The following is a 230686-nucleotide window of genomic DNA, read 5'->3' on the forward strand; positions in this document are numbered from 1 at the left end:
AGGCTTTCGTGTCGCAGAAGAAACCATGCTGCTGATGCGCAATATGGCAGAATCAGGAGAACTGAGCACGCTGACACCAGAACGCGTTTGGCAAGAATGGCACAAATCATTGTCCACTGCTCGACCTGACGTATTCTTATCAGTGCTTAGAGATTGCGGTGCATTAGCGGTTGTCTTGCCTGAAATTGATGCATTGTTTGGGGTCCCTCAACCAGAGAAGTGGCACCCGGAGATTGATACTGGTATCCACACCTTAATGGTGGCTGAGCAAGCAGCAAAACTCAGTGATTCACTGCCAGTTCGATTTGCTGCACAAGTGCATGATTTGGGTAAAGGCATCACGCCTGAAAAGGAATGGCCGAGCCATAAGATGCATTGCCATACCGGTTTGAAGCTAATCAAAAAACTGTGCGATCGTGTACGCGTACCTAATGAGTTCCGCGACTTAGCATTAATGGTGTGCGAACAGCACTCCAATATTCATCGAGCGGCTGAGCTTAAACCTCAAACCGTCATCAAAATTCTCAATAAGTTTGATGTTTGGCGTAAATCCGAACGCTTGCAAGATATCTTAATTTGCTGCCAAGCCGATCACGCAGGTCGTAAAGGATTAGAACTGCAACCCTACCCGCAAGCAGAATTGTTTATGCAAGCCTATAAAGCGGCGGCATCAGTCGATGTGCAAGCCATTATTAAAGACGGTTTTCAAGGACCCGCTATTCGTGATGAACAAGAGAAGCGCCGTGTAGAAGCGGTTAGAATTGCATTAGGCAAATAAGTCCGGCAAAGCAGGTAGACAGACAAAAACGCCCGCAATTAAAAGCGGGCGTTTTTATTTCAGTTTTAGCTGCTCAACTTAAGCCGTTAGCAAGAAGGCGAATAAACCGAAACCTAGAATCAGACGGTAAATCACAAATGGCGTCATACCCATACGTGAAATCATCTTCAAGAAGAAGTGGATACAAATGTACGCACTGATAAAGGATGTCACAATACCAGTTAGCAGGAAGCCAACGTGTACAGGCTCGCCACTTGTTACCAGTTTCAAGCCTAGGTAACCACCAGCCAAGGTGATGATTGGAATCGACATCAGAAACGAGAAACGCGCCGCAGCTTCACGAGTAAAGCCAAGGTACAAAGCCGCAGTAATCGTGGCACCAGAACGAGAAGTACCAGGGATCATAGCAAGCGCCTGAGCGATACCAATAAATAGCGCTTTCTTCCAACCCGTTTGGTATTCATCGGCAACCAGTTTTGCATTCTTGTCTACCCACCAAAGTAGCAGACCAAAAATGATGGTCGTCGTTGCAATTACATAGGCACTGCGCAAATAGATCTCAATGATATCTTTCATCAACAAACCAAATACACATGCAGGAATCGTAGCCAGCACGATCATCCATGCTAATTTGGCTTCTTTACTGCGATCACCCTTAAAGATAGAAGCAAATAGCGCTTGGAATAGCGTGATGACCTCTTGTCGGAAGTAAATCACAACGGCCATTAACGTACCAACGTGAACAGCAACATCAAATGCCAGACCTTGGTCTTCCCAACCAAGAATGGCAGAAGGCAGGATCAAATGGGCAGAGCTGGAAATTGGCAAAAACTCTGTCAGACCCTGAATCAGAGCCAAAATAAAGGCTTCAAAGTAACTCATGTAAACAACTCAAAATTAAAGTGAAAAAGAAACTGGTTTGAGTGAATCGACTGGCTGCATCGCCTGCCAAATATCTGCGATTGTTCTTCCATCGCCGGGGATCACCAATTGAGGTTCGAGATCATACAGGGGCTTTGTTACAAAAGGATATTTGTAGATATCACTGCGAGGTAGCTCAGGTTTTTGTGGCGAAATGCATTCACCGAACAAGACTATATCGAGATCTAAGGTTCGATCCTGATACTTTTGCGCGTTTTCTTCGCGCCCCCACTGAAATTCAATCTCGCGTAAGTGGTGACTCAACTCTTCGAGTGATAGCTTCGTGGAGAAACTAATCACGAAGTTGTAGAAGTTTTGACTACTAAAGCCGATTGGCTCGCATTCATATATCGGAGAAACACACAGATCGCAGCCTAGCTTTTGCAACTCTTGATAAGCTACTCGCGCGTGCTGCTCTCTTTCTATATTGGTGCCTACTCCGATATACGTTTTGATCATGCCTGACCTCGCTCAATCACAACACCAACTGCGCGTGCTTGAGGAACCGCACCAGGCTTCGCTAAACGAATTTTCACCCAAGGTACAGAGAAACGTTGCATGATAAGTTCTGCAACTTCTTCTGCGACACGCTCAACCAACAAGAAACGACCATTTTCGATGTGATTCAACACCGCTTCACTCACTTGTGAGTAATCCAACGCATCTTGAACATCATCACTCTTACCCGCAGGTTTGTTGTCGTGTGCCATTTCGATATCCAGAACCAGCTTTTGCTTGATTTGCTGTTCCCAATCGTAAACGCCGATGGTGGTGATTACTTCTAACTGTTCAATAAAAACTTTATCCAGAGCCATCTTATGTCCTTCTTTTACAGAGGTCGGATACCCGATTTGGGCAAATTGATCGTACTATTCTATACCCAAGCAACCTACTATGACCTTTCACTCTGTAAATTGGCTGAAAAAGTCGCTTGGGTATAAACTGCGAAGACTCTTTATATACAAGAAATCCCATAATGCAAGCTCTATCGCAGAGAGTATTTTTGCTCAAAGCCGAGTCGCGGTATGATAGCAATTACTCAGGAACTGAGCATTAAATTCCAATCCATCAAGGACTTCTATGGACGCACTGGCACTAATAATGACAATGGCAGCCTATTTGCTGGGTTCTATCTCCAGCGCAGTGCTAATTTGTCGTTTATTAAGACTGCCGGATCCGCGTAAAGTGGGCTCTAACAATCCTGGAGCCACCAATGTCCTGCGTATCGGAGGCAAAGGTGCAGCGGCGGCAGTGTTGCTGTTCGACATGCTCAAAGGAACAATTCCGGTTTGGAGCGGCTACTTTCTTGGTATCGACCCAATCATCCTTGGCGTTATTGCCATTGCAGCGTGCCTTGGTCACATGTACCCAATATTCTTCCACTTTAAGGGGGGGAAAGGTGTCGCAACAGCACTTGGTGCAATAGCCCCTATTGGATTGGATCTGACTGGGCTGGTCATGCTGACTTGGTTATCGGTCGCTTTGTTGTTTCGCTACTCTTCTCTAGCTGCGCTTGTTACGGTACTCGTTACGCCCTTCTATGCTTGGATGTTCAAACCGCAGTACACCTTACCTGTCGCGATGCTTTGTTGTTTGATCGTGTTTAAACATCATCAGAATATTCGCCGCTTATTGTCAGGGGAAGAACCCAAGATTGGTGAAAAGAAATTGGTAGAAAAAAACTCGGCGTAATGCCGAGTTTTTTGTTTATTCAATCGTTACTTGAAAAAATTACGACGCATGCACTTTATTCAAGAAATCCAACAACATCTGGTTGACGATTTCTGGCTGTTCCAATGAACTGATATGACCCGCTTCAGGGATCTCAACCAACTCACTGCCAGTGATGCAATCGTTCATTAAGTAAGATTCAAATACTGGACGAGGCTTATCCTCGCGACCAACCGCAATCAAGGTTGGCAATGCAAACATCTCTGCATCTTCGATAACGTCACGACGCCCAAACACCATACGTCCAATACGAGCTACTTCGACCGCGCGCTCACCTTGCAATGCTTCAAGACTTTGCTTGAATGATGCCACAAGTTCAGGATTGGCTTGCTCTGCGTTGTTGGCAAAGAACAGCGGTGTGACAGCCTCAACGATCGGTGCTGGTACGGCTTGAACTTGGCTTATCGCATCCAGCATCGCAAAGTATTTCTTATGTGTAACTTCAGGTTCCAAACCGATGAATGTATCCATAAGAACCAGAGATTTAACACGTTGAGGAGCTTGTGACGTCAGCTCTGCTCCCCACATCCCACCAACCGATAAACCAACAATAGAGAATTGTTCGATCTCCAAATGATCCATGAGTGCCAGCATATGTTGAGCGTAATCGACTAAAGATCGTGTCGAAGCAGGCGCGGCGTCCGACTCACCATGCGCCCATAGATCAGGCACGATACAACGATATGATTGGCTCAACACTTCAATCTGTGGAGCCCACATTTGGTTATCCCACAAGTAGCTGTGACCAAACAGCAATACAGGACCTTCGCCCTTATCTAGGTAAGCAAGCTGCTGACCTTCAATTTCAAACTTATTCATTGTTATATCCATTTATTATTCTTCGGCACAATCCTATCACTGAAACGAAACAAAACTGCTCGCATCAGTTAGGCTCTTACAATCAATTACACAAGGTCTTTCAATTAGCTAGCTAAAAATAAAGGCCTCTGATGAGCAGAGACCTTTATCGTGTTGAATATATTTCAAACCTTCAGTAGAAGTTTGATTACGCGATTGGCGTAAGCTGGTCGATAGGCCAACGCGGACGCGCTTCTACCGACATATCTGCCACTTCACCGTTTTTCAGGCGTTGCATACCTGCGTATGCGATCATCGCGCCATTGTCCGTACAGAACTCAGTGCGTGGGTAGTAAACTTCACCACCAACTTTCTTCGCCAGTTTTTCAAGTTCAGCACGCAGACGACGGTTAGCACTTACACCGCCAGCAATAACAATGCGCTTCATACCCGTTTGCTCAAGTGCGCGCTTACATTTAATTGCCAGCGTAGCACATACCGCTTCTTCGAATGCGTAAGCGATATCAGCGCGAGTTTGTTCATCATCACCGTTTGCAGCAATCGTGTTTGCCGTGAAAGTTTTTAAACCTGAGAAGCTCATGTCCAAACCTGGCACATTCGTCATTGGACGTGGGAATTTAAAGCGACCCGGAGTACCTTTTTCAGCCAACTTAGATAACAGTGGACCACCAGGGTAATCCAAGCCCATTAGCTTCGCAGTCTTATCGAATGCTTCACCCGCCGCATCATCAATAGATTCGCCTAGGATTTTGTACTCGCCGATGCCTTTAACTTCAACCATCATTGAGTGACCACCCGATACCAATACCGCCACAAATGGGAACGGTGGTGGGTTATCTTCTAGCATAGGCGCCAGTAGGTGACCTTCCATATGGTGAACAGGCACCGCAGGCACACCCCAAGCATAAGCAATACTGCGACCGATAGTGGCACCGACAAGCAATGCACCTACCAAACCCGGACCTGCCGTGTATGCAACACCGTCGATGTCTTTGGAAGTCAGATTCGCTTCTTTCAGAGCCTCTTTAATAAGAGGAATGGTTTTCTTAACATGGTCACGTGAAGCCAACTCAGGCACCACGCCGCCGTAATCTGCGTGAAGTTTTACTTGGCTGTAAAGCTTGTGTGATAAAAGACCTTTCTCATCGTCATAAATCGCGATGCCAGTCTCGTCACAAGAGGTTTCAATACCAATAATGCGCATGGTTTTCTCAGTGTGCTTTCTATATAGAGGAAATTTGGGCGTCATATTACCCTGCCTTGGTGCTTCAAACAAATTTTGTACAGACAATAGGCGATAAAACGCTTTACAAAGCTGTGTTGATCGGATTAAAATTCCGCACCATTTTTGATCAAGCTGGTAACTGACCAAACAATTGTGATTTGGTTCATTAAATTCCAGCGTTAACGAATAACCCCTGAGGTGAAAGGCATATGCCAGTAGTTAAAGTACGTGAAAACGAACCGTTCGACGTTGCTCTACGTCGTTTCAAGCGCTCTTGCGAAAAAGCAGGTATCCTTTCTGAAGTGCGTCGTCGTGAGCACTACGAAAAACCAACTACAGTTCGCAAACGCGCTAAAGCAGCAGCTCAAAAGCGTCACGCTAAGAAGCTAGCTCGCGAAAACGCTCGTCGCGTTCGCCTGTACTAATAACTGAGCTCCGGAAAGGAATTTAGTTATGGCTCTGATTGATAAACTCAAAGAAGAGCAAAAATTAGCGATGAAAGCCAAGGACAAATTGCGCCTTGGTACTATTCGTTTAGCTCTATCTGCAATTAAGCAACGTGAAGTTGACGAACAGATTACTCTGGGCGACGACGACATTCTTGCTGTGTTGACCAAGATGGTTAAACAACGTCGCGACTCTGTAACGCAATTTGAAGCAGCAGGTCGTCAAGATCTTGCTGATGCGGAACAAGCTGAAATTACCGTTCTTGAGGACTTTATGCCTCAACCACTGACAGACGAAGAAGTTGCAGCTCTTATTGAGAGCGCAGTTGCTGAATCTGGCGCAGCTGGCATGCAAGACATGGGCAAAGTAATGGGCGTTCTGAAACCGCAAATTCAAGGGCGTGCAGATATGGGTAAAGTAAGCGGTTTAGTTCGCGCTAAATTGGCTTAATACCCCACCCAATTGCAGCAAGCCGTGCTATCCTTTGGAACGCACGGCTTGTTTGTATCTGGCAGAATGGAATAACAAAAAGCCGCACACATGCTTTTCTCTGTAACCCATTCACACCAATCATGATTTTCTTTTTTTGTTAGGTTTTATGGCTGGACACATCCCTCGCAGTTTTATTGATGACCTCCTAGCTCGACTCGATATTGTCGATATCATCGACGCGCGCGTGAAACTTAAGAAAAAAGGCAAAAACTACGGCGCTTGCTGCCCTTTCCATAACGAAAAGACACCGTCATTCAGCGTTAGCCAAGAAAAGCAGTTTTATCACTGTTTTGGTTGTGGCGTGCATGGCAATGCCATCGACTTCATTATGGAGTTCGAACGCCTAGACTTTGTCGAAGCCATTGAAGAACTGGCATCTTATCTTGGATTAGATGTACCACGCGAACAACGCAGTGGTGGTGGCGGTCAATTTAGCTCAGGACCACAAGCCAGCAGCAGCGAAAAGCGTAGTCTCTACGATATCATGGGCAGCATTGCTCAGTTCTATCGTAACCAACTCAAGCAGCCAACAAGTAAAGTGGCGATTGAGTACCTAAAAGACCGCGGTTTGTCGGGTGAAATCGTACAGAAGTTTGGCATCGGCTATGTGGCGGATGAATGGGACTTAGTCCGTAAAAACTTTGGTCAGAACAAAGACAATCAAGACATGCTTGTGACTGGCGGCATGTTGATCGAGAACGACAAAGGTAACCGCTATGACCGCTTCCGTGGTCGTATCATGTTCCCCATTCGTGATCGCCGTGGTCGAGTGATTGGATTTGGCGGTCGCGTACTTGGCGACGGCACACCAAAATATCTGAACTCACCAGAAACGCCTATCTTCCATAAAGGTAAAGAGCTTTATGGTCTTTACGAAGTGCTACAAGCATATCGTGAACCACCACGAATTTTGGTGGTTGAAGGTTATATGGATGTTGTCGCGTTGGCGCAATATGGCGTAGATTACTCTGTCGCCTCTTTGGGCACGTCAACCACTGGTGACCACATTCAAATGCTGTTTAGGCAAACGAATACCGTCGTATGTTGTTACGATGGTGACCGAGCAGGTAAAGAAGCCGCATGGCGCGCGCTAGAAAATGCACTTCAGTACCTTAAAACGGGTAATACATTGAAGTTCCTGTTCTTACCTGACGGTGAAGACCCTGACAGCTACGTTCGAAAATATGGCAAGCAAGCCTTCGAACAGCAAATAGAACAAGCCACACCGCTTTCGAGTTATCTCTTTGATAACCTGATTGAATTACACCAAATCAACTTGGGTAATAATGAAGGTAAATCAGCACTGCGAGCCTATGCGAGTGCATTGATTGACAAGATTCCTGATCCCTATTTTCAGGAGTTACTCGAAAAGCTGCTTGATGAACGCACGGGTTTTGATAACCGCTTACGTCAACCACGTAAAAAGACGGGTGAAAGTCGACCTCAGCCGCACAAAGAGATCAAACGAACTCCGATGCGCGAGGTAATCGCTCTACTTATTCAGAATCCGAGCTATGCTCAAATGGTACCGGATCTTTCCTCAGTGAGAGATTTATCCATACCAGGCCTAAGTTTATTTGTTGATGTACTTGATAAATGTCAGGCGCATCCCCATATCAACACTGGCCAATTATTAGAGCATTGGCGAAACAGCCAAAATGAGACCCTTCTGTCTCGTCTCGCGAGCTGGGATATTCCCCTCGATGAAGACAACCAAGAAGAAATATTTTTAGACTCACTGGATAAAATTATTGCCCAGTGCGTAGAAAAACAAATTGAAAACCTGCAGGCCAAAGCAAGAAGTGTCGGTTTATCAGCCGAAGAGAAAAGGGAGCTGCTAGCTTTGATGCTAGATTTAAAAGCGTAACCCTGTTTAATTAGTCAGCAACAATTTAATTTGTTATAGTAAGTGGTTTGCATTTCGCATACTGATTCCTTCACCAGATTACGAAGTTGGATACCGTCTATGGATCAAAATCCGCAGTCACAGCTAAAGTTACTTGTTATTAAAGGCAAGGAACAAGGCTATCTGACCTACGCCGAAGTAAACGACCACCTACCTGCTGAAATCGTAGATTCAGAACAGGTAGAAGACATCATTCAGATGATCAACGACATGGGTATCAAGGTAGTAGAAACTGCTCCTGATGCTGATGATCTTGCACTGAACGATGACACAAACATCACCGATGAAGATGCAGCTGAAGCTGCAGCAGCAGCACTTTCTAGCGTAGAAAGTGAAATTGGTCGTACAACAGACCCAGTGCGCATGTACATGCGTGAAATGGGTACTGTAGAGCTGCTGACTCGCGAAGGCGAAATCGACATCGCAAAACGTATTGAAGAAGGTATTAACCAAGTTCAATCGTCTGTTGCTGAATACCCTGGCACTATCCCATACATTCTTGAGCAGTTTGACAAAGTTCAAGCAGAAGAACTTCGTCTAACTGACCTAATCTCTGGATTTGTTGACCCTGATGCAGACGACACAGCTGCACCAACAGCGACGCACATCGGTTCTGAACTAACTGAATCTCAGCTAGAAGAAGAAGACGAAGAAGACGTTGATGAAGACGAAGAAAGTGATGACGATTCAGATGACACTGAAGAAGATGTAGGTATCGACCCAGAGCTTGCGCTTGAGAAATTCAACCAGCTACGCAGCACATACCAAAACCTTCAGCTTGCAATCAACGAGCACGGTTACGAAAGCCCGAAAGCAACAGTAGCTAACGAGTTGATGCTAGACGTATTTAAAGAATTCCGTCTAACACCAAAACAGTTCGACCACTTAGTGAATGAACTGCGCACAGCAATGGATCGCGTTCGTACTCAAGAACGTCTGATCATGAAGTCTGCAGTTGAGTACGGCAAAATGCCGAAGAAATCGTTCATCGCGCTGTTCACAGGTAACGAATCAAGCGAAGCATGGTTAGATGAAATCCTATCATCTGACAAGCCATACGCTGAGAAGATCAAACGTAACGAAGAAGAAATCCGTCGTTCAATCGCTAAACTAAAAATGATTGAAGAAGAGACTTCTCTGAACGTTCAAAACATTAAAGACATCAGCCGTCGTATGTCTATCGGTGAAGCGAAAGCTCGCCGTGCGAAGAAAGAGATGGTTGAGGCGAACTTACGTCTAGTAATTTCTATCGCTAAAAAGTACACCAACCGTGGTCTACAGTTCTTGGACCTAATCCAAGAAGGTAACATCGGTCTGATGAAAGCGGTAGATAAGTTCGAATACCGTCGTGGTTACAAGTTCTCGACTTACGCAACGTGGTGGATCCGTCAGGCAATCACTCGTTCAATCGCGGATCAAGCACGTACGATTCGTATTCCGGTACACATGATCGAAACGATCAACAAGCTAAACCGTATCTCTCGTCAAATGCTACAAGAGATGGGTCGTGAGCCGTTACCGGAAGAACTGGCAGAACGTATGCAAATGCCAGAAGACAAGATTCGTAAAGTACTGAAGATCGCTAAAGAGCCAATCTCTATGGAGACACCAATCGGTGACGACGAAGATTCGCATCTAGGTGATTTCATCGAAGATACTACGCTAGAGCTACCACTAGATTCTGCTACGGCAACGAGCCTGAAAATGGCAACGAAAGACGTACTTGCAGGTCTAACACCACGTGAAGCAAAAGTACTTCGTATGCGCTTTGGTATCGACATGAACACTGACCATACTCTAGAAGAAGTAGGTAAGCAGTTCGACGTTACTCGTGAACGTATCCGTCAGATCGAAGCGAAAGCACTACGTAAACTACGTCACCCAAGCCGCTCAGAAACACTGCGCAGCTTCCTAGACGAGTAATCGAAGCGATTAAAATCAAAAAAGGTGACCAATGGGTCGCCTTTTTTATTATCTGTGAAGCTAAGTGAATAAAAACTAAGCGCAATTGCCCCACCTAGTGGCTAGACACCTCGCAACGCTTCCCCTATAATCGTTGACCTATTAAGGCCCCTTAGCTCAGTGGTTAGAGCAGTCGACTCATAATCGATTGGTCCCCAGTTCAAGTCTGGGAGGGGCCACCATATTCAGAAGGCTCGTAGAGAAATCTACGAGCCTTTGTTGTATCTGGAAGATAGAGATTCCATCCAATATCCTCATCGCAACCCAAGCCAAGCACTTACGTTTAGGTTTATTTCCAGCTAAGGGCGCTCTAACTCAAGCTTGCTGACCTGATACTCTTCTGTTGCTGAAACTAAGCCGGGACGGTTAATCACTTTCCATAAGAAATAAGGCGGGATCAGGAATGCGATAAAGTAGAACGATTCATGGAAAAAAATATGGGCAATATTCTCTTGATGTTCGCACAGCGCTACAAGAGCGCAGAAGTCCAGTAAGATACTCAATACTCCGAATACCACAGAGACAACAATAGTTAAACCTAACAACTCTCTGAGGTAATGTTTAAAGGCCATTCTAGTAATTCCTTCTAGCTAATAAGTGCGGTCAAAATTACGCCTCTAACTCCTTCTGTGAATTGACTTTTATCAACTTCATTGTCAAACAAATAAGAACTTAGTTTTATAAAAAAACACTTGCATAAGAACGGAAATAGCTACTCATCATTCCAGTTGAATTACTAATATCGAGAAACTCTAACCAACCTCAACTATTGATAATTTACTTATTAAGTGCGTATTCCTGACATGCATTCTCAATTTTTCAACTAAACTTTTTAGTGAATTAATTTCAACGCAGCAGGAAGCTATGAAAAATTACACATACCCTATTCTTGCATTGTCCAGTGGGCTTTTATTAGTCGGTTGTGGCAACGACGACTCATCTTCAACTTCAGATGCTGCTACTTTTTCTCTCAGTATTTCTGATGCACCTGTAGATGATGCCAACAAAGTGGTTTTAGCCTTTAAAGATGTGGTTTTAATTCCCTTTGACCCAGAAACAGAACAAGCAACAGGAGAGCCCATTCTTTTAGATGCCAGCAATAACGGTGAGTTAAATCAAGTTGATTTGATGCAGTATCAAGGTAGTAACGCAGAAACCATCATTAGCGAACAAGATATCCCACCAGGTGATTACGCTATGTGTGTTTACGCTAAAGACGGTCGACAGCTGAATGACACCACCCTTTCTTATGTAGAGAAAACTGATGGCTCTGTGAAAGGTTTAGTTGTACCAAGTCGTGGTAGTTGCTTTGGTTTCAAACCAGATACGAGTGATCAAGGGCGACTTAAGTTCTCAAGTAAAAGCGAATACGTAAAGATCAATGTTGGCTTCAACACCTATGTTGTGGAGTTCGATTTACGTAATGGTTTAGCCGACCCGAATGGTCTTGATTATATGAACATGAACTCGAATGCGGTAAACCTAGTGAATGCTTCCGAAGCGGGTCACATTGGCGGTCAGGTAAGCGAAGTACAATATCAAGCTTGTGAAGCAGATAGCGCCGCCTGGAATGCAATCAACAATGTTCCGCCCGTGCACGCAGTTTACCTTTATACTGGTGTAATGGATCGTACAACAATGGGAGATATGGGAGCACCAGAGCCCTTAAATACTCCTGTCGCGGCAGCAAACATAAATAAGTCTACTGACGAACAAGGCAATACAACTTATGATTACGAGTTTGGTTTTGTTGGTCCGGGAACCTATACCCTTGGCTATACCTGTACGGCATATATTGATGATCCAAACACTCATGAAACTTCGGATGATGGTTTCTTGATCTACCAACATTATACCCCGATTGAAGTCCTAGAAGGTGAACGCACCGAGCAGGACATTGAGCCTATCTTGTAAACCAGACAGATAAAATAAAAAGCCGCTCATTTGAGCGGCTTTCTTTTTAGTCCGATAGGTAATACTGAACAGTTGAAACAACGCGTACCTTCTTGATGTAAGGCGTATTGCTATCTCGGTCATAAATTGAGAACTGACCTTGTGTCGCTCGCTTAATTTTACCGAGCGAGCTCTGTGAGTCTTTAGCAAATTTTTCTGCTACTTCTCGTGCATTCTTCGTCGCTTCCTCAATCATATCGGGCTTAATCTCGTTAAGCTTAGTAAAGCTGTACTCCACACGATTCGAGTAAGGATCTTGGTTTAATAAAACGCCCTGTTTGCCTAGCTCGCCAATTTCATTGATTGCCGCTCTCACCAAATCAATGTTCTGGCTGTAAACCGTCACAGTTCGGTTTGCGAGGTAGCGATATTCGATATCTTGCTCACTACCATATTGCTGAGCTTTACGGTCAATGACAGCTGGTGATGACAGAGAGAAGTTTGATTCATTCAGTCCTTTTGCCACAAGAAAATCGATGACCAGCTTAGTCTGCTGATCAATGTCATCAAACATTGCGGTCATATCATTACTCGCCACAGTAAATTGAATAGGCCAAATTACTGTATCCGCTGGGTACTCTCGCTCAGACAAGCCTTTCACCGTAACCACACGTTCATACGCTTTGTATTTCACCGCTGTCTGCTGGATAAAGAAACCCAACACTCCCAAACCAATAATTAGACACAGCCCTAACCATATTGACGCTTTGTTGGAAACGTTCTCCATTCATCCTCCTGATTTCGTTAAACCAATCAATTTGTTATGCAGATAAGATAGCCTACGAATGGCAACAAAATAGCGACCAAAAGCTAAATTTCTGTCATATCACTCGAAATGATGAAGACAATAACATAAAATCGAACAGTGTTTTATTATTGAGTTTATCATCATGTTGAAAACAAAGTTAATGCTTATTATTAGTGGTGTCTTCATCTCAACTTCTTGTTTTAGTGCCAACAATATGACCTCTGAAGACCCAACGATTGATAAGCAAATCACCGAAGAAAATACGCATGAAGAGCGAACATTGGCTTGCGAAGAAGAGCCTTGTGGAACCAAGGGGGTTGATGGTCGTCTACTATTGGAAAATGAACCAACCAAACAGGTATTAAGCTCTATAGAGTCAATCAGTAAAACGCTTAACACCATGAGCGTCCTGATGTTTGCCGGTGATAAATCATAAACAAACTCCCCTCATAAATCTGGGTGAATAGCCTTTGTTCAATAAAGCTTCACGGCTTTGTCATCAAAGGCTCATGCTTTTGCCTCTGAACTGTCATCTGTAATTTCTACCATCCAATCAGCAACTTGTACGCTGAGGTAAATATGGATAGTTCGACCCCCTTTCGTCTCCCTCGTAAAACGCCATTTGGCATTGGTGAAAATGTTACTGAATGGGCAACGGGTTTAAACCAACTTGATAAGTTCTACGCCCAACGACCTATCAATGCCGACACCAAAACCTTTCTCCGCTTTACCCTGGATATCTTGGGCATCAATTATCGTATCACTCATGGTTCACTCGACTCTGTTCCTAAACAAGGTGCAACCGTCATAGTGGCAAATCACCCTCTAGGGTGTGTGGAAGGTGTGATCTTGGCGGAACTGCTATTGATGGTCAGGGGGGATATTCAAATCTTAGCCAATCAATACCTTAAGACCGTTCCTGAGCTGGATCAGCTCTTCATTGGCGTCGATGTATTTGAAGGTAAAGACGCTGTCAAATCCAACATGAAAGCGCTTAGAGCAGCCAACAAGCATCTGGCTAATGGTGGCTTATTACTCGTCTTTCCTGCCGGTGAAGTATCACAATTAGTCGATGCGAAACCACAACGTTTAGAAGACAAAGAGTGGAGCCGCAGTGTCAGTAGCCTTATCCACAAAAACAAAGCGACCACGGTTCCAGTCTTTATCAGTGGTCAAAATTCCAAACGCTTTTACATGGCGGGGAAAATCCACCCACTTTTGCGCACCCTAATGCTTGGTCGAGAGCTATTGAACAAACACGCACAGACCATCAAGCTTTCGTTTGGGCAAGCCATAAAATTTAAAGAGCTCAACACACTTAACGATGATCAGGTCGTTAACTATTTGCGCCTCAATACTTATTTACTTAATCGTGACACCCAACCAATCAAGCCCTCGTCCTCTTCGGAAATGCTCTCTCCAATTGCGGCAGGGTTACCCATAGGCGAATTGCTTGAAGAACTGAACAACCTACCAGAAGAAGCAAAGCTACTCGAAAGTGGAGAGTTCGATGTCTATTGTGCTGAGGCGAAGAGCATTCCTTCTCTACTGCATGAAATTGGTCGTCTACGTGAATTCAATTTTCGTCAAGTTGGTGAAGGCACTGGATTAGCGATAGATATTGATCACTTCGATCATGACTATCTGCACCTATTTGTGTGGGACAGAGAAAACCAATGCTTGGTCGGCGCTTATCGCTTAGGTTTGGTTGATCAACTGATTGAGAAGCGTGGTGTAGAAGGTCTGTATTCACGTACGCTGTTTAACTATGACCAATGCTTTTTAGATCAGATGGGAAAATCGATCGAGATGGGGCGTTCGGTGATCGCTCAGCAATATCAAAAGAGCATGAGTGCATTATTGCTACTGTGGAAAGGCATTGCGACCTTCGTACATCAAAACCCAGATTACACACACCTATTTGGTCCAGTCAGTATCAGCAATGACTACAGCGACACAGCACGCCAGTTGTTGGCTCAATCAATGACACTGCACCACTATGACAAAGACTGTGCGGAATACGTCACGCCATCTAACCCTCTGCCAGAGAACCATCGTGGTTGGAATACCAGCATGCTTACGGCATTAGGCGATTTACAACTACTGTCTCGAGTGATTGCCAGAATTGACGAAGGGAAAGGTGTGCCAGTGTTGCTACGTCAGTATTTAAGTCTCAACGGCAAGCTGGTTTGCTTCAATGTAGATCCAGCATTCAACAACGCTTTGGATGGATTGATCATGGTTGACTTGCGTAATGTCCAAGAAAAAACATTAGCACGGTACATGGGGGACGAGCAGGCTCACCGTTACTTAGGTCAACACCGCTGAGTATTGAAATATCAATGAAAAGTGCGTTGTCATGGATAGAATGAAGCCCTAGAGCAATGCACTTCTAATCTTTCTATCACTAATGACATATCACTGCGTGAAGTGGCTCGAAAAGACATTCATCAACGCAATTTATCAAAACCTTAGCGATGACATTGGTCACGCTAATTACGTCAAAAACTTTCACAAATTACCAAACCAGATATAGATCACACTTACAAGACCAAGCAACACAACACAAAGTGTGACATTGATCGCTTGCGGTATTTAATTCGGATTTCAAAAGAAATCAAAAGTGATCTAAATCACAAAGTATTTTGGATTTAAATTTGTCAGAAGATCGAATTGATCACTAGTATTTTTATTGACAGATTTGAAAGTGGCTTTTTGTTATTTATTTACAGGTCAATAAGTCGATCCAAGTCACTTAAAAACCGTTTCTCAGCCTAGGAAATGCGGGCGTAGATCACGAAAAACCCGTTGTCAGTTCCAATTGGAAAATGTGTGGTAAATTGATTGAGTACTAAGCAATCAAACAAGCGGTTTTGGCGAACCGTTTACTACAACAATATTCATCAGAACATCGAACGGGGAATTGTTATGATATCACCAGATGCCAAGATCAAGATACAAAATTTTGGTCGTTTTCTGTCAAACATGGTAATGCCAAACATCGGCGCGTTTATCGCGTGGGGCTTTATCACTGCTCTATTCATCCCAACTGGATGGCTACCTAACGAAACGTTAGCCTCTATGGTTGGTCCTATGATTACCTACTTGCTACCACTGCTTATCGGTTATACCGGTGGTAAATTAGTTGGTGGCGATCGCGGTGCGGTAGTCGGCGCAATCACAACAATGGGTGTGATTGTCGGTACAGACATCCCAATGTTTATGGGTGCAATGATGGTCGGTCCGATGGGTGGCTGGGCGATCAAAAAATTCGATAACTACATCGACGGTAAAGTAAAAAGTGGCTTTGAGATGTTGGTTAACAACTTCTCTGCAGGCATCATCGGCATGCTATGTGCGATTCTTGCTTTTATCTTTATCGGTCCATTCGTAAAAATTCTATCTGGTGGCTTAGCAGCTGGCGTTAACTTCCTAGTATCTGCTCACCTGTTACCACTGACTTCAATCTTCGTTGAACCTGCGAAGATCCTGTTCCTAAACAACGCGATCAACCACGGTATCTTCTCTCCACTAGGTATCCAACAAGCGTCTGAGACAGGTCAATCTATCTTCTTCCTAATCGAAGCGAACCCAGGTCCTGGTCTAGGTATCTTGCTGGCTTACATGGTGTTTGGTAAAGGAACGGCTCGTCAAACTGCCGGTGGTGCATCAATCATCCACTTCTTCGGCGGTATCCACGAAATTTACTTCCCATACATTCTAATGAACCCTCGCCTAATCCTAGCTGCCATTGCAGGTGGTATGACTGGCGTATTCGTTCTAACAATGTTTAACGCAGGTATCGTTTCTCCAGCATCACCAGGTTCAATCTTCGCTATCTTGTTGATGACTCAGAAAGGTTCAATCGTAGGTGTACTCGCATCTATCGCAGCAGCAACAGGTGTGTCATTCGCAGTAGCGGCACTACTAATGAAGACGCAAACGTCAACAGAAGAAGACGGTGATGAAGCTGCACTAGAGAAAGCAACATCACAAATGAAAGACATGAAATCTGCATCTAAAAACGATGCGGTGGTAAACAGCCAAAGCAAAGGTGACGTAGACCTAGCGACAGTACAAAGCATCATTGTCGCTTGCGATGCGGGCATGGGTTCAAGCGCAATGGGTGCAAGCATGCTGCGCAAAAAGGTTCAAGACGCCGGTCTGAACATCCATGTAACCAACCTTGCTATTAACAGCTTACCAGAGAGTGCAGATATCGTGATTACTCATAAAGACTTAACGGATCGTGCACGTAAGCATGCTCCGAACGCACACCACATTTCATTGACGAACTTCCTAGACAGCGAAATGTACAACCAGCTAGTCACCAAACTACTAGCAGCACAAAACCAATCCGCAGCCAATGACGACCAAATGGTAAAAGTGTCGGTAATGGCGGCGAACGACGACAGCTTTGAGCCACAGCAACCATCTGTATTCCAAATTCAACGTGAGAACATTCACCTAGGTTTGAAAGCAGCCAACAAAGAAGAAGCCATTCGCTTTGCAGGCAACAAATTGGTTGAACTTGGCTACGCAGAACCAGAATACGTAGACGCGATGTTTGAACGTGAAGCGTTGGTTCCAACTTACCTAGGCGAATCTATCGCAGTACCTCACGGTACCGTAGAAGCGAAAGACCGCGTGAAGAAAACAGGCATTGTAATCTGCCAATACCCTGCGGGTATCCAATTTACTGAAGACGACGATGATGTAGCAAAACTGGTTATCGGCATTGCCGCTAAGAACGATGAGCACATCCAGGTGATTACCACCATTACAAACGCGCTCGATGAGCCGGAGGCAATTGAGAAGCTAACTAGCACCAACGATGTAGAAGAGATTCTGAACATCCTTGGTGGTCAGCAAGCGGCTTAATCACTCCTTTTAATTTGCTCCTGAGCAAACCGAGGTCAGCTGTCACCCCCTATGCGGTTGGCCTCACCCTAGATTCGTTTTAGTCAACATTTCAGACATTGGTAGGTAAGAATTATGAAAAACGCAGTTCATTTTGGCGCAGGTAACATTGGTCGTGGCTTCATCGGAAAACTATTGGCAGATGCAGAAGTCGAGGTCACATTTGCAGACGTTGATGCTCCACTGGTTGATCAACTTAGCCACAAACAAGAATACAAAGTAAAAGTGGTCGGTACGGAATGCCAGATTGACACCGTAACCCACGTCACCGCTGTTAACTCCGCCAGCGAAGATGTCATCGATCGCATTGTAAAAACTGACTTGGTAACAACTGCCGTAGGTCCCAACGTACTGGACATCATTGCAAAAACCATCGCGACCGGCATTGCAAAGCGCTTTGCGGCGGGCAACGAAAAACCGTTGAACATCATCGCGTGCGAAAACATGGTTCGTGGCACGACTCACCTAAAAGGTGAAGTGTACAAACATTTGGATGAATCATTACACGCGAAAGCAGACGAGCTAGTTGGCTTCGTCGACTCCGCAGTGGACCGCATCGTACCACCAGCAGAAGCCGCGAACGATGACCCACTAGAAGTCACGGTAGAGAGTTTTAGTGAATGGATTGTGGATGAACAGCAATTCAAAGGTGAAATCCCTGATATCGCAGGCATGGAAAGAACCAACAATCTAATGGCGTTTGTCGAGCGTAAGCTGTTCACCCTAAATACGGGTCACTGCATTACCGCTTACTTAGGTTGCTTGAAAGGACATCGCACTATTCGCGAAGCAATTGAAGACCCAAGCATTCACGCAGAAGTAAAACAAGCAATGCAAGAAAGCGGAGAAGTACTGATCAAACGCTACGGTTTTGACCGCGACATGCACAACGCTTACATCGAAAAGATCCTAGGTCGCTTTGCCAACCCTTATTTAGTTGATGAAGTTGATCGTGTTGGTCGCCAACCAATTCGTAAATTGGGGGCGAACGATAGATTAGTGAAGCCTTTACTCGGTACAATTGAGTATGGCACTGAAAATAAAACTCTTTTGAAAGGCATTGCTGCTGCGTTGAAGTACACTAACGACACCGACCCACAAGCAGTAGAACTGCAAACCTCATTAAAAGAAGTGGGTGTGAAGAAGACGCTAGCGACATACACAGGTCTTGCAGAAGACAGTGCTGAAGTGGCTCAAATCGAGACACTTTACAACCAACTTTGATTTACCTAGGGGAGCTTGGCTCCCCTTCTATATCCTTATCCACTTAAAGAGATGGGGATACTAATAATTAGAAATGTATTCAGTATATGGCAGATAACATCAACGAAACCGAGATCATTGAGCGATTAAACAGCGCACCTTCGGTACGAGGCTTTTTTATTGCAACCGTCGACGTATTTAACGATTCGATCGATGGGCTAGTGCAAAGAATTTTTCGTAAAGATAACTTCGCTGTCCAATCTGTGGTCGGTCCGCTGCTACAAGACTCAGGACCGCTGGGCGATCTATCTGTTCGTTTGAAGTTATTGTTTGGCTTAGGTGTGCTTCCCGATGATATTTATCACGACATCGAAGACATCATCAAACTCAAAAACCAACTCAATAGTGACGCTTCTGATTACGAGTTCACAGACCCCAATATTCTAGAGCCAATCAAAAAACTGCACTTGGTGAAGAAGATGGGTATGGTACAACTCGAAGTCAGCGAACCAGATGACGATATCGACCTTGAGTTTTATCAGCTTCAACTGCAACGTCAACAACAAATCATTAAGTCAGGGCTCTCGCTTGCTATTGTCGAAATCTGTAATGAACTCGGCAAAGAGAGCCCATTCTAACGCTATTTATACCCAAGTTACCTTCAAAAGGATTCGAGGTTGCTTGGGTATAACAACATAATCAATGTCAGCCGCTCTACACCCTACGTAGGAGCTCTACCAATGTTAAAAGCTGTACTTTTTGATATGGATGGACTGATTTTCGACACCGAGTCTATCTACAAACAGAGTTGGCAGTACGCCGCCACCGAGCAAGGCTTAGCCGTCACTGATGATTTCTATCAACAATTCATCGGCGTCCAAGACCCTGAATGTGAAAGAATACTCGCCGAGCATTTTCAACAAGCCATCGATATGCCGCGCTACAAGGCTGTGCGAGATGAGCATTTCCATCACCTCAGAGACCAAGGTATTGCGCTCAAACCTGGCTTCGATTCGTTGTTACGAGCCATTAAACAACGTGGTTTGCTCACTGCTATTGTGACCTCTTCTCATCTCCCAGAAGTAAAACATAACTTCAATAATACTGAGTACCTTACCCAGTTCGATTTAGTGATTACCGCTGACGATGTAGAACGTGGTAAGCCCAACCCCGACTGCTATCAAATGGCTTGTCACCACCTCGGCATCGATGCAAAAGAAAGCCTTGTATTGGAAGATTCGAACAATGGCATTAAAGCTGCTCTCGCTGCTGAATGCCACGCCGTGATGATTCCAGATTTACTGCCACCACTGCAGGAATTTAAAGATAAAGTGATAATTAAAGCATCTCTTGAGGAAGTGATTCCGCTTCTGGATACGCTTTAGCTGCGGGCAATATTAAACAGAACTGGGTTTGGTGTTCTTCTGAAGTCACGGTGATCTTGCCATCATAAGCGTGAACGATCGACTGTGTGATCGACAACCCTAGCCCAGCTCCAACGCTGCCAGAATGTTGGCGTGACTTGTCGACTCGATAAAAGCGATCAAATAGATACGGTAGATTTTGCTTAGGTATCGTCTCACCGACGTTGTGAACGGTAATGGTGACAAACTCATCACTCTGCTCGACATCAACACGAATCGTTGTTTCATCATAAGCATGGCGAATGGCATTAGAGAGCAAATTCCCTACCGCTCTCTCAAACATATTTCGATCCATGTACAACATCGCTTGCCCCGAAGTGATGATGCTCAAAGCAGAATCTTCCGCCAGTATGTCAAAGTACTCGATTAAGTGAGCAAGCTGTTCATGAACAGCGAAGTGCTCATTGTGTCGATGGATAAGCTTATTCTCCGCTTTTGCGATATACAGCAAATCATTGATGGTCTTGGTAATTCGGTTTAACTCTTCAAGCGTAGAAGCAATCGCTTCTTGGTATTCCTCCGATGTACGGCACGCGCCTAATATCACTTGGTTTTGGGTCGTAATATTGGTCAAAGGCGTTTTGAGCTCATGAGCAATATCAGAAGAAAACTCACTCAAACGATGAAAACCAGTTTGTAACCGATCCAGCATGGCATTGTGCTTAGTAGCAAGTTCACGTAGCTCTACTGGTAAGGTTTCTGGGGCAATGCGGATATCCAACTGTTCTGGTGTGATGTGTTGAATGTGCTTATTTAAGGTCAAAATGGGCTTTAAACCGCGATTAACGATCACCCGGCTAAATAGCGTCGATGCAATAAATGCGAAGCCTAAAGACCAAAATAAGATCCAACCAAGCTTATTTAAGAATAATCGATGATGGTTGATGCTCACGCCAATAACAACAGTGACATCTTTGGTTTTAAAAGCGAACGCTCGAATATCTAACGAGTTTTCACGCCACTCTATCGCATTGTTTTGATTTAAGATCTGTGGAGAGCTCAGCGTCAACGACAAATCCTTAGGGATAGAGAGCGTCGAGTTTTTGTAAGTCAGTGCTTCCTCTTTAAATGCCCACATATAGACAGAGCTATTGTCGATAAGTAGATAAGCCGACTCCGGCGAGACCAGCATCGTCTTTTCTATCGAGTTATATTTGGTCACTGTGTCGTTGTAATCTTGGGTGAAGAAATGACGTTCGATGGTGTAATACAGAATGAATGCTAAAGCGAGATATACCACCAATGTCGTGCCAACAAACATCAAAACGAGCTTGTTTTGCATAGAGAGGTTGGCTGGTAGCTTACGCATCAAGAGCTTCCAACTTGTAGCCCATCCCCCTAACGGTGTGGATCAAAGGTACCTCAAACGGCTTGTCGACCTTTTGGCGCAATCGCTTAACGGCAACATCGATAACATTAGTGTCGCTATCAAAGTTCATATCCCACACCAGTGAAGCAATGGTCGTTCGTGATAGGACTTGTCCCTCTTTTCGCATCAACAGCTCAAGTAGCGCGTATTCTTTGGCAGTTAAAGTGATGGTTTGCCCGTTCCGCGTCGCAACTCGCTTCATCATGTCCAGCTTTAGGTCGGCTATTTGCAGCGTCTGCGAAGAAGTTAAAACTCGCGAGGAAGTATGATGGCGAAACACATTTTGAATTCTCGCCAGAAGCTCGGCAAAGGCATAAGGTTTGACGACGTAATCATTGGCTCCTAATTCAAAACCACGAACACGATCCTCAATTTGTTCTTTAGCCGTAAGCATAATGACCGGGGTATGGATATCACTGCTACGCAGGGTGTTAAGGACTTGCCAACCGTCGAGCTTTGGTAACATGATATCGAGAAGAATAAGATCATAAGACTCACTTGTTGCATGATACAGCCCGTCTACACCATCGCGCACCCAGTCAACAACATAACCCGATTCTACCAGCCCTTTTTGCAAGTATTCTCCGGCTTTCAATTCATCTTCTACAATCAGTAATTTCAACTTCTATCCTCAACCTCAGCCATCAAAAAAAGAGTACAACGCAACAACATCATACTCTTTTCACGCTTCACTTTTATCGATTACTGTCGCGCTCTGCATAGTGCACTTTGACATTCACTGTACCGACATATTCCAGTTGCCCATCTGCGTTCATACGTTCTTGAACCGTGATGAACCCACTGTCTTTCAGATGAGTGCTCTTAGATGCAATATTGAAGTTAGAGATATTCAGCTCTTTATTAAGCTCACGAGCCGACATGCTTTTCAAAGCATTAAGTTCAGCGAAAGCTTGTTGGTATGCGGCATCTGACGTTGCGGTAGGTTCCACAGAGAGAGTCTTCATCTCTTCTCTGCTCACATAATTACCGCTAGTGAAGATAGGGTTGGCAAACGCGGATGCGCTAGTGATTGCCATAGCTGCGACAAGGAGAGCGGTTTTCATTGCTTTCATGTTGATGACCTTTTCAGTGTGTTTGTTTTCAATGACTTCATTATTCAACAAGACACCTGACACCAACCTATCCCAAAGATGACATTTTTGTCATAAATCCAACAATCATCTTCGCCTCACAAGGAGCATAATCAAATCTCGTAAGTTAAACCAAAGTGGAATTTGTAGTCGTCTTTCTCTGGTACCACCCCCTCCGAGTCGGCTTTGGTGTCAGAGACATGATCCCAAACGGCTTTAATGCTAAGTTCAAGATCATCAACAAGATCGATATCGAAACCTAGCTCATTGGTATGACGGGCGCCGCCCGCGTCGTTACTTGCCCAATTCAGGTTATAGGTATGGCTTAAATCGATGTCATCGGTCAGTTCATACTCAAAGTTAGATTCAAACGCCAGCGTGTTACTGGTCGCGTCACCCGATTCCCCCTCTTCTACCGTCTTAAAATCGGTGTACTGATAACCGGGACCAATAGAGACATCCCACTCTGTTTGTGAATTGGCAATGATAAAGTAACCCATCTGCATTGAAGCATTAACCTGGTATTCAATGTTTTGAAACTCATCACTGAGTACAGAGAGTTTGAGCGGTCGAAAGAACAGACGATTGCTCAAATAGATATCGTAGGAGCCATCAAACGAACTATTGTTTGCCGTCGTTTTATCATTCGTCTTGGAGTTTTCGTGTTTCGCTTTTAACTTAGTGCGCGAGCCAACGGTATTTCTTTCCGCTTCCACTTCACCGAGCAGTGAAAACTCATCGGTGTTGCCTTTGCTAATGTCTAAACCAAAGAAAATCTCGGTCGTCCAATGATCAGAATCTTTCTCTGCCCCGCGATAAATCGATACAACATCCGTAATAGGAAACGCCATCTCTTCACCGTCATTAGTCAAGTACATCTGCTCATCACGAATCGACAAGTAACCGTCGAAAACATCACCGCTTGCGGTTCGAATGGTAAAAAAGCTCGCTGTTTCTAATATCGCGATATCTTCCAGTTCAATCTCTTGATCACCAAGATCATCACTATCAAATTCAATCTCTTGATCGAACGAGTTCGTTTCTTCTTTGATTGTCCCCGTTAACTCGCCTTTGATCACCTCGCCAGATTTAAGTTGTAGCCAATCATCGTTTTCATCAATAAATACTGTTTGGCTTTTGCGTTGCTGCGTTTGTTCTTCATCTGCTAAGGCGTAGTGATGGTAGAACGAAGAAACAATACATACTGCCAAGAGTTTGATTTTCATAGTGACCTTTTCAGTTCAATAGAAACCACATCCGTTGGGCTTACGATAGTAATGCTCGCCGTCCGACGTGTCAGAAAGTAAACAAGTGAATGTCAACGTATTGCGCATCATAACCATGTCAACAAGCATAAAAAAAGCGAAGTCATGTGACTTCGCTTTAGGTTCTCGCTACTTACATAGCGCAACATAAACAAGTGTAATCTTAATCACACCATGTGTTGATTATTCTACGGTTACCGCTTTCGCTAGGTTACGTGGTTGATCTACATCCGTACCTTTGATCAGCGCTACGTAGTAAGAAAGTAGCTGCATTGGAATGGTGTAGTAGATAGCCGCCGTGATTTCACTAACGTGTGGCATTGTGATGATCTTCATTGTCTCATCACCTTCAAAGCCTGCGTCAGCATCGGCAAATACGTAAAGCAGACCACCACGAGCACGTACTTCTTCAACGTTTGATTTCAGCTTCTCTAGAAGATCGTTGCTTGGTGCAACAACCACAACTGGCATATCTGCATCGATCAATGCTAAAGGACCGTGTTTCAATTCACCTGCCGCGTAGGCTTCTGCGTGAATGTAAGAGATCTCTTTTAGTTTTAGAGACGCTTCCATCGCGATTGGGTAGAACTCACCACGACCTAGGAATAGAGTGTGGTGTTTATCGGCAAAGTCTGGTGCTAGTGCTTCAATTTCTTTTTCGAAAGACAGCGCTGCATTGATTTGTTTCGGTAGAGCGTGAAGCGCTTCTACGATCTCTTTTTCTTTCTCTTTGCTAATGCGGTTTTGTTGCTTACCAAGTGCCGTCACTAGCATGAGTAGCGCAGAAAGCTGAGTCGTGAACGCTTTAGTTGATGCCACACCGATTTCCACGCCTGCACGTGTCATGAATGCGAAGTCAGACTCACGAACCAAAGAAGAACCCGCTACGTTACAGATGGTCATTGCCGCCATGTAACCTTTCTCTTTTGCTAGGCGAAGTGCTGCTAGCGTATCGGCGGTTTCACCAGATTGAGAAAGCGTGATCAATAGGCTGTTTGGACGCGTCACAAACTTGCGGTAACGGAATTCAGACGCGATTTCTACATCACAGCTCACGCCCGCAATGTCTTCAAACCAGTAACGTGCTGTCATACCTGCGTTGTAAGATGTACCACATGCAACGATTTGTACGTGTTCCACTTTGCTTAGGATTTCTGCCGCGTTAACACCGATTGCTTCAGTGACAACAGAGTCTGCCGTGATACGACCTTCCATTGTGTTGATCAACGCTGTTGGTTGTTCGTAGATCTCTTTCTGCATGAAGTGACGGTATTGACCTTTGTCACCTGCGTCGTGTTCCGCGTTTGATTCTGTGATTTCGCGTTCTACACGCTCACCTGTTGCATCAAATACCGTTACGTCACGACGAGTGATCTCAGCAACATCACCTTCTTCTAGGTACATGAAACGGCGTGTTACGTTAAGTAGCGCAAGTTGGTCAGACGCGAGGAAGTTTTCACCCACACCAAAACCAATAACGATTGGGCTACCTGAGCGCGCCACAACAATACGTGAAGGATCTTTACGATCCAGTGCCACTGTACCGTATGCACCTTCAAGTTGTTTTGCTGTTTTTTGTACTGCTTCAAGCAATGTTTCTGAAGTGCGAAGCTCCCACTCAACCATGTGAGCGATAACTTCAGTATCCGTTTGAGATTCAAATACGTAACCGCGAGATTGAAGTAGCTCACGTAGCTCTTCGTGGTTTTCGATGATGCCGTTGTGTACTACTGCGATGTCACCAGACATGTGTGGGTGTGCGTTCACTTCTGAAGGCTCACCGTGTGTTGCCCAACGAGTGTGTGCGATACCAGTACCGCCGATCACTTTTGCTTGATCAACTGCGTCTGCCAGCTCTTGCACTTTACCTAGACGACGAATACGCGTTAGGTTGGTTTCGCCATCAACGATCGCTACGCCCGCTGAGTCATAACCGCGGTATTCCAAGCGACGTAGACCTTCAACCAAAATTTCTGCAACATCTCGTTGTGCTACTGCACCTACGATTCCACACATGTGTTTATCTCCGTTTGTAGTTTTGTTCTTCCCTAGCCATGGTTTCAAATAGAGGCAGCAAGCAAAGGCCTTTATCCAGAGGGAAGTGAAATATGAAACTGTTTACTTAGTTAGATTAGGCGCAAATGACTTTTACGCCATGTTGTTCAATCTGTGCTTTGTGTTCTGGCTGTAACTCTGCGTCGGTAACCAATACATCAATTTGGTCCCAAGCCAACTCTAAGTTCGGAATTTTGCGTCCGACTTTTTCAGACTCGATCATAACAATGACTTCACGAGAGACTTCTGCCATGACTTTGCTTAAGCCAACCAATTCATTGAACGTTGTGGTTCCGCGCTCTAAATCGATACCATCAGCACCGATAAACAGCTGGTCAAAGTCGTAAGCTCTTAGTACAGATTCGGCTACTTTGCCTTGGAAGGATTCTGAGTGCGTATCCCAAGTTCCACCTGTCATTAACAGGGTTGGTTCGCTCTCTAATTCGTTAAGTGCATTTGCGACATGCAACGAGTTGGTCATTACAACCAAACCACGTTTGTCGTTTAATTGCTGAATCAATGCCGCTGTTGTGCTGCCACTGTCGATCACAATTCGGTTATGATCACGAATCAGTGATGCTGCCGCTTTTGCTAGACTTAACTTTCGACTCGAAACAATTGGACTCAATTCTTCATGAATAACTTCGGTTGGAATCGAAATCGCACCACCGTAACGGCGCAAAAGTTGTCCATTTTTCTCTAAAGAAGCTAAGTCCTTTCTAATCGTGACTTCTGAGGTTTCAAATTTCTGCGCCAGTTCATCAACGCTGACTTCCCCAAGCTCATTTACTAGGTTAGAAATGGCGTGTCTTCTTAGTTGAGTGTTTCGTTTCGACATTTATGTTTTGACTTTAAGTTTCGGTTTGAAATTTATTATAGTCAAAACGAAACTTTTAAGTCCATTTATTTCGATCCAAAAAATTAATATTTCTCGATAAAACCTTGTCCTAAGACAATTCTTAAACAGTGATATTGGATTCATTCGGTGGTAGAATTCGCCACCGAAAAGAAAAAAAATTACAGAATTGAAGGTTATTTTTTTGCAACTTTCTGCATATAAAGTGGGATTAGTCACAAAAAGGTAACCAAAATCGCCGATCTTTTAGTCATAAAATGACTAAACTTGGTGAAAGACTTACAGAATCTGAAGTTCCAATAATGCGGCGGAAAATCGGTGGGTGACAGGCACTAAATGTCATCAAAACGCCCTAACTTCAGAGTAAACAACCGACTTTCAAATTGTAACTATACTTACCGGAGAGTATCTTCCATGAAAAAGACCAAAATCGTTTGTACGATTGGCCCTAAAACTGAATCTGTAGAGAAGCTAACTGAACTAGTAAACGCTGGCATGAACGTTATGCGTCTTAACTTCTCTCACGGTGACTACGCAGAGCACGGCACTCGTATCGCGAACTTCCGCCAAGTAATGGAAGCTACAGGCAAACAACTTGCAATCCTTCTAGACACTAAAGGTCCAGAAATCCGCACTATCAAACTAGAAGACGGCAACGACGTTGATCTAGTAGCTGGTCAAGAATTCACTTTCACAACTGACATCTCAGTTGTAGGTAACAAAGACAAAGTTGCAGTAACTTACGCTGGTTTTGCTAACGACCTAAACGTTGGTAACACTATCCTAGTAGACGACGGTCTAATCGAAATGGAAGTGCTTGCAACTTCTGAAACTGAAGTTAAGTGTAAAGTTCTTAACAACGGTGCTCTAGGCGAAAACAAAGGTGTTAACCTTCCAGGCGTTTCTGTAAACCTACCTGCACTATCTGAAAAAGATAAGAACGACCTTAAATTCGGTTGTGAGCAAGGCGTTGATTTCGTAGCTGCTTCTTTCATCCGTAAAGCTTCTGACGTTCAAGAAATCCGTGAAGTACTTGCTGCAAACGGCGGCGAGAACATCCACATCATCTCTAAGATCGAAAACCAAGAAGGTGTTGATAACTTCGACGAGATCCTAGAGCTTTCTGACGGCATCATGGTTGCTCGTGGTGACCTAGGTGTTGAAATCCCAGCTGAAGAAGTAATCTTCGCTCAGAAGATGATGATCGAGAAGTGTAACCGTGCACGTAAGATGGTTATCACTGCAACTCAAATGCTTGATTCTATGATCAACAACCCACGTCCTACTCGTGCGGAAGCTGGCGACGTTGCTAACGCGGTAATGGACGGTACTGACGCAGTTATGCTTTCTGGTGAAACTGCTAAAGGTAAGTACCCAGTTGAAGCGGTAACTATCATGGCTCAAATCGCGAACCGTACTGATTCAGCTCTAAAAGCTGAGCTAGGTTCTCGTCTAGACAGCCCACGTCTTCGCATCACTGAAGCAGTATGTAAAGGCGCGGTAGACACAGCTGAAAAACTAGCTGCTCCACTTATCGTTGTTGCAACTGAAGGTGGTAAGTCTGCACGTTCAGTACGTAAGTACTTCCCAACTGCAAACATCCTAGCACTAACGACTAACACTAAGACTGCTGCACAGCTAGTTCTAACTAAAGGTGTTACTCCAGTAGTTGTTGAGTCTATCCAAAGCACTGACGCGTTCTACGTAGCAGGTAAAGAACTTGCTCTAGAATCAGGTCTAGGCAACAAAGGCGATATCGTTGTTATGGTTTCTGGTGCTCTAGTAGCTTCAGGCACAACGAACACAGCTTCTGTACACGTTCTATAAGACTGAAGAATTCAATCATCAGTTCAATAAAAAAGAGGGCTTCGGCCCTCTTTTTTTATATATTTAATCTTGCCCTCATAATCAGTACGCTGTATTATCAATCACAACCGAACTACGTACTGTTTAGTTGTCGTCACGATAATAAAATTTCATGAGGTTGCTTGTGTCCAGTCCTACTCTTACCGACAAAGTTTCGAAAATGATCTGTCAGGACATCCTGACGGGTGAATTAAAGCCAGGTCAAAAGCTTGTGGTTGCTGACCTGAAAGAGAAATACAACGTTGGTGCATCACCTATCCGCGAAGCACTTGTGCAACTGTCTTGGAGCAAGTATGTAAAGCTTGAGCCACAAAAAGGCTGTTGGGTTGCGCCTGTGTGCAAAAAAGAATTGAACGACCTATACGAAAGCCTTCGTGTGGTTTCTTCTGTACTGCTTAAGAAAGCAATCTTGGCGGGTGATGAAAGCTGGGAATTGGACGTGCTAACGTCATACCATAAGCTATCTCGTCTGAACTTTGACGAAACATTCTGTTGGAAAGAGTGGGAAGAGCGCCACCATCAGTTCCACGTCTCTTTGTTGGAAGGTGCCGATTCAAAGAACATGTTTGAGTTCTTCAGTGATCTGATCAACCAAATCAAACGCTACCGCTACTTTGCGATGCAAACATTGAACTCTGAGCAAGATGCTCTGTTCAACATTGATGAACATGAGATGATCATGAAGCTTGTTCTTGCGAAGAACAGCGAAGAAGCAATGACACTGCTTGATAAGCATTTATTGAGCTCAATGCAGCGTATTGAAACTGTACTAGAGCTAGAAACGGCTTAATCATATCGTCGCCCAATAGATAGCAAAAAATCGGGGTTATCCCGATTTTTTTATTTGCTAGAGAAGCCAATTACTGCTTTTTCTCATCGCCTCTAAGCAATGTCATCAAAACTGTGACAAATCGACACTCGGTTCCGCCCTGCACTTTTTGACTCGTACAGGGCAATATCGGCACATTTGTAACTGCGAGTTCTATCCGCAGTCACATCGCTGTAACCCACACTTACGGTCACTGAACGGTCACTACTTAGCTCTACTGCAACACGCAAGCGATTCAAAACCACTTCTGCCTCTTGCGTAGTAGTGTGCGGCATGATCACCGCGAACTCCTCTCCACCAACTCGAGCCACGAAGTCGGTGCTTCTCACCCCACGAAGTAAAGTTTCAGCCACCGTGCAAATGACTTTGTCGCCTTCATCATGCCCCAGTTCATCGTTGATACGCTTGAAATGGTCGATATCAAACAAGGCTAAACAAGTCGTAGGTGTATTCGGATAGCGTTCAACCAAGTTGGTATATTGTGCAAGCTGCTCTTCAAATTTACGACGATTCCAAAGGCTAGTTAAACCATCTTTCTCACTTAAGTTGCGCAGCTTTTCTTCTAGCTCTTTACGCTCCGAAATATCCACCAGTGAAGTGATGTAATAACTGACCTTACCAGACTTTGCCATAATGGCTTGAATACGCATAATGGCAGTAAACACATGATTAAGTTTAGTACGACAACGCACCTCACCTTCCCATACTTGCTCAACACCCAGTTGATTCCAAATCGCCAGAATATTTTCAATGTCTTCGGGGATAAAAATCAGATTGTGGGCATTCCAGCCTCGTAAGCGAGAATTCGAATAACCCATCATGTTTTCGAACTCTTGGTTAACCATCATAATTCGGTGTGAAGTATCCGAAATCATCACTGCGGTCATGCCATCCAGTGCCGCTCGAGCCAGCTTGGACTCAATGCTATGGCGACGATAGTGCAGTGCTAAAGTTGTTATCGGGAGCGCGAAAACCAGCATCAAGCTTAAAACAAAGAGAGCTTCTTGCAATAAGTCATCAATGTCTCGATCAGCTCGCTCTAAGAGCTGTTCTTGCGAAAGATCGATAATTAAATGAAGAGACTCCCCCGGCACAAAGTTAATCGTATTAAAGATCACCAGATGGTTACCATCGTATTCGTAACCCATCTTTTCTGCCCCCATGTTCTGCCAAACTTTGGGGTGAAGCAAACCAAAGTTGAATCGAGAGCGAGCAGGAATAATATCGCCATACAACTTGTCATTATGAGAGCTCGCAACGTAGTAGCCCGCTTGGTTGATAAGCTCGATGTTAAAATCTCTTACAGGTGAGTAATTTAAACGTGATGACAAATATTGAACGTTGATGTTCAGTACCAGATAGCCTTCGCGCGTACCATCCATCGCAACAGGCATCATGATACGAATCGATGGACTGTACGGATAAACGAGCTCACTATTTTCTCGTTCTAACTCTATCCCCCAAGAGCCGATCTGGTCATTGCTAAGATTCTGAGCGAATTGGAAATAAGCTCGCTCGGACTTATCTTGCAAAACCTGAGCTGGCGCAGCAATGCCCGTTTTGAAGTCGTAATTAATCCGTACGTTCTCTTGCCCTTCAAGGTTTAGGAAACGTATCTGTCGATACCATTTTTGGTTAACGGCGACTGAGCTCCACACCTCTTGTAAAATGGCGAGATTTTTGTCGCTAGGATCACGCAAATAATCGTAAAGGCTTTGGCTATGACCGAGTAGATCACTGATGGAAGAGATTTGATCTTGAACGTTGTTATATTCTCGCTCGGAATACGCGAGTTGATGAAGAGCTTCTTTAGCGGTGCTCTTGACGTTATCCGCTAACAGCGTTTGATATTTCTGATAGTAGTAGATTGAGATGAGCGCGCTAAAAAATAGCGTCGTCGCCAACAAAGCGCTGACTAACTTCCTGACTTTCACGCGTTCTACTACTCACATTGATTACGAAAGCAGCAATTATATCACTGTTTGTTATTTTCTAAACAAAAAGCCATCGAACAACGATGGCTTTTCTTAAATGCATCAGATTTCATTAAGGCTTGAGGCAACGTTCCCCGCGAGCAATGCCTACGACACCACTTCGAGCCACTTCGACCACTTCCGTAACTTCCGAAATCGCTTGGATGAAAGCGTCCAGTTTCTCACTGGTACCCGCAAGTTGCACCGTATATTGAGAAGCCGTGACATCAACAATCTGACCACGGAAAATATCCGCGGTACGCTTCACTTCAGCACGAGCAAAACCACTCGCTTTCACCTTGACCATCATCAGTTCGCGCTCGATGTGGTCAAATTCCGTGACTTCTTGCACTTTGAGCACATCGATCAGCTTATGCAATTGCTTCTGAATCTGCTCCAACTGCATTTCATCAGAGTTAGTCGTGATATTTAGACGCGACAGTGTTTCGTCATCAGTTGGTGATACGTTCAATGATTCAATGTTGTAACCACGCTGAGAAAACAAACCGACAACGCGAGACAAAGCACCTGGCTGGTTTTCCATTAACAAAGAAATAATGTGTCTCATATTAGGTACGCTCCGTTTTGCTTAGCCACATCTTGTCCATACCCTCGCCTTTGATCTGCATTGGGTAAACGTGTTCGGTTTCATCTACGTTGATGTCGACAAACACCAAACGATCTTTCATGTCGAGCGCCTTTTGGAGACCCGCTTCTAGCTGATCTGGCGTTTCGATACGAATACCGACGTGACCATAAGCTTCTGCAATCGCTGCAAAATCAGGAACAGAACTCATGTACGAGTTAGAGTGACGACCTTGATAAATAATGTCTTGCCATTGTTTTACCATGCCTAGGAAACGGTTATTCAAGTTAATGATTTTTACAGGGATGTCGTATTGCATGGCCGTCGACAACTCCTGAATATTCATTTGGATACTGCCATCACCAGTCACAACCACCACTTCTTCTTCTGGCATGGCGAATTTCACACCCATACCAGCAGGTAGACCGAAGCCCATTGTGCCGAGACCACCCGAGTTAATCCAACGGCGTGGCTTATTAAATGGATAGTACAGTGCCGCAAACATCTGGTGCTGTCCCACATCAGACGCAACGTAAGCGTCTCCCTTGGTTAGCTTGTGCAGTGTTTCGATAACTTGTTGCGGCTTAATGCGCTCAGGAGATGTCTCATACGCCAAGCAGTTGCGATCTCGCCATACTTGAATGTCTTCCCACCACTGACCTATCGCTTCTTGATCGTTGTTATTGCCCTGCTCGTTGAGCAGACCAACCATGGTCGCTAATACTTTTTCAGCAGAACCTACGATAGGCAAATCAACTTTCACATTTTTCGAGATAGAAGATGGGTCGATATCAATGTGCATCACTTTAGCATTCGGACAATACTTCTCTAGATTATTAGTCGTACGGTCATCAAAACGTACCCCAATACCAAAGATAAGATCCGCTTCATGCATCGCCATGTTAGCTTCGTAAGTACCGTGCATACCTAGCATACCAAGCGAGTTTTTATGTGTCCCCGGGAAGGCACCTAACCCCATTAGTGTGCTTACAACAGGAAGGTTTAACTGCTCCGATAGCGTTTGAATATGCTCATGCGCACCGGAAATTACCGCCCCACCACCGATGTACAATACTGGTTTCTTCGCTTCAACAAGCGACTTCAACGCTTTTTTGATCTGACCTTTGTGACCAGACGTCGTTGGCTTATATGAACGCATCGAAATGCTTTCTGGGTACTCGTAAGGAAGCTTGATTTGCGGGTTCAAAATATCTTTCGGCAAATCAATCACAACCGGTCCAGGTCGACCTGTTGTCGAGATGTAGAACGCTTTTTTGATCGTTTCAGGAATGTCTTCCGCTTTCTTAACGAGGAAGCTGTGTTTCACAACAGGGCGTGAAACACCCACAATGTCACACTCTTGGAAGGCATCATTACCAATCAGGTTGTTTGGTACGTTACCTGAGATAACAATCATTGGAATTGAATCCATGTATGCAGTCGCAATACCTGTGATGGTATTGGTTGCACCAGGACCAGAACATACCAGTACGACTCCGGGCTTGCCCGTCGCTCGCGCATAGCCATCTGCCATATGGGTAGCGGCTTGTTCGTGTCTTACTAGTACGTGTTTGATTTGATCGGTTTTGGCGTGCAGTGCGTCGTAGATATCTAAAACGGACCCACCAGGGTAACCAAAGATTTGCTCTACGCTCTCTTCAATCAGAGATTGCACAACCATCTCTGCGCCTGACAACATTGCTGTCATAATTTGCTCTCCTTACCAGTTTTCCTCACCGTAAGGCCAACGGTTTGGTCTGGTTTTACATAGTCTAGGTCTTATTCGTAGCCTAATAGAAATACTTCCACTTTTTCAGCTATGTCTTACGTCTGTCATAACAAAACGCAAGGTAACACAACAAATGTAACGTTTTATTATCAACGGGTCTAATGAGAGTTGAATCAAATTTTAAACAAGATGCTATAAATCAGAACAAAGGCAGGGTTTGACGCTAACTAAGTAGCGCAAAATAGAATCAAGGTAAGAAACCAAAAGAAAATAAAGTGAATAATTTCACTAGAAATGGCAACTTTCAGCGAAACTTCCTTCATAAGTCACAACTAAAAGTGTGAAAGACGGTCATAAAAAATCCCCAGCAGCACAATATCAGGCAACTGGGGACATTTTCATCAATCTGAAATCTAAGTTAGCTTAAGTTACTTTTTATCAGACTTTTCAGTGTACATTTCTTCGATTTCATCTTGGTATTTGTCGTTAATGACTTTACGACGAAGTTTTTGTGTTGGGGTCAACTCACCATCATCCATCGAGAATGCTTTGGGTAAAAGTTTGAATTTCTTAACTTGTTCAAACTTAGCCAGTTCTTTCTGCAGGTCATTAACACGCTTCTCAAGCATCTCAACAATCTGATGATGTTTGATCAATTCAACACGATCGTGGTACTTGATATTTAGTTCTTTCGCATACTCTTCAAGTGAGTCGTAACACGGAACAATCAGAGCCGATACAAATTTACGTGTATCTGCGATGACAGCAATCTGCTCAATGAAGTGGTCTTTACCGATTGCACCTTCTACGACTTGAGGTGCAATGTACTTACCGTTTGAAGTCTTCATCAGTTCTTTGATGCGGTCAGTAATGAACAAGTTGCCATTTTCGTCAATGTAACCTGCATCGCCAGTCTTCAAGAAGCCATGTTCGTCAAACGTCTTCTCAGTTTCCTCTGGCATTTTGTAGTAGCCACGCATCACCATTGGACCGCGCACCAAAATTTCGTTGTTTTCACCAATCTTAACTTGAGCGCCTGGCATTGCCATACCGATAGAGCTCGGATCAAAGCATTGATCATCCCAACAAGATACGGTTGCCGTGGTTTCTGTCATACCGTAGCCAAGCTTAACATTGATGCCAATTGCGTGGAAAAAACGCCCAATGGTTTCATCTAGCTTCGCGCCACCACATGGCATGAAATTAATGCGTCCACCCAATAATGCACGTAGCTTGCTCAACACTAGTTTGTCTGCCAAAGCATAAGATTTACGTAGCATCAGTGATGGCTTGCGGTTTTCTTGATGACAAGCAGCCATCTTCGCACCCATGTTGACCGCCCAAGTAAACATAATTTTGCGATGGAATGGTGCACGTGACACTTTCTCGTGGATCGCAGAGAAGATCTTCTCATAAAAACGAGGAACCGCACTCATCACGGTTGGGCGCACCTCACTCAGGGCATCACGTACTTGCATGGTGTCTTGCAGGTAGCAGTTGGTACCACCTTTATAAAGCACATAGAATGTCCATGCACGCTCAAACACGTGTGATAATGGCAAGAAACACAGCGATACGTCGTCTTCAGTTAAACTCAAGCGCTCATCATGACCTTCAAGTTGGGCAGAGATGTTCGCGTAATCTAGCATTACACCTTTCGGTTGACCTGTGGTACCAGAGGTGTAAATCAGGGTCAGTAGATCTTCTTCTTGCGCATGTTCTAAACGAGTTTCTAGCTCAGCTTGGTGACTAACGTCGCCCTTAGCAACGAAGTCTTTCCATGTCATAGCAAATGCATGATCGCCTAGGTCAATATCATCTGACATCGCAACGATCAGTTCTAGCTGCTTACATTCATCGAAAATGCTAACCGCGGCATCAAACTGTGGCTGCTCACCAACAAACAACACTTTGACGTCTGCGTTATCAATGATGTAAGCCGATTGAGCTGCGGTGTTAGTTGGATAGATAGGTACGGTAACGCCACGCAATTGCAGTGCTGCAAAATCAGCAATGGTCCATTGCGGCATGTTATTTGAGAAAATACCGATCTTATCTTGAACGCCCAATCCCTGAGCCAAAAGCGCAAGTGACAAAGCATCTACTTGCTGACCAAACTGCTCCCAAGTAATACCTTGCCATGTGTCGCCGACTTTATGTTTAAGCGCAACACGAGTACTACCCTTCGCAATTTGTTCACGAATACGTTTTACGATATGAAAATCTAACTTGGCCATTCTTTACATTACCTTTTGGCTTACAGGCGTAAGCTATTTGAGCGCACAAGTGTAACCTCGACGCTTAAAAACGCAACTGACCATTATCAAACTTATCATTATTAAGAGACGACTATCACTAATGAGAGCATAGCAGGTCTTTAACTGCTGAAGGTTTAATCAACTTAAGTCGCTGTTTCGACTATTAAATAGCGGACATAAAAAGCCCCTGAGAGACGGCGTTCTCTCAGGGGCAAGGAATTGTAAAAATTGATGATTACAAGTCCAGTCTGACCAGTTGATCAGGCTAAAAATTCAGCTTATTTAAGCGCAACAACTTCACCACAAGTGATCATGAGTTGGTCACGTAACCAGATGTGGCCTTTGTCCTTCTCACTTGATTCGTGCCAGCTTAGGTAACCACTGATTTCCTTGTTTTCAAATGGGAAATCTAGGATTTGCAACTGGTCGCTGTTCACTGCATTCTCAGCCATCCAGCGAGGAGCGATAGTCACAAGCTCAGATTGGCTTACTACGTATAGCAGGTTGCTTAGGCTTGAACCTTCATAAGCGGCTTGGCAATCAAGTTCGCGGTACGCTTGCTCAGAGAAGCTACGTTGACCATGTACACGTGATAGCTTCGCGTGTTTCTCGTTGATCAGTTGCTCAGCAGATACACCACCTTGGATGCGAGGGTGCGTCTTAGAAGCAATAACCACTAGCTCATCTTTAAAGATTTCAGTGCTTGAGAAGCCTTGATCATCAAAACGTGCGTAGTCAATTACGAAGTCGATTTCTTGGTAGCGCATACGCTCAGATAGAAGGCGATCAAATTCCGCATCTAGGTGTAGCTGTACGCTTGGTGCTTGCTCGTTAATGTTAGCCATGATTCTCGGTGCGAAACGCATATCACATGGGCTACAAATCGCCAGTTTAAACAGACGAGTTGAAGACTCAGGTTGGAAAACTGAGCTTGGAAGTTCGTTACGAATAAGCTGTAGTGCTTGGCGGATAGGACCAAACAGTTGACGAGCACGCTGAGTTGGCTGAATACCACGACCCTGACGCATGAATAGCTCATCATTAAACATTACTTTTAGGCGAGCAACCGCATTACTTACTGCTGGTTGTGACATGCCAAGGTTATGTGCTGCACGAGTAATATTTTGCTCTTGCATCACTGCATCAAATACGGTCAATAGGTTTAAATCTACACCACGCAATGTGCTTTCCATACGGTAGCTAGCAATTGCGCTCATCGCGTCTTTTTTATCTAACATGGAGTGCGCCTCTTATGTAATCGTCAACTTGGTTCAATGAATTCTTAACGAATAGAATCTCTTTGCACACAAACGACCGTGGCTGGATTCAAATCATTTTTTAAGGAATAGAAAACCGAATTTGTATTATATTTATCGTCCAGATATTTCCGGCTCGAACCGTACTATCAACTAATCAATCAAGGTTTCGCAACTAGATTGATATTTAATCATTAAATTTTAGCCAATTAGTTATTTATTCCATATTTATCATATCGTTAAGAAAAACATAAAAAAGTATAAAACGCCTAAATCAGAGGTTTCTTACAACCTATTTAGCACGTTAATGACAATCTACAGGGATTATACAACCCATTTACCCTGCCTATTGTTTGCATTTGAGTTCAAAAACCAGCATCAATAGTTAAGTTCACAAAACATGCAAATCAGTTAAAGAGTCAGCAAAATGACCGTGAATAGAAATGATATAGAAGGCATAAAAATGCAGCCAATCAGCGCGTGAATGACTGCAACTTAGAAGATAAATCGGACGTTAAATATTCGATACGTAACTCGGGAAATCGACTTGTTCCCATAGTTGTTCAGAGAGTTTTTCAGGTGCATCCCAGACACCTTGTAATACCCAGTTGGCGATCGCTTTTGCAACATCAGGATACTTCACGCTTTCTGCTTGTTGTTCTTTCAACCACTGACGTACCGTCGAAATATCAAGATTTTCCATCGAAGATGCTAGCCCTAAATCTTCCAATGTTGCGACGTTACTTTGCTGTTCAAATTGCCCAGAAAGCGGTTTAAGTAATAGCTTCTTGCCAAGAGAAAGGGCTTCCGATGGCAGTTCAAAACCACCATTGGCAATCACTCCACTACAACGTTGCAAATGAGATTGAAAGTTAGTGTGACACAGAGGTCTTAGTTCAATATTTTCCACTTGCTCACACTCAATCACGTTCGGGTGATAACAGACAAAAGACTGTTGATTAAAATGGAACAACAAATCGCTGATGTCTTCTATTGATTCAAACGGAAGATAGACGAGAACAAAGTCATCATTACCACTCGTTTGCTCAAGCGTATGAACGATTGGCGGTAAGATCGGCTGATCAAAGTGATACCAATGCAAGCCTAGGTGGTGTTGCGAAGGAGCAAAATGCTCTATGACGGATTTATCCAACCAACTCGCCCCCTTAAGAGGTACTGGGTAGCGGAATGCATTTTGATGACTGATACCAATACAAGGTTTGTTCTGCTTACGAGCAGCCCAAGCCGAGACGGGTTCGAAATCATTGATCACCAGATCATAAGAAGACAAATCCAGCTGATTTACTTCTTGGATAAACTGAACCAAGTTATTGCGTAATGCCGTTTTAGCATAGCTCACGGCACCTTTCTCTGTCACAAAGGTAAAGCCGCGCCGAGTTTGATAGTTTCCAAAAGACTCCATTGAAAAGTACTTTTCTGGTTCGCGTCCAGAGAAAAGAAAATCAACCTGCACGTCGTGAGTTTGAAAAGCTTTACTCATGGCTCTTGCGCGGGCGATGTGACCATTTCCTGTGCCTTGAACACCATACAGAATTTTCATCCATTAACCTCCAATGAGCCCAATTGCCAAAGAACCACATAGGCTCCCCAACAAAGCACCAATGATGATGTCAGTAAAAAAGTGCACGCCAAGCAGAATACGTGATGTCCCAATCAAGGCTGCCCAAGTGAAAGCAAATATGCCTAAGTCTGGATAAAAATGATGAATGAGCGTCGCCATCAAAAAGCCCGCCGCAGTATGACCTGACGGTAAGCTGTAGCGGTCAGAAGGAGTAATAAAGGCAGGAAGCAACGCGCTCAATTCCTCAGGACGACGGCGCTTAAAGCTGTTTTTCAACACCCAGTAAATGGGTAATTCGATGGCAAATGCGGTTAACCCGGTAATCAAGAACCAATGACCATGTTGCTTATCAAGTAGCCAAGCTAACAACCCTAACACCACATAGAGGTGTCCATCCCCACTATGAGAAACTCCTTTACTGATATTCGCGACTTGCTGATTAAATCGATGTTGTAAACACACACTGGAGAACGCCAAATCAAATTTAGCAATGCTTGCCATTGGCTGGCTAATTGTCTCTAAAGCTCGCATGTAACATTCCTTTACTTTGACCTTTATATGAAAACTAGGCGTGTAAGGTGACAACTACATGACGAGAATTTGGATAATTAATGACACGTTATCATTTGCAGCAGAGCAGAAAAAACGGCGGGAGTTAAGAGTAGCAATAAGCTCGGTAATCGTTACGTTGATCAACCGAGCTCATAAGTACGAAGATATTCACCCAGAAGATCTGAGCATAAAAGATCAAGACTGATTGGAAGCAGAGACTGGTGCATCGATGTACCAGATCTTTCTTTGTTTACGACATGCTCTAAGCGAGCCGGTGGTCATGTGACCATCTTTCGTGAGCTCATAGCTCAAATCACGGCAAGTATAGCTACCGAACAATTCGTTTTTCCCTTGTTCGCTTGGCTCAACATTATGCTTTAATAGTGGATTAGGCTTGATCGACAAAATGTCTCGGTTGACGACATTACTACGAGCGTAGTCTTTGTGTACGTAACCTCTAATCACACCTTTTTGTTCGACCAGCAACCATGGTTCGCCTTCCACTTTAGCAAGAGCATTAAAGACCTCACCTTTGGTTAGCTCTCCCAGCTTCTCTCCTTTTAAGCTCGGTTTTGCTCGCAAATTAAGAGTGGTCTTTGAGCGATATGAAACATCCATAAATTCAAGTGTATTTGACGTATCCACTCCCTCTACAATAGGACGACTTACTTCTGCTTCCTTCCATTGATTTGGCTGGACACGGATCTTCCACCAAGAGTAAGTGTCTGGATCTTTACCTTTAAACTTGTCACGGTTATCCGACTCTAACGCCACCAGCATTTGATTTAGAAAGGATTCACGTCCATCTTCACTCAAGTATTCATCCATTTGGTGGTTGATCATCAAGACACTATGAGCATGATCGCTCGCCACCACTGAAGAGGTGGCCTCTGTCGGTTGCCCAAATTGAAGTAACTGACACCCAGATAAAGAAACCAGAGCTAGAGCCAGCGCAGAACGTCCAAGTTGTTTCGCTAAATCCATTAATCCCTAACCTATTTGCCTCAAAAATTCGGTAGATACAACCGTTCTACTATAAATCGCTCTGCTGAATTTATGCCAACCAATTGCCTCCTTTGTGTGATAGCTCGCAAAGCATGCAGTATCAAAACAATGAGAAGAAGATGGTGAGCGTGATCTTAGTCGCGGCAATAATTGTTGTAGCACAAACATCTCCCCTTTCTTCACATTGAAGACGTCCATCATTGATAGAAGATTAATTCACCTACTGATCCGATATGAATAAAAAATCAACTTTAGGGTTGACGTGCTCCATTGAGTGCGGTACTAATTTGTTAACTTAATTTTGTGGAATGCTTAACAACTATGTCAGCACGTTTTTCTATCCTGCTTAGCCTCCTCCTGATCGTGACCAGTTCGCGCGGGTAGGCTGTGGAAGAAAAATAACCACACCAATTTCTTAGAAACCCGCATGCAAATGCGGGTTTTTTTATATCTAAATACCGGAAGTAAACGATTAACTTGCGCGAAAGTGCAAAAATCATGAAGGAAGCAAACATGAACGATCAGGTCATTATATTCGACACCACATTGCGTGATGGCGAACAAGCGTTGTCAGCAAGCTTGACGGTTAAAGAAAAACTGCAGATTGCCTATGCGCTTGAAAGGCTGGGCGTTGATGTTATCGAAGCGGGTTTTCCTGTCTCTTCACCAGGTGATTTCGAGTCCGTACAAACCATCGCAAAACACATAAAAAATAGCCGAGTTTGTGCCCTTTCGCGTGCCGTTGCGAAAGACATCGATGCCGCCGCTGAAGCACTAAAAGTCGCTGATGCTTTCCGAATTCACACCTTCATCTCCACTTCGACTGTTCACGTTCAGGACAAACTTCGCCGCAGCTACGACGATGTGGTTGAAATGGGTGTTAAAGCAGTAAAACACGCACGCAATTACACCGATGACGTCGAGTTTTCTTGTGAAGACGCAGGACGCACTCCAATCGACAACCTATGCCGCATGGTTGAAGCCGCTATCGATGCGGGCGCAAGCACCATCAACATTCCAGACACCGTTGGCTACACAGTACCAAGTGAGTTTGGCGGCATCATTGAAACCCTATTCAACCGCGTACCCAACATCGACAAAGCCATCATCTCTGTGCACTGCCACGATGACTTAGGTATGTCAGTCGCAAACTCTATCGCAGCCGTCCAAGCAGGGGCACGACAAGTAGAAGGCACCATTAACGGTATCGGTGAGCGTGCAGGTAACTGTTCTTTAGAAGAAATCGCGATGATCCTAAAAACACGCCAAGAATTCATGGGTGTGCATACCGGTCTAAAACACGACGAAATCCACCGCACCAGCAAGTTGGTTAGTCAGCTATGTAACATGCCAATTCAGAGCAATAAAGCGATCGTTGGTGCCAACGCATTCAGCCACTCTTCAGGCATTCACCAAGATGGGATGCTAAAGAACAAAAACACTTACGAGATCATGACGCCTGAATCGATCGGTCTTAAAAACCAAGCTCTGAACCTAACCAGCCGCAGTGGTCGTGCAGCCGTGAAAAGCCACATGGATTCAATGGGCTACAAAGAAGAAGAATACAACTTAGATGCGTTGTACGAGGACTTCTTGAAGCTTGCCGACCGTAAGGGGCAAGTATTTGATTACGATCTAGAAGCCCTAATGCACTTCTCAAACTTGCGTGAAGAAGATGATTTCTACAAGTTGAACTACCTAAGTGTGCAATCAGGCAGCGTAATGGCGACCACCAGCATCAAGATGCAATGTGGTGATGAGGAAACGTGTGAGGCTGCAGTCGGCAATGGTCCGGTTGATGCGCTATACCAATGTATCTACCGCGTGACAGGTTACGACATCGTTCTAGACAAGTTCGACCTAACAGCAAAAGGTGAAGGTGAAGATGGTCTTGGTCAAGCAGACATCATCGCCAACTACAAAGGTCGCAAGTACCACGGTACCGGCGTTTCTACCGATATCGTAGAAGCATCTGGTCAAGCGCTATTACACGTCATCAACAGTATTCATCGTGCCGATAAGATTGAAGAGATGAAGCAAAAGAAAATCGCGACAGTTTAATGTGATTCATTGGGGTCTGATTCACATCTCAGACTCCAACCAAATTCGTTTAGATAAGCTCAAAAATTTAGAAATATTAAAGGATTAACATGACAGACAAATCATACAAAATTGCCGTTTTACCTGGCGACGGTATCGGCCCAGAAGTGATGGCGCAAGCGCATAAAGTGTTGGATGCAATCGAAAAGAAACACGGTATTGCATTTGAGCGTGACGAGCATGATGTTGGTGGTATTGCAATCGACAATCACGGCTGCCCACTTCCAGAAAGTACAGTCAAAGCGTGTGAAGAGTCTGATGCAGTCCTATTCGGTTCAGTAGGCGGGCCAAAGTGGGAGCACTTACCACCAAATGACCAACCTGAACGTGGTGCCCTACTTCCGCTACGTAAACACTTCCAATTATTCTGTAATCTTCGTCCAGCACAGATCCATTCTGGTCTAGAAGCCTTCTCACCACTTCGTGCAGACATCTCAGGTCGTGGTTTTGACATCGTGGTAGTACGTGAATTAACTGGTGGTATCTACTTCGGTCAACCGAAAGGTCGTGAAGGTGAAGGCGCAACAGAAAAAGCATTTGATACCGAGGTTTACCACCGCTTTGAGATCGAACGTATCGCAAAAATTGCGTTTGAATCTGCACGTCTACGCCGTAAGAAGGTGTGTTCAATCGATAAAGCGAACGTTCTGCAAAGCTCAATCCTATGGCGTGAAGTGGTAGAAGAAATCGCAAAAGATTACCCAGATGTCGAGCTGTCACACATGTACATTGATAACGCAACAATGCAGTTGATTAAAGACCCAGCTCAGTTTGACGTAATGCTTTGTTCGAACATCTTCGGCGACATCATTTCTGATGAGTGCGCAATGATCACTGGCTCAATGGGTATGCTGCCTTCAGCAAGCCTAAACGAAAGTAAATTTGGTCTGTACGAGCCAGCAGGTGGCAGTGCACCCGATATCGCAGGTAAGAATATTGCTAACCCTGTGGCGCAAATCCTATCAGCAGCACTGATGCTGCGTTACAGCCTAGGTGAAGAAACTGCGGCGCAAGACATTGAAGCCGCAGTATCAAAAGCACTTTCAGCTGGGGAGCTAACGGGCGATCTTGCTGGTGACAACCCTGCGCTTACAACATCTGAGATGGGCTATAAGATCGCTGAGTACATCTTAAACTCATAATACAGAACAGATTCATAATAAATACTAAATCCTCTATCCACCAATGACTTACCTCTCAGTCATTGGTGCTAAAACAAAGCGACAAGGATAACGAGGAAAGGAAGCAAACCAATGGGCAAAACACTATACGAAAAAGTCTACGACGCACACGTTGCCGTCGCAGCAGAAGGGGAAAACCCAATCTTGTACATCGACCGTCATTTGGTACACGAAGTGACGTCTCCGCAGGCATTTGACGGCTTGCGTGAAAAAGGTCGTAAAGTGCGTCAGGTCAGCAAAACTTTTGCGACTATGGACCACAACGTTTCCACGACGACAAAAGACATCAATGCTTCCGGCGAGATGGCCCGTATCCAGATGGAAACGCTATCGAAAAACTGTGAAGAATTTGGCGTTACGCTTTACGACATTAACCACAAATACCAAGGCATTGTGCATGTAATGGGACCAGAACTTGGCATTACGTTACCGGGTATGACCATTGTTTGTGGTGACTCACATACCGCAACTCACGGTGCATTTGGTTCACTTGCATTTGGTATCGGTACTTCAGAAGTGGAGCACGTGCTAGCAACTCAAACGCTAAAACAAGCACGTGCAAAAACGATGAAAATCGAAGTGAAAGGCAAAGTAGCTCCGGGCATCACTGCTAAAGACATCGTACTTGCCATTATTGGTGAGACCACCGCTGCTGGCGGTACAGGTTATGTCGTCGAGTTCTGTGGAGAAGCCATCACTGATCTTTCCATGGAAGGTCGTATGACGGTATGTAACATGGCGATTGAGCTAGGCGCAAAAGCAGGCTTGATTGCACCAGATGAAACCACATTCGATTACATTAAAGGTCGTAAGTTCTCGCCACAGGGTGCTGAATTTGATGCGGCAGTGGAATACTGGAAAACCTTAAAAACAGATGATGATGCTCAGTTTGATGCCGTAGTAACGCTGAACGGTGCAGACATCAAGCCACAAGTCACTTGGGGCACAAACCCAGGTCAAGTAATCGCTGTAGACCAGCCCATCCCAACACCAGAGAGCTTTGCAGATCCAGTAGAAAAAGCCTCTGCTGAAAAAGCGTTGGCTTACATGGGACTTGAAGCTGGTAAGTCGTTATCAGATTACAACGTCGATAAAGTCTTTGTTGGTTCTTGTACTAACTCACGAATCGAAGACATGCGTGCAGCAGCAGAAGTAGCGAAAGGTCGTAAAGTCGCAGAGCATGTTCAAGCTCTTATCGTTCCGGGCTCAGAACAAGTAAAAGCCCAAGCTGAAGCGGAAGGCTTAGACGTTATCTTTAAAGAGGCAGGATTTGAATGGCGTCTACCGGGTTGCTCAATGTGTCTGGCCATGAACAACGACCGCTTGGGTCCCCATGAGCGTTGTGCGTCAACATCAAACCGTAACTTTGAAGGTCGCCAAGGTCGTGATGGTCGCACCCACTTGGTTAGCCCTGCTATGGCAGCAGCAGCGGCAATCGCTGGTCACTTTGTTGATATTCGCGAATTGACTTCTTTTGAGAACCAGGACTAGGAGAGAACAGATGTCAGGTTTTAAACAACACACAGGCTTAGTTGTTCCTCTAGATGCAGCGAACGTAGATACCGATGCCATTATTCCTAAGCAGTTCCTACAAAAGGTATCTCGTCTAGGTTTTGGTAAACACTTGTTCCATGACTGGCGTTTCTTAGATGATGCTGGCGAACAGCCAAATCCAGAGTTCGTGATGAACGCTCCGCGCTACCAAGGCGCTTCTATCTTGCTAGCACGAGAAAACTTCGGTTGTGGTTCTTCTCGTGAGCACGCCCCTTGGGCATTAGCCGATTACGGCATCAAAGCGATGATTGCACCTAGCTTTGCCGATATTTTTTACGGCAACTCCATCAACAACCAGATGGTACCTGTTCGCCTTACAGAACAAGAAGTGGATGAAATATTCCAATTTGTTGAGGCTAACGAAGGCGCTGAAGTGGAAGTGGACTTAGAAGCTAATGTCGTTCGTGCTAACGGCAAAGAATATGGTTTTGAAATCGACACCTTCCGTCGTCATTGCTTACTGAACGGTTTAGACAATATCGGTCTGACCCTTCAACACGAAGATAAGATTGCTGAATACGAAGCGAAAATTCCAAGCTTCTTAAGCTAATTCAAATCGAGATTGAAACAAATACAAGGTTGGCTTATGCCAGCCTTTTTTCTTTTATTTTCATTACCTCAGAAAGAAACTACTTCTTCTACAGGTCTACACTATCAACAAGGTTTAACCCAAAGGTTCAATTATGAAGCGTCTATTATTGATATTGTGTGCCCTCGTCTCTTTCTCCGCTTTTTCTGCGCCGAAATCCGATTTGTGGCCGTATTGGAAGCAATCGAATCAAGCCAACAAAACACAAATTTCTCACCAAGAATGGCAACAACTATTAGACCGCTATTTGGTTGAGCAGGATGAAAACACGTTATTTCGCTATAACCAAGTTTCAGCAACGGACAAAGCGAAGTTAAAACAGTACATCCAACGCTTAGCCAAACTCGATCCCCTACAATACAATCAAGCAGAGCAATACGCGTATTGGGTTAACCTTTATAACGCCATCACCGTTGACCTAATTTTGGATAACTACCCTGTTAAATCCATTACGAAACTAGGCGGGCTATTTAGCTTTGGACCTTGGGGAGACGAAGTTGTGGTGGTGAATGGTAAAGATTTGACTTTAAACGACATTGAACATCGTATTTTGCGTCCAATTTGGCAAGATCCGAGAACACACTATGCAGTGAATTGTGCAAGCTTGGGATGTCCAAATTTACAAACTCAAGCTTTCACCGCTGAAAACACGCAAGCGCTACTCGACTCTGCAGCCAAAACATTTATTAACAGTAGTAAAGGTGTATCAATTAAAGGTAATTCAGCGCAGCTTTCTTCCATTTATGACTGGTTTGCTGAAGATTTTGGCGGTGAGGAACAAGTATTTAATCACATTGCTCAATATGCACCGCAATACCAAGGCTTTTCTGGAAAAGTAAAATACGAATACGATTGGAATCTAAATCAAGCCAATTAATGGGGACTGGTAGGTCTATGCGCTTTTGGATCATGCTAACCCGAAAGCTCGAAACCATCACCAAACCAAAGACCAGACAGAAACTAAAAAAGGGCACTAGGTGCCCTTTTTATTGAGATTTGATGAGAATACGCGCTTATTTAAAGCCCTTCACCTTTTTGATCAGATCGTACGCGTTTTGAATTTCCTGCGACTTTTCTTTCGCAACGTTCATCATCTCTGGTGGTAGACCTTTTGCCATCAATTTATCTGGGTGATGCTCGTTCATCAATTTACGGTAAGCACGCTTAACGGTTTTACCGTCTGCATCTGAAGACACATCCAGAATTTTATAGGCATCGGCCAACTGGTCTGCTTGTGACGCTTGCTGCCACCCTGCACCTGAAGATTGATACTGACCTTGCTGCTGACCATGGAAGCCACCTTGGCTTTGGAAACGGAAAGCCGCTTCTTGCATATTGAGACGTCGCTCTAGCTGTTCGGAAGAGAAACCAAGACCACGAGCAATTTTATGTAGAACACTGCGCTCACTCGGGTGAATAGAACCATCGGCAAATGCGGCAGAAATTTGTAACTCTAAAAAGAATTGCAGCAAATCAAAGCGACCGGCTGAAGAGATCTTCACTCGGACCAATACTTCTTCCAGCGGAAAGTCGCTCTCTTTACCTTCTCTGAATGCATCTTGGGCAGCACGGCGTTGCTCACCATGAAGGCTCATGCGGTCCATCATCGTTGAAGCAAGTTGAATCTCTTCTTTCGTTACCTGCCCTTTGGCTTTAGCCACATGTCCCATTACTGCGAATGCTGCTTTAAAAAATTCTTCCTGACGTTGAGCTTGGCTTGGACCTTTACCAAAACCGCCAGTAGAAAACCCCGCTTGACTCAAACGACGTGCTTTATCGAATTGGTGACCGATAAATAGACCAAACAATAAACCGAATGGACCTCCGAGTAACAAGCCAAAAAAGGCACCCAATATTTTGCCAAAAATATGCATTATGTGTTCTCTATCAATGAATTTTTATCGACGACGGCGGTCTTATAGTGCCGGACGCAACGATTTCCTTTATGATAATGGAATTAGTTTTTTACGGTCAGGCTATTTCGCCTGCTTATCTTTGCAGCTATTTTATATCGGCATTATGCCACAGCGAGTCCATGCTCTGGGATAATTGCAAACTATAGTTGATTCATTTGGCTATAAAGCTAGGGTACAACAAGCCCTATAGCCATCGAGTAGTAGTGACACAGGAAAGTTCAATTCAATGCAACATTTCTCCCGCACATTTTTAGCGGCCTCTATCAGCACCGCCTTGTTTGTACCCACCACTCAAGCTGAAGCGAATATCAATGATAGTGTGCAGGAAATGCCCATCACAGATCAATGTTTGGTCGAGACAAGTGGTGAGGAGGACGCGCTAAATTCCCCAGTCGTAGTACAAGCTGATAGTCTTCAGGCGATCAATGGCGACAAAGCCCAATACTCCGGCAACGTAGAAGTGACGCAAGGACCAAAGAAGATTACTGCGGATAGCGTGACACTTCATCAACAAGACAATGTAGTGGTAGCGGAAGGTAACGTAACCTTCAATGACGGTAAGGTGAAGGCGCGCTCTGATCGTGTCACCAACGACATCAACCGAGATACCTTCTCGCTAGAAAATACCGACTACCAATTCCTTTGCCAGCAAGGTCGAGGTACCGCAGCGTATATCGCACGTACGGGTCAATCCGTTTATGAGCTGGAAGACGGCTCTATCACATCATGCCCTCAAGGCGATAACTCTTGGCGATTAGTCGCATCAGGTATTGATGTCGACCAAGATGAAGAAACCGCTACACTGCACCACCCTCGTTTTGAAGTATTGGACGTTCCCGTTTTTTACGTACCGTACTTAACAATGCCAATTGGTGATACGCGTAAGACAGGTTTCCTATTCCCTTCTCTGTCGTATGGCTCCAACGATGGTATGGAAGTTGAGATTCCATTCTATTGGAACATCGCGCCTGAGTACGACATGACGATTACCCCGTTATACATGCAGAAGCGTGGTAACAAGCTCGACGCTGATTTTCGTTACCTAACCGATGGTTGGGGACAAGGTGAAATCAAAGGCGAGTACATGAACAGCGACAAGAAGTACAACGACGAGTCGCGTTGGGGTTACCAGTTCAAACATGAAGGCATCATCAACAAGCAATGGTTAGTCAACTTAGACTACTCCAAAGTCAGCGATATTGATTACTTCCGAGATCTCAGCTCTGATATTGGTAACCGAGAAGATGGTCAGTTGCTTCAAGAAGGTGAAGTACAATACCGTTCGAATTTCTGGGATGCATCACTGCGAGTTCGTGATTTCCAAATCCTACTTCAAGACGAGAACCAACCATACCGTCTGCTGCCTCAGTTGGATTTGAACTACTACACACCACTCATGGGCAATTACGTTAACTTTGACGTGAAGAGCCAAATCAGCCGCTTTGATACTGATGATACAGCTAAACCCGATGCAACTCGTGTTCACGTAGAGCCAGGTCTTACTATCCCGCTTTCGAACTCTTGGGCGACATGGACTACAGAAGCTCGTGTCCTATCGACATACTACTCTCAAGACTTAACAGGGCTAACAGATACTAATTTACGCAACCAGCTTGATGAAAACGTATCACGCGTCATTCCAGAGTTCCGTACGCATGCACGTATGTATCTAGAGCGTGACACTAGTTGGATTGAAGGCTACACACAAACGCTAGAGCCTCAGTTACAGTACTTGTATGTCCCTGAAGAAGATCAGACGAACATCTACAACTACGATACCACCTTGCTGCAAACTGACTACTATGGTCTATTCCGCAGCCGTAAATACAGTGGCATTGATAAGATCGCATCAGCAAACCAGTTGAGTTACGGTGCAAGTACTCGATTCTTTGATGATGACTATAAAGAACGCCTCAATATCTCGTTTGGTCAGATCTACTACTTCGATAAGAAAACCAAGATCAGTAACAGTCCTAGCGTGCCAGATGAGACCTCAAACTACTCATCTTGGGCTATTGAAACAGACTTCAACTACAACGATTACCTGTTCTACCACGGCGGTATTCAATACGACATTGATTTGAGCGCAATGCAGCTTGCTAACAGCACGCTGGAATACCAATTCAATGGTGGTTTTGTTCAAGGTAACTACCGTTACGTCACTCGAGAATACATCGAAGATACGATCATTCTCGAAAACCTAGATACGATCACTCGTAAGGGGATTTCACAAGCGGGTATTGTAGCGGCTTACGAGTTCAACCCAAGCTGGTCTGCAAGTGGTCAGTACTACTATGACCTGAATGAAAACATTGATATGGAATGGTTGGCGAGCGTGCGCTACCAATCTGACTGTTGGTACTTTGGTTTGACATATTCCAACCAACTGCTTGGCTGGGATGAAAAAGCCATCGGCAGTGCTGGCGCATCACCAAAATACGAAAACAACATCAGCGTGAACTTTGGTATTCAAGGTTTTGCAACCAACCAACGAGCTGATACTGCGGCGAAAGAGCTTGATGGCTCAGACAACGCAATCAAATACGGTCGTCCATTCTATTTGAACAATTAATCAAATTAGGCGTCTTAAACAATAGCAAGACGCTTAATCTATATTACTGACGGAATTTTTAATGAAAATTTGGAAATCACTCTTATTCACCGCGCTACTTTCTTGTGGTGTAACCGCTGCGCCAGTAGAGCTTGATAAGGTTGCGGTTATCGTTAACGACGGCGTAATTCTTCAAAGTGACATCGATACTGCGATGAAGACGCTTCAGGCAAATGCTCGTCAAAATGGCAAGAGCCTACCTTCAGCAAGTGTGCTGAAAGACCAAGTGGTAGAAAAACTGATCATCGACACACTACAAGGACAGGAAGCTGATCGTATTGGCGTCCGTATCGATGACAACCGTCTAAACCAAGCAATTGCGGAAATTGCTCGTAATAACAAGCAGACCGTAGAGCAACTTGCAGCATCTGTTCAAGCTGAAGGTCTAAGCTACCCAGAGTTTCGTGAACAGATCCGTAAAGAAATTGCGGCTTCTGAAGCTCGCAATGCGCTAGTGCGTCGTCGTATCAATATTCTTCCTGCTGAAGTAGATAGCCTTGCCGACCAACTGGCAAAAGAAACCAATGCAACCGTTCAGTACAAAATTGGTCATATTCAACTTCGCTTCTCTGATGATAAAGACAAGTCAGAAGTAGAAGCCGAAGCAAAAGCCTTGGTTAAGAAACTAAAAGACGGTGCTGACTTCTCGGAAATGGCATACACCTATTCAAAAGGTCCAAAAGCCCTACAAGGTGGTGATTGGGGTTGGATGCGTAAAGAAGAAATGCCGACCATCTTTGCAGACCAGATCAAGATGCAAAACAAAGGTAGCATCATTGGTCCATTCCGCAGCGGCGTAGGCTTCCACATCCTAAAAATTGAAGATGTAAAAGGTCTTGAAACCGTAGCAGTAACAGAAGTAAATGCTCGCCATATCCTAATCAAACCGACGGTAATCCTAAGTGATGATGGTGCGAAGAAAGAGCTAAACGACTTTATTCGTCGTATCAAGGCAGGCGAAGCGACCTTTGCTCAGTTGGCGACACAATACAGCCAAGACCCTGGTTCAGCAGCGCAAAATGGTGAGCTAGGTTACCAAACTCCTGACCTATACGTGCCAGAATTTAAACACCAAGTAGAAACATTACCGATCGGCTCAATCAGTGAACCATTTAAAACGGTACACGGTTGGCACATTGTTGAAGTTCTAGACCGTCGCCAGGTAGACCGCACGGATTCAGCGATGAAGAACAAAGCATACCGAATTCTATTTAACCGTAAGTTTAATGAAGAAGCTGGCGCATGGATGCAAGAGCTACGCGCAAGCGCATTCGTTGAAATCGTGGATGATAATGATGGCAACTAATTCGATTCGCAGAATCGTCGTAACCGCAGGGGAACCTGCGGGTATCGGTCCCGATTTGGTGCTCGCCTTGTCTAAGGAAGACTGGGCACACCAAATCGTCGTCTGCGCAGACAAAAACATGCTGTTGGAACGTGCCGCACTACTCGGCATTGATGTTCAACTGACTGATTACAATCCAGAAGAAGCACCCAAAGCCCAAAAAGCGGGTACCTTGATCGTTGACCATATCGAAATGGCAGAGAATGTCATCGCTGGTCAACTCAATGAAGCTAACGGTCACTACGTATTAAAAACACTAGAAAGAGCCGCTTTGGGCTGTATGAATGATGAATTTGATGCTATTGTCACCGGCCCTGTACATAAGGGGGTGATCAATCGCTCAGGCGTTGCTTTCAGTGGTCATACTGAATTCTTCGCCGAGAAGTCCAACACACCGTTGGTCGTGATGATGCTGGCAACTGAAGGACTGAGAGTAGCACTTGTCACTACGCACATTCCTTTGGCTTACGTATCAAAAGCCGTCACGGAAGAGCGATTAGAAAAAATCATCGATATTCTTCATAAAGATCTTGTAGAAAAATTTGCCATCTCGCAGCCAAACATCTATGTTTGCGGGTTAAATCCACATGCGGGAGAAGATGGCTGTTTGGGTCGCGAAGAGATCGAGACCATCACTCCGACATTGGAAAAGATTCGACAAGAAAAAGGAATCAATCTGATCGGTCCATTACCGGCAGATACTATTTTCAATGAAAAGTATTTAAACGATGCTGATGCTGTTTTAGGCATGTACCACGACCAAGTGTTGCCAGTATTAAAGTACAAAGGCTTTGGTCGTTCAGTAAACATTACTCTTGGTCTACCTTTTATTAGAACCTCGGTGGATCACGGTACTGCATTAGAACTGGCAGGGACAGGTCAAGCGGATACAGGGAGCTTCCGAACAGCGCTCACGCATGCGATAGAATTGGTAGAGAAGAAACAATGAGAAATGATGTCCATTTAGGACACAAAGCGCGTAAACGTTTTGGTCAAAACTTCCTGAACGATCCGTACATTATTGACGGTATCGTATCAGCAATTAACCCAAGACCAGGTCAAAACCTGGTTGAGATCGGCCCGGGTCTAGGTGCAATCACCGAACCTGTTGGTCGCGAAGTCGACAAGTTCACGGTGATCGAATTGGACCGTGACCTAGCAGAACGTCTACGCAACCATCCTGAATTGGCAGATAAGCTTACTATCCATGAAGGCGACGCGATGCGTTTCGACTTCACTCAACTGGTGAAGCCAAACAACAAGCTGCGTATCTTTGGTAACTTGCCATACAACATCTCTACACCATTGATGTTCCACCTATTTGAATTCCATAAAGACATTCAAGATATGCACTTTATGCTTCAAAAAGAAGTAGTAAACCGCTTGGCAGCAGGTCCGGGTAGCAAGGCTTATGGTCGTCTAACGGTCATGGCGCAGTACTACTGTAAAGTAGTACCAGTGCTAGAAGTGCCACCAACCGCTTTTGTTCCGCCACCGAAAGTAGACTCAGCTGTTGTTCGTCTAGTACCTTACGAAGAGCTTCCATGCCCAGCTAAAGATCTACGTTTGCTGGAGCGAGTATGTCGTGAAGGCTTTAACCAACGCCGTAAAACAGTACGTAACTGTTATAAATCTCTGCTCAGTACAGAGGTGTTGGAAGAGCTTGGTATCAATCCAGGCATGCGTCCAGAAAACTTGACGCTACAACAATTCGTCGCCATGGCGAACTGGCTCGCGGATAACCCGCAGCACTAAGAACTCAAACGATAAGCCAAACCCTTACCGGTTTGGCTTATTATTATTGGGATATTACGTTTCTGAGGAGTGCACATGGACGTCATTCAACCTTGCATTAAGATTCAAGTTCATACCAAATACATCGAAGAACAGTCCAATCCAGAGCTACAACGCTATGTGTTCGCTTACGTCATCACAATAAAAAACCTCAGCCAACAAACGGTACAATTAGTCAGTCGTCGCTGGTTGATTACCGACTCCAACGGTAAACAAATGACGGTAGAGGGAGAAGGTGTCGTTGGTCAACAACCCTTTATCGCAGGTAATGACGAGTATACTTACAGCAGTGGCACTGCGTTAGAAACACCAGTTGGTGTCATGCAGGGACACTACATGTTACTGGATGAAAAAGGACAGGAATTCATCACTGAGATTGATCCATTCCGCTTGGCTGTTCCTAACGTCTTAAATTAATCAGGAGACTCTGTGGCTAACTACATTGTTGGTGACATCCAAGGCTGTTTTGACGAGCTTCAACAGCTATTAGAGCAAGTTAATTTTTCTGTAGAACATGACCAACTTTGGTTAGCTGGCGACCTTGTCGCTCGAGGTCCTAAATCATTAGAAACACTGCGCTTTGTTCGTTCTCTTGGTGACAGTGCTAAAGTCGTGCTCGGTAATCATGACCTGCACCTTATGGCGGTCTCGCAAGGACTCAAAAAGGTCAAAGATAAAGACAAAACCGCACCCATATTCTCTGCCCCAGACAAAGACGAATTACTGGCTTGGCTCGCTCAACAACCACTGCTTGCAGAACACGATGAGTTTGTAATGTGCCATGCCGGTATCTCTCCGCTATGGGATCTTGAAACCGCCAGAGCCTGTGCCCGTGAAGTGGAAGCGATCATTCGAAGTGAACAATTACCTTGGCTGCTAGAAAACATGTACAGCAACCAACCTGATCTTTGGGATGAATCCCTATCGGGACTTGATCGCTATCGCTATACCATCAATGCCTTTACCCGTATGCGTTTCTGCTTTCCTGACGGGCGACTGGATATGGATTGTAAATTGCCACCGCAAGAAGTATCAGAGGATGAACTGGTGCCGTGGTTTAAGTTACCGCAAAGAATCCCTCTAGAAAAAGTGGTACTTTTTGGGCATTGGGCGGCACTGCAAGGTCATATCGATGAAAGCATTATTGGACTTGATACGGGCTGCGTTTGGGGTGGCTCACTAACTATGATTCGTTGGGAAGACAAACAAGTCTTCATTCAAGAAGCTCTCAGTTAACGGCTCTGATTGCCGGACTAGAAAACAAAAAGCACCGCGTTTGCGGTGCTTTTCTCATTCTATCCGATTACTTTTCAAGGACAGTAAAGCGCATGTTGTAAGCGTTTTTCTCATCTGCTTGGTATGCCTCAGAGTACGTTTCTTTAAACTCACTACTCCATTGTGGGAACTGAGTATCGCCCTCAATTTCAGCTTCGATATGAGTCACATACAACTTGGTTGCCATTGGCAGACAAGCTGCGTAAATCGCACCACCACCAATGATCATCACCTCTTCCACCTCACCCGCAACGTCTAACGCTTGCTCAATCGATGTGACAGTTGTTACACCTTCAATACAAAGTGACTCATCACGACTGATGACAATGTTCAAACGACCAGGTAGAGGACGCCCGATCGATTCATAGGTCTTACGTCCCATCACAACAGGCTTGCCCATAGTGCAGCGCTTAAACCATGCAAAATCTGCAGGAAGATGCCAAGGCATCTGGTTGTCTTTACCGATAATTCGATTGTCTGCCATCGCGGCAATCATGCTGATGATCATATTGGGTCCTTATACTATGGGTCTGCGGCGATAGAATAACAGCCCCGGAACCGCCAAGCCAACCGCTAAGCCTGCAATAATAAACATCGCCTTAAGAAAGTTTTCCATGCACGTCGCAATGAGTTCAGGCGAATAACCTAAGTGGTTTATCTCAACCATGGCTATCATGGCTTTATAAGCGAATACCCCTGGAACCATAGGGATTAAAGCAGCCACAGTGAATACTTTTGGATGAGCCAGAAAGCGATGGGACCAGTGAACACCTATCAAGCCCACTAAAGTCGCCGCGAAAAAGGTCGCCCATTCAATTGGCAAGCCAAAGTGCATCATTAGATAACGGCTACCATGACCGATCGCACCACCTGCCGCACAGTACTTAAGTGCCTTTTGTGGCACGTTAAAGACCATAGCAAAACCAACCGCAGGAATAGCGGCAAAGAACATGTCGTTTAAAAGCCCTAAAATCAGCTCAAATACACTCATTAGCTCATCCATCCCCAAATACCGGTTACTTCCATTGCAGCAACAATACCAAGACAAGTAGCTAGAGTAAGCAAACTCGCCATAGTGAATCGTGCAATGCCCATGTTGATATGCCCTTTCAACATATCGGCAACCGAGTTAATCAATGGAAAGCCTGGAACCAGCATTAATACGGAAGACGCCATGGCAACAGTCGGCAAGTTACCAATTTCGAAGATAACCGCTTGAGCTGAAATCAACGTCGTAACAAAGGCCGTAACAGCAAAATTGAGAAGGGGATTAAAGTGTCGATGACCAATTTCTTGTCGCACGATCATACCGCCAGCAGAAGCAAGAAAAGTCATGACAAACACCCCTAAATCACCTCCAGCCAAATGACTGAATGCCGCACAGGAAAGCCCTATCATAAATACAACTAACCAACGGTTATAGCGCTCAGGACTGATACTATTGAGCTTCTTCTGCGCCATTTTCACATCAAGTAAGCCACGCTCCATCATGATACAAATGCGTTGGATCTGAGTTATCACGCGCATATTAATGCCACGATCCGCACAGCTTCTTGTGGTGGTGATGCAGTGATCGTCCTTTACGGTCGTCACCACTAAAGCATTGGCTGATAATGCCACCGCAACGTCACTCACACCGCATGCAATGCCAATGCGTTGCATAATGTCACTAACCAGCGTACTTTCTGCCCCATGGGCTAATAACATTTGCCCTGCTTGGGCAACAAGCCGAGAGATGGCTCTTTGATTGGATGCCGTCGTAGTACAAGACGGTATAGCTTCCAGTGTCATAAATACTTCCTAAGTCCATTTATACCCAAGTAACCTCAAGACGTTTGGTTCAGCAAGAATGTCTTGGGTTGTAGACGCACAGCGATTTAAGGATTTAGTGAACCTAAATTAAAAATCGACAACAAAGTGCACAAGCCAAGACAACTCGCCCTTTGTAAGCGTGTCATCGACTCGCTCTGACTCCTTCGCCTTGAAGTCACTTGGGTATAATTTATTATTGTGCCGTAAATCACATCTACTAAACATGATTTAGATACAAAAAAAGCCGCAATACACATTGCGGCTTAGTGAATTAGCTAGCGATTAGTCGCGGACGTAAACAACGTGACCGTCGTCTTCTTCATCGTCCCAGTCATCCCAATCGTCGTCGTCTTCAGTAACAACGTCTTTACCAGCGATCGCGTCTTTATGGTAGTCATCCCACATGAAGTTAACTTTATCTTCTTCAGCAACTTCTTCCTCTTCGCGAGGTAGGTTTTCCATAAAGTCAGCTAACTTGTAGCAAAGCTCTTTTGTACCGTTACGGTTGATCGCCGAGATCTTAAAGTACTCGTCTTCCCAACCTAGCGCATCCAAGATCTCTTGGATCTTTTCATTCGCTTCTTCTTCAGGCATCAGATCCGTTTTGTTGAAAACTAACCAACGAGGTTTGCCTGCTAGTTTTTCACTGTACTGCTCTAACTCATCAATGATAGTTAGGGCATTTTGGATTGGATCTGACTGATCGATTGGCATGATATCGATCATGTGCAGCAACACACGACAACGTTCTAGGTGCTTAAGGAAGCGAATACCTAGACCAGCACCGTCAGCTGCGCCTTCAATTAGACCTGGAATGTCTGCAACAACAAAGCTTTTCTCAGGCACGACACTCACTACACCCAAACTTGGGATTAACGTAGTAAATGGGTAATCAGCCACTTTTGGTTTTGCTGCTGATACTGCGCGGATAAAGGTTGATTTACCTGCATTAGGCAGACCAAGCATACCAACATCAGCCAATAGCAACAGTTCTAAACGGATCTCACGGATTTCACCTTTAGTACCCAGCGTTCTCTGACGAGGTGCGCGGTTTACTGAAGATTTGAAACGCGTGTTACCAAGACCGTGCCAGCCGCCTTTAGCGACCATCACTTTCTTACCGTGTTCTGCTACTTCGGCAACGATTTCGTTAGTGTGGATATCAACTGCGCGAGTACCTACTGGCACGCGAAGTGTGATGTCTTTACCACGTTTACCAGTACAGTTACCGCCGCGACCGTTTTCACCGCGTTCTGCTTCGTAAAAGCGTTGGAAACGGTAATCGATCAGGGTATTTAGGTTTTCATCGGCTTGGATGTATACATCACCACCATCACCACCGTCGCCACCATCAGGGCCACCTTTAGTGATGAATTTTTCACGCCAGAAACTTACAACGCCGCTACCGCCGTCACCAGCCTGAACTTTTACTACCGCTTCATCTACGAACTTCATCTTTTACTCCGACTACTTCGTGCGTGGATTAAATCTGATTTGCCATCAAACAATTTTAGCAGATGACAGATCTAAGCTCCCAGATTCCAACCGCGATGGGCTAAAACGAGAAACTTGAATATGCCGACTGCTACAAATAAAAAACCCCGCCGAATCGGCAGGGCTTTTGAATTCAGCTATAAAGCTTTAGTAATTAACCAAAAAGGTAAAATTACTCAGCTTCGATGCTTACAAACTTACGGTTCTTAGGACCTTTAACCTCGAACTTCACCTTACCTTCAGTAAGAGCGAATAGAGTGTGGTCTTTACCGATACCTACGTTGTTACCAGCGTGGAACTTAGTACCACGTTGACGAACGATAATGTTACCTGCAAGAACAGATTCACCACCGAAACGCTTAACACCTAGACGTTTGCTTTCTGAATCGCGGCCGTTACGAGTAGAACCACCAGCTTTTTTGTGTGCCATTGTTAAACTCTCCTAATAGATTAAGCGTTGATACCAGTGATCTTCACTTCAGTGAACCACTGACGGTGACCCTGTTGCTTACGAGAGTGCTTACGACGACGGAACTTAACGATTTTAACTTTATCGCCACGACCGTGTTGTACAACTTCAGCAACAACTTTGCCGCCCTCTACAAGAGGAGCACCAACTTTGATGTCTTCGCCGTTAGCAACAAGAAGAACTTTATCAAATTCTACAGTTGCACCAGTTTCAACGTCTAATTTCTCTAAACGAAGAGTTTGACCTTCGCTTACACGGTGTTGTTTACCACCAGATTGGAAAACAGCGTACATATTTTACTCCGCTTTTTCCGCACAGCCTTTTCATGAGGGTGTGCGCTAAACTAATCATCAATAGGGCGCAGATTCTACAGAAGAGATGCCCCTATGACAAGCCATATTTTGAAAAAATTGGCGAAAAGCTAATCGCCAAAGAAAAGTGCGGCAATCATGCCCTTTAGTAATGTATTAATCAACGTTTTTTAGTGTATTATTCGACAATTATATAAATCGAATAAGCCTTGCAGGGTCTAACTTCAGCCGGATATACGATGGATTTTAAAACTATCCAAGCGCTTACTGCCGATGACATGGCAAAAGTGAATGAAACAATTCAAGCCCAACTAAATTCTGATGTCTCTTTAATCAACCAACTCGGTTTCTATATCGTGAGTGGTGGAGGCAAACGCCTGAGACCACTTCTGGCGATATTGTCAGCTCGTGCTCTTGGTTACCAAGGTAACGGTCATACCATGGCTGCGGCGTTTATCGAGTTCATCCATACTGCGACTCTGTTGCACGATGATGTAGTTGATGAATCTGACATGCGCCGTGGTAAAGCGACAGCGAATGCTGCGTTTGGTAATGCCGCGAGCGTGTTAGTTGGGGACTTTATTTATACTCGCTCATTTCAAATGATGACTGAGCTAGGATCAATGAAGATCCTTAAACTGATGAGTGATGCAGTTAATGTGATCGCAGAAGGTGAGGTTCAGCAGTTAATGAACTGTAATGATCCTGACACGACTGAAGAAAGCTATATGCAGGTCATCTACTCAAAAACTGCGCGTCTGTTTGAATCAGCAACGCAGATTGGTGCCATCTTAAATGACGCACCAGAAGAAGTAGAAGTGGCATTGCAAAACTACGGCAAATACCTTGGCACCGCATTCCAACTGATCGATGACGTGATGGACTATACGTCAGACGGTGAGGATATGGGTAAGAATGTTGGTGACGATTTGGCTGAAGGCAAACCAACGCTTCCTCTATTGCATGCGATGCGCAATACCACGCCAGATAACGCAGCGATGATTCGTGAAGCTATCGAGAAAGCTAACGGTATGGATCGACTAGAAGATATCTTAACGGTTATGCAGCAAGCTGGTTCTCTTGAGTACACAACACAAAAAGCGTTAGAAGAAGCCGATAAAGCCATTGCTGAGTTGGCGGTACTGCCTGAATCCGACTATAAGCAAGCACTAATTACACTCGCTCATATGTCTGTGAAGCGCACTAGCTAACAAAAAAGAAAGACCCAAAAGTAAAAAGGAAGAGCCATGCTCTTCCTTTTTGTTATCTTTTACTGGTAACAGACCTTAGTAATATTGATCGCAGTTACCATGCAACTGTGGGTTGTCTTCTATTTCATCAAAGCTTACCGCAAGCTGCTCTTCTGACCCCTGCTTCGCCAATAGAACGGTTTCAGCTTCTTGATCAACGACCAAGATGGTTCCAACACCTTGCTGACACTCTACAACCATACCTTTACGGATTCGACTCGCTTCCATCATCTTCTCCTTCACAAAGTTGTTTGGTTCTGACTCTGATACGGCAAGCCAAAAGAAAGGATCAAAAAAGCCGATCCTAAGATCGGCTTTCTTTGCTATTTGTCTTGTTTACATGCTTTACATGTAGAGACGCTTATTTTGCGAATTCAACACCAATGTTGATATCACCATTTAGCGTTTCTAGCATGCCATCAAGTGCCGACTTCTCGTAGTCGCTTAATGCGCCGTAGCTTAGAACTTCTTCTACGCCATCTTTACCTAGCTTCACAGGTTGCGCGAAGTAAGGAGCATGCTCGCTATCGCCTTCAACATATGCACACTCGATCAGACCTTCTTCACCTTGAAGAGCACGAACTAGCGCTAGACCAAAGCGACATGCCGCCTGACCCATAGACAGAGTTGCACTACCGCCACCCGCTTTTGCTTCTACAACTTCTGTACCTGCGTTTTGGATACGCTTCGTCAGAGCTTCTACTTCTTCAGCCGTGAACTCAACACCTTCAACTTGAGAAAGTAGAGGAAGAATCGTTACGCCAGAGTGACCACCGATAACAGGCACGCGGATATCACCTGGATCTTTGTCTTTTAGCTCAGCAACGAATGTTTCTGAACGGATAACATCTAGCGTCGTTACACCAAACAGCTTGCGCTTGTCGTAAACGCCTGCTTTTTTCAACACTTCAGCAGCAATTGGCACCGTTGTGTTCACTGGGTTAGTGATGATACCTACACATGCTGTTGGACATACAACGGCAATCTTCTCTGCTAGCGATTTAACGATGCCAGCATTTACGTTAAACAGATCCGCGCGATCCATACCAGGCTTACGAGCCACACCAGCTGAGATTAGCACCACGTCCGCACCTTCAAGTGCAGGCGTTGGATCTTCACCAGCGTAACCTTTGATAGAAACTGGAGTTGGAATGTGGCTAAGATCAGCAGCCACACCAGGAGTTACTGGAGCAATATCGTATAGGGCTAAATCAGAACCTGCAGGAAGACGGTTCTTAAGTAGAAGGGCCAGTGCTTGACCGATGCCGCCAGCGGCACCAATAACGGCTACTTTCATGTAGTTCTCCTTGAGAGTATTTCTCTTATAAACGTATTCGTAGGGTATTTTGTAACCAGCTGAAATAAAGCTATCGGAATCACAACTTGATTACAATCAATTAACGCCAGCTTTGCGACCTCGCGCAACTCACTGTTACCGTGCTACAAACAAAGGTCTGATTATTCTTTTATTCTGTTGAAATGACAAGAAATTCAACACAATAAATAGGTCAACAATTTCATACTTAAAGAATCCTATCCTGTTTAGGGTTTACAGTGATGGAATTAACATAATGTCGTGACTTTTTGGCACTGCATGAATATCTATGCGAGAATATGCAAAATTGCTGACCCTTGATAAGAGAATCATAACGACTATGCGCAATTCAGAAAAACAAGATAACTTAGTTCGCGCTTTTAAAGCCTTATTAAAAGAAGAGAGTTTTGGCTCACAGGGCGAAATCGTTGATGCACTAAAACAACAAGGTTTTGAAAGCATCAACCAATCTAAAGTCTCTCGCATGCTAACCAAGTTTGGTGCTGTCCGTACACGCAACGCAAAAATGGAGATGGTTTACTGTCTGCCTGCTGAGCTAGGTGTACCAACAGTGAGCAGCTCTCTACGCGAGTTGGTATTAGATATTGATCATAACGCCGCTTTGGTTGTCATTCATACAGGTCCAGGTGCTGCTCAACTGATCGCACGCTTGCTTGACTCTCTTGGCAAATCTGAGGGTATTCTTGGTGTCGTTGCGGGCGATGACACTATCTTCATTACCCCAACAATGCCAGTATCTACAGAACAACTGTTCAAATCTGTGTGTGAACTTTTCGAATACACAGGCTAAGTAACTGTTTGTGGGCTATGAAATTAATTGAATTTTGTAGCCCATTAAAAATGTAAATTTTTTGATTTTACAGCTTATTTTTCACCCAGCAATTTTGTGATCAACATCACGCTATTGGTTTTTTTAACACCTCTTCTCAAACTCATCATAAGTATTTGTTCTAGAAAGAATTAACTTGCAAATTTATCTCCACTCTCAGTCGCAACATTTAGACTTATTCGCTATAACTTTTAACAATCGGATAATTTTCTGCCAATTTTTTGTTATGATTCGCTCGCTTTTTCAAACGATTGGATTGGAAAAGATGCCGTTTCCAAATAGGAAACTCCTGAAGTAATTTATGGTTATTTCCGGGTTAATAATGAATATAAGGAAGGGAAATTCATGGCATTTAACAAACTTCTTAAAGTAGGCGCTATCGCTGCAGCAGTTATGGGCGCAGGCGCAGTTAACGCTCAAGAGTTTATTACTATCGGTACTGGCTCTGTTACAGGTGTTTACTACCCTACTGGTGGTGCTATTTGTAAATTGGTAAACAAAGGTCGTAAAGATCACAACATTCGTTGTTCAGTAGAATCGACTGGCGGCTCAATTTACAACGTCAACACAATCCGTGCTGGCGAGCTAGACTTTGGTATCGTGCAATCGGATTGGCAGTACCACGGCTACAACGGTACGAGCAAGTTTGCTGAACAAGGTCCGTACAAAAAACTACGCGCAATGTTCTCTCTTCACACAGAACCTTTTAACATCATTGCACGTGCAGATTCTGGTATCGAAAACGTTAAAGACCTGAAAGGTAAACGTGTAAACATCGGTAACCCAGGTTCTGGCGACCGCGCAACAATGGGTGTAGTGATGGATGCAATGGGCTGGACTAACGACAGCTTCAAGCTAGCATCAGAGCTTAAAGGCTCAGAGCGTTCACAAGCTCTATGTGACAACAAGATCGACGCGTTCATCTACATGGTTGGTCACCCGAACGGTTCAATCAAAGAAGCAACAACCTCTTGTGACGCGAAACTGATCCCTGCGACAGGCCCAGAGATCGACAAGATCGTTGCTGAAAACCCTTACTACGCGTTTAGCACAGTACCTGCTGGTATGTACCGTGGTACAGACAAAGACGTAAACAGCTTTGGTGTTGCGGCAACAATGGTAACAACATCAGACGTTTCTGATGATGTCGCTTACAACGTGGCAAAAGCGGTGTTTGAAAACTTCGACACATTCAAACGTCTACATCCTGCATTTGCAAACCTGAAGAAAGAAGACATGGTGAAAGCTGGTCTTTCTATCCCTCTTCACCCAGGTGCAGTGAAATACTACAAAGAAGTAGGTCTGCTTAAGTAAGCAACTACTGACTTCAAGCTCAGGCAGAAACGGATCGCTTTCTGCCTGATTGAGTATGCTGGCGGGACAGCCCCATCAGCATACTTTGTTCAATTTGCTTTATGCAATCTGCCGATTTCTTTCGGAAGTCGCGCTCATACCTAAGAAAAAGAAAACGCACCTTTACCACTCTCATCGTTCAATGAGTTTAAGGGTTATCGCGGTTCAATCGAAAGCAAACTTCGCTCTATTCACTACACTGTTATAGCGAAGCGAGGTTCTCGAAACACAAAACAGACAGGACCATCAATAATAAGGAAAAAGTACATGGCGACGAACAACACTCCGTCACAAGATGTGCAAGAGATGGTGGCTCAGGCAGACACAGGTGCGCGTAGCCCAATGGGCTTGCAAGGTCGAATCCTATGGTTCGTACCACTGTGCTGGTCGCTATTTCAATTATGGTATGCCTCTCCGCTACCATTTATTTTTAATTTTGGCGTACTCAATGACACTGAAGCGCGAGCAATTCATTTAACTTTTGCTACTTTTCTCGCTTTCACTGCTTATCCAGCAATGAAAAACTCTCCGCGTGATCATATCCCTTTGATTGACTGGATATTGGCACTAGCGGGCAGTTTTGCGGCAGCTTACATTTATATTTTCTACACTGAGCTTGCCGGCCGTTCAGGCGCACCAACCACTGTCGATATCGTGGTATCAGTCACTGGTATGGCATTGTTGCTTGAAGCAACACGTCGTGCACTTGGTCCCCCTTTGATGGTCGTTGCAGCCGTATTCCTGACTTACACCTTCGCTGGTCCATACATGCCAGATGTTATTGCTCATAAAGGCGCAAGCCTAAACAAAGCAATGTCGCATCTGTGGTTAACAACAGAGGGTGTATTCGGCGTAGCGCTCGGCGTATCAACGTCTTTCGTATTCTTGTTCGTACTGTTTGGTGCCATGCTAGAACGCGCAGGTGCTGGTGCTTACTTCATCAAAGTTGCTTTCTCACTGCTTGGTCACATGAAAGGTGGTCCAGCGAAAGCCGCAGTGGTTGCATCAGGTCTATCCGGTCTAGTTTCAGGTTCATCCATCGCTAACGTAGTAACGACAGGTACGTTTACGATTCCATTGATGAAGCGAGTTGGCTTCCCTGGAACAAAAGCGGGTGCTGTTGAAGTTGCAGCCTCTACTAACGGTCAGCTCACACCACCTATCATGGGTGCAGCGGCATTCTTGATGGTAGAGTACGTCGGTATCTCTTACGTTGAAGTCATCAAAGCTGCTCTACTTCCAGCACTGATTTCTTACATCGCCTTGATTTACATTGTTCACCTAGAAGCATGTAAAGCTGGCATGACAGGGCTTCCTCGTCGCCACAACCCAACAATGCTACAAAGCCTATTGTCATTTACTGGCACTATTCTCGGTTTGTGCGTTATCAGTGCCTTGGTTTACTACGGTGTGGGTTGGACTAAAGACGTATTTGGCGATGCTGCTACAACCATCGTAACCATCGCGTTATTAATTGCTTACGTCGGTCTGGTGAAGATTTCAGCCAACCACGCCAAAGATGGTGCAATCGAAATTGATGCGGAACTCACTGAGGTCCCAGATCCAGGTCCAACAATTAAATCTGGCTTACATTTCCTATTGCCTATCGTCGTACTGGTTTGGTGTTTGACCGTTGAACGCTTTTCTCCGGGTCTATCGGCATTCTGGGCAACGGTATTCATGATCTTTATCTTGCTGACGCAACGCCCATTGATCGCATTACTGTCAAAACAAGGTGACTTGGTTGAACAAACTAAAGACGGCTTTGTTGACCTCGCAGAGAGCTTGGTTTCAGGCGCACGTAACATGATCGGTATCGGTGTCGCAACAGCAGCGGCAGGCACTGTAGTTGGTGTGGTCACCCTCACTGGTATTGGCTTGGTGATGACAGACTTCGTCGAGTTCATCTCTGGCGGTAGTGTCATACTCATGCTGCTGTTTACTGCGGTTATCAGTTTGATTCTGGGTATGGGTCTGCCAACAACTGCAAACTACATCGTTGTATCAACACTAATGGCACCGGTTATCGTAACTCTGGGGGCAGCTCATGGCTTGATCATCCCACTGATTGCGGTGCACTTATTCGTGTTCTACTTCGGTATATTGGCTGACGATACCCCTCCAGTAGGTTTGGCTGCATTTGCAGCTGCTGCAATTGCCAAGTCAGATCCGATTCGTACTGGTATTCAAGGCTTTACCTACGATATTCGAACTGCGATCCTGCCATTTATGTTCGTCTTCAACACTCAACTTCTATTGATGGGGATCGACACTTGGTGGCACTTAGCGCTGACCGTAATCTCTTCAATCATTGCCATGTTGATTTTCTCTGCGGCGACGCAAGGTTGGTGGTTCACACGTAACAAATGGTGGGAAACGGTCCTACTATTAGTATTAACGTTCTCTTTCTTCCGCCCTGGTTTCTGGTGGGACATGCTCTACCCAGCGAAAGTTCTTTCCCCTGGTGTTGAGATAGCTCAAATCACAGAAGGGCTAAATGTAGGAGAATCCCTAGAGTTACGTGTCGCTGGTGAAAACTTAGAAGGCGATTACATAGAGAAAACGGTACGTCTTCCGTTCGAAGATAAAGCGGCAACCGCTGAAGAGCGTATTTCTTCAATGGGTCTAATGCTGACCGAGAACGACGGCAAAATGATCGTAGACATGGTTGAATTTGGCAGCCCGGCAGAATCTTCTGGTATCGACTTCGATTGGGAGATCAAATCGGTAGTTCAAGACGCCGATCGACCGATGAAAGAGTGGGTATTTATCCCTTGTTTGATGATTTTGCTGGTACTTGCCCTGAACCAAAAACGTCGTGCTCGTAAGGAACAGTTGAGCGCATAACCGATTTGGCCTCGAGGATACGGGGCCTTAATGAGAGACATTGAATGTATAAACAAATTCTTGTTCCGGTTGATCTAAATGACCAAGGCTTTTCTGACCGCGCCGTTGAATTGGCGGTATGGCAGGCGAAGCAAGCCAATGCTGAAGTGCACCTGCTGACAGTATTGCCAGGCATCCATATGTCAATGGTCGCGAGTTACTTTCCGAAAGATGCCGCTGCAAAAATGAAGCAAGACGTAAAGCAGCAGCTAAAAGCGTTTGCTGATCAGCATATGGACGACGAAGTGATTTACAAGGTGCATGTTGCGGAAGGTAAAGCTTACGCAACCATCTTAGATTACGCAGAACGTTTAGGTGCAGACCTTATCATTATGCCAAGCCACAAACGTTCGAAGATCAACAAAGTGATGCTGGGCTCTGTAGCGAGTAAAGTAGTAGAGAACTCACCAATCAACGTTATGGTGGTGAAGCCTCAAGGCTAACGCGCTCATTCAAACTCAAAATGAAAGAAAAGGTTGATGCTCGCATCAACCTTTTTTCTGTCTTGGGCTAATTATCTCGCTGCTTTAACAAAAGCCTTCAATGCTTCGCTGCAATGTTGAGCATTGAGTTCGCGAATTTTACCCGACGCTTCTACCTGACCACCAGCAACAAAAGCAAAGTGGCTGGCGATGGCTCTGGCATCACTCAAATGGTGCGTGACCATCAATACCGTAATGCCGCGTTCAGCAGCCAACTGTTTAACCAGTGTCAGCATCTCTTCACGCAGCACTGGGTCTAGTGCAGAAAAAGGTTCGTCGAGTAACCACATTGGATGCGGTTGAACAAAACAACGCGCAAGAGCAACACGCTGGCGTTGACCGCCAGAAAGATGTTCAGGTAAACGGTCCAGATACTCAGCAACACCCACTTGCATTGCCGCTTGCTCCACAAGAAGCTTTTGGTCTGTCGTGAGCTTTAACCCCGGATGCAAACCCAAACCGATGTTGTCTCTTACTGAAAGATGAGCGAACAGATTGTGTTCTTGAAACAACATTGAAAACGGACGCAGATACGGATCTTTACTCACGATAGACTCACCATCAACCAAGATATCGCCTAGGTCAGGATTAATGAATCCAGCAACCAAAGCGAGCAACGTTGATTTACCTGCACCGCTCGGTCCCATCAGCGACACGATTTGTCCGCGTTTAATCTCTAAATCAAAGCGAAATAGCTCACGTTGATAGGTGTACTGAACATCATCCAACACTAACATTATGCTTTCCCCTTTGTTTTTAATACTTTTTCAATCACAGCAAAGCAGCCTACGCTGAGTAATAGCAAGGTAACCGACACAACCGCTGCTGCATCCATTTGATAACTGCCCAGTAGTTGGAATAAATACAGCGGTAAGGTTCTAAATTCTTGCCCGCCAAACAAGGCGATCGCACTTAAGTCACCAATCGCAAACATAAAGCTGATAGCAAAAGCATGTGCAAACGGCTTACGCAGTGCTTGCCACTCCACGACTTTAAATCGTTGCCAACCACGCATACCTAAGCTGGCACACACGTACTGATATTGCTGCTCAATGTGCAACATGGGTTGAGATAAAGTTTTAATGACATAAGGCAATGCCATCAAGCCATTAACCAAAATAACGACAAAAAACGCTAAGCTGAATACATCGGTAAACGATCGTAGTAACAGGAACAATCCCGTACTGATCACCAATCCCGGCGTTACTAAGATAATGGTTCCGATAAGCTCGATTTGGTCGGCGCGAGTGTTTTTGCACTGCAATCGCCAACGTCGGCTGGTCAGTAAAATCGACACGCCAGCAGCAACAGCAAGAGAGCTAGCGAGAACAGCGACTTTGATTGAATTAAGCAACGCGGACCAAAAACGCTCATCGGTCAATACCGTCCCAACTTGTTGGTTGATCCCACTGAACACCACCATCAAAAGTGGCGGTATTACTAGTAAAAAGGCACCTATGATCCAAAAGCTATCCCAAGCTTTTGACCACCTATAATCCTTCGTTAAATATTGCTGTACTGATGTACTGCCAGCGCTTACTGATACTGGCTTCGTCAACTTCTGTACGCCAATTGCTAACAAGCCACATAACAGCATTTGCCATAGTGCCAAAAGTGCCCCTGCCTGCAGATCAAAATCGAACTTAATTGCCTGATAAATGGCAAGCTCAATAGTGGTCGATTTCGGTCCTCCACCCAGCGCCATCACGGTGGCAAAGCTGGTAAAGCAAAGCATGAACACTAAGCCGCTTACGTGTGGTAATTGCTGCCTTAGGCGTGACCATTCTACCCAGCGGAATTTGTCCCAATGGCTCATTCCAAGGTGCGCGCACAGTTTATGTTGCTCTGCGGGGATCGACTCTAATGCTTGTAAAAGTAGGCGCGCCGCATAGGGCATATTGAAGAACACATGCGCAAGTAAAATTCCGTTCAGACCATAGATGGAAAACGGCAGCTCAGCGTCGATACTTTTTAGCCATTGAGCCAATAAGCCGCTATTACCGTAAATCGCCAATAAGCCAAATACACCGACCAACACAGGCAGAACTAAGGTAGACGCAAACAACTTTAATAGTAGAGACTTACCATAGAACTTACGTCGAGAAAGCGCGTGCGCCACAGGGATCGCCAAACCGACACTCAAAATCGTAGAGAGGAAAGCTTGGTAGAAGCTGAACTTGGTGACGTGCTGATAGTATGGATCTCCCCACACTATAGACACATCAAGAGAAGGCGCTTGGACAATCAAAGCACCTAGGGCAGAAATAACAAAGGTCGCGATAATCATCGCGACCCCTAACCCTATTTTCGGAACAGAATTCAAAAGTAGAACCTATTTTAGAACGTCAATGCGCTTTGCCATTCACGAATCCAAGTCTTGCGCATTTTTGCTACTTCGTCTGCACTGAAGCTCAATGGTTTACTTGGTACGCTTAAGGTTTCAAAGCCTTTTGGTAATTCAACGTCAGTCACTGGGTACATCCAGTTGCCTGTTGGCATTGCCGATTGGAACTCATCACTCAAGATGAAATTCATAAACTCATCAGCAAGTTCCGCATTCTTTGAGCCTTTAACCTTAGCCGCTACTTCTACTTGCATGTAGTGACCTTCAGAAAAATCTGCGCTCGCATATTTCGCATCATCTTCTGCAATCAAATGGTAAGCGGGAGAAGTCGTGTAAGACAGCACGAGATCGGACTCACCGTTCAAAAACATCGAGTAAGCTTCTGACCAGCCTTTCGTAACCGTAACTGTTTTCGTTGCCAGTTGCTTCCACGCTTGAGTCGCATCATCGCCGTAGATGGACTTCATCCACAGCATCAAACCTTGACCCGGCGTCGAAGTACGAGGGTCTTGGTAAATCACTTTCAGATCATCACGCTCTTCCACTAGCTCTTTCATGCTTTTTGGAGGATTCGCCAACTTATCCTTGTTGTACACAAACGCAAAGTAGCCGTAATCGTACGGTACGAAGGTCTTATCATCCCAACCATTAGGCAAGGTCGTCTTCGATGTATCAACATTGTGCTCAGCCAGAAGCCCAGTCTTTTTCGCTTCCGCCATCAGGTTGTTATCCAAACCTAACACGATATCCGCTTTGCTATTGTTTCCTTCCAAGCGAAGGCGGTTAAGGATTGAAACACCGTCATCCAGAGCAACGAAATTAACGTCGCAACCGCATTTGGCTTCGAACGCTTTTTCAACTTTAGGACCAGGTCCCCAATCGGCAGCGAAAGAGTCGTAAGTGTAGACAGTTAGGGTGTTTTCAGCGGCAAACGCTGAAGTAGAAGTGATGGCTGCAAGGGCAATCAGACTAAGAGTGGTTTTCACTGCTCGCTCTCCATTTGCATTAGTAAACATGAGTTGAGCGGCACAGGGTTGAGGCGGTATCTAGGACTTCCAATATCCAGACTCAATTCCTACGCCAGCATTATCTGGTTCAGGTAATACGGGTCCCTGTTTGCTCAACAACGTTAAGCGATTAGGTCTCAGCACCCAATGGTATTGATAAGGTCAATGCCAAATGGGTTTGCTCCCCGATGAGTTGGATGGATTGTAAAGGTCTTTTATTGATTACACAATCAACGTTGGTCATAACCCCAACGTGGCACCAAGCCTTGCTCAATGCCCAAGTGATCAAGAATTCTCGCCACCATAAAATCCACTAAGTCTTCAATACTCTTTGGTTGATGATAAAAACCAGGAGCCGCAGGCATAATGGTGACGCCCATCTGAGAGAGCTTGTGCATGTTTTCAAGATGCAGCGTAGAGAAAGGCGTTTCACGCACCACAAGTAATAACTGTCCGCGCTCTTTCATTACCACATCCGCAGCGCGTTCAATCAAGTTATCCGACATGCCATGTGCAATGGCCGCGACACTCCCCGCAGAACATGGGCACACTACCATTTGCTTTGGTGCAGCAGAGCCCGATGCTACCGGAGAGAACCAATCGTCTTTGCCACAAACGGTGATGTTATCTGGATTGCAGTTGAGATGCTCAACTAACGCCTTTTGCGCCGATTCAGGGCCACTTGGCAATTTCAGGTCATGTTCGGTCGCCATTACAACTCGCGCAGCCGAAGAGATCAGCACATACACGTGATAATCCGCGGCAATCAAGCATTCAAGAAGACGAAGCCCATACGGAGCACCAGAGGCGCCCGTTAGTGCTAATGTGATGGCTTTTTTAGGGGTTACTTTTTGCTGCATAGATGTCATTAAGCTTTTTGTTTCAGTTGTTCTAGAAGCTTGCCGTGGATACCACCAAAGCCACCGTTACTCATTACGAGGATTTGATCACCCGGCTGCGCTTGCTCTACGATTTTTGCGACAAAGCTGTCCATCTCTGCGTCAACAAAAGCAGGTTGTTTACACTGGTCTGCAATCTCTTGTACCGACCAATCAATGTTGTCTGGTTGGAAGAGGAACACCTCATCAGCATTGTGCAATGAAGCCGCCAAAGTATTTTTGTGAACGCCGCGCTTCATCGTCGCAGAGCGAGGCTCTAAAACGGCAAGGATACGTTTTTCGCCAACCTTGTTACGTAAACCGCCCAATGTCAGTTCAATCGCCGTTGGATGATGAGCAAAATCATCATAAACCGTCACGCCTTGCTCTTCTCCTTTGAGCTCCAAGCGACGTTTGGTGTTAATAAAGCGACCGAGAGCCTGACAAGCCAGTTCTGGTGCAACACCAACATGACGTGCAGCTGCGATGGCCATCAAAGCGTTATCCACGTTGTGGTCACCAACAAGCTCCCAATCTACGACGCCTACTTTCTCGCCTTGCAGCGACACTTCAAATTTCGAGCCATCAACAACCAGTTTGTGTGCTTGCCAATCACCATCGACACCAGAGAACTGCTTTTCTGTCCAACAACCACGCTCGATCACATCTTGCAGCGACTGATCTTGCTTCGGAGCCAAGATCAAACCGTTCCCCGGAACAGTACGCACCAAATGATGGAATTGACGCTTTATCGCCTCTAGATCGTCAAAGATGTCTGCATGATCGAACTCAAGATTATTCATGATCAGTGTGCGTGGGTGGTAATGAACAAACTTAGATCGTTTGTCGAAAAAAGCACTGTCATATTCGTCTGCTTCGACGACGAAGAACATGCTTTCACCCAAGCGAGCTGACACACCGAAGTTACCTAACACACCACCAACAAGAAAACCTGGTTGGTAACCGCAATCTTCTAAGATCCACGCCAACATACTTGAAGTGGTGGTTTTACCATGGGTACCCGATACCGCTAGAACCCAGCGATCGTGCAATAAGAACTCTTGTAACCATTGTGGGCCAGAGGTGTAACGCATATTGGTATTCAGCACATGCTCAACACATGGGTTACCACGGCTCATCGCGTTACCAATCACCACAAGATCTGGTTGAGGGTCAAGTTGAGAAGGGTCAAATCCTTCAATAATTTCAATACCTTGAGACTCCAACAGGGTACTCATTGGTGGATAAACATTGGCATCCGAACCCGTCACTTTATGACCTAGCTGACGCGCTAAAATTGCCGCACCGCCCATAAACGTGCCGCAGATACCCAAGATATGAATGTGCATAAACTTAACCTTGTAATGCGTTCTTTAATCCTTTCATTATCGTGATAACCACCAGAAAAGCGAGAGCCTTTCGCTGTGTTCTTGCAGTCTCTTTCACAAATCTGACAGGGCTTAGCACTGACTGACCAAGCATTAACCAAGTGACAGACTTCTTATGCAATAAGACAAATAAATTGAGATCTCAGTCGGTTACTTCATTACCATTAATAAGATCCACGTCATAAACTTACATCTAGCGCAATCGTTTAACATCCATAAAGAGATGACCCCATTGCGCGACACCCCCAACGAAATGAAAAATGTAAGGATAAACCATGTCAGGACTGCGCACCCTAGGCGAATTCATTGTTGAGAAACAAGCGGATTTCCCCCACGCTAGCGGTGATCTTTCATCTCTCTTAGCTTCCATTCGTTTAGCTGCAAAAATTGTTAACCGTGAAATTAACGCGGCAGGTCTTGGTGATATCACCGGCGCTGTAGGTACGGAAAACGTACAAGGCGAAGATCAGCAAAAGCTTGATGTATACGCGAACGACAAGTTCAAAGCAGCACTCGAAGCACGTGACCAAGTGTGTGGCGTTGCAAGTGAAGAAGAAGATGAAGCGGTTGCGTTCAACAAAGAACTCAACCAAAACGCAAAGTACGTTGTACTAATGGACCCACTCGATGGCTCATCAAACATCGATGTGAACGTATCAGTCGGTACGATTTTCTCTATTTACCGTCGAGTTTCTCCTATTGGTACCCCGCCAACAGAAGAAGACTTCCTACAGCCTGGTCACAAACAAGTGGCGGCGGGCTACGTGATTTACGGCTCATCTACTATGTTGGTTTACACCACTGGTAATGGCGTAAACGGCTTCACTTACGACCCATCGATTGGCAGCTTCTGTCTTTCTCATGAAAACATGATGATCCCAGAAGACGGCAACATCTACTCGATCAACGAAGGTAACTACATCCGCTTCCCGCAGGGCGTGAAGAAGTACATCAAGTACTGTCAGGAGAATGTGCCTGAAGATGGTCGCCCATACACATCTCGCTACATCGGCTCACTGGTGGCTGACTTCCATCGTAACCTGCTTAAAGGCGGCATTTACTTGTACCCAAGCACGCAAAGCCACCCTCAAGGCAAACTACGTCTGTTGTACGAGTGCAACCCAATGGCATTCTTAATTGAGCAAGCTGGCGGTCTGGCATCTGACGGTGTAAACCGCATTATGGATTTGAAACCGACCGAACTGCATCAACGTGTGCCTTTCTTTGTGGGTTCAAAGAACATGGTCAACAAAGTCGAAGAGTTTCTTGAGCTGAATCGCGAAGAAGACTAATTTCAGACCTTTGTCCAACGCGGCAGGTGTTTACCTGCCGCGTTTTTGTCGTTAAAGTGAACTGCGTAAATGTTAGCCAGATTAAGCCTATCAATGCTTAATCCTCAATGAAAAGGAATATTCAAATGAGCTTAAACAACGTACCAGCAGGTAAATCTTTGCCTGAAGATATCTATGTCGTTATTGAAATCCCAGCTAATGCGGATCCAATCAAATACGAAGTAGATAAAGACACTGGTGCTGTATTTGTCGACCGTTTCATGTCTGCGCCAATGTTCTACCCATGTAACTACGGCTACGTGAACAACACCCTTTCTCTAGATGGCGACCCAGTGGACGTACTGGTTCCGACCCCTTACCCATTAATGCCAGGTTCTGTGATTCGCTGCCGTCCAGTCGGTGTATTGAAGATGACGGATGAATCCGGTGAAGATGCGAAAGTCTTCGCTGTACCGCACTCTAAAATCTCAAAAGAGTACGAAGGCATTCAAGATGTTGACGATATTCCAGAGCTACTCAAAGCCCAAATCACACAGTTTTTTGAACGTTACAAAGAGCTTGAAGCAGGTAAGTGGGTGAAAGTGGATGGTTGGGCAGATGTGGCTGCCGCAAAAGCAGAAATCCTAGAATCTTACGAGCGTGCGCAAAACAAGTAATTGCGAACGCCAGAAAGCAAAAGAGCTGCAAATTAGCAGCTCTTTTTTGTTATATCGTTTTGACTAATATTCGCCAGCGGTAGAAGTTCGACCCGATTCATAATTTTGTTTGAAAAACGGGTCAATATCATCACAAATGCCAAAGTAAGGCATATCTCGTACGCCAAGCATATAAGCACTTTGCTCACAGTACTCTTTTTTACCTTCTTGGTAACCAGATTGATAAGCCATGATCAATTCCGGTGTAGCACGATTTGTATCATCAAGCTTGACGATGCGGTCTTCCGATAATTCAATCAGACCATCGAGAGCAGATTGCTTACCGAAGTCCTGCCAATCTGTTACGTTCACTGAATCTGGTAACCTTGTTTGCGCACAAGCGGTGAGAAAAAGCAGCATGGCGCCGATGATGATGGATCTCATAAGTTCTCCTTGAGCTTATACAAAAGACCGTCGGAAACTCACTTTCATACCCCTTTATCGAGTACTCATTCGACAGTCATACACTTTCACTACAAATGCTTACGCGTACTCGCGGAGTATGGTTCACACTCTCTGACACCAATCACCAGATGCAATCTCTTCACTCAACTGCTCAGTGTCTTGATACAAGTAGATCCAAGCTTGGCCAAAAGGTGTAGTAATGCTTTCTCGACGATACTCAACCGGTACGTCTTCTAACTTATCAAGTTCCTGCAGCGTGTCATTATCAATCAAATAAACTTCGCCCTGTATCGCATTTTGTCCGACCGACAAAGCCGGGTAAGGACCTAAATCATACAGAGCGAATTGGGCATCTGTTTCATGGTGACCAAGAAACTCAGCAGTGCTTAAAAAGTGATGATTGCACTCTCCTTTGCGCAAAGTTCCATACACAAACACTAAATGTTGCATAACCGCTCCTTCTGCTTACAAGCTAAGTTTAGTTGAATTCGAATTGATAGAGCAGGTCAACAGCACTATCAACACCTGAAACTGCCTCTAGGTACAAGTCTTTCATCAAACGATAACGCACTGTGAACTCACCTAATGAGGTAAAGATACCCACACCATATTTCACCTGTAAACCAGGAAGAATATAGCCGCTCACCGTTACTTGAGAGTCGTCACCTGAACCTGCAGTATCCAGTTGCAGATCTTGTACGCCAAAGGCTTCGCCGATTTCACCTACGACTTTACCGCTCTTAGCTAAACTCAAGCCAATAAGGGTCGTCGTCATCGCATTACCGCCCGATTCTGCATCGATATCTTGACCTCGCAACAGGTAAGAAAGTGCATTCGCTTGCGGCATTGCCGGATCAGAGAAGATTTCCACCGTAGGATCACTTGCAGGACCAGTCACACGTACACCCGCTGTCACATCATCTTGCGTGTTGTCCGGATTACGAATCGCTTTGATCGAGACATAAGGCTGATCCGCTGGTCCATTCATCATGATCTTACCTTCTTGGATGACCAAGTCTTGCCCAAATGAGCGATAAGAACCGTCAATGATGTTTACCTCACCGACAATAAACGGACCTTTGTCTTTTTGCGTCACGTTGAGGTTACCTTGCAAGTCACCTTTTAGACCAAACGCAGACAACTGGAAATCATCGCCGATTTTGATGTTAATGTTGGTTTCAACGTTAAACGGCAACGCTTGCTCACCATCAACAGGCTGCATGTCTTTGTTCAAAATAACTGTGTCGCTTGAAACACCAACCGCACTTGGTGGCAGTTCATCAATTAAGATACGTCCCCAAGGTAGATTAATACTGCCTTCGACCTTGGCAAGTTGAGGCGTCACATCAATAGTCATATCCGGTTTGACTTTGATTCTCACCATCGGTGGCATATCCACTTTAAGCTCTTCAGCGAACACACGAGCCTTAGTGTGCCAATTTTCTAGGTCACGCCAATCAGCATCGCCTTTAATCTCTAGCTTGCCATCTGGCGTAATGATCCCAGCATCTAAATCAGCTTGATGACCTTTAAAGTTAATCGCCACTTGTCCTGAATTGATATCAATTGGCGTGACTTCACCTTGCAGTTTCATTTGATCAATCAAGAACTGACCATTCACCTTTGGATGCATCACATCACCAGATAGAGCAAGGTCAGTGTTCATGTTGGCTTTAAACAGGCTGTATTCGCCAATCAGGGGCGCTAAAAAGTCCAAGTGGAATGTCGATAGCGACACCTTACCGTCAATCGTCGGCTTCTCGGACGACACATCATTCAAGGCGACTTTACCAGACAAATCACCGTTATTCGTTACATCAAGCAACCACTCAGCATCTAGCTTGTCTTGCGCCAACTTGGCTTTAAAACTCACACTTTCCCAACCGACTTTCACTGGTTGTTCTAGCGTTTGTTCTACCTGACCTTTTGGCATATCGACATTCACCGTGACTTCCGGTTTCATGTCTGGCGCCCATTTCGCGAAAGCATTCGCGTTCACAGAACCTTGCAGTTTGGTTTCTGGCGGTAAGAATTGTTTGATTTGGTCGAAGTCAAAGTTAGTGATGGCTAACTTCGCTTCACCGCTTTTACCAACGCTGATGTCTTCACTTAAACACACGCTTGATTTTGACTGTAACCAACAGTGTGCTTGCACATTAGCAATCTGCTTGTCGATGTTCACTTTGACTGCCGTCGACTTTTGCAATGCCCAAGGACCTTGAGGCGTGCTCAGCGTTAAGCGGCGTAGTGCACCATCCCAAATCATTTCTGGCTTTTGCTTAAAGGTGCCTTCGATCTCTAAACTGCTCGAAACAACGTCTGAAACCACGTCGAGTGTCAGTTGGTGTAGCTTTTCATCGCCACTCACTTCCAAATCTGCACTGTCAATTTTAATGTCGTCGTAAGTGATGTTCTTCGCAATTAGGCTAACATCGGCTTTTGGCGCAGGCAGTGGTGTAACATCCCCTTTTAGAGTGATGGTTTCCACCTTGGCTTGCTGCTGCCAATTCAACTGGTTCAGCGCGAGATCTAAATTAATGTCCGGCTGTTTCAAACTGCCGCGAAGAGCAACCGTACCATTCATCTTACCAGCAAGATCCGGTACGCTTTTCGCAAAATCAGGGAAATTAACATCAACATCCATCAAGATTTGTTTGTCGATTTTACCCTTTGCTCGCAAAGAGTTGGGACCATGTGACAAAGCTAAACCTTGCGTGTTCAATTGAATATCTTCACCTTTACCGTTCTTATCTGAGGCTTCTAATTGACCTTCGATATGCAAAGGGTAGCCACGTAAAATACCGTCAATATCCAATTTAGGCAGACTCACTTGCCAGCCACCTTGTGCGGTTAATGACCCCGACGTCGACAAGCTACCACTGATATCGCCTTCCGCTTCTTCCCACTGTAAGCCCGGTTGAATATTTTTTAAGTTCAGATCGGCTTGCCAGTTGATAGGTGCAGCCCAATTCGCCATGACTTTACCTGCAAGCTCACCACCCAGCGTTTTGACAACTAAGCTGTCTAAGTCAATCTGTTCTAAAGTACCTTTACCGTTTAACGCCACATCAACTGCTGGAATATCTTTACCAGACGCCTTAGTTTCCAAGGCAACCGTGTAACCTTGTAAAGAGCCTTTCGCTGCAAGACTTGGGACCGATACTTGGTAATCACTCTTACCACTCAATGGCCATTGCGCCTCAACATCTTTCAATTTGATATCAAACGGCAACTCGGACTTAAGGGGTTGAATTTGACCCTGAATCTTGGCTTTCACCAAATCAGATAACGTGGCATCCAGTGATAAATCGCCAACCGAGCCAGATGCCGTCAGTGATAATTTCTGACCTTTTACATCCGCTTGTTTAACCAATGCGTCAATTTGGGCTTGAATTGGGTAGTCACCTGATAATGTCACTTGAGTGCTTAACTGCCCTTTCACTTCCGGCATGTCAAGCTGAAGGGTTTTGACATCGACTTGGTCACCACCCGCTTTGACTTCTAACCCTAAATGATGAACGATAACCGGTGTGTCGCCAGCCAACTTAAAGTCATGAATATCGAGGCGCTGTGCTTCAATAGTGAGCGGAATCCAGACTTCAGGTAGAGCGATACCATTTGATTCAGGCTTAACGTCTAACTTCTGTTCATCAGACTTTGAACCTTTGTTAACAGCAACATTTTCTGCACCTTGCTGTGATGGCTTTTTAGACGCGTCTGAATTGAGCGATGTTGACGACTGGACTTCCGCGTCTTGCTCAACTTGAGCTTGATGGTTCGTTTTCGTGTCTTGAACTGGCGGCTGTTCCACACCCTCTTCACTTGGTGCAAGTGCCACATTAATGGTTTTCAATGCCGTAGGGGCAATCACCAAACGATCACCTTGCATTGATAATGCGGTTGAAAAATCTTGCCAATCAATCTTATTCCCCAAGATATTCAGATTGATATCATTAAAGCTGACTTTATTGACAAAAATAGGCACTGGCGTACTGATAGAGCGCAATGGTGGCGTTTCTTCTTCAGGCTCGTCAGATGCCGGAGGGAGCTCTGGCATCTGAAAGTTCACCCCTTTCAGTGCCAACTCATCGACACACACTTTCGGATCGAAGAAGCAACGGAAGTTGATAGCAAGCGTTACGCTTTCAACCTTAGCATCGACATGTAAGGATTCATCGACAAAGCTGACGTTACGTAAAGCAAAACGCGGAAAAAGCGAACCTTGAACTTCTTCCACTTTGAGTTGCGGTAAGGCTTTCTCTGCCCCCCACAGCGCAAGTTTTAAACCCGGATGGGTGAAAAGCAATGTGCCAACAAAAACCGTCAGCAGCAATAATAAACTCAGCAGACCGATTGAGAGCCATTTCGTCCACTTCAGAGTTGTTTTGATCATAGTTCAGGTCCCAACGAGAAGTGAATGCGGAATTCTGGATCAGGCTCGGAGTCGAGCCCCCAAGCAAAGTCAAAGCTCACCGGACCAACCGGTGACGCCCAGCGGATACCAACACCCGCACCTGCCTTCCATTCTGGGGTTTCATTAAATGCATCACCAATATCGTAGAAAGCAGCGCCCCACCAGTTGCCGTAGACACGGTATTGATATTCAAGGGTGCTGGTCACCATATACTTAGCACCCGTCAATGCACCACTGGCATCTTTTGGTGAAATAGACTCATAGCCATAACCACGAATGTTGTTATCACCACCAGCAAAGAAACGTAGTGATGGCGATAGTTTTTCAAATTCATCCGTAATGTTGGCACCGCCCTCTAAACGGAACAAACCACGGTGGTTTTGGCCAATACCGCGAATCCAAGATGTGCGTCCTAACAAGCGCAGTACTCGTGTTTCTGATAGCAAAGCAGTATCGCCATATTCAACGGTCACACTCTGCTTATCCCCCCACATTGGCATATTGCCACCACGGGTTCGGGTTCGAGAAAAAGAAGCACCAGGCAAGACAAATTGCACACCATCTTCTTGCAAACCTTGCGAGAAGTTTTCGTACAGGTGGCGAACATACAAAGTCTTATGCCAACCACCGTCGGTGATCCAGTGGCGTTCTACCGCAAGATTCGATTCCAAACTTTCGGTATCTCGGTTATCAAGATGCTTGAGACCAAACTGCAATTGGTAGTATTCGTGTAGAACGTCATCAAGAGGGATTTTGTAGCCTGCTGTGATAGTTTGTTCAGGCTTGGAAAGAGAAAGAGCAGTATCAAAACTATGACCGCGTGCGCTTACCCACGGTTTTTTCCATTTCAGCGTACCGCGAACACCCGTGTCGGTCGAATAACCAATACCAGTCTCAAGTTGGTTTTTCGCTGCGGGGGCAAGTGAGACTTTGATTGGCAGCTCGCGACCATCGTCTAGCTTACTTAAATCTGGCTCAACAAATACTGACGAAAACCAATCGGTATTAGACAGGTTTTGGTTGTATTCCCCAACTTCTGAAACCAAATAAGGTTCACCAGTTTTAAATGGACGCAGAGACTCAACACGGTCTTCCCAAATCTGACTTCCAAAAATCTCCACCGAACCAAAGTGATAACGAATACCACTGTCATAATGAAGACGCACATTCGCTTCGTTAAGTTCGGGAACAACCTCAAGACGGCTTAAAGTGAAATCTCCATTAAAGTAACCACGTTGCAACGCTAAATTACGAATACTTGATTTCAAGCTGTCGTATTCACCTTGATTTAAGATGCGTCCTACCTTCAATGGTGATTTTTCAAGAAGCTTAACGAATGCTTCGTCTTGGTTTGCCTCACCTGAAATCACCACATCCATCAGTTTCACCCTTACAGGCTCACCCGGTTGGACATTGACGATCAATTCATCATTATCTTTCGTAATAGTGTATGAAATTTTCGCATGATAATAGCCGAGCGCATTGAGCGCTTCAGTGATACTTTGTTCCAATCGCGCCTGAAAACGCAGAGACGTGGAATAATCGTCTTCAGGAATGGAAGACAAATAAGCGTTCACATTATCTTCTAGCGCACCATCGATCCCTTTAATTTTTAAGGAAACATCGGCATAAGCGCTATGAGAAAAGGCAAGTAGGCTGACAATGATCGGAGTAGCTTTTCTTATCATGCTTTTTAGCTGGACGAGGTTAAATAAACGTAAACAATAATAACGCCAAATAAAGGCTAAGTCTGTAATATTAATAGGTTTAACACGGTCTATGTCATCACAACATCATATTCAGACTGAATAGATTTTTTCGCAAAATTAAGACACGTATTAAAGGACAAATACCATGCTCAACAAACAGACAATGATCAGTATAGAAGATGCACTGCCCGGTAGAGAGGCATCAATGCAGATCGACGACACTCATTTTGTCAATCAATCGAGTTTAACGGCGCAGCCACAAGCTAACCAGCAACAGATTTTGTTTGGCATGGGATGCTTTTGGGGAGCTGAACGCCTGTTTTGGCAACTCGATGGCGTGATCTCAACATCGGTCGGTTACGCTGGCGGTTATACTCCGAATCCAACTTACGAAGAAGTCTGCTCTGGAAAAACCGGACACACAGAAGTTGTTCGTGTCGTATTCGATGAAGCGGTAATTTCTATAGAGCAGTTACTTGCGGCATTCTGGGAAAAACACGACCCAACTCAAGGTATGCGTCAAGGCAACGATTTGGGTACTCAATACCGCTCAGCGATCTACACCTATTCTCAAGAACAACAAGATGCCGCTGAAAAATCAAAAGCTCAATATCAGCAAGCACTGCAAGAAGATCAACGTTCAGCAATCACTACAGAGATCCAAGCAGCAGGCCCTTATTACTTTGCTGAAACTTACCACCAGCAATACCTAGCGAAGAACCTTAACGGTTATTGTGGTTTAGGTGGTACGGGTGTGTGCTTCCCACCAAGCCTACAAAGTTAACCACAACGAAAAAGAGCGACAAAAGTCGCTCTTTTACAATTCTTGTCATCAAACTGGAAGAGATAAAATCGCTTGGTTTACTTCTCTAAATACAGAGAGTTGCTTGGGATTTTTGACATCAGGTAATAGCACTTTTCCGTTGTCAAAACGGAACTCACCAATACCTGCAATTGAGAATTGACCTTTGAATAAGGTCTTAACGAAACGCGCCACCTGACGTGGACGGTACACAGCAAACTCACGTAGCATAACCAACCTCAACATCCTTTTGAGAAAACACCGATTGCTCTTTCCTTGGCAACCTTTATGCGCAATTTGCGACGAACTTCATTCTATCAAATTCCAACGTGAACGCAACATTATTAGATGGCATACGTTAAATAATTGTTATATCGGGTTCTACATTTTTATGCACCGTACGTATATACTTGGTGAGTCTCACAACCCATATGGAACATAACAACATGAAAACTAAGACTCTCCTCCCTCTTATACTCGCTCTTGCTCCGGGTCTGGCTCTGGCTCATAACCTATCTGTTGGTGAGAGTGTACCCGCAGCAAAAGTCGATGCTTATGGTGAAATCGTACTGCAAGGCGAAGGTGTCGCTTACCAGCCTTGGGCAACTCAAAACATGCTGGGTAAAGTTCGTGTCATTCATGCAATTGCAGGACGCAGCAGCTCAAAAGCGATGAACGCACCACTAATGACAGCGCTAACTGAAGCGAAATTCCCAGAAGACGCTTACCAAACGACTACCATCATTAACCAAGATGATGCTGTTTGGGGAACAGGTTCATTTGTAAAATCATCGGCGCAAGACAGCAAACAAGAATTCCCTTGGTCTTCAATGGTGCTGGATGAAAACGGTGTTGTGGCAAACACATGGGCACTGCAAGAAGAAAGCTCAGCAATCGTAGTCCAAGATAAGCAAGGTAAGATTTTGTTTGTAAAAGAGGGCGCATTAACCCCTGATGAAATCACTCAAGTGCTTGGCTTAATCAAACAAAATATTTAGAACTGTTGATATATGCCCAAGCAACCTTGAGATGCTTGGGTATACAGCTCTCTGCTCATTGCACTCTTTCAACAAAGAGCCCCCTATTTTCCTGAGCGTAAGCTCTTATTTCACCTAGATAATTTACCCAAAACGAACAAAAGTGTGAACTTTTAACGAAAATGGGTGTTATATTATAACACTAGGTATCGTTTCAGGTTTTAAGATGCATTCTCGTTGGCAAGTCACCACACATCATTGGCGTCGCACTGTCATATTACTCAGTGTTGCGCTGCTGCTTACCTGGAACTTTGCAACCATCGCGCATCAACTTGATCTCATCCCAGAACATCATAGCCATCATCATTGCCAGCTGTTTGCTGGTGCACAACATGGTTTGGTCAAGCAGTTACCGGAGATAATCCCTCCAACCTACCAGCGCGCCGCACACTCTGATGTCATAGAACGACAGTTCAGCCTTAGCGACGTGCGTTATACTGCGCGTGCACCTCCTATTTTTGCTTAAACTTAAGAAGTCCCCTTATAAGAAATTAAGGTTGCTAGTCGCACGATTTGAACTGCAACCACATCAGAAAATTAAGCAAAATTAGGATAAGAAAATGCCATCTAAACACGCTCTAGCTCTTGTTATCGGTCTATCACTAACCGCTACTGCTAACGCTGAAGAATACCGTCAACATGAAGCACACGTGCACGGTCACGTAGAATTCAATATTGCTCAAGACGGTAAAGACCTACTGATCGAAATCACGTCTCCAGGTGCTGACGTAGTGGGCTTTGAGCACGCACCAGAAAACGCAGAACAAGAAAATGCACTGAATAATGCTATTGCTGCTCTAAAAGACACGAACAAACTGTTTGCTATCAACCAGCAAGCAAAGTGTGTAATTGAAGATGTACATGTAGCTCACACGCTAGGAGAAGAGTCACACGAAGGTCATGATCACCACGACCACGACCACGACCACGACCACGACCACGAAGGGCATGATCACGATAAACATGACCATGACAAGCATAAAGACCATGATCATGATGAGCATGATGACCACCACGATCATGACGGTCACGAGCATCACGAAGGTCATGACCATGAACACGGTGGTCATGGTGAATTCACCGTAGAGTACCGCTACCACTGTGATTCAGTTGCAGACCTAAACAGCATCGATACGACTTGGTTTAAGCAATTCCCAGCAACGGAATCTATCAGTGTGAACCTGTTCACTGACACCACTCAGTCTGCGACTAACCTAAGCAAAGACAACGCAAAGATCGCAATTAAATAACTCATATGGCGTGTAAGTACCCACTTACACGCCATTGCTTTGGTGATTTACTATGACTGAAACCACGTCAAACGTTGTTGAGCTATCTAACGCCCAGTTTGTCTGGCCCGGCTCAGAAAACGCGACCATTAACATCCCGCAACTTCACATTGCTCAAGGCGAGCATGTCTTTATCAAAGGTCCTAGCGGCTGTGGTAAATCGACTCTGCTTGCTTTGTTAACTGGCATCAACACACTCACATCTGGCTCACTGTCGGTATTGGACACTGATATCGCCAGCCTAAGAGCAAGCCAAAGAGACAAATTTCGTGCCGATCACATTGGCTATATCTTCCAACAATTCAATTTGTTGCCTTACCTAAATGTGATTGAGAATGTTCTAATTCCATGCCAATTCAGCAGAATTCGCCGCGACCGCGTTGCTCCAAATGCTTCTACGGCATTACTGGAGCAACAAGCAACAACGCTATTAGAGCGCTTACGTTTACCAAAAGCACTGCATGACAAGCCGGTATCAGAACTCAGCATTGGTCAGCAACAACGTGTCGCAGCCGCACGCGCTTTGATCGGTCAGCCTGAATTGGTGATTGCCGATGAACCGACATCTGCATTGGATCATGACAACCGTAAGGCTTTCATTGAACTATTAATGGAGCAAGCCAACCTTGCTAATGCGACACTGGTTTTTGTCAGCCATGACCCGACGCTAGAGTCCTTGTTTGACCGAACACTCAATCTGCCTGAAATCAATCAAGCGCAAACCCTAGGAGCCGCATCATGAGTGCAGTTGTAAAGCTCGCTTGGAAAAGCCTGATGAACCGCAAGGCGACTGCTATTCTCACCATCATGACAGTCGCAATTTCTGTTGTTCTACTATTGGGTGTAGAACGCATTCGAACCCAAGCAAAAGACAGCTTCGCTAACACCATTTCTGGTACAGACTTAATTGTCGGAGGTCGCTCAGGGCAAGTGAACCTATTGTTGTACTCGGTATTCAGAATTGGTAATGCCACAAACAACATTGACTGGAAGAGCTACCAAGAGTTTGCTAACCACCGCGCCGTAGATTGGGCGATTCCAATCTCGCTGGGTGATTCACACAAAGGCTTTCGAGTCATGGGGACCAACCACAGCTATTTCGAACATTATAAGTACGGAAGTAAGCAACCACTAACCTTCTCTGAAGGTAGAGAATTCAATGGCTTGTTTGAAACCGTACTTGGCTCTGATGTAGCGAAACAACTTGGCTATAAGATTGGTAGCGAGATCATCATTGCTCATGGCATCAGTGATGTCGGCTTCAGTCGACACGATAACTTGCCATTTAAAGTGGTGGGGATTCTTGCGCCTACTGGCACTCCGGTGGACAAAACTGTCCATGTTTCTCTAGAAGCGATTGAAGCGATTCACGTCGGTTGGGAAAGCGGGGCTCGCTTAGGTCCGACACCAAGTGCGGCTGAGCTCAAAGCCAGAGACTTCCAACCTAAACAGATCACTGCCATGTTGGTTGGCTTGAAATCACGCATTCAGACTTTTGCTCTGCAAAGACAAATTAATACTTACCCGAAAGAGCCGCTTAGCGCCATCATGCCGGGCGTCGCTCTGCATGAATTATGGGGCATGATGTCGGTTGCAGAACAAGCACTGATGGCAGTCTCAGGCTTCGTAGTCGTTGCAGGTTTATTGGGTATGTTGAGTAGCTTGCTAACCAGCTTACAAGAACGCCGCCGTGAAATGGCAATTCTGCGTGCGATGGGGGCAAGACCTAAACACGTCTTCTCATTACTGATCAGTGAAGCGAGTTTACTGACGTTTGCAGGCATCATTACTGGTGTTGCGGGCTTGTATTCCATTCTTGCCCTCTTGCAACCAATAATCCAACAAAGTTATGGTATACACCTAACCTTAACGGCACTGTCGCCGTATGAATGGATGTTGCTTGGCTTTGTACAGTGTGCAGGTATTGTGATTGGCTTCATCCCAGCATTCCGCGCTTACCGACAATCGCTCAGTGATGGAATGACAATTAGGATTTAGTAAAAATGTGGAAAAAGATACTCGCTAGCTGTTTGCTACTAATTTCCTTCACTGCGCCAGTAATGGCAAGTGATGAACCATTAACGCTCGATTGGATTGATCTTGTGCCAGAGAATGAGCGTAAGATGTTCGACAGTGTTGGCATGCCAGCCACTGACCACAATGGTGGTGCGGCACTTCAATCTAAGATTGGTAATGTTCGCCCTGAGCTTAACGGCAGCAAAGTGAAAATCCCGGGCTTTGTCATCCCATTAGAAGGTGATGCGAATACGGTGACGGAATTCCTACTGGTGCCATATTTTGGCGCTTGTATCCATGTTCCGCCACCACCACCAAATCAGATCATCTATGTAAAATTCCCGAAAGGAGCCCCAGTGCAGGAGCTTTGGGATGTCATTTATGTGGTGGGAACGTTAAAAACCGAGACCATTGAACATGAGTTGGCAGAAACTGCCTACGTGATTGAAGGCTCATCAATCGAACCCTACGATGACATGTAATGTCTGCTTGATTAAATAAATACACTAGGCGTCGGTTCGGCGCCTTTTTTATGCCTGCTGTTTATACGATGTAACGAGATAAATACGCTAACACGCCAACATACAAAACCAAAAGAAGCGCTATCGACAGGTGTTTTCTCAGTTTGCTTGCGTCTGAATATTTCATCACCCCTCCAAAATAACGATAACAACTTTAACAACTCATTATCATTTTGAATAGTCCTTATTCTGTCAAAATCCGGACATGCCTCTCTGGTCGAGAAAACAGGAAAGGTGTAAATTTAAGCAAGCGCTAATCGCCAGTCTTGGTAGGAAATGAAATGGCAGAACCAACAAAGCAACCTGTTGTTATCGAACACGAACCCACACAACAAAAACATACTCATCATGAAAAGAAGTCTGGCTACATTAAAGACAGTGCAAGCCGTGTTCAAAGCATTGCCCAAATCTACGGGTTAGACGCATTGTTGCAAAGTGATCCTCCAGCTAAAACCGCACTAGAACGCGCTCAATTGCGTGAACAACGCCGCCAAGAGCAAAGACAAAAGAACTTAGAGCAGATCCTAAAACTGGCGCACAGCTCATGTCGAGATGAGACCGCAGGTGAACCTGACCAAGACTGGTTGTATCGTTTTTTCGATATGGCTCAGGACATCCACAACAGCTCAATGCAAAAGTTGTGGGCACAAGTCATGAAGCGCGAAGTGACCAACCCCGGCTCAACATCGATGAAAGCGCTTAAAGTCCTTAAAGATATGTCGCCGAGAGAAGCACAGACTCTGCAACGGGCAGCCACACTGGCATGCAGCTTCGGTGGAGATACCAGTCGCAAACTGCTGATTGGCTACAAAGCGCATGGCGGGATGTTCAGCTTTGGCAAACGCGATACCACTAGCAATCTTAATATGGGCAGCTTCCAGCTTCCTTATTCAAGCTTGTTAGTGTTGATTGAATTGGGACTGTTGCACAGCACTGAATTAGAGTCCGGAGAAATTGGCATTGAAACGCCTTTGATGCTCACCTATCAAGGTAAAAACTTATCACTGCAGGTAAATACGAAAGGCGTGCGCCTGTTGTACTACCGCTTTACCCCAACAGGTAATGAGTTGTGTAAACTGCTCGGAAATAAACCTAACAACCAGTATTACGATCAGATGTTAGCGCTTTTAAATCAGAGATTTAGCGTTCATAGTGAAGCAAAACCTACGGTGAATCACACCGTTTAGTACAGCAAAAAGAGCTTTTGGTCACCTATGATCCAAAAGCTCTTTTATCTGCTCAATGACTTTTTGGCCACCTAAGATCCAAATGCTTTTTTATCGGATCACGCCACGTTGTTTAAGGTCGATTAAACACAACTCCACCAGCTCTTCGACACTCTTTTCGCCCGCAGGCAAATCAATTTCTGGGTTTGCTGGTGCTTGGTATTCTGAGTCAATACCGGTGAAATTTGGGATTTCACCTGCGCGTGCTTTTTTGTACAAACCTTTTGGATCGCGACCTTCACATACTTCTAGAGACGCATTGACGAACACTTCAATAAACTCACCCTCAGGCAGTAGATCACGCACCAATTGACGCTCAGCGCGGTGAGGAGAAATAAACGCTGACAAAACAATCAACCCCGCATCTGCCATCAGTTTTGCTAACTCACCAATACGGCGAATGTTCTCGCGACGGTCTTGCTCAGAAAAGCCTAAATCGCTGCACAAGCCATGGCGCACATTGTCGCCATCGAGCAAATAAGTGTGATAACCCAATTCGGCTAAGCGATTTTCCAATGCGCCCGCCACCGTTGATTTACCTGCACCTGATAGCCCAGTAAACCAAAGTACCGCAGGCTTCTGCTTTTTTAATCCAGCACGAAACTGTTTATCAACCGAGTGCTGATGCCAAACGATGTTTTCATCTTTTACCGGAGTTTCGGCAGTCATAACGTATCCTTGTAAATTTACAGATTAAAACGGAAAGAAGACCGGAATCAGCGTCAGTACTAGCACTGAATACACAATGGAAATCGGCACGCCAATTCGCACATAATCGGTCAATTTGTAATTCCCTACGCTGTATACCAACAAGTTGGTTTGGTATCCGTAAGGAGAGATAAAACTGGCACTGGCACCAAACAGCACCGCCATAATGAAAGGCATTGGGTCAACGCCATAGCCTACCGCCATGCTATAGCCAATAGGGAAAGACAGCGCCGCCGCCGCATTATTGGTGACAAGTTCCGTTAGCACCAGAGTCATGATGTAAGTTGCAACTAAAGCGCCAAACACGCCCCAGCCATTAAAGGCTTCGATAAACATATTGCCCATACGCACCGACAAGCCGGATGAAATCATCAATTGCGCAATAGATAAAGCAGAGCCAACAATCACCACGATATCAATTGGGAAGCGACGACGAAGTTCAGAAAGTTGAATCACACCAAAGGCAAGTAGCGCAATCAAATACGCCGCCAGACCTTTGATAATAGGTACGAGTTCCAACAACGCACAGCCAATCACTGCAGCAAAGCCAAACAACACCAAGGCCGATTTATTCGCATCCAAACGTGCACTCGAATCTAAATCGTTCACCAACACGAACTCTTTACGATGCGCGCGACGTTCTGCTTCAAAGCGCTTACCGGGAACTAAAACTAACGTATCACCCGCGGCTAAAGTGATATTGCCTAAGCCACCTTCAAGACGCTCATGACCACGGCGAATCGCCACGACAACCGCATCAAATCGATCTCGAAAACGGCTCTCTTTAAGCGTTTTATGGCAGAAGGTCGCCGATGAGCTCACCACCACTTCCATAAAATTTTGTCCGTTGAGGTGTTGATGACCAAACAACGTTAAACCTGGGATCTCTTGTAGCGTCGCAACACTCTCTACATCACCACAAAATAGTAATCGGTCTTTAGCATTAAGCACAAAATCAGGACCAACAGAAGGCACACTGACACCATCGCGTATCACTTCAGCCAAAAATAGTTTTCTCAGTGCGCGTAAGTTATTTTCCGTAATAGTACGTCCAACCAGTGGCGAGCCCGGTTCGACACGAGACTCTAAGAAGTAAGGCAAGTCTTCTTGGCTTTGGTCATCGTAATTAGGCAAAAGGTAACTTAGCGGAATCAGAATCAGCACACCGCCCACCAGCACCGCTAAGCCAATCATGGTTGGAGTAAAGAAGCTCAAGCTTGGTAAGCCCGCATCCTCAACAAAGCTGTTGATGATTAAGTTTGTCGAGGTTCCAATCAGAGTCAGCGTGCCACCAAAAATCGCCGCATAAGAAAGGGGAATTAAAAGCTTAGAAGGCGCGTGTTGTTGATTACGTTTTATCGCACCAATTAACGACACCACAACGGCAGTATTATTAGTAAAAGAAGAAAGCAAAGCAGTAGAAAAACCCAACTTAGCGATCACACTGCCAAGGTGCCCTTCAGAAATACTGCGACTGACCCAACTGATTAATAGTGTTTTTTCTAATGCGCTCGATGCAAGAATCAACAACACCAAGGTCAGAAGTGAAGAATTAGTAAAGTTTGCCGCAATGGTATTGAGCTCAATCATCCCCGCCATAAACGCAATGAAAGCGGCCCCAGCAAATACGTAGCTTGGTTTGATTTTGGTTACGAGTAAACAAGTGATAATGCCAAGCAAAATCGCTAATACAAATCCTTGTTCCCACATAGCCAATCCTTACCAATAAACCCGATACGGGCACAACAACGACTCGTGCAAACTTAGCTGCACGGAGTGACAAACGAGTAACCAGACAAAAAAGTAAAGCAAGCGAAAAAGAACGCCAGAATGCTCGGTTTCTTGGGCTTCCGAAGCATTCTGGATTCGGGGAAATTAGCCTGGCAGGTTTCGCAATCCCGTCAGGCTAAATGAACCAATTACTTCTTCAATAACTGGCTCAGGTCTTTAGCTTCCCAATGCGGGAAGTGCTTACGAACCAAAGCATTGAGTTCAAGTTCGAACGCTGAAACATCCGCAAGACCACGCTCAACAGCCGCTAGGCTTTCTTTCACCATACCTGCACCAACCGTTACATTGGTCAGACGATCGATGATGATGAAGCCGCCGGTATCGGCACAATCTTGGTAGTTATCCAATGCGACAGATTCGTTCAGCGACCACTCACACAAACCGATGCCGTTGAGTGGCAATTCAGCTGCACCGTGAGTAGAAAGATTGTTGATGTCGTACTGGTGACGAATCGCTTCAACGTGACCAACCGTCTTCTTACCAGCAATCTTAATGTCGTAATCACGACCCGGTTGCAGCGGTTGCTCTGTCATCCACACCACGTCAGCCAACAAGTGGTTAGTTGACTCTACTTGTGCATTTTCCAGCACCAGCAAATCACCACGACTGATATCAATTTCGTCATTCAGAGTCAGCGTCACAGCCAGACCTGCTTGTGCTTCCTGTACATCGCCATCAAAGGTCACGATGCGTGCAACGGTTGAGGTTTTGCCTGATGGCAGCGCCTTGATCGCATCACCTACTTTCACTGAACCTGATGAAATCGTGCCCGCAAAACCACGGAAATCGAGATTAGGACGGTTTACATACTGAACAGGGAAACGGAAATCACCTTCGCCTTTCTCATGGTCAACATCAACAGTCTCAAGTAGCTCAAGCAGAGATGGACCTTCAAACCAACTTAGGTTCTGTCCTTTCTCTACTACGTTGTCGCCTTCTAGCGCTGACAACGGAATGATTTGGATATCCGTCTCACCCGCTAGGTTTTCTGAGAACTGTAAGTACTCATCACGGATCTCTTCAAAACGTTCTTGTGAGTAATCCACCAAGTCCATTTTGTTGATAGCGACAACAAAGTGTTTCAAACCCAGTAGGTTAGAAATAAATGAGTGACGACGCGTTTGGTCCAACACACCTTTACGTGCATCAACCAGAATCACAGCCAAATCACAGGTCGATGCACCTGTTGCCATGTTACGCGTGTATTGCTCATGCCCTGGCGTGTCAGCAATGATGAACTTACGCTTCTGCGTCGAGAAATAACGGTAAGCCACATCAATGGTGATGCCCTGCTCGCGTTCTGCTTGTAGACCATCTACCAGCAATGCCAAATCTGGCTTTTCACCCGTGGTGCCTACGCGTTGGCTATCCGAGTGAACCGCAGCTAGCTGATCTTCATAAATTTGTTTTGAGTCGTGGAGTAAGCGACCGATTAGGGTACTTTTACCGTCATCTACCGAGCCACAAGTCAGGAATCTAAGTAACGACTTGTACTGGTGTTGTTTTAAATAGCCTTCAATACCAAGCTCGGCTAACTGAGCTTCAACTGCACTGTTCATTATCTTTCCTTAGATCCTTTAGAAGTAACCTTGACGTTTCTTAAGCTCCATCGATCCTGACTGATCGTGGTCGATCGCACGACCTTGGCGCTCACTTGAGGTTGCCACCAGCATTTCTTCGATGATGCCTGTTAGCGTGTTTGCTTCAGACTCAATCGCGCCAGTCAGTGGGTAACAACCCAAAGTACGGAAACGTACACTCTTCTCTTCAATCACTTCACCTGGCTCTAGCTTCATGCGGTCATCGTCTACCATGATCAGCATGCCATCACGCTCAACAACCGGTCGCTTGTCTGCAAGGTACAGAGGCACAATCTCGATGTTTTCTAGGTAGATGTATTGCCAGATATCCAGCTCAGTCCAGTTTGAAAGTGGGAACACACGAATGCTTTCCCCTTTGTTTACTTGACCGTTGTATGTTTTCCAAAGCTCCGGACGTTGGTTTTTCGGATCCCAGGTATGGTTCTTATCGCGGAATGAGTACACGCGCTCTTTTGCACGTGACTTCTCTTCATCACGACGTGCACCACCGAATGCCGCATCAAAACCATACTTGTTCAGAGCTTGCTTCAAACCTTGAGTCTTCATGATGTCGGTATGCTTAGAAGAGCCGTGCACAAATGGGCTACATCCCATAGCTAGACCTTCTGGGTTCTTATGAACCAAAAGCTCAAAGCCGTATTTCTCAGCGGTACGATCACGAAACTCGATCATCTCGCGGAATTTCCAATCCGTATCTACGTGCAGTAGTGGGAATGGAATTTTGCCTGGGTAGAAGGCTTTACGCGCAAGATGCAACATGACTGATGAATCTTTACCAATCGAATACATCATGACTGGGTTATCGAACTCAGCCGCAACTTCGCGGATGATATGAATACTCTCCGCTTCGAGTTGTTTAAGGTGAGTTAAACGTTGTTGGTCCATGTTTTGTCTTTCCTTTTTAAGCTTGAAGGCTCATTAGTCCCTAATCTTTGGTCTGAAATTATATGGAGCTGGCAATAGCACTTTTGTTGAATTCAGTACTAGACAAAAACCAGTCCAACTTTTGAGACAGACGCACAACTTCGCCGACAACAATCAAAGACGGAGCTTGAGCTTCTTTAGATAATTCAGATAGTTGAGAAAGTTCTCCGGTGAAAACTTTTTGCTGGATTTGCGTACCGCGCTCGATGATGGCGATAGGGGTTGAGGCTGCCCTACCATGTTTGATGAGCTGATTCTGAATATAGTGTGATTTCATCAGCCCCATGTAGATCACTAAAGTCTGATTCCCGCGCGCTAATGTCGACCAGTCCATGTCGTCACTTTCTTCTTTAAGATGACCCGTAACAAACAGTGCTGACTGCGCGTAATCACGATGCGTCAGCGGGATCCCGGCATAAGCAGTCGCACCCGCAGCGGCAGTAATGCCCGGAACTACTTGGAAACGAACACCGGCATCAGCCAAAACTTCCAATTCTTCACCACCGCGACCAAACACAAATGGATCGCCACCTTTAATGCGCACCACTTTGTAGCCTTGCTTGGCAAAGTCCACCAGCAATTGGTTAGTCTTTTCTTGCGGCACACTGTGGTGACCAGCACGTTTACCCACGCACACCAAAATGGTTTCGCTTGGAATTAGCGCCATGATCTCGTCAGACACTAGGTAGTCGTAAAGTACGACGTCAGCCTGTTGTAGGCAGTTAAGTGCTTTCAGTGTTAACAGCTCAGGGTCACCCGGACCGGCACCAACAAGGGCAACTTCACCTGGTTGAAGAGATTGCTTGCTAAAACGCGGAAGATCGGCAGCTCGGTTATTCGAAACCAGCCGAGGCTTGTTGATTGGAAAATTCGTTACTGAATCGTTAACTGCCATGTGCTTGCTCATCATCCATTGATATCGTTATGGATGGCATTATGGCGGTGGGTTTATATTACCGGAAATTCTAAAATTTCATTTTTTATTCAAAAAACTGCTAAGAAGCTTTTGTTAGGTCTCATTCAAAATGGTGAAAAAGGCATCACTTTGACACTTTCCTCCGCATTTAATTGCCTAATGTTCACAGTTTTCTGCATCTTAGCCTGAGCTTGCACTAATATTTGTTACATTACGCTGTACGACCCCTCTATCCCATTTAATTGGAGCACCTCATGAAAATGGCAGTTAATCCCGTATCCGTCGCAGTTTTAAGCGGTATGTTGACGCTTGCAGGTCCAGCAATGGCGGACACTATTAAGCTACGTATTATCGAAACCACCGATATTCACACCAATGTGATGGATTACGACTACTACAAAGATCAGCCTTCTCAACAAATCGGTCTTAGCCGTGCGGCAACACTGGTTAAGCAAGCTCGTGAAGAAGCTGTAAACAGTGTATTGGTCGACAATGGCGACTTGATTCAAGGCAGCCCGATGGGCGATTACATGGCAGCGAAAGGGATTAACGCTGGCGAAATCCACCCGGTATACAAAGCGATGAACCAGTTGGATTACGATGTAGGTAACATTGGTAACCATGAATTCAACTACGGTCTTGAGTTCCTGAAAAACTCTATCGACGGTGCGAACTTCCCTTATGTTAGTGCTAACGTTTTCGACAAGAAGACAGGTGAGCACTACTTCAAACCTTATCTCATTAAAACGCACACGTTTAAAGACACCGACGGTCAAAGCCACGAAATCAAAGTGGGCTACATCGGCTTCGTACCACCGCAAATCATGGTGTGGGATAAGAAAAACCTAGAAGGTAAAGTTTTCGCTGAAGACATCACTGAGACTGCGAAAAAGCTGGTTCCTCAGATGAAGAAAGAAGGTGCTGACGTAATTGTGGCGATTCCACACTCGGGCATTTCGACTGACCCATACAAGCTCGGCGCTGAAAACTCGGTTTACTATCTCACAGAAGTTGAAGGCATTGATGCGATTGCATTTGGTCACTCTCACGCCGTGTTCCCAGGTAAAGACTTTGCCAAGCTACAAGGCGTCGACAACGCAAAAGGCACAATTAATGGCGTAACCGCAGTCATGCCAGGTCGCTGGGGTAGCCACGTTGGCGTAATGGACTTAATGCTGAAAGAAAAAGACGGCAAATGGCAAGTTGTTGAGGGTCAATCTGAAGCTCGCCCTATCTTCGACAAAGCCAACAAAAAGTCGTTGGCGGAAGCCGATAAAGGCATCGTGGATGCACTTGTTGATGACCACAAAGGCACACGTGAATTCGTCAATCAGCCAATCGGTAAAGCAAATGATGTGATGTACAGCTTCCTAGCGCTTGTACAAGATGATCCAACGATTCAAATCGTAAACCTTGCTCAAAAAGATTACGTGGAACGCTTTATCCAAGGCGACCCAGATCTTGCAGACATTCCAGTACTAAGCGCAGCTGCACCATTTAAAGTGGGCGGACGTAAAGACGATCCAAATGGCTTCACGGAAGTAGAGTCCGGTCAGCTGACTTTCCGTAATGCCGCGGATCTTTACTTATACCCGAATACGCTGGTAGCAATGAAGGTTAAAGGCAAAGAAGTTCACGAATGGCTAGAGTGTAGCGCGGGTCAGTTCAACCAGATTGATGTCAACAGCACCAAACCTCAGTCTTTGTTGAATTGGGATAACTTCCGCACTTATAACTTCGACGTGATTGATGGTGTGAACTACCAAATCGATGTCACTCAACCACCGAAGTACGATGCAAGTTGTAACGTGATCAACCCAGACTCACAACGTATCGTGAACCTGACTTATAACGGAAAACCGGTGGATCCGAAGCAAGACTTCATCATTGCAACCAACAACTACCGTGCTTACAGCGCGACTTTCCCAGGCACTGGTCCGGATTTCATCGCATTTGATTCTCCAGATGAGAACCGCTCAGTAGTTGCTGCTTACATCTCTCGCATCAGTAAAGAGCAAGGTGAAGTAACACCAAGTGCAGATAACAACTGGTCTTTCGCGCCAATCAAATCGGATAACAAACTTGATGTTCGCTTTGAAACCTCACCAAGTGATAAAGCTGCGCAGTTCATCAAAGAGAAAGGGCAATACCCGATGAAACGTGTCGCAACTGACGAAGTTGGTTTCGCGATTTACCAAATCGACCTGAATAAATAAGGGGTATGCCCAAGTAACCTCGAGATGCTAGGTTCTGCGAGAATGACTTGGGTATACTTGACAATGATTTCAAGCGGCTCTCATGAGCCGCTTTTTTGTTATCAGTAAAAAACGTTAGAATGAGAAAAACCGTTTCTGAGTTATCACATGCACAGCGATCTTTTTTCAGACTTAATCAATCATGGCTTCCTCGAAAATGAGGCAAATCAGCTTATTGAACATGGGCAACAGCTTGAACTGCCAACGCGCCATATTCTCAATCACCAAGGTGAGTTCAGCTCGCACATCTACTTTGTATTAGAGGGATTGTGTCACGCCAGTTATCTGACCGACAAAGGGAAGGAATTCAGTAAAGAGTTCTACTGGGAAAAAGATTGGGTGATTGGCTTTGAAGGGCTTATCAAAAATCAGCCTTCGCCGTATTTATTGGAAACGCTGACACCTTGTCATCTGTTTTGCTTACCGGTTGAAGTGCTACATCAGTGGCGTGAAGAAAAGCATCCTATCTACTTAAAGCTGCTCGAAGCGCAACTGATGCATAAAGAAAACAAAGAACGTTTTATGTTGCTTTACTCACCAGAAGAACGTTACCAACTGTTTTGTCAACACTATCCAGACTTAGAACAGCGCATTACCGATAGCCAGATTGCCGCTTACTTGGGGATTACCGCGATCAGTCTTAGCCGAATTAAGTCGCGCTTAAAGAAAGGCAATGAATAAGGTCAGATAGGCTGGAAAAAACAAAGGCGCTCAATGTCGAGCGCCTTTGCATTAAATGAGGTTCTGCTTACTTCAGAATACGAGCACGGAATTGACGACCTTTCATCTTACCGTTACTGATAGTTTGCAGTGCTTTCTTCGCCACAGATTTCTCTACCGCAACGTAAGAGCGCATCGCCATTAACTGGATCTTACCCACTTGTGCACCCGTGATACCATTTTTACCAGTCAAACAGCCAAGGATGTCACCCGCACGTACTTTCTGTTTCTTACCGCCATCGATATTAATCGTCACCATCTTCGCTTGGTATGGCTGCTGAGTTGATTTCGCTGGCAGTGTTGCTGGTACCACATCCATATCTAGGTACTCTTCAATACGAGCTACACGTAGACCATCTTTCTCTCCAAAGAAGCTGAACGCCAGACCTTTGCTGCCCGCACGACCAGTACGACCAATACGGTGAACGTGTACTTCAGGGTCACGAGACAGTTCGAAGTTAAATACTGCATCAAGGTTGTCGACGTCTAAACCACGCGCCGCCACGTCTGTTGCAACAAGGATAGACACACTCTTGTTAGCAAACTGTACCAGAGCTTGGTCGCGTTCACGTTGTTCTAGATCGCCATGAAGGTCCACCACACTGAAGCCTTTGTGATGCAGTTCATCTGCCACATTCTGTACTTCTTTCTTGGTATTACAGAACACTACTGCTGACTCTGGCTGGTGCGTCAGTAGTAGGTTTGCCAGAGCTTCATCGCGTGCTTCTGAACCTTCAACGTTGTAAAAGTATTGCGCGATGCTCGACGTATCATGTGTCGATTCTACTTTGATCATCTCTGGTGATTGCATAATACGTTGAGCAATCTGTTCGATCTTCTCTGGGAAAGTCGCACTGAATAGCAGTGTTTGACGTTGCTTCGGTGCTGCATCAATGATCGCATCGAGTGCGTCTTGGAAGCCCATTTCCAGCATGCGGTCTGCTTCATCTAGAACCAGCGTGTTTAGCTCTTCTAGGTTAATGCGACCTTTCTCTAGGTGATCAAGGATACGACCTGGCGTACCTACCAGAATATGCGCGCCATGCTCTAATGAACCGATTTGCGGTCCCATTGGCATACCACCACACAGTGTCAGTACTTTAATGTTGTGAATACCACGACCTAACGTACGGATCTCTTTCGCCACCTGATCAGCCAGTTCACGCGTTGGGCACAACACCAAAGATTGTACACGGAAGCGCTTCACGTTTAGGTTGGACAATACGCCCAGACCAAATGCCGCGGTTTTACCTGAGCCAGTTTTGCCCTGACCAATCACATCACGCTGATTCAAAATCGCAGGTAAGCTCAACGCTTGAATTGGCGTCATATGGGTGTAGTTCAATGATTCAAGCGTCTCTAGTAGCGCTGGATTAAGCCCTACTTGGTCAAAAGTTTGTTTGCTCACAGGGAAATATCCTCAGGTGGGATGAAAAAGAGGGCACATTATCGCCAGATTTGTCACGAAGACCAGTGAAAATTAACCATTGTTAATGAGTAATAGCAGAAAACGACGTAAAGTCAGCTGCATTCGCTCATTAATGGATATTGAAAATGATCAACTGGACTGCCCTACCTTTCTCTCAACTGACGACGACACAACTCTACGAGATGCTGCGCTTGCGCGTTGATGTCTTTGTGGTGGAGCAAACCTGTCCTTATCCAGAGCTAGATGGAAAAGATACACTGGAAGGCGTTTTTCACCTATTAGGTTACAAAGGAGATGAACTGGTTGCCTGTGCTCGCCTATTGCCTGCAGGTACCACCTACGACAATGTCAGTATTGGTCGTGTAGTAACCAAGCAAAGCGCTCGTGGTGGTGGTCTTGGACATGAACTGCTTGAGCAAGCCCTGCAACATTGCCAACAGCTTTGGGCAGGTAAAACGATAGATATCGGCGCACAGGAACACCTGATGGCTTTCTATGCGAGTCATGGTTTTGAAGTTATTTCCGAAAGCTACCTTGAGGATGGTATCCCTCATGTGGATATGCGCCGAGTAAGCTAAATGTCACCCCATCATCTGGCGTTACTATTACTGGTTATCGGCAACTTGGCGGCGTCACTCTCCGATGTCGCCGTTAAACTGATTGAAGGCGGCATTAGCCCGTTCCAATATATGTTTGTGCGCCAGTTGGCTTCACTGCTGCTCATCCTACCTTTCTATCTCAGACAACAACCGGATAAACGTAGCCTAAAGCAAGCACCTATTACCTTGTTGCGAGCGCATCTAATATTAATTGGTAGCGGATGTATGATGGTTGCGGTGACTCACCTCCCTCTGGCAACTGCAAACGCGGTTTTTTACGCAGCGCCGATTTTAATGTTGCCGCTGTCGATATTGTTCCTCAAAGAGCATCCTCCACTAAGTAAAATCTTGCTCACTTGCTTCGGGTTCCTTGGTGTCTTAGTGGTGCTCAGGCCGGATCATTTTCATTGGGCTGCACTATTTGCACTCGGCACGGCGACCACACTGGCGATGTTTAATATATTGGTAAGAAAGCTACCCAGTGAACAGTCTGTCGTCACCACACTTTGGTGGACCACGCTGTTCTCGCTGCCTATATCGGCGATAATGGCTTGGTTTTATTGGCAGCCGATTAGTTGGCAAGAACTGACACTAGTTATCGCAAGTGCAGTGTGCATCTTAAGCTATAACGGCTTGGCAGTAATGGCATATCAAAAAGCTCCAGCCGGAGAAATTGCTTTAGCAGAATACTCTGGCTTAGTGTTCGTAACACTCTTTGGGATATGGTGGTTTGACGAGATTCCAGATTGGCTGACTGCAATAGGGATCCTGATGATCGTATTACCGCTCTTACCATGGAATAAGAGAAGACAACTTGCCAATCAACAGGCACAAGATTGAGTTCCAGCAGCAAGTAAGCTGACAGACATAAAAAAGACGCGAATCATCGCGCCTTTAGAATGCTTGCTAGTGAACGTTATTTATTACGTCCGAATGTCCCGTCAGATAAACGGAAGAACATCACCGACTCACCACTTTTCTCAAGTTGAAGCATATCTAATTTGCCATCGTCAGCGAGCTTGAAGCGCACCAATTGACCTTGCTTGATTCGACTTAAAGGCTTGTCGCTACCTTCAATTTTAACTAGGGCGTTTAAGTCCGCCATTGGCAGTTGATTACTGCGGAATACTTGGGCCAGTGTATCGCCGTTCTTTACCGTGTACTCTTTCCATTGCTCAGACTTTGGTTCTGAGTTTTGTGCAGAACGCTGCTCACTCAAGCTTTGTGCATTCAATTGAATGGCAACACGTTGATTCTCAACTTGAGTATCATCGATAAGTGCTTCAGTATCTTTTGGCACTGGAATGATCAGAAGCACCAACACCACAGGCACCAATACCATTAGTGCACGTTGATGTAGTTTTGGAAGACGGTGCCAAAACTGAGTGACAGGCTCGATCCTCTCCTGCCACTTCTCTTTGCTAAACGGCTGCTTCCAATCGATAGCAGCGAACTTTTGTTTCATCAATTCGACGTGGTCGACTTGCTGCTTTTTCTTTCTGCGACGATTCATTCTGATGAGTCCCTTAATGCTTCTAATCTCAGTATAAAAATACCAGCGCGGAGAGTATATGTTTTTCGCCAAAGTAAAATGTAATTTGGCGTAAATTAGCAGAAATTTCACTTGGAGTAAGAGATAAGTCACACCCTCTGCTCCAGAATGCGACATTCGAGCTCAATCATTTAAACCGAGGCTCGAACCTGATATCCTGTGCCTTTATCACTCCTAACAAGAGCGACATTCATGTCTGAAATTAAATTTGAAACTGCAGAACAGAAAGCTAGCTACGGTATTGGTCTGCAAATGGGTCAGCAACTAGCTGGTTCTGGTCTAGAAGGTCTTAGCGTTGACGCTATCGCTGCTGGTATTGCAACGGCACTAACTGGTGACATGCCATCTATCGAAATCGATGAGATCAACAACGCGCTTCAAGAGCTACACACTCGTGCAGAAGCAGCTCGTCAAGAAGCAGCTAAAGCAGCAGCAGCTGACGGCGAAGCGTTCCTAAAAGATAACGCTCTACGTCCAGAAGTAAACGTTCTTGAGTCTGGTCTTCAGTACGAAATCATCACTGAAGGTACTGGTGAAATCCCAACAGCGGCGTCTCAAGTACGTGTTCACTACCACGGTGAGCTAACTGACGGCACTGTATTCGACAGCTCTGTATCTCGCGGTCAACCTGCTGAGTTCCCAGTAACTGGCGTAATCAAAGGCTGGGTTGAAGCTCTTCAACTAATGCCTGTTGGCTCTAAGTGGAAACTATATATCCCACAAGACCTAGCATACGGTGAGCGTGGCGCAGGTGCTGCAATCCCTCCATTTGCAGCTCTAGTATTCGAAGTAGAACTACTAGACATCCTATAATTGAGACCATTCTCAATAGCAAATTCGAAGCGGCGCACACTAGCGCCGCTTTTTTTGTCTAGAATAAACAGACTTGAGCTCAATAACCTTACGTCTCAGTAATCTCAAGAAGTAAACAAACAATAATAATCGCAAGCCACATGGAGGTATTATGCGTAAAACACTCCTCACCTTAGCTCTGCTGTCAATGAATATTGGTACAGCTCACGCTTTTCTTGATGCCGTGACCGACAAAGATAACCAAGAAGGTTTAATGGACATGGTTAGCCAAGGTATGAATGCGGAGTCCTCTCCAATCACAGATTTACTAACGAGCCAATTACCAGTTTCGACTGAACAAGCCGCTGGCGGCACAAGTGCATTATTAGCTTTGGCACAAAGCCAACTGTCAGATCAAAATAGCAGTGAACTAGAATCTCTGATCCCAGGGATGTCGAGTTTGGATAGCGCACAAAGCTTGCTAGGTAATATCGAAAGTTTAAGCGCGGTACAAAGCACTTTTGACAAATTGGGGTTAGACCCTTCAATGATCAGTCAATTTGCGCCGGTGATACTGGGCTATTTGGGCGACCAAGGGGCAAGCGAGGGCTTACTCAAGTCACTAAGTGGATTGTGGGGTTCAGGCAGCTAAGAAGTTTCGCCTAAACATAAATTAAGACTAAAGATTCGATTATCAAAGATTAGTTTGAGAGGGGAGACGGAAAACTCAATTTGTTTCGCTTTCAAATACGACAGATACAAAAAAGCCGAGCTAATGCTCGGCTTTTTTTGTTCTTACGAACTGAGATTACTCAGCAGCTTCTTCAGCAGCTGGGCGATCTACAAGCTCAATGTAAGCCATTGGAGCTTTATCACCAGCACGGAAGCCAGCTTTTAGGATACGAGTGTAACCGCCCTGACGAGCAGCAAAACGTGGACCTAGTTCGTTAAACAGTTTTGCAACTACTTCGTTGTCACGAGTACGTGCAAATGCTAGACGACGGTTAGCAACACTGTCAGTCTTAGCTAGTGTAATCAAAGGCTCAACTACGCGACGTAGCTCTTTTGCTTTTGGCAAAGTAGTCTTGATAACTTCATGACGTACTAGAGAGCTAGCCATGTTGCTGAACATCGCTTTACGATGTGAGCTGTTGCGGTTGAGTTGACGACCACTCTTACGATGGCGCATGACCTAATCCTTCTAACTAGTATCGATTAATCTTCAGCGATTGATGCAGGTGGCCAGTTTTCTAGGCGCATGCCCAGAGACAGACCACGTGACGCAAGTACGTCTTTAATCTCAGTAAGAGATTTTTTACCAAGGTTAGGCGTTTTAAGTAGCTCAACCTCAGTACGTTGTACTAGATCACCGATGTAGTGAATCGCTTCTGCTTTCAGACAGTTAGCAGAGCGAACTGTTAGTTCAAGATCGTCTACAGGACGCAGTAGGATCGGATCGAATTCTGGCTTCTCTTCCTTCTCCTCAGGTACACGTACATCACGAAGATCTACGAACGCATCCAATTGTTCAGCTAGGATAGTAGCTGCACGACGGATTGCTTCCTCAGGTTCTAGAGTACCGTTTGTTTCCATATCGATAACAAGCTTGTCTAGATCAGTGCGCTGTTCTACACGAGCTGCTTCTACAGCGTAGGCAATTTTGTCTACTGGGCTGTAAGTAGCATCTACTAGTAGGCGACCGATTGGACGCTCGTCTTCTTCGTTATGGATACGCGCAGAAGCTGGAACATAACCACGACCACGTTCAACTTTGATACGCATTGCGATCTCAGCGTTGTCATCCGTTAGGTGACAAATAACGTGTTCAGGGTTAGCGATCTCTACATCACCGTCATGGGTGATGTCACCTGCAACCACAGGGCCCGAGCCTGATTTGTTCAAAGTAATGAACACTTCATCTTTGCCTTCAGCTACGCGCACTGCCAAACCTTTAAGGTTTAGAAGGATTTCAAGAATATCTTCTTGTACGCCTTCTTTAGTGCTGTACTCATGAAGTACGCCTTCGATTTCTACTTCTGTCACTGCACAACCAGGCATAGAAGATAGAAGAATGCGGCGAAGTGCATTACCTAGAGTATGACCAAAGCCACGCTCTAATGGCTCAAGAGTTACTTTTGCGTGAGTCGAGCTGATTTGTTCGATGTCAACTAGACGTGGCTTAAGAAATTCTGTTACAGAACCCTGCATTGTGTCCTCTCTTTAGTTTAAACCTTACTTAGAGTAAAGCTCGACGATCAATTGTTCGTTGATGTCAGCTGATAGATCAGAACGCTCAGGCATACGCTTGAATGTACCTTCCATCTTGCCACCATCTACTTCAATCCAAGTTGGTTTTTCACGTTGTTCAGCAACTTCTAGAGCTGCTTTGATACGAGCTTGCTGTTTAGCTTTCTCGCGGATAGAAACAACGTCATTAGCCGCTACTTTGAAAGAAGGAACGTTTACAACTTTACCGTTAACTAGGATAGCTTTGTGGCTAACTAGCTGACGTGCTTCTGCGCGAGTTGCGCCAAAGCCCATGCGGTAAACTACGTTATCAAGACGACCTTCAAGAAGCTGAAGTAGGTTTTCACCTGTGTTGCCTTTAAGACGCGCAGCTTCTTTGTAGTAGTTACGGAATTGTTTTTCTAGAACGCCGTACATACGACGAACTTTTTGCTTCTCACGAAGCTGAACGCCATACTCAGATAGACGACCGCGACGAGCGCCGTGTACACCTGGTGCGTTATCAATTTTACACTTGGTATCGATCGCGCGAACACCAGACTTAAGGAATAAGTCAGTGCCTTCACGACGGCTAAGCTTCAGCTTAGGACCCAAATATCTTGCCATGATCTTTCTCCAGTAATCTAAAAAACGTTATACGCGACGTTTCTTAGGTGGACGACAACCGTTATGAGGGATTGGTGTAGCATCAACGATGTTTGTGATGCGGAAACCAGCAGCGTTCAGAGCGCGAACAGTAGATTCACGACCTGGACCAGGACCCTTAACCATAACTTCCAAGTTCTTTAGACCGTATTCTTTAGCCATTTCAGCACAACGCTCAGCAGCAACCTGTGCAGCGAACGGAGTAGACTTACGAGAACCACGGAAACCAGAACCACCTGCAGTAGCCCAAGCTAGAGCGTTACCTTGACGGTCAGTAATGGTTACGATTGTGTTATTGAAAGAAGCATGGATGTGCGCAACGCCATCTGCAACTTGCTTGCGTACGCGCTTACGAGCGCGAGTTGGTTGTTTAGCCATTGTACTCTACCTTCCCGATTATTTCTTGATCGGCTTACGCGGACCCTTACGGGTGCGAGCGTTGGTTTTAGTACGCTGTCCACGTAGTGGTAGACTGCGACGATGACGAAGACCACGGTAACAGCCAAGGTCCATAAGACGCTTGATGTTCATAGATACTTCACGACGTAGATCACCTTCTACAGTGTACTTAGCTACACCATCACGCAGTTGATCGATCTGCTCTTCAGTTAGTTCACTGATCTTAACATCTTCAGCAATACCCACTTCAGCTAGGATAGCTTGAGAGCGAGTTTTACCGATGCCGTAGATCGCCGTTAGAGCGATTACAGCGTGTTTCTGATCAGGAATGTTAATGCCTGCTATACGGGCCATTATTCACTCCTAAGTGTTTCTATAAAAGAATTAGCCGCAGCAAAGCCCGTTATGGATACGCTGCGGAGTACTACTTCTTTTGCACGCAAAAGGTAGGCCGAGGAATATACTCGACCTAACCTTCATTTTCAAGTAAAAATTTCTGCTAATTAGCCTTGGCGCTGTTTGTGCTTTGGCTCACTGCAAATCACGCGAACAACACCGTTGCGCTTGATTACTTTACAGTTACGGCAGATTTTTTTAACGGAAGCACGAACTTTCATTGCTAAACTCCGTAATTGAAACTGAGTCTACCGTCGAATTAACGACCGTAGCCTTTCAGATTCGCTTTCTTCAACACAGAATCATACTGTTGAGACATCAGATGAGTCTGTACCTGTGCCATAAAGTCCATGATAACAACTACTACGATAAGTAGTGATGTACCGCCGAAGTAGAAACGTACGTTCCACGCGACCATCATGAACTCGGGAATCAGACAGATAAAGGTAATGTACAGTGCACCCGCTAGGGTTAAACGTGTCATCACTTTATCAATGTACTTAGCTGTCTGCTCACCTGGGCGGATACCGGGTACGAATGCACCGGACTTCTTCAAGTTATCTGCTGTTTCACGCGGGTTGAATACCAACGCCGTGTAGAAGAAACAGAAGAAAATAATCGCTGCTGCATAAAGCATTACATACAGCGGTTGACCTGGGCTAAGAGCCAAAGACACGTCAGTTAACCAACCGAACGCGCTGCTCTCACCGTTCTGACCAAACCACTGAGCCAATGTTCCTGGGAACAGGATAATACTTGATGCAAAAATCGCTGGGATAACACCCGCCATATTAATTTTAAGTGGCAAGTGCGAGCTTTGCGCAGCAAATACTTTACGACCTTGTTGACGCTTAGCGTAGTTAACGACGATTCGGCGTTGACCACGTTCCATGAAAACAACGAAGTAAATTACTGCAAAAGCTAATACCGCGATTAGCAACAGAAGAAGTACATGCAATTCACCTTGACGCGCTTGCTCGATTGTTTGACCGATTGCAGAAGGCAATCCAGCAACAATACCTGCAAAAATCAGAATGGAAATACCATTACCGATTCCTCGCTCTGTAATTTGTTCACCTAACCACATTAGGAACATGGTACCAGTTACTAAACTTACGGTAGCAATTAGCGTAAACATGGTTTGGTTCATAACAACCAGATTATCGACCATGTTTGGTAAGCCTGTTGCAATACCAATAGCTTGGAATGTTGCAAGTACAAGCGTGCCGTAGCGTGTATATTGGCTGATCTTACGACGGCCTGCTTCACCCTCTTTTTTGAGTTCCGCTAACGCTGGATGAACTACAGTTAGCAATTGGACAACAATAGAAGCCGAAATATACGGCATGATGCCCAACGCTAATATAGATGCACGCTCAAGAGCACCACCGGAGAACATGTTAAACATTTCAACGATGGTACCTTTTTGCTGTTCGAACAAATCGGCAAGTACAGCAGCGTCAATACCAGGAATCGGCACAAAAGAGCCGGCTCGGAATACTAAAAGTGCACCAATTACGAATAACAAGCGCGACTTTAGTTCACTTAAGCCGCTCTGAGCACTACGAAAATCTTGTCCTGGTTTCTTAGCCATCTGTACCTCGTTCCTCGAGATTATTCCTCGATTTTACCGCCTGCAGCTTCGATTGCAGCTTTAGCGCCTTTAGTCACACGTAGACCTTTAACAGTCACTGCTTTGTTAATCTCACCAGAAAGAACAACTTTTACAAATTCGATGTTCTTAGTGATGATGTTAGCAGCTTTAAGGCTGTTTAGATCAACCACGTCACCAGAAACTTTCGCTAGCTCAGCTAGACGAACTTCAGCAGACACTAGGCTCTTACGAGAAGTGAAACCGAATTTTGGTAGACGTTGTTTCAGAGGCATTTGACCGCCTTCGAAACCTGGACGAACTTTACCGCCAGAACGTGATTTTTGACCTTTGTGACCACGGCCACCAGTTTTACCTAGGCCAGAACCGATACCACGACCTACACGCTTAGGAGCGTGCTTAGAGCCAGCAGCCGGTGCAAGAGTATTCAAACGCATTCTGATTACTCCTCAACTTTAACCATGTAGAAAACCTTGTTGATCATACCGCGTACACACGGAGTATCTTCAAGTTCTACTGTATGGTTGATTTTACGAAGACCTAGACCACGCAAAGTAGCTTTGTGCTTTGGTAGGCGGCCAATTGAGCTTTTAGTTTGAGTTACTTTAATAGTTGCCATGGTGTTCTTACTCCGAAATAGCTTCAACAGTTAGACCACGTTTAGCAGCAACCATTTCTGGCGACTTCATGCTACCTAGTGCATCGATCGTTGCACGAACGATGTTGATAGGGTTCGTAGAACCGTATGCTTTAGATAGTACGTTGTGTACACCAGCAACTTCTAGTACTGCACGCATCGCACCACCTGCGATAACACCAGTACCTTCTGCAGCAGGCTGCATGTAAACTTTAGAGCCCGAATGGCGACCTTTCACTGGGTGGTGAAGAGTGCCTTCGTTTAGCGCGATAGTAGTCATGTTACGACGCGCTTTTTCCATTGCTTTTTGAATCGCTGCAGGTACTTCACGAGCTTTGCCGTAACCGAAACCTACACGACCGTTACCGTCACCAACTACTGTTAGTGCAGTGAAGCTCATGATTCGACCGCCTTTAACCGTTTTAGAAACACGGTTAACTGCGATTAGCTTTTCTTGCAAATCATTCGCTTGAACTTGTTGTTCTTTAGCCATCTTCCAACCCTACCTTAGAATTTCAGACCAGCTTCGCGAGCAGATTCTGCTAGCGCCGCTACTCGACCGTGGTATTGGAAACCAGAACGATCAAATGCAACTGCAGTTACGCCTTTTTCAAGAGCGCGCTCAGCAACAGCTTTACCTACTGCTTTAGCTGCATCAACGTTACCAGTGTATTTCACTTGCTCACGGATCGCTTTTTCTACAGTAGAAGCTGCTGCGATAACCTCAGAGCCATTAGCCGCGATAACCTGTGCGTACACGTGACGAGGAGTACGGTGTACAACTAGGCGAGTCGCACCCAGTTCTGCAATCTTACGACGTGCACGTGTAGCACGACGGATGCGAGATGCTTTCTTATCCATAGTGTTACCTTACTTCTTCTTAGCTTCTTTAGTACGCACATTTTCATCTGCGTAACGAACACCTTTACCTTTGTAAGGCTCAGGTTGACGGTAAGAACGAATGTCAGCCGCAACTTGACCAACTAGTTGCTTATCACAACCAGTGATGATGATTTCAGTTTGGCTTGGACATTCAGCTTTAATACCCGCTGGCAACTCGTGCTCAACTGGGTGAGAGAAGCCTAGTGTTAGACCTACAGCGTTGCCTTTGATAGCAGCACGGTAACCAACACCTTTAAGAGTTAGCTTCTTAGTAAAGCCTTCAGTAACACCAACAACCATGTTGTTAACTAGAGCGCGAGCTGTACCAGCTTGTGCCCATGCGTTAGCAACACCTTCTTTAGGACCGAAAGTTAGGTTGTTTTCTTCCTGAGCGATTACTACAGCGTTGTTAAGAACGCGAGATAGTTCGCCCTTAGCACCTTTTACAGTGATTTCTTGGCCGTTTAGTTTCACCTCTACGCCAGCTGGAATAGCGACAGGTGCTTTAGCAACACGAGACATATTCTACTCCTATTAAGCTACGTAGCAGATGATTTCACCACCAAGACCTGCTTTACGTGCAGCGCGGTCTGACATAAGACCCTTGGAAGTAGAAACGATAGCAATACCAAGACCACCCATTACAGAAGGAAGTTGATCTTTCTTCTTGTAAACACGTAGACCTGGACGAGAAACACGTTTAAGTTGCTCGATTACTGGTTTAGCTTGGAAGTACTTAAGAGTAACTTCTAGCTCAGGTTTTGCTTCGCCTTCAACAGCGAAGTCAACGATGTAACCTTCAGCTTTTAGTAGTGCAGCGATTGCAACTTTAAGCTTTGAAGAAGGCATTTTAACAGCAACTTTGTTTGCTGCCTGACCGTTACGAACACGGGTCAGCATATCCGAAATCGGATCTTGCATGCTCATATGATTTACTCCAAATGATTAAGTGGCAATTACCAGCTAGCCTTACGAAGACCCGGAATCTCGCCTTTCATGCAAGCTTCACGAACCTTAATACGGCTTAGACCGAACTTACGTAGGTAACCGTGTGGACGACCAGTTTGGTTACAACGGTTGCGCTGACGTGATGCACTTGAATCACGTGGAAGAGATTGCAGTGTAAGAACCGCATTCCAACGATCTTCTTCAGATGCGTTTACATCGCTGATGATAGCTTTTAGCGCTGCACGCTTTTCAGCGAACTTAGCTACTAGCTTCGCACGTTTTGCTTCACGTGCTTTCATTGAATTTTTAGCCATAACAGTAACCCTTCACCTTACTTACGGAATGGGAAGTTAAAGGCAGCCAGCAGAGCACGGCCTTCCTCATCAGTACCAGCAGACGTCGTAATAGTGATGTCTAGACCGCGTACTCGATCAACTTTATCAAAGTCGATTTCCGGGAAGATGATTTGCTCGCGAACGCCCATGCTGTAGTTACCGCGACCGTCAAAAGACTTAGCGCTAACACCACGGAAGTCACGTACTCGTGGAAGAGCGATCGAAATTAGACGCTCAAGAAAATCCCACATACGTTCGCCACGCAAGGTTACTTTACAACCGATAGGGTAGCCTTCACGGATTTTGAAACCTGCAACAGATTTACGAGCTTTAGTGATAAGTGGCTTTTGACCAGAGATCGTTGCCATATCAGCAGCTGCGTTTTCTAGCAGTTTCTTATCGTTGATTGCTTCACCAACACCCATGTTTAGGGTGATTTTCTCGATTCTAGGGACTTGCATGACGCTTGTGTAGCTAAACTGTTTGGTCAGTTCAGCGACTACAGACGACTTGTAGTAATCATGCAGTTTCGCCATAGTAGAACTCCAAATTACTTCTATTAGTTAGAAACGATTTCGTTGTTAGACTTAAAGAAACGAACTTTCTTACCATCTTCAAAACGGAAACCGATACGGTCAGCTTTACCAGTAGCTGCGTTAAAGATCGCCACGTTAGAAACGTCGATTGCTGCTTCTTGCTCTACGATACCGCCTTGGATACCTAGTGCAGGAACAGGTTTCTGGTGTTTCTTAACAAGGTTGATACCTTCAACGATAACTTTACCAGTTGCTAGGACCTTAGTTACTTTACCTTTCTTGCCTTTGTCTTTACCAGCAAGAACGATTACTTCGTCATTACGACGGATTTTAGCTGCCATTTCTACGTGCTCCTTACAGAACTTCTGGAGCCAGTGAAACGATCTTCATGAACTTATCGCCACGAAGTTCGCGTGTCACAGGACCAAAGATACGTGTACCGATTGGTTGCTCAGTGTTGTCGTTCAACAATACACAAGCATTTCGGTCGAAGCGAATGACAGAACCGTCAGGACGACGTACGCCTTTACGGGTGCGCACTACCACCGCCTTCAGAACGTCACCTTTTTTAACTTTACCGCGAGGAATTGCTTCCTTAACAGTAACTTTGATAACGTCACCGATATGTGCATAACGGCGGTGAGAGCCACCCAGAACCTTAATACACATTACGCTGCGTGCGCCTGAGTTATCAGCTGCGTCCAGCATACTTTGCATTTGGATCATGTTAGTGCTCCGCTAAATAATAAAAAAACTAGACCCTCTCGGGTCGGGCTGCCTCTTTAAAAGGGACGCGAATTGTACCACCCTTTTTTGTGATTGGGTAGTCAAAAAATAAACGGCTCCAAAAATAATTTTTGGAGCCGTTTGTCAATCATAGATTGGGGAAGATTACATCTTCGCCTTTTCTACAACTTTAACCAAAGTCCAAGACTTAGTCTTAGACAGTGGACGACACTCTGCGATTTCAACTTTGTCGCCTAGGCCACATTCGTTGTTCTCGTCGTGTGCGTGTACTTTAGTCGTGCGCTTTACGAATTTACCGTAAATTGGGTGTTTAACCATGCGCTCGATAGCAACTACGATAGACTTGTCCATCTTGTCGCTAACAACACGACCTTGTTGAGTACGTTTTACTTCGCTCATTATGCGCCTGCCTTCTCAGTCAAAACAGTTTTCACACGTGCGATATCACGGCGTACAGCTTTCAGAGTATGAGTTTGCTGTAGCTGACCAGTTGCAGCTTGCATGCGCAAGTTGAACTGTTCACGTAGCAAATTCAATAGCTCAGCGTTAAGCTCTTCAACGCTTTTCTCGCGTAGATCTTGTGCTTTCATCACATCACCTGCTTAGTTACAAATGTAGTTTTGAATGGCAGTTTACGAGCCGCTAGGCGGAACGCTTCACGAGCCAATTCTTCAGGTACACCACCCATTTCGTACATAACCTTACCAGGTTGGATTTGGGCTACCCAGTACTCAACGTTACCTTTACCCTTACCTTGACGAACTTCAAGTGGTTTTTCTGTGATTGGTTTGTCTGGGAACACACGGATCCAGATTTTACCTTGACGCTTAACGTGACGTGTCATTGCACGACGTGCCGCTTCAATTTGACGAGCAGTTAGACGACCACGGCCAACAGCTTTAAGACCGAATTCGCCGAAGCTTACATCAGTACCTTTAGCTAGACCACGGTTACGACCTGTCTGAACCTTACGGAACTTAGTACGTTTAGGTTGTAGCATCTGTCGACTCCTTACTTACGGCCTTTACGCTGCTTCTTAGGCTTGTCGCCTTTAGGCTCTACAGCGTTAGCTGCTGGCATACCACCTAGGATCTCACCTTTGAAGATCCAAGTTTTAATGCCGATCACACCGTATTGAGTGTGAGCCGAAGAAGTTGCGTAATCAATGTCTGCACGTAGAGTGTGTAGAGGTACACGACCTTCACGGTACCACTCAGAACGTGCGATTTCAGCGCCGCCTAGACGACCGCTTACTTCTACTTTGATGCCTTTAGCACCTAGACGCATTGCGTTTTGTACCGCGCGCTTCATAGCACGACGGAACATAACACGACGCTCTAGTTGAGACGCGATGCTGTCACCAACAAGTTGTGCATCAAGTTCAGGCTTACGTACTTCAGCGATGTTAATTTGCGCTGGTACACCTGCAATTTTTGCTACAGCTGCGCGTAGTTTCTCAACGTCTTCACCTTTCTTACCGATTACAACGCCTGGACGAGCAGTGTGAATAGTCACACGGATGCTCTTAGCAGGACGCTCGATAACGATGCGTGAAAGAGACGCTTTTTGTAGTTCCTTAGTTAGGAACTGACGTACCTTGAAGTCGCCGTCTAGGTTGTCAGCGAAATCTTTGGTGTTAGCAAACCATGTAGCATTCCAAGGCTTAACGATGCCAAGACGAATACCATTAGGATGTACTTTTTGACCCATTGCTTACTCTCCTAGTCTCTAGCGATCTGCTACAACAACAGTGATGTGGCTTGAACGCTTCAAGATACGATCCGCACGACCTTTAGCACGAGGCATAATACGCTTCATGGTTGGGCCTTCATCTACAAAGATTTTTGCGACATTCAGATCGTCAATATCTGCACCTTCGTTGTGCTCCGCGTTAGCGATAGCAGACTCTAGAACTTTCTTAACTAGAGCAGCAGCTTTTTTGTTGCTGAACGTTAGAATTTCTAGAGCTTGGTCAACAGATTTACCACGAATTAGATCCGCAACTAAGCGAGCTTTCTGAGGCGAAATGCGAGCAAAGTTATGTTTAGCAATAGCTTCCATTATTTACTCCTTAACGCTTCTTAGCTTTCTTATCCGCAGCGTGACCGCGGTAAGTACGTGTTGGTGCGAATTCACCTAGTTTGTGACCGATCATTTCTTCGGTTACGAAAACAGGTACGTGCTGACGACCATTATGGACAGCGATGGTCAAACCGATCATCGATGGGATGATCATTGAACGACGGGACCAAGTCTTAAGTGGCTTTTTGTCTCCGCTTTCCACCGCTTTCTCTACCTTCTTCAGCAAGTGTAGGTCAATAAATGGACCTTTCTTGAGAGAACGTGGCATGGCGATTCCTCTTTATATAGATTACTTGTTACGACGACGTACGATGTACTTGTCAGTGCGTTTGTTCTTACGAGTCTTGAAGCCTTTAGTTGGCATACCCCAAGGAGATACTGGATGACGGCCACCAGAAGTACGACCTTCACCACCACCGTGTGGGTGATCAACCGGGTTCATTACTACACCACGTACGGTTGGACGTACGCCGCGCCAGCGTGAAGCACCAGCTTTACCAAGTTCACGTAGCATGTGCTCAGAGTTACCAACTTCACCGATTGTTGCACGGCCTTCAGAAAGAACTTTGCGCATTTCGCCAGAACGTAGACGGATAGTTACGTACGCACCGTCGCGAGCAACGATTTGAGCGTAAGCACCAGCCGAACGAGCTAGCTGACCACCTTTACCAGGTTTTAGTTCAACGTTGTGTACAGTTGAACCTACTGGGATGTTACGCATTGGTAGAGTGTTACCAGCTTTAATCGGTGCATCAACACCAGATTGGATAACATCACCAGCTTGAACACCTTTAGGTGCTAGGATGTAGCGACGCTCACCGTCTTTGTAAAGAACTAGAGCAATGTTTGCGCTACGGTTTGGATCGTATTCTAGACGCTCAACTGTCGCTGGGATACCGTCTTTAGTACGTTTGAAGTCAACTACACGGTAGTGGTGCTTGTGACCACCGCCGATGTGACGTACTGTGATACGACCGTTGTTGTTACGACCACCGTTCTTAGAGTTTTTCTCTAGAAGTGGTGCGTATGGCTTGCCCTTGTGTAGGTCAGCGTTAACAACTTTAACAACGTGACGACGACCAGGGGAAGTCGGCTTACATTTAACAATAGCCATTCTTAACTACTCCTGTTATTCCGCGCCGCCAACAAAGTCAAGATCTTGACCTTCTTTCAAAGTAACGTACGCTTTCTTAACGTCGCTGCGGCGACCTTGGCGTAGACCTTGACGTTTGGTCTTACCCTTAGTGATAAGAGTATTTACAGACTTAACTTCAACTTCAAAAAGCTTTTCTACAGCTGCTTTGATCTCTTTTTTAGTTGCATCTTTAGCTACTTTGAAAACGATAGTGTTCGCTTTCTCAGCTGCCATAGTTGCTTTTTCAGAGATGTGCGGAGCACGTAGAACTTTTAGGATACGCTCTTCAGTGATCATGCTAGCATCTCCTCAACTTGCTTAACTGCTTCAGCAGTCATTACAACTTTGTCGAACGCGATTAGTGAAACTGGGTCGATACCAGCAACGTCACGTGCGTCAACTTTGTATAGGTTACGAGCAGCTAGGAATAGATTCTCATCTACTTCGCTAGTCACGATTAGAGCGTCAGTTAGCTCAAGCTCTTTAAGCTTAGCAACTAGCTCTTTAGTCTTTGGCGCTTCAACTGAGAAGTTATCAACAACGATTAGACGCTCTTGACGAACTAGCTCAGAAAGAATGCTCTTCATAGCACCGCGGTACATTTTTTTGTTTACTTTTTGGCTGTGATCTTGTGGTTTCGCAGCAAAAGTAACACCACCTGTACGCCAGATTGGGCTACGGATTGTACCAGCACGCGCACGGCCAGTACCTTTTTGACGCCATGGCTTAGCGCCACCGCCAGAAACTTCTGAACGTGTTTTTTGAGCACGTGTACCTTGACGAGCACCTGCTGCAAACGCAACAACTACTTGGTGTACAAGAGCTTCGTTAAACTCACGTCCGAAAGTAGTTTCGGAAACAGTTAGTGCATCAGCACCTTTAACCATTAGTTCCATTACTTACTCCTGAGACGTTATGCTTTAACAGCTGGTTTAACGATCACGTTGCCACCTGTTGAGCCTGGTACTGCACCTTTAATAAGAAGCAGATTGCGCTCAGCGTCAACACGTACGATCTCTAGGTTTTGAGTCGTTACACGCTCAGCACCCATGTGACCTGCCATTTTCTTGCCTTTAAATACGCGACCTGGAGTTTGACATTGGCCAATTGAACCCGGTGCACGGTGAGACAATGAGTTACCGTGAGTCATATCTTGAGTACGGAAGTTCCAACGCTTAACAGCGCCTTGGAAACCTTTACCCTTAGATGTACCAGTAACGTCTACTTTCTTAGTTTCGTTGAATAGTTCAACTGTTAGCTCAGCGCCAACTGCGAACTCTTCACCGTTTTCCAAACGGAATTCCCAAAGACCACGACCAGCTTCAACGCCAGCTTTAGCAAAGTGACCTGCTTCAGCTTTGTTTACGCGGTTAGCTTTCTTAGAACCAGCAGTTACCTGGATTGCAGCGTAGCCATCTGTCTCAAGAGTTTTAACTTGAGAAACACGGTTTGCTTCAACTTCAACAACTGTTACTGGGATAGAAACGCCGTCTTCAGTAAATACGCGGGTCATGCCCACTTTACGACCGATTAGACCAATCATTCTTCTAATCTCCCTTAACCTAGGCTAATTTGAACGTCAACGCCCGCAGCAAGGTCTAGACGCATTAGAGCATCAACAGTTTTGTCTGTTGGCTCAACGATGTCGATTAGACGCTTGTGAGTACGGATTTCGTACTGGTCACGTGCTTTCTTGTTAACGTGTGGAGAGATAAGAACTGTGAAACGCTCTTTACGAGTTGGTAGTGGGATTGGACCACGAACCTGTGCGCCAGTGCGCTTAGCTGTTTCAACGATTTCCGCTGTAGAAGCGTCGATTAGTTTGTAATCGAATGCTTTTAGGCGGATACGGATACGTTGGTTCTGCATGAGACAGAGCTCCAATATTAAAAATTACACAAACAATATCGCCACTCAGACTCGTAAAGACGAGAGAATGCCGATTGATTTATGTGAAACCGTAGCATCCAAGATTAGGACGCATTGTCAGTTAATTTTCGATTAACTACCCCTACATACCAGAGTCACCTCTGGGGATAGTTTTTCCGAAGAAAAGATAGCTAATTGTATTAACCGCGAACATAAGCTGAGTCTACATTACCTCGTAAATCCGAAGATTTACTCGCTCCTCATTGCTCATTGGTTCACAACTGGCTTAACCAGTGCGCTGCATTATACAGATCACACTTTAGGATGCAATAGCCGAGTGAAAAAATAATCGAACAAATTTTAGCCGCTCGATTCTCCCCTACTTTTGCGCTAGCCAATAAACAAAAAGGACGCCGAAGCGTCCTTTTTTAAACTGTAATCGTAATAGCGTCTGCTATTATTTCTTACCGCTTGATAGTGCACCGAAACGCTTGTTGAAGCGATCAACACGGCCGCCTGTATCAACGATACGTTGCTTACCAGTGTAGAATGGGTGACACTTGTCACATACGTCTAGGTGGATAGATTCCTTCGCTAGAGTAGATTTGAACTCGAAAGAGTTGCCGCAAGAACAAGTAGCAGTGATTGCTTTGTATTCTGGGTGGATACCAGCTTTCATGGGATAACCTCAATTGTAGGCCGTGTCGCTATACGAGTCTAAGCCGCACACCACACGTAATTAATAATAAAAGTACGATACCGCGTCGGCCAATCGCCGAAGCCATATCTCAAGGCGCAGTATAGTAATGAATCACTAAGCTAGGATCAACACATTTGGCAACTTTTTCGCCACTTTTTTCACCAGTACTTTAGTACTGAGAGGAATCTACCCTCATTAAATACCGATCACTCGAATTTCTTAGTGCGTTTTAATAGACTATAGCCCTCTTCCCTCTTTTATATAGTAAAGATTCTATGCGTCCATCCATCGCCAGAGTGGCACTGCCAGTCCCTCTCGACAAACAGTTTGATTATGCTATTCCCGGGCATCTGTTTCCGATCATTGGTGGGCGAGTTTCTGTACCTTTTGGGCGTCAAACTTTAGTTGGAATTGTCACCGCGATGGTTAATCACTCTGACTTTCCTAAAGAGCAACTTAAGCCACTTAAAGCTGTATTAGACACCCAACCCATTTGGTCAGAGAAGCTCTATTCTTTGCTTACTTGGTGTAGTCAGTTCTATCAGCATCCTCTTGGCGACACCTTGCACAATGCTATGCCTGCCGCCCTAAGAAAAGGCAAACCTGCTGACTTCTCAACCTTATACGAGTGGCAAATTACCACTTCAGGCAAAGATAAACTTATGCAGGGGCTTGGTCGCGCGGTTAAACAGCAGCGTGCTCTGCAGATGTTGATTGACGGTCCCATTCCACATCAAGAGTTTAGTGATCAAGAAATACCATCTTCAGTGCTCAAGTCTTTAGAGGAAAAAGGCTGGATTGAACGTATTGAAAAGAAACCTGAGATCACCAAGTGGGGAGAGCAAGTTGAGCGTGAAGTAGAGAAGCCCAAGCTTAACCATGAACAAGCTCTGGCAATCGCCAGTGTTAATAGCCAAACCGGATTTGCCTGCTATTTATTAGAGGGCGTTACCGGTTCGGGGAAAACCGAAGTCTACTTAAACCTGATCAAGCCAGTGCTCGAGAAAGGCAAACAAGCGTTGGTTTTAGTGCCCGAGATCGGCTTAACACCGCAAACCATCAATCGCTTTAAGCATCGCTTCAATGTTCCTGTGGACGTGATTCATTCTGGTTTGAATGATACTGAGCGACTCAATGCTTGGCTTTCAGCGCGAGACAAAGCAGCTGGCATCATCATCGGAACACGCTCTGCTCTGCTTACCCCTTTTGCTGACCTTGGCATTATTATTGTCGATGAGGAGCATGACTCTTCATACAAACAGCAAGACAGCCTGCGCTACCACGCTCGCGATGTCGCTGTAATGCGAGCACATAAAGAACAAGTACCCATCGTACTTGGTTCTGCGACACCTGCTTTAGAAACACTGTACAACGCACTTTCTGGTAAGTATCACCACTTAACGCTCACCCAACGCGCAGGCTCTGCGGTACCAACAACGAATAAAGTACTGGATGTTAAAGGGCTTTACCTAGACAGTGGCTTATCTGCCCCTCTGATCGCTGAAATGCGTAAGCACCTCGATTCTGGCAACCAAGTCATGCTGTTCCTAAACCGCCGCGGTTTTTCTCCTGCGTTGATGTGTCATGAGTGTGGTTGGACAGCCGAGTGTAAGCGCTGCGATGCCTACTATACCTTCCACCAGTACAGCAATGAGATCCGATGCCACCATTGCGGGTCTCAACAACCCGTGATTCATCAATGCCAAGGTTGCGGCTCCACTCAACTAGTAACCGTTGGAGTTGGGACAGAGCAACTGGAGCTTCAACTTGCCAAGCTCTTTCCTGAATACAACGCGATTCGTATTGATAGAGACAGCACTCGCCGTAAAGGCAGCTTGGAAGATGCTCTCGAATCGATTCGTAAAGGCGAATATCAAATCCTGATTGGTACGCAAATGCTGGCGAAAGGTCACCACTTTCCGAACGTGACACTTGTGGCGCTACTGGACGTGGACGGTTCTCTATATAGTAGTGACTTTCGGGCTTCGGAAAGGCTGGCGCAATTGTTCATTCAAGTCGCGGGACGTGCAGGTCGAGCAAGCAAACCTGGCGAAGTGATTTTACAGACTCACCACCCTGAGCACAGCTTGCTTCAGTCTCTATTGCAGAAAGACTATCGTGACTTTGCCATGACAGCACTAGAGGAACGTAAGTTGGCTCAGCTTCCACCTTACAGCTTCTTAACCCTATTTAAAGCGGAAGCTAACCAAAGCGAGTTGGTCGAAGACTTTTTGCGTCAGGTTCGCTTCACCCTTGAGTCACACCCATTGTTTGATGGTTCCTGCATGGTTTTAGGACCGACTCCATCACCATTAGCTAAGCGTGCCGGGAAATATCGTTGGCAGTTGTTACTGCAAACTCAGCATCGCTCATTGATGCAAAAGTTATTAACCAGTGCAAAACCTGCTATTGAGTTGTTGCCAAATGCCAAGAAAGTTCGCTGGAATTTAGACATAGAACCACAGGATCTCAGCTAGCAAACGTTTAACTATGTAATGAATTACCTTCTAATGTGAGTCAAATCACATTAGGATTGCAATTTTTGTTAAACAGACCGTAACTTTCCCTTTAGAAATGAATAGACTATTCAAATTAGTAAAGTCTAAAGTGGATCAGTCACATAGGCTTCAATTAGAACAATGACTCACGTCATCTTGGCGAATATTTTAAGAGGGTAAAAACTATGGCGACAATGAAGGATGTTGCCCAGCTTGCAGGGGTATCTACTGCTACGGTATCGCGAGCATTAATGAATCCAGAAAAAGTCTCTTCATCAACAAGAAAGAGAGTGGAAGATGCCGTACTTGAAGCTGGTTATTCACCGAATTCATTAGCTCGTAATTTACGTAGAAATGAATCAAAGACCATTGTCACTATCGTACCGGACATATGCGATCCGTATTTCTCTGAAATCATTCGCGGTATCGAAGATGCAGCAATGGAACACGGTTACCTAGTTCTTCTTGGCGATAGCGGTCAGCAGAAAAAGCGCGAAAGCTCATTCGTAAACTTAGTATTCACCAAGCAAGCTGATGGCATGTTACTACTGGGAACCGACTTACCATTTGATGTCAGCAAGCCAGAGCAGAAAAACCTACCACCAATGGTCATGGCGTGCGAATTCGCTCCTGAGCTGGAACTACCAACGGTGCATATCGATAACTTGACCTCTGCATTTGAAGCCGTGAACTACCTGACGCAACTTGGTCACAAGCGTATTGCTCAGATCTCTGGTCCAGATACTGCGGTGCTGTGCCAGTTCCGCCAACAAGGTTACCAACAAGCACTTCGCCGTGCTGGTATTAGTAAAGAAGAGCAATACAGCATTGTGGCTGACTTCTCTTTCGAAGGTGGCGTTCAAGCCGTACGCAAACTTCTCGAATTGCCTGAACCACCAACCGCTCTATTCTGTCACTGCGACACCATGGCGATTGGTGCTATCCAAGAAGCGAAACGTCTTGGTCTGCGTATTCCGCAGGATTTATCGGTTGTCGGCTTTGATGATATTCAATTCGCGCAATACTGCGATCCACCGTTAACCACCATCTCTCAACCACGTTATGAGATTGGTCGCCAAGCAATGTTAATGATGCTAGAGCTACTGAAAGGTCACGACGTGCACTCAGGCTCTCGCTTGCTTGAAACTAAATTAGTTGTGCGTGGTAGTGCAGCGCCACCACCTTTGCGCTAATCAGTAAGCGAATCCACAACATAAATAGAAACGAAAGCGACGCATCTAGCGTCGTTTTTTTACGCCTATCCTGTACGTAGCTAACAAGATTACGTGAATAGGGTGTTTTCTCGTCGCGTTCTGGATTAACATATTTGCCAGAATCCTTGATGACCAGAAGTAACCGTGGCAAATAGAGATTATGTAAGACGCGGACGCGGCGCTCCGAAGAAGTCGACAAAAAAACAACCTTCCAGAAAGAAACCTTGGCGTAGTGGTCTGCTAGCAATCCTGCTTGTGGGCGGTTTTGGCTACGGCTTATATCTACTCAGCAATGATCCTGAACCGAAACAACCCGTTGCGAAACAGGAACCAGTGACCACCAGCAAACCAAAGCCGAAGAAAGAGTTACCGCCCCCACCAGAAGAAAAGTGGGAATACGTGGAATCTCTACCGAAGCGTGAAGTGGAAGTCGTTGCCAAAGAAGTTGAAGTATCAAAAGTCCCTTATGTGATGCAATGTGGTGCTTACAAAAAACAGAGCCAAGCTGAAGAACGTAAGCTAGCGATTGCTTTCCAAGGTATTACGAGCCGTGTCATTAAGAAAGACGGAAGCTCCTGGTACCGTGTTGTTCTTGGTCCATACAAGTTCAAACGAGACGCAGAAAAAGATCGCCACAAGTTGCAACGCGCGAAGATCGAGCCGTGTGCAATTTGGAAAGAGAATCTTTAATTCTTATTCGATACATTAATGCAGAGACCAACCGAGTGATCGGTTGGTCTTTTCTTTTATTGGAGAGTGCTGCTCATTCTCACGCTAGGGAATGACTCAAGATCATTCATCACCACGAATCCAGTTCAGTTTCACTATATAGGCTATATACCCAACTCGTTCGTATACACCAGCGCCCTCGCCACCCCCAGCTCTCTTCCTTGTTCAAAATGACAAAACGTAATGTCTGCAATCGAAAAACACCTTCCCCTTGAATCCCCGAATCCCTTACCCCATATACTTAATTAAATCCAAAGAGAAATAATTAAGAGGTCGACTGTGACTACCATTGTATCTGTACGTCGAAACAATAAAGTCGTCATCGCGGGTGATGGCCAAGTGTCGCTAGGCAATACCGTAATGAAAGGCAACGCACGTAAAGTTCGCCGCCTATACAACAACCAAGTTCTTGCTGGTTTTGCTGGCGGTACTGCGGATGCCTTTACCCTATTCGAGCGCTTTGAAAGCAAGCTGCAAATGCACCAAGGTCACCTTACTAAGGCTGCCGTTGAGTTAGCAAAAGATTGGCGTAGCGACCGTGCACTTCGCAAACTAGAAGCACTACTGGCCGTTGCGGATGAAACTGCTTCACTGATCATCACTGGTAACGGTGATGTCGTTCAGCCAGAAAACGATCTTATCGCCATTGGCTCTGGCGGCGCATACGCGCAAGCAGCAGCAACCGCATTATTAGAAAACACAGATCTAGACGCGCGAGAAATCGCAGAAAAATCACTGAACATTGCTGGTGACATCTGTGTATTCACCAACCATCATCACACTGTAGAAGAGCTAGAATCTACAGCAGAGCTTCCTAAGCCAACGGCTTAAGCGTAATCGTAACGAAGTAAGGAAAGAATATGTCTGAAATGACTCCTCGCGAAATCGTTCATGAACTGAACCGCCACATTATTGGTCAAGACAAAGCAAAATGTTCGGTTGCGATTGCACTACGTAACCGCTGGCGTCGTATGCAGCTTAAAGAAAGCTTGCGTGTCGAAGTAACGCCAAAGAATATCCTTATGATTGGTCCAACTGGCGTTGGTAAGACAGAGATCGCTCGTCGTCTTGCTAAGCTGGCAAACGCACCTTTCATCAAAGTCGAAGCAACAAAGTTCACCGAAGTGGGCTATGTAGGTAAAGAAGTGGAAACCATCATCCGCGATCTGACCGATGTTGCTGTGAAGATGACTCACCAACAAGCGATGGAAAAAGTAAAATTCCGCGCTGAAGAGCAAGCCGAAGAGCGTATTCTTGATGCCCTACTGCCACCAGCACGTGATGCTTGGGGTCAAACAGAGCAGAAAGAAGATACATCGAACACGCGCCAAGTCTTCCGCAAGAAACTGCGCGAAGGTCAGCTAGACGACAAAGAAATCGAAATCGATGTAGCTGCACCGCAAATGGGTGTCGAGATCATGGCGCCTCCTGGTATGGAAGAAATGACCAACCAGCTACAGGGTATGTTCCAAAACCTCGCTGGCGACACCAAGAAAAAACGCAAGCTGAAAATCAAAGACGCGATGAAAGCATTGGCGGAAGAAGAAGCAGCGAAACTGGTGAACCAAGAAGAGCTGAAAGAGTCTGCCATCTTCAACGTAGAGAACAACGGCATCGTATTCATCGATGAGATCGATAAGATTTGTAAGCGCGGTGAAAGCTCTGGCCCTGACGTTTCTCGCGAAGGTGTTCAGCGTGACCTGTTACCTCTTATTGAAGGTAGCACGGTATCAACGAAGCACGGTATGGTGAAAACAGACCACATCCTATTCGTCGCTTCTGGCGCATTCCAAGTAGCGAAACCTTCTGACCTGATCCCAGAATTGCAAGGTCGTCTACCAATTCGTGTTGAGCTTGAAGCACTGACCAGCAACGACTTCAAACGTATCCTAACTGAGCCAAAAGCGTCTCTGACAGAACAATACGTTGCGCTGATGAAAACTGAAAACGTGGATGTAGAATTCACGGAAGATGGCATCACGCAAATCGCGGAAGCGGCATGGACAGTAAACGAAACCACTGAAAACATCGGTGCACGTCGTCTGCATACTGTGATGGAGCGTTTGATGGATGAGATTTCTTACGACGCAGCAGAGCAATCAGGTGCGAAGTTCGTGATTAATGCGGCTTACGTGAAAGATCGCCTAGGCGATACGATTGAAGATGAAGATCTAAGCCGCTTTATTCTTTAATCGCAATCTATCATGCCAAAGCCCAGAACCTTGTTTCTGGGCTTTTTCGTTTAGAATGATGGGGACTTTAACAAGCTCTAGACCAAAAGAGTTCATCATCCTAGCGAACTCAGGCGTGGCTATGGATCTAATCATCGCGTGCATCGCCTTCTTCTCTTCATGAAAGAGCGCTGTTTTATTGCCTCAAATATGGAAACTGTGTTCCTTCTCTATAAGTCTTTGAGTCTTAATTGAGTTGTTTCAAGTCAATAGCGCATCGAGCGCTTTGTGCTTATACTGGGCACATTGGTTACTAGCACGAAATATCCATGAAACAATCATTGCAGATCTGGCTTGAAGCCGCTCGCCCAAAAACTTTACCTCTCGCACTGGTGTCTATTTTAACTGGTAGCGTACTTGCGTACTCTGCTGGTCACTTCTCGCTGACTATCGCAGTGATGGCATTTGTCACAGCAACACTGCTGCAGATTCTATCTAACCTTGCGAACGATTATGGCGACGCAGTGAAAGGCACAGATAACGACAATCGCTTAGGTCCTCAGCGGGCGATGCAGTCTGGCGCAGTCACAGCGGATCAAATGAAAAAAGCGATCATTTTCAACATCATTCTGACTGCCATTGCTGGTCTGACACTGGTGTTTTACGCGCTGAGCTCGTTTGAAAGCATCATTACCTTTATTGGCTTAGGCATTCTTGCCATCCTTGCTGCGATTGCGTACACCATGGGCAGTAAGCCTTACGGCTATGTTGGTCTAGGTGACTTGTCAGTATTCCTTTTCTTTGGCTTACTTGGTGTATCTGGCACTTACTTCCTGCACACGGGTCATGTTGATGCGACGTTATTCTTACCAGCGCTAGGCTGTGGTTTATTGGCGGTAGCAGTCCTGAACATCAATAATATGCGTGATATCGAAAATGACAGCGAATGTGGCAAACGCACCATGGCAGTTCGACTAGGACAACGTAAAGCCAAGCAGTATCACTTTATTTTGCTTGGTGGTGCGCTACTGGCTTTTGCCGCTTACCTGCTCATTCAAGACAAGCCAGTATGGATCAGCTTACCCTTCTTGCTCAGCATCTACGTAATAGCCCACCACGGGAAAGCCGTTTGGGATACTGAAAAACCAGCACAAATTGCACCTATGATGCCAGTTGTCGTGAAGTGCTCACTGGTGACTAACGTTTTATTTGCAACAATTGTGGTAGCTCAAACTCTGATGAGTTAAAAAAGGATTGTCATTGCATTGACTTAATGCCTAGATATACTCAAAGACAACAGTTTCTGTTTAGAAAGGTACGCTATGGAATACAATACCTCAGCACTCTGTGATATCTATCTTGATCAGGTAGATGTAGTTGAACCGATGTTCAGTAACTTTGGCGGTCGAGCGTCGTTTGCCGGGCAAGTGACGACGATTAAGTGTTTTGAAGACAACGCACTGATCCGTGAAACGTTAGAACAAGATGGTATCGGGCGAGTATTGCTGATTGATGGTGGCGGTTCCTTGCGCAGAGCCTTAATCGATGCAGAAATCGCAACACTAGCAGAAGAAAACGAATGGGAAGGGATTGTGGTTTATGGTTGTGTTCGCGAAGTGGACGAACTGGAAGACATGAACCTTGGCATTCAGGCTCTCGCTTCAATTCCTGTTGGGGCAGCAAATCAAGGCATTGGTGAAATCGACGTACCAGTGAACTTTGGTGGCGTTAGCTTCCTACCTGAAGATTACATCTATGCCGATAGCACAGGCATCATTCTTTCACCTGAGCCACTCAATGTAGACTTAGAGCTCGATGAAGAAGACGAAGATGAAGATGAAGATGAAGCAGAGTTAAATTAATCTTTTATTAGCAACTAGCCGCATCGCTAAAAAACATCGCCAAATACGCAAACACCCGCCGAAGCGGGTGTTTTTGATTCTGGATACTTAAGTGGATTATTCCACTTCGTCCATCTTGCCAAGTAGTGCACGAATGCGCTCTTGCCATTGTGCGTGCTCTTGTTGAGCTTGCTGAGATTTTTGCTCTAGCTCTTCACGTTGAGAACGAAGCTCGTTAGCTTCTGTTTCAAGTTTTACTTTATCTTCTTTCAGCTCTTCGACTTCCATCTGAAGAAGAGTGATTGTGTCAACTGCAGTTTGAATTTTCGCTTCTAGTTGTTCTAGTACTTCAAAAGACATCTTGGCCTACCTATTGTTATTCCGTTGGGACGATGCGCGAGCGTTCGCTTGCACCTTACCGATAAGGTTCATTCTACTCAGCGTAGCGACGATAAACACTCACTATATTCGATATTTCGCATCATTCGGTTAAAAAATCAGCGCAATCTCACTAAACGCTGACTTTTCTTATCCTAGAGGCATTTTTGAACAATGCAATTTGCTCTCACGACGCCAAAAACTCACCCAAGTATTGATCAAATTCAACTTAGTTAAAGTAAAAGCTCAGCAAAAAGGCAAACGTTTAACTTACGATGTGATAGAATCGCCGCGCAAATTCTTCTTCCCTCTTGTTACTTGGAGACATCATGAAACGCGATTTAGCAATGGCATTTTCCCGTGTTACTGAAGGTGCCGCTCTGGCTGGCTATAAATGGCTTGGTCGTGGCGACAAAAACGCAGCGGACGGTGCTGCTGTTGAAGTTATGCGCACCTTGCTGAACAAAACAGACATCAGTGGTGAAATCGTTATTGGTGAAGGCGAAATCGATGATGCGCCAATGCTATACATTGGTGAGCAAGTGGGCATCGGTGGCGATGAAGTAGATATCGCCGTTGACCCGATTGAAGGCACACGCATGACGGCAATGGGTCAATCTAACGCATTAGCAGTGCTAGCAGCCGGTGAGAAAGGCAGCTTCCTTAAAGCGCCGGACATGTACATGGAAAAATTGGTTGTTGGTCCTGGTGCAAAAGGCGTTATCGACTTAGGTAAACCTCTAAAAGAAAACCTAGAAAACGTTGCTAAAGCACTGAACAAGACTCTTGATACACTTGTTGTGATTACGCTTGCTAAGCCACGTCACGATGAAGTGATCGCAGAGATGCAAGCAATGGGCGTTCGTGTGTTCGCAGTGCCAGACGGTGATGTAGCCGCTTCAATCCTAACTTGTATGCCAGATAGCGAAGTAGACGTGATGTACTGCATCGGCGGCGCTCCAGAAGGCGTAGTATCGGCAGCAGTGATTCGCGCACTAGACGGTGACATGCACGGTCGTCTTCTTCCTCGTCACGAAGTAAAAGGCGATACTGAAGAAAACCGCATCTACGGCGCTGCTGAACTTCAACGCTGTGAAGAGATGGGCGTTCAAGCGAACGTGGTTCTAAAGATGGAAGACATGGCACGCAGCGACAACGTAGTATTCTCTGCAACGGGTATTACCAAGGGTGACCTACTGGAAGGTATCTCTCGTCAAGGTAACATCGCAACAACAGAAACCCTATTGATTCGCGGTCGCTGCCGTACTATTCGCCGCATCAAGTCTACGCACTACCTAGAGCGTAAAGACCCTGAAGTGCGCGATATCATTCTTTAAGCAGTATTCGAGGCTCCCACTCCCCCTGAGTTGGAGCCTTTCTATTCTGGTAAGTCATTTAAACTTCGTTTTTAATCGCGAGACTGAGAATCTAATTCCAGCAAGCTCTTAAGCTTTATTCCTCCTCCAGACCACAGAATCAAAGGATAATAGATTCTGAATCACACTCGTTCCTCGTTGTTCAGAATGACGACTACTTTAACAAGCTATAAACCAAAAGAGTTCGTCATCCTAGCAAGCTCAAGCGAGACTAAGGATCTAGTAGCAGCGCCCCCAAACTCTTCCTTATTCACCTCAAATCACAGCACAAACGGATGATAGATTCTGAATCACACTCGTTCCTCTTTGTTCAGAATGACGATTACTTTAACAAGCTACAAACCAAAAGAGTTCGTCATCCTAGCGAGCTCAAGCGAGACTAAGGATCTAGTAACAGCGCCCCCAAACTCCTCCTCATTCACCTCAAGTCACAGCACAAACGGATAATAGATTCTGAATCACACTCGTTCCTCGATGTTCAGAATGACGATTACTTAAACAAGCTATAAACCAAAAGAGTTCGTCATCCTAGCGAGCTCAAGCGAGACTAAGGATCTAGTAGCAGCGCCCCCAAACTCTTCCTCATTCACCTTAAATCGCCGCACAAATGGATAATAGATTCTGCATCACACTTGTTCCTTGTTGTTTAGAATGACGACATATACCCAACAAATCCACACACAAATTAAGTCAACACTTTTCTTTACTAACCCTATCGAGCATAATATGTACTGATGTATAGATGGTGGGTATATGAAGACCGTAGATAGGATTTTGCAAATCGTTAAGCGTGATGGCTCTGTCACTGCGAAACAACTCTCTTCTGAACTGGGAATGACAACCATGGGTGCGCGTCAGCATCTACAAGGTTTAGAAGATGACGGCATCCTGTCGATTCATGATGTAAAGGTCAAAGTTGGGCGCCCAACCCGTCATTGGTCCCTTACACAAAAAGGTCATGAGCAATTTGCTGATCGCCACGGCGAACTGACCATTCAGTTTATTGAAGCGGTAGAGCACATCTTCGGTAAAGACGGATTGGAGAAAGTCACATCTGAGCGCGAGAAACTCACCCTACAAAACTACCAGCAACACCTTGAGCAGTGCGACTCTCTGGAAAGCAAGTTACAGACACTTGTTACTCTGCGTGAGCAAGAAGGCTACATGGCAGAACTAGAGAAAGATGAACATGGGTTTATTCTCATCGAAAATCACTGCCCTATTTGCAAAGCAGCCACTCGCTGCCCAAGTTTGTGCCAATCTGAACTCAATGTCTTCCAATCACTTTTAGGTAGCGAAACCAAAATCGAACGAGATGAGCACATCATCAGTGGTCAACGTCGCTGCGTGTACCGAATCCAGCAATAAATCTTCGATCAAACCAACCGCTATTATGAACATACTCTCTTATAAATGAGACTATGACGCAATTCATCCGCTCTCATCCTCTGTGTAGATTAAGCTTTTAGTAACTAGGAGCAACATCCAATGGATTTGGAGCGGCTATGCCGAACAGTTATACACCTCAAGTTTTGCCCTCATTCGATGAAATGGTAAAAATGGCAGAACAAGACCCCGAAGCCTTTGAGCAATTTCGTCACGATATGGCGAAAGAGATGATTGAAGGTGCTTCAGAGCAGATGCAACCACGATTGTGGGCACAGCAAAGTCACATAGATAGAGTCATTCATAACTGCAAAAATCCCAACCACACAAATGTCGTATTAATGAATGAATTGCAGAAACAGGTCGTGAAATTCAGAGAGGCATTACAAGGGGAAACCGCCCCAACTAAAAAAGCCGATGTGGTTGAGTTGAAAACGTTTAAAGATAGGGATGATTTTTACTAAAACTCGTTGGATAAATCGAGAAAGTCAGGATTCGTTTTTCTCACTAAATCTAACTTCCACTCTCGCTTCCATTGTTTCAACTGCTTTTCTCGGTTTATGGCAGTTGCCATATCTTCAAACAGCTCAAAGTAAACGAGCTTGTGAACGTGATATTTCTTGGTAAAACCCTCAACGATTCCGTTTTTATGCTGCCATATTCTTTGGGCTAGTTGGCTGGTAACACCAATGTAGAGAACTGAGTTATTTTTTGAAGTTAGGATGTAAACGCAAGGTATCTTGTCGATGGTTCATTCTCCTTAATGATCTGTGGTTGCTTTTCCATTGTAATTCACTAGCTCGGTCGTTTACTGCAAACTCGGAGCACTCGGTGAGTAGATTCTGAATCACGCTCGTCCCTCGCTGTTCAGAATGACAGTTAATTTAACTTGCTATTAAGTAACAGAAATCAGTCATTCTAGCGAGCTTCAGCGAGACTAAGAATCTACTTTCTGCAAGAACGAGACCTTAGAAAGAACGCCTCTCACAGTTACTTTAAGTCACTCTTAAATAAAGGAATCCGTCATTCTAGCGAGACTAAGAATCTACTAACAGCAAGTACGAGACCTTAGAAAGAACACCCTCTCATAGTTACTTTAAGTCACTCTTAAATAAAGGAATCCGTCATTCTAGCGAGCCTCAGCGAGACTAAGAATCGACTTTCAGCAAGTACGAGACCTTAGAAAGAACACCCTCTCACAGTTACTTTAAGTCACTCTTAAATAAAGGGAATCCGTCATTCTAGCGAGCCTCAGCGAAACTAAGAATCGACTTTCAGCAAATACGAGACCTTAGAAAGAACACCCTCTCATAGTTACTTTAAGTCACTCTTAAATAAAGGAATCCGTCATTCTAGCGTGCCTCAGCGAGACTAAGAATCTACGTCCAAGGAGTTCGATACCTAAAGACCTTACTCCGGCTCAGGACCGTATTTGTTCTGACCGGCAGAACCTTTCAAGAAACCACACTCGACAAGAATCCATAGACCACATAGCAGAGAGACCGAAGCAATCAGCATTTGCGGTGTAGATGGGTCCTGCGCAGCAGGGTTAGTCATTGGCGTGGCAACTCGACCAATGATCAATGGGATGTTCAACGCTAGCCAGTAAATCGACTTATTACGGTCATGCCAACGCTTAGTGGTTATCGCCAAATCTGGGATCAGAAGAATCAATAAGAAGATAGGCAGAAGAATATAAGAAAATGCAGGGAACAACTTACTGATGCCCGCACCAAAACCTAAGATTAGGATGTAGTAGATGATGTTCCACATCCAGTAAGTTTTACGACCTATACGCCCTTGGAAAGAAAACAATAACTCTTTAATCGACATCGACTTTTACCCTAATTTTGAAAGGCTATAGATTAGCCGAGTCAGCATGGTTTGAAAAGTTCATCCCCCAGAGGAAAACATCACCAGACTTCAAACTGTAGGTCTGTACATTTAGAGCCTTCAGCTTGTCGACTCTAAATGAGGCAGTTTGGGATTTAACCCGAGCAACAGAGCTAGTTCACCACCTTCTGGAAGCAATCAATATCCATATCGCGCACATTCACCGTTAAGCTACGAACATGACTCGCTTGTTCCTGTAAAACAACCATCAGTGCTCTTGATAACTCGCGTTTTTGTTCTGCACTTCTACCTGCCAGCAAATCAAAGTTGATGTGAATGAAATCAACACTATCGCCCTCTTCTCCCACCAACCAATTGTGGCAACGAAGCGCACGTGATTTGACGGACGCAAGCTCGAACAAACCACTCTCCAAGGTGACTTTGTGTAGATCTTCTAGTAATCCCTGGACATTCACACGCTCATCGACTGAGTTGGAATATTCTAAAACTAAGTTTGGCATTTTGATTCCTTTCTTATTACGGCGAACTTTTAACCCACAGTAATACCAACCTAAGGCGCATTTTCCGAGGAATGGACTATCATTCTGTCTACGCGATCACCAATCGATTGCTTTTGACAAAAATAACAGAACTAATGCAGCACCGACCAGATGAAGAAAGCCGAATAAGACATGACGCCAATCATGATCTGTTCACATTATTCTGTTATATTCCTACGTAGATTTTTTACATTAATAGACTATTTACATTAAAGATAAGGGAGATATTCCTATGCGTCGTCCTGTAGTGATGGGTAACTGGAAACTAAACGGTAGCAAAGCAATGGTAACTGAGCTGCTAACTGGTATTAACGCTGAACTTGAAGGCGTTGAAGGTGTTGACGTAGCAGTAGCTCCACCAGCTCTTTACATCGATCTAGCTGAGCGCGTAATCGCTGAAGGCGGTAACAAAGTTATCCTAGGTGCACAAAACACTGACCTAAACAACAGCGGTGCTTTCACTGGCGACATGTCTCCAGAAATGCTGAAAGACTTCGGTGCTTCTCACATCATCATCGGTCACTCAGAGCGTCGTGAATACCACAACGAATCTGACGAGTTCATCGCTAAGAAATTCAACTTCCTAAAAGAAAACGGTCTAAAGCCTGTTTTCTGTATCGGTGAATCTGAAGCTCAAAACGAAGCTGGCGAAACTGAAGCTGTATGTGCACGTCAAATCAACGCAGTTATCGACACTTACGGTGTTGAAGCTCTAAACGGTGCAATCATCGCTTACGAACCAATCTGGGCTATCGGTACTGGTAAAGCAGCAACAGCTGAAGATGCACAACGCATCCACGCTTCTATCCGCGCACTAATCGCAGCGAAAGACGAAGCAGTTGCAGCACAAGTAATCATCCAATACGGCGGTTCTGTTAAGCCAGAAAACGCTGAAGCTTACTTCTCACAACCAGACATCGACGGTGCTCTAGTTGGTGGCGCTTCTCTAGACGCTAAGAGCTTCGTAGCTATCGCTAAAGCAGCGGCAGCAGCTAAAGCTTAATTTCGCTTTTTATTAAGCAGAAATAACAAAGGGATGCATCACGCATCCCTTTTTGTTTGCCTACGATCTAATGAGTTTTGTCATTCCGAGGAGCCGAAGCGACGTCAGGAAGCGACATCAGGAATCTACCCTCCGCACACCCCCAAATCAAACCAGCAAAACAACAGACATAACCTATAAGACTCCCGTCATTCCGAGGAGCCTAAGCGACATCAGGAATCTACTAACCGCACGCACCCAAATCAAAACAACAAAACAACAGACATAACCTATAAGAATCCCGTCATTCCGAGGAGCCTAAGCGACATCAGGAATCTACTAACCGCATGTGTCAAACCCAAAGTTAAGTAACGAAAAACGCCTTACATCAAAACAAAGAACCTAATCGCACTTCCGATTATTCCCACTCAATTCCATCCAACCAACGAACTCTATTCACTTACCCTGCCCTCAAGATTTAGTATTGACCTATGCTTGTTCAAGGAGGAGCAATCGACATGACAACACCAATATCAGACATCGCCAGTGTGATTCACCATGGTGGGAAACATACCGTCACTGGCTCTTGTCATGAATTGAAACTGCCACACGGCAGCATCTTGATCGATTGCGGACTCTTTCAAGGCAAAGACATCCATTTTGGCAACCGCAGGGCATCATTGGATATTGAATTTCCGGTTAAACACATCAAAGCATTAGTCCTGACTCATGTTCATATCGACCATATTGGACGCCTACCTTGGTTACTGGCTGCTGGATTTAAAGGTCCCATCTACTGCACCAAAGCAACAGCCGAACTAGTACCGCTCATGTTAGAAGATGGATTAAAGCTGCAACTGGGTTTGAACTTCCACCAGCGTCAACAAGTCCTCAATGTTATTAAAAAACAGCTAAGACCCCATGACTACCAACAATGGCTGCCACTTGGCAAACAATGTTACCTACGCTTTCAGCCTGCGGGGCACATTCTTGGTTCCGCTTACGTGGAATTCAAACTCCCCAATCATGAAATCATCGTGTTTTCCGGCGATCTAGGTCCGTCCAATACCCCACTCTTACCCGATCCGAAGCCGCCAAAGCGTGCCGACCATCTGTTCATCGAGTCCACATACGGCAACAAAGAGCATGAAGACATTGCCACTCGAACTGAGCGCTTGAACGCCATTATCGATCACGCACTGCAAGATGGTGGTGTAATTCTGATCCCAGCTTTCAGCGTAGGACGTACGCAGGAACTATTATTCGATATTGAGCAACTGATTCACCAACGCGATTTGTTGTCTTCTTTGCCAATTATCCTAGACTCACCGCTTGCGAAAAGAGTTACGAAGACCTACCGCCGTTTCAAAAAACTGTGGGGAAAAGAAGCAAAGCAAAAGCTCAACAATCATCGTCATCCCCTCGCCTTTGAACAATGCATTACTGTGGAAAGCCATAGAGAACATCAAGCATTAGTGAATCGACTAGCCTCCACCGATGAGCCTGCGATTGTCGTCGCGGCATCCGGTATGTGCGAAGGAGGAAGAATCGTCAATTACTTAAATGCACTCTTGCCAGACGAAAGAAATGATGTGTTGTTTGCGGGCTATCAAGCGCAAAGAACATTAGGTCGAGAAATCCAATCAGGCAGCCACACGGTGGATATCGATAGCCAATCAATCGAAGCCAACGCACAGATCCATACCATCTCTGGATATTCTGCACATGCAGACCAAAGCGATTTATTGAAGTTTGTTACTGGTATTCCAGCACAACCAAAAGCCGTGCATTTGATACATGGAGAGAAAGAAGCAAAAAAAGAGTTAGGAGAGAAATTGGAAGCAGAGGGGATTGAGGTGGTTTATTGATTAGAGCGAAGTGAATACTTTAGTAAAACCAAAGAAGGTCCTAGCAAACTAGGACCTTACCAGAGATTGATTAGTCGCTACCAAACAAGTCACGCGTGTAAACTTTATCCGCTACATCGGTCAACTCTTCCACCATTCGGTTAGAAACAATCACATCCGCACTTTGTTTGAATTCATTCAGGTCTTTAATCACTCGAGAGTTAAAGAAATCTTCTTCTCTGAGTACTGGTTCGTAAACTACGACCTCAACACCTTTCGCTTTGATGCGCTTCATGATGCCTTGAATAGAAGAAGCACGGAAGTTATCCGATCCCGCCTTCATGATTAAACGGTAAATACCGACAACTTTTGGTTCGCGCTTAAGAATAGCTTCAGCCACAAAATCTTTACGAGTGCGGTTAGCATCAACAATCGCACCAATGATGTTGTTTGGTACATCTTGGTAATTGGCTAAAAGCTGTTTAGTATCTTTTGGTAAGCAGTAACCACCGTAACCAAATGATGGGTTGTTGTAATGATTACCGATACGAGGATCTAAGCCAACACCTTCAATGATTTGACGAGCATCCAAGCCATGAGCTTCTGCGTAAGAATCCAGCTCATTAAAGTAAGCAACACGCATAGCAAGGTAGGTGTTTGAAAATAGTTTTACTGCTTCAGCTTCTGTCGAATCAGTAAATAGAACTTGAATATCGTCTTTTACTGCCCCTTCGACCAGCAAGCCAGCAAACACTTCGGCACGTTCACTGCGTTCACCAACAATGATACGTGATGGGTGGAGGTTATCGTAAAGTGCTTTGCCTTCACGCAAGAACTCAGGGGAGAAGATGACATTCTCACATCCCAACTCTTCTTTGATTCGAGCAGTATAGCCAACAGGAACAGTAGACTTAATCACCATTACTGCATCAGGGTTGATAGACATAACATCTTTAATCACCGCTTCAACAGAAGAAGTATTAAAGTAATGCGTGACTGAGTCATAATCCGTTGGCGTTGCGATCACAACATATTCTGCACCTTGATAAGCTTTCTGCTTATCGGTTGTTGCGATGAAGTTTAGTTCCCTGTTTTCAAGGAAGTGTTCAATCTCAGCATCAACAATTGGAGATTGTTTTTTGTTTAGCAATTCAACTTTTTCAGGAACGATATCTAATGCAACCACTTCATGGTTTTGAGCTAACAGCATAGCGTTAGAAAGCCCAACATAACCGGTACCAGCAACAGCAATTTTCATGAACAAACCCTAAAACCTCATTTTCTTTAGGATATCAAGAATACTACGTCATCGCACGTGGCATTGATTCAAACTACCTTATTTGACACAACAACTTATATTTTTTATTGAACAGTAACTTTTTCATACCATCAACTTGAGCTAAAATTAGGCGATTATATGTAAAATCACAGTTGGCTATTTTATGTTCCTTGAACTCAGTTTTATCTTTTTCTCTTCTTTTGCAACGCTCTTTTTAATGCGAAAAGTTGCAAAACGAATCGGTTTGGTCGACAAACCCAACGCTCGTAAATTACATAACGGAGCAGTCCCTTTAGTTGGAGGTCTTTCGATTTGTTTAGTTCTTGCACAATATCTAACCTTCAATCCAGATACTATTGAACACAGCTGGCTCTACTTACTGTGCATTTGTGTACTTACGATAGTCGGAGCAGTTGATGACAAAACTGACCTTAGCTTTAAAGTTCGCTTAGGGATTCAAGCAATTTTGTCAATTGTTATGATGAAAGTTGCAGGGCTTGAGCTTAATAATCTCGGAGATATGTTTGGGATTGGAGAAGTGTCTTTAGGTTGGGCAGGCAGTTTAATTACTATAGTAGCAGTAATCGGTGCTATTAATGCCTTTAACATGGTAGATGGTATCGACGGCTTGCTAGGCGGTCTTTCTATTGTAACATTCGGGGCACTAGCATTTTTATTGCAAGTTGATAGCCAACATGGTCTAGCTTATTTGTGTGTGGTCATTATTGTAGCTATGCTTCCTTATATCTTTATGAACCTTGGGATACTAGGGAGAGAGCGAAAAGTATTTATGGGTGATGCTGGGAGTATGATGATTGGTTTTACTGTAATCTGGTTGTTGCTAGGAGTTAGCCAAACTGGAAGTTCTGAACCACTAATGCGACCAGTAACCGCTCTTTGGTTGATTGCCGTGCCCTTAATGGATATGGCTGCAATTATGATTCGTCGTATTCGCAGAGGCGACTCTCCATTCAAGCCAGATCGTGAACACTTGCATCATATTTTCCAACGTCTAGGCCTTGGACCTAAACAAACTCTTGTAGCAATATGCTTTATTGCAAGCCTTTATGCTGGTTTCGGGATTTATGGTGAGGCTACAAATATTTCAGAAGTAACGATGTTCGTCTTATTCATTTCGTGCTTTGTAATTTACTCAATCATTTTGGCGTACATTTGGAAAATTACTAGCTATATCAGAAGCTGGATAAATGCGAGAAAAACAGTAAAAGCTTAAAAAAAAGTCCAGAAGGATACCCTTCTGGACTTTTTTTATTTTTTCAAAACCCCTATAACTCTCTCATCTTCGACAACGATGAGTGATGTTATCTTTTTATTTTCCATCACTTCATAGGCACTTTGAGTACTCGCAGAACCAGAAATTTTAGCGGGATTTAAGGTTAGAATGTCTCGAGCCTTTAAATCAAAAACTTGCTTACCGTTGGCATTCATTGCTTTTCGAACGTCGCCGTCCGTAATGATAGCTAAACCCTGATCAACTTCAACTAACACCAACCCTAACTTTCCATCAGAAATTGCGTGCACAACAGAAGTAAAGTCAGCACTTTCTTTGACTACTGGAAACTCGGAGACCATTTCATCGCTAACTCTGGATAAAAGGCGTCTTCCTAAACTCCCTCCAGGATGAAATCGGGCAAAGTTTTCTGGCAGAAATTCTCTAGATTCCATTAACGCGACAGTCAATGCATCTCCCATAACCAACGTAGCAGTAGTCGAAGAGGTTGGAGCTAATTGATGCGGGCAAGCTTCTTTAGGAACGGCTATATCCAAATGACAATGGGCGTTTTTTGCTAATGTGGATCCGCTTTTGCCGGTAAGCGCTATAACATAGTTCCCATTATCTCTTAGAAATGGAAGTAGTTTTAGCACCTCATCCGTTTCACCTGAGTTAGATATTGCAATAAAGACATCTTCAGGTTTGACCATCCCTAAATCACCGTGAAAAGCTTCACCCGGATGCATAAAGAAACTAGGCGTACCTGTACTTGCGAAAGATGCAGCAATTTTTTTTCCAACAATACCAGATTTACCCATGCCACAAATAATAGTACGCCCATGAGTAGTGAGAATAGCATTTACTGCCTGAATAAAACTATTATCGATGTGAGCCCCCATATGAATGAGCCCATCTACTTCTGTCTGAATTACGTCCTTAGCAATTTTTATGATGTCCATTAAGCCTTTTCCATTCTCTTTTTGATAGTTAAATAGTCATCCAAAGTGTCTATTCCATGAGCAAGCTCTCCATCAAAATAACAAGCACCAATTGCCATACCATTTGAAAGAGCTCTTAACTGCTCGAGCTTCTCATAAGCCTCTAGAGGCGCTTCTTCGAATGAACAAAATGCGTCTAGAGCACCCACCGTATAAGCATAAATGCCGACATGACGAAAAGCGAACGAAAGATCCGAAGGAAATTCCCTGTTGTAAGGGGTGTTTGAGCGAGTAAAATAAAGAGCTCGATGATTCAATCCCATGACGGCTTTAACAACATTAGGGTTATTGAAGTCATCACTATGTACAATTGGCACAACAACTGTTGTTATTTCGAATTCTGTATGTTTACGTGCAAATAGCGATAGTTGACGAATCAACTTAGGGTCAACTAGCGGTTCATCGCCTTGAACATTAATGACAATATCTTGCTTGTTCCAACCTTGTGAGGTCGCTACCTCGAAAATTCTATCAGTTCCACTGTCATGCTCACACGACGTCATTATGACTGGAATGTTCAAATCAGAGGCTTTCTCAAATATTCGAGTATCGTCAGTCGCTAACATGATATCTCGGGAGTCAAAACCAGCTTCAAGACAGCGCTGAAAGACATGCCAAAATATTGGCCTATTATTTATTTCAAGTAATGGCTTACCAGTAAGTCTAGAGGAGCCATATCGAGCAGGAATAACTATTTTTACTGTATTCAAAATATACTCTTTAATTAGATACGAATAATAGATTGACTAGGAGTGGAGATGCTAGAATCTTGTTTCAATTTTAGGACGTTTATTCACAACCTCATCAATTTCTAAAAGTGTTTCTAACAACTCTTCCATGTGCTTTAATGCAAGCATATTCGGACCATCGCATAAGGCATGATCCGGGTCTGGATGGGTTTCCATAAACAAGCCGTCAATACCAACAGCTACAGCAGCTCGAGCAATAGCTGGAACATGAAAACGGTTCCCTCCAGTTGAGCCGTTAAGTGTGCCAGGCATCTGAACACTATGAGTAGCATCCATAACTACCTTGCAACCAGTCTCTTTCATTATAGTTAGACCCGGCATGTAGTTAATTAGCTGCCCGAAGCCAAAACTCGTACCACGATCACATAGCCAGATATCATTATTGCCGACGGCTCGGCATTTCTCCACAACAGGCGCCATATCCGAAGGATGCATCCACTGTCCTTTTTTAACGTTTACGGGCTTACCGAAAGAAGCAACTCTTTGAATAAAGCTCGTTTGACGAACAAGGAACGCAGGTGTTTGTAAAACATCGACTACTGACGCAACTTCGTCTAAAGGGGTATCCTCGTGAACATCAGTCAACACCTTAAGTCCTAATTGATCCTTTGCTTTTTGAAGAATTTTTAGACCTTCATCAATGCCTGGGCCTGTAAAGGCATTTACGGATGAACGATTCGCCTTAGTAAAAGATGATTTGGCGATATATTCAATACCGAGCTTGTCGGTAATCTCTTTTAAAGATTCAAAAGTATCTAAAACTACACTTTCGGATTCGATAACACATGGACCTGCAATTAAGAACATTAAATTTCACCCCTACATTTTAATTCGTTAATATATAGTGTATTAATTTTATTAACTCTCGAATCTATATCATAAAACTTATTGACAAGCTCAAGACTATAATTTCCCATTGATTTTCGCAAAACTTCATCATCAATTAAATTCAATAAAGAATTCACAAAATCTTCATTATTTGTGAGTTCAAAGAGAAATCCGTTTTTTCCATTTTCGATTAGATGATTATTACCAGGGATATTAGATACTACGCAAGGCAACCCCGTCGCCATTGCTTCTATAATAGCTAAAGGCATCCCCTCCCATAGAGAAGGTAAAGAAAAGATGTCAAAGCTTCGAAGCAAGTCCGCTGTATCGGACCTCCAACCCAAAAACTTGATATTATCAGAGTAGCTATCAGACATAGCTTCCAACGACGCTCTAAGCTCTCCCTCCCCCACAAAAACAAAAACAACATCATTACGACTAGAAAGGATGGATAACGCAGCATCTACCATTGCCTTCGGGTTTTTCTGCTCCCACAAACGTCCAATCATTCCTATAATAATCTTGTCTTTAGATAACTTTAATTCTGACCTAATCAAATTAAGACTAGACGAATCTGATGGATGAAATATGTTTTTATTAACACCATTTGGTAAAACTACCAGCTTATCTTCACTAAGCTTTAGTTTATCAATACAAATTTTCTTATCATTTTCATGAAGACAGATAACTTTATGAGACAACCTTCCACCTAAAAACTCCATAAAAACATAAAACATATATATAATTTTACTTTTAGCAGAAGAGAAAGGAAAACCGTGAACGGTATGAATAACTAATGGTACCCCGGCCATCCTAGCAGCCAACCTTCCCAGCAGCCCAGTCTTTGAAGAATGGGTATGCACAATATCAAACTCTTCTTTTTTAAAAATTTTATAAAGCGAGATTAGAGCTTTAAAATCCTTGACTGGTGATATCTCTCTGACAAGATCTGGGATCAACTTTGTACTTATATTTAATTTACTTGCTTTTAATGTCAATTCACCTGAACTTTGGCAGATAATTGTTTTACTATAGTGCTTTTCACTTAACCCATCTAACTCTGAAATAGTTACATTCTGTACACCAGTCAACAAAGGAAGAAGTTGAACATGAGCAATCTTTATTTTCTTCATAAAAGCCACAACTTAATTTTACTATAAACCAACAAAACACAAACATCAGCAACAACAAATTGAGCACTTTAACAATCAAAACAAGTACTATCAATTTAATAAATTAAAATAAAAGGTGAACATTATATGAAATTTATTAAACATAAGTCCAAATCAAGTTAATCGCGTTAAAATTCATCTAGAACGATCATGTTTAATCCATCTCATTACTTCGGTAATAACTCACATTAAAAAATACGATTAATTTTATCCAATTACTCTTTCAACAAATTAAAAATATAATCTCTCAATTTTAATTCCTGAAATATTTTGGACCAAGATGCAACACTTGGAATGTTTCTATCTTTAGAAAAAAACGACTTAGAAAGTCCATCTTCGTCCGAGAAAAAAAATAAAGGATAAGAGTTTCTTTCTGAAAATTCATCTACCCAATTATAACGAGTTGTAATGACCTTTTTACCCATTGCTGCATACTCTAATAACTTGGTAGACGTTTGAATATTGTAAGGGTAAACATTAGGGATCCAATTAACACAAACTTCACTATCAAGAATATATGAAAAAACCTCTTCTTGAGGAACAAAACCCAAAAAGACAATATTTGAATGAACCTTGTACCTTTCGAGTAAATCGTCTTGTGCTTTTCCTAGTAGAAATAGTTTTAGTCCATTAGGATTATAGGAAGGATCAATAAATAATTTTATGAGACCATCAATATCTCTACTTGGATCCATTGCACCAACATAGAGAAAGTCATACTTTGAATCAGTATTTATCCTAAAACCTTGTTTAGGAAGCTCAACTCCCATATCACGAATCAAATACTTTGAGTCACACAAGAAGGTAAGGTCATCTTTAACCTTATGATTCAGAAATATTCTTAAATCAGGAGTATGAGAAAAAATACCTTTAATAGTATTTTTAAACTTTGAAAACGGAGGAGTAGATAACGAAGCGTATTCATGAATTACTAGTCTTGAATTTGTGAGCTTTTTTCTAGAAAAGCCCATAAAATGCCATTCAATATCGAAATGAGCATTCTTATATTTTTCTATATCTTCGCGATTAACTACAAAAACTTCATCACCATGTAAAGAAAAATATTTACTATAAGCTTTAATTTCTGGTAGATTTGCTTTTCCTGGAGTTACAAATATAATTTTCATCATCTCTCACTATCATTCCAATAAGAAAAAACCACAATATAGGAGCAAATAAAGGCATTTTACTTAAAAACATAACAAATAACATCATTTTCGTCTTAAATCCCTTCACGCTAAATATTAAGATAACAAAGAAAACAATACCCAAAACTCCAAAAGTAAAAAAGAAATTAAACAATAGTGATGTATCTCTAACCAAACATTGACAGTCATTGAAAGAGTAAAATGAACCTGTTAATACTCGTGTAATGTCTTGTTCTAAAAGGAAATTAAACGCATATAACTTAACACCCAAGCTTATATCTTGCCTCCCAGAAAAAAAACGCCACGATATATATTGGTAAACAACATAAACTATCGCCATCAAAATTGGGAGAGTAATAACTTTTATTATTTTACTATTTTTCAACACTTGCCAATAAGCAATTATAATAAATGAAAAAGCAAAAATAATGGCAAAAACAGACAAAGTAAATAATAGAGAAATTACGGTAATTAAATGTAGTTTATTAACCTTAAAGTCAGACAACTTATAACTTAAGAAAAGCAAAGGCGTAATATATGTAGCATAAGTTCCTGGTTCAAACGTTAAACCAGAAGGTCGCCAAAGGCGAAATGAGAATAATGGGGGACCAATAACTCTTGATTCATGCCCGGTAAGAGGTCCAGTAAAGTCAAGGTGGTAACCTGAACCATAAAGTAAAAAACCTTGAAGAAATAGAAAGGAGACATTCACAAACAATGCAAAACTAATAGCTTGAGAGAAAATTTCTTTATTTTTATAGTTATATGATGCCCAAAAAAGACCAACTGCAATTATACCCACCAAAGTGGATCTAAAATAAGCCATGTCAAATTCAAAGCTATAAACAACCACACCTGGCAATGTATAATAGATAATGAAAATCAAAAATATCAAGGACAATAGTATTGTTTTTATTTTCCTTTTGCGGGACAACATAAAGATTACAATAGCAACGGGTAAAATAAACTTGTATGTGCTGAAGCTCTGTAAAGAAATTAGTAGGACGAAAAAAGCAAGTAAATACTTCACTAACTAGCTCTCTCAATAAAGTGTTTTAAAAGTTTATCGTCTAAAGGTTTAGGATTAAAATAGTCAATTGAAAGCAAATATCTTAATATGTACTTTTTAAGCATTTCCTGGTCAAATTTATTATAAATAGCTCTACCTAAAACAATTACTTCTTTTTCTAAAATCATGCTTTCAAGACCTACAGTTGAATTAATAACAATAACACTCTTGGCATTATTAACTAATTCATTTGTATCGCTATTAACCACTTTTATAAATTCACTTTCAATTGACTTTACATAACCAATGAAATTGATATCGGTTTCTGCAGGATGAACTTTAATTGCTAATATAAGTTTACGTTTAAATGCGTATTCTTTAGCAAAATTAATAGCCTCTATATTATCTACGTCACTATTCAGTTTAATTTGCGTGTCCGAAGTTACTTGTAGAGGTAAGAAAACATAATCACTTGGTATTAAATTTGAATAGCTGATGACTATTCTTTGTTTTCTTTTTTGGATAATTTTCTCAAGAAAACTTCTTTGATCAAGAATCGGAGAAGAAAAAACTAAAGAAAATATCCGATCAACAACAGATAAGTAGTTGACTTTACTTTTAATTACAGCTTGCGGGGGAACGTAGTTGCGTTTTTGTTGTAAGTATTCATTTCTCCATGTAATGTACTCAGAATGGGGAACTTTGGGCATATCATTAAGAATACTATTATTATAATAAATACTAGACTCAGCGTTTACACCAACAGGATCCACAACTAACTTCCCAGGTATATTAGAAATTTCTAAGAATAGTGTTTTAACCTCTTTCTGCTTTTCTTTAAACGCTCGAATAGCGTTGCCAGCAATGGTACTCCCATTCCAAATAACAATGTGAGAAAAACCTTCTAGTCTTAATATATATTCCAAAGAAGAGAAAACTGAAGAATAAAACAACTTTGCATCTGTTATAGAAATTATATTATTCATAACTTCTATAGATTTAGCAATCTCATCTTTTGGAGCGTGATGGGAGTTACTTCTCTTTAACCAATATGATTTATACCCCTGACGCTTTATCTTGATATATACACTATACTTATCAGATAAAAACACAAACATATTCTTATAATTAGAAAATATCGTGTTATAAAACTTCATTCTTTCTATACAATCACAATATACTAGTATTTTCATTCACATAAACCTATCGTATATACAATTGAAAACTCTTTGAGATGAGTTCCCATCATTGTAAAAATGAAAGTAATCACGTACTTTTTGACGCTCTGCATGGTAAGTATCCCCGCGCGTCTTTATGATTTCTATTGCTGAGATTACATCATTCCAAGTCGAACATTTGATTCCCGGCGTAACAGAGTTATAATCGTAATATAGCTCTCTATCCTCAGTTAAATAACTGTCTATATCACCATTTACAAATATTATCGGTTTATCTGTGAGCAAGTAGTCAATATAAACACTTGAATAATCGGTGATAAGTATATCGTAATCATTTAAATGCTCATAAACATCCCCTTTATTATTATACAAACACATGTTAGATAACTTATCAAAATTAAATATTTTTGTATTATTAGGATGAGGTTTAACTTCTAAATATATATCCATTTTTTTTAATTTTTCATTTATTTCCTTTGCATTTATGTTCATTTCTTCAAATATGTTGATCTTTTCCTTTTCACGCCATGTTGGCATGTATATCACTTTAAACTTTCTAGTGTTTTTCATTTTCTCGAATAAAAGGTCATTTCTTGGCAGACCTGTTATAGCTATTTTTGATAATGAAAGGTCAAACGCTGTAGATAAATTCTCTGCTTCTTTGACCGAACAAGCGACTTGGAGATCTATAAATTTTTCGCATCGTATATAAGGAAATACTCTGTGTAGCTTTTCTATTTTTTCCTTATTGATAACAGAACTTACCTTATTGTCATATCCAATTTTTTTAATAGGAACCCCATGCCACAAATTTACTAAGTTTTTTCCAGGAAAAAAATCTGTTATATCATTAACACTCACATTGAAGACATTAACATTAGCAACTATGGAATAATAAACACCCGGTACTGAATACGTACTATAAGCTCGATACTTTTTTTCCCGAATTTTTTTTACTATGTTTTTATCTCGTGAAACCCAAACTGCTTTTATATTTTTCTTATTATCACTAACATATTCAAAGAGAACCCTGCTCGAATCTCCGTACTTATAACCATGCCATGAACCAAATAACCACACATTTTTTTTAGTAGGGATTATCCTTGATAAATAATAAGGAAAAAAACCCAATAAAGTTTTTATTTTATTCATAATTATTTCTTGTTAGCTTTTTAAAAAAGTAGATTCTATATAAAAGAACAAAGGTTTCTGTAATTAAGAGTGCTATCACTAAATGGTATGCATCGATAAGCTCATTGAAAATAAGAAAAGCAATAGACATCAACTGAATAAAAGCACCGTATAGGACACTTTTATTTGCATATTCTATTTTACCTAACCTCGAAAAAACAGGATAGCCAAAGTTCATTGAGACAAACGTAATAACAGAAATCAAAATGAAAATTTCGAAAACACTGACAGAACTAATAAATTCCGGACCAAAAACAAATACCACAATCTCTTTTGAATAAAAAAACATCATACCAGCAACCAAAAGCCCTACAACTAATATTGCTGAAATCATTTTATAGAAAACTAAGAAAGAGCCTTTATTTGCCATGAAAGGAAATAGTGCTCTAGAAACTGGACTACTTATACTTTGCGATGCTGTATAGATTTTTTCATTTGATGTAAAGAATGCTACTTGAGTCGTATTTGAGAATGTACCAAGAATAATTGTATTTAATCTAGTATATAGACTAACAGCTAGTCTTGAGTAAAAAAAGCTAAGACTATCTTTAAAAACTAGCAAACAATATCTAGAATTAAAACTTGATATTCGATAACCTAATACAAATATTTTAAAATATAAGAAAATGGTTAGTAGTGAATTCATTATTAATGTATATACTATGACATCATCGTATGAAATATTTCCATCCGAGAAGACTAGAGATAAATATATCAGTCGAGATAAAAGTGTGATTATTAATATATCTTTCATTTTCTCTACCCCTTGGAGAAACCAAACTGGAGAAAGTGATTGAGATAGCACCAATAATGATATATAACATGAGTCTTTAAAACCTATAAAACTGAGAAAATAGGATAAAAATATTAAAGATACAATAACGATTATTAAAAAAAACTTGATCAGGAAAATTGCAGATAATAATCTTTCAAGTTTATGCTTAAATGCTCTTTTAACTGAAACTTTATAAGTACCACTAATATTGAAACCAAAATCAGTGATAATCAAAAGGAATGCTGAGATACTTAGCATCAACATCGTTTTTCCAAATTCATCTAATGACAAATTTCTAGTCAAGTATGGAATTACACTAAGCGGTATGAGCATTATCACAAATTGAACTATGACTAAGTACGATGTGTTTTTATACAGTGTTTTAGACAACTAAATTCCCTAACTTAAAAACTAATACCTTTAAAATAACAAAGATTGATATAGTAATAAAACGATTTTAACCTTCCTAGAAGATTATGCTATTTTGATAGCGCTTTACAATTCTGATCCTATAAGTAGTCAATAATTACTATATATTCCTAATTTGCATACTTACCATTATAAATATCTTGGGGTTTTGATTTTCAAGTGATATTTTTACCATAAACGTATTAACCAAGAGGTAGCATGAGCTTTCCCAAGCACAAATACATGGGAAACTCATGCTAATGAAACTCTCTTAGCTATTAGTCTTATAATATTAAATAATTCTAGATATATCCTTTAAAACATAAGACGCTGAGTTGGGTTCATTCTCAACCTCATCCCTAGTTGTGTCACCAGAAAGAACCAGAATTGAGTCTATGCCTGCATTGTTTGCCATTGCAATATCGGTATATAATCTATCTCCAACCATTATAATATCTGACCTATTAATATCATATTCATCAATAATTGTATCTATTACGTCTGGACCTGGTTTTCCAAAAACTTCATACACTTTTTTTCGCGTTGTTTTTTCTACCATTTCAGTCAGAAGTCCAATGTCCGGAATTGGACCATTTTCGGAGGGACAAACAGGATCACAGTGAGTTGCTACAAAATCAATCCCTGAATTGATAAGGCGGCATGCATCTATTAACTTCGAATACGTAAGTTCAGTATCATAGCCAATAACAACAAACTCAGGGTTGTACGAACAAATATCGATACCTGCATCCAAAACCATTTTTTTTAGGCTTTTCGTACCGAGAACATAAACCTTTTCAACATTCATTTTTTTTAAAAAACGTATAGTTGAATCAGTAGAAAGAATAACTTGGCTCTCTAAGACAGTTAAGCCCAAACTCTCTAATCGTGTTACATAGTCAATTTTACTTTTAGAAGAGTTATTTGAGACATAAAAAATTTTCTTTCCGTTATTTTCTAGTTCTTTTATTGCCTCTACTGCACCATTTATCTTATTATTTCCCACATAAACAGTGCCGTCCAGATCAAAACAATAGTACTTGTAATCAGTTACTTTTTTTTTTTCTGTGAAAATATTTCGTCCGAAAGAGCCAAATCATCGTAGTTATCAATTTCCACCCAAGATAAACCTTGAATATCAAATACACTGAACTGTAGTTCTTGTGATTGAAAAAGTCGTTGCATTGCAACTTCAGTCCAATCTTTTAGATTCTTATCAACATCTATAATTGTTTCCATCTCTTCAAAAAATCTTGTGCTAGATCTTTCGGAGAACTTGTAAAAGTCAATAGAGCATCCAATAGCATTTTCTTTTTTAACTTGTTTTGAAATATCAGATATATTGCCAACTTCGTCTATTGTAACTTTCATTGATTCATCATTAAATAGCCCGACATCTACAGCAACTAAGTCCTTTCTTTCATCTGCAAGCATGTTAGCGATTAAACTCGATTCAACACTTAAGTCTGCGTTGTTTAAAATAAATGCTTTTCCTTTTACGTACTCTTTCGTTAAATAAAATGAATACATGTTGTTAGTATCTTCATATATATCATTATCTATAATTTTTATTTTGAAATCTTTATTATGCTTTAAATACTCTTTTACTGCTTGCCCTTCGTAACCAACTACAACAACTAGCTCCTTGATCCCCCCTTCTTTATATGCATCAAGTTGATACTGGAGTATAGATTTCCCGGCAGTAGTTACGAGACATTTAGGTTTATCATTCGTCATAGGACGTAATCTTGAACCTACACCGGCGGCTAAAATCACACCAATCATTATCTAATCCTCAATTATTTGTTCGTTCATTTAAAGTGAAATTTATCATTCCAATTATAATATAGGCATCGTCTGTATAAGAGCAAGACAATGCAGATTAACATTGTTAAATATAATTTATAAAGTTTCGTATTGACAACTACAGTCAATTTAAAAAACTCTCGTCTCAGCTTATGTTAGTTCGATATAGAAATTAGCAAACACAAGTCCTAACTATTATTTTTTCTAAATGCATACAGGGCTAAAACAAATGCAATCCCACATAGTCCTCCAAGTACTGTACCTAGCACACAAATTAATGCTCGTTTAGGTGCATCTTTAATTTCAGGTATCACTGCAGGATCGATAACTTTGAATACAAACTCTTCCTGTACTTCAGCTAACATCAAACTTTTAGTCTGTTCTTCAATCAGTTTATAAAATGTACTTTGCATATCAGCTACAGCGGTTTTTTTCAACTGAGCATTTAAGTAAGCCAAGTTCTGTGAAGTTTCAGCTATCGTGCGTTCACGCATTACTTTATTGATATCTTCAATCAACCAATTCACCCATTGCTGAGCTATGTATGGGGAGTAGTATTTTACTGAAACGGTGTATAAACCACTCTCTTTATCTTGGCTAATACTCAACACTTCGTTGTTGAATACTTCAAACGCTTCTTGCGCGGTTGGGGTTGAACCACGTAGACCATCAGGTTCTCGTAACCACTCACCTGTAGTTAGATTATATAACTCTTCATCTAAGATGAGTTTGTTATTCGTTAAATCCCAATCTTTAACCGCCATTAGAGGCACAAGTAAATCATGTTTGTTAATGAATGCTTCTACAAACTGGCGAGACTTCATCACCTGAACAGCTAAATCGGTTTGAGAAGATTCACCAGCGCCCAAGTTGACTCCAGCTAGTGCAGCTAAGCCGCCAAGTTGACCAGCCATTTTGGAGAGCCCCCCCCCATTTGAGCTCTCTGCTGGCGCGAGTAATGCGTCGGATTTGTATATATTTGGCAGACTTAGTGCGTATAATACGGAAGCGACTGCAAAGACAAATGTGGTAACAATGATTATCCATTTGCCTTTCCATAGAGCGTTAAAAAGTTCACGCAAGTCAATCTCATCATCTGTAGATTGAGGTGGAGATGGTAAGTAGTTTGGATTGGATTCTTTTTGTGGTTCCATTGGTCTTTAATCCTAAGCTCTAAGGTTCGTTATATTGGACTCAGAGATTGGTGAAATTTGGTAGATTGTTCTCCGACTTTCAAAACACAACCGCGCTGTGACAAGATTCCTAGTCTCGCTCCGGCTCGCTGGAATGACGGGCTACGGCTGAATAATGCCACTATTGGTGTTCAGAGTAATATTTGCCGTTTTGATTAATCATGTTCATAAAACTGAGCTTATGTAACTTCAATCGTTACATAAGCTCTTACTATTATTGCATTTCTAATCTTGTTTTAAGCTGATTGGAATGATCTTGTCGTTCCTTACTTCAACGCGTTGATCGCTACACCAGTTTGGTAAAGGATCTGCGTAGCTGCAGTCCAAGTGCTTAATGCATCACGGTAGTCCGTATCGATTGGTACAACAATAGTATCACCAGCTTTTAGCTCTTCATGATTGTTACCGAACCAGTAGCCTGATGTTGGTTTGTAAACCGAGCCGTCTGCGCGCACAACGAAGATACGGTCTTCATCCGCTTGTTTTTTCGCACCGCCGGCTTTGTTCAAGTAATCATCCACATCTAGCTTGTTATCCAGCAGATATGTAATGGGAACTTGAACTTCACCCATGATCGAAACCGTGTTGCGGAAGGTCGGTACAAATAGGAAGTCACCGTCTTCTAACATAAAGTCCGCAGAACGCTCGTCTTTAAGGATACGATTAAGCTGTACGACCATACGACCAAGAGCTTTGCTGCGACTTGCTTCTTCAACAAACTTCAGTGTTTTATCTGGGTCAGAGATCACCGAGCCCATATTGCTGTCTGCGCGGAAAGTTTTCTTCGCGGTTTCTGCTCGCATATCTGCAGCATATTGGTTTAATAGCTTTTGCTCTTGAAGGCGCAATGCTTCACGAGTAAAGATAGCCCCTTGCGGATGTGCGAATTCGGTTAAACCACCTGCACGCTCTAACAGCTCACCTAAGGTCTCACCTTGGCGGACGGTGTAAGTACCAGGGAAGCGAACCTCACCTTGCAATGTTACCGTGCTTTGCAGTTTGACGTTTGGCTTCTCAAGGATGTTTAAGCGGTCTCTGCCAACAATAATGGCATCGGCAACAGTACTTCCTTGAATAGCTTGGCGCAAATCAATACGCTCAACATCAATAGAAGCGCGCTCATCTTTACTGTTAATTACCGTACGAGCTAACTCGGCGTTGATGGTAAATGCGTTATAAGTTAAGCCACCCGCAGCTTCAATTAAGGTAGAAATCGTCATACGTGGGGTAATTGGGTAGCGCCCTGGGTGTTTTACCTCACCGAAGACCTCTGCAATTTGCGGAGCCAACCCCAAACGCGATTGCTGTTGAAGTTGTAGCAACACAGGTGCAAGCAACGTGCGACGCGTATTTTGCTTTAATGCTTCAAAGTCGTCTTTAGTGATTTCTTTGCCACGGAACACGATCTTTGGTTGCTTTGAATCTTTTTCTAATGGAGTGGCAGAAGACACCGCCACTGATGAGCTCATGACTTCTTGCTCTTTCAATTGCTCTTGCTGTGCTTGAAGTTGAGCTTGCTCTAAGGTTTTCGCTTTGGAAACGGTTTCTTGATCCGCTAACGTATCCAAATCTTCGTTATTGAAGCGGTTAAACACCAAGACTCGATCGCGAGAATTCAGCTTCAAGTTATCTTTACTTGTTGGAGAAAGAATCGCATTAGCAAGGTTAACTTGGTAAACCTCAATATCGCGTTGAGGATTAATCTCACGCACAACAACGGCATAGCTTACATCTGCAGTAGAATTAAATGCGGTATCAACGGATTGGAATAAATCTGCAATACGTAGACCGCTCTTCCATTCAATATAGCCCGGATGACGAACATCACCTTCAATTTGTACGTAACGTGTCAGCTCTTCATTTTTCTTAAGCACATTAACCACATCACCATCTTTAACTTTGGTTTGTTGGTCATGTGACTGGCTAAAGTTCAGTGTTAATGCATCGCGAGCACCTTTAGCTGCATAACGCTTCACTTCGATTTGATCGCTATAAGCGTTAGCCGTAAAACCGCCAGCCATTTGAATGGCTTGCTTATAGGTTTCACCTGGTTTGATTTCATAGATTGCCGGACGGTTTACTTCACCATCAATCGAAATCGTGTTACCCAACGCGCCGATGAAGACCACGTCTCCTGGTAACAAGCGGATGTCGTTACGCGCATCACCTTTTAGTAAAAGGTCGTACATATCCAGTTTACGAATTACCTGACCATTGCGCTTAAGTTGCACGTTACGAAGGGCGCCACTCTCGCTGAAGCCACCACTGTAATAAATAGCTTGAGAGATCGTAGTTAGGGCGCTCACCGTGTAAGCGCCAGGCTTGTACGCGTCACCCATTACAAAAACTTGCATGGTGCGCATTTCACCCAATGAAATATCACTACGAACTCCGATCATTTGCTCTTTTACACGCTGGTTTAAAGAATCGCGCACATCGGAGAATGTCATACCTGCCACTTGAACAGGACCAAGAGAAGGGAAGTTAATGATACCAGCGCGATTAACACGAAGACGATGCGTCGTGTTCTCTTTACCAAAAAGTTGAATAACGATTTCATCACCAGCTCCTACCGTGTAGTCAGCCGGAACAGGCACATCATTGATTGGTGCAAACGTCGTAGGTGAACCTGCAAACAAATCTAAACCAAAACGCTTTAGACCTTGCTCGTCTTTTTCGGCGTCGTTTACTTTTGCTTCAGTCGCGCTACTAGCAATTGGACGTGGCTCAATCACTTGAGGATTTTGGTAACTGCTTGGTTGAGAAGAAGCGCCAGATGGAATAGAGACACCATACTTACTCGCCAATGCTTGTTGTTGATCAGCAGGTAAGTTCTTGAACATCTGAATTTGTTCTGGGGTTGGAGTCTGCGCATTAGTAAGTGGCGCAAATAGGCTTGCCAGAATGCAAGCACCTATCGAGAAATATCCTTTGAGCATGATAATTCGCTATTTAAAGTCAGGAGTTAAAAATCCTAGCCACAAAACTAGGCGCTAGGTCTTTAATTAAAATCGGTGTTGAAAGCCAAAAGTAAGTGCATTCAAGCGAACCCGATCTTCAGAGGTACTGTCAACAAACTCAAAGACAACCGCATTCTGCTTGTCCAAAGCGTAATGCATCCCCAAACCAAAGCTAAAACCTTGATCTTTATTTGAGCCTACATTTTGTTGGTCGATCTGAACGCTCGAATAACCGGCTAGTCCGTAAAGTGCGATACGTTCGGAGACTGGCATGTTCAACTTGATAAAACCACTCGCGAGGCTGTCTACTGCCAGTCCGCTGTCTCGTTGTACAGAGGTTCCGTAACGCGCTTCAAAAGCGAGGTAATCATTGAAAAAGTAACCAGCTTGCGCTTGAAGAAGGAAAGGGTTTCCCTCGGTTACTGAAGAAGAGGAATGATGAAATTCGGCGTTAGAGTAACTGACTAACGCACCAGCATAAAAATCTGCTGAGGCAGAAAATGAGCACAAGCCTAAGCTGATTGCACTCAACGCCCCTAGCCATGGTCGTTTATTAATCACGTAAGTGTTCCTTGGGTGTCGACTGACCGCTGCACATTATGAATGACACGCGCAGTGAATGTCTGTTAACTTTTGTCAATTTCGTTTGTGCGTTTCCACGCTACCGCCCGGCGGCATTACGCGTTAGCCACTGTTCGCTGATTCCCGATTCATTCGGTTTATTGATATAACTATTCTTTTTAAGCCTCACTTTTGCGACTAGTCGTTCAAAAAAGCAGTCTTGATAAACGCTACACAAAAGCTGGCAAATTATGCATGGATTAGCGCAAAACGGCAAGAGGGAGGGACTTCTAAGAGTTCTGTTTATGGTTAGCAAATTCTCACAGATGAGAAACTCATTGGCTGTCAGCGACTTAAAACAAGACATACAAAGGGTCGCGTTGAATAAAAATCGTGAACGTTTGCGTGAACTCTGAGGTGACTTCAACTTAAGTATTTTTATTAAATACGATAATCACACCTAAGCAACCCTCTATACTTCCACGATCTTTCTTTAACGTTAGGTAAATTCGCATAGGAAACTATTTACACGCTGATTGTTTTTTAACTAAAATGAGAAATGGTGTGTGATAAACAGACCAAACATCGATGTTTTAAAATCTGAAATACAAGGATTAATAATGAAGAACACAGCTCTAGCTATTCTTATGGCTCTAAGCGCATCAACTGCATTTGCAGCGACTGAAGCTGGTACTACTGGTACAGCAGCAGCATCTGCAACTGGCACAACTGCAGTAGCAGTCGGTGCAGCAGCAGCAGTAACTGTAGTAGCAGTTGCAGCGTCAGACAGCGATTCAACTTCAACGTCTACTTCTACTTCTACTTCAGTAACTAAATAATTTTTTAGTTTTGTAGATATGGAAACAATCGCCCTGATCTATTCAGGGCGATTTTATTTGTAATGAGGGAATGATGAACACCTTTCTATCGCTAAAATGGATGCGCTTACTTATTGCCCTACCTATACTGAGCTCAATCTTCGGCTGTACACAAAAATTTAATGACGTATCCGCGACAGTCCAAGAAGCTTATGGCAACTACATCGATGTCGAGCTAACTCCACAAGAAATTGAAGCGGTCCCTTATGCCAGTGCTTACTTAAAAATTGGTGACCAAAAGCAAGTATTCGTAGTGTTGGCCTTTGCTGAGCAAAACCCATTAACTGGCAATACCCAATTAAAGTGGGTAAGTGCAGACAAGGCAATGGTGGTAACAGAAAACGGTCATATCGTTAAAACTATTGGCTTGCAAACCACCAATCTAGCAGGCATTTATGGCAACGTTCCTGCCTACTCAGCGCCCTCTGCACAATATTCTCTTTCTTACGATTGGTCTGACAAATACCGTTATGGATTCCCGGCTAAAGTCCAGCGTTCTCGTCAAGGTAAAGAAACCGTCATCACCCCTATTTCATCTACTTCTACTGATGTTTATAGCGAGGTTGTAACGTTTACCAGCTTAGAAAAAAGTGTAGAGAACCAATACTGGGTAAACGGTAAAGGAGAAGTAGTGAAAACACGTCAACACTTAGGTCCAAACATGGTGCCCGTTGAATTGACGATTCTGAAAGGGTACAGCAAATCATGAATAAGCGACTGCTATCTTTATTAAGCCTAAGTTTAACGGCAACGATTCTGGCGACACCTACTACTGTTCAAGCTCAAAACCACCCCTCTTCACCGCTTAATGTTGAACTTGTCGGAACGGGCAAAGCATTGCAGTTCCAACAAGCGGCGCGTTTAGAGAGCGTACTTAAGCATGCACAAGAACAACAAATCGCCCTACAATACCCTTTAGCTGTGACTCTATTTGATAATTCCGAAACTGCAGTGCAAAGAAGTATTGCCTTAAAAAATTCGGTGTTGAACCAAATGATTCAACATAATTTAGTTGCGCACCCATTTTACAAGTTTATCCAACGAAGCCAGTTTGCACCTCGCGTGCTGTCGGCCATTGATGTTGATCGCATCCGTCTGGATAAATTTGATAACCCTCTTTTACAAGGTCAACTTGCGTTAAGTGCACCAAAACGCAAAGAGAAAGTGTTGTATGTGGGTAACTTAGAAAAAGTCTACGCGGTAGAAAACCAAGCTGGTATCGCTCTGCATGAACAGATCACTAATCTACGTTCAAGCGATATTGGTGAACTTGCTTATCCGCCAATCCTAATTTACCCGGATGGCAAGGTCGTTCATCCTCACCATGGCAGTTGGCTAACCACTCAATATTACTTGCCACCACTTACCATGGTGTACATCCCATTTGATAAGTTCGAAACATCACAAATGGATAAAGACATTGTCGCTCTGCTTGCACAACGTAAACCAACCTCATCGAAGAACTAAACATGAATCTGATCAGAACCAGTTTATCCCTTTCTTTAATGGGTCCAGCGTTGGTGTGGGCTCAAGACATGCCTTTCGAAGCACCACCATTGCAACCATCACAAATGGACTTTGGTGGTGTCGGCTTAATGCAGATGCCAACAGGTCGTATGGCACCTGTTGGCGAGTTTAACTTTGCTGTTACTGGCAGCGATGAGTACCTTTTCTATAATGTCACACTACAAGTGATGCCATGGTTAGAGACGACCATTCGCTACACCATGGTGAATGATCTCTTTTATAGTGATGATCCAAGCTTCTCGGGTGATACCAAATACACTGACAAAGGCATCGATTTTAAAGTTCGACTTTTGCAAGAGTCTGAGTACTTGCCAGAGCTTTCTGTGGGTGTGCGTGACTTTGCAGGCACCGGTCTTTTTGATGGTGAGTTTGTTGCTGCGACAAAGCGTTACTCTAACCCAAACCTTGGTACCTTTGATTTTACGTTAGGTATGGGCTGGGGCTACTTAGGTACGCGCGACAACATCAGCAACCCTGCATGTAAGCTGTCCGATAGTTTTTGCCAAAGACCAAGTGATTTTCTGTCAACTGGAGGCACAACCAATACAGATCGTTTCTTCAAAGGTCCTGCTGCACTCTTTGGTGGTGTCGAGTATCAAACTTTGCACGCACCACTGCGATTTAAGCTTGAATACGACAGCAACGATTACAGCGAAGATTTCCCTGTGGTACGTGGTGGTGTAGACATGACACCTCATACGCCTTGGAACTTTGGTGTTTTGTATCGCTTAGGACATATGGCAGATTTGCGCTTGAGCTACGAGCGCGGCGATACGTTAGTGGCAGGCGTAAGCCTTTACACAAACTTCAATGATATGCCGTCTTTCTGGCGTGATACACCAACGCCAGAAGTTGAAGACAAGCAACCAGAGCAACTGTCTGATGTAGATTGGGAACGTGTTACTGAGGAGCTGGATAAGATTGCTGGCTACCAAAATACCCAACTCTATGTTGAAGACAATACCGTTTCTGTTGTCGGCGAGCAGAAAAAGTATCGTGATCGCAATGAAGCTCATGAAAAAGCAGCGGCAGTCCTTTACAACAAAATGCCAGACAACATTGATACCTTTACTATCAATGAACGCAGTCGTGGTCTAATCGGCGATCAAACGGTTATCTCCAAAGAGAAATACCGTGACTTTGCAGAAGTTAACTACATCAATCCAAATATCGAAGATGCAACATCAACCTCAAGTGATAAACCGCAAGGCAAACCTGCTTACGATGGTTTTGAGCGCTTTGATTGGGGCTTCTCACCAAAACTGGCTCAGACCTTGGGCAACCCAGAAGAGTTCTACCTGTTCAGTGTTGGTCTAAGTGGTAGCGCCTCTTACTGGCTGACAGATAACCTAGAAATTGGTGGCTCGCTATACTGGGATTGGTACAACAACTACGACAAGTTTAACTACGTCACCCCACCGGATGGCACTTCGATTCCTCGTGTACGTACCATGTTCCGTGCTTATCAAAATGAACACGCGGTAACCATGTCCAACCTGCAGTTAACTTGGTTCCAAGAGTACTCAGATACCATGGACCAACAGTTCTACGCTGGTTATCTAGAAAGTATGTTTGCGGGTGTGGGTACCGAATTCCTGTACCGACCGAAAGGCGCAAACTGGGCAATAGGTGCAGATGTTAACTTGATCTCTCAACGTGACCCACAAAGCTACTTCGGTGTATACGATGAGAAATGGCAATACGTTCCAGAATATGGGCGTCCGTTCCAAGTTGTAGACAAAGGCTTTACTGGTTTTGTATCGGGTTATTACTACCCTCAATGGGACTTCCTACAAGATTTGATGATTCAAGTTGATGTTGGTCAGTTCCTCGCGGGTGATATCGGTACACAAGTGAATGTATCTAAACAGTTCAAGAGTGGTGTCATTGCAGGTGCATTCGCATCAATCAGTGATTTGTCGGCTGACGAATTCGGTGAAGGTAGCTTTACTAAAGGCTTCTACATTTCGATTCCATTCGACATCATGACAGTGAAACCAAGCAACAACCGCGCGTTCTTTAGCTGGCAACCACTGACTCGCGATGGCGGTCAGAAGCTAGGTCGTAAGTACAGCTTGATTGAACTGACTGATGAACGTAATCCTTGGTACCAAAGGCCAAACGCGTCAAACGCTGAATAACAACACTATTTAAGGGGGCTTCGGCTCCCTTTTGTTTATACCAAGCGCTCTATACCTTTCTTTTCCTTCCAATAGCGCTAATTTCTGTTTCTTGCTAGAATTCCTGAGAAAATTTTAATCTATGGTGGAAGTCTTATGATCATCGTAACTGGTGGTGCTGGCATGATCGGCAGCAACATTGTTAAAGCACTGAACGAAGCAGGTATTAACGATATTCTGGTTGTCGACAACCTAAAAAATGGCAAGAAGTTTAAAAACTTAGTTGATCTTGATATCACAGATTACATGGATCGTGATGACTTCCTTACTCAAATCATGGCAGGTGACGACTTCGGCCCTATTGAAGCCATCTTCCATGAAGGTGCTTGTTCTGCAACAACAGAGTGGGACGGCAAGTACATGATGCTAAACAACTATGAGTACTCAAAAGAGTTGCTTCATTACTGTCTAGATCGTGAAATTCCATTCCTATACGCGTCATCAGCTGCGACATACGGTGAGACAGAAACGTTTGTTGAAGAACGTGAATACGAAGGCGCACTTAATGTATACGGTTACTCAAAACAGCAATTTGATAACTATGTGCGTCGCTTATGGCAAGATGCCCAAGAGCATGGTGAACAGCTTTCTCAAATCACTGGTTTCCGCTACTTCAATGTGTACGGTCCACGTGAAGATCACAAAGGTAGCATGGCATCGGTAGCCTTCCACCTAAATAACCAAATCAATGCAGGTGAAAACCCTAAACTATTTGCTGGTAGCGAATCATTCAAACGCGACTTCGTTTATGTTGGTGATGTGTGCAAAGTTAACCTTTGGTTCCTAGAAAATGGTGTTTCTGGCATCTTCAACTGCGGTACTGGTCGTGCAGAATCTTTTGAAGAAGTGGCAAAAGCAGTGGTCAAACACCACAACAAAGGTGAAATCCAAACCATTCCGTTTCCTGATCACCTAAAAGGCGCTTACCAAGAATTCACTCAAGCGGACCTAACTAAGCTTCGTGCAGCTGGTTGTGATGTAGAATTCAAAACGGTAGCTGAAGGTGTTGCTGAATACCTAGCGATTCAAAACCGTTAATTCCCTTCAAAGGTGGTAGTTAACTCTCTACCACCTTTACTCTGATACGATTACTAGTATCATTTCTACAGACCCCCAATCGCCTTTCTTCAAAAATATAGGTACTTAAAACTTCATGACTAATCAACGTGATGATTTCGATCCTAAAGCTTATAACCCTGAATTTGAGCGCCACTTTTTAGCGCCGAAGTATTGGGGTACGTGGATAGGCATTGTCCTTTCTTTGCCGCTTGCTTTATTACCTTTAGGGATTCAGAAATGGCTAGCAAAAACTATCGCGAAGAAACTGGCTAAATCGCACAAAGGTCCGGCTCACCGAGCTCGAGTCAACTTTGAGCTGTGCTTCCCAGAGAAATCATTTGAAGAGCGCGAAGCACTGATTGAAAAAACGCTTTATACTGCAGCATTGTTCTTTTTCCGTTTCAGCTTACTTAGCTTACGTTCATCTAAATGGTTACAGCAGCGTTGCCAGATCCGAGGTTTAGACATCCTTCAAAAACACATCGACAATGATGAGAAAGTCATTTTGATGGTTCCACACTCATGGGCGATTGATATTCCTGCGGTGTTACTTGCTTCGATGGGAATGCCCGTCTCTGCGATGGCAAAAAAGCAGAAAAATGAAGTTGCAGATTGGCTAATGCACGAACAACGCGTGCAATATGGCGGTCGCGTTTATGAACGCTCTGGTGGTGTTAAGCCGTTTTTGAAATCAGTTCGTGACGGTTACATTGGCTATTACTTACCCGATCAGGATCATGGTCCTGAACACAGCGTTTTTGTCGATTTCTTTGCAACCAGAAAAGCAACGCTCCCAGGCTTAGGTAAAATTGCCAAACTATCACGCGCTAAAGTGTTACCTATGTTTGCTTCTATGAATACAGAAGATGGTACGTTTGATATCGAAATCTTACCGGCGTTTGAATTAGACAAGGGCGAAGAACAAGATGCTCGCACTTGTAACCAAGCGATTGAGTACTTTGTAGCAAATAAGCCAGAACAATACATGTGGGTGTTGCAGCTTTTACACTCTCAAGAAGATGGCAATAACTATTACAATTTGTTTAAACCAAGATATAACAGCGACTGGAAAGTGCAGTGAAAGTATTTGTCGTAAGCTTGGCTCGATCACTAGATCGCCGAGAACGTATTGAAGAAAAGTTAAAACAACAGGGCATTGAGTTTGAATTTTTTGATGCCGTAGATGGATCTATTGACGGTTTTCTTCATTCAGAAAAAAGCCGTCCAGCCATAACTCAGCGCCGCAAAGGGTATCAATTAAAAACCAGTGAAGTTGCTTGCTTCTCAAGCCATTACGAGTTGTGGGTTCGCTGTACTGAGCTCGATGAACCGATCATTATCTTAGAAGATAACGTCGACCCTGTAGAAGGATTAAAGCAAGTACTCACGCATACCCTTCCGCTGACTTCTACTTATGACTACATCAAGCTGTCTGCCACTCAGAAGCGTGCATTCACTCCAATCATACCGATTGATGATAGTCATATGCTAGGAGGCTACTCTGCTGGGACTTGTGGTACCACCGCTTATATTGTCACACCGAAAGCAGCCTCTAAGTTTGTTAAGCATGCTCAAGAGTTTATCGAACCGGTAGATGACTACATGGAAAAACCATGGCGTCATAATGTTCAGACTTACAGTGTTGCCCCAGATCTTTTCACTAGAGCTCAAATCGCTTCAACGATTGGCGCTAAAAGAAAAGACAAGTCGAAGATGACCGTACCTAATAAGATCTACGCAGAACTCTTCAGAACCTACGAATCCATTCTTAAGTTTATGTACTGGAAGAACAAAGCATGAAAATACTCATCATCGGACCGTCTTGGGTTGGTGATATGGTGATGTCACAGTCACTGTACATCGTTTTAAAGCAACTTCATCCAGAAAGCCAAATTGATGTAATTGCACCTGGTTGGTGTAAACCAATTCTTGAGCGCATGCCAGAGATCCACCAAGCCATTGAAATGCCTATTGGTCATGGTGAGTTCAACTTATTGGGTCGTCGAGAAATTGGTAAATCACTACGAGAAAAACAGTACGACCACGCCTACATCCTGCCGAAGTCTGCAAAGTCAGCACTGATTCCTTGGTTTGCTAATATCCCACTCCGCACTGGTTGGAAAGGTGAAATGCGCTACGGTCTACTCAATGACTTGCGTCCAAATATGAAATCTTTCCAGTTTATGGTTGAGCGCTATGTTGCATTAGCCTATTCACAAGCGGAGATGATCGACTCTTCTTCTCTGGGCGGTTTAGAAACATTGCCTCGCCCTAGCCTGTTTATTGATAAACAAGAACAAAGCGCTACGATTTCTAAGTTTAATCTCAACCAAGAATCTCCTGTTGTTGGTCTATGCCCTGGAGCGGAATTCGGTCCCGCGAAAAAATGGCCCGAAGCGCACTATGCAGAAGTGGCAATTCAAATGGCGAAATCAGGGCATCAGGTATGGTTGTTTGGCTCTCAAAAAGATCTCGAAACCTGCAACAACATCAAGCAATTAGTACCTCAAGAACATCAGCATCAGATTCACGTTCTAGCAGGGCAAACAAGCCTGATTGAAGCGGTTGATCTTCTGGCGGCTTGCCAGACCGTTGTTGCGAACGACTCAGGTCTGATGCACGTGGCAGCGGCCGTTGGCTGTAACGTCGTGGCGGTCTATGGCTCCACCTCACCGAAATACACGCCACCACTTGCAGAGAAGGTAGAGATTGTTCATACGGACATTGACTGCCGTCCATGCTTTAAGCGCGAGTGTCAGTTTAAGCATTTGAAGTGCTTAACTGAGTTATCGCCAAAGCAAGTTTTGGATAGTATTCAAAAACTAGAAGCGATCGCTGTTGGCTCATGTTAATTCGTATTCTCTATACTCTCTTGCTCACAATCGCATCGCCTTTCCTATTGGTTGGCTTATACAAAAGTAAGCCAAACAAACCCAAATTTGGTCAACGTTGGAAAGAGCACTTTGGTATTACTCCGAAATTAACAAGCGACGAAAAGCCGATTTGGATACATGCAGTCTCTGTCGGCGAAAGCATTGCTGCTACGCCTTTTATTAAGGTGCTTAAAGAGCAAAACCCTGAGCAGCCTATTCTGGTTACGACCACGACGAGTACCGGAGCGGAACAGATTGCTAAGCTGGGTGATTTAGTTGAGCACCGCTATATGCCAATTGACTTCGCCTTTGCGGTAAAACGCTTCCTAAAGACAACACAACCGAAGCAAATGCTGATCATCGAGACGGAGCTGTGGCCAAATACGTTAAACGAGGTCCATAAAGCCGGTATTCCTATCAGCGTCGTCAATGCCCGCTTATCGGAAAAATCACGTAGCAACTACGCCAAAGTTCAGCCTTTGTTTAATCTGATGTTACCATGCCTAACTCAAGTTCTTTGTCAGACAGAGTCAGACGCAAACCGTTTTGAACGACTGGGGGTTGATAAAGACAAACTGAAAGTCACTGGCTCTATTAAGTTTGATATTCAAATCTCGGATGACGTGAAAGAAAAGAGCAAAATACTAAGGCAAGAGCTAGGTCAAAATCGCCCTGTGTGGATTGCAGCAAGTACTCATAAGGGCGAAGACGAGCAAGTCTTGGTAGCACATAAAAGAGTGTTAGAGTCACACCCAGATGCACTTTTGATCCTTGTACCTCGTCACCCAGAACGTTTTGATGATATGTACGATCTCTGCCAACAACAAGGCTTTGAAACCGTGCGTAGAACCACACAAGAGAACGTGGCTAATTCAACTCAAGTTTATCTCGGCGATACAATGGGAGAAATGCTTCTATTGTTAGGTGCTGCTGATATCTGCTTTATGGGCGGCAGCTTGGTTGGAGATAAGGTTGGTGGACACAATGTATTGGAGCCTGCAATACTAAAAAAAGTCGTCATCACCGGCCCTAGCTATTTCAACTTTAAAGACATAGTGAATGATCTGATACAGGCAAATGGGATATTAGTATCCAAAGATTCTGTTGGCATTGGGAGTCACCTAACACACCTTATTTCTGAACCACATTCACAACATGCTTATGGACAAAATGCCTACGAGTATGCTGTTAAAAATCAGGGAGCGTTAGCTCGGACAAATAAGATAATAAAAAATTAAAACTTCCTTTATTTTACCCATAAAGTCAAAAGGTTAATAACATGTCATTAAAAACACTTTTCAAGACGCTAAAAAAACAGGTCAAGTACCAAAAAAATATTATCCAAGATAACCAACGGATCAAAAAAATAAAGAGAAAAGACAAGATCAAAGTTGGATTTTTTGTTTTACATCATAGCGTATGGAAAAGTGACCCTGTTTTCAAAGCAATGTTAGAAGATGATTATTTCGAACCATTTATTTTCATCTGCCCTGTAAATAACATTGAAGATAATCAAGCGATCGAAGATATAAAAACGAATGTTAACTTTTTTGAAAAGAAAGGATACCCTGTAGTAAGTTCTTATGATGACAATAACTCGAGCTGGGTAGATATAGATTCATTAGACATTGATCTTATATTTTTCTCTAATCCTCATAAACTAACGAAAAAAGAATATTACACAAGCGCATACCACAACCACCTATCAATATATGTACCATATTCACATCAAATATCTAAATACCATAATTATAAATCACAATATAATCAAGATTTTCACAATATGATGTGGGCTATCTATGCACCTCACTTCGATGACATGGATATATTCAAAGAATACGCTATTCAAAAAGGAAAAAACGTCATTGTGACAGGTTACCCTTCCATGGAGCCTCTGCTTGAAGATAACCAACCTAACGAGAGCCCTTGGAAGCAACAAGAGAAGACAAAACGAAAAATTATATTCGCTCCACATCACACTATCGACACACCTGAACTTCCATATAGTACTTTCATCAAGTTTTCTGATGTTATTAAAGAGCTTTCTGAAAAGCACAAAGATGATATTCAATGGGCTTTTAAACCACACCCATTATTAAAAGAAAAACTGTACCATCATACTGATTGGGGCAAAGAAAAAACCGACGAATATTATGATTACTGGAAAAACTCCCAGCACTGTCAACTGGAAGAAGGGGATTATTACGATCTATTTAAATCTTCAGATGCAATGATTCATGATAGTGGCTCTTTCTTGGCAGAGTATCTCTATGTTAAAAAACCTGTATTATACTTATCTCTTAGTGAAGATATTCGAAATTATCAAAATGCGTTTGGTAACAAAGCCTACGATTGTTGTACAAAAGGTCATTCTGAAAAGGATATCAATCAATTTATAAGTGAAGTTATTGATGGAACAGCAAAAGTTGATAATACATTTTTAGAAAATGATATTTTGGTTCACTTTGCTGACAAGACACCAACTCAAAAAATAATATCTCACATAAAAGAAAAACTAATGGATAGCCCCAATTAGGGGCTACTTCATTCTTCGCAACACTTTAAATGCATTGTGAAAATCACCAGTTTTCAAAAGGTAAGTCAGAGTATATATATATAGCTTTGACTTATTGTATGGAATTCCCATCATAAACTTAGCTATCTTCAATCTTTTTTCTATTGCGCTTACTACTTGTGCATTTGGCTTACTGTTAACATCGACTAAATTCATTTCGAGGTCTTTCAGTTCTCTTTCAGCATTGACAACTATATTTCTATACTTATCTTCGTATGTTGTCTTACTAAAATCAGAAACACCACCGACTCGGTACTTCAACCATAGCTTGTGTTCATAATGGGTTCCATTTAAAAGAAAAGCTCGAATGACATTAATTCTGTCTTCGTTTATCAAACCAAAATCATACGGCTCAAACAAATCCAAAATTTCTGCGCGATACGCGGCACAACAACCATTAACTATGCACTTTCTATTGATTATGTTGTCTAAGGAGTACGGTTTAATAGAAACGCCTTCTGATTTAAAGCTTTCGATAACTTCGCCACACTCAGAGATTTTCTCAAAGCCACCAATAATCAAAGACGGTTTATTATTGTTGACCCAAGCAGAGTATGTTTGCTCTACTCTCTCCGGATAAGCAATGTCGTCACCAGCTTGAACAATTATCAGCTTTTCGGAAAACTTTCCTCTCAGGGAATTAATTTGGCTAACAAGACCAATATTTTTCTCATTGTGTCGATATTCGATATTCAAGCCTTCTGGCGCAGCATCGATCTCTTGAAGTATAAGATCGTGACTCTTATCGGGAGAGCAATCATCCAATACTAAAACCAAGCCTGGCCAAGCTGTTTGATTGAATATCGATCTTAGACTCTCTCTTATATACTCTTCTTGCTTATAGCAAAATAATACATAAACAACATCATCTAGAATCTTCACATTACCTTTCCTCATCAATCAATTTGAAAGCTATTGATTGCATCGACAACAAGTGCTTTTTCTTCGTCAGTCAAACACGGAGACATCGGCAATGATAATACTTCGGTCTGCAATTTCTCAGTAATAGGCAAAACAAGATGGTTGTATTGTTTGTACGCCTGCTGCTTATGAGGTGCTATAGGGTAATGTACTTGCGTTTGAATTCCGTTATCCGCAAGGTGAGCTACTAACTCATCGCGGTATTTAGTTCGTATAACGAACAAGTGCCAAACATGAGATTCTGGTTCATCGATTAATGGTAATTCGATGAGAGGATTCGTCATATTTGACAAATAAAACTCAGCTAGATTACGTCTTGCTTGCGTTTGTTTTTCCAAATATTTCAACTTAACCCGGAGCATCGCGGCTTGGATTTCATCAAGGCGGCTATTTTGCCCAGGATAGATGTTTTGATACTTAACATGAGAGCCATAGTTTCTTAGAGCTTTCAAGGTATCTGCAAGGGTATCGTCATTGGTTGTGATAGCACCACCATCACCTAATGCTCCTAGGTTTTTTCCTGGATAAAAGCTAAAACCGGATGCATCACCAAATGCTCCAGATCGAGTATCTTCTAAGCTTGCACCATGAGATTGAGCACTATCTTCTAACACGAGTAAGTCGTACTTTTTAGCGATATCAAGAATTACTGGCATATCCGCTAATTGACCATATAAGTGGACTGGCAAAATAACTTTGGTCTTATCCGTAATCGCTGCTTCAATTGCAAGTGGGCAGATATTGTGAGTCTTCTCATCCGGTTCAACAAATACAGGAGTTAGTCGAGCTTCAGTAATTGCTAGAACAGAGGCAATATATGTATTTGCTGGAACGATAACTTCATCACCATCCTTGATTTTTCCTAGCTCTCGCCATGCTTTCAAGGTTAAAGTTAATGCATCAAGCCCATTTGCTACTCCAATACAGTGCTTAACACCGCAGAACTTCGCAAATTCACTTTCAAAACTTTCCGTCTCAGAACCAAGAATATACCATCCAGAATCGATAACCCTGTTGCAAGCCTCTTTAAGCTCTTGCTTATATTCATCGTTTAGTGTTTTAAGGTCGAGAAAATTAACCATTTATATTAATCTCATAAAAGTCATGAACAACAGCTCTTGCACCAAAAGCTTCTTTTTGAAAAATAAGACCTGTATTTAAATACTTGCCATTGTCTTCGTTGGAGTTACCAAAATCAAAATAGCTTTTTTCTGGATACACTTCAGTAATCAAGTGATGAATAACCAAATCCAACGCACCTAGTTTTCGTCCTAGATCATTTGATGCAAGATATTGACAGTGAACGATATTTTCATTCTCAAATACGACTGAACCAGCCAGAACTTCATCTTCATGATAAGCTAAGTAACATTTAATATTATCTTTAAAAATAGAACCAAGATGGGTAATTTCATCCAAAGTATGAACTGGATTTACACCATGTTGTTTCGACAATACATCATTTAGCAACTTCCAGTATGCATCAAAGCTATCAACTTCTTTAATGGTTACACCATTTTTGATTGCTTTTTTGAAGCTACGACTTCTATGGTAAGGCAACCTGTTGCTCATAAAGATAGTTGAACTTACATCTCTTCGGTATAACTCAGCATTGATTCTAAAAAGTGCGTACAAATCTTCTTCACAAGCATTATCTGAATATATGTATGGCATCTTTTTGTAGATTAACTTATCCATTCCTTGAGACTTGTAGTACTCGAGAACGACAGAAAAAACTTCCAACATTTTCTCCGTTGTCATTAACCCACAACTCAAAAAACCGCCAAAAGTTAAGCCTTGATGAGTGAAAATGGTAGTGCCAGATTCATTTGCAGGAAGCAAAGATATAATTCTATTTTTATCATCAAATATCATCAATGAATGATCATTGAATCTATCCTTGTGATACTCCATGTAATCTCTATTAAACATGAAGTGTTTATTTCTACATTTAGATAAGTATAAATCCCAATCGCTCTTAAACTCATCTGAATATCTTGTAACTCTCATCGAAAATGACCTGGTTTAAACACTGTTAAAATCAATCTGAAACTCTAATATTGTTAACGTTTTCAACTGCTAACAAAAAATCACTATAATTTCGAATATAATCTGCTTCATCATAGAAGTCGCTTGCAACAACCATCAATACACAATCTTCTGAAAAGTCGTGCATCTCTCGCCATTTAAGCCCTTTGATATGCAGACCGACATCCGGAGAAGATAACGTCACCCGCTCCTTCGTTGTCCCGTCATCAATCAAGAACGTAACACTACCTTTCATACAAATTGCAACTTGCTCTAAATCGTAGTGAGCGTGAAAACCTCTTGATAACCCACTTTGAGTATCAAAAATGTAGTAAATACGCTTGATATCAAACGGAATGTTTTTATTTTGCTCTAATGAGATCAAAGAGCCTCGCTCATCACCCATTTTTTGGAAAGAAATCAGCTGTATATTAGACATTTATTCTTCCAATAACTCTAGAAGGTAGCGCCCATAATCATTTTTGGACAACGCTTTACCCGCTTTCTGGATTTGCTCTTTCGTTAACCATCCATGGCGATAGGCAATTTCTTCAAGACATGCCACTTTATAGCCTTGACGTTTTTCGATCGTTTCAACGAAGTGCGAAGCTTCAAGCAAACTGCCATGTGTCCCGGTATCTAACCACGCAAAGCCTCGCCCTAAAATATCGACGGTTAACTTTCCTTTCTCTAGATAAGCTTGGTTGATACTTGTAATCTCAAGCTCTCCTCGGTGAGAAGGCTCAATGGTCTTTGCGATTTTAACGACATCATTGTCGTAAAAATATAAGCCTGTCACCGCATAGTTTGACTTAGGTTCAACGGGCTTTTCTTCAATTGAGAGAGCTCGCATTTGATCATCAAATTCAACGACACCAAAACGCTCAGCATCTTTTACTTTATAACCAAAAACAGTTGCTCCTTCACTTAAAGCCGCTGCTTGCTGAAGTTTTGGCGAAAAACCCTGCCCATAAAAGATATTGTCGCCTAGAACCAAACACACAGAGTCATCACCGATAAACTCTTCACCAATAATGAATGCTTGAGCTAGACCATCTGGCGTGGGTTGGATTGCGTATTGCAGTTCGATACCAAAGTCAGAGCCATCACCAAGCAAGCGCTGAAAACCTTCTTGGTCTTCAGGAGTGGTAATCACCAAAATCTCACGAATACCAGCAAGCATAAGCACTGACAGTGGGTAGTAGATCATTGGCTTATCGTATACAGGCAGTAACTGCTTAGAAACGCCTCGTGTGATTGGGTATAAACGCGTACCAGAACCACCAGCAAGAATAATACCTTTCATTATTCACCCGCTCCTAATCGTTCAAGACTGTATGAGCCATCAAGCACTCGTTGCCACCATTGCTGGTTGTTTAGATACCATTCAACGGTTTTTCGAATGCCACTTTCGAATGTTTCTTCAGGCGTCCAGTTCAGCTCTTGAGCAATTTTTGTTGCATCAATTGCATAGCGTACATCATGACCTGGTCGGTCTTTCACATACGTGATCAACGATTCATAAGATTCAACACCTGCAGGTTTGTTTGGTCGAAATTCTTCAAGTAGCGAGCAAATGGTTTTCACGACTTCAATATTCGCTTTTTCATTGTGACCACCGATGTTGTATGTCTCGCCAATTTCACCTTCTGTCACGACTTTGTAGAGTGCGCGAGCATGATCTTCGACGAACAGCCAATCACGGATTTGCATACCATCACCGTACACAGGTAAAGGCTTGCCATCCAAGGCATTCAAAATCATCAGTGGGATCAGTTTCTCTGGGAAATGGTAAGGTCCATAGTTGTTCGAGCAGTTGGTCACCAACGTAGGAAAACCGTAAGTGCGTTGCCACGCTCGAACAAGATGATCGCTGGACGCTTTAGAAGCAGAGTACGGGCTACTCGGCGCATAGGATGTAGTTTCAGTAAACAAATCATCCGTACCTTCTAGGTCACCATACACTTCGTCAGTAGAAATATGATGGAAACGGAAAGCGGCTTTGCGTGTCTCATCCAGTATCGACCAATATTGACGAGCCGATTCAAGAAGGTGATACGTCCCCATGACATTGGTTTCAATAAATGCCGCAGGTCCATCAATGGAACGGTCTACGTGCGATTCAGCCGCAAGGTGCATCACGAGATCAGGTTGATGCTTTGCAAATACGCGATCAAGCTCGTCACGTTGACAGATATCAACATGCTCAAAATGGTAACGTTCACTATCCGATACTTCCGCTAAGGACTCTAAATTGCCAGCGTAAGTCAATTTATCTAGGTTAATGACGGTATCTTGGGTATCACGAATGATGTGTCTTATGACTGCAGAGCCAATAAAACCAGCACCACCAGTTACTAGTATTTTCATTATGAACGTTACCTGCTTAATATTGTGCTCACGTAAAGCACGAGAAATCTTGTTTAATTGTAGTTAAATGTGCGCTTAAACTACGCCACTCGGCTTACCTTAATAAGATAGCCAAGTCTAAATTTTTGATTGTTCGTCGTTGGCACCTAACGACTTAAAGAGTACGCCTTTTCAAGCACAGCGAAGTTGCTTTCTTGCCAATGTATTTGACGTTTTTTCAGCTCTTTCAGAAACGAGCGCTTCAAACGCTCTAAGTTGCCTTGCTTCCAATCACCATCCGGTTGCTGAGAGCATTTATCAAAATCGATGATCCATACCTTTTCTTGCTCATCAATTAAGATGTTGTGAATGTTCAGATCGGTATGGTTCACGTTGACGTTGTGCATCTTGGCAATTTCTTGCCCTACCTTCTGGTACATCGCTTCCGGTAATGGGTTTTCTTGCAAAATACTGACCAAGTCTTTGGCATTGGGAATTCTTTCGCTCAAAAGATCCGCTTGGTAAGTTAAGCCAGTTTTAACTGCGCGCGCAGCAATCGGTCGAGGGACATTCACACCAGACTCAATCAGCACTCTGAGCAGATTAAACTCTTGTAGGCTACGAGTCTGCTCCCATCCAGTAAACCAATAGTGATCTTCAACCAACTTGCCAAACAAACCACCACGGCGGTAATGACGCAAAGCAGCTTGCATAGTCTCAAGTTGAACAAACCATGTGGTTCCACGTCCGAATGCGCTACCCACCACTTTATCTTGCTCTTGCCAATATTGGGCATCAAACAACGCTTGGCTTGGGTCTGTGATGATTTCATCATCAAACCACACCATGCTATTGCCTTGTTGATAACTCTGAGTCATGTCGAAAGTTGCCGTTAGGTTTTATTAAAAGTAGTGGCTGATAAGAATATACAGCCATGTAAAGCCAGCAAAAAATAGCGCAACCATCACTGCGGCTGAGCCAATGTCTTTTGCTCGCCCACTCAGTTCATGATGCTCGACACCAATTCTATCAACAACGGCTTCAATGGCAGAGTTAATCAGTTCAACGATAAACACTAACACTACAACGCCTAACATGAGAATGCGTTCTACAACACTCAAATCAAATACACACACCAATGCAATCGCAAGTACCAGCATGGCTAATTCTTGCCTGATGGCTGCTTCATGTTTAAACGCTGCTTTCAGCCCTTTTGCAGAATATCCAGCCGCTTTGATGACGCGCGTCAAACCCGTGTTTCCAGGTTTACCTGAGTTCAATGATTGGTGTTGTTTTGTCTTTGACATTAAGAGGGGCTCGTCAGTACTCATTATAGAAGCGGTGTATTTTACATTTATTGGGGATGTCTGCATAATTTACCTGCATCTATTTATCTTATCAGACAATAACTATGTTCACTTCTGCCCCTTCTTCACTCTGTATATTGCGTTTATCCGCCATCGGCGACGTTTGTAATACCATCGCGACGGTTCAAGCGATTCAAAAACAATGGCCTGATACCCATATCACTTGGATTACTGGCAAGCTTGAAGCTCAATTGCTGCAAGCGATAGATGGTGTTGAAGTGATTGTTTTTGATAAAAAAGCAGGCCTTGATGGTTATAAGTCATTGTGGAAGCAGCTCAAAGGACGCAAGTTCGATGCTTTGCTTCATATGCAATATGCCATTCGAGCGAGCGTGGCGACGTTAGGTATTAAAGCGAAGTACAAACTTGGGTTCTCTTCTGACCGTAGCCAAGACTTTCAAACTTTGTTCACCAATGTCAAAGTTCCTTCACCAAGCTCTTTGCATGTTGCGGATGGTTTAATGGCGTTTGCCCATCAAATTGGTGTGCCTCAGTCAGAACTTACTTGGTCATTGTCGTACTCAGAGCAAGATGCTCTCTGGGCAGAAACTAAGGTCTCAGAAACTAAGGTCTCGAAAACTCAGCGCCAAGCTGATAAGCCGAATCTATTGTTGGTCCCTGGGGCAAGCAAAGCTTATAAGAACTGGAATGCAGAAGGTTATGTTGATGTTATCAACCACGCTCGAGAGAAAGGCTGGAATGTCATCTTAGCGGGTAGCCCAGCGAAAGTAGAAGTCGACTTAGCTGAACGCATTCAATCTTTACTTACAGAACCTTGCTTAAACTTGGTTGGAGAAAGCTCCATCATGCAAATGCTGGCACTGATTGATAAGGTTGAGATGGTGATTGCACCAGATACTGGTCCTGCCCACATGGCAAGTGCAATGCAAACCCCGATTATTGGCTTGTATGCTCACCATAACCCTGTCCGTGTTGGTCCTTATAACTATTTGAAATACGCCGTTTCAGTGTATGAAGAGACCATTTTTGCAGAGACTGGAAAAACCAGCCAAGAGCTAAGCTGGCGAACGCGAGCAAAAGATGAAAAAGCGATGAATCGTATCACGAGTGATCGTGTCATGGTTATGTTTGATCAAGTCGTAGAAGATTTGTATCCCCAATATCAGTAAACTCCCCCTATATAAGATTGTTTAAGAAGGAAACCAACTTGTCTAAACCCACTTTAGCCGTTGCCTTAATCGTGAAAAATGAAGAGAAGCATCTACAAGCTTGTCTAGACACAGTGAAAGATTGGGCTGATGAGATTGTCCTTCTTGATTCAGGCAGTACTGATCGCACTGAAGAAATCGCCAGACAATATACCGACAAGTTTTACACCAACTTGGAGTGGCCAGGATTTGGCAAACAGCGCCAACTTGCTCAGCAATACGTAACTGCAGATTATGTGCTTTGGTTGGATGCCGACGAACAAGTCACGCCAGAGCTGAAAGAAAGCATTTTAAAAGCCGTTGAAAATGACGAGCCAAACACACTGTACAAAGTGAATCGTCTGAGTGCCGCGTTTGGTAAGTTTATCTACCACTCAGGATGGTCACCAGATTGGATCGTTCGTCTCTACCGCACCAGTTATACCCACTACAATGATGCTTTAGTGCATGAAAAAGTCGAAGATAACGGCTTTGCAATCAAGAAACTGGATGGCAGATTACACCACTATACGTACGAACACCTCCATCATTACATCAACAAAACCACAGGTTACCTCAAAGCTTGGACAGACGAGCGAGAAGGCAAGAAAAAATCTGGTCTCAGCACGGCAATCATCCATGCATTAGCCAGCTTTTTGAAGATGTACATTCTTAAGCGTGGTTTTCTTGATGGTAAGCATGGCTTCATCCTTGCGTGGTTAAGCATGCATTCTACCTTCGTTAAATACATCGACTTATACTTACGCGAACAGGCGAAAAAATAATGAAAACGACTTTAATTATTACCACTTATAACTGGAAAGAAGCCTTAAAATCCGTGTTAGAAAGTGTAAAGCGCCAAACCGTTTTGCCTGATGAAGTTATTGTGGCAGATGATGGTTCTCGTGAAGATACCAAAGCAATGATTGACCAAATGCGTGAAGGTTTTCCGGTTCCACTGGTACACAGTTGGCATGAAGACAATGGCTTCCAGCTTTCTATGAGTCGAAACCGTGCAATCGCTAAAGCATCAGGCGATTACCTAATCATGATCGATGGCGACATGGTATTGTCACAAACCTTTATTGAGTCCCACAAACGCGTGGCAAAACCAAATTGGTTTGTTCAAGGTGGTCGAGTTCTGACTGACGAAGCGTGCAGCCGTGAAATTATGGAAAACGGATTGGTTCCTTCTGTATTTAGCAAAGGGATCCGCAACCGTAAGAACTGCATCACAAACTCACTGCTATCGAACTGGTTCTCATACGAACGCAACAACGATAAGGCGACTCGCGGCTGTAATATGGCGTTTTGGCGACAAGATGTTATCGAGGTGAATGGCTTCAACCAAGATTTTGTCGGTTGGGGACGTGAAGACAGCGAATTTGTTCATCGCATGCTTAACTCAAACAAGTCACGTCTTTACCTAAAATTCGCCGGAGTGGGCTACCACTTATATCACGTAGAAAACTCTCGTGCGTCATTGGGTCAAAACGATGAGATCTTAGATAACACCATTAAAAACAAACTTAAGCGTTGCGAAAACGGTGTTGACCAATTTCTAGAAGCGTAAAAACTTTAGAAGCTTATAAAAATATGAAAGGGGCGTTTCGCCCCTTTTTTATTGTTGTTGAGATAAGGTGAAGTACTTATCGGCAACCATCAATGAGATCAAACGCTCTTTACGTTTATCTTTAAACTGCTCAACCCATTGGTGCGCATTCTCAATGATCGCTAATGCTTCTTGCTCATTCGCTAAGTAATAGTCCATCTTTTCAGGCAAATCCGAATAATCATCCTTCACTTCAACATAGTGGATGCCAGCTTCTAGCTTACCTTCCATAAACCATGTTTCGTACTTAGGCTTTGACATAATAACCAATGAGTTCGAGGACATTGCCCACTTCAGGTTGGTTGCGACATCATTGCCTTCAATACACAACAAGAACTTGTATTGAAGCTGCTCCTCAATACTCATAAAACCTTTTTCCCAAGGCTGTCCTTCTTGTGGTCGAGTCTGACCAATATTGCACTGCGGATGATCGTAGAAAGCATGAATTACCGTTTGACGGTGAGGCTGAAAACCGACGCCTCGCCACGCCACCATGTCTTTCTTATCTCGGTAGCTCATTTCGTCATCCACAAATTTAAAGTGACGAATTTGATTCAGCTTTAAAACGATAGAATTCTGATTGTCACCATGGATAGGACGACTTTTAATAAAGCTCGGCACATTAGGAATATGCGTCACATCACCATTGATGTAGTTAAACGTAAACTCAGATGGGAAATAGCGTATAACTTGGCGCGTATCGAAAAAATAAGTCCAACCTTTTGTTTTTTTGAACTCACCAATCTTAGCGTAACTCTGCTCTTGGCTATCGACCGAAAACAACTGTTCACACTTGTTGTAATAATTCACTCGCTCAAGACAGTACTGCTTCTCCGCTTCATTCAGAGTCGAAAGTAAACGCTTTGCTTGCTCTCGATAGACAAAACGAGGGATCAGCATCGAGAGAGCGTTTGAGAAATAATAAGGAAACTTACTGTCTTTCATTTACTTTCTTCTCAATAGCCTTAGCCACTGCCGCAGGAACAAATTGCTCAATACTGCCACCATGGATAGCAACCTCACGTACGATGGTCGACGATAAAAAAGCAAACTCTTCTTCAGGGGTCAAAAATACACTCTCAATCCCAGGCAATAACTTGCGATACATGTTGGTCAAACCAAACTCATACTCAAAATCGACCGTTGTTCTTAACCCACGAATCAATACTTTAGCCTGCTCTTGACGAGCAAAGTCCACCAGTAACCCAGAAAAGCCTTTCACTGTTACACCAGGTAAATGCGCCACTACCTCTTCCATCAAAGCAACGCGTTCTTCCAATGTGAACATCGTATTCTTTGAAGGGCTTGCTGCGACTCCGATAACGACTTCATCGAACATTTCATGGGTGCGCTCGATAAGATTTAAGTGACCATTGGTAACTGGGTCAAATGTTCCTGGGTAAATGACTTTCATAGGATGTACTGATTTATTCAAAACTGTATGAATTATTGAAGGAAAGGTCGGCGATTACAACTGCTTGATAGAAATACACCGGAGACGATCTTATTTCTACTGCTGACACACATTGCAAAAGAAGGTATTACGTTGCCCTATTTTCTGCTCTTGGAGCACTTCACCGCATTCTGGACATGGCTCTCCGGCTTTTCCGTAAACTAATAACTCTTGTGCAAAGTAACCAGGTTTGCCGTCCGCTTGGGCGAAGTCTTTAAGTGTAGTTCCACCTTGCTGAATCGCGATTTCTAACGTAGCTTTGATGTTCTCCACCAGTAATCGCCACTCTTTCTTAGTTAGTTTTCCTGCTGGGCGAGTTGGGTGAATGCGGGTTTTAAATAAAGACTCATTGGCGTAGATATTCCCAACGCCAACCACCACTTTATTGTCCATAATGAACTGTTTAACTGCAACACGCTTACCTTTGGCTTTGTCTGCCATATATTCAGCGTTGAACTCCTCGGTTAAAGGCTCAGGTCCCATATGATCTAATACGGTGTGAGACTCATTAGGAGCGCTCCAAAGCCAAGCACCAAAACGACGCGGGTCGTTGTAGCGTAACACTTTGCCATTGGTGAGTTTAAGGTCAACATGATCGTGCTTTGCCGCAGGGAAGTCAGCGTCGAGTACACGCAATGATCCAGACATGCCAAGGTGAACAATCGCTGTACCTTGGTCAGTATCAATCAATAAGTACTTTGCGCGACGACGAATATTACGAATAACCTGCCCTTCCAAAAGCTTAAGCTCTTGAGGAATATCCCAACGTAGCTTCGGAGTACGAAAAACAAATGCCTTGATCGTCTGCCCAATCATATGAGGGCTGATCCCCATTCGGCTTACTTCAACTTCTGGTAATTCAGGCATTTGACTCTCCTTAACAGCGTCAGAAACAACATTAGTGAGCGCTTAGCATAATAGAAAAGCAGTATGACAAACACAGTTTCAGCGAAAGGTTATTACGCAACTTTTACTTAGGCATGATGTAGTTGCCATCAACAGAAATGGCGATCCACTTGTCTTGCCAATTTTTAAATAGCCAAAAATCGTCAAGGCGGTAAAAGGTGATACGTTGTGGCTCTTCCAAACCTTGATACCAGACTTCGATGCTTTCCGGCGATGAAAGGCGAGGCTTTAACTGTTCATACTGCTGAGAGTTCAGTTCTGTGCCTTCAAGTGATTGCCAGCGAGTCACTATTTCTTGTACGGGGATATTGGCTTTAATGTTGGATTGCCACTGTCCATTTTGCTTGTCTAATTCCCAACCAGCATAGTAAATGGCACTGACATCATGATCGGAGCGCAACAAGTTTGGATACGGATCCACTTGTTCATCGATAAGGTAGGTTTTGATCCAAGTTGGCGCATTAAGGATCACCATGAACACGATGATGCCTAAGATTAGAATATTGTTCCAACGACGGCGGCGGTGCACCTTTTTAGACATAATTCACCTCATCGCGTAAATCAGCAGCAGCTTAACCAAGCTGCTGCTATTTAGAGAATCTACATTAAACTATGATTGAATCGGATCATCTTTTAACGTACTTAGCGGAACCAATTTACCTTCTCCATTATTCACTTCCGGCACATCCGCATGTGAAGAGAAGAAAGAAGGTAACGCATCCAACCTCTGACTGGAGACACCCATCAATTCAGAGATTGCTTTGATCATTGTGAAGCCATTACGTGGATAATCAACTACTTTTCGTTCATTGAAGTCCGAACCAATAACAAACAAAGGCACTTCGTAGGATTGTTTTACCGATGGATCATGACGCAAGTTTTCACCACTATTGCGATGCCCAAGTCCGTGATCGGAAACATAAATCAAGTTGTATGGCAGCGACTGCTTCCCAGCAAGTTGGTTAATTTTCTCTAGCATTGTGTCTGTTTGCTTTATCGACTCAATGTAACAAGAGATCTTGCTGCCATTGAAGTCAAACTCAACATCACCTTCCACACGATCACAGAAACCTGGATGTGAGCCAATTAAGTGGATCACAATCAATTTTGATTTATCGTCACTCGACAGCGCTTTTTGAATGCTTGGCAGCAGTGTGCTGTCATAAACGTTCGAGTCTCTAAAGCTACCACTGCGTGTAAAGGAAACATGCTCAGCATAGTTAGCAATTGAACTGATCCCGGTATCGAATTCTCCCATTCGACCCTGGTTAGAAATCCAATAGGTTTCCACACCAGCCATTTGCGCTAAGGTGTTGATGTTGTTATTCAGCTCAATATCAAGACCATCATTCATTGTGACGTAGCGCATTACCGAAGTGAACGTGTTCGGACCTGGGGACAAAAAGTTTGTCCAAAGCTGCCCTTTGGCCGTCGACATAAACGGCGTGTTTTCCATCGGCAGACCATACGCATTCATGTAGTCTTTTCGTACACTTTCACCAATCACAAAAATGGTGTTCTTAGCCTCGCTCGGTGTTTTAGTAATTTGCCAAGAGGCTGGGATTTCACGCTGAGCCATGATCTCTGCATTGTATTGATGGTACATGTTGTACGAATCAAACCAATCAAAGATAAATCGAACTGGTGGGTAACGCATGTAAGAGAGCAATGCATGCGTGTAGTCGCTATTAACATTACGGTCTTTAATGGTGCGAATAGGCTTATCTAAAAGTAAGAACGAAAACAAGATCAGACAGAATACTGATGTTTTACGACCTTTAAGTTGTGGTACCCATTTGAACAGATAAAAGGACGCTGCAGCGAAAAGTGCCGCGACTGCCAACGTTTTGAGCTCCAAATCATTAAAGAACTCAAGCGCTTCTGAAGGGTTGGTCTCAATCAGTGAAGAAATGATGGTCAAATTAGGATGACCATAATTCCAAGAAACAGGAATATAGAAAGTCGCAGTCACAGCTAACAAGGCATATACCCAGTGACCAATACGATGAGCTTTAAGAAAAGCAATCGTAATCGACATTAAGATAAGACAGTCCGCTTTTATTTCATAACCCAGTGCGGCACTAAACATCACAGCTAAGATAATTAATGCAACAAACTTCAAGGCTTGTAACCCTAAATGCATACTTACTTTACTCCTATAACTACAGCAAATAATAAAAAACCCAGCTCGAGAGCTGGGTTTTTTAAATCGTCAAAGAGACAAAATCAATTATTTGATTTTCGCTTCTTTGTACATAACGTGCTGGCGTACAACTGGATCAAATTTCTTGATCTCAAATTTGCCTGGCATGTTACGCTTGTTCTTATCAGTTGTGTAGAAGTGGCCTGTACCTGCTGAAGATACTAGACGGATTTTCTCACGAACGCCTTTCTTTGCCATTGCCTATTTCCTCTTAAACGTTTTCGCCACGTGCACGCATATCAGCAAGAACAGTATCAATACCCTTCTTGTCGATGATACGCATACCTTTTGCAGATAGGCGTAGTTTAACAAAACGTTTTTCGCTCTCTACCCAGAAACGATGAGTTTGTAGGTTCGGCAGAAAACGACGCTTAGTAGCATTTCGTGCGTGTGAACGGTTGTTACCCGTTACTGGACGCTTACCAGTTACTTGGCATACTCGTGACATGAATGTCTTCTCCAAAATCGTTTCAGCTCGATATCAACCTTGGTGGCCGAACCTCTCTATTTCTTGGAAAGAAGTTAGAGGTTAAGAACCGCTATGGAAAATCCATACAAGGCTATCAAAGGTCGCGCATTATACTAACTTGATATGCATTGCTCAAGACCCGAACAGATCCTTTTTACAGGTTTTCGTGATCTTTTTTTAGACAGCAGGTTTTTTCTAGCAGTCCAAGCTGAATTCAGTTAAAAATTTAGTGGCGAGGATGATAGCAGATTTTTAGCAACTAACAACCTAAAAAACGCACAGTTATATCCAACCTCTTTCGGCAAAAGAGACGCTTTCCCCATCTCCGATAACGAAATGGTCCAAAATCCGAATATCCACCAGTGCTAATGCATCAACTAAACGCCGCGTAATCCTTCTGTCTGCTTGGCTCGGCTCCGCTACACCAGATGGATGGTTGTGTGCCAGAATTAACGCAGCGGCATTATGGTACAAGGCGCGTTTGACCACTTCTCTTGGATAAACTGACGCCGCATCGAGTGTGCCTTCAAATAAAATCTCATCTTTTATCACTCGATGCTGGTTATCTAAGAAAAGAATGTAAAAAGCCTCTCTTTGACGGTCTCTTAATATAGAGGAAAGGTAAAGTTTGGTTTGTTCTGGACTGGTTAACGCATCACCACGCTTTAATGTCTCAGCTAAATAGCGTTGTGTCATTTCCAAAACAGCTTGCAACTGCACATACTTGGCTTGTCCTAACCCTTTATGCTGGCAAAACTCTTTCTCTGAAGCCGAAAACAACTGGCGCAGTGATCCAAAGTCTTGAATAAGAAAGTCAGAAAGCTCTATTACGTTCATGCCTTGCGTGCCTGTACGTAGGAAAATTGCAAGTAACTCCGCATCCGATAGCGCTTGCGGACCGCGTTGCAGCAATTTTTCTCTTGGCATGGACTCGTTAGGCAAGGTTTTCAGTGTCATTAGTCGGCTCGATTGATGAGTGAGCACCTATTGCACAAAATAAAAAGCGAAAGTCGAACCTGACTTTCGCTTTTTTCGTTAGCCACTGCTTTTCTATGTAATCAAGCGATCCATCAAAGCTTGAAATTTCCAACCAGATCGTGAATTTCAGATCCTGACTGTGACAACTGAGTACTGATGCCTTCCGCATGCTGAAGTGTGTCATTAATACGATTCACGATTTGCTGAATCGCCACTAGATTCTGGTTGATGTCTTCAGCAACAGCACTTTGCTCTTCAGCCGCAGAAGCGGTTTGAATGCCCATATCTCGAATTGTTCCGATAGAATGGTGCACGCCGGACAGCGATTGCTGAATCATTGACGACTCTTCAACGGTCTTCGCGCCGCGCTCTTGGCTAGCCGACATAGTGGTCACCGCTCTCGAAACACCAGTTTGTAGTTGCTTGAGCATATCGCCAATTTCATGGGTGCTGTTTTGTGTTCGACTGGCTAACGAGCGAACCTCATCAGCCACCACAGCAAAACCTCGACCTTGCTCGCCAGCACGTGCAGCTTCAATCGCAGCATTCAATGCGAGTAAGTTGGTCTGCTCGGCAATTTCACCAATAACATCGAGCACCTTAGTAATCTGCTCAGTTTGTTGGCTCAGTTCTGCAATCGCATCAGAAGTACTGTTCACTTCATCGACCAGCTTGCTAATGCCATCAATCGCTTGATCGACTTCGCGCTGCGCCTCGGTCACTTGTTCGTTCGCATCGTCAATCGCCTGAGCAGTAGCATTGGTATTACTTGCGACCTCTTTTGCCGTCATGCTCATTTGTGTTACTGCTGTTACCACCTTATCAGTTTCGAGGCAGTGGTTTTGCATTTGAGCACTGGCTTGAGACGTTTGCTGATCCAATTGTCCAGAGACGCTTTGTACTGTATTGGCAGAGCGCTGAATGTCCTGCATTAGCGGATGAAGCTTATCCATAAACTCATTAAATGCCGAGGCTACCTCACCGACTTCATCTTTACTTTCAATTTTCAGACGAGCCGTCAAATCGCCGCCACCGGCAGCCACGTCTTGTAAAGAAGCGGCAATGTGTTGCAACGGAAGAATACCTTTGGAGACGATGATGCTGGTAAGTACGCTAGTAATAATGAGCCCGATAACCGAGATTGTTACCGCTGAGATCGTATGTTCATTCAACTCTTGTGTACGCTGTTCACGCTGCATTGCCACTTGCTGATCAATATCATCAATATAGATGCCCGTACCAAGCACCCAGTCCCACTTAGACAAGTACTCGGCATAACCTAATTTTGGAGCTTGCGCATCAATAGTTGGTTTATGCCAAGAGAAATAAAGGAAACCATCTCCGTTCTTAGATGCATCAATCAGTCCGCCAATCACTGCTACGCCATTTTCATCTTTCAAGCCGATAAGGTTTTTACCTTCTAGGGATGGCTTAATCGCATGCAGCGTGTTGACCCCTTTTGAATCATAAGCAAAGAAATAACCGTCGCTTTCAAAACGCATCGCTTTGAGAATTTCTTTTGCCGCTTCTTTGTTATTGCCGTTTACGTCCGTATCGTAAAGCGGCTTTATCGCTGTAACACCCATCATCATGTAGGCTTGCAGCTCTTTTTTACGTGTATCAATCAGCTCTTGTCTATCTCGAGCTAGTTCCGCTTCTAAGCTATTACTACCATTGATGTAATACACCACCGAGATCAATGTGGTGATCAACAACAAAGGGATCAGAGTCACCAGCAGCAATTTACTTCGACTTTTCAACACCATCTTATTCCACTACCTCATTATTGTTATTTTTCCCTTTCTATCTTGCAGAGCAGACAGAGATTGTCTGTGAAGTAAGCAAAAGTTTTATATAAGGCTCAGCAATTAATATTCGGTAGTTTGATATGGATTAGCTTCTGATCAGATTTGCGTGGGCGGTGAGAGATTCAGTTGTGCTAAACTCGTCGCCAGAAAAATTGGAGATCTCACATGCAAACACTAGCAGGAAAGAAAATTCTACTCGGCATCAGTGGCGGTATTGCCGCGTATAAATGTGCGGAGCTAACCCGTCGCCTAATAGAAAGAGGCGCACAAGTTCAAGTAGTGATGACCAAAGCGGCGAAGGAGTTCATTACTCCCTTAACCATGCAGGCAGTCTCTGGGCGTCCGGTGTCGGACAGCTTGTTAGACCCTGCGGCAGAAGCATCAATGGGTCACATTGAACTGGCAAAATGGGCAGATTTGGTTCTTCTTGCACCTGCAACTGCAGATTTGATTGCACGTATGTCGGCAGGCATGGGCAATGATTTGCTCACCACGTTAGTACTTGCGACAGATTCTCCTATCGCTGTTTCACCAGCAATGAATCAGCAGATGTACCGTAACGTCGCAACCCAAGAAAATATCGCAACACTGGCACGCCGTGGTATGCATATCTGGGGACCTGCGGCAGGTGAACAAGCATGTGGTGACATTGGTCCTGGTCGTATGCTAGAGCCAATGCAACTTGTCGGTTTGTGTGAACAGTTCTTCCAACCAAAACTGTTAGCAGGAAAATCAGTATTGATCACCGCGGGGCCGACTCGTGAAGCGATTGATCCAGTGCGATACATCTCTAACCACAGCTCAGGAAAAATGGGCTTTGCATTAGCGAATGCCGCAGCACAGTTGGGAGCCAAAGTAACGCTTATCAGCGGACCTGTAAGCTTGAATACGCCAGCAGGTGTTGAGCGTATCAACGTTGCGAGTGCTCAAGAGATGCATGCTGCTGTGACAACTCACGCGCCTAACCACGATGCTTTCATTAGCTGTGCGGCAGTGGCGGATTACCGCCCAGAAAATGTAGCGTCTCAAAAGTTAAAAAAGACTGAAAACAACGACCAGATGACCATCAATATGGTGAAAAACCCTGATATCGTAGCGACCGTTGCCAATATGACTGAGCAACGTCCATTCACGGTTGGCTTCGCAGCCGAAACCAACGATGTCGCTACTTACGCTCGTGGCAAACTGGTGAAGAAGAACCTCGACATGATTTGTGCGAACGATGTATCAGTTGAAGGTCAAGGCTTTAACAGTAACGACAACGCCATCACCCTGTTCTGGTCGCAAGGCGAACTGGCGTTAGCATTGGAATCAAAAGAAGCATTGAGCTTCAAAATCTTAGAAAAGATGCATGATTTAATGCAATAACCCTTTCGTTTTCATCGAAAACTGGCACAAATTTGGTACAAACATGACAACTGAGGGTGTTAAAGCTCCCATTACACCCTCGCTAGTCTAGTTTGATGCCAAATAGCGTCTTATAATCCCCTCCGCTCAACTTTGTATTTTGAAAGGAAGTAACTAATGGCCGGCAGTAAAAAATCCAATCGTCGTGAAGAAATCTTGCAAGCTCTCGCACAGATGCTTGAATCTACAGAAGGCGCTTCACGCATTACTACGGCAAAATTGGCTAAGCAAGTCGGTGTTTCAGAAGCGGCACTTTACCGTCACTTCCCAAGTAAAGCTCGCATGTTTGAAGGCTTGATTGAGTTCATTGAAGAAGCACTCATGACACGTATCAACCGTATTTTGGATGATGAGAAAGACACGCTAGAACGCATTCGCTTGGTTATGCATCTTATCTTGGCATTCTCAGAACGTAACCCAGGTTTGACACGCATTCTTTCTGGTCATGCTCTAATGTTTGAAAATGAGCGCCTACGCGATCGCATCAACCAGTTGTTTGAGCGCATCGAAACGCAACTTCGTCAAATCCTGCGTGAACGTAAGATCCGTGAAGGTAAATCTTTCCCCGTTGAAGAGCGCATTTTAGCCGCTCAGATCCTAGGGCAAGTTGAAGGTAGCTTGAACCGCTTTGTTCGCAGTGACTTCAAATACCAACCAACGGCAAACTTTGACGAGTACTGGGCACTTCTTAGCGCACAAATTAAGTAGAGATTATGAGTAAAGACAAATTCACTAAGCCGGAGTTTTCTCTTTCCCTTCTCCACCCTCGCCACTGGGGCGTTTGGCTCGGCTTTGGCTTTTTGGCTATCGTAGTTAATATTCTTCCATACCGCATGCTGCTATCGTTAGGTCGTACGCTCGGTCACATCGGCATGCGCTATGGTAAAAAGCGTGTGCATGTTGCAACGCTTAACCTAGAGTTGGCATTTCCAGATAAGCCAGCAGAAGAGATTCAACATATTGTTGAAGAGAACTTCAAAAACACCGGTATGGCGTTAATTGAAACGGGCATCACTTGGTTTTGGCCAACGTGGCGTTTCAAAACGCTGATCATTGAGAAAGACCTAGTCGCACTTCGTGAAAAAGCCGCAGAAGGCAAAGGTGTCCTACTGTGCTGTGTTCATGCTCTTAACCTTGAGATCACAGCGCGCGCTTTTGCGGTTCTTGGCGTGGCTGGGTACGGTGCGTTCCGTCCGCATGACAACCCTGCGTACAACTTCATCCAGTATTGGGGGCGCACACATAACGGCAACAAACTGATTGACCGTAAAGACGTTAAACAAATGATTCGCGTTCTACGCAGCGGTGAGCGCTTGTTCTACCTGCCAGACCACGATTACGGTCGCAACAAATCTGTATTTGTGCCGTTCTTTGCGGTCGAAGATGCATGCACCACAACTGGCACTAGTATTTTGGCTTACACATCTAAGTGCTCGATTATTCCGGGTTCTGGTTTCCGCAATAAAGATGGCAAGTATGAAATCATTGCTGATAAGTGCATTGAAGCCGACTATCCGAAAAAGGATGAAGTCGCAGCAGCGGCTTATATGAACACCTTTGTAGAAGAAGTGATTCTGCGCGCACCAGAGCAATGGATGTGGCTACATAAACGCTATAAAACAATGCCTGACGAAAGCACGCCGAAGGGCATTCGCTACAAATAGGCGACGTCGACAGATTAAAAAGGGGCTGATGGATAACCACCAGCCCCTTTTTCTTTCTGGTAATACCAGACTCCCAATTCATCGTTCTTCCTCTTGAAAATGACGATGACCAATGAACAATCTCATTAATGTCATTTCCTACAGTGAGGAACAAACGCGATAGAAAATCTCGCTTTCCAAATTCAGAATTAAATGCCGTATTCTGCGCGGTACGCTTTGACTGCTTCTAGATGCTCTTTGTCTGTACCTTTCTCTTCAAGGAAAGTCACAAGGTCAGTCAGGCTAACGATTGAGATGATTGCACAACCAAAGTCACGCTCCACTTCTTGAATCGCAGACAACTCACCTTTGCCTTTTTCTTGGCGGTCAATCGCAACCAACACACCAGCAAGGTCAGCGCCATTTGCTTGAATGATTTCCATCGATTCACGAATCGCAGTACCTGCTGTGATTACGTCATCCACTAGCATAATACGACCTTCAAGCGCAGAGCCTACAAGGTTACCGCCTTCGCCGTGGTCTTTCGCTTCTTTACGGTTGAAGCAGTAAGGCGTGTCGATATCGTGGTGATCCGCTAGCGCTACTGCTGTTGTCGTCGCGATTGGAATACCTTTGTACGCTGGACCAAACAGCACATCAAACTCAATGCCTGAATCCGCAAGCGCTGCGGCATAAAAACGACCAAGACGCGCTAGGTCACGACCAGTATTGAAAAGACCAGCGTTAAAGAAGTACGGGCTTTTACGGCCAGATTTCAAAGTAAACTCACCAAACTTAAGAACTTCTTTCTCAAGTGCAAACTCAATAAATTCACGCTGGTATGCTTTCATTATTTTCTCTCTAAATGCAGGCTTGGTATCCATATTCCCAAGCAGTTAATAAACACTAATGCGTTATCTCCTAAGTAGATGGATTTACAGCTAGGCAGCAAGTTTTTCTATCCCTATGAGCATAGTTTTCTATGTGATTAGGGTAGAAAAATGAAGCGAACAACGCTGTAGATTCATATACGACGGAGATAAAAAAATAGCCCCCATAATGGGAGCTATCTAAATCAATTGGCTAACGCCGCCTTCTGCGCTGCGACAATTTCCGTAATGCCGACTTTCGCCGACTCTAACAGAGCCATCAGTTGCTCATGACTAAACGGTTCACCTTCTGCGGTGCCCTGAATTTCAATCATCTTGCCTTCTTCTGTCATCACAACGTTCATGTCTGTGTCTGCCGCTGAATCTTCAACGTACTCAAGGTCACACAGAACATCATCGCCTAGCAAACCAACTGAAACTGCCGCTACGTGACCTTTCATTGGGTTTGCTTTTAGCTTGCCGCTATCCACTAGGTGTTGAAACGCGTCTGCCATTGCAACGCTTGCGCCGCTGATAGATGCAGTACGAGTGCCGCCGTCTGCTTGGATAACATCACAGTCAACTGTGATCATGAACTCACCCATCGCTTGTAGATCAACCACAGCGCGTAGGCTACGAGCGATCAAGCGTTGGATTTCCATAGTACGACCGCCTTGCTTACCGTTCGCTGCTTCACGACGAGTACGCGAGTGAGTTGCACGAGGTAGCATGCCGTATTCAGCCGTTACCCAGCCTTTACCTTGACCTTTTAGCCAACGAGGCACAGACTCTTCAACGGTCGCATTACACAACACTTTGGTGTTACCAAATTCAACTAACACTGAGCCTTCAGCGTAAGCTGTGTAGTTACGAGTAATTTTGATTGGGCGAACTTGATCCGCCTTGCGATCGTTTGGACGCATGGGCATCTACCTTAAGTAATGAGGAGAAGACGATTTGGTTGGGCGCAGATTATAACGGAATCGATTAAATAAAGCTATCTGGACAATCTCGACTCAGAATAGCAAAGCCACTGCCATCTTGCTGTGCTACTATTGCGGGGTAATTTTCAGCAAATTAGAAGACAGGAAAATTCAATGATTTACAGTATGACAGCGTACGCGCGTAAAGAAGTGAAAGGCGATTGGGGTAGCGCGGTGTGGGAAATCCGCAGTGTAAACCAACGCTACCTAGAAACTTACTTCCGTATGCCTGAGCAGTTCCGAGCTCTTGAACCAGTACTGCGTGAGCGTTTTCGTAAGCGCCTAGCACGCGGCAAAGTAGAATGTAGCCTGCGTTTTGAAGCTAACCCAGCAGCAAAAGCTGAACTAAGCATCAATGAAGCACTGGCAAACCAAGTGATCAAAGCCGCTGAGCAAGTGATGCACATGACTGGTGAGCTAAGCCGCATCAACCCATTCCAAGTAATGCAATGGCCTGGCGTGATGGAAACTCCAGAGCAAAACATGGATGAAGTTAACAAAGAACTGCTTGCTGCTTTTGACGAAGCAATCAGCGAGTTCATCGAAGCGCGTGGCCGTGAAGGCGACAACATGAAAGCGCTTATCGAGCAACGCCTAGAAGCGATCACATCAGAAGTTGTGAAAGTGCGCGCACGCATGCCAGAAATCCTAGAGTGGCAACGTGAGCGTCTGTTCTCGAAGTTTGAAGATGCAAAAGTAGAGCTAGACCCATCTCGCGTTGAACAAGAACTTATCCTTCTGGCACAAAAATCAGACGTAGCAGAAGAGCTAGACCGTCTTGACTCTCACGTGAAAGAGACCACAAACATCTTGAAAAAAGGTGGCGCAGTCGGTCGTCGTCTGGACTTCATGATGCAAGAGTTCAACCGTGAATCGAACACACTAGCGTCAAAATCTATCAGCACAGACATCACCGCATCAGGTGTTGAACTGAAAGTTCTGATTGAGCAAATGCGCGAACAGATCCAGAACATCGAGTAATAAAAGACCTTGATGAGATATCAAAAAGCCTCGCACTGCGGGGCTTTTTATTTGCTGATGCTGAACTTGCTTCCTATTTATAAAACCAATAGGCTTGTGTGGTTACTTCTAAACCATTGAATCGCTATGACTCGCTCGCATTGCTTCATCCTGCAACATGACTCCCCTATTTCTTTCTATCCTGATAAAAATCAGTTGATGATTGATAATGAGGAGATTCATTTAGAACCATTGCAAGCAAGATTGCTGAGCTACTTTATCGAGAACCGTGGGAAAGTACTGAGTACCCAGCAAATAGCCGCCGATGTCTGGCAAAGAACACAGGTTTCCGACAACTTGGTGAGACAAGTGATCAGTCTACTGCGCAGTCAGCTTCAAGACAAAATGCGTCCGTATCGCATCATTCAGACCATTCCTAAGCAAGGTTACTTATTTGATATCGAAGTGACTGAGCCAAGCATAACGCCCACTCCAATCACTGAAGAAGCCGTTTTACTTACTCGTACCACTAAGCCTAAAAACAAGCGCTTAGTTTTAGCTGTAGCGACAATCCTGACTGTTGGAATTATTGCGGCTTGGGCAGTGCAAAATGGTGACACCATTGATGACACCACGGTGATCACCGCACAACAAAGTGACGTAGTGCCCGTTTATATTCATGATATTACGCTTGATTCCACCAGCGACTTTGAAATGGCAGAAAGCGTATATAACTATCTCTTCTATGGGCTAAATTCAGCCAAAAACCTATCCGGTTATCACTATTCTCAGTTATCCCAACAAAGTAAGCAGTCTCTTGCCAACCACGGTGTTGAGCTCAAAAGTTGGATTAAGAAAGTAGAAGGCAATTATGTGCTTAGCGTCTTGGTGCAAAACAACCATCAACCCAACCAGAGCCAAAAGGTAGAGAAGACGTTTAACCAAGATAACTTCTTCGATGCTATCGGTGATGTGATTTTAGAAATCAAAGCCATCATTGCACCAATGAGTTCCGACTACGAAGTGGCTAGCCACCGCGTGACTTCCATCAGTAACTATGACGATTGGAAAGTGATCTCTGAAGGGATTTCTCTTTTCTATCAAGGTAAGGGTGGTCCCGCTTTTTCGGATATTGCTCAGCAGCTAAATACGATTCAACAACAAGGGCGAGACAGCTACTTGGTCAGTGCTTTGTTGTCTTATTCTGAATCTTTAGCTTACTTACGCGAGCACAAACAAGAAGATCGCGAACAGGCGCTTCACTCAGCTAAGCAGGCGTTCGAACTGAACCCACGCTGTGATATTGCCAATCTCACTTTGGGGCTTGCTTTACTTATCAACCAGCACCCGAATCAAGCCTTCCCCTACTTGTTTTATGCAGCAGAAAGCACGCCAAGCCCAATCAGTTTCTACTTACTCAGCGTGGCTGACAAACTCGCAGATAACCCGAAAGGCTCGCAATACAATTACCAACGCTATACGGAGATGAAAAAAGAGCATAACGGTCAAATGTTTGATCTTATTGAATCTTCACAAAAAGCAAACCTATTCCAAACAGCAGAATAGCCTCAAATAAGCCAGAACGAAAAATCGCTGCTCTCGCCTATTGTTAAGTCAGCCTCCCCAATGCTGATGGATATTCTGGATGTTTGATTTTTGTTTGGAGTTCAACTCGCTTGCCTTGCATCAAGCGTAAAAAACGCACCTTCCACATACTTGTAAACCAAATCATTCATTTCTTGGGATACACACATGTTGAAGAAGTTTGCTTTTCAGATCATTCCAATCCAGATCTTTCTGTTCGTCTTTTGGTTCAAAAATGGCTTTATCGATAAAGTGATGGGTGTGCTACTTGGCATCATCACGCCTGATACCGCCTATGCAGGTGATACTTGGGCTGGCTGGAAAGGTTATATCGTTGGAACGTGGGATAAGAGCCAAGTCGGTCATGCACTGCTGAGCCCAACGTTTGACTTTATGTTCCCGATTCTCATTGCTTTGCAATGCTTACCGTTTTTATTGGTGATTCGCTCGGTGCTGGCAGGCGAGTTTATGGCTGGTAAAGAACGTCCGTGGCTACTCTATGCAGCTTTTGCATCTCTGTTCGTAACGGGTTGTATGGCTTTCACCCAAACCATTACAGGTGCAAGTGATGGACAATATCTATGGCAATTTATTGGCTTTAGCATGGTTGCCATCATGTATCTGCGTAACGAGCAAGGTAAATAGCAATACGTCAAAAGCCCCAATCAAATGGGGCTTTTTCATGATGTTTAGCCTATGTTAGGCATTGATATTCTTCATACAATGTTCACATAGCACAGGCTTTTGCTCTGCAGACTTCAGGCGAAAACGCTGCCAGAAAGTAGGTTCAGCTTTAGTGACAAAAATACCGCCCAATAATGGCAGCAGCAGAGCGACAGAAACCAACGACAAACTGTTACCCACAATCCATGTTGAAAGGCTAAGCGCAATCAACGGGAAAAACAGAAAACAGATCGAGGCGGTAAACGGCGTCGACACTTGTCCAAGCTTAAAGTACGCCACAATGCCACCAACGCTGGCAAACATACCGAGATAAATCACAGCGGTAATCGAATCCAACGAGAACTGAGAAAGATCCGGCTGTTCGACGATCAGTGAGGTGATAAAGAGCAAGGCTGAAGCAACAAAGCTTGGAAAGGCGTTGTAAGTCAGCACTGGAATGCCTTTACAGAACTTTTCAACAAACACGTACATCACCGCATGAATCGCGACCGCCCCACCTAAAGCGAGAAAGCCCAGCAGATAATCCTCGCCACCTAAACTCATCTCTTTCGCCAGAATCAGAATTAAGCTCAGAACCGCCACCAAAAGACCGGCAATCTGAGATTTACGTAACCTAAGCCCAAGGAACAGGCTTGATGTCACCATGACTGCGATTGGCATATTGGCGAAGATGATCGAGGCAAGACCCGATGAAATATACTGTTCGCCAAAAATCATCAAGGTAAATGGAATCGCGAAATAGAAAATCGCGACAACAAACATCCAGAACACTTTCCCTTTCGGGAAGAACAAAGGTTGTTTGAGGTGTTTCGCCAACATGATTAATAGCGGCGCAGCGATCAGGAAGCGCAGACCGGTAGCAAAGATGGGCGGAATAGTTTGCACCGCCACTTCCATCGCAAACCACGTGGTGCCCCAAATCAAACACACAGACACAAATAAGATGATTGGTAAATGCTTATGCGTCATGACGACCTCCCGATTTTCCGTTGGTAACAAGGTGTGGCAGGCGCACAGCAAGTTGCTCGGTACGAGCAATTAGATTGGTTTTCATTTTTCATTCCCATCACAGGATGGTGCAAATAGAAAGCTATTTACACGCGTAACAAATTCGCACGGCATTACGTGCAGTAAAGTTGTTGGCAGCGAAATGCTGCGAGATAGGAATTAAGCTATCGGAGGACGATAGTGAGAGTGCATGTCTGCACTGGTATAGAGCGCGATTTTGCTTATCGCCAGTTCATCTCTGTAAGGCGCTTCATAAGATCTTGGCTGAGTTTCAACAACAGCCGTCCCCGATGTGTGACCATGAGAACAACACTGCTTTTCAAAGCATGTTCCGCCCGGTTCACAGCAACCTGACTCGTTCTTTTCTACCGAGCCAAAGGTCAAATCACAGTAGCTAATATGCAAAGAATCAGCCATCGCCATGTGATTCGCCGTTGATGGTATTTCTGCACGAGCGAGACCGCTTGAAAGCGCAAAAGCAATCAAGACACTCAGCAGAAAGTAAATTGTCGATGTGCTTTTCGCTAGCATCACAATATCTCATCAAACAGGCAGAAAAAGAAAAGGTTAGTGTGAAGATACTCATCAATAGAGCAAGAAACAAGATGGCTTGAGATGACTTTACACTTTTTTACCCCCCAAGCCATTTGGATGTGATTTCCCTTCACGCAAAAATAAAGCCTCGCACTGAAGCGAGGCTTAACATCATTCGTCTTTTTCGGCGGTTTGATTATCTATATACGGCCAATAATGATGACCAACTCGAATAACCAAGGTTGCCGCAGCCAGAATAAACGCAGCTAAAGAGAGCCATACTATCATCACGGAATCGAGCTCTTTCATACCAAGCGTGATGTAGCGAGCAATGGCCATCATGGCAATATAAATTGGGTAACGAACGGGTATCTTACCATTCATCACGAACTGCCCGACCATGGCGAGCACTTCCAAATAAATAAACATCAATAAGATGTCATCAAGCGATACACGCTTTTGTACATAAATGTGGATAAACTCTTCCACCATCGCCCACACAGTTGCCAAAGTAATGGCGACCAGAAGCACGGCTTCAAGCACATGAAAGATTTTCAGAAATGGACGACTGAATGATTTAGGTAAATGCGACGGCATAGCCAACTATCCAAACAAATCAAAGGAATAAGTTTGCAGTGTAGCACGCTCTTTTCAAGAAGCTGAAGAGCGCCCTCTCTCAGCGAGAAAAAACACACATAATAAAAACGCTCCAACCAATTGGAGCGTTTTTCGATGATGATTTTACTCAGCGGATGGCGTTACGCCACTTGCTGCTTTTTTTCTGCTAAACGCTTTTTCTTGCGATATTTCGGGTGTGTAATCGGAATCGCGGACAAGAGTTTCTTGGTGTAATCATTTTGAGGGTTTGCGTAGATTTCCTTCGCGTTACCTGCTTCCACTACTTTACCAAAATACATCACCGCCACTTTATCAGACACATGTTTCACCACAGACAAATCATGAGAGATAAAGATGATTGCAAGGTTCATTTCTTGCTGAAGTTGCAGTAACAAATTCAAGATCTGCGCCTGAACAGACACATCCAATGCAGAGACCGACTCATCACAGATGAGCAATTTAGGTTTTAGCGCAATGGCACGAGCAATACCGATACGCTGACGTTGACCGCCAGAAAATTCGTGTGGATAACGGTTTACAGCGGTTTCAGGTAAACCGACTTTTACAAGCAACTCCTTCACCCACTGTTTTCGCTCTGCAGATGTACCAATCTTATGAATCACATACGGCTCTTCGAGAATCATACCAATCGTATGACGTTGATTGAGTGACTCCATTGGGTCCTGAAAGACAATCTGCATGTCCTTACGTAACGAACGCATTTCTTTGACGGAAAACTTGGTAATGTCTTTACCTTCAAAGAAAATCTTACCTTCTGTCGGTTCGTACAGCTTTAGGATCGTACGGCCTAGTGTGCTTTTTCCACAACCAGACTCACCGACGAGCCCAAGGGTCTCGCCCTGACCTACTGACAACGACACACCATCAACAGCTTTAATGGTATATCCCTTCTTAAACAGTCCTTTACCAGATACAAAGTGCTGCTTAAGATTTTCAATTCTTAATACTTCTTTTGCCATAACATCCTCTTTTATGACTTGTTCACTTTGCACCTGTTAGCTAGCAAACATACTGGCATCAATCGGTTTAATGTCGATCATCTGCTTAGGTTCATTATCTAAACTTGGCATCAAACCCATCAAACGCTCTGTGTACGGGTGTTGCGGGTTGTCAAACAGTTCGAAAATTTCAGCTTTTTCGACAATACGACCGCCATACATGACTGCCACGTCATCGCACACTTCCGCAACAACACCAAGGTCATGAGTAATGAAGATCATCGCCATACCCGTTTCTTCTTGAAGTTCATTCATTAGTTCAAGAATAGACGCCTGTACCGTTACATCCAATGCCGTAGTTGGCTCATCACAGATAAGAATGTCTGGTTTACACGCCAACGCCATCGCAATCATCACACGCTGACGCATACCACCCGATAGATTATGCGGGTACTCATTCAAGCGTTTTTCCGGCATCGGAATTTTCACTTTCGCCAACATTTCTATCGCGTAAGCTTCACGCTCTTTCTTACCAAGTTCAGGTCGATGCAGCTCTAGCACTTCACAAAGCTGACGACCGATTGAATGAACTGGATTCAACGCTGTCATTGGATCTTGAAAGATGATTGAGATGCGGTCACCACGCATGGCATACATCTCTTCTGCTGGTAAGGTAACTAAATTAGTACCACGGTAATCAATCTCACCATTGACGATATTGCCATAAGGTTTTGGCAACAGCCCCATGATAGACATGGAGGTAACACTCTTACCACTACCGGATTCACCTACTAGGCCTAGCGTACGACCAGCGCGAACATCAAAATTCACACCATGCAGCACTTTTACCGGACCATCATCAGTAGTGAATTCAACCTCAAGGTCTTTAACACTCAGGATTACATCGTTTTCCATAACACATCCTTACAGCTTATACGTGTCATCAACGACAACAACAGGTTCAAAGGTTTTACCCGACTTCATCGCTTTCTGGGTTTCTTTCTTCACGTCTTTGTCGATCCAATACGTGCCATCACCGATAATTCCGCCACTAAACAACGCTTCTGTCATTCGATTCATTGGTTTCTCTGGCAATTTCAACCAACGCCAGTGTCCATAACGAACGTAAGGAACCATGTAGCCAGAAACAATCACGTGCGCATCAATAATGTCTCGCTGAATCTCATGACCTAGTTGGATCTTCTTATCCATGTCCATGTTAAAGCGATACGCAATGATCTTTTCATCTAACTCTGGCGTGCTGTAGTTAGTGAATGAGTTCGTTTGCGGTTTGTTGGCGTTCACGGAATGGAAGTATTCCCAGTAAGTTGGGATTTCCGAAGTACCCATATCAAAGAAAGCAAGTTCGTGTTTTTTCTCACGTACATACTTAAACATCGATGAACCATCAATCAGCTTCAGCTCAATGTCCAACCCTGCCAATTTTGCCTGTTCACGTAAGAAAGCAATACGCGGTGTATGAACTGGAGAGGAGTACGTCAATTCAAAGCTCAAACGCTGACCTTTATCATTCACGCGAATACCATCGGAACCAATCTTATCGAAGCCTGCAGCTTCAAACGCTACCGCCGCTTTTTCTGGTTCAAACTTGGGCGCTTTCACATCTGGTAAAGTGTACTTACCATGCCCAAAGCCTGTTGGGTTGGGTTTACGGCTGTAGTCTCCACGCATAACATTCTCAATCATGCCGTCGAAATCTGTCGCGTAAGTGATCCCTTTGCGAATATTTAAATCATCAAGTAGAGGCATAGCAGTGTTTATCCACACGCCACCTGCACCAACGGGATATTGGTTGTAACCCCAGAACTTCTCAATGTAACCCTTTTGGTAAGGGGCAGTATTGGATTTATCATGCCATAGACTTGGCAAAACCAACGCAAATGCGTCCAACTTACCTTTTTCAAAGTGCTTCATCGCAATATCACTATCGCGGATAACCGTGATACGAATTTTGTCGACGTTATAGCGATTCTCGTAGTACTTGTTGGTGTAACCCCACCAGTCCTCTCCTACATGCTTAAAGGTAACGCTTTTACCTTTTTTGATATCCGCTAAGTAATAAGCACTGGTCGTTGGTTCACTTTTAAAGTTGTAGTAGCGCACAAAATCATCATGAATGCCGTCACCGTTCGCGTCTTTCTTCGGATTCGCATAGAAATGAGCAGGACGAGGACGTAGCGCCCCCATTCTCAACAACAACTCTTCTGGGTTGAGCTCTTTCGCAGCCTTCACGGCGAAGGTGTGATCGTCAAATTTGATAACATCAGCTACCGTTTTGTTGTAATAGTCGTTGTACCAAGGCTCTAAAATGTCTTTCGAGCGGTAAAACTTAAGCATAAAAACAAAATCGTCTGCCGTGACTGGCTTGCCATCCGACCATTTAGCTTGTGGGTTCAGTTTGAAATAAACCGTTTTATTGTCACCCGCTAATGCCCACTCATTGGCTAGCTCTGGGATGAATTCAAGCGTATCTGGGTGGCGAACCACCAACCCTGGCGTTTCATCCAAGATGAAAGAGCGTAAGCCAGAGTTAGCATCAGGACCAACACTGCGTAGAGTCTGGGGAAAGCTCGACATATAAGTGCGGTAAGTCCCACCACGCTTTGCTTCAGGAGAGCCATATTGCGGCTCATCCCAGTTCGTTTGCCAGTTTAAGTCAGTCGGAAGCGTCGCTGACATCGCACCAAAACTTAGGGCGCTTAGCGTGGACGCTAAAATTATTTTTTTCATAAAACTTCCCTTTTTTATGTTTTGCTCACAATGCATGCTTAAACATAGCGTGTGAATTTTTTCGGGTCGAATGCTGCTCGAATCGCTTCACCGATAAAGGTCACCATAACCAGTACCAGAACAATCGAGCTCACTACTGATGCAACGATCCATGGCGAGTCTAGGTTCGACTTACCTTGTTGCAACAACTCACCCCAACTTGGCGTTGGAGGCATCAAACCAAGACCTAGGTAATCCAGTGCCGTCAGTGCAGTGATGTTTGCAGCGATAGTAAATGGTGCAAGAGTCACAATCATAACCATGGTATTTGGCAAGATGTGGTTGAATAGAATACGTCCAGTGGATGCACCAAGTGCGCGCGCAGCCATCACGTATTCACGAGCTGATTCTTTATAAGTCATGGTACGCATGTACCACGTCATCCCCATCCATCCAAAGAGTACGTTGATGGCAACGAATAAGGTGAATGTGGGCTGAACTATCGAAACTAAAATCATGATGACGTACAAAAACGGCACCATAGACCACACTTCGATCAAACGTTGAACAAACAGGTCAAACTTACCGCCCCAAAAGCCCATCGCACAGCCAACAGCAGTACCAATCGCATACGAGATTGCCATTGTCAGCAAGGCAAACCCCATCGCCGTTCGAAAGCCGTAAACCAATCGAGCTAAGATGTCTCGGCCAATCACGTCCGTACCAAGGTAGTGTTTACTCTCAGCATCTGGAGCCGTTGGCGGGAAGTTACCGCTAAAATCTTGCTCGTACGGGTTCCACGGCACAATCGGCAGAATAACGAAGTTATCACCACCTTCCGCTTCGAAGACTTTTTGCAGCTCGCGGTAATCCGCTTCACTGGAAGACGCTTGACCAAACTCGCTGCCTAAACGCACATCACTCACCACAGGAAAGTAAAAGCTACCGTCGTATTTGACGACAAGCGCTTTACTGTTGATCAACAACTCCGCAAATAGAGAAAGGATCAACATGGTCGATAAGATCACAAATGACCAGTAACCACGTTTGATTTCTTTAAAGTGGCGGATTTTCTTTTGAGTTAACGGGCTAACTTTAATCATATTACGCTCCAAACTTCACACGTGGGTCGACTAAAGCAACACAGATATCTGAAATGATATTACCGATCAGCAGTAATACCGCGTTGATAGCTACGATGCCCATTACTACAGGATAATCGCGCTCCATGATGGACTCATAGCCAAGCAGACCGATGCCATCAATGTTGAAAATTACTTCAATAAGGAATGCACCTGTCATAAAGAACAACAGAGAGTTACCGAAGTGAGAGGCGATAGGAATTAAGCTATTGCGTAGTGCGTGCTTACGTACCGCTTTCTTAAATGGCAAACCTTTCGCAATGGCAGTACGAATGTAATCAGATGATAGGTTTTCCATTAGGTTGTTCTTCATCGTCATCGTCAACGTTGCAAAATCACCGATGAGATAACAGATCAAAGGCAGCACCGCGTGCCACATAATGTCTTTCGCTCGCTCAAAAAAGGTCTCATAGTCATCAAAATCATCACCAACGAAGCCTCCCATCGGGAACCACTCTAGGTGATAACTGAACAAGGTAATAAGGAGGACACCTACCACATACCCAGGCAAGGCGTAACCAACGAAAATAAGAATAGAAGACGCGGAGTCAAACACGGAACCGTGCTTCAACGCTTTATAGTAACCAAGTGGGATAGAGATAAAGTAACTGATAAAGAAGGTCATCCCACCATAGAATAAGGAGACAGGTAGACGCTCCGCAATCATGTCTGATACTGGCTCGTAGTAACGTGTTGACTCACCTAGGTCCAACGTCACTAAGCGGCTCAGCCATTCAACATACGCTTCCATAACTGGCTTATCTAAACCATAGAAAGCATTAAGCTCCGCGATTTGGTCATCGGAAAGAGCGGTGTTACCACCCGCAGAAGTCATTGATGCGGCACCATCACCTTGCGCTTGCATTTGAGACAGCATGCGCTCAACCGGACCACCAGGTACGAATCGCGTGATAGCAAAGATAAGAATGGTAATTCCGAGAAACGTTGGAATCACCAACGCCAATCGACGTAAAAAGTACGACAGCATATACAACTTGCTCCTTGTCTACTGTCCATTATTAGGCGGGGTTGGAGAGGAAAGATCCGGCCCAAAATGGTGCATTTCTATCCCGTAGTAACTAAAGCTGTTGAAACACACTCCCTGAGTTTCAAAAGTCAGTTTTTTCCACTACTGCAATAATTTCAGCGTCATATTTATCTTGAATCCGAGCAAGCTTCAAGTGTTTGAATCCAAAACATGACAAACTTCTTCCGATGTCGAAAAACAGAAATGTTTTTGTAAATAATTATAAAAAACCACAAAAACAATTCATACAGAATATCAATCTAGGCACTTTAGAGCCAAAAGCCTATATAAACATGCAGATATCCAGAATAAATAGACAAAACCACCTAAGCGATATTTGACCCAAAAATACGAGTGAGCCCTTTGATAACGGTGGGTATCATATTCTGATACCATCCAGTGCGAGCGAGTTAACATACCTACCATTCCGTAAAAAGCATAGATCAGAATTATTCTCTAGATATACATCCATTTTCAGTGCTAATCGCCCACTTAAAATCCATAGGCGATATAAGTCATTAGTGTTTACAAGAAACACAAAATACGGTGTTTTATTAAGATTTGATCTCGATTTATAAACGTCATGCAGTAAATTATTCTGTGATTTAGGTCACTTTTGGTTTTTTACATCTTTTTTACATTTCTTTATCTCTGTTTACCACTGGTTTGACTTCCTTTTTTCATCTCAGGTATACATGTTCCGAACGTTAACGAAATATTAACGTCACAATTGGTCGTTATATGGCCAGACATAGGAAATAATAATAATCGGAGCAACAAGGATGTATAAAAACACAACCGCTTTATCTGTTGCGATCAGCCTTGCACTGGGAACCGCAGCAGTGGCACCTCTAGCAGCACAGGCAGAAGAGCAGCAAGTTGAACAACTTCAGAAGATGAAGGTAACAGGTTCACGTATCTCCACTACGGACATGGAAGGTCCAAACCCAGTAGACGTATATACAGCAGATGACATCGCTAAGATGGGTGCTGTAAGCGTAGATGATGTTCTACGTGGACTAACACAGAATGGTGCAGGCAGCTACGGCAGCTCATTTACTAACAGTTTTGCTGCAGGTACTTCTGGTGTTTCTCTTCGTGGTCTTGGTGCGAGCCGTACTCTAGTTCTACTTAACGGTCGCCGTGTAGCAAACTACGCGTTTGCACAAAACCTAAACGACACTTTCGTTGACCTAAACTCAATCCCACTTTCAGCTGTTGAGCGTATCGACGTTCTTAAAGATGGCGCATCAGCAATCTACGGTTCAGATGCTATCGGTGGTGTAGTAAACGTAATCCTTAAGCGTGACTACGAAGGCTTTGATGTTCGCCTAAACGGTGGTCAAACATCTTACAGCGATGGTGAAGACCTAGATGTTACGCTAACTGGCGGTAAAACATTCAATGACGCAACAAACATCATGGCGTCTCTAAACGTTGTCCAAAAAGGCAACATCATGATGAAAGATCGTCCAAACACGAAAACTGCTGACCACTCTTCTCAAGGTGGTTATGACTGGCGTAGCTCTGCAGGTACACCAGGTCGTGTTTACAAAGAAGATGGTACATGGGAATCACTATGTACTGGTGGTAGCGCAGAATGTAACTACAACTACAACGAAGAAATTGCAATGATCCCAGAAAGTGATCGTTACAACTTCCTAACTAGCCTTAACCACCAACTAAACGAAGATACCAACCTGTTTGCGGAGCTAAGTTTAAACCGAGTTGAGTCAACAACTATCTCGGCACCGACGCCAGACTTCCAAAACGTGACTATCTCGAAAGACAACCCGAACAACACGTACGGTGAAGACGTCACTATGCGTCACCGTATTCTTGAAGCTGGTAACCGTATCAACGAAATCACAACAGATTCTATCCGCGTTGTGGCAGGTGCAGAAGGTTACGCAAACTGGTTTGATACTGACGTAGACTGGACAGCTGATGCTGGTTACCACTACACAGAAACCGAAAACGTAGGTAAGAACTACCTAACAATCGCAGGCTACCAAGCGGCGATCGACAGCGGTGCTTACAACCCATTCGTTACGAACAACCCATCATCATCACTAGACGGTGCTCGCGTTGAAACAAAACGTAAGGGTGAATCTAAACTTGGCTTCATCAATGCTGGTGCTTCTTTCCCAGTATTCGAGTTATCAGGCGGTGACGCATACGTTGCTGTGGGTGGTGAGTTCCGTTACGAAGCAGGTTCTGATACGCCAGACGCAAGTGTTGAAGCAAACCAAATCGTTGGTAGTGGTGGCACAAGCTCTGATGGTGACCGTACTGTATTTGCAGGTTACGTAGAACTTGTTGCACCGGTTATCGAAGAAGTGGAAGTACAACTTGCTGGTCGTGCAGAGCACTACAGCGACTTTGGTTCAGCATTCAGCCCGAAAGTGGCAGTTCGTTACCAACCAATGGATGAAGTGCTATTCCGTGCATCATACAGCCACGGCTTCAAAGCACCGACTCTACCAGAAGTTAACGCGGGTGCATCTACAAGCTACCAAACACTTTACGACCCGCAAACTGACACTCGTGGTCAATACCGCGTTGTTAGCCAAGGTAACAAAGACCTAGATGCGGAAACAGCACAGTCATTCAACATCGGTACTGTAATCGAGCCGCTTGAAGACCTCTCTGTAAAAGTTGATTACTTCTACATTGTGAACGATGACAAGATCGACACACTAGGTGCACAGAAGCTTATCGACGAAAACAGCCCTAACGTTGTTCGTAAAGCGAACGGTGATATCGACTACATCCTAGATGAGTACGTGAACGTTGCTAAGCAACAAGTAAGCGGTATCGATAGTGAAGTGAAGTACGACCTATCAACTGATAGCTACGGTGACTTCCTAGTGAAACTAGCTGGTACTTACAACATTGAGTACAAGCAAAGTGACTCAGACGGCAACCTAGAAGATTACATTGGTACTTACTTCGGTGGTCCTCGCTTCAAAGGTAAAGCAACGCTTGGTTACGGCTACGAAGACTTCGCATTCACAAACATCGTGAACTACACGCACTCTTACGACACTCGTTACGAGACTGCAGAGCACTCTGAAGTTGACGCTCTAACAACTTGGGATACACAACTTGCGTACACAGGTATCGAAAATGCAACGATTGCTGTTGGTATCCGTAACGTAACTGACGAATTGGCGCCATTCTACAATGAAGCAGAAGGCTACCACTTCGCATTCCACGACAACACAGGCCGTTTCTACTACCTACAACTTGAATACGGCTTCTAAAAACCTTTTTGGCGCGGGGCTTTCCCGCGCCCTTATCGACTGACTTTATACACTGACAAGGATGCTACTATGACGTTAAAGAGATTTGGCGTGAGTGCTATTACCGCTGCACTGCTGTCTGTAAGTGCTGGTTCTATAGCGGCAGATTCAGGTTCGGTAATTTCTACTCAAGCAAAAACCAACACCTCTGCACAAGTTTCTCAACAAAAAATCGACGGATATGCTGAAAGCGCGGAAAGCATGCTAGCTGAATACAAAGGCTTGCTTCGCCAAATCGACAGCATGAAAGTCTACAACGAGCAAATCAATCGTATGGTTCAATCGCAACAAGGCGAGTTGGATTCATTAAACAACCAGATTGCTCAAATCGACCAAACAGCGACAGAAGTTGTACCTCTAACGCTTAAAATGATCGATGCCCTAGATGAGTTCGTTACTCTTGATCTTCCATTTCAAAAAGAAGAGCGCACCAAACGTGTTACTGAGCTGCGTGACCTAATGGATCGTGCAGATGTAACGACTTCAGAAAAATTCCGTAAAGTGATGGAAGCGTATCAAATCGAAGAAGGCTTCTCTCGCTCCATTGAATCTTACAAAGCTAGCCTAGAGCGCAACGGTGAAACCGTGACTTACGACTTCCTACGTATTGGTCGTACTGCGCTTCTATTCCAATCTCCGGATGGCGGTGAAACAGGCATGTGGAATCAACAAACCCGTCAATGGGAATCACTACCTGAAAACTACCGTATCGCTGTACAGCAAGGCCTTCGTATCGCTAAGAAACAAGCGCCACCAGCGCTGATCAAACTGCCTGTATTTGCTGGGGAGGAATAAGAAATGAAAGGATTCAAAACTCTAGCCGCTGGTTTGCTAGCGAGCTTATTCATGATTTCTGGTGCGCAAGCTGAAGCACCTAAAAACCTATCTGAGCTACTGAAAAACGTAAAATCAGAAAGTATTGTTGAATCAAAAGAGAACAAAGCTCGTGAAGCTGAGTTCAAAAACAACCGCGACAAGCAAGCTGCATTGCTACAACAAGCTCGTGACGAGCTAGCTGCCCAACAAGCACTTGGTGATGAGCTAAAAGCAACATTTGATGAAAACGACAAGCAGCTAACTGAGCTAACTGAAACACTTCGCGTTCGTTCAGGTACTTTAGGTGAGATGTTTGGTGTGGTTCGCCAATATGCGGGGGAATTTAAAGGTCTATTTGCAGCTTCGCAAAACGCCGTTCTTTTCCCTGAGCGTGACGTACTACTTTCTAAACTAGCGGAAAGTAAAGAACTGCCATCTACGCAAGAACTTGAAGCGTTTTGGCACACAATCCTACAACAAGTAGTCGCATCAGGTGATACAACAACAGCTCAAGCGACCGTTGTATACGGCGAAGGTAAAGAAGCGGTACGTGACGTAACCCTAGTGGGTGAGTTTAACGCAATCGCAGATGGCAAATACGTAACTTACGTACCTCAAACTGGTAAGTTCGAAGAGCTATCACGTCAACCGAGCAAGAACATCACTCGCCTAGTTGGCGGTTTTGAAGCAGCAGAAGGCACATACGAACCACTATTTATCGACCCATCTCGTGGTGTGATTCTATCTCTACTAGTACAAAGCCCTACCGTTCAGGAGCGTATTGACCAAGGTGGTATCGTTGGTTACGTAATCCTAGCTATGGGTGCAATTGGTGCACTGATCGCACTCGTTTGTTACCTACGCCTACTCGTTATCGGTGGCAAAATGCGTAAGCAAGCGAAATCAGACACTGTTATTCCTGGCAACCCTCTGGGTGAAGTTATCCAAGCTTACCAAGAACACAAAGGTGACAACCTTGAAGATCTTGAAGCGAAACTGGACGAAATCATCCTACGTAACGCACCGAGCATTGAACGCTTTATCAGCTCAATCAAACTGTTCGCTTCTGTAGCACCACTTCTAGGTCTACTGGGTACGGTTATGGGTATGATCGGTACGTTCCAAGCAATCACACTATTTGGTACAGGTGATCCTAAGCTAATGGCTGGCGGTATCTCAGAAGCACTTGTTACTACGATGCTTGGTCTGGTTGTCGCAATTCCTCTACTGTTCCTGTACACCATCGTACACAGTAAAGGTCGTCGTTTGGTTCAAACTCTTGAAGAACAGAGTGCAGGCTTCATCGCTCGCTATCAGGAAAAACTGCATAAAGCCGAAAGCTAAGGAGGCGTTATGTGGTGGTTAGTTGGAGAACTTGAATCAATCAGACGCTTCTTGGGAATGGGTGGTGATGTACTCGTCGCCATCTTTATCCTCAGCTTCATGTTGTGGGCAGTATTGCTAGAACGTTGGTTTTACTTCGCTGCCGTCGCTCCAAAAGCAATGAAAAAAGCCGTTGGCTTTTGGGAAGAGCGCTCAGAACATAAAAGCTGGAACGCTAAGATGATCCGACAAGAAATCGTTTCTCGTCAGGATATTGAGAATAAAAAGGGACTACCAATCGTTAAAGTACTGATTGCGCTTTGTCCCCTACTTGGTCTACTCGGCACCGTTGTCGGCATGATTCAAGTATTCGATATCTTAGCGGTTACAGGTACAGGAAGCCCTCGAGCAATGGCCTCGGGGATCTCAAAGGCAACAATCCCAACATTAGCGGGAATGGTGGCTTCACTATCAGGACTGTTCTTTAGTACTCGTCTTGATCATTTAGCCAAAGTCACCACGCAGAAGCTTGAAGACAAGCTAAAGCACATTGCCTGAGTAAACGGAATTAGAGGTATAGGTCATGAAGAGACGCTATAGCAATGACAGCAGTGATGAAGCTGCTATCGATATGACACCGATGCTCGACATCGTCTTCATCATGTTGATCTTCTTTATCGTAACAACATCGTTCGTTAAAGAAGCCGGTCTAGAAGTAAATCGCCCAACGGCTAGCTCAGCGCAAACCGTGAAGAAAGGTAACATCATGGTTGCCATTGGTGCCGCTGGTGACGTTTGGGTTGATAAACGTCGCATCGAAGTAGACGCCGTACGTGCAAACATCGAACGTCTACGTGCAGAAAGCCCAGATGGTGCAGTTGTTATCCAAGCGGATACTGAAGCTAACGCTGGTGTAGTCGTGAAGGTTATGGACCAGATTAAGATGGCAGGTGTAGAAAGCATCTCCATTGCCGCAACCAATAAGGATTAAGCCTATGCGGTATCTGGCCTCAATTGCACTGGCGCTCATTGTCTCCCTCGGATTGTTCTGGGGGATGGACAAGCTAGTAAACAAAGAGCGCCACGAGCTAGTGTCGAATGATGATCTACGTATGGTTGAATTCATTCGCATTAAACCGGACGAAAAAATACAGGAGAAAAAGCGCGAACTACCAAAACCACCACCGCCGAAGCGTCCGCCACCGCCACCTGAAATGAAGGTGACGTCAACGGTCAAACCGGTGATGGATCAAATCCCGATGGACATGCCGAAACTTGATCTACCAGTTAATGTTACGGGTGGCTCAGTACTTGGTCACTACTCTCAGGGCGGTGGTTCAGTTGCGGGATCGGGTGGTCCAGTACCATTGGCGACTTTCCAACCTCAAATGCCTCGTAAAGCGGCGAAGTCAGGTCTAGAGAAAGGCGTGGTATTGATTGAATTCACCGTTAACGCTCGCGGCGCGGTTGAAGACATCAAGGTAGTAAAAGAGACACCTCGTCGACTTGGTTTAGGTAAAGCAGCAAGAAAGACCGTATCGAAATGGACTTTCAAACCTAAGATGGTTGATGGACAACCGGTGGCCTCGCGCATGGCTCAAGAAATTGAGTTCACCACCAACTAGGGAGTCACAATATGAAATTACTCAAGACATTGCTGGCTTCTGTTGCGTTAACAATGGGTGTGCTTAGCACACCTGTTGTTGCCAAAGATTCGCCACAGCTTTCTGATAAAACATTTAAAGTCGTTAACAAAGTTCAAGAACTGATTGCGACTGAGAAATACTCTGATGCAATCGAAAGGTTGAACAAGGCACTCGGTAAAACTTCAAAGAAGTATGACCGTGCAGTACTGCTGCAACAGATGGGCTTCTTGTACTCAATGAGAGACGACTATGTAAAGGCATCTAAGTACTTTGCAGAAGCGCTTTCTCTGGATGCTCTTCCAGTACCCGTTGCACAGCAAGTTCGTTACAGCCTTGCTCAGTTATATCTTGCTGAAGAACAGTTTAAGAAATCGGTTAAAACCATGGAAAAGTGGTTTGCCGTAGCTGAAACAACGAAAGAAAAACCACAAGCACACGCTTACATCACGCTAGCAAGTGCTTACGTTCAAATGGAAGACTACCGTAAAGCAATCGCACCAACTAAAAAAGCGATTGCAATGACGAAGAATCCAAGTGAATCGTGGTACATGCTTCTGATGGCTTCTCATTACGAGCTAGGTCAAATGAAGAGCGTTGCTAGTGTTCTTAAGATCCTAACCACTAAGTACCCACAGAAAAAGCGCTACTGGATGCAACTTTCTGGTACTTACATGGAGCTAAACCAAGACAAGAATGCACTTTCTGCTTTAGAAATGGCGTACAAACTGGGCTTGTTTGAAGAAGAGAAAGAGTACTTACGTCTAGTCAACTTCCTTGCTTATCAAGAGATACCTTACCGCGCGGCGAAGATTCTAAAAGATGAAATGGCAAACGGTAATATCGAAACAAACCAAGAAAACTTAGAGCGTTTAGCGTCATTTTGGCAGCAGTCGAAAGAGCTTGATAATGCGATTGATACCTATCAAACCGCTTATCAATTGGCTCCTAAGACAAAAAGCCAGCTAAAAATTGCCCGTTTGATGATTCAAGCGAAGCAATACCAAGCTGCTTCTAAGTTTGCTGCGACGCCTGCCTCTGACGCATCGCGCTCGCAAGCCGCAGAATTGCAATACATCCGCGGCATGGCTTTCTTTGAATTGAATCAGCCAACTCAGGCGCTTAAATCAATGAAGAAAGCAGCACAATCGGATTCGATGAGACAAGTAGTGAGTCCATGGATCAACTACCTAGAGTCGCAAGGCTAATAGGCGCTCATCATCTGCAAAGTAGTAACCAAAGTGGTTGTGGTTGCTCCGAAAATTAAGTGTGAGTCAGTCGCACGCCTGGGGAAGTGAAAGCTTCCCCTTTTTTCGCTTCTATATATAGAGGGGGAATTCATACCACACCTCAAAGATCCAAAAGATCGGCTAGCAACATCTGGGAGATCATGATACTCTTCGCCTCCATTTTTCTGGCGGGTTTATCACCAATCTCAAGCAGTTTGATGAAGAAATCATCAACGCCAGTGCTATCGTTATACCAATCTCGTGAATAAACGTCGTTGGCATGACAACAAGGTCGAGACTTCTTTCGGCATTCACTCAATCCAACCAAAAGTGGAACAGTACAATGGGCAAAGGTACTCTCTATATCGTATCTGCACCTAGCGGCGCAGGTAAATCTAGCTTGATCTCAGCAATGTTGGAACGTAACCCAACATATGCAATGAAAGTGTCTGTGTCTCATACTACTCGTGGCATGCGCCCTGGCGAAGAAAACGGTATCCACTACCATTTCGTTGCAAAAGAAGAGTTTGAAGCTCTGATTGCACAAGGCGACTTCCTAGAATACGCAGAAGTGTTTGGTAACTATTACGGCACATCACGCGTATGGATTGAAGAAACGCTAAACAAAGGCATCGACGTTTTCCTAGACATCGACTGGCAAGGTGCACGTCAAATCCGTGAGCAAATGTCAGAAGCGAAAAGCATCTTTATCCTGCCACCATCAAATGGTGAGCTAGAACGCCGTCTAAACACTCGTGGTCAAGACAGCGAAGAAGTGATCGCAAAACGCATGGCAGAAGCAAAATCTGAAATCTCACACTACAACGAGTACGATTACGTAATCGTAAACGATGATTTCGATACTGCATTAATGGACTTTAAAGCCATCCTACGTGCGGAAAGATTGAAGGAAGAAAAGCAAGCTGCTAAATATAAAGGTATGCTTGATGCGCTTCTAGCAGAGTAATTCTGCACTGAAACACAAATTTTCGCTTCTTTATTACGGTAAGGAAGCTTATATTGCTTATATAGAAAGTCATTGTTGTTGCACGTCTTATCGCTAGTAAATATTACGCTGAGACTGTATACTTTCTCGTCATTCAAAATTTAGTTAACTATTTGGAGTCCTCATGGCACGCGTAACTGTTCAAGACGCTGTTGAAAAAGTTGGCAACCGTTTCGACCTAGTACTGATTGCGGCTCGCCGCGCTCGTCAAATGCAAACTGGCGGTAAAGATGCACTAGTGCCAGAAGAGAACGATAAGCCAACGGTTATCGCTCTACGCGAAATCGAAGAAGGTTTAATTACTAAAGAAGTTCTAGACGCTCGTGAACGTCAAGAACAGCAAGAGCAAGAAGCGGCAGAGCTAGCGGCAGTAAGCAGCATCGCTCACAACCGTTAATTCTGACTTTAGAATTCAACAACCTCCCGGGCCTATAATTTGTATCTATTCGATAGCCTCAAAGACGTTGCCCAAGAATACCTAACAGAGCCTCAAATTGAGGCTCTGCGTCAATCTTATGTGGTAGCAAGAGATGCCCATGAAGGGCAAACCCGCTCAAGCGGTGAACCATACATCATCCATCCAGTCGCTGTGGCTCGAATCTTGGCCGAAATGCGCCTCGATATCGAAACCCTCCAAGCTGCTTTGCTGCATGACGTCATCGAAGACTGTGACGTTACAAAAGAAGATCTCGAAGAGAAATTCGGCAATACCGTCGCTGAGCTGGTTGATGGTGTATCTAAACTGGACAAACTCAAATTCCGCGATAGGAAAGAGGCTCAAGCCGAGAACTTCCGTAAGATGGTTCTGGCGATGGTGCAAGACATCCGCGTTATCCTGATCAAACTGGCTGACCGTACGCACAACATGCGCACGTTAGGTGCCCTGCGCCCCGACAAAAAACGCCGTATTGCTCGCGAAACACTGGAAATCTACGCGCCGCTGGCTCACCGTCTTGGTATTCACAATATCAAAACGGAACTTGAGGAGCTTGGCTTCGAAGCGCTTTACCCGAACCGCTACCGCGTTCTAAAAGAAGTGGTAAGAGCGGCACGTGGTAATCGTAAAGAGATGATCCAACGTATTCACAGCGAAATTGAAGGTCGACTCGAAGATGTTGGCTTAAATGCGCGCGTGTTAGGTCGTGAAAAGAACCTGTTCTCCATCTATAACAAGATGAAAACCAAAGAACAGCGTTTCCACACCATCATGGATATCTACGCTTTCCGAGTGGTTGTTGATACTGCCGATACTTGTTATCGCGTTCTAGGCCAAGTACACAGCTTGTATAAGCCACGTCCTGGTCGTATGAAAGATTACATTGCGGTACCAAAAGCGAACGGCTACCAATCGCTACATACTTCTATGGTTGGTCCACATGGCGTGCCAGTTGAAGTTCAGATCCGTACCGAAGATATGGATCAAATGGCGGACAAAGGTGTCGCTGCGCACTGGTCATACAAAGACAAGGGCGACAAGTCTGGCACAACAGCACAAGTGAAAGCTCAGCGTTGGATGCAAAGCCTGCTTGAGCTACAACAAAGCGCTGGTAACTCATTCGAATTCATTGAAAACGTAAAATCGGATCTTTTCCCAGATGAGATTTACGTATTCACACCAAAAGGTCGTATCGTTGAATTGCCATTAGGCGCAACGGCTGTCGACTTTGCCTATGCCGTACATACTGATGTCGGTAACTCTTGTGTTGGTGCTCGTGTTGACCGTAACCCTTACCCACTAAGTAAGGCACTGAAGAACGGTCAGACAGTAGAAATCATCAGTGCACCAGGTGCGCGTCCAAACGCGGCTTGGTTAAACTATGTCGTGACTTCTCGCGCTCGCACTAAGATTCGTCAAGTATTGAAGACCATGCGTCGTGAAGAATCGATTACCTTAGGTCGTCGTCTACTGAATCACGCTTTAGGTCGTCATTCGATTGATTCAATCTACCCAGAAAACATCCAAGAAGTGCTGACTGATCTGCGCCTAGAAAGCGTCGATGATCTGCTAGCAGCAATTGGTTTGGGTGAGTTGATGAGTATCGTCATCGCACGTCGCTTATTGGGTGACACTGATGAATTGACCACCACAAGCTCAATTCCAAACGAATCTAACAAGAAACTGCCAATCCGTGGGGCAGAAGGTCTGCTACTGACTTTCGCAAATTGTTGTCACCCTATCCCGGATGACCACATTATCGCTCACGTATCGCCAGGTCGTGGTCTTGTGGTTCACCGTGAAACGTGTCCAAACGTTCGCGGATACCAGAAAGAGCCGGACAAATACATGGCAGTCGCTTGGTCTGAAGAGTACGACAAAGAGTTCATCGCGGAACTGAAAGTCGATATGCTCAATAACCAAGGTGCGTTAGCGGAATTGACCAATGTGATTTCGAAAACCGGTTCGAACATTCACGGTCTTTCAACCGAAGAACGCGACGGTCGCTTGTACACCGTTACCGTTCTGCTAACCACCAAAGATCGTGTTCACCTTGCTGGCATCATGCGTAAGATTAAGACCATGCCACAGGCGACTCGAGTCAGACGAAGAAAGAACTAAACTCTATCGCCACCCACACTCTGGGTGGCGATTTTTTTATATCTCTATTTATTATGAATTTAGAACGTTACAACCGCATCCATCAGGTGTTAAAAGCACGCCAAACCGACCTCACCCTGTGCCTTGAAGAAGTTCATAAGCCGAACAACGTTTCTGCAGTGATCCGTACCGCTGACGCAACAGGCTTACACAAAGTTCATGCGATTTGGCCCGACAAAATGCGCACACTGACCCACACCTCAGCAGGGGCACGCAACTGGGTTGAAGTGGATACTCACGATTCGATTGAAACTGCGATTACCGAACTCAAAGCACAAGGCATGCAAGTTCTGGTCACCAACCTTTCGGACACCGCGGTCGATTTTCGTGAGATCGACTACACCAAGCCAACGGCAATCATTCTGGGTAGCGAAAAAATTGGCGCTTCAGAGCAAGCGAAGAAACTCGCAGACCAAGACATCATTATTCCAATGATCGGTATGGTGCAGTCTTTAAATGTCTCAGTCGCCAGTGCTGTGATTCTTTATGAAGCGCAGCGTCAGCGTGAAGCCGCTGGTATGTACGAACGTGATGAAAGCGCACTGCCAAAAGAGACCATCAACCGCATTCTGTTTGAGCGAGGACATCCGGTCTTAGCAAAAGTAGCGAAACGCAAAGGGCTAGAATATCCACAACTTGATGACGAAGGCCAAATTGTGGCTGACGAATCGTGGTGGAAAGAGATGCAAAGTAAATAATCAACTTTTGTTATCCTGAATAGCGGCGAAGGAGCGAAATTCGACTCCTCACGAAGCTGTATTTTTCCCTGTACAAAAACACAGCTTCGTGGTTAACATACTGCTATGTTGACTATTTTCTTGAGCCCGCTATGTCTGCCCAAATGTTATCTGCTATTCCTTTAACCTCTCTGTCTGGAGTTGGCGCCAAAGTCGCAGAAAAACTCGCCAAAGTTGGCTTGCATAGCGTTCAAGATCTACTGTTCCACCTTCCTCTTCGTTACGAAGATCGCACTCGCATTTACCCAATAGCCAAGCTGCATGCTGGGCTCTGGGCAGCGGTACAGGGCAAAGTCATGGCTGTCGATACTACTTTCGGCAAACGCAAAATGCTGACAGTAAAAATCAGCGACGGCAATGGCACCATTACTCTACGCTTTTTTAACTTTACTGCCGCGATGAAGAACAATTTCTCGAATGGTAAGTTAGTACACGCTTACGGTGAAATAAAGCGTGGTGGTATGGGCTTAGAGATTGTTCACCCTGACTACAAGTTTTATGTAAGTGAACAAAAGCCGGATGTGGAACAAAGCTTAACCCCCGTTTATCCAACCACCGATGGGTTACGTCAAATCACTTTGCGTAACCTGACGGAACAAGCCTTATCACTCCTCGATAAAGCCGCAGTGCAAGAGTTGCTGCCTTCCGGTTTGTACAATCACCAGATCACCATGTCGCAAGCATTGCATACGATTCATCGACCGCCTCCAACCATTAATTTGGATGAGTTTGATGAAGGTAAACACCCAGCTCAAATTCGTTTGATCATGGAAGAATTACTGGCGCAGAACCTCTCTATGTTGGCAGTGCGCAGCAAAGGACAACAGGACGTTGCATTGCCTTTGGCGTCGTGTGACTCGCTGAAAAAGCAACTACTGGCTCAATTGCCCTTCTCGCCGACCAATGCTCAAGCACGAGTCGTTAAAGAAATTGAAGCTGACTTAGAAAAAACGCACCCAATGATGCGCCTTGTTCAAGGTGACGTAGGCTCGGGGAAAACTCTAGTTGCTGCGCTTGCTGCCGTCAGAGCCATTGAACACGGCTATCAAGTCGCTTTAATGGCACCGACCGAGCTGCTCGCCGAACAGCACGCGATTAACTTCGCTAATTGGTTTGAGAAAATGGGCATTCAGGTCGGTTGGCTGGCTGGAAAATTAAAAGGTAAAGCCAAAGAAGCCGAATTGGCGCGTATTGCCAGTGGTGAAGCGCAAATGGTCGTGGGCACTCACGCCCTTTTCCAAGAGCATGTTGAGTTTCATCATCTTGCTTTGGTCATTATTGATGAACAGCACCGCTTTGGTGTCCACCAGCGCTTAGAGCTACGCGAGAAAGGCGCAAAACAAGGCGCTTATCCACATCAGCTCATCATGACAGCAACGCCAATTCCGCGAACATTAGCCATGACTGCTTATGCCGACTTAGAAACGTCGGTGATTGATGAGTTACCACCGGGTCGAACACCAATCCAGACGGTCGCAATTCCAGACACCAAACGCGATGATATCGTCGAACGAGTGCGCAATGCCTGCTTAAACGAAGGCAAACAAGCGTATTGGGTATGTACCTTGATTGATGAGTCCGAAGTCTTGGAGGCTCAAGCTGCTGCCGACACCGCAGAAGAGCTGCAACGTAAACTGCCTGACGTAAAAATTGGTCTAGTGCACGGACGAATGAAGCCCGCTGAGAAGCAAGCGGTGATGCAGGATTTCAAAGACAACAAGCTGCATTTGCTGGTCGCAACGACAGTGATTGAAGTAGGCGTAGACGTACCCAATTCCAGCCTGATGATTATCGAAAACCCAGAGCGTTTAGGTTTGGCTCAGTTGCACCAGCTTAGAGGTCGTGTTGGTCGAGGTTCAGTGGCGAGCCATTGTGTGTTGCTGTATCACTCGCCACTATCAAAAACCGCCCAAAAACGTTTAGGCGTATTACGAGAAAGCAACGACGGCTTCGTGATTGCACAGAAAGACTTAGAGATTCGTGGACCGGGTGAGCTTCTTGGTACCAAACAAACTGGCTTGGCAGATTTTAAAATTGCCGACCTAGTGCGAGATCAGCGCTTAATTCCAGAAGTTCAACGCATTGCACGTTACATTCATGACAACTACCCAACGAATGCGACCGCAATTATTGACCGTTGGTTAGGCGAGCGTGACATTTATTCTAAGGCGTAAACGGGCTGCGCCTTAGAAGTAAGACGTTTCTTTCACCAGTTCGATAACTAAATCACATCTAAATTTCTATTCTATTGATTTTAAATATGTAAAATCAATAACGTTTTATTAACACAACACATAGATGCGTTGTGCTATCGGCTAGGTTAGTTAAGCACTACTGCTAACCTCCACTCTGATAATAAATACGTTTCAAGGAGTAGAAATGAAGAGTACCTGCCTTAGGCTGTTGGCTTCAGCCTGTATTCTAAGTAGTGGTTCAGCATTTGCTGACACCTCAGACATGGCGAAATTGTTCGCTAAAGGGTCGAGCTTTTTTAACCCAAAACTCTCCCCTGATGGTAAATACCTTGGGGTCGAATCCAAAGTGGATGGTAAAGATGCGCTGGTCATTCTCGACGCACAAACAATGAAGCCAACCAACATGCTTCGATTCCCAGACAACGAGCAAGTAGCCGATTATTACTGGGTCAACAATGAGCGCGTTGTCGCTTCAAAAGAAACCTTCACGGGCTGGTTTACTCAACCCTCACCCACAGGTGAATTTGTTGCCGCGAATGTCGACGGTTCTAAAACCGCCTACCTGTTCGGTCCTCAACCACCACAAAGCGGCAGCAGCGTTTCTAAACGAGGCAAAGCCACTCGCGCCTTCGGCATCATGTTAGACCCAATGCCAAATGACGAAAAGCACATGCTGATTGCAGCGATTCCATACAACCGCTCATTTGACATGGAAGAGGAAAAAGACGTCTACAAAGTCAATGTCTACAATGGGCGTGCGACCAAGCAGATGTCAGCCCCTATCAGAAACAGCTATTTCCTAGTTAACCATGATAACCAAGTCGGCTTTGTAACGGGCTCTGGTGATGATCTCAAACTCAAGTCTTTCTATCGCAATGGCAACAAGTGGCAATCCATCGCGACATTAGACAAACTCAATTTAGAAGAACTTACCCCCATTTCCTTCGCCGAAAACAACCATTCGATTTATGCTGCAGCAAGTAAAGACGGCTCACCCCAAGCGATTTACCATGTTGATTTAAAAACAGGAAAATACAAAGAAGTGGTTGCCGGCGAAAAGGTTTCACCACATAACTTTTGGCTTGATCAGCAATCCAAGCAACTGTACGCCATTGAATATGAAAAAGACTATCCAACCTATGCCTTCGTGGACGACAAGCACCCGCTGAGCAAGCAGTTGAAGCAACTACTGGCGACATTTGAAGGTCATCAAGTCCGTATTCTTAGCCAAACAGAAAATGGCGATAAATTCATTGCTCTAGCATTTAATGACCGTAATCCCGGTGATTATTACCTATTCAACACCGATCCTGTCGAAGGTCGATACCTCTTCTCTGCACAGAAATGGCACGACCCGAAAAAAATGGCAGAAGTTCGTCCATTTGCTTTCACGGCAAGAGACGGGCAGGAAATCAATGCTTTGCTAACACTTCCACCGGGTAAAGCTGAAAAGGGCCTACCTTTGATTGTGAACCCGCACGGTGGACCTCACGGACCGCGTGACTGGTGGGAATTCAATCCAGAGAACCAGTTCTTAGCTCAAAAGGGCTATGCTGTTCTGCAAATCAACTTCCGTGGTAGTGGTGGCTTTGGAGATAATTTTGAAGAACTTGGATACCGTAAATGGGGTACCAATATTCAGTACGACATCATTGATGCCACTCGCCATATCATCAAGCAAGGTATTGCCGATGCCGATCGTATCTGTATTTCTGGCGGTAGCTTTGGTGGCTATAGTGCGCTTCAAAGTGCCATCGTCGAACCGGAACTATTCCAGTGTGCAGTCGGCAGCTTTGGCGTCTATGACCTTGAAATGCTTTACACTGAAGGCGACGTAAAAGACCGCAAGTCAGGCGTTAACTATCTAGAAGAAGTGATCGGTCGTGATAAGAAAGAACTTCAATCCATGTCACCCGTTCATCATGTCGACAAGCTAAAAGCAGATATTATGTTGGTCCACGGAGCCAAAGATGAACGAGCACCAATTGAACAATTTGACGCCTTAGTGGAAGCGCTCAAAGCGATCAATTATCCGCACAAAACAATGGTGATCGGCGATGAAGGGCACGGATTTTATAATGATGAGCACCAAGCCAAGTACCTTACTCAAATTGGTGAGTTCTTCGATAAACACTTAAAAAACTAAACTCCCAAAGTAAAACCTTAAAGGCGATAACCATTCCGTTATCGCCTTTTCTTTTCAGCCCAAAGCAAACGTTTGCTTTTTGAATAAATCCCTCTATAATCGCGCTCAAAATTTATGGTGTGCACCTTGTCACATCAAACCAACCTGAGTTGACACTGATTAACAGCAATCACAGGTCATAACGTCAACTCCACCCAGCACTCCCATTCAGCGAGCTCTGGGGCAAGAATTATTGCGACTAGCGAGACAAACATGACAACTTCAAACCGAACTTCGGAACTGGTCTATCAGTTAAACGATCGCCCACCACTACCTCAGACCATTTTTGCTGCACTTCAGCACTTATTGGCGATGTTCGTAGCCGTTATCACCCCTTCTCTGATCATTTGTCAGTCTTTGGGTGTGCCTGCTGACCAAACCAACACCATCATCAGCATGTCGCTGTTTGCATCTGGCGTGTCTTCCTTTATTCAAATTCGTACCTTTGGTCCTATCGGCTCTGGTTTGCTTTCAGTGCAGGGCACCAGCTTTAATTTCCTTGGTCCAATCATTGGTGCGGGTCTTTCTCTTAAAGCTGGCGGCGCGGACATCAGCACCATGATGGCAGCAATTTTCGGTACTATCTTGGTAGCGTCTTTTGCAGAAATCCTGCTATCTCGCGTTTTAGAACACGCACGCCGCATCATCACGCCATTGGTATCTGGCATCGTCGTGACGCTTATCGGTCTGACGCTTATCCAAGTGGGTTTGGTATCAATGGGCGGAGGCTATGCTGCAATGGGCGATGGCTCTTTCGGTAGCCTAGACAAGTTAGCTCTCGCTGGCACAGTACTTGGCTTGATCGTAATCCTTAACCGCTCAAAGAACCCATACCTACGTGTTGCGTCAATTGTAATTGCAATGCTGGTTGGCTACGTCATGGCGTACTTCATGGGCATGGTCAACACTTCAACACTGGGCGAAACTGACCTCATCGCACTGCCGATCCCAATGCAATACGGCTTAAGCTTCGACTGGTCGTTGTTTATTCCACTGGTTCTGATTTTCTTCATCACAGCGCTAGAAGCAATTGGTGACATTACCGCGACGTCTGAAGTTTCCGGCGAGCCAGTAAAAGGTCCGGTTTACATGAAGCGCATCAAAGGTGGCGTATTGGCAGATGGTCTAAACTCAGCCATTGCGGCGGTATTCAACAGCTTCCCAAACTCTACCTTCAGCCAAAACAACGGCATCATCATGCTCACTGGTGTAGCAAGTCGTTATGTGGGTTACTTCATCTCAGGCATGCTAGTAATTTTGGGGCTGTTCCCGGGCGTGGCAAGCTTTGTTCAGCTGATTCCTGAGCCAGTTTTGGGCGGCGCGACTATCGTGATGTTCGGTACCATTGCCGCAGCGGGCGTACGCATCATCTCTCGTGTCGACCTTGATCGCCGCGCAATCCTAATTATGGCACTGTCGTTCTCAATGGGTTTGGGCATTGCACAAAAACCAGAAATTCTGCAATTCATGCCTGAGTTTATTAAGAGCATTTTTTCCACCGGTGTGGCGGCAGGCGGCATCACCGCTATCGTATTGAACCTACTGCTTCCAGAGAAATTGGAAGAGGAAGATAAACGGGTAGCTCAAGAGATAAAAGAATCCTAATACCAATTACGTTAATTAGATGTTCAAGAAATTGCGCCGGTAAAATCACTTAGAACAAGGCAAAGATTGCAGCTAGCTAGTTACTCTACCTACAAAATCTTTAACACTGCTATAAGTGATTTTAACCAGCAAGAATGAGCAGATAATTGATGGAATTGGTATAATCTTGCACTAGGATGATCGGAAAGCCCAACCAGACTTTGGTTGGGCTTTTTTATTGGAATCAGTTGAGCGAAGAAAGCTTACTTGGTTGGGAAACTGATTTGCGCACTTAACCCACCTTCACTGCGGTTACGTACCACAACCGAGCCAGAGTGTTGACTGACGATGCGCTTAACAATGGCTAAGCCCAAGCCTGTCCCTTCACTGCCACGAGCAGTATCACCACGAGTAAAAGGTTCAAACAAGCGTGCGATTTGTGATTGCTCAATGCCTGGACCATTATCTTCAACACACACCCACACCAACTGTTTGTCGGCGGTGACGCCCGTACTGATTTTCACCCAGCCATTACCATAACGCAGAGCATTAACCACAAGGTTACTCACCGCGCGTTTAATCGCGATTGGACTGCCTTTCGCGGTTGGCATCGTAGGGTTGAGGTCAGTTTCGATTTCGACTTCATAACCCCCTTCCGACGTTGCTACATCGCTGGTAATGGTATTGATGTCCACCTGCTCAAACGACTCTTTATTTACTGGCTTGAGGTAGTCCATAAACTGACTGATGATCTCGTTACACTCTTCGGTATCACTGATGATGCCTTCGGCTAGGTAACTGTCTTCAGGTGACATCATTTCTGTCGCAAGGCGAATACGCGTCAGTGGCGTGCGTAAATCGTGGCTGATGCCTGCCATCAGTAGCGCACGATCTTCTTCCAGTTCTTGAATGCCTTTCGACATCTGGTTGAATGCGCGAGTTACAGAGCGGATTTCTGAAGCACCTTTCTCTGGCAATGGCGGCGGAATTTCACCTCGACCTACTCCTTTCGCGGCTTTTTCTAGCGCAATCAAAGGTCGGTTTTGCAAGCGGATAAACAACCAGCCACCAGCAATGATCAGAAGCGCCATGATCAAGCTGTTACGGAACAGCGGAGCAAAATCTTCTTCTTGCAATTCAGAGAGCGGAATACGGATGATGGAGTTCGGCAACTGATCGATACGCATCCACAGAATGTAGCTTTCACTGCCAAGCAGCAAACGCACTTCCGTTGGAGAACCGAGCTCTTGCGTCATCTCTTCCGACATCAAATCAATCGACATCGCATGATTGAACTCATTCATCATCTCGCTATCGACGCTATGTACCGTCACGCCCAAGTTTTCCAGCAGTTGATGACGGAGCGGCGCATCGGACTTGAGTAAACCATCTTCATCGAGCACTAGATTCAATTCGTGAGCGAGAATTTTGTTGAACTGCTGCAAACTTGGCATCAATGCGTAGTTAAAAACGGCGTAGTAAGAAAAGACTTGGCTAGCGAGAAGCAAAGAGATGAACAGCAGAATGGATTGTGTAAATGAACTTCGGATTCGCATGGAGAATTCCTAATGGACTGTTCCTAGTGAACAACATTAATTGCGAGTTTCCAGCCCTCAAACAGGAAGGGGGTTTGAGGGTGGAATATGAGCAGCCGAGTATTATCGGCAGACCTTAGAGGTAATTACGCTTCTTTGCCGTCTGGGACGAACACGTAACCTAAGCCCCATACCGTTTGGATGTAGCGCGGCTTGCTTGGATCATCCTCTAGCATACGGCGTAGACGCGAGATTTGAACGTCGATAGAACGCTCCATCGCTGAGTATTCACGACCACGAGCCATATTCATCAGCTTATCGCGCGACATCGGCTCACGAGCGTTGGTCACAAGCGCTTTCAGCACCGCGAATTCACCCGACGTCAGTGGCATCGCTTCATCACCACGGAACATTTCACGCGTACCTAGGTTCAGACGGAAGTCACCGAACTCAACCACTTTCTCTTCCGTGCTTGGCGCACCTGGCAGTTCAACCGTTTGGCGGCGAAGTACTGCTTTAATACGAGCTAGCAGTTCACGCGGGTTGAACGGCTTTGGTAAGTAATCGTCTGCACCTACTTCAAGACCAACGATACGATCAACTTCATCGCCTTTCGCCGTCAGCATAAGGATAGGTAGCATGTTGTTGGCGTGACGTAGACGACGACAAATCGATAAGCCATCTTCGCCCGGCAACATTAAATCCAACACCATAAGGTGGAAGTTTTCACGGGTCAGAAGACGATCCATCTGCTCGCCGTTAGCGACACTTCTCACCTGAAAACCTTGCTCAGAAAGGTAACGCTCCAAAAGAGCACGCAAACGAGCATCGTCATCAACCACTAATATTTTATGATTTTCCTGCATTGAAACATCCTTTCAGAGGCATCTATAGTCAAAAATGTATCACTGTTTTTTCAAACGTGCTTGTGCAAATTGTTACTCTTTTTATCTTAGCCACGGTTTTGATGATTTATTTCGACGTTTCGCATTATTTTTCTTCTCACCACAACAATTTACAGTCAGACAAAATCAAGGCTAATATGATCAACAGAATCCAATAACGGCTGATTTACTTCTAATGAAAACCAATTTAATTACCCGTGAAGGCTACAATCGCCTAAAAACCGAACTCGACTTTTTATGGCGAGAAGAACGCCCAGAAGTCACCAAAAAAGTTACTTGGGCAGCAAGCTTGGGCGACCGAAGCGAAAACGCAGATTATCAGTACAACAAAAAACGCCTGCGTGAAATTGACCGTCGTGTCAGATACTTACGTAAGCGCCTAGAGCAAGTCAAAGTGGTGGATTACTCACCTCAGCAAGAAGGCAAAGTGTTCTTTGGTGCTTGGGTGGAAATTGAGAATGAAGCGGGCGATGTGAAGAACTTCCGCATCGTTGGTCCCGATGAAATCTATGGTGATGCAAAAGGCTATATCTCAATTGATTCCCCAATGGCTCGTGCACTACTAAAAAAAGAAGTCGATGACGAATTCGCAGTAAGAACGCCGGAAGGCTACAAAGAATGGTTTATCAACAGCATTCGCTACCAAGCCGAAGACAATTGATCCTGTGACCCAATAAAAGAAAGCCGCACTTTTTAGTGCGGCTTTTGCATTCTTAGATACCAATCTTGAGGATTACTCTTCGTAGTCTGGCTTCTCGGTCACAATGTAGTTGGTATCGCTGGCAACGATCGCACCGTGCTTCAAGAAGTTCTTACCTAGAATCATGCTGTAATGGAAGCGGCTACGATCTTGCAAGTTAACGCGAATCTTCTTCTCTAGTTCGCCCAACTTAACGTGCATTTCCACCACAGGGCGTACGTTGGCTTTCTCACCTTTCTTGGCTTTGATGCGCATCACGTCGACAACGGGCTTGGTAAATTCTTTCTTCATGCCGCTGTCGTTCTCGTAGGTGAAGCTCACCATGTCTTTACCATCTTTCTCGAACTGCTTGATGTTATGAGCATTAATTGAACTCACATCCGCGCCCGTATCCAATTTCACAGGGAAAGACATGCCTTCCACTTCCGCCACCTCAATGTGACCCGCTCTAAACAACGGGCGCGCATCTAGTAAGTGGTCTGCACGTGTATTTAGCAATACGCCGCCTTTCGCCATGTTATGTCCAAAGACAAAGAACGGCTGTGCTTGATCGTCTTTCTCCAGTACATCAATGGCAAATTCGATACTCTTCTCTTCATCACCAAACAGGAAGTCACCTTCGACGACTGGGCGAACCGAATCCCCCACTTTGAGCTTCTTCAATACGCGTTTAGTGATTTTCTCTTCCTTGCCGTTCGCGCTTGGCAGGTAGAAGGTCACCACTTCTTTCTTGTCTTTTTCCGTCAATTCAAATCCATCGACACGCAACAGCGGCGTTTTCACCGCGAAAGTTGGATACGCAGGCAGTACATGACCATCAATGTTGACTGACTCTTCTGGTGAGATAACTAATGGCTTAGATTTCAGAGCATTCTTAAATGACTTTTCAACACCACCGAGCAAGTTCTCTTTGTCGGTATCGATCACGAAGTGCTGGCTTGCCACGTCTTTGCCCAGACGGATTTGTGAGCTGAAGCCGCTGCGATCACGCAGGTATACCAGCCATTGTTGCGTCTCGGTTTCGCTCACTTGCACCGGAAGGTAAACCAAAGGGCGCTCACTCTTGCTGGTTTTCAACATACGCACGAGTGGCAATGTCATTGGGTGACGCTTACCGTTTTCGCCTTCAAGGGTGAAAGAAACTTGTTTTTTCTTCTTATCGACTTTGATGTTCAGCGCATGTACGTTGGTGTAACGACTGGTGGTCGAAATGCTTACCTTGTATGGCACCCCTTCCACTTCCACCGTTTCTTTCTTGCCGATCATCTGCGCCTTTTGTTGCTCTTGCAGGTAATCGTAACCAGCAAACACCCACGCGTTGTTATCGAGGTAAGTCTTACCAATCAAGATAGGTGCTGAGAATTGAGTGCGCTTGGTCAGGTTGACCACGGTGTCCACAGTGTGCCCTGCAATGGTCATCGGCATTTTCACTGTCGGACGTAAGATTGGTTTTTCACTGGTACGACTACGGATCGCACTGATGCGTTCAAGATCATCAGTGATCTTAATTTCTTTACCTGTGTACGGATGATGAATAGTGAAGCTCACGGTGACTTGATACGGCTCGAAGCTATCGGCATCCCATTTGGCTTTGGTGCCGCCAAGATCATCAATGATGGCCCACATCAGCTTGTCATCTTTAAGGCTCTTGTATTCAGGATTACTACTGCTAACGTGGATGTTTTCTGCGTGCATTGAGGTGGTATCTGCACCGGTATCAATCTTACCGATAAAAGGCACATCGCTTAGCTCAGGAATTTCGCTGTAGTAAACACTCTCTACTCGCCCCAATACGACTTTGTCATCAAGTTGGTAAATCGGATTTTGAGTGGTCGCGGAAAGTGTTTGCGACCAAGCGAGCGGCGTCGCCAATAAAGCACCAGAGAGCGCCAAAGCCAAAGACATTTTCTTCATCATTATTTTCCGTATGAGCTAAGGTACAGGGTTAGTCGATAACCAAATGTATAAGTTCTCAATTTACTTACAGTTTTGACACAAATCTGACTGATGTCCACCAGCGCTCGGTAAATTTTCGCGTGACTAGTTTAAAACATTGCAAATTCCATGAATGACCCCAATGTTCTATACACAACCAATACCTAAACAGAATTAAAGAGAATACACGGATGAGCCAAGCTATCTGTCGCATGATTGCTCAAGAGCTGAATGTTCGCCCTGAGCAAGTCAACGCTGCTGTAACCCTTATCGATGACGGTAACACGGTCCCATTTATTGCACGTTACCGTAAAGAGGTAACAGGCGGACTTGATGATACCCAACTGCGTACTCTAGACAGCCGTCTGTCTTACCTTCGTGAGCTTGACGACCGTCGTCAAACCATTCTGAAGTCGATCCAAGAACAAGGCAAACTTACACCAGAGCTAGAACAAGAGATCACTCAGGCAGACAGCAAGACTCGTCTTGAAGACTTGTACTTACCTTACAAACCAAAGCGTCGCACCAAAGGTCAGATCGCGATTGAAGCGGGTCTTGAGCCACTTGCAGACCAGCTTTGGAATCATCCGCAAACTGAGCCAGAAAGCGAAGCAAGCAAATACCTTGATGCAGACAAAGGCGTGGCAGACACCAAAGCCGCACTGGATGGCGCTCGCGCAATCATCATGGAACGCATCGCGGAAGACGCAAACCTACTGGAGAAAATCCGTGGTCACCTAAACCGCAATGCGGAAATGGGTGCTCGCGTCGTTGAAGGCAAAGAGCAAGAAGGTGAGAAGTTTAAAGATTACTTCAACCACAACGAACCATTAAGCAAAGTACCATCGCACCGCGCACTGGCAATGCTACGTGGTCGTAACGAAGGCTTCCTGACATTGGCAATGAATGCCGATCCAGAACAGGAAGAAGGCGCGCGTCAGTCTTACTGCGAAACGATTATCGCTGACCACTACGGCGTGACACTTAGCAGCGCACCTGCGGATACGTGGCGTAAGCAAGTGATCAGCTGGGCATGGCGCATCAAAGTATCGATGCACATGGAAACCGAGCTAATGGGCGCAATGAAAGAGCGCGCAGAAATCGAAGCGATTGAAGTATTTGCCACTAACCTAAAAGACTTGTTGATGGCAGCACCGGCAGGTCCTCGCGCAACACTTGGTCTCGATCCGGGTCTACGTACAGGCTCGAAGATCGCTATTGTCGATCCGACTGGTAAGGTGCTTGCAACCGAAACCATCTACCCTCACCCACCACAAAAGCAATACGACAAATCAGCACAAATCGTTGATCAGTTGGTACGCAAGTACAATGTGGATTTAATTGCGATCGGCAACGGCACGGCTTCACGTGAAACCGACAGCTTTGTCGCAGACGTCATCAAACGTGGCAACCTGAAAGTTCAGAAAATCATCGTGAGTGAAGCGGGTGCATCGGTGTACTCAGCGTCTGAGCTTGCAGCAAAAGAATTCCCAAATATGGACGTGTCTCTGCGTGGTGCGGTGTCGATTGCTCGTCGTCTACAAGACCCACTGGCTGAGCTAGTGAAAATCGATCCTAAATCAATTGGCGTGGGTCAGTACCAGCATGATGTTAGCCAATCAATGTTGGCAAAACGCCTAGATGCGATTGTGGAAGACTGTGTAAACGCGGTCGGCGTAGACGTGAATACCGCTTCTGCAGCGCTACTGACGCGCGTAGCGGGCTTGTCGAGCACCATCGCGCAGAACATTGTCGACTTCCGTGATGAAAACGGTCGTTTCGAAGCACGTACGACCTTGAAGAAAGTGCCTCGCTTGGGTCCTAAGGCGTTCGAGCAGTGTGCAGGTTTCCTACGTATTATGGATGGTAAGAACCCTCTTGATGCGTCTGCGGTTCACCCAGAAGCGTACCCAGTGGTAAAAGCGATTTCTGAGAAGAACAACAAAGACATTAAAGCACTGATTGGTGATTCAAGCTTCCTAAAAGGTCTGCATGCGGTCGATTACACCGACGATAACTTCGGTGTGCCAACCATTACAGACATCATCAAAGAGCTGGATAAACCAGGTCGTGACCCGCGTCCAGAATTCAAAACGGCGACGTTTGCAGAAGGCGTAAACTCGGTATCTGACTTGGAGCCAGGCATGATTCTAGAAGGCGTGGTGTCTAACGTAGCCAACTTTGGTGCTTTCGTTGATATCGGCGTTCACCAAGATGGTCTTGTGCATATTTCTTCACTGACAGATCGTTTTGTGTCTGATCCACGAGAAGTGGTGAAAGCAGGCGATATCGTAAAAGTCAAAGTGATGGAAGTGGACGTGCAGCGTAAGCGCATTGGTCTATCGATGCGTTTGAACGACGAGCCGGGTCAAGACAACCGCAGCCAACGCTCATCAGCAGCGCCGCGTCGTAATGACCAACAGCAGCGTCGTCAGCCTCGCCGTGATGACTCGTCATCTAACAGCGCAATGGGCGGTGCTTTTGCTGCAGCGTTTGCTAAAGCGAAAAAGTAATCTCGCCTAGGCTTCACCGCTAACTCGTTTTCATAGCTAAAAAGAAAACGCTCCAATCAGTTATTCTGCTTGGAGCGTTTTTATTTGAGTAGGATATTGAGTCGTCATAATACTGCTATCACTTCTGACGGTGTATGGGGCGCGACCGAGTGACCATAATGAAACTTAATCACCTTCCTGCGCTTTTCCATCAATCCCTCTTTGACCGCAGCATCCAAAATGCGCTTAGGTAATCGAAAGCGTATCGCGTAGCCCTTACCCTGATCTTCACTGTAACTCTTGAGCGCTAGCAAACCGAAAAGACGTTCTAGCGTGTCTTTCGGTTCTTCGTGATAACGGGTATCCACCTCGGGTTCCACTTCGTAGTCAGGATGCTCCGATGGGTCCCACGAGGATTGGCGTCGCCGTTTCTCATCACTTTTTACTTTGCGCTCCGCATTGGTTTTCGCCAGTGCGACTGTTGGTGTCACAGGTTCTCGGACTTTATTGTCACGAGCAGCTTGTTCCGTCTGCACATTAACGGATGGGGCGATCAGTGGCACGCTAACGTTAGCCGGTGACACAATCATTGCGAACCCTCCTCAGAGTCGCCCAACTCGTCAATACAGCAAACTCCTCCCACAAGAAGAGTTCGCTAAAACTTATATCGACCAATTTTTAATCAGCTTTAGGAGTTTTATTCGTTTAGATGTGCAGGCCTAACCGTTAAGCGGCAAATTCTCTCACTTGGAGACAAAACGCTTCATGTTCGGTCATGAACGGCGCATGAGAGGATTGATTGAAAACAAACTGCTGAGTGCTTGGCAACTGCTCGCTTAAGTCACTTGCCACTTTGATTGGCACTAAGCCATCAAGTCGACCATAAAGGCGCAGCATCGGCATAGAAAGGGAAGTCAGCGCATCGCGCAGATCCACATCGGCAAGAATGTTCAAACCCACCAACAACGAATCAGGGTTCGGCTGCGGACGCGATAGCACCGCTTGTTTGAGTTGTTTAACGTCTTTGCGTGCTGACGGACTGCCCATCGCTTGCAGCGCCATAAAACGCTCAATAGTGACAGAGAAGTCTTCCAGCAATTGATCGGTGAATGCGGTTAACACGTTAGGTTGAATACCACGCCAAGGACGCTCAGCAGCAAATTTTGGTGAACTTGCTACCGTGATTAATTTGCTCACACGCTGCGGAGCATTAAGTGCAATGTGGGTTGCCACCAAGCCACCTAATGACCAGCCAAGCCAAACTGCTTTCTCTGGTGCGTCTTGCAAAACAAGGTCAGCGATTTTTGCTAAATCTTCAGCGTGAGATTCTGCGCTGTGTCCGTACCCCGGAAGATCGACCACATGCACTCGGAAATAAGGTTGAAGAGACTCGACGGTCTGCTGCCATACCGCACCATTCATACCCCAACCATGAAGCAACACCAAATCTGGTCCTTGACCAAATGACTGCCAGTGTAAATTCGTGCTCATGCTCTCGTTCTCTCCCACTTATCTTATTCCTTACAACGCAATCCAAGCTTTAGTCTGATGGCTCGCTCACCTTGGATGGATTGTATGTTATCTCATCAATGGCAAAACATCATGCATCGCGTACTCAGTAGCCAATGCGGATTATGCCGATTTCCCATACCTCACCGCCAAACGCCCAACCTAATGCGTTGGTGTGACAGCTGTTTTGACCACCTCACACCAATCAAACGCTGCTCACGTTGTGGTTTAAAAATGACAGAAGAGGAATCACAATCCTCCGCAGAGTGCGGAGAATGCCTGAAAGAGCCACCACCATGGCGGCGTTTGTATACCTTAGGTGACTATGACTTTCCGCTCTCTCAACAAGTACAGCGCTTTAAAGATCACGGCGAGGCATGGCAGGTGAGTACGCTTACTCAACTATTAGCAGAACGAATTGAGCAGCCTGCCCCCGTCATCACCAGCGTGCCCGTTCACTGGCAGCGCTACATAAAACGAGGCTTCAATCAGAGCCATATCTTAACCAAACACCTCGCCCGCCATTTAGATGTGCGATATGAAAGCAAGGTATTTAAACGTGTCAAAAGTGCTCAGTCGCAGCGAGGAAACAAAAAAGCCAGTCGCGAGCAAAATCTGCAAGGGGCATTTGCCCTACAAGGTGAGGTGGACTTTTCCCATGTCGCGATTGTGGATGATGTGGTTACAACAGGTAGTACGGTCCGACAATTATGTCATTTACTACTTGAAGTTGGCGTAGAAAGCATCGATATTTACTGCATCTGCAGAACTCCTGCCCCCGGCTCAATCTAGATCGCTTCGCCATGTCTTAGCATCAAAAAGACTAGACCGAGGCGTCAACAGGAGTAGAATAGCAGCAATAGCCTACAAAATTACTCAGGTATTCGTCGTGTCAAATATTACTATTACAGAAACTGCGCAAACGCATTTCGCCAACCTTTTAGGTCAACAGCCTGAAGGCACAAACATTCGTATTTTCGTCGTGAACCCAGGAACACAAAACGCAGAGTGTGGCGTGTCTTACTGCCCACCAGAAGCCATTGAAGGTACTGACACTGAAATCCCTTACAGCGGTTTTTCAGCTTACGTTGACGAGCTAAGCCTACCGTTTCTAGAAGACGCTGAAATCGACTTTGTGACAGACAAAATGGGTTCTCAGCTAACACTAAAAGCGCCAAACGCAAAAATGCGTAAAGTGGCAGACGACGCTCCACTTATAGAACGTGTTGAGTACGTAATCCAAACTCAAGTGAACCCACAACTTGCAGGTCACGGTGGTCACGTAAATCTAGTTGAAATCACAGACGATGGCATCGCAATCGTAGCATTCGGCGGCGGTTGTAACGGCTGTTCAATGGTCGATGTAACGCTAAAAGAAGGCATTGAAAAAGAACTTCTAAACCAATTCGTTGGTGAACTGACGGCAGTTCGCGATGCAACAGAGCACGATCGTGGTGATCACTCTTACTACTAAGTCGTTCATGGCTTGTTAGCGATGCATATCGACGAGAAATGGGAGGCGTTTGCCTCCCATTTTTGTTTTCAATTGAGTTAAGCTGAATCATCACGCTAGAAACTCGAGCTTTCTTCTCATATATTAAGAAATCTCATTTCTCTCGCTGAGTAAACGACACTAAGGAGCCAGCGCTATGTCGAAAAGGACCCCACCAGAGATACTCTCTTGTCAGACGGTCGCACAATCTAAGCTGTTTGCAGTGGAAGCCCTCGACCTTCGCTTCTCTAATGGTGAACTGCGTACTTACGAGCGCATGAAACCAAGTGGTCGCGATGCCGTGATGGTAGTGCCTATCACTGAGCAAGGTGACTTACTGCTAGTACGTGAATACGCGGCGGGCACAGAACGCTACGAACTCGGCTTTCCGAAAGGTCTTATCGACCCTGGAGAAACACCGATAGAAGCAGCAGATCGAGAGTTAAAAGAAGAAATTGGTTTTGGTTCTCATGAGCTAACACCCTTAAAACAAGTGATCCTTGCGCCTTCTTACTTCTCGAGCAAAATGACGCTGTTCTTGGGACAAAACCTATACCCAGAGAAACAAGAAGGTGATGAGCCAGAACCATTAGAAATCGTTCGCTGGCCATTAGCGCAAGCGGAAGAACTATTAACGCACTTAGATTTTTGTGAAGCACGAAGCATCACAGCGTTGATGTTGGCACTGAAACACTTACAAAACACCACTCACAAACAAAATTAATCACAGCCGAAGAGCTGGACCATAATAGTGAGAAAGGACCATTACTTATGCCAATGACAAAAGATTTATCTCACCTGCTTCCGCAAGTCATCGAAATTGCTCGCAGCGCAGGACAATTGATTCTCGATATTTACGAGAAAAAGCAGTACGAAGCATACACTAAAAGTGACGAGACCCCAGTCACCAGCGCAGATATCGCGGCGCACAAGCTGATCACCGAGCGTTTAAGTGAGTTGACGCCAGATATCCCGGTGCTTTCTGAAGAAGCTGCAGATATCAGCTTAGAGCAGCGTGCACAGTGGGAACGCTACTGGTTAGTCGACCCACTTGATGGCACACAAGAGTTCATCGCACGCAGCGGCGACTTTGCAACCATTATTGCGCTTATCGACAACAACAAACCCACCATGGGCGTAGTCTACGGTCCGGTTTCTGGTGTTACGTATTATGCATACAACGGTAAGGGCGCGTGGAAGATTCCAGACATGTCTGAAAGTGTAAAAATCCACACTCATAAACATGAGCAACCTGGACAGAACATTGCTATCGCGATCAGCCGTCGTCAAGACATTAACCGCATCACGAGCCGCATGAGTAGCGCTTGGAATTACGATTTGATTCCACTTGGCTCTGCCGCACTCAAAGCGTGCCTTGTTGCTGAAGGTGCAGTGGACTGTTATTTACGTCTAGGTCCAACTGGCGAGTGGGATACCGCTGCTACACAATGCATTGTAGAAGAAGCGGGCGGGCGAATTCTCAGTACGCAACTTGAACCGCTATCTTACAATGAGCGCGAGACGTTGGAGAACCCAAACTTTATCGTACTTGGCGATGCTGATTTGCCTTGGAATGAGATCCTACAACACAAAGATTGATCGCCATTCAGCCTGACTATATCAATGAGAAAGAAGGTCACGAATTCACTTCGTGGCCTTTCTTTTTGCCTTTTGTACAGCGTTAGGAGCATTTGGCCTACTATGATCCAAATGCTTACCAACCTGCACAAAGCCGAATTATTCACATAAAAATCATAAGGTTAAAGAACAAACCAATAACCAACTAAGTTTTCGTACAGCAAATAGAGGGTTTAGCCTACCATGATCCAAAAGCAAAAAGAGCTGCACACTGGCAGCTCTTTGATAATGTTCTGAATGACAGATTTGGCTAGAAACGCCCTTTGTAATCAAACTCGTATTGACCTTGCGAGTTAGGATTACCCAGCCATTTTAGTTGGTCGCTCATACCCGATGGGAACTCCGCTCCTGGTTTAAACCAAGCTTTTGTTGAGTAACGCTGATTTGGCATGAGCTCAGCGGAAAACGCCGCTGATACTTGTTGACTCTTCTGTTCGCCAGACGCTGATAATACGCTGTCTTTGCAGTTTAAATCGGCAATGACAGGCCCAAGTTCAAGGCTACCTAACGGGCTTTGAATACCACTCGCACTCCAAACTAACGTGCCTTCCGCAGTCTTACACCAAGGTGCTGCGTATGTCGCATGGCGGATGTTCAGTTCAAGTTGCCCTTCCACCCCAACAGGAACTGGAAGGCGTGCCTGTTCAACCACTTTTGCCGCAGGAATAGATGCCACTAAGTTTTCAGCATACGGACCACTGGTAAGGCTGTAGCCAACCAAACCTCGTCCACGAACGTCCATATCGCTACCGCGACCAAAACGTACCGCAAACTCGGCTTTACCGGTAAATAGCCCCGACAGTTGGAAGTCCCAGTTCAATTCTCCCAGGTTTTGACGCTGCCAACGCACATTGGATGCGCTACCTTGCCAAACCGTGCCTTGCGCACCTTGAATATCTAAACCTCGCACCATAGGCACTTGTTGTAGTACCCAAGAGATTGGCAAACCAGCAATTAAACTAGTCGAGAAAAAGGCAATAAAAATAACAACGTAAAGAACAGCTTTTTTCACCTTAACCTCGCTTAAATTGCAGGCGGTTTACGTCGATCATACCAGCTTGCTCAGTACGGTCGATGTCTAGGAATTCCACCTCAATCCCTTGTTGTTCTTTTAGATAACGCAACCAATCCACCATCTGATTGAATGCCAGAGGCTTAATCCACACCTGAACGCTATCATTACGCGGTTGTACACGGATCAGTTCAACTTTGTAGCGGCGCGCAGATGAAGACACCACTTGGTTCAATGGTTGATTGGAAAAGCTAACACCGCCACTTTTACGTAGTGCGGTAATATCATCGGCTTTATCTTGTACCCAAGTTAGCAGTTGTTTCTCACTTTGAATTCGAGACTGAGCTAATTCAGCTCGTTGATTCATTGGCTGTAAAAGGCCCCAGTAAATGATGCCAAGGACAGCAATAATGCTACCGCCCATCACCAGACGTTGCTCACGTTGCGAGATGCTGCTCCACCAAGCTTGAGCTTGTGCGATTAAATTCTTCATCATCACCTCACTGACGCTTCAACACAAAACTGCCCATCACAACGTTGCCGTTGCGGTTCAGTTGACCTTGTTCGACGTTAAACTTCTCCGCCAGTTTCACACGTGCTTGTTCAAATGGCTGGAAGTCAGAGCTGCTCGCTTGAATACGAACTTCGCCACGTTGACCGTCATATTTAAAGCTGGTGATTTGCAGATCATTCACCTGTCCCAGAGTCGTTGGCAGTGCCGCGATCCAAGACAGCATCGCCACATCACTCGATCCACCAGATAAACGGCGTTCTTCATCGGTCATTTGACGCTTCAAGTAGCTGACTGTCGGAATACGACGCTTATTCGGGAATATTTGACGGAAAATACGTTCACTTTCTTCGCGATACGCTTGTGCTTGCGCTTCGTATTTATGAACCATCAACAATTGTTGACCAACAAGTACTACCAACAACACACCAGCGGCAATCGCTGTTTTCTGCCATACCTTAACGTACTTACCCCACGAGGATTTCGGTTTAAAAGCGCCAGTAAGGAGATTGATTTTGCTCTCTGCAACCCCTTTCGCCAGCAGTGCCATGGTCATTTCTTCTGGTTTTGCTACCCAGATATCTGGCACCGTTGATTCTGGTACAGAGCTGTAGCAATCAAGCTTCCAACCTTCATGACTTTGAAGGTAAGCGGATAAATACAGATCAAGCCAGGATGCATCCACCACAGCACCTTGAGTGTCAGAATGACGAATTAACCATTGCTCGCCTAGCATTGCAGCCGAACTGTTTTCATCATTCGCAGGCATTGCCAAAACATCAGGCAACATACGCTTGATCACAAGACCTTGGCTGGAGAAACGCTGCAAAATGGTCTGAATCCAAGCTCGCTCCACTGCACACACTTGTGCTGTTTCTGCTTGCTTGTTTAATACTGTGAAATGCAGGTTGTCCACGTCTTGCGCGACTTCGTCTTCCACCAGATATGGCAGCATGCTGTCAAACTGACGCGATGCGCCTGGTGGGATATCTACTTCTGTTAACACAACATCATTACTGGCTAACAGCGCAACAATTTGGCGCTGATCAGCGTAGGCTACCAGTTCGTCCAGATGTTCCCATCCGGCAATTTCACCACTGGCAATCACTTCTTGCTGTTGTGTCGACCACACCAACCATGGAATGGTACTTTGTTGTTCGCTACTCAGCCGAACGGTCAGAAACTCGCTCACTGATTCCTCCAAAACGACGGCGAACGACAGTCACCGTTTCTCTATTTGTACTTTGCAAAAGGCTTCGAATACGCACTCGGGATTCATCCACCAACACCTGTGCATCCAGTTCAAAGAAGGAACTGTCTACTCCCAAATAACCTTTGGCATTTTTCTTTACATCACCACTTAAGCCAGCTAATTCCGACTCAGCTAAAAATTCATCAACGCTATCCCAACCATCAAAAGGACGCTTTTCTATCAGTTGCACCGCATCGCTGCTACTCAAGCCGGGCGTAAACATCGCAACTAAGATCGGTGCTTGTTCAACGTCAATTGTGTTTACGTTCAAACGCCAATCATCGCTTGGGAGCGCACAAACCATTGGGGCTATCTTCTGATAGATATCGCCACTCACTTGGTAAACCGCGCGTAACTCACTCGCATCCGCCATCCAACCATTTGGTGGCAAGTATTGGGGTTTCATCGCTTCATAGGTGCTGTCTTCCACAC

The 230686-nt window shown here is 44.4% G+C and carries 229 protein-coding genes, 1 tRNA gene and 1 pseudogene (2 of these 231 cut by a window edge); 100 read left to right on the forward strand and 131 right to left on the reverse strand.

The features are described 5' to 3' along the window. Positions 1 to 778 carry the 3' portion of a multifunctional CCA addition/repair protein gene (locus QMY49_RS12785; RefSeq protein WP_283311858.1) on the forward strand. It extends 443 nt beyond the left edge of the window, so only the last 778 of its 1221 coding nucleotides appear in the window; the start codon falls outside the window, past its left edge; it ends in the stop codon at positions 776 to 778. 78 nt (positions 779 to 856) lie between these two features. Here the strand turns inward: QMY49_RS12785 and QMY49_RS12790 are convergent, their stop codons facing one another. Genes QMY49_RS12790 through folB form a run of 3 tightly spaced genes read right to left on the reverse strand, consistent with a single transcriptional unit; the run spans position 857 to position 2514 of the window. Beyond that, on the reverse strand, positions 857 to 1660 hold the full coding sequence (locus QMY49_RS12790) for an undecaprenyl-diphosphate phosphatase (RefSeq protein WP_009697588.1): 804 nt from the start codon (positions 1658 to 1660) through the stop codon (positions 857 to 859). A gap of 15 nt (positions 1661 to 1675) precedes the next feature. Next, positions 1676 to 2158, reverse strand: coding sequence for a 2-amino-4-hydroxy-6-hydroxymethyldihydropteridine diphosphokinase (folK, locus tag QMY49_RS12795; RefSeq protein ID WP_005450416.1), 483 nt, complete (start codon positions 2156 to 2158; stop codon positions 1676 to 1678). Beyond that, the gene (folB, locus tag QMY49_RS12800) at positions 2155 to 2514 is read right to left on the reverse strand and encodes a bifunctional dihydroneopterin aldolase/7,8-dihydroneopterin epimerase (RefSeq protein ID WP_005436044.1); all 360 of its coding nucleotides are present in this window, start codon (positions 2512 to 2514) and stop codon (positions 2155 to 2157) included. The genes folK and folB overlap by 4 nt, the downstream gene beginning before the upstream one ends. A gap of 265 nt (positions 2515 to 2779) precedes the next feature. Here folB and plsY point away from each other — a divergent pair, with 265 nt between their 5' ends. Further along, on the forward strand, positions 2780 to 3391 hold the full coding sequence (plsY, locus tag QMY49_RS12805) for a glycerol-3-phosphate 1-O-acyltransferase PlsY (protein ID WP_005450419.1): 612 nt from the start codon (positions 2780 to 2782) through the stop codon (positions 3389 to 3391). A 39-nt stretch (positions 3392 to 3430) separates the two neighbouring features. Here plsY and QMY49_RS12810 read toward each other — a convergent pair whose 3' ends face one another. Both QMY49_RS12810 and tsaD read right to left on the reverse strand, forming a co-directional pair. Further along, positions 3431 to 4249, reverse strand: coding sequence for an alpha/beta fold hydrolase (locus tag QMY49_RS12810; protein ID WP_005450420.1), 819 nt, complete (start codon positions 4247 to 4249; stop codon positions 3431 to 3433). A gap of 187 nt (positions 4250 to 4436) precedes the next feature. Beyond that, entirely contained in the window at positions 4437 to 5453 is a 1017-nt protein-coding gene (gene tsaD, locus QMY49_RS12815; protein WP_005450422.1) for a tRNA (adenosine(37)-N6)-threonylcarbamoyltransferase complex transferase subunit TsaD, read from the reverse strand. A 230-nt stretch (positions 5454 to 5683) separates the two neighbouring features. On the opposite strand from tsaD, the gene rpsU reads away from it, so the two are divergent. The 5 genes from rpsU (at position 5684) to QMY49_RS12840 (ending at position 10463) form a co-directional block, all read left to right on the forward strand. After that, positions 5684 to 5899 (forward strand): 30S ribosomal protein S21, encoded by a 216-nt coding sequence (gene rpsU, locus QMY49_RS12820; RefSeq protein ID WP_001145625.1) that lies wholly within the window; start codon positions 5684 to 5686, stop codon positions 5897 to 5899. 28 nt (positions 5900 to 5927) lie between these two features. Beyond that, entirely contained in the window at positions 5928 to 6371 is a 444-nt protein-coding gene (locus QMY49_RS12825; protein ID WP_005450424.1) for a GatB/YqeY domain-containing protein, read from the forward strand. Positions 6372 to 6519: 148 nt separating this feature from the next. Next, a complete protein-coding gene (gene dnaG / locus QMY49_RS12830) occupies positions 6520 to 8280 on the forward strand; it encodes a DNA primase (RefSeq protein ID WP_053049216.1) in 1761 nt (586 codons plus the stop codon). A gap of 99 nt (positions 8281 to 8379) precedes the next feature. Further along, positions 8380 to 10242 (forward strand): RNA polymerase sigma factor RpoD, encoded by a 1863-nt coding sequence (gene rpoD, locus QMY49_RS12835; protein WP_009697585.1) that lies wholly within the window; start codon positions 8380 to 8382, stop codon positions 10240 to 10242. A gap of 145 nt (positions 10243 to 10387) precedes the next feature. Beyond that, a tRNA-Ile gene (locus QMY49_RS12840) sits at positions 10388 to 10463 on the forward strand. Positions 10464 to 10580: 117 nt separating this feature from the next. Here the strand turns inward: QMY49_RS12840 and QMY49_RS12845 are convergent. Further along, positions 10581 to 10853, reverse strand: coding sequence for a hypothetical protein (locus tag QMY49_RS12845; RefSeq protein WP_009698831.1), 273 nt, complete (start codon positions 10851 to 10853; stop codon positions 10581 to 10583). 292 nt (positions 10854 to 11145) lie between these two features. On the opposite strand from QMY49_RS12845, the gene QMY49_RS12850 reads away from it, so the two are divergent. Then, entirely contained in the window at positions 11146 to 12195 is a 1050-nt protein-coding gene (locus tag QMY49_RS12850) for a DUF4382 domain-containing protein (protein WP_283311876.1), read from the forward strand. 46 nt (positions 12196 to 12241) lie between these two features. Here the strand turns inward: QMY49_RS12850 and QMY49_RS12855 are convergent, their stop codons facing one another. After that, the gene (locus tag QMY49_RS12855; RefSeq protein ID WP_005450432.1) at positions 12242 to 12961 is read right to left on the reverse strand and encodes an SIMPL domain-containing protein; all 720 of its coding nucleotides are present in this window, start codon (positions 12959 to 12961) and stop codon (positions 12242 to 12244) included. Between the two features lie 163 nt (positions 12962 to 13124). Here QMY49_RS12855 and QMY49_RS12860 point away from each other — a divergent pair, with 163 nt between their 5' ends. From QMY49_RS12860 to QMY49_RS12885, 6 genes are all read left to right on the forward strand, one after another. Next, positions 13125 to 13418, forward strand: a complete 294-nt coding sequence (locus tag QMY49_RS12860) for a hypothetical protein (protein ID WP_283311879.1) — start codon at positions 13125 to 13127, stop codon at positions 13416 to 13418. Between the two features lie 143 nt (positions 13419 to 13561). Beyond that, positions 13562 to 15310: a bifunctional lysophospholipid acyltransferase family protein/GNAT family N-acetyltransferase gene (locus QMY49_RS12865; RefSeq protein ID WP_283311882.1), complete on the forward strand. Its 1749-nt coding sequence runs from the start codon at positions 13562 to 13564 to the stop codon at positions 15308 to 15310. Positions 15311 to 15910: 600 nt separating this feature from the next. Beyond that, the gene (locus tag QMY49_RS12870; protein WP_009698834.1) at positions 15911 to 17863 is read left to right on the forward strand and encodes a PTS mannitol transporter subunit IICBA; all 1953 of its coding nucleotides are present in this window, start codon (positions 15911 to 15913) and stop codon (positions 17861 to 17863) included. A 114-nt stretch (positions 17864 to 17977) separates the two neighbouring features. Then, the gene (locus QMY49_RS12875) at positions 17978 to 19126 is read left to right on the forward strand and encodes a mannitol-1-phosphate 5-dehydrogenase (protein WP_005450436.1); all 1149 of its coding nucleotides are present in this window, start codon (positions 17978 to 17980) and stop codon (positions 19124 to 19126) included. Between the two features lie 86 nt (positions 19127 to 19212). Then, positions 19213 to 19743, forward strand: coding sequence for an MltR family transcriptional regulator (locus tag QMY49_RS12880; protein ID WP_005450437.1), 531 nt, complete (start codon positions 19213 to 19215; stop codon positions 19741 to 19743). Between the two features lie 102 nt (positions 19744 to 19845). Then, positions 19846 to 20490 (forward strand): HAD family hydrolase, encoded by a 645-nt coding sequence (locus tag QMY49_RS12885; protein WP_283311887.1) that lies wholly within the window; start codon positions 19846 to 19848, stop codon positions 20488 to 20490. Here QMY49_RS12885 and QMY49_RS12890 read toward each other — a convergent pair. The 6 genes from QMY49_RS12890 to QMY49_RS12915 form a co-directional block, all read right to left on the reverse strand. Then, complete coding sequence (locus QMY49_RS12890; RefSeq protein ID WP_017817259.1) at positions 20444 to 21838, reverse strand: heavy metal sensor histidine kinase; 1395 nt, start codon at positions 21836 to 21838, stop codon at positions 20444 to 20446. The two genes, QMY49_RS12885 and QMY49_RS12890, sit on opposite strands and share 47 nt — an antisense overlap. Then, on the reverse strand, positions 21831 to 22520 hold the full coding sequence (locus QMY49_RS12895; protein WP_009698838.1) for a heavy metal response regulator transcription factor: 690 nt from the start codon (positions 22518 to 22520) through the stop codon (positions 21831 to 21833). Before QMY49_RS12895 ends, QMY49_RS12890 begins: the two co-directional genes overlap by 8 nt. Before the next feature lie 73 nt (positions 22521 to 22593). Further along, the gene (locus QMY49_RS12900; protein ID WP_009698839.1) at positions 22594 to 22971 is read right to left on the reverse strand and encodes a DUF3316 domain-containing protein; all 378 of its coding nucleotides are present in this window, start codon (positions 22969 to 22971) and stop codon (positions 22594 to 22596) included. Between the two features lie 131 nt (positions 22972 to 23102). Then, the gene (locus QMY49_RS12905) at positions 23103 to 24215 is read right to left on the reverse strand and encodes a DUF481 domain-containing protein (RefSeq protein ID WP_283311894.1); all 1113 of its coding nucleotides are present in this window, start codon (positions 24213 to 24215) and stop codon (positions 23103 to 23105) included. A gap of 222 nt (positions 24216 to 24437) precedes the next feature. Then, entirely contained in the window at positions 24438 to 26270 is a 1833-nt protein-coding gene (gene glmS / locus QMY49_RS12910; RefSeq protein ID WP_005450449.1) for a glutamine--fructose-6-phosphate transaminase (isomerizing), read from the reverse strand. A gap of 115 nt (positions 26271 to 26385) precedes the next feature. After that, positions 26386 to 27147 (reverse strand): DeoR/GlpR family DNA-binding transcription regulator, encoded by a 762-nt coding sequence (locus QMY49_RS12915; protein ID WP_005450450.1) that lies wholly within the window; start codon positions 27145 to 27147, stop codon positions 26386 to 26388. A 432-nt stretch (positions 27148 to 27579) separates the two neighbouring features. Here QMY49_RS12915 and pykF point away from each other — a divergent pair, with 432 nt between their 5' ends. Both pykF and QMY49_RS12925 read left to right on the forward strand, forming a co-directional pair. Beyond that, entirely contained in the window at positions 27580 to 28992 is a 1413-nt protein-coding gene (pykF, locus tag QMY49_RS12920; RefSeq protein WP_005450451.1) for a pyruvate kinase PykF, read from the forward strand. Positions 28993 to 29143: 151 nt separating this feature from the next. Continuing rightward, a complete protein-coding gene (locus tag QMY49_RS12925; RefSeq protein WP_017190055.1) occupies positions 29144 to 29821 on the forward strand; it encodes a GntR family transcriptional regulator in 678 nt (225 codons plus the stop codon). 92 nt (positions 29822 to 29913) lie between these two features. Here the strand turns inward: QMY49_RS12925 and QMY49_RS12930 are convergent, their stop codons facing one another. The 8 genes from QMY49_RS12930 to QMY49_RS12965 all read right to left on the reverse strand — a co-directional run bounded on the left by QMY49_RS12930 (position 29914) and on the right by QMY49_RS12965 (position 40780). Beyond that, complete coding sequence (locus tag QMY49_RS12930) at positions 29914 to 31794, reverse strand: sensor domain-containing diguanylate cyclase (RefSeq protein WP_005450453.1); 1881 nt, start codon at positions 31792 to 31794, stop codon at positions 29914 to 29916. A gap of 112 nt (positions 31795 to 31906) precedes the next feature. Beyond that, positions 31907 to 32401 (reverse strand): acetolactate synthase small subunit, encoded by a 495-nt coding sequence (gene ilvN, locus QMY49_RS12935; protein ID WP_005450454.1) that lies wholly within the window; start codon positions 32399 to 32401, stop codon positions 31907 to 31909. Between the two features lies 1 nt (position 32402). After that, the gene (locus tag QMY49_RS12940) at positions 32403 to 34127 is read right to left on the reverse strand and encodes an acetolactate synthase 3 large subunit (protein WP_005450455.1); all 1725 of its coding nucleotides are present in this window, start codon (positions 34125 to 34127) and stop codon (positions 32403 to 32405) included. Positions 34128 to 34576: 449 nt separating this feature from the next. Then, positions 34577 to 36385, reverse strand: a complete 1809-nt coding sequence (locus QMY49_RS12945; protein WP_009698844.1) for an AMP-dependent synthetase/ligase — start codon at positions 36383 to 36385, stop codon at positions 34577 to 34579. A gap of 299 nt (positions 36386 to 36684) precedes the next feature. After that, positions 36685 to 37644, reverse strand: a complete 960-nt coding sequence (calR, locus tag QMY49_RS12950; protein ID WP_005430441.1) for a LysR family transcriptional regulator CalR — start codon at positions 37642 to 37644, stop codon at positions 36685 to 36687. Between the two features lie 532 nt (positions 37645 to 38176). Further along, entirely contained in the window at positions 38177 to 39223 is a 1047-nt protein-coding gene (locus tag QMY49_RS12955) for an MJ1255/VC2487 family glycosyltransferase (RefSeq protein ID WP_047512564.1), read from the reverse strand. A gap of 3 nt (positions 39224 to 39226) precedes the next feature. Continuing rightward, positions 39227 to 39775: a phosphatase PAP2 family protein gene (locus tag QMY49_RS12960; RefSeq protein WP_005450458.1), complete on the reverse strand. Its 549-nt coding sequence runs from the start codon at positions 39773 to 39775 to the stop codon at positions 39227 to 39229. A 216-nt stretch (positions 39776 to 39991) separates the two neighbouring features. Beyond that, positions 39992 to 40780, reverse strand: a complete 789-nt coding sequence (locus QMY49_RS12965; RefSeq protein WP_005450460.1) for an SH3 domain-containing protein — start codon at positions 40778 to 40780, stop codon at positions 39992 to 39994. A gap of 534 nt (positions 40781 to 41314) precedes the next feature. Between QMY49_RS12965 and leuA the strand changes: the two genes are divergently transcribed. The 5 genes from leuA to QMY49_RS12990 all read left to right on the forward strand — a co-directional run bounded on the left by leuA (position 41315) and on the right by QMY49_RS12990 (position 47102). Continuing rightward, positions 41315 to 42862 carry a 2-isopropylmalate synthase gene (gene leuA / locus QMY49_RS12970; protein WP_005450461.1) on the forward strand — a complete coding sequence of 516 codons (1548 nt, stop codon included), beginning with the start codon at positions 41315 to 41317 and terminating at the stop codon, positions 42860 to 42862. A gap of 89 nt (positions 42863 to 42951) precedes the next feature. After that, positions 42952 to 44043: a 3-isopropylmalate dehydrogenase gene (gene leuB, locus QMY49_RS12975; RefSeq protein ID WP_283311909.1), complete on the forward strand. Its 1092-nt coding sequence runs from the start codon at positions 42952 to 42954 to the stop codon at positions 44041 to 44043. 111 nt (positions 44044 to 44154) lie between these two features. Continuing rightward, on the forward strand, positions 44155 to 45573 hold the full coding sequence (gene leuC / locus QMY49_RS12980; protein WP_005450463.1) for a 3-isopropylmalate dehydratase large subunit: 1419 nt from the start codon (positions 44155 to 44157) through the stop codon (positions 45571 to 45573). Positions 45574 to 45583: 10 nt separating this feature from the next. After that, entirely contained in the window at positions 45584 to 46186 is a 603-nt protein-coding gene (gene leuD, locus QMY49_RS12985; RefSeq protein WP_005450464.1) for a 3-isopropylmalate dehydratase small subunit, read from the forward strand. Positions 46187 to 46319: 133 nt separating this feature from the next. After that, on the forward strand, positions 46320 to 47102 hold the full coding sequence (locus QMY49_RS12990; protein ID WP_005450465.1) for a DUF547 domain-containing protein: 783 nt from the start codon (positions 46320 to 46322) through the stop codon (positions 47100 to 47102). A 136-nt stretch (positions 47103 to 47238) separates the two neighbouring features. On the opposite strand, the gene djlA is transcribed toward QMY49_RS12990, so the two are convergent. Further along, a complete protein-coding gene (gene djlA / locus QMY49_RS12995; RefSeq protein WP_009698850.1) occupies positions 47239 to 48099 on the reverse strand; it encodes a co-chaperone DjlA in 861 nt (286 codons plus the stop codon). Positions 48100 to 48367: 268 nt separating this feature from the next. Between djlA and lptD the strand changes: the two genes are divergently transcribed. The 6 genes from lptD (at position 48368) to apaH (ending at position 55127) form a co-directional block, all read left to right on the forward strand. Beyond that, positions 48368 to 50713: an LPS assembly protein LptD gene (lptD, locus tag QMY49_RS13000; protein WP_005450467.1), complete on the forward strand. Its 2346-nt coding sequence runs from the start codon at positions 48368 to 48370 to the stop codon at positions 50711 to 50713. Between the two features lie 61 nt (positions 50714 to 50774). Next, positions 50775 to 52058: a peptidylprolyl isomerase SurA gene (surA, locus tag QMY49_RS13005; RefSeq protein WP_005450468.1), complete on the forward strand. Its 1284-nt coding sequence runs from the start codon at positions 50775 to 50777 to the stop codon at positions 52056 to 52058. After that, entirely contained in the window at positions 52048 to 53046 is a 999-nt protein-coding gene (gene pdxA, locus QMY49_RS13010) for a 4-hydroxythreonine-4-phosphate dehydrogenase PdxA (RefSeq protein WP_005450469.1), read from the forward strand. The genes surA and pdxA overlap by 11 nt, the downstream gene beginning before the upstream one ends. Next, positions 53043 to 53852 carry a 16S rRNA (adenine(1518)-N(6)/adenine(1519)-N(6))-dimethyltransferase RsmA gene (gene rsmA, locus QMY49_RS13015; RefSeq protein WP_005450470.1) on the forward strand — a complete coding sequence of 270 codons (810 nt, stop codon included), beginning with the start codon at positions 53043 to 53045 and terminating at the stop codon, positions 53850 to 53852. The genes pdxA and rsmA overlap by 4 nt, the downstream gene beginning before the upstream one ends. A gap of 75 nt (positions 53853 to 53927) precedes the next feature. Then, positions 53928 to 54308, forward strand: a complete 381-nt coding sequence (gene apaG, locus QMY49_RS13020; RefSeq protein ID WP_005450471.1) for a Co2+/Mg2+ efflux protein ApaG — start codon at positions 53928 to 53930, stop codon at positions 54306 to 54308. A 12-nt stretch (positions 54309 to 54320) separates the two neighbouring features. Further along, the gene (gene apaH, locus QMY49_RS13025; RefSeq protein WP_283311913.1) at positions 54321 to 55127 is read left to right on the forward strand and encodes a bis(5'-nucleosyl)-tetraphosphatase (symmetrical) ApaH; all 807 of its coding nucleotides are present in this window, start codon (positions 54321 to 54323) and stop codon (positions 55125 to 55127) included. A gap of 67 nt (positions 55128 to 55194) precedes the next feature. On the opposite strand, the gene folA is transcribed toward apaH, so the two are convergent. The 6 genes from folA to rplU all read right to left on the reverse strand — a co-directional run bounded on the left by folA (position 55195) and on the right by rplU (position 59234). Beyond that, positions 55195 to 55674: a type 3 dihydrofolate reductase gene (gene folA / locus QMY49_RS13030; protein WP_029788826.1), complete on the reverse strand. Its 480-nt coding sequence runs from the start codon at positions 55672 to 55674 to the stop codon at positions 55195 to 55197. Between the two features lie 9 nt (positions 55675 to 55683). Further along, positions 55684 to 56157 carry a threonine/serine exporter family protein gene (locus QMY49_RS13035; RefSeq protein ID WP_009698851.1) on the reverse strand — a complete coding sequence of 158 codons (474 nt, stop codon included), beginning with the start codon at positions 56155 to 56157 and terminating at the stop codon, positions 55684 to 55686. Then, entirely contained in the window at positions 56157 to 56957 is an 801-nt protein-coding gene (locus QMY49_RS13040) for a threonine/serine exporter family protein (protein ID WP_017817252.1), read from the reverse strand. Before QMY49_RS13040 ends, QMY49_RS13035 begins: the two co-directional genes overlap by 1 nt. A 303-nt stretch (positions 56958 to 57260) precedes the next feature. Continuing rightward, on the reverse strand, positions 57261 to 58433 hold the full coding sequence (cgtA, locus tag QMY49_RS13045) for an Obg family GTPase CgtA (protein ID WP_005450476.1): 1173 nt from the start codon (positions 58431 to 58433) through the stop codon (positions 57261 to 57263). Positions 58434 to 58644: 211 nt separating this feature from the next. Beyond that, positions 58645 to 58902: a 50S ribosomal protein L27 gene (gene rpmA / locus QMY49_RS13050; protein WP_005383095.1), complete on the reverse strand. Its 258-nt coding sequence runs from the start codon at positions 58900 to 58902 to the stop codon at positions 58645 to 58647. A 20-nt stretch (positions 58903 to 58922) separates the two neighbouring features. After that, positions 58923 to 59234, reverse strand: coding sequence for a 50S ribosomal protein L21 (rplU, locus tag QMY49_RS13055; RefSeq protein ID WP_000271393.1), 312 nt, complete (start codon positions 59232 to 59234; stop codon positions 58923 to 58925). Positions 59235 to 59491: 257 nt separating this feature from the next. On the opposite strand from rplU, the gene ispB reads away from it, so the two are divergent. Further along, complete coding sequence (ispB, locus tag QMY49_RS13060; protein ID WP_005450493.1) at positions 59492 to 60463, forward strand: octaprenyl diphosphate synthase; 972 nt, start codon at positions 59492 to 59494, stop codon at positions 60461 to 60463. Between the two features lie 75 nt (positions 60464 to 60538). On the opposite strand, the gene QMY49_RS13065 is transcribed toward ispB, so the two are convergent. Further along, on the reverse strand, positions 60539 to 60730 hold the full coding sequence (locus QMY49_RS13065; protein ID WP_005430528.1) for a hypothetical protein: 192 nt from the start codon (positions 60728 to 60730) through the stop codon (positions 60539 to 60541). A 133-nt stretch (positions 60731 to 60863) separates the two neighbouring features. After that, positions 60864 to 61799 (reverse strand): malate dehydrogenase, encoded by a 936-nt coding sequence (gene mdh / locus QMY49_RS13070; RefSeq protein ID WP_283311917.1) that lies wholly within the window; start codon positions 61797 to 61799, stop codon positions 60864 to 60866. A gap of 358 nt (positions 61800 to 62157) precedes the next feature. Here mdh and argR point away from each other — a divergent pair, with 358 nt between their 5' ends. The 4 genes from argR to QMY49_RS13090 all read left to right on the forward strand — a co-directional run bounded on the left by argR (position 62158) and on the right by QMY49_RS13090 (position 67349). Then, positions 62158 to 62628: a transcriptional regulator ArgR gene (gene argR / locus QMY49_RS13075; protein ID WP_005430583.1), complete on the forward strand. Its 471-nt coding sequence runs from the start codon at positions 62158 to 62160 to the stop codon at positions 62626 to 62628. A gap of 384 nt (positions 62629 to 63012) precedes the next feature. Further along, entirely contained in the window at positions 63013 to 63981 is a 969-nt protein-coding gene (locus QMY49_RS13080; protein WP_009698854.1) for a TAXI family TRAP transporter solute-binding subunit, read from the forward strand. A gap of 306 nt (positions 63982 to 64287) precedes the next feature. Continuing rightward, positions 64288 to 66867: a TRAP transporter permease gene (locus QMY49_RS13085; protein WP_026000312.1), complete on the forward strand. Its 2580-nt coding sequence runs from the start codon at positions 64288 to 64290 to the stop codon at positions 66865 to 66867. Positions 66868 to 66911: 44 nt separating this feature from the next. Next, complete coding sequence (locus QMY49_RS13090; RefSeq protein WP_005450497.1) at positions 66912 to 67349, forward strand: universal stress protein; 438 nt, start codon at positions 66912 to 66914, stop codon at positions 67347 to 67349. Positions 67350 to 67420: 71 nt separating this feature from the next. On the opposite strand, the gene thiQ is transcribed toward QMY49_RS13090, so the two are convergent. The 5 genes from thiQ to mpl all read right to left on the reverse strand — a co-directional run bounded on the left by thiQ (position 67421) and on the right by mpl (position 72966). Continuing rightward, positions 67421 to 68125, reverse strand: a complete 705-nt coding sequence (gene thiQ / locus QMY49_RS13095; RefSeq protein WP_283311920.1) for a thiamine ABC transporter ATP-binding protein — start codon at positions 68123 to 68125, stop codon at positions 67421 to 67423. Further along, positions 68125 to 69711: a thiamine/thiamine pyrophosphate ABC transporter permease ThiP gene (gene thiP, locus QMY49_RS13100; RefSeq protein ID WP_283311922.1), complete on the reverse strand. Its 1587-nt coding sequence runs from the start codon at positions 69709 to 69711 to the stop codon at positions 68125 to 68127. The genes thiQ and thiP overlap by 1 nt, the downstream gene beginning before the upstream one ends. Positions 69712 to 69725: 14 nt before the next feature. Next, positions 69726 to 70718 (reverse strand): thiamine ABC transporter substrate binding subunit, encoded by a 993-nt coding sequence (gene thiB / locus QMY49_RS13105; protein ID WP_050937100.1) that lies wholly within the window; start codon positions 70716 to 70718, stop codon positions 69726 to 69728. Positions 70719 to 70969: 251 nt separating this feature from the next. After that, entirely contained in the window at positions 70970 to 71608 is a 639-nt protein-coding gene (locus QMY49_RS13110) for a flavin prenyltransferase UbiX (protein WP_182878383.1), read from the reverse strand. Next, positions 71608 to 72966, reverse strand: a complete 1359-nt coding sequence (gene mpl / locus QMY49_RS13115; RefSeq protein ID WP_283311928.1) for a UDP-N-acetylmuramate:L-alanyl-gamma-D-glutamyl-meso-diaminopimelate ligase — start codon at positions 72964 to 72966, stop codon at positions 71608 to 71610. The genes QMY49_RS13110 and mpl overlap by 1 nt, the downstream gene beginning before the upstream one ends. 314 nt (positions 72967 to 73280) lie before the next feature. Between mpl and fbp the strand changes: the two genes are divergently transcribed. Together fbp and ppa are read left to right on the forward strand one after the other, a co-directional pair. Then, positions 73281 to 74297 (forward strand): class 1 fructose-bisphosphatase, encoded by a 1017-nt coding sequence (gene fbp / locus QMY49_RS13120; protein WP_005450509.1) that lies wholly within the window; start codon positions 73281 to 73283, stop codon positions 74295 to 74297. Positions 74298 to 74422: 125 nt separating this feature from the next. Next, a complete protein-coding gene (gene ppa / locus QMY49_RS13125) occupies positions 74423 to 74953 on the forward strand; it encodes an inorganic diphosphatase (RefSeq protein ID WP_009698861.1) in 531 nt (176 codons plus the stop codon). Positions 74954 to 75016: 63 nt separating this feature from the next. Here the strand turns inward: ppa and QMY49_RS13130 are convergent, their stop codons facing one another. The 4 genes from QMY49_RS13130 to tamA all read right to left on the reverse strand — a co-directional run bounded on the left by QMY49_RS13130 (position 75017) and on the right by tamA (position 81499). Continuing rightward, positions 75017 to 75376: a DUF2799 domain-containing protein gene (locus QMY49_RS13130; protein WP_005450511.1), complete on the reverse strand. Its 360-nt coding sequence runs from the start codon at positions 75374 to 75376 to the stop codon at positions 75017 to 75019. A gap of 123 nt (positions 75377 to 75499) precedes the next feature. Continuing rightward, on the reverse strand, positions 75500 to 75847 hold the full coding sequence (locus QMY49_RS13135; protein WP_005450512.1) for a gamma-glutamylcyclotransferase family protein: 348 nt from the start codon (positions 75845 to 75847) through the stop codon (positions 75500 to 75502). A gap of 28 nt (positions 75848 to 75875) precedes the next feature. Further along, positions 75876 to 79790 carry an autotransporter assembly complex protein TamB gene (gene tamB, locus QMY49_RS13140; RefSeq protein WP_283311933.1) on the reverse strand — a complete coding sequence of 1305 codons (3915 nt, stop codon included), beginning with the start codon at positions 79788 to 79790 and terminating at the stop codon, positions 75876 to 75878. Continuing rightward, complete coding sequence (gene tamA, locus QMY49_RS13145; protein WP_009698863.1) at positions 79787 to 81499, reverse strand: autotransporter assembly complex protein TamA; 1713 nt, start codon at positions 81497 to 81499, stop codon at positions 79787 to 79789. Before tamA ends, tamB begins: the two co-directional genes overlap by 4 nt. 166 nt (positions 81500 to 81665) lie before the next feature. On the opposite strand from tamA, the gene msrA reads away from it, so the two are divergent. Beyond that, positions 81666 to 82304 (forward strand): peptide-methionine (S)-S-oxide reductase MsrA, encoded by a 639-nt coding sequence (gene msrA / locus QMY49_RS13150; RefSeq protein ID WP_283311936.1) that lies wholly within the window; start codon positions 81666 to 81668, stop codon positions 82302 to 82304. A gap of 48 nt (positions 82305 to 82352) precedes the next feature. On the opposite strand, the gene QMY49_RS13155 is transcribed toward msrA, so the two are convergent. Beyond that, the gene (locus QMY49_RS13155) at positions 82353 to 82553 is read right to left on the reverse strand and encodes a DUF1107 domain-containing protein (protein ID WP_005450516.1); all 201 of its coding nucleotides are present in this window, start codon (positions 82551 to 82553) and stop codon (positions 82353 to 82355) included. 215 nt (positions 82554 to 82768) lie between these two features. Here QMY49_RS13155 and QMY49_RS13160 point away from each other — a divergent pair, with 215 nt between their 5' ends. From QMY49_RS13160 to QMY49_RS13190, 7 genes are all read left to right on the forward strand, one after another. After that, positions 82769 to 83320, forward strand: a complete 552-nt coding sequence (locus tag QMY49_RS13160; protein WP_009698865.1) for a YtfJ family protein — start codon at positions 82769 to 82771, stop codon at positions 83318 to 83320. A gap of 205 nt (positions 83321 to 83525) precedes the next feature. Next, complete coding sequence (locus QMY49_RS13165; protein ID WP_005450520.1) at positions 83526 to 83825, forward strand: DUF2607 family protein; 300 nt, start codon at positions 83526 to 83528, stop codon at positions 83823 to 83825. A 94-nt stretch (positions 83826 to 83919) separates the two neighbouring features. Then, on the forward strand, positions 83920 to 84609 hold the full coding sequence (gene zrgA / locus QMY49_RS13170; RefSeq protein WP_101960927.1) for a zinc uptake protein ZrgA: 690 nt from the start codon (positions 83920 to 83922) through the stop codon (positions 84607 to 84609). A 52-nt stretch (positions 84610 to 84661) separates the two neighbouring features. After that, positions 84662 to 85390 (forward strand): ABC transporter ATP-binding protein, encoded by a 729-nt coding sequence (locus tag QMY49_RS13175; RefSeq protein ID WP_017190039.1) that lies wholly within the window; start codon positions 84662 to 84664, stop codon positions 85388 to 85390. Continuing rightward, positions 85387 to 86646: an ABC transporter permease gene (locus tag QMY49_RS13180; RefSeq protein WP_005450526.1), complete on the forward strand. Its 1260-nt coding sequence runs from the start codon at positions 85387 to 85389 to the stop codon at positions 86644 to 86646. The genes QMY49_RS13175 and QMY49_RS13180 overlap by 4 nt, the downstream gene beginning before the upstream one ends. Before the next feature lie 5 nt (positions 86647 to 86651). Further along, positions 86652 to 87146 (forward strand): DUF3299 domain-containing protein, encoded by a 495-nt coding sequence (locus QMY49_RS13185; RefSeq protein WP_005450528.1) that lies wholly within the window; start codon positions 86652 to 86654, stop codon positions 87144 to 87146. A gap of 320 nt (positions 87147 to 87466) precedes the next feature. After that, positions 87467 to 88372, forward strand: a complete 906-nt coding sequence (locus QMY49_RS13190) for a TIGR03899 family protein (RefSeq protein WP_009698869.1) — start codon at positions 87467 to 87469, stop codon at positions 88370 to 88372. 90 nt (positions 88373 to 88462) lie between these two features. Here QMY49_RS13190 and cysC read toward each other — a convergent pair whose 3' ends face one another. The 5 genes from cysC to cobA all read right to left on the reverse strand — a co-directional run bounded on the left by cysC (position 88463) and on the right by cobA (position 94330). Then, the gene (gene cysC, locus QMY49_RS13195) at positions 88463 to 89080 is read right to left on the reverse strand and encodes an adenylyl-sulfate kinase (protein WP_005450533.1); all 618 of its coding nucleotides are present in this window, start codon (positions 89078 to 89080) and stop codon (positions 88463 to 88465) included. Positions 89081 to 89104: 24 nt separating this feature from the next. Then, positions 89105 to 90829, reverse strand: a complete 1725-nt coding sequence (locus tag QMY49_RS13200) for an SLC13 family permease (protein WP_049534569.1) — start codon at positions 90827 to 90829, stop codon at positions 89105 to 89107. A gap of 209 nt (positions 90830 to 91038) precedes the next feature. Beyond that, positions 91039 to 92469, reverse strand: a complete 1431-nt coding sequence (gene cysN, locus QMY49_RS13205; RefSeq protein WP_005528550.1) for a sulfate adenylyltransferase subunit CysN — start codon at positions 92467 to 92469, stop codon at positions 91039 to 91041. An 18-nt stretch (positions 92470 to 92487) separates the two neighbouring features. Further along, positions 92488 to 93396: a sulfate adenylyltransferase subunit CysD gene (gene cysD / locus QMY49_RS13210; RefSeq protein WP_005430587.1), complete on the reverse strand. Its 909-nt coding sequence runs from the start codon at positions 93394 to 93396 to the stop codon at positions 92488 to 92490. 58 nt (positions 93397 to 93454) lie between these two features. Further along, on the reverse strand, positions 93455 to 94330 hold the full coding sequence (gene cobA, locus QMY49_RS13215; protein WP_009698871.1) for a uroporphyrinogen-III C-methyltransferase: 876 nt from the start codon (positions 94328 to 94330) through the stop codon (positions 93455 to 93457). 275 nt (positions 94331 to 94605) lie between these two features. On the opposite strand from cobA, the gene cpdB reads away from it, so the two are divergent. Next, on the forward strand, positions 94606 to 96567 hold the full coding sequence (gene cpdB, locus QMY49_RS13220) for a 2',3'-cyclic-nucleotide 2'-phosphodiesterase (RefSeq protein WP_009698872.1): 1962 nt from the start codon (positions 94606 to 94608) through the stop codon (positions 96565 to 96567). A gap of 147 nt (positions 96568 to 96714) precedes the next feature. Next, positions 96715 to 97287, forward strand: a complete 573-nt coding sequence (locus QMY49_RS13225) for a Crp/Fnr family transcriptional regulator (RefSeq protein ID WP_009698873.1) — start codon at positions 96715 to 96717, stop codon at positions 97285 to 97287. Positions 97288 to 97354: 67 nt separating this feature from the next. Here the strand turns inward: QMY49_RS13225 and dbpA are convergent, their stop codons facing one another. Next, on the reverse strand, positions 97355 to 98734 hold the full coding sequence (gene dbpA / locus QMY49_RS13230; protein WP_005430562.1) for an ATP-dependent RNA helicase DbpA: 1380 nt from the start codon (positions 98732 to 98734) through the stop codon (positions 97355 to 97357). A 146-nt stretch (positions 98735 to 98880) separates the two neighbouring features. Here dbpA and QMY49_RS13235 point away from each other — a divergent pair, with 146 nt between their 5' ends. Together QMY49_RS13235 and QMY49_RS13240 are read left to right on the forward strand one after the other, a co-directional pair. Then, complete coding sequence (locus tag QMY49_RS13235; RefSeq protein WP_005450547.1) at positions 98881 to 99333, forward strand: GNAT family N-acetyltransferase; 453 nt, start codon at positions 98881 to 98883, stop codon at positions 99331 to 99333. Continuing rightward, positions 99334 to 100194, forward strand: a complete 861-nt coding sequence (locus QMY49_RS13240; RefSeq protein WP_009698874.1) for a DMT family transporter — start codon at positions 99334 to 99336, stop codon at positions 100192 to 100194. Between the two features lie 76 nt (positions 100195 to 100270). Here QMY49_RS13240 and QMY49_RS13245 read toward each other — a convergent pair whose 3' ends face one another. Then, positions 100271 to 100867 carry a LysM-like peptidoglycan-binding domain-containing protein gene (locus tag QMY49_RS13245; protein ID WP_005450551.1) on the reverse strand — a complete coding sequence of 199 codons (597 nt, stop codon included), beginning with the start codon at positions 100865 to 100867 and terminating at the stop codon, positions 100271 to 100273. Between the two features lie 231 nt (positions 100868 to 101098). Between QMY49_RS13245 and bamJ the strand changes: the two genes are divergently transcribed. Further along, positions 101099 to 101719 (forward strand): BamJ family beta-barrel-assembly machinery protein, encoded by a 621-nt coding sequence (bamJ, locus tag QMY49_RS13250; RefSeq protein WP_005450553.1) that lies wholly within the window; start codon positions 101099 to 101101, stop codon positions 101717 to 101719. A 151-nt stretch (positions 101720 to 101870) separates the two neighbouring features. Continuing rightward, positions 101871 to 102350: a DUF2780 domain-containing protein gene (locus QMY49_RS13255; protein ID WP_038897746.1), complete on the forward strand. Its 480-nt coding sequence runs from the start codon at positions 101871 to 101873 to the stop codon at positions 102348 to 102350. A gap of 156 nt (positions 102351 to 102506) precedes the next feature. Here QMY49_RS13255 and rplQ read toward each other — a convergent pair whose 3' ends face one another. From rplQ to rpmE, 29 genes are all read right to left on the reverse strand, one after another. Next, positions 102507 to 102887: a 50S ribosomal protein L17 gene (gene rplQ / locus QMY49_RS13260; RefSeq protein ID WP_005383141.1), complete on the reverse strand. Its 381-nt coding sequence runs from the start codon at positions 102885 to 102887 to the stop codon at positions 102507 to 102509. Positions 102888 to 102913: 26 nt separating this feature from the next. Beyond that, the gene (locus QMY49_RS13265) at positions 102914 to 103906 is read right to left on the reverse strand and encodes a DNA-directed RNA polymerase subunit alpha (RefSeq protein ID WP_005383143.1); all 993 of its coding nucleotides are present in this window, start codon (positions 103904 to 103906) and stop codon (positions 102914 to 102916) included. A gap of 24 nt (positions 103907 to 103930) precedes the next feature. After that, positions 103931 to 104551, reverse strand: a complete 621-nt coding sequence (gene rpsD, locus QMY49_RS13270) for a 30S ribosomal protein S4 (protein ID WP_005383146.1) — start codon at positions 104549 to 104551, stop codon at positions 103931 to 103933. Between the two features lie 27 nt (positions 104552 to 104578). Further along, positions 104579 to 104968 carry a 30S ribosomal protein S11 gene (rpsK, locus tag QMY49_RS13275; protein WP_001118870.1) on the reverse strand — a complete coding sequence of 130 codons (390 nt, stop codon included), beginning with the start codon at positions 104966 to 104968 and terminating at the stop codon, positions 104579 to 104581. A gap of 18 nt (positions 104969 to 104986) precedes the next feature. Then, positions 104987 to 105343, reverse strand: coding sequence for a 30S ribosomal protein S13 (gene rpsM / locus QMY49_RS13280; RefSeq protein WP_005450559.1), 357 nt, complete (start codon positions 105341 to 105343; stop codon positions 104987 to 104989). Positions 105344 to 105492: 149 nt separating this feature from the next. Beyond that, positions 105493 to 105606, reverse strand: coding sequence for a 50S ribosomal protein L36 (gene rpmJ / locus QMY49_RS13285; protein WP_000868186.1), 114 nt, complete (start codon positions 105604 to 105606; stop codon positions 105493 to 105495). 38 nt (positions 105607 to 105644) lie between these two features. Next, a complete protein-coding gene (gene secY, locus QMY49_RS13290; RefSeq protein WP_005435093.1) occupies positions 105645 to 106979 on the reverse strand; it encodes a preprotein translocase subunit SecY in 1335 nt (444 codons plus the stop codon). A 20-nt stretch (positions 106980 to 106999) separates the two neighbouring features. Further along, positions 107000 to 107434: a 50S ribosomal protein L15 gene (rplO, locus tag QMY49_RS13295; RefSeq protein WP_005450562.1), complete on the reverse strand. Its 435-nt coding sequence runs from the start codon at positions 107432 to 107434 to the stop codon at positions 107000 to 107002. A 5-nt stretch (positions 107435 to 107439) separates the two neighbouring features. Next, positions 107440 to 107616 (reverse strand): 50S ribosomal protein L30, encoded by a 177-nt coding sequence (rpmD, locus tag QMY49_RS13300; RefSeq protein ID WP_005450564.1) that lies wholly within the window; start codon positions 107614 to 107616, stop codon positions 107440 to 107442. A 7-nt stretch (positions 107617 to 107623) separates the two neighbouring features. Continuing rightward, the gene (gene rpsE / locus QMY49_RS13305; RefSeq protein WP_005435090.1) at positions 107624 to 108127 is read right to left on the reverse strand and encodes a 30S ribosomal protein S5; all 504 of its coding nucleotides are present in this window, start codon (positions 108125 to 108127) and stop codon (positions 107624 to 107626) included. A 14-nt stretch (positions 108128 to 108141) separates the two neighbouring features. After that, positions 108142 to 108495: a 50S ribosomal protein L18 gene (gene rplR, locus QMY49_RS13310; RefSeq protein WP_005435088.1), complete on the reverse strand. Its 354-nt coding sequence runs from the start codon at positions 108493 to 108495 to the stop codon at positions 108142 to 108144. 9 nt (positions 108496 to 108504) lie between these two features. Then, positions 108505 to 109038 (reverse strand): 50S ribosomal protein L6, encoded by a 534-nt coding sequence (gene rplF / locus QMY49_RS13315; RefSeq protein ID WP_005450565.1) that lies wholly within the window; start codon positions 109036 to 109038, stop codon positions 108505 to 108507. A 12-nt stretch (positions 109039 to 109050) separates the two neighbouring features. Further along, a complete protein-coding gene (gene rpsH, locus QMY49_RS13320) occupies positions 109051 to 109443 on the reverse strand; it encodes a 30S ribosomal protein S8 (RefSeq protein ID WP_005450567.1) in 393 nt (130 codons plus the stop codon). Positions 109444 to 109472: 29 nt separating this feature from the next. Then, a complete protein-coding gene (rpsN, locus tag QMY49_RS13325; protein WP_004410442.1) occupies positions 109473 to 109778 on the reverse strand; it encodes a 30S ribosomal protein S14 in 306 nt (101 codons plus the stop codon). A gap of 17 nt (positions 109779 to 109795) precedes the next feature. Beyond that, entirely contained in the window at positions 109796 to 110335 is a 540-nt protein-coding gene (gene rplE / locus QMY49_RS13330; protein ID WP_005450569.1) for a 50S ribosomal protein L5, read from the reverse strand. Positions 110336 to 110358: 23 nt separating this feature from the next. Then, positions 110359 to 110676, reverse strand: a complete 318-nt coding sequence (gene rplX / locus QMY49_RS13335; protein ID WP_005435084.1) for a 50S ribosomal protein L24 — start codon at positions 110674 to 110676, stop codon at positions 110359 to 110361. Positions 110677 to 110689: 13 nt separating this feature from the next. After that, a complete protein-coding gene (rplN, locus tag QMY49_RS13340) occupies positions 110690 to 111061 on the reverse strand; it encodes a 50S ribosomal protein L14 (protein WP_004410450.1) in 372 nt (123 codons plus the stop codon). A gap of 165 nt (positions 111062 to 111226) precedes the next feature. Further along, a complete protein-coding gene (rpsQ, locus tag QMY49_RS13345; RefSeq protein WP_005450571.1) occupies positions 111227 to 111481 on the reverse strand; it encodes a 30S ribosomal protein S17 in 255 nt (84 codons plus the stop codon). Continuing rightward, positions 111481 to 111672: a 50S ribosomal protein L29 gene (gene rpmC / locus QMY49_RS13350; RefSeq protein ID WP_004410456.1), complete on the reverse strand. Its 192-nt coding sequence runs from the start codon at positions 111670 to 111672 to the stop codon at positions 111481 to 111483. Before rpmC ends, rpsQ begins: the two co-directional genes overlap by 1 nt. Further along, a complete protein-coding gene (gene rplP / locus QMY49_RS13355) occupies positions 111672 to 112082 on the reverse strand; it encodes a 50S ribosomal protein L16 (RefSeq protein WP_005379577.1) in 411 nt (136 codons plus the stop codon). The genes rpmC and rplP overlap by 1 nt, the downstream gene beginning before the upstream one ends. A gap of 11 nt (positions 112083 to 112093) precedes the next feature. After that, positions 112094 to 112792: a 30S ribosomal protein S3 gene (rpsC, locus tag QMY49_RS13360; RefSeq protein WP_005435080.1), complete on the reverse strand. Its 699-nt coding sequence runs from the start codon at positions 112790 to 112792 to the stop codon at positions 112094 to 112096. A gap of 18 nt (positions 112793 to 112810) precedes the next feature. Beyond that, a complete protein-coding gene (gene rplV, locus QMY49_RS13365) occupies positions 112811 to 113143 on the reverse strand; it encodes a 50S ribosomal protein L22 (protein ID WP_005383164.1) in 333 nt (110 codons plus the stop codon). 10 nt (positions 113144 to 113153) lie between these two features. After that, positions 113154 to 113432: a 30S ribosomal protein S19 gene (rpsS, locus tag QMY49_RS13370; RefSeq protein WP_005431614.1), complete on the reverse strand. Its 279-nt coding sequence runs from the start codon at positions 113430 to 113432 to the stop codon at positions 113154 to 113156. 21 nt (positions 113433 to 113453) lie between these two features. Continuing rightward, the gene (gene rplB / locus QMY49_RS13375; protein ID WP_005450574.1) at positions 113454 to 114278 is read right to left on the reverse strand and encodes a 50S ribosomal protein L2; all 825 of its coding nucleotides are present in this window, start codon (positions 114276 to 114278) and stop codon (positions 113454 to 113456) included. A 15-nt stretch (positions 114279 to 114293) separates the two neighbouring features. Next, entirely contained in the window at positions 114294 to 114596 is a 303-nt protein-coding gene (gene rplW / locus QMY49_RS13380) for a 50S ribosomal protein L23 (protein ID WP_004398471.1), read from the reverse strand. Next, positions 114593 to 115195: a 50S ribosomal protein L4 gene (gene rplD / locus QMY49_RS13385; RefSeq protein ID WP_005435074.1), complete on the reverse strand. Its 603-nt coding sequence runs from the start codon at positions 115193 to 115195 to the stop codon at positions 114593 to 114595. Before rplD ends, rplW begins: the two co-directional genes overlap by 4 nt. Before the next feature lie 17 nt (positions 115196 to 115212). Continuing rightward, positions 115213 to 115842, reverse strand: coding sequence for a 50S ribosomal protein L3 (gene rplC / locus QMY49_RS13390; protein WP_005435072.1), 630 nt, complete (start codon positions 115840 to 115842; stop codon positions 115213 to 115215). Between the two features lie 14 nt (positions 115843 to 115856). After that, the gene (gene rpsJ, locus QMY49_RS13395) at positions 115857 to 116168 is read right to left on the reverse strand and encodes a 30S ribosomal protein S10 (protein WP_004410492.1); all 312 of its coding nucleotides are present in this window, start codon (positions 116166 to 116168) and stop codon (positions 115857 to 115859) included. 457 nt (positions 116169 to 116625) lie between these two features. Continuing rightward, complete coding sequence (gene rpmE / locus QMY49_RS13400; RefSeq protein WP_005450576.1) at positions 116626 to 116847, reverse strand: 50S ribosomal protein L31; 222 nt, start codon at positions 116845 to 116847, stop codon at positions 116626 to 116628. A gap of 296 nt (positions 116848 to 117143) precedes the next feature. On the opposite strand from rpmE, the gene priA reads away from it, so the two are divergent. The 7 genes and pseudogenes from priA (at position 117144) to rraA (ending at position 125342) form a co-directional block, all read left to right on the forward strand. Then, on the forward strand, positions 117144 to 119345 hold the full coding sequence (gene priA / locus QMY49_RS13405) for a primosomal protein N' (protein ID WP_283311961.1): 2202 nt from the start codon (positions 117144 to 117146) through the stop codon (positions 119343 to 119345). A 203-nt stretch (positions 119346 to 119548) separates the two neighbouring features. After that, positions 119549 to 120559, forward strand: a pseudogene (gene cytR / locus QMY49_RS13410) (DNA-binding transcriptional regulator CytR); the annotation flags it as partial. 165 nt (positions 120560 to 120724) lie between these two features. After that, complete coding sequence (locus tag QMY49_RS13415) at positions 120725 to 121270, forward strand: SPOR domain-containing protein (protein WP_005450581.1); 546 nt, start codon at positions 120725 to 120727, stop codon at positions 121268 to 121270. Between the two features lie 318 nt (positions 121271 to 121588). After that, positions 121589 to 122140, forward strand: a complete 552-nt coding sequence (gene hslV / locus QMY49_RS13420; RefSeq protein WP_050939226.1) for an ATP-dependent protease subunit HslV — start codon at positions 121589 to 121591, stop codon at positions 122138 to 122140. Positions 122141 to 122169: 29 nt separating this feature from the next. Beyond that, positions 122170 to 123501 (forward strand): ATP-dependent protease ATPase subunit HslU, encoded by a 1332-nt coding sequence (gene hslU, locus QMY49_RS13425; protein ID WP_283311964.1) that lies wholly within the window; start codon positions 122170 to 122172, stop codon positions 123499 to 123501. A 308-nt stretch (positions 123502 to 123809) separates the two neighbouring features. After that, positions 123810 to 124727, forward strand: a complete 918-nt coding sequence (locus QMY49_RS13430) for a 1,4-dihydroxy-2-naphthoate polyprenyltransferase (protein WP_239924035.1) — start codon at positions 123810 to 123812, stop codon at positions 124725 to 124727. Between the two features lie 75 nt (positions 124728 to 124802). Continuing rightward, positions 124803 to 125342 (forward strand): ribonuclease E activity regulator RraA, encoded by a 540-nt coding sequence (gene rraA / locus QMY49_RS13435; RefSeq protein WP_283311967.1) that lies wholly within the window; start codon positions 124803 to 124805, stop codon positions 125340 to 125342. Between the two features lie 96 nt (positions 125343 to 125438). On the opposite strand, the gene zapB is transcribed toward rraA, so the two are convergent. Next, positions 125439 to 125681: a cell division protein ZapB gene (gene zapB, locus QMY49_RS13440; RefSeq protein ID WP_005450586.1), complete on the reverse strand. Its 243-nt coding sequence runs from the start codon at positions 125679 to 125681 to the stop codon at positions 125439 to 125441. 347 nt (positions 125682 to 126028) lie between these two features. Between zapB and glpX the strand changes: the two genes are divergently transcribed. The 3 genes from glpX (at position 126029) to QMY49_RS13455 (ending at position 128925) form a co-directional block, all read left to right on the forward strand. Further along, complete coding sequence (gene glpX, locus QMY49_RS13445; RefSeq protein ID WP_005450587.1) at positions 126029 to 127036, forward strand: class II fructose-bisphosphatase; 1008 nt, start codon at positions 126029 to 126031, stop codon at positions 127034 to 127036. A gap of 792 nt (positions 127037 to 127828) precedes the next feature. After that, positions 127829 to 128443 carry a helix-turn-helix transcriptional regulator gene (locus QMY49_RS13450; RefSeq protein WP_005446749.1) on the forward strand — a complete coding sequence of 205 codons (615 nt, stop codon included), beginning with the start codon at positions 127829 to 127831 and terminating at the stop codon, positions 128441 to 128443. A 137-nt stretch (positions 128444 to 128580) separates the two neighbouring features. Then, positions 128581 to 128925 (forward strand): DUF3135 domain-containing protein, encoded by a 345-nt coding sequence (locus tag QMY49_RS13455; protein WP_017190019.1) that lies wholly within the window; start codon positions 128581 to 128583, stop codon positions 128923 to 128925. On the opposite strand, the gene QMY49_RS13460 is transcribed toward QMY49_RS13455, so the two are convergent. The 3 genes from QMY49_RS13460 to QMY49_RS13470 form a co-directional block, all read right to left on the reverse strand. After that, positions 128922 to 129209 carry a GIY-YIG nuclease family protein gene (locus tag QMY49_RS13460; protein ID WP_080628652.1) on the reverse strand — a complete coding sequence of 96 codons (288 nt, stop codon included), beginning with the start codon at positions 129207 to 129209 and terminating at the stop codon, positions 128922 to 128924. The genes QMY49_RS13455 and QMY49_RS13460 overlap by 4 nt on opposite strands. Positions 129210 to 129871: 662 nt before the next feature. Next, entirely contained in the window at positions 129872 to 130294 is a 423-nt protein-coding gene (locus QMY49_RS13465) for a DUF805 domain-containing protein (protein ID WP_045490736.1), read from the reverse strand. 173 nt (positions 130295 to 130467) lie between these two features. Beyond that, a complete protein-coding gene (locus QMY49_RS13470) occupies positions 130468 to 130815 on the reverse strand; it encodes a 5-carboxymethyl-2-hydroxymuconate Delta-isomerase (RefSeq protein WP_005451170.1) in 348 nt (115 codons plus the stop codon). A 271-nt stretch (positions 130816 to 131086) separates the two neighbouring features. On the opposite strand from QMY49_RS13470, the gene tpiA reads away from it, so the two are divergent. Together tpiA and QMY49_RS13480 are read left to right on the forward strand one after the other, a co-directional pair. Then, entirely contained in the window at positions 131087 to 131857 is a 771-nt protein-coding gene (gene tpiA, locus QMY49_RS13475; RefSeq protein WP_283311974.1) for a triose-phosphate isomerase, read from the forward strand. A gap of 497 nt (positions 131858 to 132354) precedes the next feature. Beyond that, positions 132355 to 133704 (forward strand): MBL fold metallo-hydrolase RNA specificity domain-containing protein, encoded by a 1350-nt coding sequence (locus QMY49_RS13480; RefSeq protein ID WP_283311975.1) that lies wholly within the window; start codon positions 132355 to 132357, stop codon positions 133702 to 133704. A 70-nt stretch (positions 133705 to 133774) separates the two neighbouring features. On the opposite strand, the gene QMY49_RS13485 is transcribed toward QMY49_RS13480, so the two are convergent. Continuing rightward, positions 133775 to 134941: a nucleotide sugar dehydrogenase gene (locus QMY49_RS13485; protein WP_283311977.1), complete on the reverse strand. Its 1167-nt coding sequence runs from the start codon at positions 134939 to 134941 to the stop codon at positions 133775 to 133777. Positions 134942 to 135125: 184 nt separating this feature from the next. Here QMY49_RS13485 and wecA point away from each other — a divergent pair, with 184 nt between their 5' ends. Further along, the gene (wecA, locus tag QMY49_RS13490; RefSeq protein ID WP_069506970.1) at positions 135126 to 136196 is read left to right on the forward strand and encodes a UDP-N-acetylglucosamine--undecaprenyl-phosphate N-acetylglucosaminephosphotransferase; all 1071 of its coding nucleotides are present in this window, start codon (positions 135126 to 135128) and stop codon (positions 136194 to 136196) included. 35 nt (positions 136197 to 136231) lie between these two features. Here wecA and QMY49_RS13495 read toward each other — a convergent pair whose 3' ends face one another. From QMY49_RS13495 to QMY49_RS13560, 14 genes are all read right to left on the reverse strand, one after another. Then, positions 136232 to 137155, reverse strand: a complete 924-nt coding sequence (locus QMY49_RS13495) for a KpsF/GutQ family sugar-phosphate isomerase (RefSeq protein WP_283311979.1) — start codon at positions 137153 to 137155, stop codon at positions 136232 to 136234. Beyond that, positions 137155 to 137904, reverse strand: coding sequence for a 3-deoxy-manno-octulosonate cytidylyltransferase (kdsB, locus tag QMY49_RS13500; RefSeq protein WP_069506964.1), 750 nt, complete (start codon positions 137902 to 137904; stop codon positions 137155 to 137157). Before kdsB ends, QMY49_RS13495 begins: the two co-directional genes overlap by 1 nt. A 51-nt stretch (positions 137905 to 137955) precedes the next feature. Then, positions 137956 to 138750 carry a 3-deoxy-8-phosphooctulonate synthase gene (gene kdsA / locus QMY49_RS13505; RefSeq protein ID WP_283311980.1) on the reverse strand — a complete coding sequence of 265 codons (795 nt, stop codon included), beginning with the start codon at positions 138748 to 138750 and terminating at the stop codon, positions 137956 to 137958. Continuing rightward, complete coding sequence (locus QMY49_RS13510; RefSeq protein ID WP_069506960.1) at positions 138750 to 139904, reverse strand: glycosyltransferase family 4 protein; 1155 nt, start codon at positions 139902 to 139904, stop codon at positions 138750 to 138752. Before QMY49_RS13510 ends, kdsA begins: the two co-directional genes overlap by 1 nt. Before the next feature lie 254 nt (positions 139905 to 140158). Next, positions 140159 to 141073: a glycosyltransferase gene (locus tag QMY49_RS13515; RefSeq protein WP_283311983.1), complete on the reverse strand. Its 915-nt coding sequence runs from the start codon at positions 141071 to 141073 to the stop codon at positions 140159 to 140161. Beyond that, positions 141021 to 141917: a hypothetical protein gene (locus QMY49_RS13520; protein WP_283311985.1), complete on the reverse strand. Its 897-nt coding sequence runs from the start codon at positions 141915 to 141917 to the stop codon at positions 141021 to 141023. The genes QMY49_RS13515 and QMY49_RS13520 overlap by 53 nt, the downstream gene beginning before the upstream one ends. Before the next feature lie 203 nt (positions 141918 to 142120). Then, a complete protein-coding gene (locus QMY49_RS13525; protein ID WP_283311986.1) occupies positions 142121 to 143293 on the reverse strand; it encodes a capsular polysaccharide export protein, LipB/KpsS family in 1173 nt (390 codons plus the stop codon). Beyond that, on the reverse strand, positions 143294 to 144430 hold the full coding sequence (locus tag QMY49_RS13530) for a CDP-glycerol glycerophosphotransferase family protein (RefSeq protein ID WP_283311988.1): 1137 nt from the start codon (positions 144428 to 144430) through the stop codon (positions 143294 to 143296). Further along, a complete protein-coding gene (locus tag QMY49_RS13535; RefSeq protein WP_078554533.1) occupies positions 144423 to 145634 on the reverse strand; it encodes an oligosaccharide flippase family protein in 1212 nt (403 codons plus the stop codon). Before QMY49_RS13535 ends, QMY49_RS13530 begins: the two co-directional genes overlap by 8 nt. Positions 145635 to 145944: 310 nt before the next feature. Continuing rightward, a complete protein-coding gene (locus QMY49_RS13540) occupies positions 145945 to 146727 on the reverse strand; it encodes an HAD-IIA family hydrolase (RefSeq protein WP_283314123.1) in 783 nt (260 codons plus the stop codon). Continuing rightward, positions 146703 to 147437, reverse strand: a complete 735-nt coding sequence (locus QMY49_RS13545; RefSeq protein WP_069506947.1) for a phosphocholine cytidylyltransferase family protein — start codon at positions 147435 to 147437, stop codon at positions 146703 to 146705. The genes QMY49_RS13540 and QMY49_RS13545 overlap by 25 nt, the downstream gene beginning before the upstream one ends. A 209-nt stretch (positions 147438 to 147646) precedes the next feature. Next, entirely contained in the window at positions 147647 to 148612 is a 966-nt protein-coding gene (locus QMY49_RS13550; RefSeq protein ID WP_283311992.1) for a Wzz/FepE/Etk N-terminal domain-containing protein, read from the reverse strand. A 305-nt stretch (positions 148613 to 148917) separates the two neighbouring features. Then, positions 148918 to 151590, reverse strand: coding sequence for an SLBB domain-containing protein (locus tag QMY49_RS13555; protein WP_283311994.1), 2673 nt, complete (start codon positions 151588 to 151590; stop codon positions 148918 to 148920). Positions 151591 to 151656: 66 nt separating this feature from the next. Next, on the reverse strand, positions 151657 to 152172 hold the full coding sequence (locus QMY49_RS13560) for a porin family protein (RefSeq protein ID WP_283311996.1): 516 nt from the start codon (positions 152170 to 152172) through the stop codon (positions 151657 to 151659). A 620-nt stretch (positions 152173 to 152792) separates the two neighbouring features. Between QMY49_RS13560 and QMY49_RS13565 the strand changes: the two genes are divergently transcribed. The 10 genes from QMY49_RS13565 (at position 152793) to QMY49_RS13610 (ending at position 163225) form a co-directional block, all read left to right on the forward strand. Continuing rightward, positions 152793 to 153011 (forward strand): hypothetical protein, encoded by a 219-nt coding sequence (locus QMY49_RS13565; protein ID WP_017449110.1) that lies wholly within the window; start codon positions 152793 to 152795, stop codon positions 153009 to 153011. A gap of 73 nt (positions 153012 to 153084) precedes the next feature. Beyond that, on the forward strand, positions 153085 to 153759 hold the full coding sequence (locus QMY49_RS13570; RefSeq protein ID WP_283314125.1) for a YjbF family lipoprotein: 675 nt from the start codon (positions 153085 to 153087) through the stop codon (positions 153757 to 153759). Then, complete coding sequence (locus tag QMY49_RS13575; protein WP_283311999.1) at positions 153756 to 154517, forward strand: capsule biosynthesis GfcC family protein; 762 nt, start codon at positions 153756 to 153758, stop codon at positions 154515 to 154517. Before QMY49_RS13570 ends, QMY49_RS13575 begins: the two co-directional genes overlap by 4 nt. 2 nt (positions 154518 to 154519) lie before the next feature. Next, positions 154520 to 156718 carry a YjbH domain-containing protein gene (locus tag QMY49_RS13580; RefSeq protein WP_283312001.1) on the forward strand — a complete coding sequence of 733 codons (2199 nt, stop codon included), beginning with the start codon at positions 154520 to 154522 and terminating at the stop codon, positions 156716 to 156718. Positions 156719 to 156853: 135 nt separating this feature from the next. Further along, positions 156854 to 157795 (forward strand): ADP-glyceromanno-heptose 6-epimerase, encoded by a 942-nt coding sequence (gene rfaD / locus QMY49_RS13585; protein ID WP_005449311.1) that lies wholly within the window; start codon positions 156854 to 156856, stop codon positions 157793 to 157795. Positions 157796 to 157910: 115 nt separating this feature from the next. After that, complete coding sequence (gene lpxM, locus QMY49_RS13590; protein ID WP_283312002.1) at positions 157911 to 158897, forward strand: lauroyl-Kdo(2)-lipid IV(A) myristoyltransferase; 987 nt, start codon at positions 157911 to 157913, stop codon at positions 158895 to 158897. After that, on the forward strand, positions 158894 to 159616 hold the full coding sequence (locus QMY49_RS13595) for a glycosyltransferase family 25 protein (protein ID WP_009698936.1): 723 nt from the start codon (positions 158894 to 158896) through the stop codon (positions 159614 to 159616). The genes lpxM and QMY49_RS13595 overlap by 4 nt, the downstream gene beginning before the upstream one ends. Further along, entirely contained in the window at positions 159613 to 160668 is a 1056-nt protein-coding gene (waaF, locus tag QMY49_RS13600) for a lipopolysaccharide heptosyltransferase II (protein WP_009698937.1), read from the forward strand. Before QMY49_RS13595 ends, waaF begins: the two co-directional genes overlap by 4 nt. Continuing rightward, a complete protein-coding gene (waaA, locus tag QMY49_RS13605; protein WP_038897721.1) occupies positions 160662 to 161927 on the forward strand; it encodes a lipid IV(A) 3-deoxy-D-manno-octulosonic acid transferase in 1266 nt (421 codons plus the stop codon). The genes waaF and waaA overlap by 7 nt, the downstream gene beginning before the upstream one ends. Positions 161928 to 161968: 41 nt before the next feature. Further along, positions 161969 to 163225, forward strand: coding sequence for a CDP-glycerol glycerophosphotransferase family protein (locus tag QMY49_RS13610; protein WP_283312004.1), 1257 nt, complete (start codon positions 161969 to 161971; stop codon positions 163223 to 163225). A 3-nt stretch (positions 163226 to 163228) separates the two neighbouring features. Here the strand turns inward: QMY49_RS13610 and QMY49_RS13615 are convergent, their stop codons facing one another. From QMY49_RS13615 to QMY49_RS13650, 8 genes are all read right to left on the reverse strand, one after another. Next, positions 163229 to 164146, reverse strand: a complete 918-nt coding sequence (locus tag QMY49_RS13615) for a glycosyltransferase (RefSeq protein ID WP_283312006.1) — start codon at positions 164144 to 164146, stop codon at positions 163229 to 163231. Between the two features lie 14 nt (positions 164147 to 164160). Then, the gene (locus tag QMY49_RS13620; RefSeq protein ID WP_009698943.1) at positions 164161 to 165267 is read right to left on the reverse strand and encodes a DegT/DnrJ/EryC1/StrS family aminotransferase; all 1107 of its coding nucleotides are present in this window, start codon (positions 165265 to 165267) and stop codon (positions 164161 to 164163) included. Then, positions 165260 to 166099, reverse strand: a complete 840-nt coding sequence (locus tag QMY49_RS13625) for a GNAT family N-acetyltransferase (RefSeq protein ID WP_227740413.1) — start codon at positions 166097 to 166099, stop codon at positions 165260 to 165262. The genes QMY49_RS13620 and QMY49_RS13625 overlap by 8 nt, the downstream gene beginning before the upstream one ends. A 127-nt stretch (positions 166100 to 166226) precedes the next feature. Continuing rightward, positions 166227 to 166652 (reverse strand): sugar 3,4-ketoisomerase, encoded by a 426-nt coding sequence (locus QMY49_RS13630; RefSeq protein WP_009698945.1) that lies wholly within the window; start codon positions 166650 to 166652, stop codon positions 166227 to 166229. Beyond that, positions 166653 to 167519, reverse strand: coding sequence for a glucose-1-phosphate thymidylyltransferase RfbA (gene rfbA / locus QMY49_RS13635; protein ID WP_009698946.1), 867 nt, complete (start codon positions 167517 to 167519; stop codon positions 166653 to 166655). Next, on the reverse strand, positions 167519 to 168583 hold the full coding sequence (gene rfbB, locus QMY49_RS13640) for a dTDP-glucose 4,6-dehydratase (RefSeq protein ID WP_283312010.1): 1065 nt from the start codon (positions 168581 to 168583) through the stop codon (positions 167519 to 167521). The genes rfbA and rfbB overlap by 1 nt, the downstream gene beginning before the upstream one ends. Before the next feature lie 146 nt (positions 168584 to 168729). Further along, entirely contained in the window at positions 168730 to 169440 is a 711-nt protein-coding gene (locus tag QMY49_RS13645) for a 3-deoxy-D-manno-octulosonic acid kinase (RefSeq protein ID WP_283312013.1), read from the reverse strand. 24 nt (positions 169441 to 169464) lie between these two features. Continuing rightward, on the reverse strand, positions 169465 to 169869 hold the full coding sequence (locus QMY49_RS13650) for a diacylglycerol kinase (protein ID WP_005449346.1): 405 nt from the start codon (positions 169867 to 169869) through the stop codon (positions 169465 to 169467). 104 nt (positions 169870 to 169973) lie between these two features. Between QMY49_RS13650 and QMY49_RS13655 the strand changes: the two genes are divergently transcribed. Genes QMY49_RS13655 through QMY49_RS13665 form a run of 3 tightly spaced genes read left to right on the forward strand, consistent with a single transcriptional unit; the run spans position 169974 to position 172650 of the window. Then, a complete protein-coding gene (locus tag QMY49_RS13655; protein ID WP_283312015.1) occupies positions 169974 to 171059 on the forward strand; it encodes a glycosyltransferase family 9 protein in 1086 nt (361 codons plus the stop codon). Positions 171060 to 171097: 38 nt separating this feature from the next. Continuing rightward, positions 171098 to 171862: a glycosyltransferase family 2 protein gene (locus tag QMY49_RS13660; protein ID WP_222325929.1), complete on the forward strand. Its 765-nt coding sequence runs from the start codon at positions 171098 to 171100 to the stop codon at positions 171860 to 171862. Beyond that, positions 171862 to 172650, forward strand: a complete 789-nt coding sequence (locus QMY49_RS13665) for a glycosyltransferase family 2 protein (RefSeq protein WP_005535598.1) — start codon at positions 171862 to 171864, stop codon at positions 172648 to 172650. Before QMY49_RS13660 ends, QMY49_RS13665 begins: the two co-directional genes overlap by 1 nt. A gap of 48 nt (positions 172651 to 172698) precedes the next feature. Here QMY49_RS13665 and QMY49_RS13670 read toward each other — a convergent pair whose 3' ends face one another. The 9 genes from QMY49_RS13670 to QMY49_RS13710 form a co-directional block, all read right to left on the reverse strand. Beyond that, positions 172699 to 173634 carry a glycosyl transferase family 90 gene (locus QMY49_RS13670; RefSeq protein WP_283312020.1) on the reverse strand — a complete coding sequence of 312 codons (936 nt, stop codon included), beginning with the start codon at positions 173632 to 173634 and terminating at the stop codon, positions 172699 to 172701. After that, complete coding sequence (gene coaD / locus QMY49_RS13675; protein ID WP_005449352.1) at positions 173621 to 174103, reverse strand: pantetheine-phosphate adenylyltransferase; 483 nt, start codon at positions 174101 to 174103, stop codon at positions 173621 to 173623. Before coaD ends, QMY49_RS13670 begins: the two co-directional genes overlap by 14 nt. A gap of 96 nt (positions 174104 to 174199) precedes the next feature. Next, positions 174200 to 175009 carry a bifunctional DNA-formamidopyrimidine glycosylase/DNA-(apurinic or apyrimidinic site) lyase gene (gene mutM, locus QMY49_RS13680; RefSeq protein WP_009698952.1) on the reverse strand — a complete coding sequence of 270 codons (810 nt, stop codon included), beginning with the start codon at positions 175007 to 175009 and terminating at the stop codon, positions 174200 to 174202. A 103-nt stretch (positions 175010 to 175112) separates the two neighbouring features. Then, positions 175113 to 175589, reverse strand: a complete 477-nt coding sequence (locus QMY49_RS13685) for a hypothetical protein (protein ID WP_005449354.1) — start codon at positions 175587 to 175589, stop codon at positions 175113 to 175115. A gap of 69 nt (positions 175590 to 175658) precedes the next feature. Beyond that, a complete protein-coding gene (locus QMY49_RS13690) occupies positions 175659 to 177191 on the reverse strand; it encodes a phosphoethanolamine transferase (protein ID WP_017817195.1) in 1533 nt (510 codons plus the stop codon). 87 nt (positions 177192 to 177278) lie between these two features. Continuing rightward, on the reverse strand, positions 177279 to 177449 hold the full coding sequence (gene rpmG, locus QMY49_RS13695; protein WP_004410866.1) for a 50S ribosomal protein L33: 171 nt from the start codon (positions 177447 to 177449) through the stop codon (positions 177279 to 177281). Between the two features lie 13 nt (positions 177450 to 177462). Next, a complete protein-coding gene (gene rpmB, locus QMY49_RS13700; RefSeq protein WP_005384783.1) occupies positions 177463 to 177699 on the reverse strand; it encodes a 50S ribosomal protein L28 in 237 nt (78 codons plus the stop codon). Between the two features lie 303 nt (positions 177700 to 178002). Further along, complete coding sequence (gene radC / locus QMY49_RS13705; protein ID WP_061065537.1) at positions 178003 to 178677, reverse strand: RadC family protein; 675 nt, start codon at positions 178675 to 178677, stop codon at positions 178003 to 178005. 113 nt (positions 178678 to 178790) lie between these two features. Next, positions 178791 to 180464, reverse strand: coding sequence for a methyl-accepting chemotaxis protein (locus tag QMY49_RS13710; RefSeq protein ID WP_033008803.1), 1674 nt, complete (start codon positions 180462 to 180464; stop codon positions 178791 to 178793). A gap of 207 nt (positions 180465 to 180671) precedes the next feature. Between QMY49_RS13710 and coaBC the strand changes: the two genes are divergently transcribed. From coaBC to QMY49_RS13725, 3 genes are all read left to right on the forward strand, one after another. After that, the gene (gene coaBC / locus QMY49_RS13715) at positions 180672 to 181874 is read left to right on the forward strand and encodes a bifunctional phosphopantothenoylcysteine decarboxylase/phosphopantothenate--cysteine ligase CoaBC (RefSeq protein WP_005449360.1); all 1203 of its coding nucleotides are present in this window, start codon (positions 180672 to 180674) and stop codon (positions 181872 to 181874) included. 156 nt (positions 181875 to 182030) lie between these two features. After that, positions 182031 to 182621: a nucleoid occlusion factor SlmA gene (gene slmA / locus QMY49_RS13720; RefSeq protein WP_005449362.1), complete on the forward strand. Its 591-nt coding sequence runs from the start codon at positions 182031 to 182033 to the stop codon at positions 182619 to 182621. Between the two features lie 5 nt (positions 182622 to 182626). Next, positions 182627 to 183577, forward strand: a complete 951-nt coding sequence (locus QMY49_RS13725; protein WP_283312027.1) for a Kdo(2)-lipid IV(A) acyltransferase — start codon at positions 182627 to 182629, stop codon at positions 183575 to 183577. Positions 183578 to 183765: 188 nt separating this feature from the next. On the opposite strand, the gene pyrE is transcribed toward QMY49_RS13725, so the two are convergent. After that, complete coding sequence (gene pyrE / locus QMY49_RS13730) at positions 183766 to 184407, reverse strand: orotate phosphoribosyltransferase (protein ID WP_005379384.1); 642 nt, start codon at positions 184405 to 184407, stop codon at positions 183766 to 183768. A gap of 224 nt (positions 184408 to 184631) precedes the next feature. Further along, the gene (gene rph, locus QMY49_RS13735; RefSeq protein ID WP_005430192.1) at positions 184632 to 185348 is read right to left on the reverse strand and encodes a ribonuclease PH; all 717 of its coding nucleotides are present in this window, start codon (positions 185346 to 185348) and stop codon (positions 184632 to 184634) included. A 174-nt stretch (positions 185349 to 185522) separates the two neighbouring features. Between rph and QMY49_RS13740 the strand changes: the two genes are divergently transcribed. The 3 genes from QMY49_RS13740 to QMY49_RS13750 all read left to right on the forward strand — a co-directional run bounded on the left by QMY49_RS13740 (position 185523) and on the right by QMY49_RS13750 (position 188597). Continuing rightward, entirely contained in the window at positions 185523 to 186389 is an 867-nt protein-coding gene (locus QMY49_RS13740) for a YicC/YloC family endoribonuclease (protein WP_038883423.1), read from the forward strand. Between the two features lie 126 nt (positions 186390 to 186515). Continuing rightward, positions 186516 to 187934, forward strand: coding sequence for a winged helix-turn-helix domain-containing protein (locus QMY49_RS13745; RefSeq protein WP_283312032.1), 1419 nt, complete (start codon positions 186516 to 186518; stop codon positions 187932 to 187934). A gap of 186 nt (positions 187935 to 188120) precedes the next feature. Continuing rightward, positions 188121 to 188597 (forward strand): hypothetical protein, encoded by a 477-nt coding sequence (locus tag QMY49_RS13750; RefSeq protein WP_009698961.1) that lies wholly within the window; start codon positions 188121 to 188123, stop codon positions 188595 to 188597. 54 nt (positions 188598 to 188651) lie between these two features. Here the strand turns inward: QMY49_RS13750 and QMY49_RS13755 are convergent, their stop codons facing one another. From QMY49_RS13755 to QMY49_RS13790, 8 genes are all read right to left on the reverse strand, one after another. Continuing rightward, on the reverse strand, positions 188652 to 189605 hold the full coding sequence (locus tag QMY49_RS13755; RefSeq protein ID WP_274790428.1) for a DMT family transporter: 954 nt from the start codon (positions 189603 to 189605) through the stop codon (positions 188652 to 188654). A gap of 198 nt (positions 189606 to 189803) precedes the next feature. Next, positions 189804 to 190175: a hypothetical protein gene (locus QMY49_RS13760; RefSeq protein ID WP_283312034.1), complete on the reverse strand. Its 372-nt coding sequence runs from the start codon at positions 190173 to 190175 to the stop codon at positions 189804 to 189806. Positions 190176 to 190349: 174 nt separating this feature from the next. After that, complete coding sequence (locus QMY49_RS13765; RefSeq protein ID WP_005449378.1) at positions 190350 to 190775, reverse strand: phosphate-starvation-inducible protein PsiE; 426 nt, start codon at positions 190773 to 190775, stop codon at positions 190350 to 190352. 161 nt (positions 190776 to 190936) lie between these two features. Beyond that, on the reverse strand, positions 190937 to 191776 hold the full coding sequence (locus tag QMY49_RS13770) for an ABC transporter ATP-binding protein (protein WP_017817188.1): 840 nt from the start codon (positions 191774 to 191776) through the stop codon (positions 190937 to 190939). 36 nt (positions 191777 to 191812) lie between these two features. Next, entirely contained in the window at positions 191813 to 192670 is an 858-nt protein-coding gene (locus QMY49_RS13775; protein WP_005449382.1) for an ABC transporter ATP-binding protein, read from the reverse strand. 9 nt (positions 192671 to 192679) lie between these two features. After that, positions 192680 to 194506, reverse strand: a complete 1827-nt coding sequence (locus tag QMY49_RS13780) for an extracellular solute-binding protein (RefSeq protein WP_283312037.1) — start codon at positions 194504 to 194506, stop codon at positions 192680 to 192682. Between the two features lie 38 nt (positions 194507 to 194544). Then, on the reverse strand, positions 194545 to 195588 hold the full coding sequence (locus QMY49_RS13785) for an ABC transporter permease (RefSeq protein WP_283312039.1): 1044 nt from the start codon (positions 195586 to 195588) through the stop codon (positions 194545 to 194547). A 1-nt stretch (position 195589) separates the two neighbouring features. Next, the gene (locus tag QMY49_RS13790; protein WP_005434432.1) at positions 195590 to 196615 is read right to left on the reverse strand and encodes an ABC transporter permease subunit; all 1026 of its coding nucleotides are present in this window, start codon (positions 196613 to 196615) and stop codon (positions 195590 to 195592) included. A gap of 821 nt (positions 196616 to 197436) precedes the next feature. Here QMY49_RS13790 and QMY49_RS13795 point away from each other — a divergent pair. From QMY49_RS13795 to QMY49_RS13860, 14 genes are all read left to right on the forward strand, one after another. Next, on the forward strand, positions 197437 to 199920 hold the full coding sequence (locus tag QMY49_RS13795) for a TonB-dependent receptor (RefSeq protein WP_005448453.1): 2484 nt from the start codon (positions 197437 to 197439) through the stop codon (positions 199918 to 199920). A 69-nt stretch (positions 199921 to 199989) separates the two neighbouring features. Further along, positions 199990 to 200754, forward strand: coding sequence for a DUF3450 domain-containing protein (locus tag QMY49_RS13800; RefSeq protein WP_005448454.1), 765 nt, complete (start codon positions 199990 to 199992; stop codon positions 200752 to 200754). A gap of 3 nt (positions 200755 to 200757) precedes the next feature. Then, positions 200758 to 202119, forward strand: a complete 1362-nt coding sequence (locus tag QMY49_RS13805) for a MotA/TolQ/ExbB proton channel family protein (RefSeq protein WP_005448456.1) — start codon at positions 200758 to 200760, stop codon at positions 202117 to 202119. Between the two features lie 9 nt (positions 202120 to 202128). Beyond that, the gene (locus QMY49_RS13810) at positions 202129 to 202656 is read left to right on the forward strand and encodes a MotA/TolQ/ExbB proton channel family protein (protein WP_005448458.1); all 528 of its coding nucleotides are present in this window, start codon (positions 202129 to 202131) and stop codon (positions 202654 to 202656) included. 25 nt (positions 202657 to 202681) lie between these two features. Further along, positions 202682 to 203089: an ExbD/TolR family protein gene (locus QMY49_RS13815; RefSeq protein ID WP_005430119.1), complete on the forward strand. Its 408-nt coding sequence runs from the start codon at positions 202682 to 202684 to the stop codon at positions 203087 to 203089. Positions 203090 to 203093: 4 nt separating this feature from the next. Next, positions 203094 to 203723 carry an energy transducer TonB gene (locus QMY49_RS13820; RefSeq protein ID WP_005430078.1) on the forward strand — a complete coding sequence of 210 codons (630 nt, stop codon included), beginning with the start codon at positions 203094 to 203096 and terminating at the stop codon, positions 203721 to 203723. Positions 203724 to 203734: 11 nt separating this feature from the next. Beyond that, complete coding sequence (locus QMY49_RS13825) at positions 203735 to 204949, forward strand: tetratricopeptide repeat protein (protein ID WP_005448461.1); 1215 nt, start codon at positions 203735 to 203737, stop codon at positions 204947 to 204949. 364 nt (positions 204950 to 205313) lie between these two features. Beyond that, on the forward strand, positions 205314 to 205937 hold the full coding sequence (gene gmk / locus QMY49_RS13830) for a guanylate kinase (RefSeq protein WP_005430186.1): 624 nt from the start codon (positions 205314 to 205316) through the stop codon (positions 205935 to 205937). A 163-nt stretch (positions 205938 to 206100) separates the two neighbouring features. Beyond that, positions 206101 to 206373 (forward strand): DNA-directed RNA polymerase subunit omega, encoded by a 273-nt coding sequence (gene rpoZ, locus QMY49_RS13835; RefSeq protein ID WP_005379346.1) that lies wholly within the window; start codon positions 206101 to 206103, stop codon positions 206371 to 206373. Between the two features lie 39 nt (positions 206374 to 206412). Further along, positions 206413 to 208533 (forward strand): bifunctional GTP diphosphokinase/guanosine-3',5'-bis pyrophosphate 3'-pyrophosphohydrolase, encoded by a 2121-nt coding sequence (spoT, locus tag QMY49_RS13840; protein ID WP_005434453.1) that lies wholly within the window; start codon positions 206413 to 206415, stop codon positions 208531 to 208533. A gap of 53 nt (positions 208534 to 208586) precedes the next feature. Further along, positions 208587 to 209270 (forward strand): tRNA (guanosine(18)-2'-O)-methyltransferase TrmH, encoded by a 684-nt coding sequence (gene trmH, locus QMY49_RS13845; protein ID WP_005448464.1) that lies wholly within the window; start codon positions 208587 to 208589, stop codon positions 209268 to 209270. 131 nt (positions 209271 to 209401) lie between these two features. Further along, entirely contained in the window at positions 209402 to 211483 is a 2082-nt protein-coding gene (gene recG, locus QMY49_RS13850; RefSeq protein ID WP_017189969.1) for an ATP-dependent DNA helicase RecG, read from the forward strand. 205 nt (positions 211484 to 211688) lie between these two features. After that, a complete protein-coding gene (locus QMY49_RS13855) occupies positions 211689 to 213650 on the forward strand; it encodes a S9 family peptidase (RefSeq protein WP_283312045.1) in 1962 nt (653 codons plus the stop codon). A 252-nt stretch (positions 213651 to 213902) separates the two neighbouring features. Then, positions 213903 to 215294 (forward strand): uracil-xanthine permease family protein, encoded by a 1392-nt coding sequence (locus QMY49_RS13860; protein ID WP_283312046.1) that lies wholly within the window; start codon positions 213903 to 213905, stop codon positions 215292 to 215294. Between the two features lie 242 nt (positions 215295 to 215536). On the opposite strand, the gene envZ is transcribed toward QMY49_RS13860, so the two are convergent. After that, positions 215537 to 216829 carry a two-component system sensor histidine kinase EnvZ gene (envZ, locus tag QMY49_RS13865; RefSeq protein ID WP_005448471.1) on the reverse strand — a complete coding sequence of 431 codons (1293 nt, stop codon included), beginning with the start codon at positions 216827 to 216829 and terminating at the stop codon, positions 215537 to 215539. 125 nt (positions 216830 to 216954) lie between these two features. Beyond that, positions 216955 to 217674 carry an osmolarity response regulator transcription factor OmpR gene (ompR, locus tag QMY49_RS13870; RefSeq protein ID WP_005430151.1) on the reverse strand — a complete coding sequence of 240 codons (720 nt, stop codon included), beginning with the start codon at positions 217672 to 217674 and terminating at the stop codon, positions 216955 to 216957. Between the two features lie 214 nt (positions 217675 to 217888). Between ompR and greB the strand changes: the two genes are divergently transcribed. Next, entirely contained in the window at positions 217889 to 218374 is a 486-nt protein-coding gene (gene greB / locus QMY49_RS13875) for a transcription elongation factor GreB (RefSeq protein WP_050914440.1), read from the forward strand. Between the two features lie 72 nt (positions 218375 to 218446). Here greB and QMY49_RS13880 read toward each other — a convergent pair whose 3' ends face one another. Further along, complete coding sequence (locus tag QMY49_RS13880; protein WP_009698971.1) at positions 218447 to 220330, reverse strand: putative ATP-dependent zinc protease; 1884 nt, start codon at positions 220328 to 220330, stop codon at positions 218447 to 218449. A gap of 209 nt (positions 220331 to 220539) precedes the next feature. Between QMY49_RS13880 and QMY49_RS13885 the strand changes: the two genes are divergently transcribed. After that, positions 220540 to 222861: a Tex family protein gene (locus QMY49_RS13885; protein WP_199449576.1), complete on the forward strand. Its 2322-nt coding sequence runs from the start codon at positions 220540 to 220542 to the stop codon at positions 222859 to 222861. A gap of 104 nt (positions 222862 to 222965) precedes the next feature. Here the strand turns inward: QMY49_RS13885 and QMY49_RS13890 are convergent, their stop codons facing one another. Both QMY49_RS13890 and bioH read right to left on the reverse strand, forming a co-directional pair. Next, entirely contained in the window at positions 222966 to 223430 is a 465-nt protein-coding gene (locus QMY49_RS13890) for a hypothetical protein (protein WP_009698973.1), read from the reverse strand. A gap of 136 nt (positions 223431 to 223566) precedes the next feature. Beyond that, positions 223567 to 224331, reverse strand: a complete 765-nt coding sequence (gene bioH, locus QMY49_RS13895) for a pimeloyl-ACP methyl ester esterase BioH (RefSeq protein WP_005448476.1) — start codon at positions 224329 to 224331, stop codon at positions 223567 to 223569. Between the two features lie 84 nt (positions 224332 to 224415). On the opposite strand from bioH, the gene QMY49_RS13900 reads away from it, so the two are divergent. From QMY49_RS13900 to cysQ, 4 genes are all read left to right on the forward strand, one after another. Further along, on the forward strand, positions 224416 to 225141 hold the full coding sequence (locus tag QMY49_RS13900) for a ComF family protein (protein WP_029788954.1): 726 nt from the start codon (positions 224416 to 224418) through the stop codon (positions 225139 to 225141). 97 nt (positions 225142 to 225238) lie between these two features. Then, on the forward strand, positions 225239 to 225823 hold the full coding sequence (gene nfuA / locus QMY49_RS13905) for a Fe-S biogenesis protein NfuA (RefSeq protein WP_017189962.1): 585 nt from the start codon (positions 225239 to 225241) through the stop codon (positions 225821 to 225823). 175 nt (positions 225824 to 225998) lie between these two features. After that, positions 225999 to 226565 carry an ADP compounds hydrolase NudE gene (gene nudE / locus QMY49_RS13910; protein ID WP_009698975.1) on the forward strand — a complete coding sequence of 189 codons (567 nt, stop codon included), beginning with the start codon at positions 225999 to 226001 and terminating at the stop codon, positions 226563 to 226565. Between the two features lie 47 nt (positions 226566 to 226612). Next, a complete protein-coding gene (gene cysQ, locus QMY49_RS13915) occupies positions 226613 to 227440 on the forward strand; it encodes a 3'(2'),5'-bisphosphate nucleotidase CysQ (RefSeq protein ID WP_005448488.1) in 828 nt (275 codons plus the stop codon). 289 nt (positions 227441 to 227729) lie between these two features. Here cysQ and QMY49_RS13920 read toward each other — a convergent pair whose 3' ends face one another. The 4 genes in view from QMY49_RS13920 to gspK are tightly spaced (at most 7 nt apart) and all read right to left on the reverse strand, a layout consistent with a single transcriptional unit that may run on beyond the window. Continuing rightward, positions 227730 to 228491 (reverse strand): type II secretion system protein N, encoded by a 762-nt coding sequence (locus QMY49_RS13920; protein WP_005448490.1) that lies wholly within the window; start codon positions 228489 to 228491, stop codon positions 227730 to 227732. Between the two features lies 1 nt (position 228492). After that, on the reverse strand, positions 228493 to 228984 hold the full coding sequence (locus QMY49_RS13925; RefSeq protein WP_005448492.1) for a type II secretion system protein M: 492 nt from the start codon (positions 228982 to 228984) through the stop codon (positions 228493 to 228495). A gap of 7 nt (positions 228985 to 228991) precedes the next feature. After that, complete coding sequence (gene gspL, locus QMY49_RS13930; RefSeq protein WP_005448493.1) at positions 228992 to 230194, reverse strand: type II secretion system protein GspL; 1203 nt, start codon at positions 230192 to 230194, stop codon at positions 228992 to 228994. Next, positions 230163 to 230686 carry the 3' portion of a type II secretion system minor pseudopilin GspK gene (gspK, locus tag QMY49_RS13935; protein ID WP_005448494.1) on the reverse strand. The gene runs 487 nt beyond the window's last position, so the window shows 524 of its 1011 coding nt (coding positions 488-1011); its start codon lies beyond the right edge, outside the window — the gene reads right to left on this strand; its stop codon occupies positions 230163 to 230165. Before gspK ends, gspL begins: the two co-directional genes overlap by 32 nt.

Source organism: Vibrio harveyi, from assembly GCF_030060435.1.
GTDB lineage: Bacteria > Pseudomonadota > Gammaproteobacteria > Enterobacterales > Vibrionaceae > Vibrio > Vibrio harveyi.

Coding starts and splice junctions, on each gene's coding strand:
- fbp (WP_005450509.1), top strand. CDS start 73,281: ATGTCAGGACTGCGCACCCTAGGCGAATTCATTGTTGAGAAACAAGCG.
- QMY49_RS13805 (WP_005448456.1), top strand. CDS start 200,758: ATGAAAGGATTCAAAACTCTAGCCGCTGGTTTGCTAGCGAGCTTATTC.
- secY (WP_005435093.1), bottom strand. CDS start 106,979: ATGGCTAAGAAACCAGGACAAGATTTTCGTAGTGCTCAGAGCGGCTTA.
- glmS (WP_005450449.1), bottom strand. CDS start 26,270: ATGTGTGGAATCGTAGGTGCAGTAGCACAACGAGATGTTGCAGAAATT.
- gmk (WP_005430186.1), top strand. CDS start 205,314: ATGGGCAAAGGTACTCTCTATATCGTATCTGCACCTAGCGGCGCAGGT.
- QMY49_RS12880 (WP_005450437.1), top strand. CDS start 19,213: ATGGCAGATAACATCAACGAAACCGAGATCATTGAGCGATTAAACAGC.
- QMY49_RS13790 (WP_005434432.1), bottom strand. CDS start 196,615: ATGCTGTCGTACTTTTTACGTCGATTGGCGTTGGTGATTCCAACGTTT.
- QMY49_RS13800 (WP_005448454.1), top strand. CDS start 199,990: ATGACGTTAAAGAGATTTGGCGTGAGTGCTATTACCGCTGCACTGCTG.
- QMY49_RS13525 (WP_283311986.1), bottom strand. CDS start 143,293: ATGAAAATACTAGTATATTGTGATTGTATAGAAAGAATGAAGTTTTAT.
- QMY49_RS12855 (WP_005450432.1), bottom strand. CDS start 12,961: ATGGAGAACGTTTCCAACAAAGCGTCAATATGGTTAGGGCTGTGTCTA.
- QMY49_RS12990 (WP_005450465.1), top strand. CDS start 46,320: ATGAAGCGTCTATTATTGATATTGTGTGCCCTCGTCTCTTTCTCCGCT.
- QMY49_RS13065 (WP_005430528.1), bottom strand. CDS start 60,730: ATGGAAGCGAGTCGAATCCGTAAAGGTATGGTTGTAGAGTGTCAGCAA.
- QMY49_RS12865 (WP_283311882.1), top strand. CDS start 13,562: ATGGATAGTTCGACCCCCTTTCGTCTCCCTCGTAAAACGCCATTTGGC.
- thiQ (WP_283311920.1), bottom strand. CDS start 68,125: ATGTTAGTGTTGGATGATGTTCAGTACACCTATCAACGTGAGCTATTT.
- msrA (WP_283311936.1), top strand. CDS start 81,666: ATGCTCAACAAACAGACAATGATCAGTATAGAAGATGCACTGCCCGGT.
- QMY49_RS13470 (WP_005451170.1), bottom strand. CDS start 130,815: ATGCCAAACTTAGTTTTAGAATATTCCAACTCAGTCGATGAGCGTGTG.
- QMY49_RS13710 (WP_033008803.1), bottom strand. CDS start 180,464: ATGGTGTTGAAAAGTCGAAGTAAATTGCTGCTGGTGACTCTGATCCCT.
- QMY49_RS12915 (WP_005450450.1), bottom strand. CDS start 27,147: ATGTCGAAACGAAACACTCAACTAAGAAGACACGCCATTTCTAACCTA.
- rplW (WP_004398471.1), bottom strand. CDS start 114,596: ATGATCACTGAAGAGCGTATCCTAAAAGTTCTACGTGCTCCGCACATC.
- bamJ (WP_005450553.1), top strand. CDS start 101,099: ATGTCTGAAATTAAATTTGAAACTGCAGAACAGAAAGCTAGCTACGGT.
- folA (WP_029788826.1), bottom strand. CDS start 55,674: ATGATCATCAGCATGATTGCCGCGATGGCAGACAATCGAATTATCGGT.
- QMY49_RS13575 (WP_283311999.1), top strand. CDS start 153,756: ATGAATAAGCGACTGCTATCTTTATTAAGCCTAAGTTTAACGGCAACG.
- rplP (WP_005379577.1), bottom strand. CDS start 112,082: ATGCTACAACCTAAACGTACTAAGTTCCGTAAGGTTCAGACAGGTCGT.
- rpsK (WP_001118870.1), bottom strand. CDS start 104,968: ATGGCTAAACAACCAACTCGCGCTCGTAAGCGCGTACGCAAGCAAGTT.
- djlA (WP_009698850.1), bottom strand. CDS start 48,099: ATGCATATTTTTGGCAAAATATTGGGTGCCTTTTTTGGCTTGTTACTC.
- QMY49_RS13430 (WP_239924035.1), top strand. CDS start 123,810: ATGAAACAATCATTGCAGATCTGGCTTGAAGCCGCTCGCCCAAAAACT.
- rplQ (WP_005383141.1), bottom strand. CDS start 102,887: ATGCGCCATCGTAAGAGTGGTCGTCAACTCAACCGCAACAGCTCACAT.
- QMY49_RS13570 (WP_283314125.1), top strand. CDS start 153,085: ATGAACACCTTTCTATCGCTAAAATGGATGCGCTTACTTATTGCCCTA.
- leuA (WP_005450461.1), top strand. CDS start 41,315: ATGAACGATCAGGTCATTATATTCGACACCACATTGCGTGATGGCGAA.
- QMY49_RS13645 (WP_283312013.1), bottom strand. CDS start 169,440: ATGACTCAGAGTTATCAACAAGGCAATAGCATGGTGTGGTTTGATGAT.
- QMY49_RS13485 (WP_283311977.1), bottom strand. CDS start 134,941: ATGAAAATTGCTGTTGCTGGTACCGGTTATGTTGGGCTTTCTAACGCT.
- coaD (WP_005449352.1), bottom strand. CDS start 174,103: ATGAAAGTCATTTACCCAGGAACATTTGACCCAGTTACCAATGGTCAC.
- rplX (WP_005435084.1), bottom strand. CDS start 110,676: ATGGCAGCTAAAATCCGTCGTAATGACGAAGTAATCGTTCTTGCTGGT.
- lpxM (WP_283312002.1), top strand. CDS start 157,911: ATGACTAATCAACGTGATGATTTCGATCCTAAAGCTTATAACCCTGAA.
- leuC (WP_005450463.1), top strand. CDS start 44,155: ATGGGCAAAACACTATACGAAAAAGTCTACGACGCACACGTTGCCGTC.
- folK (WP_005450416.1), bottom strand. CDS start 2,158: ATGATCAAAACGTATATCGGAGTAGGCACCAATATAGAAAGAGAGCAG.
- QMY49_RS12790 (WP_009697588.1), bottom strand. CDS start 1,660: ATGAGTTACTTTGAAGCCTTTATTTTGGCTCTGATTCAGGGTCTGACA.
- rplO (WP_005450562.1), bottom strand. CDS start 107,434: ATGCGTTTGAATACTCTTGCACCGGCTGCTGGCTCTAAGCACGCTCCT.
- QMY49_RS13620 (WP_009698943.1), bottom strand. CDS start 165,267: ATGGTTAATTTTCTCGACCTTAAAACACTAAACGATGAATATAAGCAA.
- rpsN (WP_004410442.1), bottom strand. CDS start 109,778: ATGGCTAAAAATTCAATGAAAGCACGTGAAGCAAAACGTGCGAAGCTA.
- QMY49_RS12875 (WP_005450436.1), top strand. CDS start 17,978: ATGAAAAACGCAGTTCATTTTGGCGCAGGTAACATTGGTCGTGGCTTC.
- QMY49_RS13900 (WP_029788954.1), top strand. CDS start 224,416: ATGTTATCTCATCAATGGCAAAACATCATGCATCGCGTACTCAGTAGC.
- QMY49_RS12860 (WP_283311879.1), top strand. CDS start 13,125: ATGTTGAAAACAAAGTTAATGCTTATTATTAGTGGTGTCTTCATCTCA.
- rph (WP_005430192.1), bottom strand. CDS start 185,348: ATGCGTCCAAACGATCGCAAGGCGGATCAAGTTCGCCCAATCAAAATT.
- rraA (WP_283311967.1), top strand. CDS start 124,803: ATGGAATACAATACCTCAGCACTCTGTGATATCTATCTTGATCAGGTA.
- slmA (WP_005449362.1), top strand. CDS start 182,031: ATGGCCGGCAGTAAAAAATCCAATCGTCGTGAAGAAATCTTGCAAGCT.
- QMY49_RS13610 (WP_283312004.1), top strand. CDS start 161,969: ATGTCATTAAAAACACTTTTCAAGACGCTAAAAAAACAGGTCAAGTAC.
- QMY49_RS13810 (WP_005448458.1), top strand. CDS start 202,129: ATGTGGTGGTTAGTTGGAGAACTTGAATCAATCAGACGCTTCTTGGGA.
- QMY49_RS13240 (WP_009698874.1), top strand. CDS start 99,334: ATGTCACCCCATCATCTGGCGTTACTATTACTGGTTATCGGCAACTTG.
- QMY49_RS12955 (WP_047512564.1), bottom strand. CDS start 39,223: ATGAAAATTCTGTATGGTGTTCAAGGCACAGGAAATGGTCACATCGCC.
- QMY49_RS13180 (WP_005450526.1), top strand. CDS start 85,387: ATGAGTGCAGTTGTAAAGCTCGCTTGGAAAAGCCTGATGAACCGCAAG.
- QMY49_RS13785 (WP_283312039.1), bottom strand. CDS start 195,588: ATGATTAAAGTTAGCCCGTTAACTCAAAAGAAAATCCGCCACTTTAAA.
- QMY49_RS13175 (WP_017190039.1), top strand. CDS start 84,662: ATGACTGAAACCACGTCAAACGTTGTTGAGCTATCTAACGCCCAGTTT.
- QMY49_RS13255 (WP_038897746.1), top strand. CDS start 101,871: ATGCGTAAAACACTCCTCACCTTAGCTCTGCTGTCAATGAATATTGGT.
- greB (WP_050914440.1), top strand. CDS start 217,889: ATGAAAACCAATTTAATTACCCGTGAAGGCTACAATCGCCTAAAAACC.
- QMY49_RS13885 (WP_199449576.1), top strand. CDS start 220,540: ATGAGCCAAGCTATCTGTCGCATGATTGCTCAAGAGCTGAATGTTCGC.
- QMY49_RS12965 (WP_005450460.1), bottom strand. CDS start 40,780: ATGGATTTAGCGAAACAACTTGGACGTTCTGCGCTGGCTCTAGCTCTG.
- QMY49_RS13770 (WP_017817188.1), bottom strand. CDS start 191,776: ATGGCAAAAGAAGTATTAAGAATTGAAAATCTTAAGCAGCACTTTGTA.
- ilvN (WP_005450454.1), bottom strand. CDS start 32,401: ATGAGACACATTATTTCTTTGTTAATGGAAAACCAGCCAGGTGCTTTG.
- QMY49_RS13765 (WP_005449378.1), bottom strand. CDS start 190,775: ATGCCGTCGCATTTACCTAAATCATTCAGTCGTCCATTTCTGAAAATC.
- leuB (WP_283311909.1), top strand. CDS start 42,952: ATGACAGACAAATCATACAAAATTGCCGTTTTACCTGGCGACGGTATC.
- QMY49_RS13755 (WP_274790428.1), bottom strand. CDS start 189,605: ATGACGCATAAGCATTTACCAATCATCTTATTTGTGTCTGTGTGTTTG.
- trmH (WP_005448464.1), top strand. CDS start 208,587: ATGAATTTAGAACGTTACAACCGCATCCATCAGGTGTTAAAAGCACGC.
- QMY49_RS13265 (WP_005383143.1), bottom strand. CDS start 103,906: ATGCAGGGTTCTGTAACAGAATTTCTTAAGCCACGTCTAGTTGACATC.
- wecA (WP_069506970.1), top strand. CDS start 135,126: ATGTTCCTTGAACTCAGTTTTATCTTTTTCTCTTCTTTTGCAACGCTC.
- glpX (WP_005450587.1), top strand. CDS start 126,029: ATGAAACGCGATTTAGCAATGGCATTTTCCCGTGTTACTGAAGGTGCC.
- QMY49_RS13135 (WP_005450512.1), bottom strand. CDS start 75,847: ATGCAACATTTAGTGTTTGTGTATGGAACTTTGCGCAAAGGAGAGTGC.
- QMY49_RS13775 (WP_005449382.1), bottom strand. CDS start 192,670: ATGGAAAACGATGTAATCCTGAGTGTTAAAGACCTTGAGGTTGAATTC.
- QMY49_RS13685 (WP_005449354.1), bottom strand. CDS start 175,589: ATGTCTAAAAAGGTGCACCGCCGCCGTCGTTGGAACAATATTCTAATC.
- recG (WP_017189969.1), top strand. CDS start 209,402: ATGTCTGCCCAAATGTTATCTGCTATTCCTTTAACCTCTCTGTCTGGA.
- cgtA (WP_005450476.1), bottom strand. CDS start 58,433: ATGAAGTTCGTAGATGAAGCGGTAGTAAAAGTTCAGGCTGGTGACGGC.
- QMY49_RS13545 (WP_069506947.1), bottom strand. CDS start 147,437: ATGATTGGTGTGATTTTAGCCGCCGGTGTAGGTTCAAGATTACGTCCT.
- QMY49_RS13780 (WP_283312037.1), bottom strand. CDS start 194,506: ATGAAAAAAATAATTTTAGCGTCCACGCTAAGCGCCCTAAGTTTTGGT.
- rplN (WP_004410450.1), bottom strand. CDS start 111,061: ATGATCCAAATGCAAAGTATGCTGGACGCAGCTGATAACTCAGGCGCA.
- QMY49_RS13245 (WP_005450551.1), bottom strand. CDS start 100,867: ATGAATCGTCGCAGAAAGAAAAAGCAGCAAGTCGACCACGTCGAATTG.
- cpdB (WP_009698872.1), top strand. CDS start 94,606: ATGAAAATGGCAGTTAATCCCGTATCCGTCGCAGTTTTAAGCGGTATG.
- pykF (WP_005450451.1), top strand. CDS start 27,580: ATGAAAAAGACCAAAATCGTTTGTACGATTGGCCCTAAAACTGAATCT.
- rpmD (WP_005450564.1), bottom strand. CDS start 107,616: ATGGCAACTATTAAAGTAACTCAAACTAAAAGCTCAATTGGCCGCCTA.
- apaG (WP_005450471.1), top strand. CDS start 53,928: ATGGACGTCATTCAACCTTGCATTAAGATTCAAGTTCATACCAAATAC.
- QMY49_RS13185 (WP_005450528.1), top strand. CDS start 86,652: ATGTGGAAAAAGATACTCGCTAGCTGTTTGCTACTAATTTCCTTCACT.
- cysC (WP_005450533.1), bottom strand. CDS start 89,080: ATGACTGCCGAAACTCCGGTAAAAGATGAAAACATCGTTTGGCATCAG.
- QMY49_RS13130 (WP_005450511.1), bottom strand. CDS start 75,376: ATGAGATCCATCATCATCGGCGCCATGCTGCTTTTTCTCACCGCTTGT.
- QMY49_RS12890 (WP_017817259.1), bottom strand. CDS start 21,838: ATGCGTAAGCTACCAGCCAACCTCTCTATGCAAAACAAGCTCGTTTTG.
- cobA (WP_009698871.1), bottom strand. CDS start 94,330: ATGGCAGTTAACGATTCAGTAACGAATTTTCCAATCAACAAGCCTCGG.
- rplD (WP_005435074.1), bottom strand. CDS start 115,195: ATGGAACTAATGGTTAAAGGTGCTGATGCACTAACTGTTTCCGAAACT.
- rpsM (WP_005450559.1), bottom strand. CDS start 105,343: ATGGCCCGTATAGCAGGCATTAACATTCCTGATCAGAAACACGCTGTA.
- QMY49_RS13200 (WP_049534569.1), bottom strand. CDS start 90,829: ATGTGGGAACAAGGATTTGTATTAGCGATTTTGCTTGGCATTATCACT.
- folB (WP_005436044.1), bottom strand. CDS start 2,514: ATGGCTCTGGATAAAGTTTTTATTGAACAGTTAGAAGTAATCACCACC.
- rplV (WP_005383164.1), bottom strand. CDS start 113,143: ATGGAAGCTATTGCTAAACATAACTTTGCTCGCATTTCGCCTCAGAAA.
- rpsJ (WP_004410492.1), bottom strand. CDS start 116,168: ATGCAGAACCAACGTATCCGTATCCGCCTAAAAGCATTCGATTACAAA.
- rplC (WP_005435072.1), bottom strand. CDS start 115,842: ATGATTGGTCTAATCGGTCGTAAAGTGGGCATGACCCGCGTATTTACT.
- rpsQ (WP_005450571.1), bottom strand. CDS start 111,481: ATGAGCGAAGTAAAACGTACTCAACAAGGTCGTGTTGTTAGCGACAAG.
- mutM (WP_009698952.1), bottom strand. CDS start 175,009: ATGCCTGAATTACCAGAAGTTGAAGTAAGCCGAATGGGGATCAGCCCT.
- QMY49_RS13235 (WP_005450547.1), top strand. CDS start 98,881: ATGATCAACTGGACTGCCCTACCTTTCTCTCAACTGACGACGACACAA.
- rpsH (WP_005450567.1), bottom strand. CDS start 109,443: ATGAGCATGCAAGATCCGATTTCGGATATGCTGACCCGTGTTCGTAAC.
- QMY49_RS13925 (WP_005448492.1), bottom strand. CDS start 228,984: ATGAAGAATTTAATCGCACAAGCTCAAGCTTGGTGGAGCAGCATCTCG.
- QMY49_RS13855 (WP_283312045.1), top strand. CDS start 211,689: ATGAAGAGTACCTGCCTTAGGCTGTTGGCTTCAGCCTGTATTCTAAGT.
- dnaG (WP_053049216.1), top strand. CDS start 6,520: ATGGCTGGACACATCCCTCGCAGTTTTATTGATGACCTCCTAGCTCGA.
- QMY49_RS13160 (WP_009698865.1), top strand. CDS start 82,769: ATGAAAACTAAGACTCTCCTCCCTCTTATACTCGCTCTTGCTCCGGGT.
- rplU (WP_000271393.1), bottom strand. CDS start 59,234: ATGTACGCTGTTTTCCAATCTGGTGGTAAACAACACCGTGTAAGCGAA.
- cysN (WP_005528550.1), bottom strand. CDS start 92,469: ATGAACAGTGCAGTTGAAGCTCAGTTAGCCGAGCTTGGTATTGAAGGC.
- QMY49_RS13750 (WP_009698961.1), top strand. CDS start 188,121: ATGTTGAAGAAGTTTGCTTTTCAGATCATTCCAATCCAGATCTTTCTG.
- QMY49_RS12960 (WP_005450458.1), bottom strand. CDS start 39,775: ATGCGAGCTTTAGAGACAATTAGCCAGCCAATGGCAAGCATTGCTAAA.
- rpmG (WP_004410866.1), bottom strand. CDS start 177,449: ATGGCAAAGAAAGGCGTTCGTGAGAAAATCCGTCTAGTATCTTCAGCA.
- QMY49_RS12845 (WP_009698831.1), bottom strand. CDS start 10,853: ATGGCCTTTAAACATTACCTCAGAGAGTTGTTAGGTTTAACTATTGTT.
- rsmA (WP_005450470.1), top strand. CDS start 53,043: ATGAGAAATGATGTCCATTTAGGACACAAAGCGCGTAAACGTTTTGGT.
- QMY49_RS13625 (WP_227740413.1), bottom strand. CDS start 166,099: ATGGAGTATCACAAGGATAGATTCAATGATCATTCATTGATGATATTT.
- surA (WP_005450468.1), top strand. CDS start 50,775: ATGAAAATTTGGAAATCACTCTTATTCACCGCGCTACTTTCTTGTGGT.
- rpmC (WP_004410456.1), bottom strand. CDS start 111,672: ATGAAAGCACAAGATCTACGCGAGAAAAGCGTTGAAGAGCTTAACGCT.
- rpsE (WP_005435090.1), bottom strand. CDS start 108,127: ATGGCTAAAGAACAACAAGTTCAAGCGAATGATTTGCAAGAAAAGCTA.
- rplB (WP_005450574.1), bottom strand. CDS start 114,278: ATGGCTATTGTTAAATGTAAGCCGACTTCCCCTGGTCGTCGTCACGTT.
- QMY49_RS13665 (WP_005535598.1), top strand. CDS start 171,862: ATGAAAACGACTTTAATTATTACCACTTATAACTGGAAAGAAGCCTTA.
- tamB (WP_283311933.1), bottom strand. CDS start 79,790: ATGATCAAAACAACTCTGAAGTGGACGAAATGGCTCTCAATCGGTCTG.
- rfbA (WP_009698946.1), bottom strand. CDS start 167,519: ATGAAAGGTATTATTCTTGCTGGTGGTTCTGGTACGCGTTTATACCCA.
- QMY49_RS13580 (WP_283312001.1), top strand. CDS start 154,520: ATGAATCTGATCAGAACCAGTTTATCCCTTTCTTTAATGGGTCCAGCG.
- QMY49_RS13890 (WP_009698973.1), bottom strand. CDS start 223,430: ATGATTGTGTCACCGGCTAACGTTAGCGTGCCACTGATCGCCCCATCC.
- rfaD (WP_005449311.1), top strand. CDS start 156,854: ATGATCATCGTAACTGGTGGTGCTGGCATGATCGGCAGCAACATTGTT.
- rpsS (WP_005431614.1), bottom strand. CDS start 113,432: ATGCCACGTTCTCTCAAGAAAGGTCCATTTATTGACCTACACTTGCTG.
- mdh (WP_283311917.1), bottom strand. CDS start 61,799: ATGAAAGTAGCCGTTATTGGTGCCGCTGGCGGCATCGGTCAAGCACTG.
- argR (WP_005430583.1), top strand. CDS start 62,158: ATGCGCAATTCAGAAAAACAAGATAACTTAGTTCGCGCTTTTAAAGCC.
- mpl (WP_283311928.1), bottom strand. CDS start 72,966: ATGCACATTCATATCTTGGGTATCTGCGGCACGTTTATGGGCGGTGCG.
- calR (WP_005430441.1), bottom strand. CDS start 37,644: ATGTTAGATAAAAAAGACGCGATGAGCGCAATTGCTAGCTACCGTATG.
- rpmJ (WP_000868186.1), bottom strand. CDS start 105,606: ATGAAAGTTCGTGCTTCCGTTAAAAAAATCTGCCGTAACTGTAAAGTA.
- tsaD (WP_005450422.1), bottom strand. CDS start 5,453: ATGCGCATTATTGGTATTGAAACCTCTTGTGACGAGACTGGCATCGCG.
- QMY49_RS13860 (WP_283312046.1), top strand. CDS start 213,903: ATGACAACTTCAAACCGAACTTCGGAACTGGTCTATCAGTTAAACGAT.
- QMY49_RS13520 (WP_283311985.1), bottom strand. CDS start 141,917: ATGGCTTATTTTAGATCCACTTTGGTGGGTATAATTGCAGTTGGTCTT.
- QMY49_RS13225 (WP_009698873.1), top strand. CDS start 96,715: ATGCACAGCGATCTTTTTTCAGACTTAATCAATCATGGCTTCCTCGAA.
- QMY49_RS13190 (WP_009698869.1), top strand. CDS start 87,467: ATGGCAGAACCAACAAAGCAACCTGTTGTTATCGAACACGAACCCACA.
- nudE (WP_009698975.1), top strand. CDS start 225,999: ATGTCGAAAAGGACCCCACCAGAGATACTCTCTTGTCAGACGGTCGCA.
- QMY49_RS12940 (WP_005450455.1), bottom strand. CDS start 34,127: ATGACAGCAATGTTGTCAGGCGCAGAGATGGTTGTGCAATCTCTGATT.
- QMY49_RS13480 (WP_283311975.1), top strand. CDS start 132,355: ATGACAACACCAATATCAGACATCGCCAGTGTGATTCACCATGGTGGG.
- QMY49_RS12905 (WP_283311894.1), bottom strand. CDS start 24,215: ATGAAAATCAAACTCTTGGCAGTATGTATTGTTTCTTCGTTCTACCAT.
- rpoZ (WP_005379346.1), top strand. CDS start 206,101: ATGGCACGCGTAACTGTTCAAGACGCTGTTGAAAAAGTTGGCAACCGT.
- QMY49_RS13035 (WP_009698851.1), bottom strand. CDS start 56,157: ATGAGTGTATTTGAGCTGATTTTAGGGCTTTTAAACGACATGTTCTTT.
- coaBC (WP_005449360.1), top strand. CDS start 180,672: ATGCAAACACTAGCAGGAAAGAAAATTCTACTCGGCATCAGTGGCGGT.
- QMY49_RS13450 (WP_005446749.1), top strand. CDS start 127,829: ATGAAGACCGTAGATAGGATTTTGCAAATCGTTAAGCGTGATGGCTCT.
- rpmA (WP_005383095.1), bottom strand. CDS start 58,902: ATGGCACACAAAAAAGCTGGTGGTTCTACTCGTAACGGCCGCGATTCA.
- rpsC (WP_005435080.1), bottom strand. CDS start 112,792: ATGGGTCAAAAAGTACATCCTAATGGTATTCGTCTTGGCATCGTTAAG.
- waaF (WP_009698937.1), top strand. CDS start 159,613: ATGAAAATACTCATCATCGGACCGTCTTGGGTTGGTGATATGGTGATG.
- zrgA (WP_101960927.1), top strand. CDS start 83,920: ATGCCATCTAAACACGCTCTAGCTCTTGTTATCGGTCTATCACTAACC.
- rpmE (WP_005450576.1), bottom strand. CDS start 116,847: ATGAAAGCTGGTATCCACCCAGAATACAAAGCAATCACTGCTACTTGT.
- QMY49_RS13740 (WP_038883423.1), top strand. CDS start 185,523: ATGATTTACAGTATGACAGCGTACGCGCGTAAAGAAGTGAAAGGCGAT.
- ppa (WP_009698861.1), top strand. CDS start 74,423: ATGAGCTTAAACAACGTACCAGCAGGTAAATCTTTGCCTGAAGATATC.
- rpsU (WP_001145625.1), top strand. CDS start 5,684: ATGCCAGTAGTTAAAGTACGTGAAAACGAACCGTTCGACGTTGCTCTA.
- waaA (WP_038897721.1), top strand. CDS start 160,662: ATGTTAATTCGTATTCTCTATACTCTCTTGCTCACAATCGCATCGCCT.
- QMY49_RS13465 (WP_045490736.1), bottom strand. CDS start 130,294: ATGTCGATTAAAGAGTTATTGTTTTCTTTCCAAGGGCGTATAGGTCGT.
- rplE (WP_005450569.1), bottom strand. CDS start 110,335: ATGGCGAAACTGCATGATTACTACAAGTCGTCTGTAGTCGCTGAACTG.
- QMY49_RS13555 (WP_283311994.1), bottom strand. CDS start 151,590: ATGCTCAAAGGATATTTCTCGATAGGTGCTTGCATTCTGGCAAGCCTA.
- QMY49_RS13795 (WP_005448453.1), top strand. CDS start 197,437: ATGTATAAAAACACAACCGCTTTATCTGTTGCGATCAGCCTTGCACTG.
- QMY49_RS13530 (WP_283311988.1), bottom strand. CDS start 144,430: ATGAATAAAATAAAAACTTTATTGGGTTTTTTTCCTTATTATTTATCA.
- QMY49_RS13080 (WP_009698854.1), top strand. CDS start 63,013: ATGGCATTTAACAAACTTCTTAAAGTAGGCGCTATCGCTGCAGCAGTT.
- kdsA (WP_283311980.1), bottom strand. CDS start 138,750: ATGTTCTTAATTGCAGGTCCATGTGTTATCGAATCCGAAAGTGTAGTT.
- QMY49_RS12870 (WP_009698834.1), top strand. CDS start 15,911: ATGATATCACCAGATGCCAAGATCAAGATACAAAATTTTGGTCGTTTT.
- QMY49_RS13515 (WP_283311983.1), bottom strand. CDS start 141,073: ATGATGAAAATTATATTTGTAACTCCAGGAAAAGCAAATCTACCAGAA.
- QMY49_RS12945 (WP_009698844.1), bottom strand. CDS start 36,385: ATGGCCAAGTTAGATTTTCATATCGTAAAACGTATTCGTGAACAAATT.
- QMY49_RS13090 (WP_005450497.1), top strand. CDS start 66,912: ATGTATAAACAAATTCTTGTTCCGGTTGATCTAAATGACCAAGGCTTT.
- cysQ (WP_005448488.1), top strand. CDS start 226,613: ATGCCAATGACAAAAGATTTATCTCACCTGCTTCCGCAAGTCATCGAA.
- QMY49_RS13820 (WP_005430078.1), top strand. CDS start 203,094: ATGCGGTATCTGGCCTCAATTGCACTGGCGCTCATTGTCTCCCTCGGA.
- rplR (WP_005435088.1), bottom strand. CDS start 108,495: ATGGATAAGAAAGCATCTCGCATCCGTCGTGCTACACGTGCACGTCGT.
- QMY49_RS13760 (WP_283312034.1), bottom strand. CDS start 190,175: ATGCTAGCGAAAAGCACATCGACAATTTACTTTCTGCTGAGTGTCTTG.
- leuD (WP_005450464.1), top strand. CDS start 45,584: ATGTCAGGTTTTAAACAACACACAGGCTTAGTTGTTCCTCTAGATGCA.
- cysD (WP_005430587.1), bottom strand. CDS start 93,396: ATGGACCAACAACGTTTAACTCACCTTAAACAACTCGAAGCGGAGAGT.
- QMY49_RS13455 (WP_017190019.1), top strand. CDS start 128,581: ATGCCGAACAGTTATACACCTCAAGTTTTGCCCTCATTCGATGAAATG.
- rplF (WP_005450565.1), bottom strand. CDS start 109,038: ATGTCTCGTGTTGCTAAAGCACCTGTCGCTATTCCAGCTGGCGTAGAG.
- bioH (WP_005448476.1), bottom strand. CDS start 224,331: ATGAGCACGAATTTACACTGGCAGTCATTTGGTCAAGGACCAGATTTG.
- rpoD (WP_009697585.1), top strand. CDS start 8,380: ATGGATCAAAATCCGCAGTCACAGCTAAAGTTACTTGTTATTAAAGGC.
- rpmB (WP_005384783.1), bottom strand. CDS start 177,699: ATGTCACGAGTATGCCAAGTAACTGGTAAGCGTCCAGTAACGGGTAAC.
- pyrE (WP_005379384.1), bottom strand. CDS start 184,407: ATGAAAGCATACCAGCGTGAATTTATTGAGTTTGCACTTGAGAAAGAA.
- tpiA (WP_283311974.1), top strand. CDS start 131,087: ATGCGTCGTCCTGTAGTGATGGGTAACTGGAAACTAAACGGTAGCAAA.
- QMY49_RS12825 (WP_005450424.1), top strand. CDS start 5,928: ATGGCTCTGATTGATAAACTCAAAGAAGAGCAAAAATTAGCGATGAAA.
- zapB (WP_005450586.1), bottom strand. CDS start 125,681: ATGTCTTTTGAAGTACTAGAACAACTAGAAGCGAAAATTCAAACTGCA.
- QMY49_RS13825 (WP_005448461.1), top strand. CDS start 203,735: ATGAAATTACTCAAGACATTGCTGGCTTCTGTTGCGTTAACAATGGGT.
- QMY49_RS13670 (WP_283312020.1), bottom strand. CDS start 173,634: ATGAAAGACAGTAAGTTTCCTTATTATTTCTCAAACGCTCTCTCGATG.
- QMY49_RS13550 (WP_283311992.1), bottom strand. CDS start 148,612: ATGGAACCACAAAAAGAATCCAATCCAAACTACTTACCATCTCCACCT.
- QMY49_RS13655 (WP_283312015.1), top strand. CDS start 169,974: ATGTTCACTTCTGCCCCTTCTTCACTCTGTATATTGCGTTTATCCGCC.
- ompR (WP_005430151.1), bottom strand. CDS start 217,674: ATGCAGGAAAATCATAAAATATTAGTGGTTGATGACGATGCTCGTTTG.
- QMY49_RS13510 (WP_069506960.1), bottom strand. CDS start 139,904: ATGAAGAAAATAAAGATTGCTCATGTTCAACTTCTTCCTTTGTTGACT.
- radC (WP_061065537.1), bottom strand. CDS start 178,677: ATGACACTGAAAACCTTGCCTAACGAGTCCATGCCAAGAGAAAAATTG.
- hslU (WP_283311964.1), top strand. CDS start 122,170: ATGTCTGAAATGACTCCTCGCGAAATCGTTCATGAACTGAACCGCCAC.
- QMY49_RS12810 (WP_005450420.1), bottom strand. CDS start 4,249: ATGAATAAGTTTGAAATTGAAGGTCAGCAGCTTGCTTACCTAGATAAG.
- QMY49_RS13815 (WP_005430119.1), top strand. CDS start 202,682: ATGAAGAGACGCTATAGCAATGACAGCAGTGATGAAGCTGCTATCGAT.
- QMY49_RS13650 (WP_005449346.1), bottom strand. CDS start 169,869: ATGTCAAAGACAAAACAACACCAATCATTGAACTCAGGTAAACCTGGA.
- QMY49_RS13040 (WP_017817252.1), bottom strand. CDS start 56,957: ATGACACTGGAAGCTATACCGTCTTGTACTACGACGGCATCCAATCAA.
- QMY49_RS12900 (WP_009698839.1), bottom strand. CDS start 22,971: ATGAAAGCAATGAAAACCGCTCTCCTTGTCGCAGCTATGGCAATCACT.
- priA (WP_283311961.1), top strand. CDS start 117,144: ATGCGTCCATCCATCGCCAGAGTGGCACTGCCAGTCCCTCTCGACAAA.
- QMY49_RS13565 (WP_017449110.1), top strand. CDS start 152,793: ATGAAGAACACAGCTCTAGCTATTCTTATGGCTCTAAGCGCATCAACT.
- QMY49_RS12925 (WP_017190055.1), top strand. CDS start 29,144: ATGAGGTTGCTTGTGTCCAGTCCTACTCTTACCGACAAAGTTTCGAAA.
- plsY (WP_005450419.1), top strand. CDS start 2,780: ATGGACGCACTGGCACTAATAATGACAATGGCAGCCTATTTGCTGGGT.
- pdxA (WP_005450469.1), top strand. CDS start 52,048: ATGGCAACTAATTCGATTCGCAGAATCGTCGTAACCGCAGGGGAACCT.
- QMY49_RS13630 (WP_009698945.1), bottom strand. CDS start 166,652: ATGTCTAATATACAGCTGATTTCTTTCCAAAAAATGGGTGATGAGCGA.
- rfbB (WP_283312010.1), bottom strand. CDS start 168,583: ATGAAAATACTAGTAACTGGTGGTGCTGGTTTTATTGGCTCTGCAGTC.
- QMY49_RS12850 (WP_283311876.1), top strand. CDS start 11,146: ATGAAAAATTACACATACCCTATTCTTGCATTGTCCAGTGGGCTTTTA.
- QMY49_RS13745 (WP_283312032.1), top strand. CDS start 186,516: ATGACTCGCTCGCATTGCTTCATCCTGCAACATGACTCCCCTATTTCT.
- tamA (WP_009698863.1), bottom strand. CDS start 81,499: ATGATAAGAAAAGCTACTCCGATCATTGTCAGCCTACTTGCCTTTTCT.
- QMY49_RS13690 (WP_017817195.1), bottom strand. CDS start 177,191: ATGCATTTAGGGTTACAAGCCTTGAAGTTTGTTGCATTAATTATCTTA.
- QMY49_RS13725 (WP_283312027.1), top strand. CDS start 182,627: ATGAGTAAAGACAAATTCACTAAGCCGGAGTTTTCTCTTTCCCTTCTC.
- QMY49_RS12885 (WP_283311887.1), top strand. CDS start 19,846: ATGTTAAAAGCTGTACTTTTTGATATGGATGGACTGATTTTCGACACC.
- rpsD (WP_005383146.1), bottom strand. CDS start 104,551: ATGGCAAGATATTTGGGTCCTAAGCTGAAGCTTAGCCGTCGTGAAGGC.
- QMY49_RS13880 (WP_009698971.1), bottom strand. CDS start 220,330: ATGATGAAGAAAATGTCTTTGGCTTTGGCGCTCTCTGGTGCTTTATTG.
- ispB (WP_005450493.1), top strand. CDS start 59,492: ATGGATTTTAAAACTATCCAAGCGCTTACTGCCGATGACATGGCAAAA.
- QMY49_RS13085 (WP_026000312.1), top strand. CDS start 64,288: ATGGCGACGAACAACACTCCGTCACAAGATGTGCAAGAGATGGTGGCT.
- lptD (WP_005450467.1), top strand. CDS start 48,368: ATGCAACATTTCTCCCGCACATTTTTAGCGGCCTCTATCAGCACCGCC.
- QMY49_RS13110 (WP_182878383.1), bottom strand. CDS start 71,608: ATGACATCTATGCAGCAAAAAGTAACCCCTAAAAAAGCCATCACATTA.
- envZ (WP_005448471.1), bottom strand. CDS start 216,829: ATGCGAATCCGAAGTTCATTTACACAATCCATTCTGCTGTTCATCTCT.
- QMY49_RS13495 (WP_283311979.1), bottom strand. CDS start 137,155: ATGGACATCATAAAAATTGCTAAGGACGTAATTCAGACAGAAGTAGAT.
- QMY49_RS13165 (WP_005450520.1), top strand. CDS start 83,526: ATGCATTCTCGTTGGCAAGTCACCACACATCATTGGCGTCGCACTGTC.
- QMY49_RS13155 (WP_005450516.1), bottom strand. CDS start 82,553: ATGCTACGTGAGTTTGCTGTGTACCGTCCACGTCAGGTGGCGCGTTTC.